This window comes from uncultured Dysosmobacter sp. (genome assembly GCF_947631165.1).
Classification (GTDB): Bacteria; Bacillota; Clostridia; order Oscillospirales; family Oscillospiraceae; genus Oscillibacter.
Genome location: NZ_CANRKH010000002.1, coordinates 1 through 162318, shown reverse-complemented (window position 1 = coordinate 162318; position 162318 = coordinate 1). Strand labels below are relative to the sequence as shown.

Below are 162318 nucleotides of genomic sequence, written 5' to 3'. Positions count from 1 at the left end.
CCGGGCCGCGCCGTAAAGGACCGGGTGCCGCTGGCGCCGGGCCAGCCGGTCCAGCCGCCGCCGCAGCCGGGGGGAGCAGTCCGCCGGGCAGTCCTCCGGCTCCGGGAGGGAGGCCAGCATGGCGTCCCGGGCCAGTGCCGCCGCCTGCCGCAGCGCGCCGTCTGTCATGTTCATACGTCGATCCCCTCCTCTTCCAGCAGCTTTTTCAGCTGTTTTTTGGCCCGGGTGTCCAGGCTGCGGACGCCGCTGTAGCTCAGGCCCAGCATGTGCGTCAGCTCCCGGTCGGTGTAGCCGTCGGCGTATTTCAGGAGGATCAGCTCCCGATACCGGGCGGGCAGGCGGGCGATGGCGTCCGCCAGGGCGTTCCCCTCCACGCGGAAGGGGATGCCCGCCGTCTCCTCGTTCAGCGGCTCCGCGGGCTTTCGCCGCCTGGCCCGGTAGATGTCGATGGCTTTGTTCTCAACAATGGTAACGACGTAGCTTCGCGTTTTGTTGCACGCCGGGTCAGAAATTTTTGAAATATTTTTCGCGATGGCGAGAAACGCCTCCTGCACCGCATCCTCAGCGTCCCGGCCGTCTCCCAGGACCCGCCGCGCCGTGTGGAGCATCAATCCCAGATAGCGGTCGTAGACCCGCTGGAACTTCCCTTTGTCCTCCGGCGCTTCGATCATCTGCGTGTAGACCAGCATCCCACCACCTCGCTTTACTGGCATTATATCACAGCGGCGGTCCGCTGTCTCCAGCTTTTTCCAGACTGCCTGCCGGGAAAATCTGCCCTCCCCGGCAAAATCCTGGGCCAAGGGTGTTGCATCCGGCGGAAAAATCGTATATAATGTCTGTAAATTTGTGATTATGTCGACCAGCGGGAACATTCCCGCAGGCCGGGACGTGTTATCAATCGAGACGATTACTGCGAGGTGCCGCGATGATCCGCTTAAAAGACGTGGAAATGGAATACGACAATGGAACGAAGGCCATCCAGGGCATCACCCTTACCATCGAGGACGGCGAATTCGTGTTTCTGGTGGGGCCTTCCGGTTCCGGAAAGTCCACCATCATCAAGCTGCTGACGGGGGAGGTGGAGCCGTGCGGAGGCCGCATCATGATCAACGGCTTTTCCGTCAGCAACATCTCCGGAAAGCAGATCCCCCTGATGCGCCGGACCCTGGGAGTCATCTTCCAGGACTTCCGCCTCATTGAGAAAAAGACGGTCTATGACAATCTGGCCTTCGTCATGCGGGCGGTGGGAGCGCCCTCCAAAAAGATCCAGGAGCGCATCCCCTATGTGCTGAATCTGGTGGGCCTGGAGGAGAAGGCCTCCCGCTATCCCACGGAGCTTTCCGGCGGCGAGCAGCAGCGGGTCGCCATCGCCCGGGCGCTGGTGAACAACCCGGATACCATCATCGCCGACGAGCCCACCGGCAATCTGGACCCGGACCGCTCCCTGGAGCTGATGGACCTGCTGGTGAAGATCAACGCCCTGGGCACTACCGTGGTGGTGGTGACCCATGAGAAAGACCTGGTGGACCGCTTCGGCAAGCGGGTCATCACCATCGACTCCGGCCACGTGGTCAACGACAGCGTGGGCGGCTATGTGGGAGGGACCATCCATGGCTAAGCACGATCTGGGATATTTTGTCCACGAGGGCGTTTCCAATATGTTCAGCCACGGCTTCATGAGCTTTGCCGCCATCGGCATCACCGTGGCCTGCCTGCTCATCATGGGCACCTTTACCCTGGTGGCGGTGAACGCCAACGAGCAGCTGAAGGACCTGGAGCGGGAGAACGAGATCCTGGCCTATGTGGACGACACCTATACCACCGCCCAGGCCAAGGCGCTGCAGAAGGAGCTGGAGGCGCTGGACAACGTGGCCTCCGCCACCTTCATCAGCAAGGAGGAGGCTACGGCGGCCTTCGCCGCCGAGTACCCCGAGGAGGTGCAGTTCCAGGACCTGGACCCGGAGATCTTCGAGGACCGCTATGCCATCAAGGTGGTGGATCTGGAGCAGCAGAGCGCCACGGTGGAGGCGGTGGCCGGCGTGACCGGCATTTCTGACGTCAACGCCCATGAGGAGATCGCCGGGGGCTTCGTCACGGTCCGCAACGTGGCCACCGTGGTCTGCGTGGCCCTCATCGCCATTTTGTTCGTGGTGTCGGTGTTCATCATTTCCAACACCATCAAGCTCACCACCTTCGACCGGCGGGACGAGATCGCCATCATGCGGATGGTGGGCGCCACCAATGGCTTCATCCGCTGGCCCTTTGTGTATGAGGGCTTCCTGCTGGGGCTGCTCAGCGCCGTCATTGCCTTCCTCTCCCAGTGGGGACTGTATGAGGCGGTGGCCCGGGGCGTGGAGAACAACGACGCCATGCAGCTGATCCGCATCATTCCCTTCCAGCAGCTGTGGCCCATGGTGGCCGGGACCTTTGCCGCCGCCGGCATCCTGATCGGCGTGGGCGGCAGCCTGTCCGCCATCCGGAAATTTTTGCAGGTGTGACGCCATGAGGAAAACTGTGAAAAAGACCTGCCGCGCGCTGGCGGCACTGCTGCTGTTGGCCTGCCTGCTGGCAGTGGACTTGACCCCGACGGTGCTGGCGGTGACCCAGGCGGATATCGACGCGCTGAAGGGCGACGCCAGCGACCTGACCGCCCAGCGCAAGGAGCTGCAAAAAAAGCTGGATGCGCTGGCCAGCGACAAGAGCACCGCCATCCAGCGGAAAAATCTGCTGGACCAGCAGATCGCCAATACCTCCTCTCAGATCGCCAACGTGGAGGCCCAGATCGACCAGTACGCCGCCCTCATCGCCCAGAAGGAGGCGGAGCTGGCGGACGCCCAGGAACGGGAAGCCGCTCAGTATGAGCTGTTCTGCAAGCGGGTGCGGGCCATGGAGAAGCGGGGGACCGTCTCTTATTGGTCGGTACTGTTCAAGGCGGAGAGCTTCACGGACCTGCTGAGCCGCCTGGACATCATCAATGAGATCATGAGCGCGGATCAGAAGGTCATCGACGACCTCCAGGCTCTCCAGGTGGAGATCGAGGAGGCCAAGACCTCTCTGGAGGGCAGCAAGGAGGAGGAAGAAGCCGCCAAAGCTGACCTGGTCAGCAAGAAAAAAGAGCTGAACGCCCAGCGGACTGCCGCCAACAAGGTCATCCAGGAGCTGACTGCCACCGAGAACGAGACGGAGGCGGTCCTGGATGATATGGAGGCGGAGCAGGAGGCCATTCAGGCGGAGATTCAGCGCCTGAGCCGGGAGCTGGCGGCCCAGCAGGCCGCCCAGGGCAAGCCGGTGAACTCCAATCCCGGCGGCTACATCTGGCCGGTGGACAGCCGCTATATCACCTCCACTGTGGGCGGGCGGACTTCTCCCGGCGGCATCGGCTCCACCAACCATAAAGGCACCGACATTGGCCGGGTGGGCTACACCTCGCCTATCTATGCCTCCAAGTCCGGTACGGTCATCGTCTCCCAGCGCAGCAGCTCTTATGGCGAATATGTGGTCATCTCCCACGGCAGCGGCAACACCACGCTGTACGCCCACATGAGCACTCGCAAGGTCTCCGTGGGCCAATACGTGAACCAGGGCGACGTCATCGGCATCACTGGCTCCACCGGCAACTCCACCGGCCCCCATCTGCATTTCGAGATCACGGAAAACGGCGTTCGGGTGAATCCGCTGAGCCATGGCGCAGACCCGAAAAAGGGCTATCTCACCGGCTATACCCTGTCCAAGAGCGCCTGAAGCACATAAACGCGCCTTCCGCCCCATACCATGGAGCGGGAGGCGGTTTTTATGATCGGATTATTGTTGTGGAAAGAGCCGGGCGGAGGACGGCGGGCGGTGACACTGCGGGAGATCAGCGTGATGCACGCCCGGCTGCTGTTGGCGGAGGTGGCCCGGGGGCCTAAAACGCCGGAAGCGGTGGTCCGCCGCCGGGTCGCGGCGGCGGGGAAGCGGCTGCGGAAGCAGGGGGTCATTCAGGCGGTGTTGCCCCGGGACTTCTCCTATGGCCCGGCGCTGGCCAAAGCGGGGGTGGGGCCGGTGTCCACCCTGCCCCTGCGGCAGGCCCTGGCGGCGGATCATACCCGCTGGCTGCTGGCAGAGCGGGGCATCCCGGCGGCGGGGGCCAGGGTGGCAGTGACCGCCGGGACCCTCACCGGCCAGGTGGCGCGGACCGTGACGGAGCTGTGCCTCCGCCACCGCTACGTGCTGCTGGATCTGCCCTACGGCGGGGAGGAGCTGTGCCGTCAGCTGCGGCGGGAGTACGGCGTGTCGCTGCTGCTGGGACCCGACAAGGACCAGCTGGAGGGGGCGGAGGCCCTGGTGCTGTTCGATCCGCGGACGGATCTCACCTGCCGCAATCCGGCGGTGCTGCGGCTGTATGACGAGACGGCGCCCCTGCCGCCGCTTCTGCTGCCGCCCGCCCTGGAGGAAAAGCTGCCGGAGGGAGCGGACCGCGCCCAGCTGCTGGCGTTCCTGCGGGAGGCGGGCGTTCTCCGCCTGGGCCAGATCGCCATCGGATGGAAATGTCAATAGCAAATGCGAAAAAAATATAAAAAAATATAATCCCTGTTTTTAGGCGGTCAGGAAAGCGCGGCGACGCACTCCCGGAAAAGCATTGCCGCGGTTCTCCAGCCCAGCACCTTCCGGGGATAGTTGTTCATCCACGCTTCATGTTCTTTTATCTCTTCGGCGGACACGGACCCAAAATCTGTTCCCTTCGGGTACTTCCGCCGAAACATTTTGTTTTGACATTCGTTTGACCCGCGTTCGTAACTGCTATACGGGTGGCAGAAATAAACCGTCGTTCGCTTCCCCTGCCCGGTTATGGACCGTTCCAGCCTCTCCACGTCGGAGAATTCAACGCCGTTGTCAACCGTGATCGTGCGGAATACCTTTCGGAAGAGGGCCGGGCCGAATCGCTGTTCTATCCTGTCCAGCGCCTGAATGGTGCTTTCAATGGTCCTGTCCGGCATTTTCTCCATGATGTTATCACGGGTCAGCCGTTCGGTCAGCGCCAGCACCGCCGTTCGGGAAGTGTCCTTTGCGGAATAAACCGTGTCCATCTCCCAATGTCCGAACGTGCTTCGTTCGTCAACCTCCGCCGGGCGGTGTTCTATGCTCTCCCCGGCGGGCGGGCGCTTCGCGGTTTTGATCTTCCGATATGGCCGCTTCTTTTTCGGCTTTTCCGGCAAGTCGGCGTTGCTGATCGTCAGGAAAACGCCCTTCGCAATATAGCTGTATAGGGTGTTCACGCAAATATGGGTCCTGAATTTCTTTCCCTCCAACTCCGCTTCCGCAAGGGCCGCGGCGGGGGAACGGTGTTCGTCCCGAATCTTCCGTTCGATGTAGTCGGCAAATTCAAAGTCGTTCCCGATTTTCAGCATTGCCCCTTTCGCTTTCAGATTTTCCCTGTAAAGGCGGTCGGCTTCGTCCGGGTTGTACCGCTCTTCTTCAATCCATGTTTCCCCGTCAAGGTGGACCCAGCGGGCGCGCTTGATCTCCCGGTAAATTGTACTCACGTGAACGTGGAGAATGTCGGCGATTTCCTGTTTCCGCCGCCCCGCGTTTAATAGGTCCTCCAGCTTGTAGCGGTCCGCCCGCGTCAGGTGACTATAACAATGACCCATATATAAAAACCTCCCGTCAAGATTCCCCGCCCCCGCTTGTCAGCGTCGGGCGGGGTCGTTTTGTGTCGGGAAGCATTATAACACGTGCTTTATACTAACGCAAGTATAATAATTATTCGTTTCCGCCGGTCAGCCATTCGAGGGAAACCCCCAGCACCTTCGCAAGAATCACAAGTTCAAAATCTGCGACGAACCGGGTTCCGATCTCAATTCTTGAAATGCTGTCCCGCTCCAGCACGATTCCTTCCACTTGCAGACGGGCGGCAAGGTCCGTTTGTGTGATCTTCTGCCGGGCGCGCGCCTCCCGCACCCGGTCCCCGCAAAGGTTCTTCCGTCCGTGATAGTCATATATCTTCATTTTGACCCCTCCCGTGTTAAAGTTCAGCATTATTCTTGACTTTAGCACGGGAAGCATTCATAATTGTGTTAAAGGTCGGAACGCCAGCGGTTTTCGCGGCTCCGCCCTCAAAAATATAACGGAGGTTGTGAAAATGGGCTTGTTTGGTGAAGTTCTTTGCGGCGTATGCGGCAAAAAAGCCGGGTTGACCCGGTATAAAACAAAGGACGGCGCGTGCGTGTGCGCCGAATGCGTCAAGGCTGGCGGCGGTCTTATGGCATTGACCCCGCAAAAGATGACCGTTCCCGAAATCCGCGCGGCGATTGCGGCCCGGACGGAGGGCGCGGCGGCGGCAACGGCGGCGGCGGAATGCGGCGACTTGCAAACCGCCGAATCTATGTATCAGGCTTGTAAAATGGTGGGTTTTGGTGTCGCGGTGTCCGATAAATGGGGGCAAAACCATTTCCGCGTCATCGAAAAAGCCCTTATGGACGGCGAAAAGGTCCTTGCGGTCTTTTTGGGCCTCCACAACTACAAATCCGCCAGCAAGCACGAACAGACATACGCCTATGCCCTCACAAATAGGCGGCTGATCTGCGGCCAGCAAAACCTTGTCGCCGGGGACAAGCTGAAAACCGTATATCTCGACAACCTGAACGACATTACCGTTGCTTCCGGCATTCTGAACGGCACGTTGACGATTGACACGATGAAGGAAACCTTTTCCGTGTTCGTCGGCGCGGACCCGGCCCGGAAGATTGCCCCCAAACTCCACGCGGAAATTGACGGCTTGCGGCGCGCGCAAAGCGCCCCGGCCTCCGCTCCCGCGGCCCCCTCCGCCGCCGACGAAATCGCAAAGTTCAAAGCCCTTTTGGATTCCGGCGCGATTACGGAAGAGGAATTTTCCGCAAAGAAAAAGCAGTTGCTGGGCCTCTGATCTCCCGAACAGAAAAGCGGCGGGCACTTCGCCCGCCGCCGTTTTTTATGCTTGCGCGCCCGCCGCCGCGTCCAGCGTCTTTTCAATCCATTCATTCAAGGACATTCCCGCGGCCTGCGCCGCGGCAAGATAGATTTCTTTCTTTCCCTTCTTCACCATCGGATAAATCCGATCATAGTTCTTTTCGTTATACTTGCGCTTCGCGTCGGTTGCAGACTGTCCGCGGGGCGTTTCATATTTTCCGGCCATGTTTTCGCCCTCCTTTCGGCTCCTATTGTAACACGCTTTTGATACTAACGCAAGTATATAAATTGCACAATCTAACGTTAGTATATTTGTATAGTTTTTTCTCTTTTGCCCTCTTGACTTTATACTAACGTTAGTATATAATAATAATCAGAAAGAGGGAAACAAAAGCTGCCCGGTTGCCGGGGCGTAAAGTTCGGCAACGGCCAACCTTACGGGCCGACACGGAAAGGGGGCCGACACGGTAAACCACGACACTTCAACCACTGTTCAATATATGGGAGGTAATCAGAATGAAAAAGTTTGAAATCGGCAAGTCCTATGTCACCCGCTCCATCTGCGACTATAATTGCAAGTTCGTTATCACGATCACGGGCCGCACCGCTAAAACCGTTTCTTATAACTACATGGGCGAGGCCCGCCGCTCCAAAATCCGCATTGACGACGACGGTTGCGAGTTCATCCAGCCGGACCGCTATTCTATGGCCCCCACCTTCCGCGCTGAACGTGAAGTTCAGCCGGAAGAGGCCCCCGCCGCCGACGTGGAGGAAACCCCGGCCCCCGCCGCCGCTCCCGCTCCCGTAGAGGCTCCCGCCGCCTCGAACGTCGTTACCATTGCCCAGCCCGTCGATGACGGCACGGTTATTTTGATGATCGGCCAGCGCGTCGAACGGAATTGCGGCGCTTGCTTCCCCGCCGTGGGCGGCACGATTGCCGGGTTCGTCGATGTTCCCGACGGGCGGTTTTTCCGGGGCGGGTCCTTCGCCCTTGTCCGCTGGGACGACAACCCCGACGTTCCCGAACGCCTCCGCCTCTGCGAGATTCACCGCCGCGGCTGGCGGTCCCCCGGCGGCTCCCCGCTGGGCGTGTTCGTCCGATAAGATCAGCGCGGGGCGGCGGTCCGCCGCCGTCCCGCTCGAACGGAGGGATTGACAATGCAAAAAATCGGTGCATTCTATGTTTACCGCGGCGAATGGATTTGCCCTTTTCCTCCCGGCTGGGTTCTTGACCGCGAACAATGTTCCGGGCGCACTTCCGGGATTCCGATTTACAAATCACTTTCCGACGCGCAAAACGCCATTCGCAAAAGCCTTGACGGAAGCAATGCTTCAACCCCGCGCATAGTAGCAACTTGCGGCTGGGATGAAGTAAAAAAAGACTGGTTTCTTGAATAGCTACAAATAGAACGGAGGAATTATAATGCAGGAACACAGAAAAAGGCTGAACACGTATGAAAACGGTATCTTCGTTTCCCGGACCGTAACCACGAACCTTTATTACAGCATAGGGGCATATCAGGAAGGGGATTCCGACATTGACGACGTACCCGTTGCAACCGTGGCCGATCTATGGTATATGTGGCAGGAAATGAAGCGCGACGACAGCGCGTGCGGGGAACGCGGCTGGAAGTATCACTTTTACCGGCACGAAATCACGACGGAGGAAAACCCGCTTTCTGGCAAGCCGGAAACCGTCGATTACGTCACCCCCGGCAAGCTGTACCGCCGCGGGAACAAAGTATTCTTCAAGGGGCTTTGACCCCTCCAGCAAAAAAAGCCCGCCGGGGTCATCCCCCGGCGGGCTTCGTGTATCTGTCCGAATCGGACAACTGCGCGCGGCGGTTTACTCTCCGCCGCCGTCGTCGCTCTTTTTCTCCCGGTCCTCCGCGTTGCTCCCGGCGCTCCCGCCGGTGTTCCCTCCGCCGCCGGTGTCGCCGCCGCCGGACGTGCCGCCGCCGGTGTCAGCCTTGACGGATTGCGTGCCGAAATAAAAACTGATGATGACCGTATAAATCATCATAAAGTTTTGGTCCAGCCGCCCGATCACGGTTAGAACCGCGAAAACGACGGTCAGCAGGATAGTAACGATTGATTTTACCGTCAACAGGCGGTTTGCGATTTTCTCTTTCATGTTCGTTCCCCTTTCTTTCAGCCGATGACTTTACAGGCGGATTCCGGGACCCAGCCCAGCCCGTCGATGTGTACGCCGCATTTCCGGCCCGGATAGTAATATTTGACCGTGTACGTGCCGTTCACGGTCTTTCCCTGTCCGTTTCCGAGACTGTCCCGGTAGAGGGGGCCGGAATACTGCACCTTCGCGCCGACGCGCATTTTCGGCGCGGCGGCGGCGACGGCCTGAACGTCCGCCGCGTTGACCCAGCCGTAAACCGTGGACCCGCCGCCGGTCTGCTTGATAAGGTGGTAAGGGTGTTTCGCGCCCTTCGCAATGGCCGTCACCTTCGCCGTTCCCGGCTTGCACGCGGGGCCGGTTGCCGCGTTCGCGTTGGAATAGTGAACGGCCCCCGTGAACCGCACCACGTCGCCCACAGCGAACGCCAGCGCCCCGGACGTATCGGAGGACCCCCCGGACGTTCCGGGGCTTCCTGCGCCCGCTGTACCGCCTCCCGTGGGGGTTTCCGCGGTCGTGTCGTATTCGAGATACGGCAACTTCCCGTGTTTGGTCCACTTCCGCCCGTTCATGCCGGGGATTGCCCCGATGTTCAGGCACGCCGTTTCCTGCACGCAATTTTTGAACGCCGGGGAACACTCGACGACTTTTCCGCCGCCGACATAAACCCCGATATGCCCGGACAACCAGACGGCTTCCCCCGGAATGATCTTCCCGAAATCCGTTGAAACGTCCTTGCATACTTTTATCATGCTGTCCGCTCCAATGTCGGGAACGCCGTTCACGGCGTACCCCGCGCCGCCGTATGTCCGGGACGCGTCGCCGCACCATCCCCAAAGAACGCCTTTCAGCAAGCAAACGCAATCGAACCCATACACGGGCGGATTCTTGTTTGCCGCGGCCTTTATCATCTGCGTTCGCGCGGCCTGTTTGTTGTACGAATGGTTATTGCAATACCGGGTCACGTTCGCGCCCGTCAGGGGCGCGCCAAAACAGCCCATGACGTACAGCGTCGAATAGTTCCGCACGATGTTTTCCAGCTTCTCAATGAAAACCGTTGCTTTCATCTTTCCCGTTCCTTTCCCCGTGTCCCCGGCGGGGGACCCGGCGTATTTGTCGAAATAGGCTTGCCCGTAACCGGCCCGCTTGATCTGCACGGCCAGCCCGGTGTCCGCCGGTCGCTCGAATTTCAGCAAAACCGCGTCCGACGCTTCCCGCACCGCGACGGCGGTTTTCAGCGCGAACAGGACGGAGGCGTAACCCGTGTCCAGTTCGTGAATCAGAAATTCAAGCTGGGCTTCGAGGTCGCCCACGGACGCGCCCCGCGCCTTGACGAAATCCAAAAGCGCCTGTTTCCGGCTCCAATAGGTCCACTGTGCGAGGCCGTACCCGGCGGAATCGTGGACAAAGTTTCCGTATGCCCCCGAATCAACCGCCGCCGTGTACGTGTCGTCGGTGTACCCCAGCTTTTTTTCATAGCTGTTTTGAAGGTTCGTCGGCTTCAATGCGCTTTCGGCGTACAAATTCCCCATAAGGGCCGCGGCCCCCGCCGGGGTCAGGCCCTTTCCGATCAGGAAATTATAAATCTGCTCTTCAACTGTTTTTCCGTTCAAACCCATTGTGAAACCTCCGATCAAGGTTGAATGTTGTTCAGGTCAACGGGCATTCCCTCCGTCGCTTTCGGGGCGGATTGCTTGATCTTCACGACGTTTTCCGCCTTTGCTTTCCACGCGTAAAACCCGGTCGCCGTGATCGTCGGCCCGGCAATGTAGGTCAGCAGAACCGAAAGTTGCGACGGGTCCACGAACACGGCCCAAACGCCCACGCCGAACCCCGCAAAATAGGTAAAGAGAACCGCCGAAAGAACAAGTTTTGAAAACTCAAACTTCCGGCGGCTCTTCTTCGTTTGCTCCGTTTTGCTGTTCCGGCGCTTTCGCGTCCGGCCCGTCCCCAAAAGCAGGACGGCGGCGAACCCTCCGATCAACCCCGCGGCGGCGCTGATTAGATAGTTCATGCCGCCTCCCCCTATTCTTCCCGGTCCTCCCGCTTTTCGAGGCGGTCCAGCCTATGGTGTGCCTGTTTCGCGGAAGATTCAACGGCGGTCAGGCGGGTGATTAGATCGGTGTTTGTTTTTCGCTGTTCCCGCTGTTCTGCCTTGATGTCGTCGATTCCGCCTTTGATGTACCCGATTTCGGTTAGAACCGTAGCGTCGTTTTTCGCCTCCGCCTCCGTGTCCTTCTTCCCGTTGCGGGCGAATGCCGCATACCCGAACACGATAGCGCAAAGCGTACTAATAACGCTGATCGCCGTTAAAACCGTTTCGCCCATTGCTTTTTACCTCCGTTTTGGATTTGAGAAAGCCCCGGCGCGCTTGCGCCGGGGCCGTCCGTCGGGCGCGCCGTCACTCAACGTCGGTGATCTCCAGCGCGTCCAGCAGTTCCTTGACTTCGGCTTTCAGCCGGTCGGGGACCTGCGCCATAGTCTTTTTACCCTTCACGATCAGGGTGGCATACACAACGGCCATCGTTCGGACCTCCTTTCTGCAAAAGATGTATGCTAAAAGCAGGAACAGCGCGTTACTCACCGCCGCCCCCGCCTTCCGCCTCCAACAGCGCCCGCACCTTTTCGCGCAAGCGTTCCGGGACTTCTTCAAGGGTCTTTTTGCCCTTCCTGATAAGGTCCGCATATACCTTTTCCATCGGTTTTTCCCCCTTCCTTTACTCGCTGTAAACGGCGGTTTCGACTAACTCGTAAACGTCGCAAAGCGCCATTTGAAGGTCCGTCACCTGTTCCGACAAGCTGGCGTTTTCCGCGGAAAGCCGCTTGTTTTCCTCCGTCAACTCTTCAACGGATTTCGGCTTGTTCGCAATGCTGGTCGGCGTATGCTTCACGCTCATTCAAAATTCCCCCCTGCCGAAAGAATGAAACAGTCGCCGACGGCCTCGTTCCGCTTCACCTTGATTCGGAAGTTGAAAGCCCACGTGTCGGCGGTCTTTTTGTCGTTGGTGAAAAAGAATTTGCTTCCGCTGTTCACGGCCTGCGTCACGTCCTCCCACGTGGGCGCTTCGTCGTTCGCGTTGTTGCAGACTTCAACCGTGAACGTGGCCCCCGCCGGAATCTGCCGGGTGACGCTCATAATCGCTTTTGTAATCATGTCGTCAGCCGGAAGGGGGGTGGCCAGCGTCAACTCAATTTCGGTTTCGTTCTTGCTGAACGTGTACGTCCGGGTGGCGCTCCCGCCGTAGTTGTCCGCGGCGGTGATCTTCAACTTGTGGGACCCGTTCAACAGCTTCAACCATTCGTCGGCGGTCACGCTGAACGTGTATTCCTGCCCGCTGGTGGCCTGATACTCCCGCTTCTTCGTGTCGTCGATGTACTCCGTCACGGTCAGCGTCTGCCCCGCGTCCGGGTCCGTCGCGGTGTAGGCTTGCGAGAACGCCCCGGTCTTTGCGCCCAAGTCCTTGTCCGTGCCGTCGATGGTGGGCGCGGTGTTATTGATGACCGTTCGTTTTTCGCTGGTCTTATACGCCGATTCCGCCCCGGCGCTGTCGTAGGCTTTCACGCGGTAGGTGACGTTTTTCCAGCCCTTCGTGATCGCGTCCGTGTACGTGCGGTTGATTCCCTTGTAAACCTGTTCAAAAACCCCGTCGTCGTGCTGGCGTTCCAGCACGTACCCGGACAAATTGTTGTCCGCGTCCGTGGAGGCTCCCCACGTGACCGTCAGATTTTCGCCGCCCCGGACCGTCGCCGGAACGCTGATACTTTCCGGGACCGTGGGCGTGCGGTTCCAAATGATCGTGTACGCGCCGTCGCTGTCCGTGGAATCAGATACCAAGATTTCAGATTTCAGATTACAAAGCGGGCGAACGCCGTTGAAGCCGTCGTACGCGCTGTTGGTGATCAGCGAGCCGGTGGAATGGACGCGGCGGGCAGTGTAGGAATCCGACGCGTAAGCGTCCGCCAGCCAGTAATACCAATACGCCGTTGCGGAAAGCCCCGACGTTTTGTATTCGCTTTTTTCCACGGCCTCCGCCGTCGGGTATGCTTGCCGGGAAGCGTCGTTGGTGAACAAGGCCAGCTTCGTGCCGCAAACCGCGTCGCCGGACAAGCCAACCTCCGTACAGCTTGCGAAAAACACTTTGTCTTTGCAAACCTCCGTCCCGCCGCCGTCCACGGAGGCTTTGCCGACGGTGTGGGAGGTTTCCAACAGCGCCGCCCGGAAGTTCGCCGAAAAGCCGTACAGAAAGCCCGCTTCCGCTTCGTATTCGTTGTAATTGCTCCATACGTTCGCATTGTTCGGGGGCGCGTCCTGCCCGTGCTGGGCCGAATACCACGCGCCCGCCGCCGCCGCGCTGTTCAGCCATAGCCGGATATTAGAGTAAATCCAGCGGTTATTGCCGTACTGCTTGCGGTTGCTGTCCGAATTCGACGCTTCGATTGCGTCAAAGCATTTCAGCGAAATAATGCGGTCCGTAATCAGCGTCACGGCCCCGCTGGGATAGCCCGCGTGGTCTTTGTCGGCGATTTTCCAAATGATCGGCTTTCCGTTGTAGAGCGTGCCGGTGTCCTTCACCAGCGCGCCCACGGAAAGCGAACCTAAACTTTTTGCCATTTCGCTTCACTCTCCTTGAATAAGTCGTGAAATAGTTTGTCGGTTTCCCGGATTAGATGATGACAATTCCCCTTCGCCGCGTGGCTCCGCCAGCTTTGATAGGATTGTTCCACCTTCGCAAGTGTGATCTTGCCCGCGTCCAGTAGCTTTCTTTGCTTCCGCAACTTCCTTTGTTCGTTACATTTGCTTCTGCGCCTCACTTTCCGAATCACCTTCCCGGAATCCGTCAAATAGGTGTGGAAACCCAAAAAGTCAATGCCGTTTTTCAGCGGGAAGATGTTTGTTTTGTTGTTCAGGCGGAGGCCCAGCCCCGCAAGATACCTTTCGATCTCCCGGCGGCAATACTGCAAATACGCCTTGTCCTCATGTATCAAATAAAAGTCGTCCATATAGCGGCCATAGTACCGAATCCCCAATTTCTCTTTGATGAAGTGATCGAGGCCGGACAGATACATGACGGCGAACCATTGTGACGTTTGGTTGCCGATGGGGATTCCGGGGTTCTCCGTGCTGTCAATGATTAAGTCGATCAGCCACAGCAACAGCGGGTCCCGGAAGTATTGCCGGACCATTTCTTTTAATGGCCCGTGCTGAATCGAATAAAAATACTTCGATATGTCGCATTTAAGGACCCACCCGTTCGCATATCCTCCGTCCTGCGCCCGGACCGGCGGCAATCCCGCCGCCCGCCGCTCCGCGTCCGATTTCGCCTTGCGCTCGAAATAGTACGAACGCATGAAATCTTCGAGGCGGTATAATCCGTAATGGGTCCCGCGGCCACGCTGGGAAGCGTAGTTGTCCGCGATAAAAGATACAGAAAAGGCCGGTTCAAGGATGTTGTCGCAAAGGGAATGTTGCACGACTTTATCCTTGAACGCGTTTGTCATTACGATTCGTTCTTTCGGCTCATACACCCGGAAAATGTAATATTCCGACGGTCTGTATTCGCCCGATTTCAGCAAATCGGATAAGAGGCAAAGGGCTTCCAGCAAATTCGCTTCAAACTTCGCAACGCTGTATTTCTGTCTTTTGCCTCTCCGCGCTTTCAGGAATCCCGCGTAAAGGTTCCCGAAATCGTAAACAATCGTGAAATCGTCGGTCTTTTGTTGCATGGGGAAAACTCCTTGCCGTGTATAGAATCGGCCTTGCGGGGGCGGCGGAATCTCCCGGTTGTCCGGGTCCATGATTCGCCGTCGCAATGCGTCATCATCGGACCCGCCGCGCGCCCGCGGCGGGCGGAAGCTGGTTCCCGTGGGCCTTGCTTCACCAATCTTGTATTTACCGTCGCTTCCGCGGCGGAGGGATACGCTTTCCTTTGATGGTGGTCCTCTGCTTTCAACCCCTCGCGGGGTTTACTCAAAATCGCGGTAATCCACCAGAGCGGGCGAACGCCGTTGTTGCCGTTGTACGCGTTGTTGTTGTTCAGCGTGCCGGAGGAATTGACGTTGCGGGCATTGTAGGAATTCGACGCGACAAAGCGCACCCCAAGAAAAGCGCCCGGCGGCTTTCACCGCCGCGGCTCGTTCCTCCGTTGATAGTCTGCGGCCCGGCCCCGGTCCTGTTTCGTCCATGTGGCGACGGGGCGTTTCACGTCAAGCACCTTCCGCGCCCATTCCTCGCATTGTTCCTTTGAAATCAGGTCGCTTTCCCGCGCCTGTTCGATAAAGAACAGCATGGTTTTACACTTCGTCATGGACTTTCGCTGATGGTAACGCCGTTCCCGCGCCTCCGCCGGGTCCGCAAGGTCAAGTTCGTTCGCCTCCTGCACCCGCTCGAAAATCTCCAGCGCCGTGTCGTTCATCCTCCGCACAAGGTCCGCAAACCGTTTCGGAAAACGCCGGGCGCTGGTCATCCGCCGCGTGTGCTTCGCCAGCTCCTTCGCGTTGCTTATGATCTTGAATTCTTTTTCTTCTTCCGGCGGCTGTTTGGCCGGTCCTTGCTGTGACATGATAAACGCACTTCTTTTCCCGTATGGTTTCGATCTCCGCCGGGTCCCCGTCGAACAAGAACCCGTATTCGGTGACGATAAGAACCGCCCTGCGCCCGGTGTACGTCCTCCCGCTGATCGTCAGCCGGTCAGCGTCTGCTCACCCCGCGCAAGGCGGTTCCAGTTCCACGAACAGATTTCCGATAATGCAGGATAGTTCCCGCGGCGGACACGCGTATTCCCTCAACATTCGATTCGTTGCCGGGCGGCGTTCCAAATGCCCTTTACCAGCTTGATTCCTTCCAGCGAATCAAACTGCACCAAATAGGGGTTGCCGGTGATATTGTTGAATAGGCCATCTTCCACGCGGGCCACCCGGCTTTCCAGTTCGCCCACCTTCCGCAACGCCTCCGCCGCGTCCGCCTCCGCCTTTTCCGCGGTCGCCTCCGACGCGTTCCACTTCGCCTTTTCCGCCGCTGTAACGTGCTTGTCGGTGTCCTGCACGTGTTCGATCAGGTCGGCAATGGCCGCGTCGTAAGCGCCCATAGTTTCGGGGTTCACGTGAATGTCGCTGTTGTTGGTGTGGGCGTTCAGTTCGATCTTCGAGGCGAACCCGTCGAAAAGCGCGCCATGTGCCGCGGGGTCTGCGTTGTGCTTTTCAAGGTCCTTTTTCGTGGCCGTAACCACGTTCGGGTCAATGTTGAAAGAAATAATCCCGGTGTTGGAATATTCGATGTGCATTGTCACTTCGACTTCCCCCGCCGCCCCGCTTGCAATGATGACTTTTTCGGTGTCCGGGGTGTTGCAGATTGCGAACGCCTGTCCCTCTTCCGTCAGCGCCGCCATTTCGCGGATTGTGAACCCGCCCACGTCGGAGGGGATGACGGCCACAACGTCAATCATGTTCGGGGAATCCTCATTGATCGACACGCTTTTGACCGCCCCGCTCCACGTCTGATTTTTCAGTTCCGTTTGCGCGGGGACCGGCTGATAATAGGACCCGCCGCCGTCGCCGACGGCCAGCGTCGTGATATTGACCTTTGTTCCCGTCTGCACCGCGATAACGCCCAGCCTTGTGCCGGTGTCGGTGACGACGGTTCCGTATGTTCTTTCGGGCATTTTTACAACCTCCTGTTCATGTCGTCCGGGTAGATTTCAAGGGTCCGTTTGTAAACCACGAACCCCGCCGCGGCGATGACCGCCGCCGTCGGTTCAATGTCGCGGGCCAGATACGGCCATATCTCCAGCCGCTGTTCCATAGAGTAGCACCCGCCCACGGTGACGGTTCCTTTCGGCGCTTCAAGCTGGTATCTGATCGCCTCCAAATGGGAACGGAGATTTTTATAAAACCGCACCCGTTCGAGGACCGCCGCTTGCTGTTCCGCCGTCACGCCCGTTCCCGCTCCGATGATGACCCGGAACGTGTACGGTTTCCCCCCGTATTCAAACCATTCTTCAACCCTTGTTCCGGGGAATACGGCCCCCAGCGCCTTTTCAACGGCGTATTTCGTCCCCAGCCGCCGGTGAACCCGCATACTGCTTTTGATGGTCGCCCGCTTCGCTTCGATGGAATACGAAACGTCGTACCAATCAACGTGAAGGTCGTATGCCAGAATATCAAGGGTCTTTTCGTCCAGTTCGTCGATTCGGGGGTAAATGATGTTCTTTTCGATCTCCGCCGCGGTGACGTGTAGTTGCTCCGCAACCGCTTTCGCCAGCGCGATAATATCGGGGTCAGCTTTCAGGGAAGGGGGGAGGGACCGCAAATAATCCGCCGAATAAAGGTCGCTGTCATTCACGTTCCGCACCCCCGTTCGTCATCGTCGCTTCCCCTTCCGCGACGGCAACCGAACCGTCGGGAACAACGGTATATTCCGGGGACCGTACTTCCACCCGCTTGATACCCGTTCCCATAAGCATTTGAACCAGCCGGGAGGGGTTCACGTCCCGGCCCATTCTTCCGCCCTGCCATGCCTTGAAATCGGCGACGGCGGCGTTCACGTTCGCTTCGACTTCCGGCACGGTCAGCGTTCCGCCCTCTTCCGTGTAGTACGTGAAGTCGATTTTGTATTTCACCTGTTCCGGCGCGCCGACGGTGACGTGATCGGTCAGTGGCCGCACTTTTTCATCGTTCAGCATTTCCCGAACCAGCTTCAAGGTTTCTTCCGTCGGAAGCGCCCCGCCGGACAGCAGAACCCGCACGTCAACTTCCCCCGGTTCCGGGGACGTGGCCCGCACGTCCACGATCTGCGCCGACGCGCTCTTTGCGAAATACTCATACCCGCCCAGCGGCCCGGCGGTGGAATAGGTTTCGACGCTCTCCCGCATTCGCTCATAAAAGGCCGCGTCGCTCTCCCGGTCCGCGCCCCCGGCGCTTTCGGTCGTGTTCTGCACCCGCTCGAAATATGGGAAAATGTCGATCAGTTGCGAGATTTGCCCGGCGGTAAAGCCGTTCCCGGCCTCTCCCGTCGTCAGGCATTCCGCTTCCACGTCGCCGGTTGTTTCCCCGGCCTGAATCGTCAGGTCCTCCGCCGTGGCAAACATGATTTCGCCGCCGGGGGTGACGCGGGTTCCCGCCGGAACGACGGTCGCAACCTCCAGCGGGACGGACAGCGTGAACCGCAACGTCGTTTTCGCCGCCGCCGGTTCAAGCCTGTATGCGTCCTTGAACAGTTCCGCGAGGGAATCCAAATAATCCCCCTCCGCATACCGGGGGACGTTCATTTTCGCGGAAAAGTCGATTGCCACCCGTTCCTGAATCATAATGTCGGCCAGCCATAGGATGAAGAGGCGGGCCGGGTCCGCCGGGTACAGCGTCCGCCCGGTGAACGCTTCATACGACTGTACCAACAGGCTTTCCAGCGTCGCCGTGTCCGTGTCCACAAAGGAAATTTCCGGGTAGCCTCTAACCTCATTCGACAATGATATTCACCTCCACAACAGGAATCAGCGCGCCGGGCAGTTCGCCCAACTCGAACGACACGTTCACGATCTCCGCCCGCGGTTCGTATAGGGTGATCGCCTCCATGACCTCTGAAATCAGAATGGGCTGGGCCAGTTGAACCGGCTTGTCAAGGAAGCGTTGTGCAAGCCCCAGCCCCCGGTCAAGGGGGACGGAGAACCGCGGCGTTGTCAGAATCATTGCGATATTCTGCAAAACCTCTTCAACCGTGGATTCCGGCGCAAGATTGATCTTTCCGGGCGTGTACGCCTTTACTACATAAGCCATTTTCGCCCCTCCTATCTTGCCGAATACGATTGCATGGTGACGTTGACGGAGGCGACAAGCAAGTTCCCCTTGCCGTCATAGCGTTTCAGGTCGTTTGACAGCTTCGTGACCACCCATTGATACGTCCCGTATGCTTTCGGGCCGATGATAAGGGGGTGGACCTCCCCCCGGCGCATTGCCTGAAGCAGTTTCGCAACCTCCGAAATGGGGTCAACCCCCAAAAAGGCGGAAAAAAACATGGTGAAGGACATACTTTCAACGCCGGTCCCGGTAAACTCTAAAAGCGGCTCTTTCAAATGCCGTTCGTGGGTGGCATAGGAAACCGACGCGTCCCATTTCAGCCCGTCAAACGTCTTGACCGTCTGCCGGGACACGGAAAACGTCACGTCGCCCCAATTTCCGATTACGGCCATGCGCTAAATCCCCCCTATCACGAACCCGTCGCCGTCCTCCGTGGGAATGTAAATGCAAAGTACAAAATCCCCCGGTTTCGGCAACCACGGCTTTATAATTAGATCGTGCTTGTGGTTTTCAAACGCCGCGTCGCCCGCTCCGCCGCTTTCGTACTCCGTCCGTTGCGGCACGTCGTAATCGGGAATGAAGGGCGGGTTTTTCAGCACCTTCAATTCCCCGGACACGAAAGTTCGCACCTTGTCTTTGAAGGTGACGCGGGCCGTGCGCTCCGCCTTGTTCACGGACGAAACCCAGCCCGTCCGCACAATATTTTTCAGCAAGGTTATATCGTCCATTAGTAGCCCTCCAGCACCCGGCGCAAGGTCAGGTCGGTTTTATACCCGCTCCGCGAAATGGAATGCGCCGCGGTTTCGATGATGTATTTCCCGTCGAACGCTCCATATCCCGAAACCTCCACGTTCACCCCCGCAACCAGCCGCGCGTCCCCGGTCAGGCCGAACGACGCTTTGAATTCGCCTTTGTTCTTTTGCCGTAGGCGCTTCATAGCAAGTTGCCGGGCCTCTTCCCGGCTGTTGACCTTTTCGTTGATCTCCAGCACTTGCCCGGATTTGTCCGCGTCCCGCGGGGTGTACGTGTATTCAATGGTCGTCGCCGTGGCCGGGTCTGTATAGGACACGTGGCATTTGCTGTATGCCGCGTCGTGCGTGCTTGTGGAGAATGACCAGCTTTTTACGTCCGCTTCGCCCTTTTTGATGGTCCGCACCGCGGCTTGACCTTCAAACTCCGCTTCGTCGAAAAGCACGATCATTTTTGCGGTCACTTTCAGGCTGATTCCCGCGGCCTTGCAAAGCCTCTGCAAAAAGGTAATGTCGGATTCCTGCAACTGTTCCTTCCGGGTGTAATACGGGTCGGAGGGCGAAAGAAACATACAGGCAAGGCCGTTCCGCCCGGCGATTTCGTTTGCAATCGCTGAAAGATTGATTTGCTCCCATGCCTGCGTTTTTTTCTGCGTCCGGGCCGTGGACGTGTGCGGGATTGACGTTCCCTTGATGGTGACTTTCGCGGGCGGGCCGGACCCGTCCACGGTGTCAACCTCGAACGTCCCGCAATCCAGCACCCGGTCTTTCCCGTCGGAATCCCAATTTCGCTGGATGATGACCGCCGAAATCTCCGTGCCTTTCCCGGCGGAAGGGGTATTAAGCCAGCTTCCCAGCCATACCCCTTCCCGGTCATCCATCGTGATTTGTAGATCGTCCGTTTTGTCCTCTTCGTTGTCCGTGTAGGACAGCGATTGCAAATACTTGTTCGCGTCCGGCGTAATGTCCGCGCCGTCGAAAATCACCCGGACTTCCGTTCTGCGTGCGTTCATTTCGCCACCCGCTTCCACGGCGGCAACTCCGCCGAAACGCGGGGGTCAGGGTCCGGGATGGACAGCGTGACCCCCGCGGGGAAGATGAAGAGGCGGCGGAATTGCGGGTTCGCCTTTATGATCTTGTCGGTGTACGCTTCGTCGCCCAGCGTTTTATAGGCGATTCCGTCCCACATATCCCCGGCAATGGTCGTGTATTTAGTCATACCTCCGCCGCCTTTCGTCCTCTTCTCTTTGCCGCAAGCGTTCGTCGAATTCCTCCATCAACGCTTCATCGTGCTGGCGCAAGGTTTCTTCAATGTCCCGCGCCTGTGCTTCGCTCCCGACATGGAAAACCGGGGCGCTGTGAATCACAACCGACGTTTGCCGGGAGGTTCCCGCCGTCACGGTCGGGGCGTTCACGCCGTCCGGGTTTCCTCCGCCGCCGGGCCGTCCGCCGTTCCCGCTCCGCCGCATTTCTGCGATTGCCGCAAGCAGGGCAGGGGCAAGGGCAACGATTGTCGCGTTGTTCTGCATAAGCTGTCCCGTCTGCGCCGCGGTGTAAACGGTCCTGTTCCGGGCGTTGGTGATAAGTTCCGCGCCCGCTTCGCCCGCAATAAAGGTTCCGGGGGTCCGGGGCGAACCCGTGGCCAGCCTGGGGATTGCCAGCGGGGTCAGCGGCGAAATGCTCACGCCGGGAATCTTGTTCACCAGCCCGATCACTGAATTTATCCCGTTGATGAAAAAATTGATTTTGCTTTCTGCGAATGTGATAATCGCGTTTACCACGGCCCGGAAAGCGCCGCTCACCGCGTCGCCGATTGCCGTTCCGATTGCGGTAAATTGCTCCTTGATCGTGGACCAAATACCGGCGAAAAATTCGCCGACGGGCGCGAAAACGGCTTGAATTGCCGCCCATGCCTCCGAAAATTTTTCGCCGAACCACGTTGCCGCGGCGGAGAAAATTTCCACTATGCGCGCCCACAACCCGGAAAAGAACCCGCCGACGGATTCGACGATTCCCGAAAACACGGATATGATCGGCTGAACCACGTTGTCGTTGAACCACTGTGCCGCGACGGAGAAAAGGGCGGTCGCAATCTCCCACAATTTAGCGAAAATTTCGCCGATTTTTTCGACAATCGGGCCGAAAATAGTAATAATCGGCTGAATCACGTTGTCGTTGAACCACTGTGCGGCGGCGACGAATGGGGCCTTGATCTTCTCCCATACCTCCGCGAACCACGCGGAGGCCGCGCCCCATGCCTCTTTGATCTTCTCCCATACTTCGAGGGCGACGGCCTTTACCGTGTCCCAATGCTTCACAACCAGAACGATTACAGCAATCAAGGCGACGATTCCAATTACCACAAGTCCAGTCGTGGAAGTAAGGAACGCGAACGCTTTTCCCAGCGCCGATGTGACCGTTCCGGCGATTCCGGCGACTTTTGCCCATGCGCTCGCCATTGCGCCCGCAATTCCTCCGTTGATCTGAAATTTAAGGAACGCCATTGCCGCTTCAAGCGCCTTGCCTTTTATTAAGCCGAACGCAAGTTGACCCGCCTTGATTCCCACGTTCAGCGCAAGTAAAGCGCCGATAACTTTAACAATCGTCGCCGCCGTTTCGGGGTTCGCCTGTACCCATTCATTGACCTTCCCGATCACGCCGGTTAGGTTCTGCACGGTGTCCCGCAACGTCCCGTTAAAGAGGTCGCCGACGGTAGTTGCCAGCCCCTCCCAAGCGGATTGCATAAGCGTAATATCGCCGTTCAGGTTGTCCAGCCGGGTGTTTGCCATCTGTTCAGCCGCGCCGGAACAGTTGTTGATAGATTCGTACAGCTTGTCATAGTCCGCCGCGGAAGCGTTCACAAGGGACAGCAAACCGGCCATGCCCTGCTTTCCCGCAATCGTGGAGGCATACGCGGCCTTTTCCGCCTCCGACAATCCGCCGAACGCGCCGCGCAATTCCCCCATGACCTCTTGAAACTCTTTCGCGGTTCCGTCGGTGTTCACAAGGGAAACCCCCAGCGTTTCCATAGCCGCGGCCACTTCGTCGGTGGGGTCCGCAAGATTCGTAATGATGTTCTTTAGGGACGTGCCGGATTTTGACCCCTTGATTCCCGCGTTCGCCATAAGGCCGATTGCAACGCTCATGTCCTCAATCGTATAGCCCATAGCGCCCGCAAGCGCGGCGGTCTGCTTGAAGGTTTCGCCCATAGTGCCAACGTCTGTATTTGCATTCGTGGCCGTCGCCGCCAGCACGTCTGCGAACCTCTGCGATTCCTCCGCGCCCATTCCGAACGCGGTCATTGCGTCCGTCACAATGTCCGAAACCGTCCCCAACTCTTCGCCGGAAGCGGCGGCAAGGTTCATCACCCCGGCAAGGCCGTTCATCATGTCGGAGGTTCCCCAGCCCGCCATAGCCATATATTCGAGGGCTTCCCCGGCTTCAACGGCGGTGAATTTCGTTGTCGCGCCCATTTCTTTAGCAAGGGCGGTCAAATCCTCCATTTCTCCCGCCGACGCGCCGGAAATCGCCTTGACCGTGGACATTTGCTCTTGAAAGTTAGCGGAAGGGGTAATGAAAACCTTGTAGAACGCGGCGGCGGCGGCTCCCGCAACCGCTGTCGCCTTTGTCAGTTCCGTTTTCAGTTCCGAAACTCTCTGCTTGTTCTTTTCGATTGCTTCGCTGAGATTTGCAAACTTGCTTTGCTGATCTTTAAGTGTGTCATACTGCTTTTTCAGCCCGGCGGTGTCCTCCGAAAGATTATCGGTATTGATTCCCGCTTTCCGCAACTCTTCGGAGGTTTCGGAAAGCTGTCTTTCCTGCGCCTCCAGCTTTGCGGTCGTGTCGGCAATCTGCTTTTCACAGCGTTCAAACTTTTTTCGCAAAGCCTCCGTCGGCTCTTCGGTTTGCTGAATTTCCGCTTGTAGCCGGTCGTGTTCCTGTTTCAACTGTTCCAGCTTTTGCCGGTTGCCCTCGACGGCCTCTTTCTGCTTTTGGTAGGAAGATACGTCGCGTTGGACCTTTTGCACGGCCTGAATCGACGTTTTCAGTTTATTTGCCGTACTCATAGCCGATTTGAAAGAACCGTTGAAATCGTCGCCCAGCGACGCTCTAAGCCTGAACAAAAATTCATATTCCTTCCGGCTTGCCACCGCGTTTCCCTCCCTTCTTGACAATTCGCATTTTTTGTATTTTAATTATGATGTGTTAAAGATAAGAATTTTTCCGAACAACAACACAAGAATGGAGGTTATGCCATGTTCGGCGAAATCACGTATTATCAAGAGGAAAGCCCCGGTTTTTTCAAGCCCGCAAACACGTTTTCTTCCATGTTCAACACAAATTCCGGCTATGGCCAGCTTGAATGTGAGATGACCGCGCTTGCCGGTTCCTTCCGTGCCGTGATTCCAGAATTCGACTTCTACGTGACGCTGGGTAATTTCTTTTGGAGCATAGGGGCCGGGCGTTGTGTCGTCGCCGCTTATAAACTTGCAAAGCGGTTCGGCGCGCTTCCCGATTATGCCGCCGCCCGCCTGAATGCCATACAGAAAAGCCCCTTCCGTGACAAAACCGTTGTCATTACGGGCGATTTGTTCCGCATGGAGCGCCCGGAAGCACTTTTTGAAGTTAGGAAGCGCGGCGGGTTGACCTCCGACAACCCCGTAAACACGATGGATATTCTTGTTTTGGGGTCGCAAGAATGGTCTGAAATGAACGGCGGTGTTGCCTCCCGCAAGGTTCAAAAGGCGGTTGATTTGCAGAAAAAGGGCCGCAAGATCGCCATTATATCGGAGGACGATTTTTATTCCATGCTGAACGAATGACCCAAAAGGGCGGACCGGCGTTACTGTCGGCCCGCCCTTCTTTTGTCCTCTTCATAAGCGGCGTTCACGTCCCGAATCCACGTCGAAAACTCTTCGTGCGTCATATCGAGAAAAAAGGGAATCCCGGTGAATGTCGCTTGCGCCATTCGGTAGGTTTCCCGCCGCCACCATCGGGCCGGGCTTTGCTTTAATAGCCCGATTCCGTTAAAAAACGGCGGACCGCGGAAGTGATCTTGTTAAAGTCGTTCAGGGGCATAGCCTCCAGCACGTCGCTTCCGATCTTCGCGGCCCGCGCCGCGATTTTGCATTGATAGTTCGCGGAGATTTCCGGTGCAATCGCGTATTCGTTGTTCTGTTGCATTTCGGTTTCGATTGCCACCATGTCCCGGCCCGTCAGCCGCGCGAAATCAAAGGTCAGTTCCGTATAGGTCCGGCCCTCATACTCGAACGGCTTTCGGAAAACGTGCTTGTAAACGCCCGCGTCAGGCTTTGTGGCGGCGCTCTCCGCCGGGGGCATAGGGATAAGGGCCGCGGCCTCCGCCGCGTCTGTGGCCGGTTCTGCGCCGATTCCGGCGGTCTTTTCGGTATTGTCGTTCATGTTCAATTCCTCCGTTTTGATTTCAGATTGTCAGATACAGAAAAAGGAAAATCCCGGCGGGGGAGAACCCCCGCCGGGTATTCGTTACGCCTTGCCCAGCGCCTTGCGAACGTCTGCCAGATAATCAACCCCGTTGACCTCATATTTGAAGTTCAGAATGTCGATTTCCAGCACCTTCACGCCGTTAATGTAGGTCGCGTAATAGGTCACGGCGTATTCCCCGGACGCTTCCGCGGAGGCGGCGGGGGCCAGCTTGCCGGGGGCAAACTTCGTCGGCGTGACCATAAGGACGTGTTTTACGGCGGTCTGCACGAACCGGCCCGCGCTGTTGTCCCACGCTTGCTGGGCGGCGCGGAGGTCAAGCTGGTGATTCCGCGGCTCCGCCAGCTTGATCGCGTCTTTCGTGACAGAACGGAAATTAAGCGTCAGGGTCATAGCCTCGATATGACCCACGAACGCGCCGTTGAACGCGCCGGAAATGCCCGCACCCTTGACCTCTTCCGTGATCTGCGAGATTTCGGGAAGCGTGACTTCCGCCATGCCGTAAAACTCCGTCGCGTCCTCATACACGGCAAAGTTGGTTGTGCCGTTGTCAACCTTCATGTTCTTTCCCTCCCTTTTATGCCGTCAGCGCCGCGGAAACGTACTCCACGTCGTATTCAAGCACGAATTCGCATTCCTTCATCGGGCTGGGCGGGGTGATAAACACGTGGAAAACAGCCTTGCCCGCCATCAAAGCGGTTTCGGTGTTTTCGTCCTCCCGGAATTCCACGCGCCCGCCCAGCAACTGCTCTTCCGAAACAAGGCCGTTCAGCCAAATATTCACGGAATCAACAATGCTGTCGATCAGCCGCCGGGTCATCTTGCGGTCAACCTTGCTCCAATAGGTCAGGACAAGGGAATTCGCCACCCAGCCGAACGTCCGGGACACGCTGATAAAGTAGTTCTTTACGTCCGTGTCCGCGGGGAAACAGGCGGTTTCGTCGCCCCAAAGCACATAACCGCCAATGAAGTTCAGCGCGGTAACAATGCCGTTGCTGTTCAGGTAGTTTGCTTGATCGAGGTCCAGCAGAACAACTGTGCCGTCGGCAAGAACCGCGCTGTCCATCTGCAAAAGTTTGTTGGAGGGGCTTTCCGCCGGGCAACCGCCGTTGTCCGAATCGGTCAGGCCCATTCGCCCCGCCGCGGCGACGGAGGCGTGAAAAACCCGGTCCCCCAGCTTGAAGAGGGGCCAGCAAAGGATTTGTGTTTTCGCGTTGATGTTCTTCCCCTTCTTCCACGCGGGCGCGTCGGCGTAGTGCTTCACTTCGCCGGTGTCAATGTCGCAAAGGGCTTTCCCCTCGAACACGCCATTGATGGAAGCGGCCTTTGCGGACATGATCGCCGCAACCTCCGAATCGTGGGACCAGCCGGGGGCCAGCAACAGGTCAACGACGATTCCGTATTTCGGAAAAACCTTGTCGATCAGTTCAAACCCGGAATATTTCTTCGTTTCGGGGTCGAACCCGCCGATAATGTCGCCCTTCTCCACTCCGTCGGGCTTCACCTTGTCGAACCCGATTGTCAGTTCCCCGGTTTCGGCCTTGATTCCGCCGCCCTCCAGAATTTCGACGATCAGGTTCTTTCCGTCGTACAGGGTGTCGTAATCCTCCCCGGCCACGAAATAGGGCTTTTTCTCGGACGTTCCTTCGTCCTCGTTCTTCACCTTGACGCTGGTTTTGATCGCCTCGAACGGCAAAAGAACCTGTCCGTCGGCGACGGGGTATTTCGTTTCGGCGACGGTTTCTTTGTGCTTCGTCGGGTCCAGCACGTTCACGAACACGACTGGGGCCACGCCGTAAAGCTGGAATTGCGAATAAATCATTTCGCAAATCGGGTATTTCTGCCAGTCGTCAGAATACCCCAGCGCGGAAACGGCCTCCGCGTAACTCATGCACATAATGGGTTCGTTGGTCTTTCCGTCCTCGACGGTATGGACCGGGGCCACACCGACGACGAACGGCACGCCGCAATCGGCCTCAACAGGGGTCGAAACCGACGTGTCAACCTGTCGCGTGGATACGCCGTGGTAATATTCGGCCATCGTTTATACCTCCCTTTTCCGGCTCATAGCCGAAATAATGTCGTTGTAATGCTTGTGCGCGATATTGCCGGGGGTTTTGACCCTCGCGGAATAGAACGCCAGCCGGTTGATGGGGACGATCAGGTTTTTCACCTGCGGATAGTCCTTCACAACGTCGGCAAGGTAGGCCAGCACGTCCTCCCGGTTGCCCCGGAAGATCGCGTTTGCCCGCAACCGCCCGCGGGGAATGGAGGGGCCGACATAAACGAACGTGTCTGCGGCCTCTGTGCGGCTCTCTGCGGCCCCTCCGCCGGGGGTGGTGTCTGCGGTCCCGCTCCCGCCGTCGCGGTCCTCTGTGCCCGCGCTGGTGTCCTCTGCGCGGTCCTCCGTTCCGCCGCCGCCCGTTCCCCTCTCTTCGCTCCCGTCCGGGGCCTCTTCGTCGGTCGCACCAGCGGGGGAGGCGTGGGCGGTGTCGCCGCTGGCCTCTCCCGCGGCCTCTGCGCCGTCCTGCGCGCCGTCAGCGGCGGGGGTGGTATAATTCCCTTCCCCGCCGTCGTCGGCGGCCTCCTGCGCGTTGTGGGCCTCCAGCGCGGCAATGATCGCGGAGCGGGCCGCGTCCTCTTCCACGGCAACGCCGTTTTCCACGGCCAGCGCGTACAGGTCGGCGCGGGCCGCGTTTTTCTTGAATTTGATTACTGCCATATTTTCTGAACCTCACTTTCGATTGCGGGCATGACCCATTCGGTCATCATTTCGCCCAAATAGTAAGGGGCTGTGCTGTCCGGGTACACGATCATTTCAAGGGGCGGTTTCAGCAGAAAGCGCCCGTCAATCACGTTGTCCCGGAATAGGGCAATGCGAATCCGGGTCAACAGGTTAAGGACGCACGTTGCGCCCTCTTCGCTGTTCTCCGAATAGGTGGCCGCGACGATTCGCACCATGCACGTGCTTTCCGGGGGCTGTCCCTCTTCCTGCGTGTCGGTGCTTTTGATGTACTGCAACAGGATATAGGGGATTCGTTCGATCTCCGCCGCCTTGTTCGGCAAGCGCATTTTGTGAATCTCCGCCGGGCGCTCTTTCGGCTTCCCGCTCTTGCGGTCCACCCGGACGGGCAAAAGAATATCCTTCGTTTCGTCCTTTACGAACACTTCCAGCGCGTCAAGCAGTTGTAACGGTGTCAATCTCTGTCTTTACCTCCTTTCCCGTTCCCTCCGTCCTTGACTTTTCGCTTTTTTTATATTTTAATATATTGTGCTAAAGGTCGGAATTTTTAGCGTTATTAACACATACGGAGGTAAACGAAATGAACGGACAAATTAGCGTGTTTGATTCTGTGTCCCCGGCTGGCGGCTCCGCCGCCGATTCTGAATCATTCGGTTGTTGTCATCGGTTCCGTCAATGTTCCGACGCGGGCCGGTGTCTGATTCCCGATCTTGACTATTCTTCCGCCTGTTCCTATCGGAAGAACCTTGAAAAAGGTTTGATTTTTTACGGGAAAAACGCCGCCGGTTTCTCGCTTTCGGAATACCGCGACTTTTGTTCCCGCGTTGACCAACTGCCGGTTGAAGTACATATTGAATACTGCCGCATTATGGTTCACTTTTGGTTCACTGAATTTGCGGCTTCTTCTGTCTTATGGGACAATTCGCCCGCCCTTCAATCGCTTTGTGAAGCGGGCTTTTGTAAAGCGTCGCCATGCGAGGACCGTTTTCTTTCTCTCTGCAATGACAAAAAACTTCGCAAAATGCTTTCTTGCCACCCTGTTTACGGCCCTGTTTGGGATTCCGTGCCGCCAAGTGACGACAAGCGGAAAAAGAGTTTTCTTTGCGCGTGGATAAAGATGAACGCCGTCCCATTTCTTGAATCTTTATCGGGCAAGTATTCTCTTGTTTCTCTCGAACAGACATACCGCGAATATTCCCACGAATACTATCACGATTTTTTATCAGGTAAGGAAAAAGAATTCCTTGTGACCCTCCCCAAAAAACGCGACGATTTCGGTCTGTTCAATGCAACATGATTTACCTTCCGTAGCCGTTCAAAATCCGGGTTACTTCATGCTCTATCCGTTTGTTTATGGTATCTTGAACCTTCTCTTCGACTTTCTCCAAAACAACGGAATTGTCGGCCATTGTCGCGGTTGAAAGCCCCATGATCTCTTTAACGGGCAATCGTTCTTTCCGCTCCCGCTCGAATATGCCTGTATGTCCCGTATTCTTCATTCTTGCAATAAAGGCGTGAACAAACGGCGTTTGCGAGTTGCTTTTTAACATTTTCGCTTTGACGGTTGCGCCCTGCGTCGGAACGGTCGGCGTTACGCTGTAACGATAAAGCGGTATTTTGTACCCGGCGAAAGTGATTGTCCCCACGATTCCGCCGTCTATGGTCTGAATTTTCGTTTTGATGTTCGTTTCAGCCCGTACATTTTGCCGTGATATGGCATACACGCTTGTAATCTGTTTTACCGTTTCCGTGCGAACGGTGCTGTTCGCACGCTGAATGACGCTCCGCAACGCTTTTTCAAGCCCGTTCGGGACCTCCGAAAGAATTTCCCGCACCCGGTCGATTTGCTCTTGCGCAATTTCGATCATTCGATATACGCCCCCAAATACATGATGACTTCCCCGGCTTCAACGTCGGTTGCGGTGATCGTGTAAAAGGTGTCCCCGAATTCCACGGGCAACCCCTCTTTCGGAATCTTTTTCAGCAGGGACAGCGGCGCATAAAGCACCGCTTCGACGCGGGAAATGCCGTCCGCGTGGTCCGTGGACGGCTTTTCCCGGCCTTTCACGCCGCCTTTATTGAAGATAACGGGGCCTTTGTACCGGGTCCCGTCAATCCAAAATTCGAGGTCGTCCGCCATTTCTGCGCTGTTGTGAAATATCCGCGTCAAGTCCCGTTCGACTTGCGCTTTGAAGTTCATTCCCATTACAGGACCTTCGCAACGTACCAGCTGTTCACCTCATGCGGCACGGTCAGCGGCGCGCTGTTGATCTGCAAAAAGCGCCGGTCCGGGCGGCGCTCAATCCACGTTTGCGGTGCTTTGTCGGCCTCCACGGTGACAAAGCCCTTGCCCTCTTCCGGGATGAAGGTAATTGCGCCGTAGTAGATGGAATACAGCGCGGCGGTGGACAGCATAGCAAGATGACCGGCGGGGACAAGGGGCTTTTCCTCCGGGCTGTCGGGTTCGGTCCAGTCGTCCAGATACCACTCGTTGTACTGGTAGATGTCCAGCCCCAGCTTCTTGTAGGTCCCGACGTAGGTTACGCCGCTGGGAAGCATACGGGGGGCAATCACCGCAATGTCATAAGAACGGGTGTCCAGCACGTCCTTGACCTTCGGGTGGTTGATGAACGCCGTTACCACGTCCGCCGCCATCACGCAAATGTTGCAGTTGACGAAACCGTTTTTCTGAACCGCGGTATGCCACCGCTCAAGGTCGCCCAGCGGGTCGGACGTGTCCTTGTTCCATTTCAGATTGTCGGTCACGATGGTTTCGGTGTTGGTAAAGGAAAAGTCGATTTCCTCGTTCAGCCCTTCGCCGATGACGGGGATTTTGCCGGTGAAGATCGCGCTTGCGGCCATCCACTCTTCGCGGCGAACGATCATTTCGTTCAACTCCCGCAAATCCTCCGCCAGCTTCTCCACGGCCCTTTGCGCCGGGGTCCGCCCGCTGTACGGGTTTTCGCCCGCGCTCCGATTCAACAGGTCGTCAACGGTCGTCACCTTGTTAGGGGCCAGCAGGGCCGGGGTGTAAGACTTCGTTTCGTACCCGCTGTTCAGAATGGTTTTCCCGCCGATTTTCGGGTGAACAAAGGGGGCAAGGGCGCGCCCGCCCTTCACAAAGTCCACGTCAACGCTCTTCGTAACGAACGTCCGGCGGTTCTTGAAAAAGGTATCGCGGAAAAAGGTTCGCACGGGGGGCATACGCCGGATAATGCCGCCCAGCGTGCGCGGGGTGTAAATGTCGGTTTCAATAGCCATTTTTTCAGTCCTCCAATTTTATTTTTTGGTGTTTTGGGGTCAACTTGCCATTTCAGCGCCGGAAAAGTTCAGTGTGAACAGGGTTTCGCCCTGCGCCTTGAACGTGAATTTCTTTGTCACGTCAACGCGGAGGACCCACCACAAGTCCGTTGCTTTCTTTTCCGCCGCGCCCTGCACGGTGATTTCCTCGCCGGTGTATTGCTCCGCAAGTTTGACCGGGAAATAATGCCCGGATTGCTCTTCCGGGTTATTCGGGTTGAATTCCTGCCACGATTCAACCTTTTTGATCTCCCCGGTGACGGCCCCGTTCAGTCCGTCCCAAGTGATCTTTGCGGTTCCTCCAATCAGGCTTCCAACCGTTTTTCCGCCCAAATCAGAAAAGGCGTGTCCCGTCGGCGGAACAGAAACACGGTCACGCCCTGTCAAGGGTCCGCCTTTTCGGTTCCTTTCAGGAAAATTCCGATCTTGCGGAACGCCTCTTTCACGTCCGCGGACTTGACCCCTTCCGGCCACGTCAGCGCCTCGGCGAAAAATTCGCCGGTCAGGTAGACGACAACCGCGCCGTCGGTGGAATCCGCCGCCGCAATGCCGTACACCTTGTCTTTGCTCTCTGCGTCGGCCTCCTTCGCCTTGCCCTCCGCCAGCACGACGGGGGCCAGCTTGCGAATCTTCCCGTCGGTTGCGACAACCTCCGTCGCAACGGGGTATTCCCCGGCAAACACGTTCACGGGGGCGGTGCTGTCTGTCTTGACTTCGTACATGGTGTTATCCTCCTTTACTTCGTTTCGGGAAACAGCGCGTCAATGGCCGCGTCGATCTCCGCTTGCGCGCTGTCGCCGCCGGTCCCCTCGCGTCCGCCGCCGGTCCCCACGTTCCCGGCGTTGCTTTCCTTCGCGTCCGCGTCGCGGTCAGCGACGTATTTTCCGCCCTGTTTCTTCTGCTCCGCGACAATCGCTTTCGCAACGTCGCCCGCGGCAATGGGGTTCGCAAACTTCGCGTCGTTCACGATGTTTTCAAAGCCCGCCAGCGCCACGTCCTCGATGTCCTGAATGCGCTTCCGCTCCGCCGCCGTCGCCTCCCGCTCGATCTGCGCGGTCAGGTCCGGGAAAGCGGCTTTCAGGTCCGCAACGGTTTTGATCTCTTCGTTCTTCATGTCCTGTCGCTCCTTTTCGGTGTCTTTTTTTGGATTTTTGTTATTTGAAAAACCGCCGGACGTGTGGGCCGTCAGGCGGTTTAACAACGAAACGGGCATATTCGGGAAGCGTTCAAGGTCCACGGAAACGCTGTTGACGATGACTTTTCGGGCGTTTTCAACGGTGGTTTCCGCGTCCTCAAACATAAGTTTATCGCAAAACCCCGCTTCGACGGCCTGTTTGCCGTCCATCCACGTTTCCGCCTCCATGATCGCGGCGATTTCTTCCGGCTTCTTCCCGGTTTTCAGGGCGTACCCGTTGACGATGGAATTATTGATAACCCCGATTTCCTCCATCATCTTTTCAAGTTCGGCTTTCCCGTAATAGCCGATCAGCCCCATTTTCGCGTTGTGGACCATGAAAACCCCGTTGCCGGGGATTTCGATTGTGTCGCCCGCCATTGCGATTATTGTTGCGGCGGACGCGGCCCAGCCGTCGATCTTCACGGTGATTTTTGCCGGGTTGTCCTTCAACCGGGTGTAAATCGCGTTCGCGGCGAACACGTCGCCGCCGCCGCTGTTGATTCGCACCACGATTTCGGGGACCTTCCCCAGCGCGGTCAGTTCGTCGGAGAATTCCCGCGGGGTGACTTCATCCCCCCACCACGTGGAGGAAGCAATATCCCCGTAAAGGATAAGTTCCGGCGGGTCGTTTTCCTCCGCCGCCGCGCGGAATTCCCAAAAGTGCCGGTTATTCGGCGGGTTGATTGCTCCCGCTCCCGGTTTGCGGTCCTTCGACATTTCCTTGTGCCTCCTTCAATTCTTTTTCTTCGCGCCGCAACTGCGCGACATTTCGGTAATAATCGGACCCGTTCATTTCGACGGCCTCCCGTGCGCGGGTCGAAAAGCCGTTTTGCACCCGCTTTTCCGCCGCGGAAACTTCCTGAACCGGGTTCAAAAGCCCTTGCGCCGGTCCGTTCCATTCCGCGGTTGTGTAAGCCTTGCGCCTGATCGGGTCAGTGAAAAAGCCGGGCGCGGGGATTCTTCCCTTTGCCACGGCCTCCGCGAACCACTCTTCATAGATCGGCTGGCAGAAATCCGCCGCCAGCCATGTCCTATACATACGAAACATTTTCCACGCCTCCAACAGCGCGCCGCGGGAGGCCGTGAAAGAGGAATTGAACGACTTTACCAGCAGTTCGTAGGGGATTTCGAGGGCCGCGCCGATCTGTCGGCAAATGGCAACCACGAACCCGTCAAACGCTGTGTTTGGCCGTCCGGGGTTCATGTCGTGGGCCTTTTCCCCTTCGTTCAGGTCCACGATTGCGCCGGGGGCAAGTTCAATCGTGCTGTCGTCCTCCGCGTCAACCTGTGCTTCTTCCGGGATGACTTCGCCGAACGGGTTTTCACTCGACGCGGATTCCTTTTCGATGAAAACAGTGAACATTCCCGACACGACGGCGGCGACTAACTCCGCGTCGGTGTACCGCCCAAGCTGTTTTAATGCCTCAATGACCGGGGCAAGGAACGGCACGCCGCGCCGCTGTCCGATTCGCTCCCGGTTCATAATGTGAAGCACGTTCCGCCGCCCGGTCCGCTTGCCCCATGCTTCAACCCGCGTCCACCCGGTTTCTGTCATGTCGTAGGACAAGGGGTGGTGCTTGCTGATATGATAGGCCACGACTTCGCCCGCGGCGTTCGTTTCCACGCCTCCGACAATGTGCGGGTCGGCAAGCCCGTTCGGGTTGCTCAATCGGTCCGCCTCGATCAGACAAATTCGGAGGTCGTAAGGCATATTCACCCGCTTTGTGACCGGGAGGGTGGCCAGCACGTCGCCGGACATAAGCCAATTTAGAAATGCAAGCTGTTGGAGTTCGTAAAAGTTGTCCAGCCGCTCCAAATCGCACGCCGGGGAATCAGCCCACAAAGCGAATTCCCGTTCAATCAGCCGTTCGAGGTTCCGGGCTTCGCTCTCTTCAATGCCCAGCGCCTCATAGTCGATTTGACTTTTCAGGCGGAGGCCGGTTCCGACGACGTTTGTTCGGCACGTTTTCAGCGCGCCGGTTGCGAGGGGAACGCCCATGTATAGGTCACGGGACCGCTGGCGGAGGGTCGAAAGATTATCTTGTATATCCTCTTTCGCGGACCCGCCGCCGTAAAGCCACCCCATAAGCGATTTTTTCGTGTGGGACGCTCCCGAATTCCCGTACCCGCTGTCCATGATTTCAAGGCCCCGCCGGGCCTTTGCGCGTTTCAGGGCGTGGACCGGGGAAACCGCCGCAATCATCCTGTCAAGCGCATTCATACCGCTTCACCGCCCTTCTTCATAGGTCCCGCGGCACGGCGCGGAATACCCGGTTCCGCCCTCCGCTCTTTTCGATGTTCTCCAGCCGGTCAACTTCGTTCTGCCAGAATTCAATTTGCTTCCTGATCTCCGCAAGGTTCGCCCGCGTCAGGCTCCGCGAACCGATGGTGTAACTTTGATGTGTCGTTACCTCCAATTCGGCTTCCAGCCATGCGTTCAGGTGATACCGGGCTGTTTCAAGCCGCGTCTTTTTCAACGCCATTTAGAAAATCCCTCCATTCGTCCGGGGCCGTCGTCCGCGTCGTTTCGGCGCGGGGGCCGGGGCGTTTTCGTCCGGCTTCTTCAAAACCGGGTTCGCAATCTCCAGCGCAACAGTCGCATAGTTCCGCACGTCCAACGGTTCGTTGCGCTTGTACCCGCTGTCTTTCATGGTCCAGACGTATTGTGCCTTTCCCTTTTTGTACGTGATAACCATTTTTTCGGCGGTCAGGCCGCGGAAGTATTCGGGTGTGTACCCCCGGTCTTTGTCCCGCGGGAAATGGCAATAGCCCGGCCCCTCTTCCTGCACGGCCAGCCGCTGATACAAGATCGCCTTGCCCGTGTCAACTCCGATTGTGAAAAGGGGCGCTTTTACGATGTTCGCCGTTGAAGGTTTGTTGTAGTACGGCACGTCCGCGCCGCCTTTGCCCTTGATTGCAAAGACGCGCCGGGCGGTCCTGTCCTTGCAAAACCTGTAAACTTGCGTCGTGAAGTGTCCGCCGGAATCAACGCAAGTACACGTGATTTTCAGCCGCCGCCCGTCGGAGGTCGTGAAGGTTTGGGATAGAAACGCGTCGAGTTCGTCCCAAACGGGCTTCAATTTCAGGTCGCCGCGGATAACCTGATACCGAATACCCCAGCTTTCCTTTTCCACGCCCCAGCCGACAACCTCCAATTCAAAGCGGTCATCCTGCACGTCAACGCCCGCCGTCAAAACAAGCACTTCTTCCGGGACCTCGCAATTATACCGTTCGCGCCGCTTGTAAAGATCGTCGGTTTCGATCTGTTCGCCGTCCTCTTCCCACGTTTCCCCCATTTCAAGGTTTGTCCACGCTTTCAGCAGTTCGACGTTGCCTTTTTTCTTTTCTTCGTTCGCGGTTAGGAATTTTTCGACGATCTCCCGCCATTCAACGAACAGGGAAGCAAGGGCGTTCAAATGAAATCCCCGAACCTTCCGTTCGGGGTATTTCGCAATGAATTTTCCCTTTTGCGCTTGCTCTTTCCACTCCGTTTCAGACGAAACCACGCCGCACGCCGGGCAAGTACACCCGATTTCGTCCAGCTTGTCCCGGTCAAAAACGATGTTCGCCCACGAAAGCGGCGTGTAAGCGCCGCACGCCGGGCAAGGCACGTTCCATTCCTCTTGTGTGCTGTTTTCAAACTCGACGGCAATTCGGGACGTTTCCTTATTCGTCGGCGTGGAAACGCATACTTCTTTTTTGTTCCAGAACGTCGCAAGCCGCTTCGTCGCAAGCAACAGGGGGTCGCCCTCATTGCCCGCGGTCGCCGGGTATGCGTCGATTTCGTCCGCAAGCAGAATCCGAATCGGGCGGGACCGCAACCCCGACGGGCTGTTTGCGCCCACCATCGTGACATGACCGCCCGGAAACGACTTCTTCAAGATCGTGTTTCCGCTGTTCCGCGACTTTTCGTTGACCTTGCCCCGTAGAACCGGCGTGTCCCGCAACATAGGGGTTAAACGGTCCTTTGAAAAGGTTTCCGCAAGCTGAATCGTCGGTTGCATTACCATAATCGGCGACGGGTCATAGTGCATATAGTAGCCGATGGGGTTTAGAATCAGCGCGTCGGTTTTGCCGATCTGCGCCGCCGACATGATGACGACTTTTTGCACCCGCATATCGCAAACCGCGTCCATGATCTCGCGTTGATATGGGGCGCGCGACGTGCGCCAGCGGCCCGGCTCCGCCGCCGATTCGGAGGACAACCGCCGGTATTCGTCCGCCCATTGCGAAATTGTCATGTCCGGGGGAGGGGCAAGCACGGAAAAAATCTGCGTGAAAAGGTCAACCGTCGCTTTCTTCATCGTCCGGCCTCCTTTCCCCGTCCTCTCCGAACGCCGTTTTGAAGTCGGACAGTTCAAGCAAGGCTTCGTCGATCTCTTCTTTCAGCAGGGCGAATATTTCCGCCCGGTCAGATTTCTTCGCAAGTATGGGGGCCTGTTTCGCCGGAATCGCCATCAAACGCGATTTGAAGTTTACCAGCATATCCTTCATAACGCGTTCTATGTCCTCCGACGCGTGAAGCGTCCCTTCCTTCAACTGCAATTCGTATTCTTCGTTCTTCCGCTTCGCCCGGACCAGCTTTGCCCGCTCCGTGTTATAGTCAATGACTTCTTCGCTTTCCGGGTTCCGGCGGCGGAGGTAGTTTATATACCTGTGGTTCGTGTCGATCAGTTCGTACAGGCCGGGGCGGGCCTCCACAATCACTTTTTCGTCGCGCAACTGTCGCACGCGGCGTTCCGACACGTCCAAAAACCGCGCGACGGCCTTTGTGTCGTAAAGTTTCACGGGTTTTCGCCCCCCTCCAACGTCTTTTCCGCCGAACCTCCCCCCATATAAAAAAATCCCCGGACCCCGGAAGCGGAAAAAATTTTTTCGTAGCTAAAGATAGGCCGGGCCTCGACGGACCCGCACCCCGGAAATTCCGCCAAAAGGACCCGCGCCCGCGGTCAAATTTCCGGGCCGTCGTCGCCGCCGTCGTCGGTTTCGTCGTCGATTTCGCCCGTGTCGGGGTCTATCTCGAACGCGCCCGCCAGCCTCTGCTTCGCAAGATTGTACTTGCGTTCTTCGAGGCGAACGCGTCGGCTTTCAAGTTCATATCCCTTGATAGAATCCAACAGCTTAATGATTCGCCCGTGTACTTTGTTCCACTCCGCTTCAAGCGTCATCACCCTGTCGAACGCGCTTCCCTTGATGACCGTTACAGTTCCGACGTTGTACCCTTGCTTTTCAAGGTCCCTTTGCCGGTCCCCGGTCATGTCCTGCAACGCGGCGATTTCCCGTTGCAGTTTGTCCAGCTTCTTTCTTTGCGAGGTCGTGGAGGGCTTTTCCCCGTCCATTTCCCACAATAGATCGTCCTGTTGTTTTTGCAGGGCTTCCAGCTTTTCTAATTGCTGTTGTAATCTTTCCTGCCCTTTCGGTGTCCGCACTTCAACGGTTCGGTCTATATACATAACGTCCGCCCCGGCCTTTTCCACGGCGGCGATTTTGCTTTGAAGGTCGATTTCCTTTGCGAACAGTAATTGCAGTTCGGCAAGCATATTCTTTTCGGTGTCAAGGGTGATCGCCTCGATATACTCCCGCTGTTCCGGGGGAAGGTCTGCAATGCGGACCGTAGAATATGCCCCGTGTGTTTCGGCGTTCTTATTGCCCGGCGGCGCGCCCGCTCCCGCGGCGTTCTTATTGCCCGGCTGTCCGCCGCGCTTCCGGGGCGGCTTGCTCTCTTCAAGGGTTTTCGCCCACCCGTCCGCGCTCTTCCATTTTCGGACCTGTTCGGGCTTCGTCCCGCCGACGGCCTCCGCAACCTGTCGGGCCGTCATCGTGCCGCCGGAATCAAGCCAAATTTTCCGGGCTTTTTCCCGCGCCTGGTTCCGCTCTCTTGCCACGCTCCGCACCTCCCTTCGTTTGTTTTTCATTTTTCGCCCTGCGCGTTCCCGCGGAAGCGCGCAAAAAACGGACCTTGCAAAAAACAAGGCCCGTTTACAGGCTTCGAGGCGGCGGGAGGAATCGCCGCCCCGAATCGTTTTACAATCTTTTCACTGTACCCATTTTAGCAGAAAAAACAGGCAATGGGTGGCAATCTTATTTTCGCGGGAATTGATACCGCGAAATCGCCTTGTTCCGGGCGAACCGCTCCGCCAAATGATCGAGGGCGGCGGCGCGGATATTGCGGCATTGCCGCGGGCTGTAATTGACCTGTTCCGAAATCTGTTCCCATTGCTGGCCGTTTATGTAGAACCCCAAAACAACCGCTTTTTCGCTGAACGCCAGCCGGTTCAACTCCGAAAGAATTTCCCCCCTGATTTGCTCCATGCGGGCGTTGTCCCGGCGGATTTCTTCGATGGTCTTTACAACCGAACGCGGGACGTTCAAAACGACGTTTTCAACCGGGCTTGACGTTCCGCCCTTCGCGCGGGGCATACCGTCCATTTTCATTCCGCCCAGCGTGTTATAATACTGATCTTCGAGGTTTTTTATAACCCGCTCGTTCAGCTTGATATTTTTCGGAATATCCCGGTAATAATGCAGAATCGAAATGACTTTTTCGCGTTTCATTGCCTGTTCCTCCGTGTTCCTATTCCTCCGCCGCGGGGAGGCTTCCATATACGGCGGGCGAACCTCCGTTGCTCCAGCCGCCTGATCTCCGCCCTGTAACGCTGTTCCATGAACCGCGCCCGCTCCCGGTTTTCCCGCCGGTTCTGGCGGCCCCATTCGGCCTTTTCCAGCGCCTCCGCGCATTGCTCTTTCAGGTCGTCGAATATATCATCAATCTTTCCGAATACCGCGGAAAGCGCGTCGGCAAGTTCCCCGATGATCTCCGCCAGCCTCTCCGCCGAAATGCCAGCCGCTTCGAGGATTTCCGCAAGGCCGCTTTTCGCGGGCGGCGATTCAAAGTATTCCCGCGGTTCCTTTTCCAGCTTGTACCCGTCGTCCATCGGTTCACCCCTCTTCCAGCCGGTTCAGGACGTACAAAAGCGCGTGAACGTCTTTGTCCCAATCTCTCGACGGCTCCCCGATTTCCGCTTTGCTCATGCAGTAGGAAAGAAAATCGTTTATCAGCTTCACGGCGCGTTCCGCCTCCGTTTCCGTCGGCTCCGCCGCGGGCGGGGAAGAGGCGGGCGGCTCCGCCGGTGCTGGAGGTTCCGGCGCGGGTTCCGTCGGCTCTTCCGCGGGCGCTTCCTGCGCGGGCGGCTCTTTCGGCCCTTCCTGCGGCCCTCCGTGGGCCTCCGTGGGCGTTTCCCGCGCGGGTGGTCCTTCCACCCGTCCGCGCGCTTCCGGCGCTTCCTGCGCGTCCTGCGCGGGCCGGGAGGGGGCAACCGCGGGCGGCGTGTCCCGCTCCGCCGGTTCCGCCGTGACCGGCGGGGGAGGGGGCGGGGCGGTTTCTGCCCGCTCCGCCGTGTCCGGCTTCCACGCCCGCGCGTCCTTGATGGAAATTGCGCCGGTCCGCTGATACTCCCGGAACGCCGCGGCCTGTTGCTCCGCCGTCAGGCCGGACAACTCATACGCCGCCGAAACATTGATTCGCTCCGCCCGCAATTCCTCCGCGAACGCCGGTTGCAGATTCCGAATGATCGCGTCATACCGTCCGATCTGCGCCGGGCTGGTGTGAAGCACTTTTGCGAGGAAATCCCGCGTCCCGTCAAACTGCACGTCGCCGCCGCTGAACACGGTTGCGACGATGTTTTGCAGGGCTTCGACGAACCGTGGTTTCGTTTTCGCTTTCTCCAACAGTTCCCGCATATACCGCACTTCTTCGATTCGGTCCCATGCGGTCTTTTCCCGCTGTGAATTCGTCACGATCAGCAAGAACCCGTCCCGTACTTCCTGATCTTCCGCCGCGGCCTCGTTCGGCTCCACGGCGCACGGCAAGAATTCATATTGCGGTTTCCCTTCTTCCACAAGGGCAAGGGAAGCAAGGCGGCGGCGGTGTCCCGCAATGACCTTGTATTTCCCGGCTTCGAGCGGGACGACGACAAGGTTTTGCAGGACCTTTCCGGCGACTTCGATTGCCGTTTTCAGTTCGTCGATCTCCCGCATGGAATAAAAATTGTCCTCCGACGGCACAAGGTCATAAACGCTGATTTTCTTTATTTCAGCTTCCGCCGGGCGCGCTTTCGGCTCACCGCCCGCGGCGGCTTTCCGTGAAGCGTCGTTCAAAATCTGATTCAAGTTGAATTTTCCCATTTTGCGCCCCTTTCTGTCCGAATCGGACAATCAGCAATGAACGCCGATTCTTCCGCGTCCTTTTATCGGCCTGAATGCCTTTCGGCATTCCTCCGCGCACCCGCAACCGGGATAATACCCCAAGCCGCAAAACCGCTTGTCCGTGAAGTCGTCAACGTCCAAATGGTCGCAAATTTCGCATTGATACGCGCGAATCTTCGCTTTGTTGTTTTTGCAGTATTCGGGGACGGCCTCTTTTTCTTCGATCATGCCTTGCCCCTCCCCAAATACTCCCGCACAAAGGCGATATAATCCATTGCCGCGGCGCTCCGTCGGCTGTATTCCGCAATGGGCGACTTCGCAAAGGTGCTTTCGGTGACTTTCTCCGAATAGCGAATGTGCGTTTTGAAAACCGGGTATTCGGGCTTGTCCTGCAACCACGCTTCGCCCTGCCTGTCCGCGTCCGTCCGCTGAAAACAGGTAATCAGGCAACCGGCCAGCCGCAACCGCGGGTTCAGGTCGTCCCGCGTATTGTCGATTTGCTCTTTCAGTTCCGCCAGCCCGTCAAAGGCGTATTCGTCAATCTTGATCGGAATAATCACTTCGTCGGAGGCGACAAGGGCGTTGATCGTGGAAATGTTTATATCCGGGGCGTTGTCGATAATGCAGTAATCGTAAAAATTTTCCGTCGCAATGGTGTTCAGCGCGGCGCGGAGGCGCGTTTGCTGGGGGCGCGTGCTGTCCATCAAAACTTCCATGTTCGCCCGAATCAGGGTCATATTTGCGGGCATTACGTCGATATTCTCGAACCGGGTTTTCCTGATGACCTCCCACGGGTCAAGCCGCCGGGCGGTCAGAACGTCCGAAATGCTCTTGTCGTCGTAGGAATGAACCCCGAACGCCTTTGACGTGTTGCCCTGTTTGTCGTTGTCGATCAGCAGAACCCGCGCGCCGTGATACGTTGCGAGGATGTGGGCCATGCTGTCGGCGGTCAGCGTCTTTGCAACGCCGCCTTTTAGGTTGATGATTGATATTGTTTTCACCGCGCAAACCTCCTATTTCGATTTTTCCCGCTCCCGGCGGGTGATTATTTGCGGACCTCCGCCGCCATTTCCGAAACCGTCCGGGACAATACAGCTTCCGCCCCTTCCGCCGCGTCCGTCAGCATGACAAGCGGCAAAATGCGGTTCAGGTTGCAAACGCCGTTCCACGTCTGCGCCTGTACGCCGATTCGGACCCCTTCGACGCGGTTATTCGGCCCCGTTGACGGGGTGAACGACACGTACACGCCGTTCAAAACCGCTTGCAAGATCGCTTCCGTCATTTCTGTTCCTCCCGCTCCATTTCGGCCCGCAAGTCCTCTTTGATGTAGTAATTCCGCCCATGATACCGGCAAATCTCTTCGGCCTTTCTCCCGAACGCTCCCCAGCCGCCGATCTCGACGATTCCCGGTGGCGCTTCCGCATAGTTCAGCTTCCCGATCTTGAAAAGGTCGATGTAATCGCAAGCCTGAATCAGTGAAAAAACCGCTTCCGGGTCAATGACGGGTTCGCAAGAAACCCACGTTTTGACCCCCTGCCATTTCGCCGCCTGTAACCCCGCCAGCCTCTCCAGCGCGGGCGCGGCGTTCGGCTCCGCCGCCGACGGCTTGAAATAGTCGTTTGTTGTGAACGTGACCCCGAACGAATCCCCGGAATCCAGCAAATCAAAGTCCCGTTCCGCCCGCAAGCCGCCCTTCGTCAGTATGTTTACATGGTTCCCGGATTCCTTGATTGCCTGAATCACGGCCCGCGTCGGTGTCGTGTCGATTTCGGCGGGGTATGGGTCGCACGTGAAGCAAAGGAAGATTGTTTTCCCGGTCATCTTCTCCCGCTCCAACTGTCGCCGGACGGCTTCGACGATTCCGGCCCGCGGTTTCGGATTGTCAAACCCGCAATCTTCGCCCGCTTTTGTCCACCGCTCTTTCATCTTCCGGGCGTAGCAGTAGGAACAACCGTGATTGCACCCGGTATAGATGTTCACGGCAAGTTCCCCATATTCGCCCGCACGCCCTTTCGGGGCATAGATGGGTTTATTCATTGTCTGAACCTCGCTTTCTTGCACCTTGACCGCTTCAAGCAGGAAAAACAGCGCGTATGCGGCCCGCGGCGGTCCCCGATGGTGCAAATGATCTTCCGTTCTTTGTCCCGCCTCCCGTGCGCGCAACCGGCGCATTTCCCGAAAGACGGGCATTCCCGGCAAGTTGTGTATTCCCGCGGCATTCTTCCCGCCTCACTTCCGGCGGCGCTTTTTCCGCCGCTTCTTCGCCTTGCGGAAGGGGGCCGCGGGCGGCTCCGCCGGGGCGGGAGGTTCCGGCGGAGGTATGACCTCTTCCGAAATCACTTCGATTTCCTCCACGTCCGCCGGGTGAAACACAATAGCCGCGCCGGGGTCGTATTTCTCCGCCGCCCAATCCGCCTTGAATTTTTCAAGGTCGTTTTTGTACCGGGGGAACGGGTGGACCTGTTCGGAATAGTAAAGCGCCATCATCATTTTTTCGTCGTCCGGCGCGTTCCAGTCCTGCAAGTGATAACCGCTGTGCTGGTCGTACTCCCAAAGGGTCGCCCGAATAATCAGGCCGTCGAAATACTCATTCGCGCGCTGGATATTCTCGAAATCCCGGTATGTCATGCCCTGCCCGGCGCACCGCTCCCGGATTTCCTGAATGGTTTTCCCGCCCGTTTTCAGGCGGCATTTTACGACTTTCGGTTGATAGTTCATATTTTTTCACCCGCTCGAATCAGAATATTTGTGTTTGGTCCGTGTCCTGTTCCGCCGGTCTGATATTCTGCTGGGTGTTCAGCGCCCGGCGGCAAGCCTCTGTGATCTCTTCGAGGCGGTCAACGAAACGGTCATCCACGACGCTATAAGGAAATATCACCGCGGCAATCAGCAACCCGGTTTTTGCGACGATGTATGAAAGCCCGTCCGCGGTCTGTCTCTCGAATAGCTGTGTTACCTCCAGCACGTCCTCCAACGGCAACAAATACTTGCTTTGAATGAAGATGATTCCGCTTCGCGTTTTCAGCGGCTTCACTTCAATTCCGCTGTATATGATCGAAACGTCATCTTCCGTTATCAGCCGTTCCGCCGGGTCCGTGTCGTCAAAGTTCACTGTTTCCGGCATTTCAACCCGCCGAATGCTGAATTTTTCCCGTTGCTTTTCGGTTATGTCGAACACGGCGCAAAGGGTTTCTTCGTCCAGTACGGGAATCCCGTTCAGCGGGTAGGCCGCGTAACCGTCGCCCATCCATTTCCCCAAAAGTTCGCCGCCCTCTCCGATCTTGTCGAACAGTCGGAAAATCCCGGTCCTTTTGCATAGGGCAACCAGCTTTTTCATTTTCACGGCGTTTCGCTCCCTTCCGCCGGTTCCTCCCAATTCCACCAGCCTTGATTCCCGCGGGCCGGAATCGGTTTTTCAAAGCGCACGGGGTCTTTCAGGACCCACGCGAACCGCCCCGGCGAATAGTCGCCGAACAGCTTTTCACTTGCCGTCAGGCTGTCCACGATCTCTTCAACGGGGACGCAATCGACAATTTCGACGGTCCCGATCACGGCCCCGAAATCTTGCGGCCAGTCCGCCGGTAACAGGTGATAAAGAATCTCCATGTCCTCGACGCTCCAAATGCGCTTTGCCGCATGGACCGCGACGCGGCCCCGAATGTTCGTCCGCCGCGGGCGGGTTTCGTACCCTTTCAGCCCGGCGACGATTGCGAACGCGTAAGGCTGAAATACCGTAAAGGCTTTCATACCGGCGCGGCCCCCTCTCCCGGAATGACCGTGATTTTCCGATTTGCGAACCACTCCGCTTCAACCTCCGTCGGCGTGTCGGTCGTCAGGTTCCACAACTTGAACGCCCTATGCGTCCCGCTCGACGGGTCCCAACGCTCGAACCTGTACCGGCTCCGCTGTCTGTGCCGGTCCTCCGCGTCAAAGATCGTCCCCGGAATCAGGTTCAGCGGCGCGCCGTCGGCGGCGCGGGCCGTCTGTATCTTCATTCCTGTTCCTTCTTTCCGTTGTAGATAACCACCATTGACGGGAAGGGGGCGGGCGGGTATGCGTTGCCCGCTTCGTCTGTGAAGTGCAACCGCCCGCGAATAAACCTGATTTCTGCTTTCCCGTATATGTAGTCGTGAAAATACGTCGTGTCCGTCCGGGCCGGAATCAGCAGAACAACGGTTGTTCCGGCTTGTGCCTCTTGAAACGCCTTGCGAACCCATTTGCCAAGATCGCGCCCATACGGAGGGTTGCAGAATACAGGACCCCCCCGCAACATTCCACGGGCTTTTCAGCCCGTCGGTTTCCGGGGTGTAGTACGCCGGGCATTTTGCGTTTTCCGCGGTCGCCGCCGCGTCAAGGGTGAACCCGAATTCTTCGTTCAGCCGGTCGAAAAATTCTTGCGGCGTGCAATAGTCCATTTTCTTGCTGGACAAAAGCGCGGCATTCATCATCGGCCCGCCTCTTTCTCTTTGCCCTCTTTCCACGTGTTCAGGGCGGAAAGCACGTCAACTTCCGTTGCCCCTTCAATCTCGATGTGCCGCCGCTCCCCGATTGCCCAGCCGGTGATCTTCCGTTTCGGCGGCTTCTTTGCGGCGGCGGCGACGATGTTTTGCAAAACCCCGCCGACGGCCAGAATCAGGATGACCGTTCCGGCCCACGTCCAAAAACTCGAAAAGATAACTGCCATTGAAAAAACCTCCTTCAAAAAAGTGTTTCTTGTCCGATGTTCTCCAAGTCCTGAAACCGTATTTGCGCCATGACCCCGGCAAGCCTCTTCGACGCGGCTTGCCAGTAATCCGGGTCCGCCTCGAATGCGAGGAAGTCAAAGCCCATTTCATAACAGGCAATACAGCTTGACCCGCTCCCGGCGTGTGTATCAAGTATCTTGTCGCCGGGGCGCGCGTAGTTCCCCAAAATCCATTTATACAGGCGGACCGGCTTTTGCGTCGGGTGTATGGTTTCCCCCGTCGCTCTGCAACGCGGCCCGGTTGATGACGACAACCCGCGTCGGGCAATCGAACGACGAATACGCAAGTTCGCAATCGGACTGTGAAAGCCCGTGCTGGCCCTTGTCCCAAACAATCCAGCCCCGCGTGCCGCGGTTCAGGGAAGGGACAAAATAGTTCCCACCGAAAATGATTTGATTTTCGGAAACCCGCTCCAACTCCCGGAAGTATTCGGGCGGCGGCGGTTCTTTGTCCCAGCCCTTCCGGGCGTGAAATTTGCGGTTGTGCTTTACGTTGTCGTGAACCCGCTTCCGCTGTCCGTCGTGGCCGATTCCATACGGCGGGTCCGTGATCGCAAGTTGAAAGAATTTGTCCGGGATTTCTCGCATTGCCTCCATGCAATCGGCGTTGTAAATTCGGTTCAGGTCAAACACGGTTATTCCCCGCGGCCCCGCAAGGTCAGCATTTTTTCCCGAACCAGCTTGTCAACCACCCGTCCGGGCGACTTCAACCCGGCAATCAGCATAATCCGTTCGAGGTTATACGCCGTCTGCGGTGTGACCCGGACCGTCAATTTCCGCGTTGGCTTCCTGTTCTGTCCCATTCCCGCCGAACCTCCATTCTTTCGTGTTTGGGTTGCCATGAATCCACCGCCGCCCGGCTTCGTGCGTGAAGTCCAAAAAGAGGACCGCGCCATTGAACCGAACCCGGAACGCTTCGAGGTCCGCCGCCGTCACGTACTTTCGCCCGATCAGCTTTTTCATGTCCCGCCATACCTCCCACGGCACAAAGAAAAAGTCGTTTCGGATTCCCACGCATACCGCGGACAGCGCGCCCCGCTCCGCGTGCTGTGCAAGGGCCTTTTGCTGTTCGTCGGTGACGGTTTCCCGCGTCATGCGGTCCGTCGTGGTATATTTCGCCTCGAACACGATTGACCGCCCGCCCGCAAGCGTCCCTTGAAAATCAGGCTGGGCGCGGGCCGTGAACCTCCCGTTGAATATCCCGTTCCCCAGCTTCTTTAGAACCCTGAACGGTTCCGGGGTTTTGTCAACCGTGGCCAGCCCCCGCTGGTCGTAGAACACGCACCCGGCTTTTATGTACCCCTCGAACGAATGCCCCTGCGCGTTGTTGACCTTGTTTTGATACTGCAAGGCCAGCTTCTTTTGGTCTATCTGCATACTTCACCCGCTTTCCGTCGGTCGTACTCCCGGCACGGGAACGGTTCTGATTCGTGGCATTCCTCGCAACAGGCTTCGCAAGTGTAAAGCCCCCGCCGGTTATAGGGACACGGGAGAATCGCGGTGATCTCCCGCCCGCACTTCCAACAGGTCAGCGGCCCCGCCGCGGGCCGTTCCGTTCTATCCATAATCCGCCGCCCCTTTCTCCCGCTCCAGCGCCTGAATTGCCCGGCGTAACGACTGAATGTGACCGTTCCGCCATGACAGCGAACCGGGGCGGATTTCCGTTATCATGTATTCGAGGTTCCATATATCCCGGTCAATCCCCGGCCCTTCCGGGCAGTTTTTCAAAAGTTCGCCTTGCCGGAATACCCGCTTCCGCTCATATTCCGCCCGGTTCATTCCCGGCCCCTCCGCTTTTCGTCCTCCGTCGCTTTCATGTCGGCGGCGTGGAGGGCGTACACAAGGGGCGATTTGCTCATTGCCTCCGAAAGTGTCCGGCTCCCGCCGCGGGCCGCGTCATCATACGCCCCCATGTGCCAGCGGATTGCCAGCGCCTCTTCATCGGTCAGCGGCATAAACCGCCCGATCAGGAACGCCGATTTCTCCCCGTGGCCGAACGGGAAGCGGTCTTTGACCCTGTACCGCGGCGCGCCGTCCGCGCCCGGCTCCGTCGGCTCGTAATAGTTCGCCTTGCAAACGTCGTGAAGCAGGGCGCAAATTGCCCGGCTTTCCGGCTCTCCGGGGCGGGAGGGGTCCGCAATCAGGGCGTAATACACGTTCAAGCTGTGTTCGACAAGCCCGCCCGGATATGCCCCGTGAAACTTCGTGGAGGCCGGGGCGCTGAAAAAGTCCGTCGATTCCAGCCACCTCAAAAGGTCCGGCGCTCCCGCTCGGCTGATCTGCGTTGTGTAAATTTCCCTGAACCTCTGTTCGTTCGTCATGTCGGTTTCCCCCTTCATAGTTCAACGATTCCGCCGATTCGGTCCACGTCCGCCGCCGTGACCGTCCGCCGCCGCAATATCCCCGCGATTGCTTCCCCGAACCGCTCCCAGCGGTCGGAAATCATCGTGAAATAGCGCAATTCCGGGTTCAGCTTTGCCCGGATTGCAAGGTTCCGCACGTCCTCGCCGGTGATCTCCTTTTCGATCTTGTAAACGGCGACTTGCCCGGTGTATTTGTTGACCTCCCGGCAAACGGCAATCAGCTTCATTCGCGGCCCGGCGGAAGGGGCCTGGGCCTCCCGGTCCTCCGCGTCCCGCTCCCGGTGACAATCGCATATTTCGCCCGCGTCGATGTGTGCGCCGCACCGCGGGCATTCCCTGTAAGGCGTTCGCGTTCCCATGTCTGCACCCCCTATTCCTTTTTCCTCAATTTCAGATAGATTGACCAGCCCGTTAAATCGTTGTGTTCGTATGTGACCCCGTAAACGTCGTCCGTCAGGGTCCAGCCCGGATATTTCCGTTCCCAAAACGCCCGGCCCGGTCGCTCCCGTGCGATTTTCTCGATCTGCCGCCGGTTGTACCGCCCGTCGTTGGTCCGGCTTTGCGGCTTTTCGAGGTTGTGGGAAGAGGACCAACGCTTTTTCCCCGCGGCCTGTTTCACAAGGTAGGTGCAAAGGGCGCTGATTCCGTTTTCGTCCCCCTGCAACCTGTCCGCATTGCAAAAGCCGATCTTGTCCCCCTGTTTCTGTCCCTTTCGCTTCCGCTTCCTCCATAGGCTTTCCACGGTGTCGCGGTCAAGCCCGCCGGACATAATGATATGATGATGAATCCGAACCGGCTTTTCCCCGTCCTTCCCGGTGCTGTACGCGGTGACAAGCATATATTTTAGGGGCGGCAACCCCTCTTTCTTCCGGGTGTACTGGACCCGGCGGAGGTAGTTTGTCACTTCCTTTTCCGCGGCCTCAATGGTCGGCGGAAGATACTTCCGGCCATACGTGGCCGTCACGTGCAACGCGTCCGGGTCATCCCCGAAATTCAAGTTCGCTTGCTGGGTGAAATACCGGCGGGCGTTCTTGTCGTTCAGGTTCTTTTGTTTCGGCTCCGATTCCCGGACCTTCTTTGACCGCTTCCCACGGCTGGCCGCTGTCCTCTGCGCGTCCGAATAGGGGAATATATCGACTTCCCGATATTGTGACCCGCAAAAGATTTTCTTTTCTCGCATGAAACTTCGCACAACGCTTCACCCTCTTTCTGTGAAAGATGAAGCGGGCGTGTCGGTCCTTCCTGCGCCCCCAATGACGGGGAAGGGTGGAGCGGGACCCCCGGCCCCATGACCCCCGGTTTTCGCTGTTCAGCGTGACAAGGCTTTGCAGGAAAGATAATACCCATTACAAGCCCGCCACGCCGCATTAAAACGGCGTTTTTTGTTGACTTTTCCGCCGATTTGTGCTATACTTTTGATAGGTTGATAGATGATATTTTTTCATCGGCGGAATCCGCTTCGCCGGGCTGTGGGAGGCCCGGCGGGGCGGTTTCTTTTATGCTGTTTTTGCGGCGGCGGGGAGGGGGTCAGCCCTCCGCCGCGCCGGTTTCGTCGGTTCTGCTTTTCTGCGCGTCGATCACTTCCGCGAACATACGGGCAAGGGCCGCGGCCATTGCGTCGCCCCGAATTTCCGGGTCGAATTCGTCCAGCGTCTGCAAGATCGCGTCGGCGGCTTCGCCGATGGTATCTTGCCGGGCCTCTTCCGCGGTCGCCTCTTCGTCGATGACAGATACCAAGATTCCAGATTTGAAATTACAAAGCGGGCGAACGCCGTAGTAGCCGTCGTACGCGCTGCTGTCGAGCAGCGTGCCGGAGGAAGCGACGAGGCGGGCATAATTCCGATATTCCGGGAGGCAACTAAACGGGGTAAGTGTCCAGCACCATTCGTCCACAAGGGGAATCAGGCGGCGGAAGCGCCGGTAAAGATCGCACGTCAGCAGGGCCACCCGGTCCGTCGCGGTCCCGTAGTCCGTCATTCCGTCGTCGGCGGTCAAGTCGCTTTCAAACTCCATGAAAGCGTCACGGTCCGCGCCCTCCGCAACCAGCGCGTCAAGGAACGGCCCGTTCAACTCCCGGCGCAAGCTGGACGCGCGCCAGTCGTTGCAGTTGTCATCGTCGAACGCCCGGTTGAAAACGGAGTTCGCGGCAATGGCCAGCGTCCCTCCGTCGCCGCGGGCGGTCGTCAGCTTGACCCATTCGATTCCCCCATACAGGAAGCGCGCCCCAGCGTCCACGGCGCAAAGCTGATATTTTTTCGTTATCATGGTGAATCCCCCTTAATATTTCGGCTTGTAGCCGTTTTTTACGTCCCTGAACACGTCCCGGACGGTCTGCCCGGCGGCGTAGTAGATGACCGGGAGGAAGAGGGCCAGCGCCTCCCCGCCGATTGCGAAATAACCCCGCTCCGCGTAGGCATACCGCGCGCCCACGATATACAGGGCGATTCCCGCCGCGGTCAGCACGGCATATTTCAGCACGTTCACGATCAGCGCCCGGCGGCGCTTGCCCTTGTACCGCTCCGCGCGGGCTTGTCCCGCTCGAACGGTCGCGGCCCTTGTCCGCGCCTGTGTCTGTGTCATTTCTCTTTAACCTCCGTTTCAAAGTGAAGTCCGGCTTTGAAAGCCTCAATACAGCGTTCCGCGATAAGGTCGTGCAACCTTCGCAACTCGACAAGATCGTTCATGCTCCCGCCCCGCATAGGCGCGGGCCGCTTCCCGATCTCTTCCGCTCTCTCGATCAGCCCTTGAATTCGGGCGTTCATTCCCGCCGCGTCCATGCGTCAAGCCTCCGAAAGCACTTGCGCCCGCTCGACGCGTTCGGCCTCCGCAATAACGACGGCCCGCCGGTTCTTGTCCAACAGTTCCAGCGTGACGCGGACGTTCACCCCGTCCGGGGCCTTGCGATAGATGACCGCCGTTATTTTCGGGTAGACAATCCCGTTGAAAACAACCGGCGCTTCCTCCATCATTGCGGCTTTGACTTCATTTCCCTTCATCTTTCGCACCGCCCTTCCGGGAAACCTCATACGTCGCCCCGTACCGGCGGCGCTTGCACCGCCAGCACGTGATCTTCATATTGACCCCGCCGCCGATGCGCTTTATTTCGTGCCGTCCGGCCTTTTTGATTTCGAGGAAGCAGGGCAAGCAGAATTGACGTTCCACGCCTCTTCACCCCCTCCCGCCGCGCCGGGAGGACCGGCACGTTTTCCAGTGTGACGCATAGGCAACGGGAAGGTCGCGGGATTCCTCTTCCGGGCGGGCGGCACGGCCTCGAATCACCGCGTTTTCGCCCTCTTCGTATGTATAGAACGAATCTGTCCCGCCGCCCTCGATCACGAACACGGGTTCAGTGTCCACGGGGACCGGCTTTCCGTCTGCGCTGTACGCCCAGCCGATTTCCTGCCCGCAATAGCGGCAAACGCTCATTGCAAAAGCCCTCTTTCCGCGCTGGCCTTTGCGCCGATCTCCAGCATTCCGCGGAGAAAAACCAACGTGTCCCGGTCCGCTTCCGCTTCCGCCTCCCATTTCAAAACCTCTTCCGGCTTCATCTTCCGGGCGGTCAGCGTGGAGATTCCGCACCAATAGTCGCCGGGGCGGATTCCGTATTGCTTGCAATACCGCCGCTTCGCCTGTTCGCCGGTCGCGGCCTGAATGTGAAGCACATTCCGCCCGGCGCGGGAAACTGCATAGACGTTTTGCGGCCTGTCCTTTTTCACGATCTGCGCCATGTCGCACCGCCTTTCCGTCAGGTCCACAACCGCCGCGCAATGCAGACGGCTTCCGGGCTGTATTCATTGCCCGGCCTGAAATAAACGACGTATTCGTGAAACGGCGCGGTTTTCCACAGCATATCAGCGAACCGAACGCCGTTCCGCCATGCTGTCTGGCGGTCCCGCTCCAAACGGACCCGCCGGGCCTCTTCCTCGCTCTCGAACCGCTCGAACAGGCACGAACCCCCGGCAATGTCCAGCGTTGCGCGGGACGATAAGAGGTCATGCGGCGCGGGTTCGTACACGGTCCATTCGGCTTTCCCGTCGCCCTTCCGTGAAACCTTCATGTAGAACGGGCCGGTCCAGTCCGGGAAGGGAATCTTCACTTTCATTCCGCCGCCTCCATTCTCAACCACCAGCCGGGGTTGTTCCGCTGATCGTTGTTCGGGCAGTTCTCCGCGTCGCAATTCTCCGCGGCGCACCCGTCGCAAAACGCCCGGTGAAATGCTGTGTCCCACGGCCCTTCAAGGCACGGGAGGGACCCCAAGAATTCGCCCAGCGTTTCCGGGCTTTCGGTGATCTTTTCAAAGTTCGTCATCCCGCTTCGCCTCCGTCGATAGCCGCCGCGACGCTCTTTCCGCGCCGCCGCAAGTTTTCTTGAAACCTCTGTTGTGCGATAACCGGGTTATAGGCGGGCCGCTTGCTATGGTTCAAAAGAACCCGCCCGTCGTCGCCGACGGATTCGCCGCGCTTCAACTCCCGGTAAACCGCCGCCGTGGTTACGCCCACTTCGTCGGCAATGTCGGCAACCCGCGCGTTCTCCGCGTACCGGGCCGCAATCAGCTTCCGGGCCGAAAAATCAATCATCTTGTATCGCCGCACCGCTTTTCACCCCCGTTTCGTCGGCAATTCCCCTTGTTTTGTGATAAAAAAATAAGTGCGGAAGGTTCTTTGAACCTCTCGCACTTAATATTACAATCTCCGCAGATCGCCATCGGAGCAGCTGACACTTGACATTCCTGGCCGCAGACACTATAATATTAGCCTGCCATAATGTGTGTAGAGGGCTTTTTCCCTCAAAAGATAGCAGAAAGGATTTGCTGCCATGGAAAGAGAATACAAGATGAGCGCCGCCCGCGCCCAGGAACTGCAGGAGGAACTGAATTACCTGAAGACCACCCGCTCTGACGAGGTGGCCGAGCAGATCAAGGTGGCCCGGGGCTTCGGTGACCTGAGCGAAAACAGCGAGTATGACGAGGCCAAGAACGAGCAGGGCAAGCTGTACTCCCGCATCGCCGAGCTGGAAGAGATCGTCCAGCACATCGTGATCGTGGACGAGAGCAACGCCTCCACAAACGAAGTCACCATCGGCTGCTCCGTTACCGTGGCGGATGCCTCCGGCCGGGAGCTGCCCCCGTATAAGATCGTCGGCTCCCAGGAGTCCGACCCCATGCATGGGATCATTTCCGAGGAATCCCCCTTCGGCAAGGCGCTGCTGGGCGCCAAGGAAGGGGACACCGTGACCGTGGAGGCCCCCAGCGGCAATATCGTCTACACGGTGAAGAAGATCGAGAGGTAAGCAGCCATGTCTGAACAGAAGAACGCCCAGCAGCCTCAGGAGCAGGACCTGAGCCAGCAGACCAGGGTCCGCCGGGAAAAGCTGGCCTCCCTCCAGGCCGAGGGCCAGGACCCCTTCCAGCAGACCCGCTTTGCCTGGGACGCCACGTCCCAGCAGATCAAGGACCAATTCGACGCCATGGAGGGCAGGACCGTGAAGGTGGCCGGCCGTCTGATGAGCAAGCGGGGCATGGGCAAGGTCAGTTTCTGCGACCTCCAGGACCGGGACGGCCGCATCCAGCTCTACGCCCGCCAGGACGAAATGGACGAGGCGGTCTATAAGCAGTTCAAGAAATACGACATCGGCGATATCGTGGGCGTGGAAGGCGAGGTCTTCCGCACCCAGCGGGGGGAAATGAGCGTCCGGGCCAAGGACATCACCCTGCTCGCCAAGTCCCTGCTGCCCCTGCCGGAGAAGTTCCATGGCCTCCAGGACAAGGAGCTCCGCTACCGCCAGCGGTATGTGGATTTGATGGTGAACCCGGAGGTGAAGCGAAACTTCGTGATCCGCTCCCGGTTCATCAAGCACGTCCGGGAGTTCATGGACGGCCGGGGCTTCATGGAGGTGGAGACCCCGGTGCTGAACACCATCTCCGGCGGGGCCACCGCCCGGCCCTTCATAACCCATCACAACACCCTGGATATCGACATGTACATGCGCATCGCCACGGAGCTGCCGCTGAAGCGGCTGATCGTGGGCGGCATGGACCGGGTGTATGAGATCGGCCGCATCTTCCGCAACGAGGGCATGGACCCCAAGCACAACCCCGAGTTCACCACCATCGAGCTCTATCAGGCCTACGCCGATTTCAACGATATGATGGACCTGTTTGAGGACCTGCTGTCCTCCGCCGCCCAGAAGATCCTGGGGACCTATCAGGTGGAGTGGCAGGGGGAGCAGATCGACCTGACCCCCGGCTGGCCCAGGATGCCCATGCACGAGGCGGTAAAGCAGTACTGCGGCATTGACTTCATGAGCATTACCTCCGACGAGGAGGCAGTGGCCGCCGCCAAATCCATCGGCGTGGAGCTGCCGGAGACGGCGGACAAGACCTGGGGCAACGCCCTGTACGAGTGCTTTGACCAAAGGGTGGAGGAGAAGCTGGTCCAGCCCACCTTTATCACCATGCACCCGGTGGACGTGTCCCCCCTGGCGAAGCGTTCCCCCAAGGATCCCCGGCTCACCGAGCGGTTCGAGCTGTTCATCTGCCGCAGCGAAATGGGCAACGCCTTCTCCGAGCTGAACGACCCCATCGACCAGCGCCAGCGGTTCCAGAAGCAGGTGGAGCTGCGGGACAAGGGTGACGACGAGGCCGGGATGATGGACGAGGACTTCCTCACCGCCCTGGAGTACGGGATGCCCCCCACTGGCGGCCTAGGCATCGGCATCGACCGCTGCGTCATGCTGCTGACCGGCGCGGACACCATCCGGGAAGTCATTCTCTTCCCGACAATGAAGCCGCTGGATTAGAATTTCTGCAAAAATATTCGATTATTTGAAAAGTATCGAAGAAAGAGCGGCATAATTTCCTTGATTTGTTGTGATACAGAAAATGTGATTTTAGGTTTTGCGACAGATTTACGACAAACGAAAAGGATTTGGTATAGCAGAAGAAGTACCAGCCAAAAGGCTGGTACTTCTTACTGTTTTTCAGATGGGAGATTCGATATGAGAGAGGGAATCTTAATCCCAGATATGCAAAGTGGTCGTGCCGATATCCATTTCAACAGTGATGACTGCTATGGTGGTCTCCACTGCGGCACTACAATGGAGGTCTGGTGGAATGATCACTGGAAACCCACTCGTATTGAAATGAAGGGGTAAGATTGGTATCTGGTGGGAGTTAAAACGCCGGATATCCTTGGCCTGAAAGTCCGAATCTGACCGCCTATACCGCTATGCTCTCCAAGGCCGGCTGCATCGCTGTCAGTTTGGCCGAGGCTATTCCAGTGTCGTGGAGCCAAGCCTCCAACTCGGCCCCGGTGAGAATCACCGGCATCCGGTCATGGACGTTGATAATGGTATCGTTGGGCGCTGTGGTCAGGACCACAAATCGTTCCTCGCCCTGAAAGGCACTCCAAAGGCCGGCCAGGTAGAGCACATCTTTGCCCGACAATCGAAAGTGGTACTTGGTTTTCCGCTTATCCCATTCGTAAAAGCCCGTGGTAGGTACCACACACCGCCGCTCCAGTAGGGACCGGCGAAACATGGGCTTATCCAAAGCCGTCTCGCCCCGTGCGTTGATAATGACCCCCCTGCCTTTGAAACTGGGAAATCCCCAGGTCATCGGCTTGGGGGCCATTTTTTGTTTTCCAGCATCAGGATCGGGGCTGAGTTGGTAGGAAATATCTCTCCCGTATGGATACTGGAAGCGCCAAACCTGGACTGTACTTCAGCCACAATCTGGGCGATTTCCTTGGATTCATCGGGTGCTAGGCTGTACCTTCCGCACACAGCAGTCCTTCCTTTCAGGGATGAAGATTCCTCTGTCCTCATATACTGAGGGCATGGAACCGGTCATTTTTCATTCGGATATGAACAATTTCTATGCCAGTGTGGAGATCCTGTTCGACCTCACGCTGAAGGGGAAGCCAGTGGCGGTGGCCGGTGACGAGGAGGCCCGCCACGGCATTGTGCTGGCCAAAAACGATATTGCCAAAGGCCTTGGCGTTCACACCGGCCAAGTGCTGTGGGAGGAACGGCAGCAGTGTCCGGGCCTTGTCTGTGTCCCGGCCCACTATGACCGCTACCTATACTTTTCTGGCGCGGCGAGGGAGATCTACACCAGCTACACTGACCAGGTAGAGCCCTTTGGCCTGGACGAGTGCTGGCTGGATGTCACCGGCTCCACTGGCCTGTTCGGGGACGGCCCCACCATTGCCAACGACATCCGCGCCCGCATCCGGCGGGAACTGGGGCTGACCGTCTCGGTGGGCGTCTCCTTTAGTAAAGTATTCGCCAAACTGGGCTCAGATATGAGAAAGCCGGACGCCACCACCGTCATCATGAAGGAAAACTTCCGAGAGACCACCTGGGCGCTGCCGGTGAGCGACCTGCTCTATGTGGGGCCCGCTACCACACGGAAACTGGTCCGGTTTGGGATCACTACCATCGGGGGACTGGCCCAGACCAATGTAGACCTTCTCTACTGGCTGCTTGGCAAGAACGGGATCATGCTTCACCGCTTTGCCCACGGCATGGACCGATCCGGCGTGCGGCCCTACTACCTGTCTCCGCCCATCAAAAGCATCGGCAACTCCACCACCGCGCCCCGGGACCTGGTGAGCCTGGACGATGTGAAAATAACCCTGATGGCCCTCTGCGAGAGTGTGGCAGCCCGGCTCCGGGAGCAGGACTGTGTCTGCACCACGGTGGCGGTGGGGATCCGGGACAACCGGCTGATCCACTATGACCGGCAGATCAGACTGGCCCGTCCCTCAGCGAATACGATGGATCTCTGGGAAGCGGCGGTGGAGCTGTTCCGGCGGCACCACACCGACGGCGGCCCAGTGCGGAGCTTGTCGATGAAAGCAAGCGGTCTGTCTCTGGCGGAGGGGATGGAGCAGATGTCCCTCTTCCCGGAGGAACAGAAAGCCCAGCGTCGGGCTGCGATTGACCGGACGCTGGACAAGCTGCGGGCAAAATACGGCTATTTTTGTATCCGTCGGGCAGTCACGCTGCTGGACCCGGCACTGGACCTGGACGCCAAAGGGGATCACATCATCCATCCCGTGGGATTTCTGGGAACACTTCGCGAGTAGTCAGCATCGTATAAATTGGAGCGTGGTTAAAATTCTTTGGGGTACGGGTTTAGTTGTAAAACCCATGCCTCTGGTATTGTTTGTTCAATCAAGCTGCGGTTTAGGTTATACCAGCTTTTACACTTATCCAGAATGATGGCATCTGAGGTCACCACATTTTCCATGCGGGAGAGCAGGCCGTCCACGCTGGGGTGCAGCTCTACCTGGACCTTCACGGCCTGCTCAGCCGCCTGTTCCAGCAGCAGCGCCCGCAGCCGTCCGGAGTTGGACACCTGCTGATCCAGGTAGAACAGGGCCTTTTCCACCCCCAGCGTCTCCAGCCGGGACAGTAGCAACTCTACCGCTTTTACCGTTTTGTCCACGATGCGGTAGGTCCCCCGCAGCCCTGCCAGATCCCGGATGGTGCCGTCCATCCCTGCCAGCAGCAGGGAACCGGACAGGGCCACCTCCAGGGTGATAATGGTGTTGAAACCGTCCAGGACCAGCTCCTCGGGGGCCTGAAGCAGCTCCTTCCGCCGACGCTCCGCCAGCGCCGCGTCTGTGGAGGTGATCCGGGCCAGGGCCAGCCGCTGGCGCTCGCTGAGCAGGTGGTGGTTGCCGATGAAGGTGGACGCTGATTTTACATCATAGCCCCGATTCAGCAGGAAGCGCAGCTCCTGTGCGGCGGCGTTTAGCCTGTCCAGCGATTTTGGCCCGAACTCAGCCGCGTCCTTCGGCTCATAGCCACGTCTTACCGTTTCCATATCATCTTCCCCCACCAATCACACATCATTGCTCCACAAATCTATCTTTTTTCTCTGTTCAAATTCCTGTATTTCTTCCGGGATAGCAGGACGAATGCCCTCTTTGCCACAGTCTTGGCAGCGGTCTGTGGGAGATACCCTGGAGAACAGGAAGTGGCAGTGATCACACACATATATCATTTTCCTCGCCTCGCTTTCGTGCTCACTCAGTTTAGCATGAAGCGGAGGCTTTTTCAATCTATGACCAACCGGAAAGGAGGCCAACCGCATTGAAATGCCAGCTAAAATACAAGTGGGTCAAGCTCCCGCGGGACCAAATGCCGCCGGGCAAGGGGATCATGGGCGCATGGGCGCGGCTGGCCTCCAGAGACCGGGGCGGAGACGCCGGACACCTGCTGGAAGATATCATCTAACTGGAACTGCTCCGGCGGGGCTATGAGGTGGCCATCGGCAAGCTGGGCGATAAGGAGATCGACTTCATCGCCACCAGCTCGGGAAAAAGCGGTATATCCAAGTGACCGAGACCATGGCCGTGCCGGTGACCCGGGAGCGGGAGCTTGCGCCGCTCATGGCGATGCAGGATAACTATGAAAAAATGGTCATCACAATGGAGTCCGCGCTGGATAGCGACATTGGCGGGATCAAGCTCGTAAACGCGCTGGATTTTTTGTTGGATGCGGAGACTTGACCGGCCAAATTGATTCTTTTGTGGGCGGAGTTCGCTATGCGGGCTCCGCCCTTTGTATTTGCTGAAGGAGGTCTCAATATGAAAACGGCATTCCCCAAAGTTTTTCGGTAAGGACGGCTGACCGTGGCCTTTCTGGCCGCCCTGATCCTTTCCCTTTCACTCTGTCCCGCCGCTCTTGCGGACACAGACGGCACCGAGCCTAAGATCACGAATCAGCCCGACTAGCTCGTGCTGCAGCTGGGCGCCTAAACTGACCGGCCCGGGCACAAGGGTGCCTTTTCCACCTATGCCTACCTGCTGATCCGCAACGAGATCTATACCCAGCTGGAGTATGCCACCCGACGCGGCAGGGAGCTGGCCACTGATCCGGAAGAGCTGCCCTACACATTACTGGATGATGATAGCGTGGAGCAGGCCGAGTCCTGCAATGTGCTGCTCAGGCTGCTGGAACAGGGGGAAGCCGGTGCGACCGGTGTCATTGCAAAGGGGTTCCAAGCCATCCGCCTGCTGGCAGATGGATACTCCAATCGGGAGATCAGCGAGCGGTTTGGCGTGCCCGCTGACCATGTGACGGCTTGGGTGGCCAAGGTCAGAAAAAGGCTGCGAGAATTAAACTGCAATCAAGCATTGGAGGAATTTTGATAGAGCAGGTAAAGCTGATGAAGCCACTTTTTGATGGAAACAATTTTAATCAGGCAGGGCGCAGGATGCGGGCGGCTTTTTGGGGGAAGGTCACTAACGGCACAGTATGTTATCGCCTGTGGCAGAGTACCGGTAAGCCAGACATTTCATATCCCAGAACGGAAAATGACAAGTATCTCCTGTATGTTGAGATCAATGAGTATCTGGTGCCGCTGCGGGAGACCGGGAACAGCTATGAGATGGATATCGACCTGCCCGGCTTCAAGAAGGACGAGGTCAGCGCGGATCTGAAGGACGGCTACCTGTCCATCAGCGCCGCCAAGGGACTCGACAAGGATGAGAAGGACAAGAAGGGCAAATACATCCGTCAGGAGCGGCATGCCGGGGCCTGCAGTCGCAGCTTCTATGTGGGCGAGGGTGTGGAGGCCAAGGATGTGTCCGCCAAGTTTGAGGACGGCATTCTGAAGATTTCCCTGCCCAAGCAGGAGCAAAAGCAGCTGCCCAAGAGTTCCGCCATCGCTATCGAGTGATCCGATAGTATGACAAGAGGCGGCTCACAGCCTATAACATGTAAAGGGAGGTCCCGGGAGTGATTGCTTTTGGGGCCTCCCTTTATTTCTGGCCTGTGTAGATCATCGACCTTGTTGTTTTCCTAACACTTGCACCTATGAAAAGGCTGGGGCGCTACAACCTGTGTTTATGAGTTGAAATCAAAACAGTAGGCTGCTCCGCTCTCGTTGTAGTGCTCGTTGGGGACCCATAAAACAGATCTGTCTGTCAGGTTGTAGATTACGCTGTGAACGGTGCAGCTGTTGCCGTCATCATTGTCCCATTTTCTGCGGCCCACAATGGACAGGATATCCATAGCCGCGCTTTCATCCGCAACAACGCCGTCCGTCCGGGCCAGCTCCTGGCTGATACGTTGATAACGGTCATATCCCTTTTTCTGTTCATCCGACTGATAATAGCCGGGCTGAAGGATAAAGTTGGTGATCCACTGGTAGTCGCTGACTCCCTCGGCAGTCCCAATGTGGCTGTCTGCATCGTTGTAGGTCACTACCAGCTCCCGTTTGGAGCCATCGGTATCCTCTGCGCCGCCCGACGCGCCTACCCATTCCAGAATGGCGCTTTTCCCACTGGCGTCGGCCACCATGTAATGATAGGAGGTCTTTGCAGAATCGTGCAGGTCATAACTGGAAGCGATCTCCACCGCCTCCTCCACATCGTCCGCATAGTCCAAGATCAGCCGCAGCAGCGTGGTGGAGGTCAGATCGGGCCGGTCCGTGTTTTGATCCGTGGGTACTCCGTCCCCCTGATAGGTCATGTAAATGCCGCAGGCCACCCCCACGTCATTGATTCCGTCCAAGGGAATGTAGGGAACGGCCAGACAGGTGATCCGGTCCACCAGCCCGTCTATGTTTTGATCCACGTCCAAGCCCAGGAACTGGAGGTCTACTGTGGAGATGGATGCGTGACGCCCCTCATTGGCCTGGGTGCGCACAATACAGGTATTCGTCTTGGAGAAGTCGTAGTTCCGTGCAAACAGCCGGTCGCCGTCCTCTGTGGCGGCGGTAAAGGAGGAGCAGGAGATCTCCGATTCGCTGATATTCATGGGGATAAGCCCCTTGGTAATATTTCCGGTAATAAAGGAGATCAGCTCCCGGTCGCTTTTGGCCCCGCCCTGGGCAATGAACGCGTCTAAGTAGAAGCCCCCCTTGATGTCCATGGAGTAGACAGCGCCGTCCTGATGGCTGTCATCCCGCTCCCGGAGCAGGGTCATACTGGTCAACGAGCCGATCTCGTTGTGCCAAAGGGCAAATATGACAATGACCAGAGCAAACATCAGGATGGCGGCAGCAAGGATAAGGCAGAGGAGAGTTTTCTTCCAATGCTTTTTGGGTGTAACTGATTGTTCCATTGCAGGTTCCTCACAATTCATAAATGTTCATAAAATTTATCGCAGAAACAGGTGCAGCAGTTTCCCGTACAGCTTCTTTTGATAGGGCTGGTAGCGCATGGGCAGATCCATCCAGGTCTTCTTGTCTACAATGCTCTTGCAGTGAGAGAAAGCGTCGAAGCCGGTCTTGCCATGGTAAGCCCCCATGCCGCTCTCGCCTACGCCGCCGAAGCCCATCCCGCTGGTGGCCAGGTGAATGACCACGTCGTTGACGCACCCGCCGCCAAAGCGGAACTGGGACATAGCCTGCCGGATGCGGGCCCGGTTCTCGGAGAACAGGTAAAGGGCCAGGGGCTTGGGCCGATCCGCCAGCCGTTCGTACAGTTCATCGAAGCGGTCAAAAGTGAGGATGGGCAGGATGGGTCCGAAGATTTCCTCCCCCATCACCGGGTCGCTGTTGGCAACGCCGTCCAGAATGGTGGGCGCGATCTGCAGCGTCTCCGGTGATGTCTGTCCGCCGGCCGCCACCTTCTCCCTGTCCATGAGTCCCAGCAGCCGTTGGAAGTGCTTTTCGTTGACAATCCTGCCGTAGTTCGGATTTTTCAAAGGGTCCTCCCCATACTGCCTTACGATCTCTCCGCGCAGCGCATCCACCAGCTCGTCTTTGATGCCGCTCTGACAGAGAATATAGTCCGGGGCCACACAGGTCTGTCCGCAGTTGAGGTATTTCCCAAACACGATGCGCCTGGCCGCCAGCGGGAGCTTGGCGGTCTCGTCCACGATGCAGGGGCTTTTCCCGCCCAGCTCCAGCACGGCCGGGGTCAGGCGTTCCGCCGTGTGCCGCAGGACCTCCCGCCCCACCGCCTGACTGCCTGTGAAAAACACAAAGTCGAATTTCTCCTCCAGCAGGGCGGAATTTTCCCGCCTGCCCCCAGTGACCGCCGCCACATATTCAGGAGGGAAGCACTTCCCGATCATTTCCGCCAGCAGGGCGCTGGTGGCCGGGGCGTAGGCGCTGGGCTTGACGACGGCGGTATTGCCCGCCGCGATGGCGTCCGCCAGAGGGTCCAGCGTGAGCAGGACCGGATAGTTCCACGGGCTCATGATGAGGGTATTGCCATAGGGGGACGGCTTCTGAAAGCTCCGGGAGGCAAACTGGGCCAGCGGCGTCCAAACGGTACGCTCCTTCACGAAGCGGTTTACATGGCGGAGCATGTAGCTGATCTCGCTGCACACAAGCCCGATCTCGCACATGAAGCTCTCATACCCGCTTTTGCCCAGATCGGCGGCCAGGGCGTCCGCGATCTCCGGCTCATAGCGGTCTACCGCATTTCTCAGCCGCTGGAGCATCTCCTTTCGGAAGGATACCGGCAGCGTAGCCCCGGAATGGAAAAACCTGTGCTGATTCTCGACAATTTCATGAATATTCAATGTCATTCCCCCCAATCTGCCGCTCTTTCATAAAACAGCCCCAGCTCCTCCGCGTCCATCAGCCGGGGTACGGGGTAGAGAGGGTTGGCCTCCCGGGCGGCGTGGGCGGCCATATGAGGGACATCCACCCTCCGGATCTCCGGCAGCTTTTCCGGGATGTTCAGCCGCCTGTTCAGGCTGCGGATGGCAGCGATGAAGGCCGCGGCTCCCTCTGCCTGACCGTCCGTTTCCTTCACCACTCCGGCGCTCCGGCCCAACTCCCACAGCTTGCGGTGGACGCAGGGGCCGTAGATCTCAAGCCCGATGGGCAGCAGCACCGCATTGGCCAGACCGTGGGGCGTGTTGTACTCCCCGCCCAGGGAGTGGGCCACCGCATGGACGTAGCCTACATAGGACTTGGAGAACGCAATGCCCGCAATGTGCGCGGCGTGGAGCATATTTTTCCGGGCGGTGAGGTCGTTGCCGTTTTGATAGGCGGCCTCGATATTTCCAAACACCAGCCGCACGGTCTCCAGGGCCAGCCGCCGGGTCTCTTCTGTGGTGGAGCCGCCGATATACGCTTCTACCGCATGGGTCAGCGCGTCCATACCGGTGGTTGCGGTGAGAGCGGGGGGCAGGGTACGGGTCACCGCCGGGTCCAATACCGTGTAGCGGGGGATCATGGTGAAATTGTTCATAGTGTACTTGTGCTTCCGCTCGCTGTCGGTGATGACAGCGGTGACGGTCACCTCGCTGCCGGTGCCGGCGGTGGTGGGGATAGCGATCAGGGGCGGCAGGCGGCGAAGCACCCGCAGCAGTCCCTTCATCTGGTTGACGCTCCGCTTGGGATAGACGATCCTGGCCCCCACCGCCTTGGCGCAGTCCATGGAGGAACCGCCTCCAAAGGCGATCAGGCACTGACATTTTTTCGCCAGATACTGCTCTCTGGCCTCCTCCACGTTGTGTACGGTGGGGTTGGCGCGGGTTCCGTCATAGACTGCGCAATGGCATCGGGTCTGCTCCAGCAGCTCTTCCAGCGGCCTGGTCATGCCCGCTTCCCGCAAAGGGCGGTCTGTTACCAGCAAAACGGAATGGATATTGAGCTGATCCAGCAGCGCCGGGATGCTCCGGATGCTGTCAAACCGCTCCGGTTCCCGATACGGCAGCAGAGGCATCGCCAGCCGGAAGGCCAGTTGAACGGTTCTGCAATAACACTTCATCAGCGGGTTCATCATTGCGGAAGCCCCTCTTTGCTGAGTGCTTTCAAGTTCGCTGTGATAGAAGTCAGCACCCTGTAGAATGTCTCCCGCGTTTCCCCCGATAAATCTCCACCTGCCAGTTCAACCGCCAGACTGGCCCGCTTGCAAAGCTGTTCCGCCACGGCTCTGCCGCGCTCTGTCAGCTTGAACAAGCCCCGATACAGGCTTTTGTTTACGACCTCCTTGACCACAAGCCCTTTTTCCTGCAGGACCGCCACCGCACGGGAGAGATCCGACTTGTCTTTGCCGCACAGCTCGCACAGCTCCGGCCCGGTGATCCCGTCCTCATACCGGTACATCACGGTCAGATATGTGGCGTAGGGTCCTTTCAGTCCATAGGGCGACAATTCCTCTTCCGCCAGCTTGTGCCAGCACCGGGATATTTCAAAGATAGATAATGTAAACTTCTCAAATCGCTCAATCATGTCTGTTCCTCCTGTAACATGCCAAGAAGTTGTAAATTCAACTTCTGTATTATACAAATAGAAAGTTGAATTGTCAACTAACGATATTCCACAGTTTTTCCTTCCATGCATGAATGTGGAAGGGGATTGTTTTAAAACTGGAGCTGGCAGAGCAAATGACTTTTGAACACTTGAATAGATTTTTGTATGTGAACCTGTTCAAGGGAATTGCCGTGGGGAACCTGCCGCGCCCTGCGCCCAGAGGCTGGAAGATCACGGAGCGGGAGTATGTACGGAACCTGGATGAGCTGTAACTGATCAAGGGCTGGATATGAATTGATTCTGAAATACCTTCCTGAAAATGCCACGGACATTGTTTCGTCAAAATGCCCATGTGTGACACACACGTTGTGCTTAATTCCTAAAAATATAGATTAAATTACAAAATAGTGGACGAAAATATCGGGTTTTTATATAGTTATTGCCATTGACAAAATGACGGAAACTACGTATGCTGAGGTCAACACAAGGGAGTGCGAACGGAAAAACGTTCACACTCCCTTGTGTTTTTCCAGAAGAACCACTCGTGTTTAAGGAGGAATTATGATGAAACAAAAAAATTTGCTGAGCCTGTTCCTGGCCTGCTGTCTGGCCTTTACTCTGACCGCCTGCGGCGGAAAAACCGAGGAACCCGAGGCCGGCGGCGGAGATGCCGCGCCGGCCGAAGAAGCCTCCGGTGAAACCATTACCCTGGGTATGATCGGCCCCTTGACCGGCAGTCTGGCCGTTTACGGCACCCATATTGAGAAGGGCGTGAAGCTGGCCATTGACGAAATCAACGCCGCCGGCGGCGTTGCCCTCAGCGACGGTGCCTGCCAGTTGGCCGTGGAAACCAAGGATGACCAGGGTGACCCCACGGAGTGCGTCAACGCCATGAACGCCCTGATCTCCGACGGCATCCAGCTTGTGGTCGGTTCCGCCACCTCCGGCTGCACTTCCGCCATCACCTCTGTGGCGAACTCCGAGGGTGTGGTGATGATTACCCCATCCGGCACGGCAGACTCCCTGACCACTGCTATGGATTTTGTGTTCCGTACCTGCTTCCGTGATTCTTTCCAGGGTGAACTGGCTGCTCAGTGGGCCAAGGACGAGGGCTATACCAAGGTGGGCATTGTTTACTGCTCCGCCGACACCTACTCCGCCGGTCTGCGGGACGCTTTTACCGCCGCCTGCGGTGATAAGGGACTGGAGATCGTAGCCGAGGAATCCGTGGCTACCATGACCGAAGTGGACTACACCAACCAGTTCAACAAGATGGTCTCCGCCGGAGCCGAGATGGTATTCACTCCCTTCTACTATGACGTCATGGGTCCCTATCTAGTGCCCCAGGCCCGCAGTGTGGGCTTCACCGGCGTGCTGCTGGGCGCCGACGGCGTGGACAACACCGAGACCACCATTCCCGACGGCGCGGATCTTTCTGTTTACAACGACGTGTACTTCGTGAACCATTACTCTACCGAACTGGCGGCCAGCGATGTTTCCACCAACTTTGTCAAAAACTATGAGGCCGCTTACGGCGAGACTCCCAATAACTTTGACGCGCTGGCCTATGATGCGGTGTATGTCTATAAGACTGCCATGGAGGCCTGCGGCGCCTCCGATGCCGCCAGCGTCCAGGCTGCGCTGGCCGACACCAGCGCCGCCTATGACACCACCTGCGGCAGCTTCTCCTTTGATGAGACCGGTACCCCCATCAAGAACGGCGTGCTGATGGGTTACACTTATACCGCCGGTGACGAGGATGTTTCCAAGATCACTGTCAAGGCCCTGAGCCTGAGTTGACTGATTTAAAGGTGAGGGGGAGGCGAAACGCCTCCCCCTCCACCGATTTTCCGCTGATTCAATAGGAAAGAGGGAACGATCCTATGATTACATTTATCCAGTTTCTTATCACGGGATTACGGCTGGGAAGCGTCTATGCCCTGATCGCCCTGGGCTATACCATGGTCTACGGCATCATCAAGCTCATTAATTTCGCCCACGGTGATTTCATTATGGTGGGCGGCTACTCCTTGTTTTTCACCATTCCCATCATGATGAACGTGGGGATACCCGGCTGGCTGGCGGTGGTGCCCGCCATCGTGGTCTGCGCCTGTGTGGGGATGTTGGTGGAGCTGCTGGCCTACCGGCCCGTCCGCAAGACCGGCAACAACCTGACCTGTCTCATCACCGCTATCGCCATGAGTTTTGTGCTGGAAAATCTGGCTCAGGCTATTCCGGCCATCGGGCCGGACCCCAAGGTGCCCTACACGCTCTTTGCCAAGACCATCTCCGTGGGCGGCGTCGCCATCAGTCACGCCACCATCATCACGGTGGCGGTCTCCGCCGTCATCATGGCGGCGCTGTACTTCTTCACCCAGAAGTCCCGCATTGGCTGCGCCATGCGCTGTGTGTCGGAAGACAAGGAAGCGGCTACCCTTATGGGCATCAATGTCAACCATACCATCATCGTCACCTTCGGCATCGGCGCGGGGCTGGCAGCGGTAGCGGCGCTGATGTACATTGCCCAGTATCCCAAGGTGTTCACCACGATGGGCGCCACTCTGGGCATCTATGCCTTTGTGGCAGCGGTGCTGGGGGGCATCGGCTCCCTGCCCGGCGCTGTGCTGGGCGGACTGCTGATCGGCATTGTCCAGTCCGGTGCCAACACCTATATCAGCTCCTCCATGTCTGATACCTTTGTCTACCTGATCCTCATCATCGTGCTGATGATCCGGCCCGCCGGTATCCTCGGAAAGAATGTAGGTGAAAAAGTATGAAACAGACTTCTATCAAGGCCCGCTATCTGGTCAACCTTGCGGCAGCGCTGCTTCTCTTCGCTCTGGCTGTGGTCATCGGCATGACCGGCGGCAGCACCATGAAGCTCAAAATCACGCCTTCCCTTTGGCAGTGCAGCTATCTCATCATCATGGCGGCCTCGCTGAATCTGGTGCTGGGGTTCCTGGGGCAGCTCTCTCTGGGCCACTGCGGCTTTATGGCCGTGGGCGCCTATGCTGCGTCACTGTTCTCCCTGGCACTCCAGCGGGCGGGCTTTTACACGGAGAAATCGGGACCCGCTTTTATGCTGGTGCTGCTGCTGAGCTTTCTCATCGCCGGCGCGTCCGCGGCGCTGCTGGGGCTGCTGGTGGGCATCCCGGCCCTGCGGCTGAAGGGCGATTATCTGGCCATCATCACGCTGGGCTTCGGCATGATCATCGTCAACCTCATCAACAACCTGCCCTTCTGCGGGCAGCAGGGATTGTCCCAGGGCTCCGCCTCCTCGGCTCTTTATGCCACCGGTCTGGGCTTTTCCAACGACGAGAAAATGCAGTATCTGTGGGTGGCGGCACTGGTGGTCATCCTGTGTATGACGGTCATGTTCATGTTCGTCCGCTCCAAATACGGACGCTGTATCCGGGCGATCCGGGACAACGAGATCGCCGCCGCCGCCTCCGGCATCAATGTCAGCTATTACAAGGTGATGACCTTCACGATCTCCGCGTTTTTCGCCGGGATCACCGGCACCCTGTACGCCTGCTGCAACGCATCGCTGTCCACCACCTCATTTGCCTTTACCAACGGCTCCATTCTGAACTCCGTGTTCATTGTGGTCATGGTGGTGGTGGGCGGCATGGGGTCCCTCACCGGCTCCGTTATTGCCGCTGTGGTGCTGTTCCTGCTGAACTACACCATCAAAAACGGGGCCTGGGTGGCCGCATTGCCCGCGTTTTTGCAGAATGTATTCACCTACCCCATGCTGGTCTACTCCATCGCCCTGATCGTGGTCATCATGTTCCGGCCAAGAGGCATCATGGGCAGCCGGGAATTTGCCCTGTGCGATATCCCCAAGTGGCCTGCATGGATCAGTTCCTACTTTGCATCCCGCGGGCTGGAGAAATCCGCAAAGAAGGAGGCGGCAAACCATGGCTGAGAAAATCACGCCCGTTCTGGAAACGAAGAAGCTGGGCATCTCCTTCGGCGGCCTCCACGCGGTGCAGGATTTCAACATCCAGATCTACTCCGGCGAGCTGGTAGGCCTCATCGGTCCCAACGGTGCCGGAAAGACCACAGTGTTCAACCTGCTCACCGGCGTCTATGTGCCCACCGAGGGTACCGTCCTGCTGGACGGCGTACCGCTGAATGGAAAGAAGACCCATCAATTCGTAGAGGCAGGCATCGCCCGCACCTTTCAGAATATCCGGCTGTTCAACGACATGACGGTCCTTGAAAATGTCAAAGCCGCCTGTACAAAGGACATCCATTACAATCTGCTGGATGCCACCTTCCGCACATCGAAATTCTGGAGGGCGGAAAAGGCGAGCACAGACCGCTGCATGGAGCTGCTGGCCATCTGCCATCTGGAGGACAAGGCGGATCTCCTGGCCTCCAGCCTGCCCTATGGCCAGCAGCGAAAGCTGGAGATCGCCCGGGCGCTGGCCACCAACATGAAGGTTCTGCTGCTGGACGAGCCGGCCGCGGGCATGAACCCCACGGAGACGGCGGAGCTTCTCTCGTGCATCAATACCATCCGTGATCGCTTTGGCGTGGCGATCCTGCTGATCGAACACGACATGTCCCTGGTCATGAATGTCTGCGAGCGTATCCAGGTCATCGACTACGGCCAGACGATTGCTTCCGGCTTACCGGAGGAGATCGCGAAAAACCCAAAGGTCATCGCCGCCTATCTGGGCGAGTAAGGAGGGAGAACCATGCTGGAAATCAAAGACCTGAATGTCTTTTACGGTGCGATCCACGCCCTGAAGGGCATCTCCCTTACCGTGGGGGACGGAGAACTGGTCTCCCTTATCGGCGCCAACGGCGCTGGAAAAACGACTACTCTGCATACGATCTCGGGCCTGCTGCGGGCCTCCTCCGGCTCCATCGTCATGGATGGCTACGATCTGCAGAAGGTTCCCGCCAACACCATCATCGGCATGGGCCTGGCCCATGTTCCGGAGGGGCGCCATGTGTTTGCCCGCATGACAGTGGAGGAGAACCTCCGCATGGGCGCGTACATCATCAAAAACCAGAAAAACATCTCCGAGAACCTGGAGAAGGTCTACAGTCACTTCCCCCGGCTAAAGGAGCGGCGCCGCCAGCTGGCAGGCACCCTCTCCGGCGGCGAGCAGCAGATGCTGGCCACCGGCCGGGCACTGATGACTGGCCCCCGCATCGTGCTGATGGACGAGCCGTCCATGGGCCTTAGCCCCCTGCTGGTAAAGGAGATCTTCGCCATCATCGAGGAGCTGCACAAAAGCGGCATCACCATTCTGCTGGTGGAACAGAACGCCAAAATGGCCCTGGCTGTCAGCGACCGGGCCTATGTGCTGGAGACCGGCACCATCTCCATGGAGGGAAGAGCGGCGGACCTGGCGGCCGACGATCGGGTCCGCAAGGCATACCTGGGCGCATGAGAGGAGGAAAAACAATGGAAAAATTCGTGATCACCGTGGCCCGCGAAACCGGCAGCGGCGGCCATAACATCACCCGCAAACTGTCCGACGTCCTGGGGATCCCCTATTACGACCGGGACCTGCTGCGGAAGGCGTCGGAGGTCAGCGGCATCCACGAGCGGCTGTTCGGCGCGGCGGATGAGCGCATCGGCCTGAAGGAGATGCTGTCAGCGGCGGAGAAGGTCTATACCGGCGAGATACTGCCGCCGGACAGCGACGATTACATCTCGACCCGGAACCTGTTCAGCTTCCAGGCCAAGATCATCAAGGAACTGGCGGACACGGAGAGCTGCATCATCCTGGGCCGCTGCGCAAACTTTCTGCTGGCGGACCGCCCCAACGTGCTGCGGCTGTTTATCCACGCACCTATCGAGGCCCGACTGGCCCGGGTGTCCGCCTACTCCCTGGCCTGGAGCCAGCGGGAAGTAGCCAAGCATATCCGGGTGGAGGATAAGCGCCGCTCCGCGTACTACCACTACTATACCGGAGAAGAGTGGCGGGACGCTGCGGGCTACGACCTCTCCCTGGATTCCGAGCGGCTGGGCGAGGACGGCTGTGTGGCCCTTATCCAGCGGATGATCCCCCTGTTTGTGAAATAGAAAAGAGGTCCTCTCTATGCGTTTTTCTGATCGGATATCCCGGATGGATACCTCCGCCGTGCGAAACGTGCTGGCTTTGACCGCAAAGCCGGATATCATCTCCTTCGCCGGCGGTCTGCCCGCCCCTGAGTCCTTCCCCCTGGAAGCCCTGCGGAAAGCCTCTGACAAGGTCTATCTGACCAAGGGCACCGCCGCCCTCCAGTACGGCCCTTCCAAGGGCTTTCAGCCCCTGCGGGAAAAGCTGGCCCGGCGGCACCAAGCCCAGGGGATCGCCTGTGCCGCCGACAACATCCTGATCGTCAGCGGTTCCCAGCAGGGACTGGACCTGGCAGGCAAGGTCTTTCTGGAGCCCGGCGATCTGGTGATCTGTGAAAACCCCACCTACCTCGCCGCGTTGACGGTGTTCCGCTCCTATGGCTGCACGATTCTTCCCATCGAGACCGATGCGGACGGGATGATCCCGGAGGATCTGGAGCGGAAGCTGGCGGAAAACCCGGACGCCAAGCTGATGTATGTGATCCCCACCTTCCAGAATCCCACGGGAAAGACCTGGTCTCTGGCACGACGGAAGGCTGTTCTGGCGCTGGCGGAGCAGTACGGCGTTCCCATTCTGGAGGATGATCCCTATGGTGCGCTGCGCTACGAGGGCGAACCGGTCCCATCGCTGAAGTCCATGGACACCACCGGTATCGTCACCTATATGGGCAGCTTTTCCAAAGTCCTGAGTCCCGGCATCCGCCTGGGCTGGCTCATCGCCGCGCCGGAGCTGTTGGATAAATACGCCAGCGCCAAGGAGTGCACCGATCTGCAGGCCAGCACCATTTCCCAGATGGTGGTGGATACCTACCTGGAGGACAACGACCTGGACGCCAATATCCGCCATCTCAACGATCTCTATCGGGGACGGCGGGACAGGATGCTGTCCATGCTGGCCTCCGAATTTCCCACCGATGCCGCTTGGACCCATCCCTGCGGAGGTCTGTTCCTGTGGGTAACGCTCTCAGAGGGAATTGACACCACTGCCCTTATGCCCGCCATGACTGCCAATAAGGTGGCCTATATTCCCGGCATGTCTTTCTTTGCCAATGAAAATGTCCGCAACTGTCTGCGGCTCAATTTCTCCAATGCCACGGACCAGCAGATCACACAGGGAATGCGGATCATGGGAAAACTGTTCCGGGAAGCCGGATAAAGGGGGGGATCGCATGAAAATCGAAACGGTCAGTATTCTGGGTCTGGGCGCGGAGGGCAGCATCGCTTTCCGCGCCCTGATGGGAAAGCCCTGCCATGTCCGTATTTTGGCCCGGGGCGCACGGGCTGAACGGCTGCAAAGCCAAGGCATCATCATCAACGGCACACCGTATCCTCTTCACGTGGCCACACCTGGAAAAGAACCGTCTCCGCAGCTTTTGATCGTGGCGGTAAAAAGTTATCAGCTGGAAAGCGCGCTGGATGATATTGCTGCCGAGACCGGCCCGGAAACCGTTGTCATGAGCCTGATGAACGGGCTTACCAGCGAGGAGATCCTGGGAAACAAACTGGGGCCAGAGCATGTCATTTACTGCATGAGCCGTCTGAACGCGAAAAAAGTGGGACAGTATGTGGACTTTCAGCCAGTGGGCAGTATCTGTATCGGAGAAAAGGACGGAACAGTAAGCGATCGCGTCCAGTCCATCCATGACCTGCTGAATGGCTGGGTGCCCTGTGTGATCAGCCGGGAGATCGTATTGGACATCTGGCGCAAGTATATGTTCAACGCCGCCTGCAACACGGTGCAGGCCATCCTGCGGGCCACCCATCTTTGGTTTCAAAAGCTGCCGGAAGCCTGCGCCGCTCTGGAATGCGTCATGCGGGAGATCGTCCTTCTGGGAAACGCGGTGGGCGTACCGCTTTCCCAGGCGGATATCCGGGCGCTTGACGGCTATTTCTTGCCGTATCCCGCCGACGGCATGTGCAGCATGGCACAGGATATTCTGGATAAGCGACCGACTGAGATCGACATGCTGATCGGGGAGGCGCTGGAACTGGGACAGGCGCATGGAATGGAACTGCCGGTGTGCCGTTTTGTATATCACATGGTCAAAACGCTGGAGCAGGTAAATGCCGGAGCATTGGAGGAAACCGTATGACGAAATCTCCCCTTCGCATGGAATACCTGTTTGCCGATCCGCCCTATGATCCCGCCGTATCCCCCGCTGATTACGATATGCTCTGTGTGGAGAGCAGCGGTGCGGAACTGTATGGTGAGATCATGTGGCCGGACGGCAGCTTTTCACAGGGCCGGCCCTGCGTCGTGCTGGTCCACGGCTATCCCGGCGTAGCGCGGAACGATGATCTGGCCTTCGCCCTGCGTCGGATCGGCTGTGTGGTCATCACCATGCACCACCGGGGCGCCTGGGGCAGCCAGGGGAAATACCTCATCTCCAACTGTGTGCAGGATGTCGTCCGCATCTGTACCCATGTGCAAAGCCGCGGCTTTTGCGAGTCTTATCACACTGATCCCCATGCTGTGTTTCTGGTAGGACACAGTATGGGCGGAAACAGCGTGCTGCAGGCCGCCCGCCGTATAAAAGGCATCCGGGGGCTGGTGCTGCTGGCTCCCTATGATCCCACCTGTTTTTTGCAGAGAGGGGAAGGGGCACGGCTGATGAAACTGCTTCGGACGGGATATATTCTGCGCAGCGATGGATCGGGCGCGATCCTGCGGGATATACAAGGGCATTTGGCGGACTATGCTTTTGGAAATGCCTATCCCGACATCAAAGATCAAAACATCTGCTGCATTACTGGAACACTGGATCAGATCGCACCGCCGTGGATGGCGGCTCCACTGTGGAACAAGCTGGCCGTCCATGAGACAACGGCTATTCAAAGACTGGTGGAACTGCCTGTGTCCCATGGTCTCTGCGGCGGACGGATCGCAGTGATCGAAATAGTCGCGCGGTTTATAGACGATGTGTGTATGGCTGCCCAGTAGGATTCATTTGGAGGAATCCGCTGTATTGGCAAAAATGGCCCTGGACAGCTTTGCAGAAAAGCGGGGCGAGAATGCGGAAACGGGTCTCCAACGGAATCATGAAAAAGCGAGAGCACTCTTGTTGAGGATGCTCTCGCTTTCTGATTTGATATGTTAATGTACGTATGGCCGTATATATGGATGTTTTAGCAACAGCTTTTTGGATAGGTACTGTGTGAGGATGGCATACCGCTGAACTGTACCTGAGATGCCTTTTCAGCACGAAATACCTGCGGAGACAGCGAGCACAGAGATTGCCGTGCAGTGTCGCCGATGGGCAGCTCTTTACGGGGCTTGGCCTCGTTGCAGCCTCTTCAGTACGCACTCAGAGATGCAGCTCGTCGTTTCCGGATACCCGGAAGGCGATGAGCAGAGAGACCAGGGTCAGTACCGTCAGGATGGTGGAGAGAGCCGCGGCGGTGCCGTAACTGCCCCGTACTACCTCAGAGTAAACGGCCACGGAGAGCGTCCGTGTTTTCGTGGAGTACAGAATGACGGAAGAGGACAGTTCGTTTATCACCGTGACCCAGCTGAGGATGGCACCAGAGAATACACCCGGCAGCATCAGAACAGTCGTGATACGGAAGAAGGACTTCAGCGGCGAGACGCCCAGGCTGACGGATGCCTCCTCCAAAGAGGCGGGGATCTGGTGGAGAATGGCGGAGCTGCTGCGCAGAGTATAGGGCAGACGGCGGATGACCAGGGACAGCACCATGATGATGGCTGTTCCGCCCCACAACCAGGGCCGCTTATTGAAGGTCAGCAGCAGCGTGATGCCCAGCACGGAGCCAGGGATGATATAGGGAAACATGGAGGCGGTGTCGATGATGCCGGTGATAATATTCCTGCGGCGCACAGAGAGATAGGCGATGGCGACGCCCAGAATTACGATAATGAAAATGGCGGCGGAGCCCATGCGGACGGTGTTCCAGATGGCGCCGCCCAGGGTCTGGAAGGCCAGAACGTAGCTGTTCAGGGAGTATCCCTTCAGAAAGACCATACGGTTGGCGTTGAGAAAGGAGGTATAAATCACTGTCACCTGGGGGATCAGGGAGAAGAGGACCACGCCGTAGAGCAAAATGTGGAGAACCGAGCCGCGCCAGCCTGCCACAGGCTGGGCCGCTGGAGCGCGCATGCTGTTCATGTTGTAGCCCCGGCGGTCTACATAGAACTTTTGCAGAAGGAACAGGACCGCTGTGATGGCAACCATCAGGGCGGCCAGGGCGGCGGCGAAGCTGGCGTTGCCGCCCATTTCGTTGACAAACTCCGTGTAGATCAGGGTCGGCATGGTGACATAGCCCTCGCCGATGAGTTGGGGAGTTCCAAAATCCGCCAGGGCGTTCATGAACACCAGCAGCGCGGCGGACAGGGCGGTGGGCGCGATCAGCGGCAGGACGTTGCTGGTGATCTTGCGGATACCGTGGATGCCCAGGCTCTCGGCCGCCTCCATCAAAGACGGGTCCATCCGCTTGAGGGCACCGGACACATAAATATAAATAAAGGGATAGAGTTTCAGCGTCAGCACCAGCACGATGCCGCGGAAACCGTACACCGTGGGGATGTCTATGCCCAGGTGCTCCGCAAAGAACGTGGTGACCCAGCCGCTGCGGCCACACAGCAAGATCCAGGAGTAGGCACCGATAAAGGGAGGAGACATCATGGCGATGATGATCAAAAGATCCAGCACACCTCTGCCCCGCACCCGGAAAAAGGTCGTGCAATAGGCCAACGGAATGCCGATCAGCAGGGTCAGCGCAGTGACGCAGACCGCCACGGACAGGCTGTTCCACAGGGCTTGGTAGTAATACCTTTTGCTGAAAAACTTGACGAAGTTCTCCAGTGTCCACTGGCCTTCTTCCCCCTGAAAACCCGAAAGGAAGAGGCATAGCAGCGGCCAGAGCAAAAAGAGGCAGAAGGCCGCCAAAATGACCAGGGACAGTATCTGCCACACGTCCGGACGCCGCTTAACCATGGCTGCCACCGCCTTCCATCAGACTGCGGGACAGATCCTCTGTAAAGACGTTGACGCGCCCCAGGTCGGGCTGGAGGAACAGAACCTCTCCCGGCTCGTACATCCGGCAGCTCCCGGTGAAGTCCTGGGCATACTCGATGGGGGGATAGCCCGGCAGGGCCACGCCGTCGGCAAATTCCAGGACATAGTTGAGGGATTTTCCCAGGAAGGTGCGGCTGCGGACCACAGCCCGAAGACCGGAGGCCGCGGGAGACAGCTCCTCGGGCCGGATAGACAGCGCCACCTGCTGCCCCGGAGCAACCGCGGCCCCCACCGGGCGGGGAATACGGCTGCCGTCGGCAAATTCCAGGCAGTCCTCCCGCGCCGTCGCCCGGAACAGTCCGCTGCGGCCGATGAAGGTGGCCACAAAGCCGTTGGCGGGACGGGCGTAGATCTCCATCGGGGTTCCCACCTGCTGGATGACGCCCTGGTTCATCACGGCGATACGGTCGGAGATGGCCAGGGCCTCCTCCTGGTCGTGAGTTACATAGCAGGTGGTGATGCCCACCTGTTTCTGGACATCCCGGATGGCGCCCCGCAGGTCCAGGCGCAGCTTGGCGTCCAGATTAGAGAGGGGCTCATCCATCAGCAGGACGCTGGGATGGATGACGATGGCTCGGGCCAGGGCGACCCGCTGAAGCTGGCCGCCGGAGAGCTGGGCGGGCATACGGTCCTGGTATTCCCGGATCCGCACCACGTCCAATATTTCATCGACACGTCTGCGCACTTCCTCCTTGGAAACTTTGCGGGCGCGGAAGCCGTATTCCACGTTTTTGCGCACGCTCATGTTGGGGAAAATGGCGTAGTTTTGAAACACCATGCCGATGTTGCGCCGGTGGGCGGGGATGTTCATCATGGGACGTTCGTCAAAGTACAATTCGCCTCCGTCCACGCCGTTGAAACCAGCGATCATCCGCAGCAGGGTTGTTTTTCCGCAGCCGGAGGGACCCAGCAGGGTGAAAAATTCCTCGTTGCGGATCGTCAGCGACAGGCCGGGGATCACCGTCTGCCCGCCGTACCGCTTGACCAGATTGTTCATTGTAATGGAAACGCTCATGGATCCTTGTTCCTTTCCCTGGTACCGAATCATTTTGCACGGAAGCGGAGAGGCCGCCCCACTTCTGCCTGCCGTCAGCCCTGCAGGTCGATGTACAGGTTCGTAAATTGCTCCAGCCATGCCTCCTTGCTGTCGATCACTGTCTGAAGGTCGTCCGTGCGCACGTTGATCTCGCTGAGGTCGGCCAGGATGGGAGAGCCGGTGACGTCCTCGCGGACAGAGCGCATGCACAGTTCGTTCTGGCACATGAGCTGGGTCTCGTAGCTGGTGCAGAAGTCCAGGAATTTCTGGGCGTTGGCCTCGTTGGGGCAGCCCTTGATGATGTAGGCGCCGTCGCCCCGGAAGATGACGCCCTCCTCCATGTAAACGATCTTCACGTTGTCCGCGCCGGCGGCGATGACGTTGGCGGCGCTGCCCTCGGAGGTCAGGCCCACGACGTACTCGCCGTCAGCCACGCCCTTGTACACGGCGGAGGAGCCGCTGAGGAGCTTGCCGTCCAGCTGCTGGCAGAACTGCTCCACATAGTCCCAGCCGTTGTCTGCGCTGCCGTCTCCCATGTCTTCCAGCATGTTGACCAGGTGCTCAAAGGCGGAGGAGGCCTTGGTGGGGTCAGCCATGGCAATGTGGCCCTTCAATTCAGGATTCAGCAGGTCGGCGTAGCCGTTGATCTCAATGTCGCCGATCAGATCCGTGTTGACGATCAGAACGCTGGAGATCACGTCAAAGCGGGTCATGCCGCCCTCGGTGTTCTTGTAGGCGTCCAGCACGTCGCCCTCGTTGGCCGTGGTGTAGTCCGCGAAGTACTCCTGGAAAGCTGTGCAGTTGCTGATGGTGCCGCTGAGCATCACGTCGCCCTGGGGATTTTCCGACTCAGAAGCAATACGAGACAGCAGCTCGCCGCCGCCAGCGGTAATCAGCTCCACGGTGATCCCGGTCTCTTCTTCAAAGGCGGCTATCAGTGCGTCAGTGACAGACTCCGGCAGAGAGGTGTAGACGATCAGGCTGCCGCTCTCTGCGGCGGGCGTGTCTGTGTCGCTGGAACTATTCGGAGACTGTGTTTCGGACTGGGTACCGTCGCCGCAGGCGGCCAGGGACAGGACCAGCACCAGGGCGGTCAGCAGAGCAAATACTTTTTTCATCTTGAATACCTCCTAAGAAATTGAATATCTGGGTTGATTTATGCCTGACGCACTGCGTCTTTCATGGCTTTCACGTAATCCGCCACATAGGGGACGGCGTTCCGTCCGTATTGGGCAATGAGCTTGACGATGGCGCTGCCCACGATGGCGCCGTCAGAAAGGGCGGCCATCTTTTTCGCCTGCTCCGGGGTGGAGATGCCGAACCCTACGGCGCAGGGGAGCTTGGAGTTGGCCCGGATCAGCTTCACCATGGCGCCGATGTCGGTGGTGATCTCGCTGCGGACGCCCGTGACGCCGAGGGAGGACACCACGTAGATGAAGCCGCCGGCCTCCCGGGCCACCGTGGCAATGCGGTCCTCCGAGGTGGGAGCCACCAGGGAGATCAGGTCCAGGCCGTACCGCTTGCAGATGGGGTCAAATTCGTCCTTCTCCTCGTAGGGAATGTCCGGCAGGATCAGCCCGTCGATGCCGATGTCCGCGCAGGTGGAGATGAACCGCTGGGAGCCGTAGGAGAACACCACGTTGGCGTAGGTCATGAACACCATGGGGACGGTTACGTCCCGCCGCAGGTTCCGCACCATGTCGAAGATCTTGTCGGTGGTAGTCCCGGCGCTGAGCGCCCGGACGTTGGCAGCCTGGATGACAGGGCCTTCCGCCGTGGGGTCGGAGAAGGGGATGCCCAGCTCGATGAGGTCGGCCCCGCTTTCCGCCATGGCCCGGACGACCTTGGCAGTGGTCTCCAGATCCGGGTCGCCGCAGGTGATGAATGGAATAAACGCTTTTCCGCCTGCAAAGGCTTTCGCAATGTTACTCATGGATGTCCTCCCCTCTGTATCGGGCGATGGCCGCGCAGTCCTTGTCGCCGCGGCCGGAGATGTTGACGACGATGATTTGGTCCTTTTCCATGGTAGGGGCCAGCTTTCTGGCGTAGGCCAGGGCGTGGGCAGACTCGATGGCCGGAATGATGCCCTCCATGCGGCTGAGGTACTCAAAGGCCGTCACCGCCTCGTCGTCGGTGACGGGCACGTATTCCGCCCGGCCGATGTCGTGGAGATAGGCGTGCTCCGGGCCGATGCCGGGATAGTCCAGCCCGGCGGAGATGGAGTAGACCGGGGCGATCTGCCCGTACTGGTCCTGGCAGAAGTAGCTCTTCATGCCGTGGAAGATGCCTGGGCGGCCGGTGGCGATGGTGGCCGCGGTCTCGGCGGTATCCACGCCCCGGCCCGCGGCCTCGCAGCCGATGAGCCGGACGGAGGGCTCGTCGATAAAGTGGTAAAAAGCGCCGATGGCGTTGGAGCCGCCGCCCACGCAGGCGATGACGGCGTCGGGGAGCTTCCCCTCCTTTTCCAGGAGCTGGGACTTGATCTCCTGGGAGATCACCGACTGGAAGTCCCGGACGATGGTGGGGAAGGGGTGGGGCCCCATGACGGAACCCAGGCAGTAGTGGGTGTCGCTGATCCGGTTGGTCCACTCCCGGAAGGCGGCGGAGCAGGCGTCCTTCAAGGTGCCGGTGCCCGTGGTGATGGGAACGACCTCCGCCCCCAGCAGCCGCATCCGGTAGACGTTCAGGGCCTGGCGCTTCGTATCCTCCTCGCCCATGAACACCACGCACTCCATGCCCATCAGGGCGGCGGCGGTGGCAGTGGCCACGCCGTGCTGGCCCGCGCCGGTCTCGGCGATTAGACGGGTCTTGCCCATTTTTTTCGCCAGCAGCGCCTGGCCCAGCACGTTGTTGATTTTGTGGGCCCCGGTGTGATTCAGGTCCTCCCGCTTGAGATAGACCTTGGCTCCGCCCAGGTCGGCCGTGACCTTGGCCGCGTAGTAGAGACGGCTGGGCCGCCCCGCATATTCGTTCAAAAGCTCCGTCAGTTCCGCCTGGAACTGCGGGTCCCGCTTGTAGTGGTCATACGCCTTTTCCAGCTCGATGACCGCGTTCATCAGCGTCTCGGGGATGTACTGCCCGCCATGACTGCCGAATCTGCCTGCTTTGTTTGTCATGATGCATAACCCTCCTTGATGGGAAAAATAAAAACGTCCTTGACAGACCATCGGTCTGTCAAGGACGAATAAAAACAATTACTCGTGGTGCCACCTTGATTCGCGGCGTCAGCCGCGCGCTTAGCAGAGTACCAACATACTCCCGGCAACTAACGTATGCCAACACGTCGCGGAATACTCAGCCGAGGCCTTTGACCGCGCCCTCAGTGGTCCATTTGACGGTTTGTTTTCTGCCCGGATCGCAGCATCCCGGACTCTCTGCAAGAGCATCGCCGCCGTTATCTCCACCTCAATGGTTTAAAGCACTATCAAATTTTGCCTTATTATAGTCCTCTCAAACTCCTTTGTCAATATGGTTCATCGCTATTTTTTCGAATTTCTTCTTTTTCCTAAATTATATACCACAACTTATTCTGCTGCTCCAGTGCATCAAGCATCAATTTGAGTACCGGCCAAATGATCATCCATGATTGCGAATATGATGGAGAGTCGTTACAGTACACCCGGCCATTTGAGGTTGTGGAACTTGTGCTCGGGCAGAATAAGTCTCCCCCTGTTCCTTCCACGTCAACCGGGATGAGCCCTGTTGTTTGGGCGGCATCCATATAGAGCAGTGATTTCTACGGCACTGACAATGGCTCGTTTTTTATCTTTGCCTTTCTGCTAACCTTTTAGCACCTTTTTGCTCTCATTTCAGTTTACCAAAAACAGGTGCATACCGTGTGGATGATGGTATGATAAAAAGCGCCCAAGTCATATTTCCCAAAGGAGCAACAGAGCGAACACAATGGATAAACTGATGATTAGGCTTAGTGAACTCAGCAATCCGCAGACTGCGTCGTTACAGCCACATTTTTTGCTGTAGATCAGGGCCATGGAGGGGATAGGAGCCATCACGGACAGAATAGCAATCTGCCGCAGAATGAGGGAAATTGGCAGGAACCAAATGATGCACGCGAACAGCGTATTGCAGCTATATCGGACTGCAAGGATTCGAAGAACCTGCGCCCGATAAGGTCGAGGAATCGCTGGTTCCAGAAGAACACCAATCATTAGCATTGCCAAAATCATGTTTGCCGGGCTGATTCCTCCTGCCAGACGAAATAGAAAATCGGGGAGGCGGATCCGAAAGATCTGCGCCAGTAACATGATCATATACGTCATAAATGGCGGTGACTGGAGCAGTTGGCGTCCGACAAAACAGAGCGAGACCCGTTTGCCGGAAGTGGCGGACAGCACCAGCGCGTAGGAAATGCCGCAGTTCATCGGGCAGTTTCCAGCATCAAACAGCGAGGCACCTACCAGCCCTTCCGTCGGCATAAAGCTTTGGACAAAGGGCAAGACGAATGCCCCGATGTTATAGCTGGATATCTGCAATGCGTAAAGCGCCCGCTCTTCCAGAGGCTTTCCTCTGGTCAGAAGCAATCCCAGACACAGAAGAATCAGGTTGCAGGAAAACGCCAGAAAGGCCAGCAGCAGAAGGCCCGTTTGAAAGGAAAAATTGCGGAAGCCAGAAATCAGCGCCGCTGGCAGTGTTAGATAGATCATGACGTGGGCGAGAACTTTTGCATCGTCCGTTTTCAGCACATATATCCGCTTCAGTAGATAGCCTGCGGCAATGATGGTCAGCAACAGCCCTGCTTTGCCGGAAAGTATGCTCATCAGTAAAGACTCCCTTCGTTAGATGATGGGTCAGCTTTGCCGAAATTCCCGGGTGGACATTCCAGTGGATTTCTTGAACAGCTTGCTGAAATAGTTCTGGTCGGCGTAACCAACTTCAAAAGCAATATCACTGGTCCGCATCTGTGTGGTCCGCAGCAGTTCTTTAGCCCGGTTAATGCGCAAAAGAGTCAGAAATTCAATAAAGCACTGGCCTGTTTCCTGCCGGAAAAGTGTGCTCAAATAGGAGGGATTGATGTTGACGTGCTTCGCTACCACGCCCAGGTCCAGCCCGGGACTCGTATAATTCTGCAGAATAAAATCCTTGGCCTGCTGGATGATGTCTCCGTTTTTTCCGCCTTTGCTTTGATCACGGAGCAGAATTGCCTGCGTGGCAAGATTGGTCAAAGCAGTCTGGAACTTGGAGAGGTCCTGGCCATAGCTAAACATCTGAACGATATTGGGAACATCGATTTCTTGGGTGAGGTCGTTTTTGGGGCCCAACTTCTTGATGAAATCCGAAACGGAGGACAGGATGTCCATGCAGATATAGGTCAGATAGAGATGGCTCATCTGTGCGTTTTCCAGCTTCTGCACCAGAGCCGCCGTAACGGCGGGGACGTCATTCAGGCTGCCGCTGACCAGCAAGGAGTAGAACATCTGCTTTTCCGAGGCAGTGTACTGCATGGAGAACAGGGCGTGACCGCAGTCTCCGGCCAGGAAAATAGCCGACTCCGACTCAGACGTATGCAGCAGGCTGAATGCAACCTGTGAGGAAAGCATGGAAGAGTAAAGACTGCTGACCGACTCGGCCGGTATTCCAATGACTCCCGTCATGCGAGAGAGCCCATAAGAGGCGGAGAGGGATTTTTGGATAGCTTCCAAGTATGTACGGGCTTTTTCCTGCAGCATTTCCTTGGAATCGCCGGAAACAATCAGGCAGAACTGATTGATCTCATCCGTGTACCATAGGCAGTCAGAGTGGGCCGCAGAAAAGGCACGAATCTCTCGGGAACAGTCCAGGAAGGTCAGGTAGGTTTTGTCGTCCACCTCTACCCGCCCTAGTTCATGGAGAATCAGGATGCAGCCTGTGTAATAGGCAGCGTCCATTTGAAGGTGCAGGCGGTCCAGCTCAGGGCCGATCCGCTGCTCGGAAAGAAAGCCGCTGCAAAGCTGGGCCAGAAACTTGTGGCGGCTTATCTCCAAAGACTCGTTTGCAAGCTCCTGCAGGGTCTGGAGAGAGCGCTTCTGCTGCTTTTCCTTATCGATTAACGCTGCAGTCCGCGCCATAGTTTTCAGCAGGTCGTCGGGCTTCAGCGGCTTCAGCAGATAGTCGGTAACGCCCAGCGCCAAGGCCTGCTTGGCGTAGGAGAAATCGTCATATCCGCTCAGAATGATGATTTTGATTTCTGGGCGGTTTTCCCGGACAAGACGGGAAAGTTCCAGCCCGTCCATGAAGGGCATTTTGATATCAGTAACCAGAATGTCCACCGGAGCGTTCTGGATATCCTGCCAGGCGTCCTCGCCGTTGGAGGCGTCGCCGCATAGGACATAGGGTCCGTTCTTCCAAATGGTGTTGGATTTTACATATTCGCGAAGCATGTATTCATCTTCGGCCAGATAAACATTATAGCTCATCGAAATCCTCCTTGATCAGCGGCACACGAATCTTGATGGTTGTGCCGCGTCCAGGGTAGCTGGTTAGCCACAAGGTATACTGTTCTCCAAACATCAGCCGGAGGCGAAGGTTGACATTAATCAGGCCATAGCTCTGACCGGATTGGGGAACTCCCTCCTGTATCTTTTCTCGGAGGATGCGAGTCTCTTCCTCATTCATGCCAATTCCGGTGTCGGACACTGTGATTTCCAGAAAGCCATTTGCATCCGAACGGGCCACAATCTCAATGCGCCCCTTTTCACCCTGGGCATACCGCTTGTTTTTGATGCCGTGGTAAATAGCGTTTTCCACGATTGGTTGCAGAATGATTTTGGGGAAACGAGCGCCCAGCGTGTCAGGGGCAACGTCGATGCTGTACTCCAAAATATCCTGGTACCGCTTTTGCATGATGTGGAGATAGTAGGAGACGTGATGTACCTCTGTATCAAAGGGAACTACGTCCATCCCGCTACGGAGTGTCAGACGGTAAAAGGAGGAGAGGGAGGTGATGAGGTCGATGGCCTCGCTAGTGTTGTTGCCCTCTGCCGCCCAGACGGCGCTATCCAGCGTGTTATACAGGAAATGAGGATTGATTTGAGACTGCAGAGTCCGCAGTTCCGATTTTTTCAGGTTGTTTTGCTCCGTCACGATACGGCTCAGGAGGTTCTTGATTTCGGTTAGCATGGCGTCAAAGCTCTGATAGAGCGCCATAATCTCCACCTGCTCGTTCATTTGGGGAATCTCAATATCCAGATTACCTGACGTGGCGGACTGCATCAGTGATTTGAGCCGCAGGATAGGGCGGACGATGTATCTGGACAAAAACGTGTTGATCAGGAGAAGCAACAGCAGGGATACCAGGAACATGGAGAGTGCAATGAGGCGCAGCTGGTATACCGCACGGAAAATCTCAGCGTTGGGTGCCGCGGATATGATGGTCCATCCGGTGGATGGCAGTGTACGGTGTACCACGAGCGCCGTTTTGGTTTTAAGAAGTCCATTGTCCGGAGCGTTCAGAATCTCACGGATTTCTCCGCTGCTCAAGACAGCGGTCCCTTTTGGGGAAAACAGGTTTGTCCCATCGTTGTCTACCACGAAGGTCTGCCCACTGGGGGAGGGCTTAGCGCGTTCCAAGGTGTCCTCTACGAAATTTTTGCTGACAGTGACCAGCAGAATACCGCAGACTTCATTTGTGCTGATTTTGAACACGGCGGAGGAGACTGTGAGCGCATTTTTTTCCCAGTCGCGGTCCCGCAAGGGGACGGAAACGCCCAGTACATGGACTATGCGGGGGCGTGCGGCCACCGCTGCGAACTGCTGGTAGGAACTGAAAGGATGCTTTAGAACAAAATATCCGTTGCGTTCACTGAAACAATGACCATCTATGCCCACCACGCTCATATCCAGAACGTACGAGTTGCTGGACTGGGTTTGCCGGATGATGTCGAATACTTCCCCCACAGCCCTGGCGTTTTTATAACGGGCTTCCTCACTCTTGCTGTTGAGGAAATTGGAAATGGTATAGGAGGACGTATAATTCATCAAGCGAGCGGCCTCTTTGATTACCATATTCAGTTCTGCGTCCACGTGCTGGGCGGTCTGTTCCACTTGGGTCTGAACCCGTGCCTCCACCTCCTTGGCGGCCACCCGATAAGCAAAGCCGATGATGAGAAGTGTTGGGAGAAGCGAGAACAGGAGAAAGAGGAGCGCAATGACCCGCTGGAGCGGGATGTGCTTGATGTGACGAAGAATCTGCATGGGGCCTCCTGTCAGATGGTGTTGCTTTCTGTAAACCTATTATATAAGTATATCGCCCAATTTGCCATACGGTTTTTCGAACCTCCAAAAAAAAGGAATGTTTTTTTAAAGAATAGACGTATCCAGACAAAATTATTTCTGTTAGAATGCAAGCACACAGGCCGAGTGGCCGTGTAATCAAAAAATAGGAGGAAGATGAAATGAAGTTCACAAAGAGATTGCTTGCGTGTCTGATGCTCGTTTGCATGATCCTGTCTCTAGTAGCATGCAGCAATCAGAAGCAGACGGAAAGCAAGCTTCCCGAGGGCGGTCAGACGGAAACCCAGGAGCCCACTGGCGAGGCCCAAAGGACGTTTGCTATCGTGTATCCCATTGTGCATCCTTTCTTCGAGCCCATCGGCGCCGATGCTGAGGAGTATGCCAAGACCAATAACTGCACTATTATTACCAAGGCACCCGATTCCTCGAATGCTCAGCAGCAGATTGAGATCATGGAAAATCTGATTTCCATGAACGTCGACGGCATTGCTATTGGCCCCACCGACACCTCCGCTCTGGTTCCCACCATCAATAAGGCAATTGAAAAAGGCATCAAGGTTATCTGCTTTGAGTCCGAGGCTCCCGACAGCGATGCGCTGGCCTTCATCGGCACTGATAACTACAAGGCTGGTCGCCATCTGGGCGAGGTCATCGGCAAGAACCTCAACGGCGAGGGCAAGATTGTCATTCTGACCGGTCTGCCTACCCAGTTCAGTCTGAATGAGCGCATTCGCGGCATCGAGGAATATCTAGCTGAGAAGTATCCCAACATCCAGGTTGTGGACACCCAGCCCAGCGAAGGCGATCCCCAGAAGGCCGTTACCTGCACTGAAAACATGATTCAGGCTCATCCCGACTTTGATGCCCTGATTGGTATCGATGCCACTGCTGGTCCCGCTGCTGCCTCTGTTTGGAAGGCCAAGGGCTGGCAGGATGATCCCGACCACTTGATCTTGACCTTCGACGACATGGAGGACAACCTACAGGGTGTCCGCGATGGTTACATCAAGGCGATCGTTGCCCAGAGACAGACCACTTGGGCTGAGCAAATCATAGATACGCTCAACGCCCTGTGCGACGGCGAGAGCGTGGAAGCCTACAATGATACCGGTTCTGTGGAGATTACGATTAATAACATTGACACCTATGTCGATGAGCCGTCCTACGTTGAAAAATAATATTGCGTAACCGGCTGTAGCAGACAAGGGTGTGTCCCTTGTCTGCTACAGTTATCTCTGAGGGAGGAACATTATGACCCAGAAAAAAAATGCTGTAAAGGCACTGGCTTTGAAAAGAGAAAGCACCATGATGCTTATTTTGATTGGAATTTTTGTTGTCATGTCCGTGGCACGGCCGGATACCTTCAAGACGGAGGACAACCTGTTCAATCTGCTAAAGCAGATCAGTCTGATCAGCATCATTGCCGTCGGCCAGACCTTTGTTTTGGCAACAGGCGGCATCGATCTGTCTGTCGGCTATTCGCTGGGCCTTGCCGGTATTGTGATGACAAAGCTTTTCCAACTAGGAATCAACTCTTGGACGGCAGTCATCCTGGGACTGCTGACCAGCGTGCTGGTTGGCTTTATCAACGGCCTGATTATCACCACGTTTAACCTGCCGCCCTTCATTGTGACCCTAGGTATGGCTAATGTAGCCCGCGGCCTAACGTACATCATCACCAAGGGATTCCCCATCGCACTGGATAACGAGTTCGTCTGGATGCTGGGCAATGGCTACTGGGGCTCGGTTCCCATTATGGCAGTTGTGATGATTGTGCTGGTGGTGATTTCCGCATACCTGCTGGACAGTACACGATTCGGAACTCGAGTAATCGCCATCGGCGGCAACGAAACAGCAGCCGTGTTATCTGGTATCAACGTTAAACGCTATAAGACCATGGTCTATACGTTGACGGGCCTGCTGGCCGGTATCGCCGGTGTAATCATGGTGGGCCGTCTGAACGCGGGCAACCCCAACGCCGGTCTGAATTTCGATACGGACTCCATAGCAGCAGCGGTGGTGGGTGGAACCTCTATGGCCGGCGGCGATGCCACCATAATCGGCACGCTTCTGGGCGCACTGCTGCTGGGCGTCATCAAAAACGCGCTGGTGCTTCTGAACGTGAATATGTACTGGCAGACCGTTGTCGTCGGCGCAATTATCATTGTGGTCTGCATTTTCGATAGCTATACCCGCACCAAAAGGAAATAAGGGGGTGCCTTTATGAGTGACATGATCTTAAAAATGAAGGACATCACCAAACGCTTCCTTGGCGTGGTTGCACTGGATCATGTAAATTTTGAGTTGAGACGCGGCGAGATGCACGCCTTGGTAGGTGAAAACGGCGCGGGCAAGTCTACCCTGATGAAGATTCTCGGCGGCGTTTATGTGCCGGAAGAAGGCGAAATCGAAATCAATGGCAAGAAAACCGTGATTACAAAGCCAATTGACGCTATCGCCAACAAGGTAGGCGTAATCTATCAGGAATTCAACCTTGTACCCACGCTGGATGTGGCTGAGAATATGTTCCTGGGCCGCGAAAAGATCAAGGGAATGGGCCATCTCTGCAAGAGTGAAATGGAGAAGCAGGCAGGCGAGGCCATGGCCCGGCTGGGCGTCCGTGATTTCGACCTACAGACCAAAGTCAAGTATATGAGCGTCGCCATGCAGCAACTGGTGGAGATTGGAAAAGCCGTGTTTGACGACATCGACATCTTGGTCATGGATGAACCCACAGCTGTTTTGACCGAGCGGGAGACAGAGGGCCTTTTTGAAATCGTTCAAAATCTGAAGACCAAGGGCATGTCCATCATCTATATCTCCCACCGGCTGGAGGAGGTCATCCGGCTCTGCGACCGCATAACGGTTTTGCGGGACGGCAAGATCATTGAGACCATCAACAATCAGAACCACGACACGGAAAAAGATTATATTGTCAGCAAAATGGTGGGCCGCGAGCTGGGCAACTATTTCCCACTCAAGATCACGGAGGCCTCCAATGAGGTGGCCCTTGAGGTTCGGAACCTGAGCAAAAAGGGTATGTACCAGGATATCTCCTTTTCTGCAAAAAAGGGCGAGATTCTCGGCATTTCCGGCCTGGTAGGTGCCGGCCGGACCGAGATTATGAAGAGTATCTTCGGTATCATCAAGCCTGACAGCGGGGAAATCCTGATGGAGGGCAAGCCTGTTCAGATTAAGAATCCCAGCCAGGCGAAAAAGTCCGGCATTGCCCTGGTGCCGGAGGACCGCAAACGGGAGGGCGTCGTTCTGGGCATGAGTCTGAAAGACAATATCTGCCTACCCAACCATGACCAGATTTGCCATTTTGGCCATGTGAACAGGAAAAAGCGGGACGAGCTTGCCGGCAAATATGTCGTGAACCTGCAAATACGCCCTGCGGATGCAGAGCGTCAGATCAAAAATTTCAGCGGCGGCAACCAGCAGAAGGGTGTCATCGCCAAGTGGCTGGCAGCTGGTCCCAAGGTGATGATTCTGGATGAGCCTACCCGCGGCATCGACGTGGGAGCGAAGGTGGAAATTTACAACATTATCAATTCCTTGGCCGCCGAAGGTGTAGCGGTGATTGTGGTTTCCTCTGAGCTGTTGGAGCTCCTTGGTATCTGTGACCGCATTTTAGTCATCAACAACGGCAGAATCTCTGGTGAGTTTGACCGTGAGAATTTCAGTCAGGATGCCATTATGCAGGCATCCTTCGATATGGGAGGTACAGAACATGAAAGAGTATAAGCTGTATATCAATAATGAGTGGGTAGACTCCGAGGATGGCAGGACCTTTGTTTCCTATCATAAGGCAACCGGCGAAGAGGTCAACCGCTTTGCCTCCGCTACTCTGGGAGATGTGGACCGGGCCTGCAAGGCGGCGCGGAATGCATTCCCCGTCTGGTCCGGGCTGGATGGCGAGACCCGCAGCGATTACCTACGGAGGGCTGCGGAAATTATGAAGCGGCGCCGCCGGGAGATGGCTGAGGTAGAAGCCATGGAGACCGGCAAGCCGGTGTTTGACACCTATGATTTTGATACTCGCGTTTCCATCTGGGCCTTTGAGTATTTTGCCGATCTTTGCAGAGAAATCAAGGGTGATGTGATCCCCTTGGGTGACATCAACAATCGTGACTTTGACTTTGTGACATATGAGCCCTTTGGCGTGGCTGCCATTATTGCCCCCTTCAACTTCCCCCTGCACCTGCTGACCCGCAGCCTGGCTCCTGCTCTGGCCGCCGGCAACACCTGCGTTATCAAGGCGTCCTCCATCACACCTACCACGGCCGCCATCATGGGCGAGGTCTTTGAAGAGGCTGGTTTCCCTAAGGGTGTCGTGAACGTAATCCACGGGCAGGGAAGCCTGGTGGGCAACGCCTTGGTCAGCAATAGGGAGGTCGATGTCGTCGGATTCACCGGTTCCGAGGAAGTGGGCCGCAAGTTGATGCACCTGTCTGCGGATTCCCCCGTGATGAAGAAGCTGGTTTTGGAACTAGGCGGCAAAGGCGGCGTAATTGTGGAGCCTGACGCAGACATCGACATCGCTACCACCTGCCAGATTGAGGGCTTTACTTTCAACCAGGGTGAGGTCTGCTGTGCCATGACCCGCGTCATTCTTCATGAGGATGTTTACGACGAATATCTGGCCATGCTGAAACATAAGTGCGAGCAGATTAAGATTGGTGATCCCCTAGACTATGAGACCCGTATGGGCGTGCTAATCAGCGAGGAGCACCTGCAGAAGGTGGACGCCCACGTGAAGCACGCTGTGGAGCAGGGCGCCAAGATTTACTGCGGCGGCCACCGCTACACAGAGAATGGCTGCGGCAGTGCCCCCCACTACATGCCTACCATCCTGACGGACGTGACACCCGATATGGATGTGTGGCACACGGAGATCTTTGGCCCTGTGTTGTGCGTCTGCAAGTATAAGGATATCGAGGATGCTATCCGCTTGGCAAACGACACCGAGTTCGGCCTGGGCGCCAATGTGTTCACTGAGGACCTGAAGAAGGGCTACCGCATTGCCCAGCGTCTGAACGCCGGTTCCGTGTGGGTGAACCTGCCCAATGGCATGCATATGGCTTGTCCCTTTGGCGGCAACAAGAACAGTGGCAGCGGCCGTGAATACGGATCCTATGGCCTCCACGAGTATCTGAAGGTCAAAAACAACATGTGGCGGATGCACTGATCACCATGAAGAGAGAACAGATTGGCAGTGTAAACGCCTGCAAGGTGGAGCGCGTCATACTTGAAAATAGCCGGATTGCCGCTGTGATTTTCAGTTATGGCGGTGTCCTCCAAAGCCTGAAGGTAAAGGACCGGGCCGGTAAGACCAGAGATGTTGTCCTGGGTTTTTCTGATTTCGCCGACTATTTGGATCAGGGCTTTTACATCGGCACTGTGATTGGCCGCTGCGCCAATCGCATTAGCGGTGCTTCCTTTGATATCGGCGGGCAAGCCTTCTCTTTGGAGGCAAACGAAGGGCCCAATCACCTCCACGGTGGTTCCCACGGCTTCTGGAACGTTTCCTTTGAGGTACTGGATGCTGCGGAAGATTTTGTGACTCTGCGCTATCTGAGTCCAGACGGGGACGGCGGATATCCTGGCCAGTTGGATACCCGTATTACCTTCTCCCTGACTGAGACGGCCCTGCGCATTGATTATACGGCCGTCAGCAACCGCGATACCGTGGTGAATCTGACCCATCACAGCTATTTCAATCTGGAAAAGGACCACAGAGGAAATATCTTGGATGAGACCCTGACGCTGTATGCCAACGCCTTTACCGAAATCGATGACGCCTGCTCCAGCACTGGCCGCATCCTGTCGGTGGAGGGGACCCCGTTCGACTGTCGGCAAGGCGCCCGCATCGGGGATCGTGTCTTTGCAGAGGATTCCCAGATGAAAAAGGGCTCTGGTTTCAACCACAACTATGTTCTGGAAAAGCCCTTGGGAACCTTCGGCCCAGTGGCCGAGGTGACCTCTTCTGACGGGTTGCTGACTATGCGGGTGGAAAGTGATCAGCCCGGTGTACAGGTGTACAGCGGAAATTATCTGGACAACAGTCTGACTGGTAAGAACGGGGAGGTTTACCAGCCTTTTGCTGGTCTCTGCTTGGAAACGCAGACTTACCCCGATGCAATCCATTTTCCACACTTCCCCTCCCCGTTATTGCCGCAAGGAAAAATCTATCAGCGAAAGACACGGTTTTCCTTTCGCTAAGATCTATAAAAGGCAAACGCTCAATAATTGCCCGTGGATAAAAGCGGGGACCCATTCTGAAGTGCCCCCAAAAAGTTAGACAATATTTGAAATTGAGATAAGGAAATTGTTTAAGCAGCCAAAAGGGCTTGTTGTCTGTGAAGAGCAGGCGGCAAGTCCTTTAGCTTTGCCTTGATGCGATGGTGGTTATAGTAATCGAGATAATCAATAAGTTCCTGCTTGAAGTGTTCCACAGATTCAAAGGTTTACAAATAAAGAAGTTCACTCTTGAGTAGGCCAAAGAAGTCCAAGTATTCCTATAAGTAAAGTAGGTTTCTATTGATTTATTAGAAATTTATGGTATAATAACCATTAACATACTATTGTAGTATGATTATATAGGCCAAGCAAAGAGTTAGACTGAAGTAAATATGGAGGGAATACTTATGAGCACACAGATCGAAAAAAAGAGATCATCTTACCGGGAACCGTTGATCCTGATCGTATTTGTCATTGTGGGCGCCATTCTGGGGCTGCTTCTGGGAGAAAAAGCGTCCTTTCTTTACCCCATTGGCCAGATCTGGCTGAACCTGCTGTTTGTTTTGCTGGTGCCGCTGATCTTCTTTTCCATTTCCAGCTCCATCGCAAACATCGCGGATACCAAGCGTGTCGGCAAGCTGCTGGTGCTGACTATCGGCATCTTTATCGTGACCGCCGCTATCGCCGGCATCTATATGTTTATCATCACCGGCATCTTCGGGGTGGATACTTCCATACAGATCGAGTCCGGAGAGGCTGCCGCCGCAGCGGCCTCGGCGGGTATCGGTGAGCAGATCGTCAATACCTTTACCGTCAGTGATTTTCCGCTGGTCATCTCCAGATTCCATATTCTGGCCCTGATCGTCTTTACAGTTTTCTTCGGTCTTACGGTTTCTATTCTCGGAGAACAGGGCCGTCCTGTGGCATCCTGGCTCAGCAATATGTCCCTGGTATTCTATAAGATGGTAGCCCTGCTGATGAAGCTGGCGCCTCTGGGCCTGATGGCCTATTTCGCCAATCTGACCGGCACCTATGGTCCTGACCTGCTCAAGAGCTATGCCCGGGGGCTGCTGATCTACTATCCCGCGGCTATCGTGTACTTCTTTGCGTTTCTTGCCCTGTACGCCTTTTTGGCGGCCGGGTCCTGGGGCGTGAGAAATTTCTTCAAAAACATCCTGACCCCGGCCCTGACGGCGCTGGGCACCCGTTCTTCCGCCGCCACGCTTCCCCTGCAGCTGGATGCCTGCGACAAGCTGGGGGTCCCCAGGGAGGTCAGCTCCGTGGTAGTCCCGGTGGGCGCCACCTGCCATATGGACGGAGCCTGCATTGCCACCATCTATGAGATCGTCCTCTGCTGCGCCCTGTTCGGTCATCCGCTGAACAATATTGGTGACTTTGTGTTCGCCCTAGTTATCGCGGTGGCCGGTTCCGTGGCTGTTTCCTCCGTACCTGGAGGCGGCGCTGCCATGGAGACCATGGTGATCTCTGCTTTTGGCTTCCCCTCCATCGCTTTGCCCGTGCTGCTGATGATGACCCAGCTCTTTGACGCAGGTTGCACCCTCATCAACTCCTGCGGTGACACTGTGGCCTCCATGCTGGTAACACGCTTCCTGTACGGAAAGGACTGGTACAAGAAGGACCTGAACAAGCAGGAAGCCAAGAGCTGAGGGGAGAATACCGCGATGAACAATAACGCACGATGTACAGAGATCCACTATGGGGAGTGTGCCGACCGGCCGAATGTCCACGGCATTCTCATCCCCGGAAAACGGGGCCGTCTCTTCTCTGTCCTTTATACTGCGGGAGGAGCCGGGCCGCATCCCACGGTCCTTTTGCTCCACGGGATTCCCGGCTGTGAGCGGAACTTTGATTTGGCACATGCCCTCCGCCGGGCAGGCTTCCACGTGATGACCTTTCATTACAGCGGCAGCTGGGGCAGTGACGGGATCTACTCTCTGAAAAACGACCTGGAGGACGCCGGTACCGTGCTGGACTATATTTTGGCGGACGAGACCTACGGTTTTGACAAGGCTCATATTTACGCTGTGGGCCACAGCATGGGCGGCTTTGTCTGCGGCCAGTTGACAGCGACACGATTGGAGATCAAAGGTGCTGTGCTGTTGATGCCCTGCGATATCGGCCGTTTGCCGTTGATCGCATGCGAGGACCCACAGGCATATCAAATGGTCCGGGAGATTTTTGATGACAGTGCTCAGTGGCTGACCGGCACGACAGGAGAGATGCTTTTGCAGGAAGTTGAAGAAAACAGGGAAGCTTTCCGCCTGGAAAATGTTGCAGACCGGCTGGCGGAAAAACCGCTTTTGTGTGTGGCAGGGACATTGGACATCTACACGCCGCCGGCACAGCACTGCACACCCCTTGGCCGTGCGATCGAGGGCGCGGGCGGCAGGCAATTTCAGACTGTCAGCTACCAGACAGACCACTTCTTTTCCGATTACCGGCTTGCGGTAGCAGATCAGGTCATTGCGTACCTGAGAAAACTGCAAACTGAATAGGGAAAAAGGACCCGCCTGCTGCCCTCAAAGCGGCTGGTGCGTTCCATATTAAACTTGGGGTCGGCACCATAAGTATGCTCCCAGCTGTCAAACTTCTCCACAGCGATCTGCCGGATGCGGGCGTCATCCTCTGCCGTCACCTCATAGGCAGCACCGCTGCCGCCCATGATGCAGCGGATCATGTGGGCTTTAAACTCCTCCGGGGCCATGGGGACAGGCAGATCGTCCCTGGTGAAACAAGTCAGCACCACATGGCGCAGGCCCAGCTTTTTAGCGGCCCTCGCCACATTCATGGGTTCCTCCGGGTCCGGCGGCAGGGGATGGCCGGTGGTGACATTGCAGAAGCGGCAGTTCCGGGTGCAGACGCTGCCCAGGATCATAAAGGTGGCGGTGTGCTGGCGGTAGCACTCTCCCAGATTAGGGCAGTTGGCCTCCTTGCACACGGTGTTCAAGTTCAAATCCCGCATCAGCTTCGCCACCTCTGCGACGGCCTCCTGACTATAGCGGACCTTCAGCCACTCAGGTTTCTTTTCCATGGCATCGCTCACTTCGTTTCCAGGACGGCGACCTGGGCCTCCACGACCACCTCATCGCCCTCCTCCTTCAGCCAGGCGCACAGAACGCCGGATTCCATGTCCGGACGCAGCTTCGGTATGGTAAGTTCTTTTCCATTATTACATGATCCTTTCTGATGATAAGGCTATATTGTGAAAGCAAATGCAGCGGAAATGTCTGCAGCGATAGAACCCGTTGAATATCGGGATGGAATGCTGCAAGCTTCAAACATTTCGTGGTAAAAACTTGCTTCCATCCGCATTTATGGCATACGTTGGTTCAATATAGCAGCCGTGGGTTCAAAAAGCAATCAATCTATCTTATTGAAAATAACGGTCTGTTCCTTCATAGATATTTTGCCAACCTGATAGCCATAGTCTGTCAGTTCTTTTTTATACTTCAAGAAAGAGTGATCTATTGGGATGCCTGCGATATTTTGTATTTCCGCAAATGTCAACTTAAAAGAATGGATTCCATTTTTCTGAATGTAGTCCCACAGAGCCTTGTATTTACTCATAATTTCATGCTCCTCCGCGTTTGACACAGTCTTTCATATGAGCGGGCGTTACATCAGCCAATCCATCAATTCCTCCGCCTGGTCTCCTGCCAAGTCGCGGCAGACCGCCGCAAAGCCCTCCGGGTCGAGGCGCTGTCCGCTCAAAAGCCGGGCGGCGGCCTGTTCATCCTCCACGGCGGCGCATGCTATCACAGCGTTGGATACGATGCCCCGCTTGGCCTCGTAGGGCACGTGGATGGGAAAACCGGCAAAAAAACCTGTTTTCTTAGGAGAACGCGGGTGTCCTGCCCCAGATCCATTCCCAACTGCGGTATTTTTCGTCCCGCAGGCGGCAGACCTCTTTTCTCTGCTCAGGAGACAGTGTTATATGTGGATCGTTGGCGGCCACCATCTGGTCTAACAGCCTGTCCCGAAATTCATCCAGCGTCATGGGCGTGTCCAGATGGTCCCGGATGTTGGTCACCGGACAGATGGCGGAAACCGTCCCCCTGGACCGGAAACATTCGTTTTTGTGGTGGGTAGTGATCTGGTCCAACACCGTGAGGTCAGACTGAAACAGCAGTGTCCCATGGTGCAGGACTCTGTCCCCAGCGGCACGCTGGGCGCTTCCGGAGATTTTTTGCTCCCGATGGCGATGTCGCAGGTGCGATTTTTCCGAGCCGGCACACCAATAGCGTTCAGCGCATCGATCACCGGCCGGAGACAGCGGTCGTAGTCCGCAAGCTCTTCCTGCCGGATGATGTAGGTGTAATTGATATTGCCCAGGTCATGGTAGACCGTGCCCCCGCCGGACAACCGCCGAACCACGGGGATACCCAGCTTTTGCAGCGTCTCCACCCGAACCTCGCGGCAGATATTCTGATAGCTGCCTACTACCACGGCAGGGGAGTTCTGCCAGAGAAAGAAGATATCGTCATCCCGAAATGTCTGAAACACGTACTCCTCAAACGCCTGGTTATAAAACGGATCATGTGAGTCATTGCGGAAGGTCCACAAGTTCAGCCCCCTGTTTCCAATCAGATCACGTAGTCGTTCCCAGCGCTGTCAGGGTGAGTCAAGTCCGCCAGCGTGATATGATCCAGATAGTCGTTGATGACCTTGTCCAGCCCCTGCCATACCGGCAGTGTGCGGCACTCCGCCGCCCGGGGGCAGGCATCGGCGTGTGCCTCCAGACAGGTCACCGGAGCCAAAGAGTCCTCTGTCAGTCGCAGGATACTGCCAACAGTATATTGTTCAGGGTCTTTTGTCAGTTTATATCCGCCGCCCTTGCCCCGAAGGCCGTTCAGCAGTCTGGCCTTCACCAGAATCTTAATGATGGCTTCCAGATATTTTTCTGAAATCTCCTGCCGCTCTGCAATTTCCTTCAGTGGGACATACCCTTCCGACGGATGCTCCGCCAGGTCGGTCATGACCCGCAGGGCGTAGCGGCCCTTTGTTGAAATCAGCACAGTTGCACCTCCTCTAATAATAAAACCTATTATAAAACATGGTAAATAGGGAATCAATACAAATTTTTTCCGAAAAGCTCTTGACATTGGCTGAATAAAAGCATATAATCCATATTAACCTATATGAAAGGTGGGTATTTGAATGAAATATCCCACAGCCTTCCGATGTTGGCGATGTTGATTAGGTCCATTTGCTATTCAGTATCATCATATTTTTATTATCATTCGGGAGGAATTGATCATGAGCAAGATTTATACATCCGCCGACCAGCTGATCGGCAAGACTCCGCTGCTGGAGCTGGTCCACATTGAGCAGGAAGAGGGACTGGAGGCGAAGATCCTGGGCAAGCTGGAGTATTTCAATCCCGCAGGCAGCGTGAAGGATCGTATCGCCAAGGCAATGATCGACGACGCCGAGGAAAAAGGCCTGCTGAAACCCGGCTCTGTCATCATCGAGCCCACCTCCGGCAATACCGGTATCGGTCTGGCCTCAGTGGCCGCCGCCCGGGGCTACCGCATCATCATTGTCATGCCCGAGACTATGAGCGTGGAGTGCCGTCAGTTGATGAAGGCCTATGGCGCGGAGCTGGTGCTGACCGAGGGTGCCAAGGGCATGAAGGGGGCCATTGCAAAGGCTGATGAGCTGGCAAAGGAGATCCCGGGCGGCTTTATCCCCGGCCAGTTCGTCAATCCCGCCAACCCCGCCGTCCACAAGGCCACGACAGGCCCTGAAATCTGGGAGGACACCGACGGCAAGGTGGATATCTTCGTGGCGGGCGTCGGAACCGGCGGCACCGTCACCGGTGTGGGCGAATATCTCAAGAGCCAGAACCCGCAGGTGAAGGTCGTGGCCGTGGAACCCAAGGACTCTCCCGTTCTCAGCGAGGGCCATGCGGGAAGCCACAAGATCCAGGGAATCGGCGCCGGATTTGTACCGGATGTGCTGAATACGAAGGTCTACGATGAGGTCATCGCCGTAGAAAACGACGACGCCTTTGCGACCGGTAAGAAGATCGGAAAGGCGGAGGGCGTGCTGGTGGGCATTTCCTCCGGCGCGGCGGTCTGGGCGGCCATTGAGCTTGCCAAACGGCCGGAGAACAAGGGAAAGACCATTGTGGCCCTGCTTCCCGACACCGGAGACCGTTACCTCTCCACGCCGCTGTTTGCGGATTGAATTGTATTACTTATGAAGGGGCGCCGCATAGCGCGGCGCCCCTTTCTTTATATCTTGTGACCTTATCGAAATTAACCAATCCATATCTTACGTTAGGTTCAATTTACCTTTGGGAGTGATAGAAATGGAAAAAACAAGATACGATTTAAACAAAGAACTGGCGCAGATGCTTAAGGGCGGTGTCATCATGGATGTTACTACGCCGGAGCAGGCTAAGATTGCTGAGGCCGCAGGAGCCTGTGCTGTTATGGCGCTGGAGCGCATCCCTGCCGATATCCGAGCTGCCGGGGGTGTGTCCCGCATGAGCGATCCCAAGATGATCCGTGGTATTCAAGAGGCGGTGTCCATTCCCGTCATGGCCAAGTGCCGCATCGGCCACTTTGTGGAGGCTCAAATTCTGGAAGCCATTGAGATTGACTACATTGACGAGAGCGAAGTTCTGTCCCCCGCCGATGACGTGTACCACATCGACAAGACGCAGTTCCAGGTGCCCTTCGTCTGCGGTGCCCGGGATCTGGGCGAGGCCATGGTCGGCATCAACGAAAATGAAATTGCCCTTTTGATGGCGGAGCGGGGCAAGTGAAATGGCGGTTGGGATTCTGGCTGTGCAGGGCGCTTTTGTGGAACATGCCGCCATGCTGGAGCGCCTTGGCGCAGAGCACTTTGAGATTCGCCAGCCCCGGGATCTGGAACAGCCTTTGAACGGGCTGATTCTCCCCGGCGGAGAGAGTACCGCCATGGGTAAGCTGTTACGGGATCTGGGATTGTTTCAGTTGCTGCGAGAGCGCATTCAAGCGGGCCTGCCGGTCAAAAGGCTCGGTCAAGGACTACTGGGAGATAAAGAAAAGAGGGCTGTGCTTGCGGCACCGCCCTCAGAACAGTTGCGTTTTATTCTTTTTTATTTCGCTTTCTGATGAATCCATAATCGTCCGCTGTCAGCACTATTTCACCAAACTTATCCTCAAAGGCGGCGATATGCGCAAGAATCAGCTGTTCAATCTCCTTATTCGCGGAACGGCCATTATAAGCGGCAATATATTTCAGCTTATCCATCGTCAGCTCAGGAATCCGTAATGCATAGTGCGAATTTTTGTGCAGGCCATTTGGCATATCTATCCCCCCTCTATTTTATTATTGTATCCAAAAACTCCGGGTGAATGTCATTTTGACAACAGGTGGACAACATCTTATAATAAAGAGGTGGACAACCACCTGACTGTAGTGTCGAATATCCAGAGATAAGGGGAGAGTATAAATGACCGAATTTTGCCTGGATTGTCTGAACAAAATGGACAGGACACATCTCACCGAGGCGGATGTTGTTTTACTGAATGATTTCTGCGAAGGATGTGGAAAAGTTGTTCCATGTGTTGTTCGCCCGTGGAAAAGGTATTTTGGAAACTGTGGCACTGGAAGAAGACAGGCGCAAAATAAACCTTCTGGCAATCAAAAGTCCTGACAAGATCGTTTATACAGCAAGAGGACATTTTGCGCTTCCTTGGGGAAAAACTTGCTTCCCGGCCTTGCATATCGGCAAAAAAAGCATATTTGCTTTACACGTCTAAAATCGAATACTGTCACTTCAGACCGTTTACCAGGTACAGCAGGTAAACGGTCCTTCATTTTACCAAGGGTGGTATCTGAATGAAACAGGAGTGATTGTAATGCTGTTTGCCATTGACCACGGAAATTCCGCCATCAAGACCCCCAACTTCGTGTTTACCTCCGGCTTGACCGATTACCCGGTGAAGCCCCCGGTGGAGATGGACGTGCTGGAGTTTGGCGGTACCTACTGGACGCTGTCGGGGGAACGCATCCCCTATATGCGGGATACGACCAAGGATGATCGCTTTTTTGTGCTGACCTTGTTCGCCATCGCCAAGGAACTGCAGCGGATCAATGCACTTCAGCCCCTGGTGGAGGCGGAACTGGCCATTGGCCTGCCCCCGGAGCACTACGAGCTGCGGAACTGCTCGGGTACTTCAAGCGCGGCAGCGTCAAGTTCGTCTACAACGCGTCCCGATCTGTCTGTTGATCCGTCAGATCCTGGTCTACCCCCAGGCGTATGCTGCGGTGGTACCTCAGGCCCAGGCCATCCGGCAGAATCCCCGCACCTTTGTAGTGGATATCGGCGGCTTTACTACCGATGTGCTGCTCCTGCGTGGGATCCAGCCGGATATGCAGGTGTGCCGGAGCCTGGAGCTGGGTGTGATCCCCATGTCCGACGGGATCATCGGTCGGGTCAGCGCCCTGCACGACATTAAGATCGACGACGACCATATTGCCGATGTGATCCAGGGGCGGTCCACCATCCTGCCGGACGATGTGCGGGAGACCATTCGCTCTACCGTGAAGAAGAGTTATGCCGCCGGTATTCTGGATAAGCTCCGGGAACTCCAGGTAGACCTGCGGGCTACTCCCGCCGTCTTTATGGGCGGCGGTGCGGCTCTCTTCCGTCCCTTCTTTGAGGAGTCGCCCCAGGTGGCTAAAGCGGAGTTCATCATATAGATTATGAAAGAAATGAGGCAGACCCCACTAGGGGAACGATATATGCTAACAGTATGAGAAGCAGCGGAGTATTTCGGTATCGGTGAACACAAACTTCGAGATCTTCTTGATCACAATCCCGACAAAAATTTGTCTGTGTGGAATGAAAACCGTCAGCTTATCCGCCGCAAAAGGTTAGAAGAGTACCTTGATGAATGTGATTCTATTTGACTTGAAATCCAATAAAGGGCATGATATAATACTCAAGCTTTACCATGTCCTTTTCTGAAAGGAGTATCCATGTCAGAAAAGAGACGAGACAATAAGGGCCGTCTCCTGAGAACAGGGGAGAGCCAGCGTGCCGACGGAAAGTATGAGTACAAGTATGTGGACGCGGAAGGGGTGCGAAGAAGCCTATATAGCTGGAGATTAGTTTCAACTGACAAGCTGCCACCAAAGAAACGCGCCTGCGAAGCACTCAGGGATATGGAGGCAAAGGTGCTCCGAGACACGCAAGATGGTATCAACTCGTTTGTTGCCACCAGAATGACTCTTACCCTCAGTGAACAAAGGGCAACGCGGTTTTTCAGGGCATCTTAAGCGGCTGGCGGCGTTATCCTCGTTGCCGGGCGGCAGCCCGGCTGCCTCGTCTGCCTTGCCAGCCGCTGAATCTGCTCCTGAAAAACTCCAAAGGACCTGCCAGCGAGAAAAAATCGGTGCTGGCAAGGAAGAGGACGACGGTGGGCTGACGCCCACCTAGGACGATGACGCTGCCAACGTTGATTTTAGCCGCCGGCAGGCGTGTTGCCCTTTGTCCACTGAGGGTAACGACTTCTGGGAAGACTATATCGCAACCAAGTATGAACTCAAGGCATCTACTCGAACAAACTATAAATATATGTACGAAAAGTACATCAAAGACAATATTGGGATGCAAGATATCGCCAGTATCAGATATAGCGACATAAAGAAATTCTATGGTGAGTTGCAGAAACACGGATTTAAGCCAAACAGCGTCGAGATTATTCAAACAATCTTGCATCCAGTATTTAATGTAGCGGTTAAGGATGGTTATATTCGAATTAATCCTACTGACGGAGTGATAGCTGAGATTAAGAAGAGCCATGACTGGGAGAAACCAAAGCGTCACGCACTGACAATTCCTGAGCAGGAAGCATTCGTTGATTTTGTGGCACAGTCTCCAACCTACAGCCATTGGTCAAATTTATTCACAGTGTTGCTTGGCACGGGAATGAGAATCGGAGAGTGTCTTGGCCTCCGTTGGGAGGACTGTGACTTTAGGGGTAAGATTATTAATGTAAACCACAACCTCATACATCGGGTCACAGAGGCCAAGAACATGGAAATACACATCACAGCACCAAAAACTAAGGCTGGTATTCGTATCATCCAATGTTTGATGATGTGAAGCGGGCCTTGCTGGACGAAAGGCTGAAGCAGATGGACATGGTTTTACACGGCCTGAGATAGATGATTATTCCGGCTTTATCTTTCAGAATCGTTTCCAAGAAGTTCTTATTCCACATTTGGTAAATCGGGCTATCTGGCGTATCATCCGAGACTATAACATCGAGGCAACAGAAAAAGGTGCAGTCCAACTTCCGCATTTCTCTGTCCATAACCTACGGCACACCTTTTGCACAAGGCTTTGCGAGAACGAGACAAATATCAAGATCATCCAAGAAATCATGGGGCATCGAAACATCGAAACTACGATGGACGTGTATAGCGAGGCCACGAAAGAAAAGAAGATGGAGTCGTTTGCTTACCTTGAGGGCAAAATTAAGATCAGTTGAATTTTACGACAAAATTTACGATAAATCACGGAACACACTGTGCAACACTAAGTAACAATGTGCCAAGAAAGTTGAGGAAACTGCTATGAACAGCTATGATTTGATAACTTATGTAACGGCATGCACCATAGCAAAACAATTCCCCACCATGAAGCCCCTGGACTGAGGAGACCCGTATCTTTCAGGCTTTGCAGACTTGAAAACCGGCGGTGCGGGCGGAGCCGAGTCGGATTTCCACCCGCCGACGGGAAAGATACCGCCTCTACCGCGACCGGTAGGGGCGTTTCTTTATGGGACGCGGACGGCATGGCTGACCATGGTTTGGATGGACCGCCCCGTTTTTCTGGAGCGGCGTCCTGCTCCTTTATGGGAACCGCTTTCGCTGGAGGAAAAGAGATGTTGAAAAATCCCGGGCATTTGTGATAATATATACTCTATATGATGTGAAACGGCAGGGACAGCCCTGCCTGACGAAAGGAGGCCGCGTTATGGCGGAGCGGATCACCAGCCGGAGCAACCCGCTGTGCACCCATCTCCGTAAGCTGGCTTCCTCCGGGGCCTACCGCCGCCAGTGCGGCGAATTTCTCTGCGACAGCCCCAAGCTGCTGCGGGAGGCCCTGCTTTATGACGGCGGCGTCCATACCGTGGTCTGCACGGAGGGAGCCGCCCTGCCGCAGGTCCCGGCGGGGACGCGGTTGGTCCAGGTGCCTGCCGATGTGATGAAGTCCGTTTCCCCGGCCCAAACGCCCCAGGGCGTTCTGACGGTCTGCGGCCTGCCGGACCGTTCGCTGCCGGAGCGGCTGGCAGGAAAGCGGTATCTGGTCCTGGACGGTGTCCAGGACCCGGGGAACGTGGGCACCGTCCTCCGCACCGCCGACGCCTTTGGGGCTGACGGCGTGCTGCTGGTGAACGCCTGCGCCGACCTGTACAATCCCAAGACGGTCCGGGCCACCATGGGGGCAGTGTTCCGCTGCCCGGCGTGGGCCTGCGGCGCGGAGGCGCTGCCCGGCCTGCTGGCGGCCAGCGGTCTGCCGCTGTACGGCGCGGCCCTCCGGGCTGACACCCGTGACGCCCGTGACGTGGATTACAGCCGCTGCGCCATCGCCATCGGCAGCGAGGGACAGGGCCTGTCTGCGGAACTGCTGGCGGCCTGCCGGGAGACGGTGCGGATCCCCATGCGGGAGCGCTGCGAGTCCCTGAACGCGGCGGTGGCCGCTGCCGTGCTGCTGTGGGAAGCGGCCCGGAACGACTGAACAAAGAGAGGGGGAGGGCCATGTCCGCGCTGAAATACTGGCTGTGGCTGACGGAGCTGCGGGGCCTGACCAATCAGAGCAAGCTGGCCCTTCTGCGCCATTTCGGCACGCCGGAGGACGTGTTTTACGCCGACTCCGGCGAGATCCTTCTGGCGGAGGGCATGACCCGGGACCAGGCGGCCCTGCTGGAGGACCACAGCCTGGAGGGAGCCGACAGGATCCTGGCGGACTGCCAACGGCTGGGTTTCCGGCTGTTGACCTTACAGGATGCCGAATACCCCGGCCGCCTGCGGAACATCTATGACCCGCCCTGCCTGCTGTATGTGCAGGGGCGTCTGCCCGCCTTTGACGAGGCGGCGGCGGTGGCCGTGGTGGGGACCCGGAACTGCACGCCCTACGGCGAGGTCTGTGCGGAAAAGCTGGGCTATGGCCTGGCCTCCGGCGGCGCGGTGGTGGTCAGCGGACTGGCCAGGGGCATCGACGCGGCGGGCCTTCGGGGCGCACTGCGGGCCGGAGGCGTCACCGTGGGGGTCCTGGGCAACGGCCTGGACGTAAAATATCCCTATGAGAGCCGCTATCTCTATGACGACGTGGCCGCTTCCGGCGTGCTGCTGTCGGAATATCCGCCGGGGACCCGCGCCCTGGGCCGCCATTTCCCCGTGCGGAACCGCATCCTGGCGGGACTGGCCGCCGCCGTGCTGGTGGTGGAGGCCCCGGAGAGCAGCGGCGCCCTCATCACGGCGGAGACCGCCGTGGAGCAGGGCAAGGAGGTATTCGCCGTTCCCGGTCCCATCGACGCTCCTGCCAGCGTGGGCTGCAACCGCCTGATCCAGGACGGCGCGGGCCTGACCATGGACGCGTTCGACATTTTGGAGCATTTCGCGGAGCGGTTCCCCGGCAAACTGCGGCTGGACCGGGTCAGAGAGGTCCCCAAAGTCCTGGGCTATCAGGCCCGGCAGGCGGCGGAGGCCAAGCCGGTGCCGCCGTCGCTGTCCCTGGCCAAGGCGGGGCTGACTGACGATCAGATCGCCCTGCTGCGGGTGCTTGACAGCGAGGTCCCGGCTCTGGTGGACGACCTGATCGAGCGGACGGAGATCCCGACCCGCCGGGTCCTGTCGGCTTTGACGATGCTGGAGCTGGACCGGTATGTGACACAGCACAGCGGCAAGCGCTATACCCGCGCCGTCACGCTGACAGAATGAGGCCCCGTATCCACAAGCGTTCAACACCGCTTGGCCGGGTACTTTTCCGTCATTCCGCGCTGTTTAATTTACAAGATCTGCGCCCCAGCCGGGCGCTTGGAGGTAACTATGGCAAAGCACAGCCTGGTCATCGTGGAGTCTCCCGCGAAGGCCAAAACCATCGGCAAATATCTGGGCAGGGACTTTGAGGTCAAGGCCTGCATGGGCCATCTGCGGGATCTGCCCAAAAGCACCCTGGGCGTGGACATCGACCGGGACTTCGAGCCGGAGTACAAGCCCATCAAGGGAAAAGAGGACATCATCAGCGATCTGAAAAAGTCCGCTAAAGCGGCGGACATGGTCTATCTCGCCACCGACCCGGATCGGGAGGGGGAGGCCATCTCCTGGCATTTGAAGCACCTGCTGAAGCTGCCGGATGAAAAGACCCGCCGGGTGACCTTCAACGAGATCACCAAAAAAGTGGTGCAGGAGAGCATCCAGGCCCCCCGGGACATTGACCAGGACTTGGTGGACGCCCAGCAGGCCCGCCGGGTCCTGGACCGCCTGGTGGGTTATCAGCTCAGCCCCCTGCTGTGGAAGAAGGTCCGCCGGGGCCTGTCCGCCGGACGGGTCCAGTCGGTGGCGACCCGTATGGTGGACGACCGGGACCGGGAGATCGAGGCCTTCCAGCCGGAGGAGTACTGGACTCTGGACGCCAACCTGCTGGGGAGCGATGTGAAAAAGCAGCCCTTCGCCGCCCGCTATCACGGGAAAAACGGCAAAAAGGCGGAGCTGAAGAGCGAGGCGGAAGTGAACGCCGTGGTCCGGGAGACAGAGGACCAGGCGTTCACCGTCAAGAGCGTGAAGCGGACCGACAAGCAGCGCAGCCCCTCGCCGCCCTTCACCACCTCCACCATGCAGCAGGAGGCCTCCCGCAAGCTCTCCATGACCCCCCGCCGCACCATGGCCATTGCCCAGCAGCTCTATGAGGGCGTGGACATTGAGGGCGAAGGCTCCGTGGGCCTGATCACCTATATGCGTACCGACTCCCTGCGCCTCAGCGAGGAGGCTATTGCCGCTGCCAGGAGCTTTATCGTGGGCCGCTACGGCGCGGCGTATTACCCCGCCCAGCCTCACCGCTACAAGACCAAGTCCAACGCCCAGGACGGCCACGAGGCTATCCGCCCCAGTAACGTAGAGCTGACGCCGGAGATGGTGAAGAAGGATCTGACCGGCGAGCAGTACCGGCTGTACCGCCTGGTGTGGAGCCGGTTCGTGGCTTGTCAGATGGCCAACGCCGTGTATGACAGCGTGGCGGTGGAGGTGGAGTCCAACGGCCACAGCTTCCGGGCCAGCTCCTCCAGCCTGAAATTCTCCGGCTACACCGCCGTGTATGAGGAGGGGAAGGACGAGGAGAAGGAGGAAAAGGATTCCCCCCTGCCTGCGCTGCGGGAGGGAGAGGTCCTGACGCTGAAGAACTTTTCCAAGGACCAGCACTTCACCCAGCCCCCCGCCCACTATACCGACGCGACGTTGATCCGCGCCATGGAGGAGCAGGGCATCGGCCGCCCCTCCACCTACGCCCCCACCGTGTCCACCATCCTGGACCGGGAGTATGTCATCAAGGAGGGCAAGTATCTGCGGATCACCAACCTGGGCCGTGTGGTGACGGAGCTGATGAAGGACAAATTCGCCGACATTGCCGACGTGAAATTCACCGCGAATATGGAGCGGGAGCTGGACTCCGTAGAGGAGGGGACGACCCCCTGGAAGGGTGTTCTGCGGGACTTCTACGGCGACTTTGACAAGAATCTGAAGCAGGCGGAGCAGGATGTGACCCGCATCAAGGTCCCGGACGAGGTGTCTGAGGAGATCTGCCCCGAGTGTGGCCGGAACCTGGTGGTAAAGTCCGGCCGGTTCGGGCGCTTCCTGGCCTGCCCCGGCTACCCGGACTGCTCCTTCACCATGCCCCTGGTGGTGGAGATGCCGGGCCGCTGCCCCAAGTGCGGCGGCCGCCTGATGAAGCGCACCGGCACCAGCAAAAAGACCGGCAAGCAGTACACCTACTACTGCTGCGAGCATATGAACAGCCGGGACGAGGCAGCGAAATGCGATTTCATGACCTGGGATGTGCCGGTGAAGGACGACTGCCCGGTCTGCGGCCACACCATGTTCAAAAAGGCGGGCAAGGGCTTCAAAAAGCCCTTCTGCATCAATGAGGCCTGCTCCAACTTCCTGCCGGAGGACAAACGGGGCTATCCCAGAAGGCCTGCCGCCGGGGACCAGGAGCCCGCCGGGGAGGAGCCCCAAAAGCCGGCGGCGAAAACCGCCGTAAAAAAGCCAGCGGCGAAAAAGACCTCAGCAGTCAAGAAGAGCGCTTCTACAGCCAAGAGGACAGCTGCTGCGAAGAAGGCTTCCGCCAAGAAGGCGGATTAACGCAGTTCCGCCGCCGTGGCGAAAGCAGATTGGAACATCGCTTCCAGTTCTAAATTGCGCCGCTCACTTTCGGTGTCACAGTATTTGTCCAAGGTCTGCCGAAGATCGTCTGGCAATTCCCGGCGCAGCCTTTCCAGATACTTGGGAAGCAGAAGACCTGTGTAGCGATAGGCTTCGGTGTTCAGGTAAGCTGAAAAGCGGTAATCCAGCGTATAGTTGTAAAGAGTTTTCATGAGTTCAGTCATAAATACACCGCCCGCAATTGAATTTTCAATTCAATTATAGTGAATTTGAAATTCAAAGCCAAGGGGGCATTATGGAGATTTTTGCAAATCGGTTAAAAGAATTGCGAAAAGCAGATAGGCGCTCATCCAAAGAGATGGCTGCATATTTGGGAATTTCGCAAAGAGCCTACTTGTACTATGAATCCGCAGTGCATTGCCCCGATGTACCTGGACTTATAAAATTGGCGGATTATTTCAACGTGACCACCGATTACTTGCTGGGACGCTCGGATCAGCGATAAGAGCTGTTTTCTGCAAAATTCAAAACAGAAGGAAAAATCTATGAATGTAACAGTCATCGGCGCGGGCCTTGCCGGCAGCGAGTGCGCCTGGCAGCTGGCGCAGCGGGGCATCCCTGTGACCCTCCGGGAGATGAAGCCGGAGAAAACGACGCCCGCCCACACGACGGCGTATTTCGCGGAGCTTTGCTGCTCCAACTCCCTCCGCAGCGACCAGCTGGAGAACGCCGTGGGCCTGCTGAAGGAGGAGCTGCGCCGTCTGGGTTCCCTGATCCTCGCCTGCGCCGACGCGACCCGGGTGGAGGCCGGCGGCGCCCTGGCGGTGGACCGTCACGGCTTTGCCGCCATGGTGACGGAGCGGATCAGGAGCCATCCCAATATCACCGTGGTCCCCGGAGAGGTGACGGAGCTTCCCGGCGGGGAGGTGGTGGTGGCCTCCGGCCCCCTGACCTCCGACGCCCTGGCGGACAAGCTGGGAGAGCTGCTGGGACAGGACACCGCCCTGCACTTCTATGACGCGGCGGCGCCCCTGGTGTCCGCCGACAGCGTGGACATGGACCTGGCCTGGTTCGGCTCCCGCTACGGCAAGGGAACGGCGGATTATGTCAACTGCCCTATGAACGAGGCGGAGTACGACGCCTTCTGGCAGGCGCTGACCACCGCCCAGGAGGCGGAGGTCCACGGCTTTGAGGACAGCAAGGTGTTCGAGGGCTGCATGCCGGTGGAGGTCATGGCCCGCCGGGGCCACGACACGCTATTGTACGGCCCTCTGAAATCCCGGGGGCTGGACGATCCCCGCACCGGCCGGTGGCCCTACGCCGTGGTGCAGCTCCGGCGTGACAATGCCGACGGCAGCGTCTATAACCTGGTGGGGTTCCAGACCCATTTGAAATTTCCGGAGCAGCGGCGGGTGTTCTCCATGATCCCCGCCCTCCACAGCGCGGAGTTTCTCCGCTACGGTGTGATGCACCGCAATACATTTTTGGACTCTCCGCGGCTGCTGGACCGCTATTACCGCCTGAAGTCCCAGCCCCGCATCTCCTTCGCCGGGCAGATGACCGGCGTGGAGGGCTATGTGGAGTCCGCCGCCAGCGGCTTTCTGGTGGGTGTGGAGACGGCCCGCCGGTTGTTGGGCAGGCCGCCTGTGGATTTTCCCCGGGAAACGGCCATCGGCGCCCTGGGGCTGTATGTCTCCAACCCGTCCATAACCCAGTTCCAGCCCATGAACATCAACTTTGGCATCATCCCGCCGCTGGACCACCGGGTCAAAGGCAAGCGTTTAAAAAACGCCGAGCTTTCCCAAAGGTCTTTGGCGATCATTGAGGCGCTGAAGCAGACTGTTTTGGAATGACCCGTCTGCCCGCGAGCATCTTGCGGAGCAGAGACACCGGGCAGCCGTCGCCGGGCGGCATAAAAATTTACAGCAGGAGGTGCTGGCATGAAGATCATCATAGATGCCATGGGCGGCGACAATGCCCCTATGGCCGCTGTACAAGGGGCGTTGGAGGCCCACAGGCTCCACAGAGTGGATATCATCCTGGTGGGCCGCATGGCAGACATTCTGCGGGCCTTGGAGGCCTGCGGTGAAAAGACTCTGCCCACCGGCGTGGAGATCCGGGACGCCAGCCAGGTGGTGGAGATCGCCGACGATCCCGCCACTGCCTTCAAGGTGAAAAAGGATTCCTCCCTGACAGTGGGCCTGAACCTGCTGAAGGCGGGAGAGGGGGACGCCTTCGTCTCCGCCGGTTCCACCGGTGCGCTGCTGGCGGGCGCGACCCTGGTGGTGAAGCGCATCCGGGGCATCCGCCGGGCCGCCATGGGTCCTGTGATCCCCACAGCAGGCGGCAAAGCGATCCTTTGCGACTGCGGCGCCAACGCCGCCTGCACGCCGGAGTATCTGCTGCAATTCGCCTACCTGGGCAGCTACTACGCCCAAAAGGTCTGCGGCGTGGAAAAGCCCCGGGTCGCCCTGCTGAACATCGGCGCCGAGGAGGAGAAGGGCGACGAGCTGCGCCACGGGGCCTACGCCCTGCTGAAGGAAGCGGGGGACGCGGGCCGCATCTGCTTTGTTGGCAACATCGAGGCCAACGACGCCATGCTGGGCGGCGCAGACGTCATCGTGGCGGACGGCTTCACCGGCAACATCATGCTGAAGAGCCTGGAGGGCACCGGCAAGTTTTTGCTGAAGGAACTGAAGAAAATGTTCCTCTCCAGCACAAAGACCAAGCTGGCGGCGGGCCTGGTGAAGGGCGATCTGGCGGATATGAAAAAGCTGCTGGACCCCAGCGAGATCGGCGGCACCGCCTTCCTGGGCATTTCCAAGCCCGTCATCAAAGCCCACGGCTCCTCCGACGCCCGGGCCATCTGCAACGCGGTGCTGCGGGCAAAGGAATACGCCGAGAGCGGCTTCATCGCGGATGTGGAACGGGACGTCGCGCTGATGAAAGTGGAGCGTTCTGTGGAAAATATTTGATTTCCCCTTGACACCGGGGTATCCCATGCCGTATGATTGCCTCAACAAGATTCCATGAGAGGTGAAAACAGCAATGTCAGTGGAAGATATTTTTCAGACAATGAGAGAATTGGTGGCGGAGCAATTTGCCATGGAGCCTGCTGAGGTGACCATGGACACGGCCTTTGAAGAGGATCTGGGCGCCGATTCCGTGGACCTGGTGGAACTGGTCATGGCCATGGAAGAGGAGTTCGAGGTGGGCGAGATCCAGGAGGAAGAGCTGCCTACCCTCAAGACCGTGGGCGACGCCGTGAACTACATCGCCGGAAAGCTGCAAAAGTGAGAGGAAGAAGCGCCCCGCCGTCCGCGGGGCTTCTTCTTGGGAATCCCTGATGAAATCGTGGCGCACGTCTTGGCGGCAGCTTTTCCGTCTGGCTGCGTCAGAAAAGCTTGAAATCCATCAGGATTTCTGCGCTTTTCTTTCTTGTCAGGCAAAAAATCTGCCTGCCGGTCCACACATCCCGATTTCATCAGAAGTTCCCTTGGAACGGAGAGGGTACGATGCAGGAACTGGAGAGAAAACTGAATTACACCTTCCGGGACCCTGCCCTGCTGCGGGAGGCGCTGAGCCACAGCTCCTACGCCAACGAGCACCGGGCCGCTCACCTGAACAGCAATGAGCGGCTGGAGTTTCTGGGAGATTCCGTATTGGGCTTTGTGACGGCGGAATTCCTGTTTGCCCAGCACCCGGATCTGCCGGAGGGCGACCTGACCCGCATCCGGGCGGCGCTGGTGTGCGAGCAGAGCCTGTATGAGGTGGCCCGCAAGCTGGACCTGGGCCGTTATCTGATGCTGGGCCGGGGCGAAGAGGCCGGCGGCGGCCGGGAGCGCATCTCCATTCTGGCCGACGCCACCGAGGCGGTGTTCGCCGCGGTGTATCTGGACGGCGGCATTGCCGCCGCGTCGGCGCTGATCCACCGCGTCCTGCTGGACGCCGAGCGGGAGGAAGTGGTGGAAGAGCGCCGGCGGGACTACAAGACCGCCCTCCAGGAGCTGGTGCAGCGTCAGGCGGATCAGGTCCTGGTCTACCGCATGGTGGGCGAGGCGGGACCAGATCACGCCAAGACCTTCCAGGCGGAGGTGCTGCTGAACGGCGAGCCGTTGGGCGTTGGCAGCGGTCACAGCAAAAAGGAAGCCGAGCAGGCTGCCGCCCGCACGGCGCTGTCTGCGCTGGAGCAAGCGTAAATGTACGGAAAGCGGGGACCACCATGGTGGTCCCCGCTTTTCCGTTATTTGGAGTGGAGAACGGCATGTCCGCCGTCAAAGCCGCTTGTACAGGACGATCTCCGGGCCGGCCCCCTGCGGCCCGTACTCGCTGACCAGCAGAAAGCGCTCGCCGGCGATGACTCCATAGAACCGGCCGCGCTCCGGGATCTGGATCTGCGCGCCCAGATAGACATTTTCATCCGCCAGCAGCTTGACATGCTGTCCGTTGGCAAGGGGGTATTCTAAGTTGACATAAAATCCAATCAGCGGAACAAGCTCACTGACGGTCAGCCCTGGAATGTCCAAGCTATTGCAGACGCCCAGCAGCTTCTCCTTCAGAGCGGCCAGGGCGCCGGGACCGCCCCGCTTCACACTTTCGGCGGCGGCGCATGTCCCGCCGAAGGGGCGGCCGCCGGTCTGGATGCACCCGCCGCACTGGCCCTTCACGGCGCACGCCCCGCAGCAGTCCAGGCCGCAGTACGTTGTCGTCATACACAGCATCTCCGTTTGTTGATGCTGCCAGTCTATCACATCGGAACGGTGAAGGCAACAGCATAAATATGACTGGAATTTACGCCGCGCCTGTGCTATACTATCATCATATGCAGATTTGAAATGAGGGGGGAACGATTTGTCGCTGCTGTCATCCATACTTCTGGGCGTGATCCAGGGCGTCACAGAATTTCTGCCGGTGTCCAGCTCCGGCCATCTGGCTATCGCAGAGCACTTGCTGAACATTTCGGCGGATGTTCCGGAGTTTTTTGATGTGCTGCTGCATCTGGGGACCCTGGCGGCGGTATTCGCGGCCTATTGGACAGATATCCGGGACATGGTCGTGGAGTTTTTCCTCGGCGTAAGCGACCTGGTTCACCATACGACCCCCACGCCGGTGCCGCCGGCCAGGCGGCTGATCCTGCTGATCGTCGTTGGCACCCTGCCCCTGTTCGCGGTGCTGCCCGTGAAGGATCTGGTGGCGGGCCTGGGAGACAATATGTATTTTGTGGCGGCGGCTCTGCTGGTCACAGGCTGTCTGCTGTTTGCCAGCGACCGGGTCCGGAAGGGCCGCAAGAAAGAGAGGAATGCCTCTCTGCTGGATGTCCTGCTGGTGGGTGCGGCCCAGGCCGTGGCCACCTGCCCTGGCATCTCCCGCTCCGGCACCACCATCACCGCCGGCTGCTTCGTGGGCTTTGACCGGAAATTTGCCGTCCGCTATTCCTTCCTGATGTCTATCCCTGCCATCCTGGGGGCCAACATCCTCAGCTTGAAGGATGCCGTGGAAGCCGGGATCAACTGGGCGGAATTTCCCATCTATCTGGTGGGCGTGGCGGTCTCCGCCGTGGTGGGCTACGCCTGCATCCGCCTGCTGAAGCTGATCGCTGAAAAAGGCAAGTTCGGCTTCTTTGCATACTACTGCTGGGCTGCCGGCGCATTGACGCTGATCCTGACGGTCATCCAAAAGTAGGAGAACTTGCCAGACGCGCAGCGCGCGTCCGCCGCGGGAGCGGCGTCAAGAGTTTTGCCGCAGGCAAAACCTTGAAACGGGCGGGCTTTGCCTGACCGTTTGAGTCCAATCAGCGGGGACCCCGCAAAATCAGGGATTTTGTGGGGGATCAAGTTCGGCTTCTTTGCATACTACTGCTGGGCTGCCGGCGCATTGACGCTGATCCTGACGGTCATCCAAAAATAGAATCCAAGATCACACCAGAAATCACCATTTGGAGGTACATACCGTGGCTTCCTCGACACAAAAGAATTCCGCCGCACCGAAAAAAAAGAGCGGCACATCCAAAAGCGGCTCCAGCCGCTCCAAAAAGACGCAGCCCCAGAAGCGCCCCATCCGCCGGGAGGTGGGCGGCGTGGTCCTGCTGGTGCTGACGCTGTGCGTGGCCGTGGGCTACTTTGGCGTCAAGGCCATTCTCATCGACTGGCTGGCCCTGCTCCTGAAGGGCCTGTTCGGCTATGGCTACTGGCAGGTGGCCCCCGCCATGCTGCTGGCGGCGCTGATCCTGCTGTTCCACCGGGGCCGTCCCGTTCAGCTGCGGGTCACCTGCGCGCTGCTGCTGCCGGTGCTGTGCGGCGCGCTGTTCCACATGGCGCTGTGCAAGGAGGAATTCCAGTCCGGCGTGGGCATTCTGCCCAGGCTGTGGGCCACCGGCGTTACGCTGACCTCCGGCGGCGCTGTTTCCGGAGCGCTGGCCATCGGCTCGGCGGCGGTGATCTCCGGCTTTGCTGCAGCCATTCTGTTCACGGTTCTCTTCGTGGTGCTGCTGATGACCGCCCTGCGGCTGACGGTGGGCGCTCTGATCGAAAAGCACCGGGAGAGGCCTCAGTACGAGGAAGAGCCGGAGCCGGAGCGGCCCACCATCCGTCTCACGCCGCTGGACCCGCCCAAGCGCCGCACCGAGAACAAACCCCAGATCGACATCCCCCTGGATGACGAGCCGCTGAAGGCGCCGGGGTCCGCCAAGCCCCAGGAGAGCCGCTTCACCAGCTTCTTCCGCCACAAGTCGGACGGCCAGCGGACCCCCGACCAGGTGCTGGCCGAAAAGGAAAAGACTCCCGCCATTCCCGCAGTGCCAGAGCCGCCCATGCCGCCCAGGCCCGCGCCCGTACCGGTGGAGCCCGCGCCCGTACCGGTGGAGCCCGCGCCCGTACCGGCGGAGCCTGCGCCTGTACCGGCGGAGCCGCCCGCGCCCCCGGTGGAGGTCCCCGCCGCGGTCCGGAAGGAAAAGACGGCGAAGGAGGTAGCGGCCCAGACCGCCGCCGTGACGGCGGAGATCGAGGAGAAGCTGGCGGAAGAGGGAGCGGCCTACCAGTATCCGCCCATTACGCTGCTCCACGAGAGCCGGACCAACAACCACTTGGAGGCCGGGGCGGAGCTGCGGAACAACTCCCGCCGTCTGGCGGAGACCCTCACCAGCTTTGGCGTGGACGCGACCCCTGGCGACGTGGTCCACGGCCCCTCTGTGACCCGCTATGAGTTCACGCTGGAGCAGGGGGTGAAGCTCTCCAAGATCACGAACCTGGCGGACGATATCGCCCTGGCCCTGGGGGCCACCGGCGTCCGCATTGCGCCCATCCCGGATAAGATCTCCGTGGTGGGCATCGAGGTGCCCAACAAGCAGGTGACCCCGGTGCTGATCCGGGACGTCATCGAGTCCCGGGAGTTCACGGAGCACAAGTCCCGCACCGCCTTTGCGGTGGGCAGGGATATCGGCGGACGGAACGTGGTGGGCAACATCGAAAAGCTGCCCCACGTCCTCATTGCCGGTACCACAGGCTCCGGTAAATCTGTGTGCACCAACTCCCTCATCATCAGCCTGCTGTACAAATCCACGCCTGACGAGGTCCGCTTCATCATGGTGGACCCCAAGATGGTGGAGCTGGCCCCCTACAACGGCATCCCCCATCTGCTGATCCCGGTGGTGACAGACCCAAAGAAGGCCGCCGGCGCTTTGCAGTGGGCGGTGTTCGAGATGATGAAGCGCTATAAGACCTTCTCCGAGTGCGGCGTGAAAAAGCTGGAGGAGTACAACCGCCTGGCCAAGAGCCGGGAGGATCTGGAGACCATGCCCAGCGTGGTGGTGGTCATCGACGAGCTGGCCGACCTGATGCTGGTGGCCGCCAAAGAGGTGGAGGAATCCATCTGCCGGGTCGCCCAGATGGGCCGCGCCGCCGGGATGCACCTGGTCATCGCCACCCAGCGTCCCTCGGCAGACGTCATCACCGGCCTGATGAAGGCCAACATCCCCAGCCGCATCGCCTTCGCCGTGGCGTCCTCTCTGGAATCCCGCATCATCCTGGATACCACCGGCGCGGATAAGCTGGTGGGCAAGGGCGACATGCTGTACGCCCCCCTGGGCGAATCCAAGATCCGGGTCCAGGGATGCTTCATCACGCCGGAGGAGATCGAGGAGGTGGTGTCTTTCGTCAAGCAGAGCGGCGAGCCCCAGTACGACCACGACGTCATTGCCAAGATCGAGGAGACCATGCAGGAGAAGGAAAAGGGCGGCAAGGGCGCCGCTCCCGCCGAGCCTGCCGCCGACGAGGAGGGCGACGAGCTGCTGCCTGCCGCCGTAGAGGTGGTGCTGGAGACCGGCCAGGCCTCTGTCTCTATGCTCCAGCGGCGCTTGAAGCTGGGCTACTCCCGGGCCGCCCGTCTGGTGGACCAGATGGAGGAACGGGGCATCGTGGGGCCCTTCGAGGGGTCCAAACCCCGGCAGCTCCTCATTACCCGCGCCCAGTGGGAGGAAATGCAGATGGGCGCTCCCGGCAGTGAAACGCCCCCAGAGGAAGAGGCCTGACAGGAGCGCCCCGCCCAGGGGCGCTTCCAGTGATGAAGCTTCCATCTTTCCGAAAGAGTTGTTATGCGATTTTTTCATAGAGGGGTTGACAAATCGGACGGGACATGTATAATAGATATTCGAACGCAGTGAAGAAGCCAGCTTCGCGAAACGGCGCCAAGCGAGAGGGGGGATGGTGAAAGCCCCTTGCCCACGCCGCGGAGCAGCCACTTTGGAGCGGTCCGTGTGGAGCGGAACGGCCCATCCCCGATAGCGGATGACAGGAGATGCCCATTTTCGGGCAGATCAGGGTGGTACCGTGGAAAGTATTTTTCGCCCCTGACAGCTGGTCAGGGGCGTTTTTTTCGCCCTTTGCGGCGGTGCTCATCACAAAAAATGCCAAGGAGGCAGTTACCATGAAGTTTTCCAGCAAGATCCAGCGTTGCGGGCTGTCGCCCATTCGCAAATTCCATCCCTATGTGGTGGCGGCGGAGGCCAAGGGCCGGAAGGTCCACCATTTGAATATCGGCCAGCCGGACATCGAGACCCCCGAGGCGTTTTTCGACGCGGTGCGGAGCTTTGGCGAGTCCGTGCTGGCCTACGCGCCCTCCCCCGGCGTGGAGACCTACCTGGAGGCCGTGCGGGACTACTACACCGGTATGGGCTTCCCCATCACCTGCGGCGATATCCTGGCCACCTACGGCGGCAGCGAGGCGCTGCAGATCGTCCTCCCCTGCATCCTGGAGGAGGGAGATGAGATCCTGATCCCGGAGCCGTTCTACCCCAATTACGAGACCTTCGTCCACATCACCGGCGCCGCCATCCGTCCCATCGAGACCAATCCTGATGAGGGCTACCGCTACGCCAGCCGGGACCGCATCGAGCCGTTGATCAACGAGCATACCCGGGCCATCCTGGTCACCAACCCCGGTAACCCCACCGGCGTGGTTTTGACGGAGGAGGAGCTGCGTACCTTGGCGGACATTGCCCGGGAGCACGACCTCTTCCTTATCAGCGACGAGGTGTACCGGGAGCTGGTCTACGGCGGACAGAAGCTTAGCTCTATGCTGGAATTTGAGGATGCGGCGGAAAACGTGGTGGTGGTGGACTCCGTGTCCAAGCGTTTCTCCGCCACCGGCTCCCGCGTGGGCGTCATGATCACGCGCAACCGGGAGCTGATGGCTCAGGCCGCGAAAATCAGCCAGGGCCGCCTGTGCGCCGCCACGCTGGACCAGGTGGGCGCCGCCGCTCTGTACCGCTCCATGACCCCTGAATATTATGTAAACTTGCGGGCGGAGTACCAGCGCCGCCGGGACGCGGTGGTAGCGGGCCTGACCAAGATCCCCGGCGTACGGTTCAATTCCCCGGAGGGCGCCTTTTACCTGATGGTGACGCTGCCGGTGGATGACACGGAAAAGCTCCAGTATTTCCTGTTGGAGGAGTTCGAGGATCACGGCGAGACCGTGATGTATGCCCCCGGTGAGGGCTTTTACGCAACGCCCGGCAAGGGCCGCAGCGAGATTCGCATCGCCTATGTCACCAACCCGGCGGAGCTGACCCGCTCCATTGAGCTGCTGGACCTGGGCATCGCGGCGTATAACGCCAGAAAGGAGAATGTATGATCCGTCATATCGTCATGTGGAAATTCTGCCCCGGCACCGAGGCAGAGCAGGCCAAATTCCTCAGCAGCCTCCGGGATCTCCAGGGCGTCATCCCCCAGCTGCTGCGGTCTGAGGTGGCCGTCAATGTGGGAAAGGGCAATTACGACGCCGTTTTGGTCAGCGAGTTCGAGAGCCTGGAGGCGTTGAATGCCTATAAAAACGATCCCCGCCATAAGGCGGTGTCCGCCCTGTGCAAGTCCATCCGGGAGGACCGGGTGGCCGTAGACTACGAGTTTTGATACGAATCACTAATAAAACGATTTGATCGTTTTATTGGGGCTGCGTATGCGGCCCGGCGGCGCAGCCGCCAGGGATGTTGTCCATACTTTTCTTGGCGCCGCAGGCGCGGCGGAGCAAAGTACCGCAATAAAAAACTTTTTAAAGTTTTTATCAAGAAACAGTATGAAAAAAGCGCCCGGAGCGAAACGCTCCGGGCGCTTTTCATTTTTTCACGCCAATAGCACTGTACGGGCGTCCAGCCGGCCGTCCTTCAGGACCACCACGCCGTAGCAGGGGCGGGCGTAGTCCCCGATGCTGCCGGGATTCAGGAACCAGGTCTTTCCCCGCCGGTCCACCATGGGCCGGTGGGTGTGGCCGAAGAGGAACAGGTCCAGCGATTGCTCCTCCGCCGCGTATCCGGCGTTGAGCATGGTCTGCTTCACGCCGTAGGTGTGGCCATGGCAGATCAGGACCCGCTTGTCCTCCCAGAACAGCAGCCGTTCCGCAGGCTCGGCGGGGCGGAAGTCGCAGTTTCCCGGCACCTGCTCAAAGGGCGTGCCGGGAAACAGGGCGTGGAGTTTTTCCCCATCCCGCCAGCAGTCCCCCAGGTGGACGATCAGGTCGGGGGCCTCGGCTTCCACTGCCCGCAGCATATTGGCAAGATTCCCGTGGGAATCGGAAAGGACCAGAATTTTCATAGCGTCGTTCCTCATATTGCCCTTTGTAACACGGAGGGCAGGATAGGAACAGTATACCGCCTTTTGCCTGCTTTCGCAAGAAAAAACCGCCAAAGCCCCGCCGTTGTCCGCGGCGGGGCTTCCTCCGTCACAGGTCCGTCTGGGCCGGCCCCTCCAGCAGGCGTCCCTGATAGTCGAACCGGGAGCCGTGGCAGGGGCAGTCCCAGCTTTTTTCATCCGGGTTCCACTCCAGCTGGCATCCCAGGTGGGGACATTTCACCGGCACGGCGTAGACCTGGCCGTCCTCAGCCCGGTAGACGCCCAGCTTTTCACCGTCCACCTCCACCACGCCGCCGTGGCCCTCGGGCAGGGCCTCCGCCGGGATGCGCCCCGGCTCCAGGACACGCCGTCCCAGCCCCCGGACGGCATGGGCGGTGTCTTTCGCCAGCTGCTTGGCGGAGGCGGTGGCGTGGAACCGCTGGGGAGAGAATACCGCGCTGTCCGCCATGGGCGTCCGGCCCAGAGCCAAGTCGCACAGGATCTCCGAGGCCAGCACCGAGGAGGTCATCCCCCATTTTTGAAAGCCGGTGGCTACCAGCCAGTCCGGGCGGCTTCCGGAGTAAAGGCCGATATAGGGGACGCCATCCATGGGGATGCAGTCCTGGGCGGACCAGGCGGCGGCAGTCTGGCAGCCCGGCCAGAACCGCCGGGCCGCCTGCCGCAGCAGATCGTATTTTCCGCCCTGCCGGTTCTCACCGGTGCGGTGTCCGCCTCCGCCCAGTAGCAGATAGACGTTCCAGGAGCGGAAGGAGAGGCCGTTCTCGTCGATCCCCAGGTAGCAGTCCCGGAGCGCTGCCGCGCCCCGCAGGGCCAGCACATAGCTTCGCTCCTGGTGCTGGCGGGCAAAATAGTAGCCGGGGGCGTTGATAAAGGGATAGTGGCAGGCAAAGACGATCCGCTCCGCAGTGACCCGGCCCTGGTCGGTGGCAATGTCGCGGCCCTCCACGGTCAGGACCCGGCTGTGCTCATATATGGTCAGGTCCTCCGCCAGAGCCGCCAGCAGCTTCAGGGGATGGAACCGGGCCTGGTCCCGCAGGCCCAGGGCCTGGACGGCGAAGGGCAGCTCCGTGTCTCCCGTGAGGAACACATCCATCTGCAAAGCCTGACAGGCGTCAAACTCCTCCTGCAGCAGTCCCGGTGCGCCTGTGGTGTATAAAAACGATGTGCAGTCCTCCAGATCACAGCAGATGTGCCGCTCCTCCACCAGCTTCCGCAGCCGTCGGACAGCGCCCAGATTGGCCCAGGCGTACTGGGCGGCGGCCGCCATGCCCAGGTCCTGGATGAGCTGATGGTATTTCAGACCGTGCTGGGCCGTCAGCTTGGCGGTGGTGCCGCCGGTCTGACCGCTGCCCAAGCGGTCCGCTTCCAGCACCAGCACTTTCACGCCCTCCCGCCGCAGGGCGTCCGCTGTCAGGATGCCCGCTAATCCGCCGCCGATCACGGCTACCTCCGTCTCCACGTTTCCCTTCAGAGTGGGGAAGGATGGAAGGTCCACAGTTTCTGCCCAGATAGATGTCATCAAAAAAACCTCCGTCATTGCTGCGATTTCCGTTCCTGCCAGGCGTGCTGTCCTTTGTCCGCTGAGGGCGGTCAACATGATTGAAAAGGCGCAAGCCAGCCTCTTCAACCGCCGGAACTGTTGCCCGGCACTGGACATGGATTTTCATAACGGCAGACAGAGCCGTATGCACAGCATGCAGTGCTGCACAGCAGCATCGTGTTGAAAAGGCGCCTATGGCATCCTTTCACGCATAGTATTGCCCAACTTTCCCCGGTCTATCGGTTTGACAGAAGGGAGCTGTTTTGCTATGATGATATTGGCCGTGGAGACACGGCGTACGAAAGAGAGGCACAAGAGATGGACAGCAGCTTTGATTTTCTGAATATGAGCTTTTTCACCAAGGCGTCTGTGTATCCCGGCAGCGTTGGCACCTTCCGCTACCGTTTCCAGCGCACCGGTTGGATGGGGGACGGCAGCATCCAGGCCTGGGTCTATGAGAACACCAGCTTTGAGCTGGCCCAGAATGTGGAGACGGAGACCTTCCCCTGGACGGAGGAGGGCGTGGAGGCCCTGCGGGCCTGGCTGCGGGGAAAGCTGGCGGAGCGGGGCGCAGAGCCTTACCGCATCCCTTATCCGGCTCCCAAGGCCACCTGAGATGTATTGGAACAGTCTCAGCGAACACCTGCGGAGCCAGTACGGCGGCAAGGTCTATAAGCTGGCCCTCTCCTCCGGCTGCACCTGTCCCAACCGGGATGGGACCCTGGGACGCCGGGGCTGCATTTTCTGCGACGGCGCGGGGGCCTTTGCGGCGGCGGGAGATATCCCCTCCCAGCTGGCCGCCGCAAAAGCCCGGGTTGTCGCCAAGGCGGGACCGAACGCCCGGTATATCGCCTACTTCCAGTCCTTTACCAATACCTACGGCCCGGTGGACCGCCTGCGGGCGCTGTATACCGCCGCCATGGCTCCGCCGGAGGTGGCGGTGCTCTCCATCGCGACCCGGCCCGACTGCCTGGGACCGGAGGTCCTGTCGCTGCTGGCAGAACTGAACCGGAGCAAGCCGGTGTGGGTCGAGCTGGGGCTTCAGACCATCCATCCCGCTTCTGCCGCCTATATCCGCCGGGGCTATGACCTGCCGGTCTACGACCGGGCGGCAGCGGCTCTGCGGGCCGCCGGCGTCACTGTGGTGGTCCATCAGATCCTGGGCCTGCCGGGGGAGACGCTGGCAGATATGGCGGAAACCGCACAATATATTGGCGCTTCCGGCGCAAATGGTATCAAATTTCACTTGCTCCATGTGCTGCGGGGCACTGATCTGGCAGCGGACTGGCAGGCGGGGAAGGTCCGGACCATGGAGCTGGACGCGTATATCGCCGCTTTGGAAGCGTGTATCCGCCGCCTGCCCCGGCAGGTGGTGATCCACCGCCTCACCGGCGACGGGGCCAAGCGGGATCTGCTGGCCCCGCTGTGGAGCGGCGACAAAAAGCGAGTCCTGAATGCCATCCACGCCGCCTTCCGCCGGGACGATCTGGAGCAGGGCAGCGGCCTGCCGGATCCATGACAGAAAAAAACAGGAGCGGGAAAACCGCTCCTGTTTTTGTGCGCCCGTCATCCCAGCGGCGTGAAGGCTCTGCCGCTCTCCAGCTCATGCCAGGTGAACACGCCGTTTTCCAGCGTCATGTAGCTGCGGGGCGTGCCCTCCTTGGGCAGGGCCAGGGAGCCGGGATTCAGATAGGTCAAGGGGCCCATTTCCCGCCGGACCGGCAGATGGGTGTGGCCGCACAGCAGATAGCCGGTCATGGGCGGCGGCGCGTCCGGACCGTAGAGGTGGCCGTGGGTCGCGAAAAGCTCCGTCCCGTCCACCGACAGCAGGGCGTAGTCCGCCAGCATGGGAAAGGCCAGCACCATCTGATCTACCTCGGAGTCGCAGTTGCCGCGGACGCACAGCAGCCGGTCCGCCGCACTATTCAGCAGGCCGGTGACGGCCATGGTGTCGTATTCCTCCGGCAGGGGATTCCGGGGGCCGTGATACAGCAGGTCCCCCAGCAGGACCAGCCGGTCCGCTTCTTCCCGGCGGAAGGCCTCCAGCAGCAGGCGGCAGCAGGCGGCGGAACCATGGAGGTCGGATGCGATCAGCAGTTTCATAAGCAGCGCTCCTTTGTTGAATTAGCCCCATTGTACCGCGCCGTTGGAAGAAATGCAATGTGAAAACTTGCGGGCGGCGGTTTTCTGGTATATAATACGAATACGCATGTGCTGAAACAGCAAAAACAAGATGGGAGCGATCATCATGGAATTGAAAGTCACAGACCTGCTGGATCTGTCCCACACCCTGGCGGGGACGTATCTGGCGGGATTTGAATACCCCTGGCAGGCGCTGGATGGCATCAAGGATCTGATCCTGACCTTGGGGCCGGCGCTGCCTCCAGACGAATATGACCAGCCCGCCCCCGGCGTCTGGGTCCACAGGACCGCTGAGGTGGCGCCCACCGCCTATCTGGGCGCGCCCTGCATCATCGGGCCTGAGACGCAGGTGCGCCACTGCGCCTTTATCCGCGGCTCCGCCCTGGTGGGCGCCAACTGCGTGGTGGGCAACTCCGTGGAGCTGAAAAACGTCATCCTCTTTGACAATGTGCAGACGCCTCATTACAATTATGTGGGCGATTCCATTCTGGGCTACAGGAGCCACATGGGCGCCGGCTCCATCACCTCCAACGTCAAGTCCGACAAAACACTGGTGGTGGTAAAAAACGGCGAAGAGCTGATTCCCACCGGGCGCAAAAAGGTCGGCGCGATCCTGGGCGACTATGCGGACGTGGGCTGCAACAGCGTGCTGAATCCCGGCGTCGTTTTGGGCCGGGGGACCAGCGTGTACCCCACCTCCTGCGTCCGGGGAGTCATTCCGCCCCACAGTATCTTCAAGGCTCCCGGCAGGGTCGTCCCGCGGGAGGAATGAAGGGCGGCAGGACCACCGGAGCGAAGCAAGCACGGCCGGGGAAGGAGCTTCCCCGGCCGAAAAACAGGGAGGCATGCAGTATGTACGATGAACTGACGGAAGTGGATATCAAAAAAATGCGGGAGGAGATGGACCATCGGATCCGGGTCCTGCGGCCTCAGCTGATCGAGGAGGTCCAGACTGCCCGGGCCTTTGGCGATCTCAGCGAAAACTACGAGTACAAGTGCGCCAAGCAGGCGAAAAACCGCAACGAGAGCCGCATCCGCTACCTGGAGCGGATGATCCGCACCGCCAAGGTCATTGAGGTCAAAGCTCAGACGGACGCCGTGGGCCTGTTCGACAAGGTGACCATCTTCAATGAGATGGTGAAAAAGGAGATGACCATCCAGATCGTCACGACCCTGCGGCAGGACGCTCTAAAGGGCCTTATCAGCAAGGAATCCCCGGTGGGCAAGGCCCTGCTGGGCCATAGGGCCGGGGACCGGGTCCAGGTGGCCGTCAATCCGGAGCTGAAGTATTTCGTGAAGATCCGGGCCATTGAAAAGGGCCGGGACGACGAGAATATGGAGATCAGCGCCTATTGAAAAGCGCGCAGAGCGCCGCCGTTTTCCGGCGGCGCTTTTTCTTATCCTTGACGAATTTGGCGGTTTCAGCTATCATGAAAATGCGGAGATAAAAACACGGCCCGGTCGGTAGTCCGGGCATACCCCCCGGGGGTATTAAAAAGATGCAAAAAAAATACCCCCCGGGGGTATCAGTAGCCTGCCTCCTTGGCTGTCCGTTCTCCGACGGAAATTTGTAAGGAGGACACGCACATGGAGAGCGGATACGCCAGACTGACCGTCTATTTTGAGGACCCCTTTTGGGTTGGCCTTTACGAGCGGGGCGGCGGCGGGACCTATGAGGTCTGCCGGATCGTATTCGGCGGGGAGCCGAGGGATTATGAGGTCCACGCCTTTTTGCTGGAGCACTGGCGGCAGCTGAAGTTCAGTCCATCCATGGCAGCGGAGGAACCGGCGGAGCGGAGAGCCAACCCCAAGCGAATGCGGCGGCAGATCCAAAAGGAGCTGAAAAGCGCGGAGACCAGCACCAAAGCCCAGCAGGCGCTGAAGCTGCAGCGGGAGCAGGGAAAGGAAGCTCGGAAGCGGGCCTCCCGCGCGGAGCGGGAGGCGGAAGCGGAGCGGCAGTTTGCCCTGCGGCAGGAAAAACGGCGGGAAAAGCGCAAAGGCCATTGATCCCGCGCCCCGGAGGGCCAGCCTTCCGGGGCTTTTTCCCGCCTGGGGCTTGTTCCCAAGGCGGCTTTTTGATATACTAGCCCACAGGAGAGGGGGGATGAGCTGATGCACGAGATCGAGGCCAGGACCATCCTCTCCGCCCGGAACGGCATGAATGTCTACCGGGGCTGCACCCATGGGTGCATCTACTGCGATTCCCGCAGCACCTGCTATCAGATGGATCACGTCTTTGAGGATGTGGCGGTGAAGCGGAATGCCCCGGAGCTGCTGGAGGACGCCCTGCGGCGGAAACGGCGGCGGTGCATGATCGGAACGGGGAGCATGTGCGATCCCTATCTGGCCCTGGAGCGGGAGACCCGGCTGACCCGGCGGTGTCTGGAGATCATTGACCGCTATGGCTTCGGTGCGGCGGTGCTGACGAAATCGGACCTGATCCTGCGGGATCTGGACCTGCTGAAGCGCATCAACGACAGGACCAGGGCTGTGGTCTGCACCACTTTCACCACTTTTGACGAGGACCTGTGCCGCGTTGTGGAGCCCTATGTCTGTACTACGAAGCGCCGGTTTGAGATGCTCAGGACCATGCACGAAAACGGCATCCATACCGGCGTGTGGCTGTGTCCCATCCTGCCCTTTCTCAACGACACGGAGGAGAACCTCCGGGGTCTGCTGGGCTACTGCTGGGAGGCCGGGGTGGAGGTCATCGTCAACTTTGGTATGGGCGTGACTCTGCGGGATGGCGACCGGCAGTACTTCTATCAGCAGTTGGATGCACATTTTCCTGGACTAAAAGATCAATATATCAAAACTTTTGGCAGCCATTATGAGTGCCCCAGCCCCAACGCCGCCCAGCTGAGCCGCATCCTGCGTAAGGAATGCAGTGCCCACGGCGCTATTTGCGAGCCGGAGGCGGCCATGGATTGGCTGATGCGCTTTGAGGACAAGCAGGCTGGCGAGCAGCTGAACTTGTTTACATAATATTTAGGAGGGACCTATATGCTTTTTCTCTGGTATCCCAGATGCACCACCTGCCAGAAGGCGAAGGCCTGGTTGGATGGCAGGGGCGTCGAATATGAGCTTCGAGACATCAAGCTGGAAAATCCCACCGCCGATGAGCTGCGGCAGTGGCATCAGGACAGCGGCCTGCCCCTGAAGAGATTTTTCAACACCAGCGGCCTGCAATACAAGGCCCTGGGCCTGAAGGACAAGCTGCCCGCCATGAGCGGGGAAGAACAGCTGGCGCTGCTGGCCGCCGATGGGATGCTGGTGAAGCGGCCCATCCTGGTGGGCGAAGGTTTCGTGCTGACCGGCTTCCGCCAGGCGGAGTGGGAAGAAGCGCTGAAATGATCCGCCGCATCGATTTCGCGCCCCTGGACGGTATCACCAAGGTGGTGTTCCGGCAGGTCTGGCACCGGTTTTTCGGCGGCGTGGACCGGTACTTCATTCCCTTTTTCTCCCCTACGGACCAGCACATCATGACCCGAAAGGACCTGCGGGAACTGGACCCGGCCAACAACGGCGGATTGCCCCTGGTGCCTCAGGTGATGACCCGGCGGGCCGGAGATTTTCTGTGGGCGGCGGAGCAGGCGGGGGACCTGGGCTACACGGAAGTGAACCTGAACCTGGGGTGTCCTTCCGGCACCGTCACCGCCAAGGGGAAGGGCGCGGGCTTTCTGGCAAAGCCCGACCAGCTGGACCAGTTTTTTGACGAGGTGTTTTCCAAGGTCCATATGCCCGTGTCCGTCAAGACCCGGCTGGGCATTGCCGACCCTGCGGAGTTCGGGGCGCTGCTGGCAGTCTATGACCGCTATCCCATTGCGTGCCTGACCATCCATGCCCGGGTCCAGAAGGAGAAGTACCGGGGGCCGGTGCATCTAGAGGAGTTTGCCCAGGCGCTGGCGGAGAGCAAAAATCCGGTGTGCTACAACGGCGACCTGCGGACGGTGGAGGATGTTCATGCTTTAGAGGCCCGGTTTCCCGCCGTGGAGGCGGTGATGATCGGCCGGGGAGCCGTGGCGGACCCGGCGCTGCCCCGGAAGCTGCGTGGCGGCCCCGCCGCCGCGCGGGAGGAGCTGCAGGCATTCACCCAGGCGCTGTATCAGGCGTATCAGGACTACTACGGCCAGGTGGGCACCGCCGCCCAGCGGATGCGGGAGGTCTGGTTCTATTTGATCCATCTGTTCGAGGACGCGGAGCGGCTGAACAAAAAGCTGCGCCGGTTCAAAAATCCCGGGGAGTACGAGGCCGTCGAGGCGGCCATTTTCCAGGAGCTAGCCCTGCGGGACCACGCCGAGGGCGATCTGTTCTGAACGCTTTCGGCGCAACAGAATGTTGCGTGATTTTGGAGCGGGTTTCTGTTATCCTGTGGGCAGAACAGGAGATGATGGGATGGACCAGGTGGCAAAACACATCAAAGACCTGCGGAAGCATGCGGGATTGACCCAGGACGATCTGGCGGAGCGGATGCATGTGACCCGGCAGACTGTGAGCAGCTGGGAGACCGGCCGCACCCAGCCGGACATCGAGACCCTGTCCGCTCTGGCGGAGGCCCTGGGGACCGATGTGAACGGCCTGATCTACGGGCCAAAGCCCGCGGCGGGCGTCTGGCGGCGGTATCAGAGAAAGTACCTGGCCTGGACGCTGGCCGGTGCGGCGGTGCTGCTGGCGTGCTTTTTGGCAGATCAATGGCTCATAGCCCGGGAGCCGTGGAAGAGAGGCGGAAACGGCCTTCTGTTTCACGCGGCCCTGGCGCCGTTCCTGATGGCTTTTGCAGCGGGCTTTGCCGCGCCCGCCCTGGTTTCCCTGTGGGCGGATATCCGGCAAAAAAGCCGGGCGGCGCGGCGGAGGCTGCTGGCCGCCTGCGTCTTGTGCCTGCTTCCGGAGGCGCTGATCGCTCTCTGGTTCTGCGGGCTGCTTGAAGGCGGCGAATTTTTGTGCGTCTGCGGCAGGCGGTCCTCTGGCTGTTTGTGCCGCCGGGGAGGCTGCTCACCAGGGCATTCCAGTTCCTGGCAGGCATGTTCCTGTTTCTGGGATCGAATCCATGAAAAAAGCGGACCGCAGAGCGGTCCGCTTTTTTACGTCTTTCAGAACTGGAACAGGTTCAGGCCGATCTCCCCACTGAAGGCCCGGTCTACCGTACCGGGGATCTCCGTGACAACCATCTCGCAGGTGGCGCTGACATTGGCCCGGTTCAGATGGCCGCCCACCACATGGCCCTGGCTGTCGCCGGCGCTCATATGCAGGTGGGTGTAAAATTCCCCCTCCATGGTGTTGATGGTGCCGGTGAGGGAGACGATCTCATAGCTGCCCTGGAAGTGGTTGGCGTGGTATTCCTTCTTCTCCGTGTCGAACACGCCCACAGTGAAGTCGTTCACCGCGCCCAGGGCCTGAACGGAGGCCAGCTTGATGTCCTCTTGCAGAGCCAGGACTTTGACCTGCTCCAGGATCTCCTCATTTTTGTCGATACGGGCGATGTAGGTGCTGCCGAATTTCCGGTATTCCATGACGTTTTTCCTCCGCTGTATGATTTGTTACAGGATATCACAGCAGAGGGGAAAAAGCAAGGGAGGTCAGGTGAGGGTCAGGTCGCCGTCCTTCACCCAGCCCAGCTTCCGGCACACCTGATTGATGGCTGGGGCCAGAATGGCGGGCAGGATGAAGGAGATCAGGAGCAGGCCCAGCCAGTCGAAGCCGGTGGGAGTGATGGCGGCAGCGCCGTTGGCGATGGCCGCCTCGCTGGGGGAGAGCCAGCCCGTCCACACGCCCAGCTGGCCGCAGAGGCCGCAGGTGCCCATGCCGGAGTTGATGGCAGCGCCGTTCATCTCCAGCTTGAAAAGACAGGTGGCGATGGGGCCGGTGACAGCGGAGGCCAGGGTGGGGGCGATCCACACCCTGGGATTCTTTACGATGTTGGGCATTTGCAGCATGGAGGTGCCAAGGCCCTGGCTCACCAGTCCGCCCCAGCCGTTTTCCTTGAAGCTCATCACGGCGAAGCCCACCATCTGGGCGCAGCAGCCCGCCACAGCGGCGCCGCCCGCCAGGCCTGTCAGGCTCAGAACGGAACAGATGGCGGCGGAGGAGATGGGCAGGGTCAGGGCCACGCCCACCAGTACAGACACCAGGATGCCCATGGCGAAGGGCTGCAGCTCCGTGGCCCGCATGATGAGCTGGCCGAAGGCGCTGGCCGCGGTGCCGATGGGGGGCGCGATCACATAGGCCGCGCCTACGCCGATGAGGGTGGTGACGATGGGAGTTACCAGGATGTCTACTTTCGTTTCCTTGCTGACGGCTTTGCCGCACTCGGCGGCGATGATGGCCACGAACAGCACGGCCAGGGGGCCGCCCGCGCCGCCCAGCAGGTTGCAGGCGTAGCCCACCGCCGCCAGAGAGAACAGCACCAGGGGCGGCGCCTGCAAAGCGTAGCCGATGGCGATGGCCATGGCGGGGCCGCTCATGAAGGAGGTGAGGCCGCCCACGGTGTAGGGGACCTTTTCCGAGATCTGAGCGGTGAGGAAGCCGATGTGGAACTGGGCGCCGACGGTGTTGAGGATGGTGCCGATCAGCAGGGTGCAGAACAGCCCCTGGGCCATGGCGCCCAGGGCGTCGATGCCGTACCGCTTGGCGGAGAATACGATGTTTTTGCGCTGGAGGAAGGCTTTGAACTTTTCCATGGGAGACACCTGTTTCTTATGTAGTATAAAATGTGGTACACAGGTGTCTTGACACCTGTGTACCACACTATACACGGAAGAATCGGGATTGTCAACACCTATTTTCAGCTGTCCGTTCACCATCTGGACGGCGCGGCTCCATGTTTTGTCAAAGCATCCAACCGGGCAGATGCCTAAAAAGAGATCTGCCGGATAGAAAGCAGTTTATTGATTAGGAATATGCCACAACGACAAGAAGCGACAGAACGCAAATACCAAAAGTCAGACAAGATAAGAATGTACATTTAGATATCTCATTATCCATATCTTTTGTGCGTACAGCTTTGATCAGAAAAGCCGGAAACATGAAGCCCGCAATTATCCCGGCTATCCACAGGATTGTCAGCATACAGTTTTCTCCTTTGTTCAATTTCCTCAAATTATAATAACAACTTGCTTGGTGACGCTAGAAAACGGAGCGTGACCGGCGGGGCGGCTTGGCCCCGCGTTCAGCCGTCCAGCACTTCTTTGAAATCTGGGCAGAGGTTGGGGCGGTGAACGTCCAGCACCAGGGGGAGCTGGCCCTCCGCAAAGCGCTTGCTCAGGGCCTCCATGCCATATTTTAGCTTGTACTCGATCTCCTCCTTGTAGGCGGGGATGGCGAAGAGGAAGCTGATGTGGGCCCCGTCCTTGGCGTCCAGGCCCTCCAGGCCGTTCAGCTGGTCCAGCACCACGCCGCCGAAGCCCAGGCCGTCGCAGAAGGGGGCATAGTCCGGGCCGTTGGGCATGGTGTGGCCCCAGGCCAGCCAGGTCTTGTATTCGTGGGGGAAGCGGGCCAGAAATTTCAGCATATGGATGGGCCAGTAGCTGGAATAGGGCAGGTCATTGCCCAGGTCCCCGGTTTTGCCCAGATCCCAGCCGCCGGGGAGGAAGAGAAACACCTCGGCGTATTTCAGCTCCTTGTGGTCCGCCAGCTCGTCCGGCAATGTCATGGGCAGGTCGCTCATGCCGGTGGTGTAGAGCACGTAGTAGTTTTTTTCCGCCGTGGGGCGCATGATGTTCACGTCGATGTGGACCAGATCGCTGATGATCTCGTGGAACACGAAGCTCTCCCGGCCGGGAAACAGGGCCTCGAAGTGCGCCGTGATCTCCTCGGCGTAGGTGCCGTACGCCTCCGGCGGGCGCCAGCCCTGGTCCTGGGGCGTTTCATAGCGGTAGATGGGGGAGCCGCCTGGAGAGACCTGCGGCTTCTTGCGGAATTTGTCCAGAAAACCCATGAAATGACCTCCGTTTGATTCTTTTATGTGACCTATTGCCCGCCTTGGACGCTCAGCCCTCCAGCAGCACGCCCAGGGACCGCAGGGCGGCCTGGACCCGCTGGAAGGCGGCTTCGTCGGGGCAGGAGAGGGTGTGGAGATGGATGCCCTCCGTCAGCATGGAAAGAGGCTGGGCTTCCTCCTGCGCGCAGCGGGCGATGAACTGGGACACGTCATACCGGCTGGAGAGCCGCAGGGGACCGGTGAGCTGTCCATAAATGGGGTGCTCCACGATGACGTCCAGCACGGTACAGCCGTTGTCTACCATGGTGTTCAGCTCCGCTGCCATGCCTGCCGCGTCGTGCTGGCAGGCAACCCGGCGGATCAAACCGGCAGGGGAGGGCTGACAGATGTAGCCCCGGGGCGTGGCGGAGATATCCGCTCCCGCCGCCCGCAGCAGGGCGATGTCCCCCACGATGATCTGGCGGCTGACAGAGAACCGGGCTGCCAGCGCGCTGGCGCTGACGGGCTGGGGGGAGCTTTGCAAAATATCCTGAATGGCCTGGCGGCGTTCTTCAGCGCGCACGGGCAGGACCTCCTTTTTTGATATGGACGATGCATCTGCATGGCCGCATACGGTTTTTCGGGCAGACTGCGGTGCCGTGTATAAAATATGCACGGTCATTTGCACACAACTGTCATGACAGCAGTATACCACACCTTGTTTGATTTGCAAAGGGAAAAGGCGCGAGGCGTTGACATTTCGGGCGGGAGCGGGTACAATCGGACAAAAAGCGGGCGGCGGGCCGGGAGGCTCCGGAGGTCCGCGAAGCGGAAAGGGTGGCAGTATGCTGACTGTGGAAAAGGAACAAGTGCTGGCGGAGCGGGGCATTTTCCTCGGCATGGCGGAGGTGTGGTATCCGGAAATGGAGGCGTGGGACGTGGATGCCCTGCGGGCGCTGGAGGAACGGGAATTGGCGGCGCTGAAGGAGGAGCACGGGGACTATGACAGGAAGGCTGTGTTCGGCGAGGACCCCTATGTCCGGTTTTTCAAGAAGTTCAAAAAGACCTATCCCGTGCTGATGCAGCTGGAATCCGTGCTGCTGAAGGGGCGGCCATTCCCCCAGGTGAATCCCGTGACGGAGGTGCCTTTTCTGGCGGAATTGAAGACCCGCTGCCTCATGGGGACCCATGACGCCGACGCGGTACGGGGGACGCTGCGGCTGTTCTCCGGCACAGAGAAGGCGCCCTTCACAGGACTGCGGGGGGAGGAGGTCCACACCTATCCCAACGACGTGTGCGGCCGGGACGACGGCGGCATCATTTTCAGTATGATCGCCGGGGCGGACCACCGCACCTGCGCCAAGCCGGAGAGCCGCCATGTGTTCTATCCCGTGTTCGGCACGCCGGGGATGGCGGCGGAAACGCTGCGGCCCCAGCTGGACCTGCTGGCGTCCTACGCCCGGACGCTTGCCCCCGAAGCCAGGGTCGAGATCCAGATCGTCTGACCCTTTTAAAAATAATAGAGTGCGAAAAAGAGCCGGACCGGGGGTATCCCCGGTCCGGCGTTTTCTCATTCCAGCAGATCCCGCATCCGCAGCAGCAGCTTCAGATCGTTGTCCAGGCACAGCTCAGCGGACAGGCTGGGATCATACCGCAGGGCGGAGCCTTTGTCTGGGGCCAGGGGCAGGATCACCGCCTCGCTGAGCCGGGAGAGGGTCAGGTTCCGGGCATACCGCTCCCGGTAGGCGTTGCCCAAAGCCAGCAGGATGTCCCGGGAGTTCTCCAGGCACGTCCGGGAGAACCGGAACACCGCCTCCCGGTCGCACTCCTTGTAAAACCGTGGGAAGGCATAGGGCAGGATCAGGTTCACTGCCGGACTGAGGCCCGGAACGGAGCTTTCTGCCCCGCCCAGCGTGTCGCCGCCGATGAAGGGGTACATCGTGGACTCCACGAACCAGGCCCGCAGGTCCGGCACAAAGTACACGCTGTCCGCCTTCCGGCCCTTTGCGGTCATCAGGTCCCGGCCCCGGCCGGAAAGCAGGCCCACCAGTACCTGGTCGATGTCCAGCCCCTCCTGCCGGAACAGGGGGTCCAGAGCCCGCAGCCGGTTGCCGGAGTGGAGCAGGTCGTCCACCAGGATCACCGGCCGCCGGAAGGACCGCACGGTACGGATCTGGCTCTCCAGCGGCGCATAGCCGGGGAAGGGCGCGATGGAGAAGGTCTTTAAGTCCGTGGCGAACACCTTGTCGGTGTGGATGGTCTTGGTCACAGTGTTGGGCACGGCATTGCCCCGCAGGATCTTGCCGAAGGGCACGCACATCTTGGGCCCCAGGACCCGGGGAGTGGTAGGCTCGGCCGGTACGCCGTTCAGCTCCGTGATCTTCCGCACCAGACGGTGATAGATGACCTCGGCGTTGAGGGAGAGCACCAGCGTTCCCGGATACAGGCCGCAGATGGCCTCCTGAAGGCGGAAGTGGGCCGCGCGGATGGCGGCAAGCACCTGGCGGTCGGAGGAAAACGGCTCTTTCAGCGTGGTGGGGATATTCTGCATCAGGACCACGGGGGAGCGCATGTCCACCAGCAGCAGCGGACGGGGGGTCTCCGTCTCCGCCTGGACAAAGCCCTGCCGCTTCAGCAGGTCCAGGGTCTCCGGCGCCGTTGGACCAGAGGACCACCACACGGCGTAGCCGCAGTCCTCCGCCATGGCCAGGGACAGCGCCTCCGTCATCAGCAGCTGGCCCACGTCGTAGTTGCCGCCGGGGGCGCGGACGGTGTGAAGCCCCGTCAGCAGGCGGATGCGGCCTGCCGTGCGGACCCGGACATAGTTGGCCAGCTTCTCGTCCTCCAGAGCGCCGTACAGTCCGCCGGAGTTGACGGTCCGCAGCGTCAGATAGCCCAGTACTCTGGGCCGCACGCTGACGTCCCGCAGGACGCACACAGCGTCCCGGGGGTCCGGCGCCGGGGCCTCCGGCACGGCCGCGCGCAGCTCGTCCCACAAGGCCCGGTCCGGCCGCTCCGCCAGGGAGAAGTCCAGGTAGCTGGCCCGGATGAGCTGCTTGTACTGCGGCTCCCGCAGATACAGGCTGTTGCGGAAGATGAAGTCCTGCACCGCCGGGTCGATGAGGTTGGAGATGTCCCGTCCCAGGTCGATGTTCTCCCGGATGCGGGTCGAGCTGATGTCCTCCAGATGGGTCGGCAGCTGCAGCTGGATCACGTCGCCGGTGATGCGGGAGAGGTCCGCGTCGATCTCCCGGCCCTCGGCGTCGCTGGACCGGCGGAACACGATGTGGTTCAGGCTGTGGACGGAGCCTTCCGTGGGCGGCGCCTTGTAGGACGAGGCGTTTGCCACCACGTCGGACCCCACCGCCAGATACAGCTCCCAGCCGTCAAAGACCTGCCGCAGGCGGTTCAGGTCATCCGGCGTGGCCAGGTTCACCGGGATATCGTGGGGGAAGAGGTACACATCGAATTCGTCGGCAACAGACATGCTGACGATCTGCCGCCGCACCAGGGAGGGCTGGGCCTTCTTGGACCAGGAGAACTCGTCGATGGCGAGATACACCTCGAAGCCCAGGTCCCGAATGGCCTGGACGATGCCTTTGTGGCTGAGAGAGAAGGGATCGAAGGTGCCGGGGAAGAAGGCGGCCTTGCTGTGGCGCTGGAACTGGAAGGGGCCGCTTTCAATGCGGTGGCGGACGATAAAGCGGTAGATGTGGGAGAGGGCCGCGGCGGTGTAGAAGAAGGTCAGTTCCTCCGACCGCTGCTCGCTGATGAGGAAGAGAAACTTCTTCGCCGTCAGGGTGAAGAGGTCTGTCTTGTCCTCGTAGCTCAGGACATCAGAGGCAAACAGCCCCTCGCCCAGGATGTGCAGCGCCTCCTGCCGGACGCTCTCCCGGAAGGCGGACAGGCCCTTCAGCAGCAGGCCCGCCATCCGCCGCTTCCGTGCGGTGAGGGAGGCATGGTCCTCGCCGAAGCGCTCACCGTAGGCCGCGTAGTGCTCCAGCATGGATCCCACAGTGGACAGGGCGGCGGCCACCACGCCGGCGTTGGCGGAGGAGAGGAGGGTCAGCATCTGATCCAGTGTCTCATCCAGCTCGTTGGGGGACAGCCACAGGGCAAAACGGCCCAGATATTCTGGGATATATTGGGAGATCTCCGCCTGACCGGTCTCCAGCGCCTTAGACAGCTCCACGGCGATCTCGTTCCGCCGGTCCGGCGTCAGCTTGGGGGCCATGGCCAGCAGCGCTTCACCGCCCATCCGGCGGACCACCACGTTTTCGCTGACTTTGATGAGGTTGGAGAAGTGGGTCGCGATGTGGAGGCTGTTGACCTGATCGCTGTGCTTTGCCTGGTTTTGCAGATACTCCACGCCCACGGCCTTCAATACCCAGGGAGTGGCGGTCTTGAGATTGTCCAGAAACACGCTGCTGACGGCCTCTGCCCGGTCCAGCCGCTCCCAGGATACCGGCAAGCCCAGACGGCTGCCCAGCTGGGCCTGCAAAAACAGCAGAGGCGTGCTGTCCAGACAGTCGGCCCGGGCCACGGCTTCGGAGGCCAGGGCCAGCCCGTCAGCGTCCAGTACTGGCAGCAGGTGCCGCAGCAGCCGCATCGCCGCTGCTTTCTGGGGGGCCTGACCCTGGTCCAGCCACCACACGGCAAACCGGGCCAGCAAGGCATAGGCTCTGGGCTCCAGCCGCTCCAGCGGCACGTTCAGCACCGTGTCCAGCAGGGCGAAGGCCGCCTCCGGCTCCACGGCCCCCGGGTCCTGAAAGTGACGGAACAGAAGCTCCGCGAACCGGGGCAGGTCGGCGGCGGAGCTGCCGGCCAGCAGTGCGTCCGCCACGGTTTTGGCCTGGTAGCGGATCATACTGGTCTGCCGGACGGTCAGCCGGTGGTCGGGGTGGATGAGCCGCTCCAAATAGTCGGCCCACAGTTCGAAAGGCCGGTCCTCCAGAGCGCTGGGGACCGCTCCCGCCGGCAGTTCCTTCTTGTAGCCGGACAGGAAGCCCGCCAGGATGCGTCCCATGAGATGGGCCGCCTGTCGGCGGATATCACCGTCGGGCAGCAGGAGCAGCTCGTACAGGAATTCCAGGGTCTGTTCCTTCTGTCCGGCGCTCCAATAGGTGAAATACTCCTCGAAAATGGACACATAGGCCCGGATGCGGGCCGGGTCTTTTTCACTGCGGGCGGCCTCCAGGATGCCCACGAACAGCCGCTCATGGCCCAGCCGGTGCATCAGGCGGATGTTGTGGTCCACGGCGGTATGGCGCAGAGCGTGGACCACCTCTCGGGAGGTCATCAGGGCCGGGTCCTTTCGGGACAGGGGCGGGCCGCCGGCGGTCTCCAGCGTGGTGTCCACGCCGAAGAGGGTCAGGTATTCCTCAAAGTCCGCCAGCTTGGCGTAGACATACTGATACCGCCGCCGCTTGGCGTCATCCACATTGTCCAGCTTGCTCAAGATCACGCCGAAGGCATCTTGCAGGGAAAAGAGCTGGGCGATCTCCCGGCCCTCCGGGTCCCGGGACTGCTTGACCCGGAAGTCGGCGTACACCAGTACCAGGGACTCGGAGGACAGGTTCTCGATCTCCAGATCCCAGACCGAGTGGTTGGCGGCAATGCGGCCGATGGCCGCCAGCCCACGCCAGGTGAACCACTGGTCTGTGTAGTAGTAGTGGAGATAGGGGACCCGCTCCCCCGGCCTGCAGCCGAATTTGCCGATGTCGTGGCCCGCGGCGGCGCCGCTCATCAGTCCCAGGTCGATGAGTCCGCCGCCCCGCTTGAAAGCGCGGCCAACGGTCATGGCCACATGGTGGACGCCGGCGATGTGCTCCAGCGTGCGGAAGGGGGTCACCTCCCGGCCCAGCCGCAGCAGCTCATACACGTATTCCTCCCGCCAGCGGCGCAGGAATTGGCGGTATTCCTCCGTCACGCCGCTGTCCTTCAGCTCCGCTTCGGTGCAGAAGTCAAAATCCAGCCAGAAGTCGAAGGGAAGCGCCTGCCGTTCCGTGTCCAGCATCAGCCGCAGAAATTGCAGAAAGCACAGCGCGCCGTCCCGCTGAGCGGCGGTGCAGCCGCTGCCGTCCTGGGGATACAGCAGGGAGACCGCTGTCCGGTAGGCACAGGACAGCCACCCCTCCGCCGGCTCTGGGGCCAGCAGGTCCAGCACTGGGCGGAAGGCCGCCAGGGCCTGAGCGCAGGAGAGCCGCTCTGTGATGGGGACCAGGGGCGCCAGGATCCGCTCCCAGTTCACCGGCCCCAGCCGCTGGATCAGGTCCGTCCGGTTCATGGCCAGCTTCCGCAGGAAGGCCGTATCCAAAAAGGCCTCCGCCGCCTGTATATGCAGGGTGTTTTTCATAAAAGCGCCTCCGTTTCAAGCTTCCCATGTCTCTCAGTATACCGCACCTGACGGGAAGAAAAAAGGGTGACATTTTACACAGGAAAACAAAAAGGAATTTAGTGATAACGCCCATTGACTTCATAAACTTAAAGCTTTAAAGTGAAAAAGAACAAGCTGCGCCCCAGGAGGGCGATTACGAAAGAGGAGAAAAGACATGCCCCACATCACATTTTACAAGCATGAACCCATCCCCATGGAGATGCATAAAGTGAAGATTGTCCAGCAGCTTCAGCTGCTGCCCACCGCCCAGCGGCTGGAGAAGATGAAGGCCGCCGGTTTCAACACCTTCCAGCTCCACAACGGGGATATTTTCCTGGATATGCTGACAGATTCCGGCGTCAACGCCATGAGCGACAACATGCAGTCCGCCATGCTGCGGGCCGACGACGCCTACGCCGGCAGCGAGACCTTCTACCGCATGGCGGACAAGCTGCGCCAGCTGTTCGGCATCGACCACTGCCTGCCCGCCCACCAGGGCCGCGCCTGCGAGAATATCCTGGCCACCCGCTTCGTCAAGCCAGGCAGCTGCGTTATCATGAACTACCACTTCACCACAGCCAAGGCCCACATAACCCGTCTGGGCGGCCGCGTGGAGGAGCTGGTGAAGAAGGAGGGGCTGGTCAGCAAGAGCGACCTGCCCTTCAAGGGCGATATCGACCTGGAGGCTCTGGAGGCCTGCATCCAGAAGGAGACCCCGGCGAACGTGCCCTTCGTCCGCATCGAGGCGGGCACCAACCTGATCGGCGGCCAGCCCATCTCCTACGCCAACATGAAGGCGGCTACCGGCATCTGCAAAAAATACGGCATCCTGACGGTGCTGGACGCCTCCCTGCTGCAGGACAACCTGTATTTCATCAAGACCCGGGAGGAGGGCATGGCCGACAAGTCTGTCCGGGAGATCAACCGGATGATCGCGGACCTGTTTGACATCATCTACTTCTCCGCCCGGAAGTTTGGCTTTGCCCGCGGCGGCGCCATTCTGGTGCGGGACGAGGCGCTGTATCACTCTATGGAGGATCTGGTCCCCATGTTCGAGGGCTTTTTGACCTACGGCGGCATGTCCGTCAAGGAGATGGAGGCCATGACCGTGGGCTTTGAGGAGAGCATGGACATGGACGTCATCTCTCAAGGCCCCCAGTTCATCGACTACTGTGTCCGCCGCCTGGACGAGTACGGCGTGCCTGTCATCACGCCCGGCGGCGGCCTGGGCGCCCATCTGGACGCCGTCCAGTTCGTGGACCACATCCCCCAGGAGCAGTACCCTGCCGGCGCGCTGGTGTGCGCCCTGTACATCTGCGGCGGCATCCGGGGCATGGAGCGCGGCACCCTGTCCGAGGAGCGCAACGCCGACGGCAGCGAGCGGCTGGCCTCCATGGAGCTGGTCCGCCTGGCGCTGCCCCGCCGGGTGTTCACCCTGTCCCAGACGGAGTATGTCATCGACCGTGTCAAGTGGGTCTATGACCACCGCCGCCTCATCGGCGGCCTGCGCTTCGTCCACGAGCCCAAGACCCTCCGGTTCTTCACCGGCATTCTGGAGCCGGTGGACGACTGGCCGGAAAAGCTGGCCGCCGCCTATGAGGCGGACTTCGGCAAGGAGCAGTGAAGGCGGCGCCGCGCAAACGCGTCTGCGGCGCTTCGCAAAAAATCGCTCTTGCCGATGGATGTGATATCGTTTAAAAACAGCAGCCGCCTCGGGGAGGGACAGGAAGTCCCTCCCCAATTTTTGCAGGAAGCCCCCGGCTATGCCGGGGGATATTTATTTCGGCCGGTCCTGATTGGGACGCGGCGCTTTAAAGCCCTGCGCATTCGCACAGTGCACAGAAAGAACGCCCGGAGAATTTGCAAAAATGCAATCTCCGGGTGAGGGCGGGTTGATGAAATTTTTGCGGCGCGGCAGCGCCGCAACACCGGCGCTCCGCGCCGGTCATAGGCGGGTCTGGGGTGCCTAACCCCAGCAAGATTGACCAGGGGAGCAAAGAGAAAGGAAGGCGAAATTTGGGCCACGGGTCGAATCTTGCTTTTGAAATCTAACATCCTTCCCAATACAGTAAAGTTTCAGCTTCAGTTTTTGCTATGCGTTCAGATACTTTATCTTTCCATTGGTCGGGTTTGTTTTTTAGAAGGAAAAGCAGATCGTCAATATAGTCTAAATTTTTTTGAAAGAGGAACGGGCTGTTTTTTGAAGATGGAGCAACTGCTTTTGCGTATATGTCCCTCATTTTTAATAATTGCCCATAACTTTCTTCGTAAAAAGAACACTTGAGTTGCCCAATAGCAGCTGCACACGAAACATAATCATATGCTCCCATTCTTGTTTCAAAAAAATCATTTCTTCCAGATTGAAAAATTGATAATGTTTCGTTAAAATCCAGTTTATCAAGATATGGTATCAGCATCTCCTCCAATATTTGCTGATTTGCTTTCCAAACACTGTTAAACCGTTCTAAGCGATATACTTGTGGAGGGCCGGGAATAACAATGTCTGAAAAGGATATTGATGCCTTTGGGTCTAACTGATTTCCTAAACGAACAAGCCTTGCATCCATGTAAGGTAAATTGCCATTAGCGTACAAAAATGTGGGTAGTAGTAAGCATTTGATTTGTGGTAAAGAGCGTAAAAAACTCAAAATAAATATTTGCACGAAGTATCCCTGTATTCTAAAATAGAAACCTGTTCTCTTATTTTTCACAAAGTCATGCTGTTTCATCAGCTCTCGAAAATTTTTCCGCACTAAATTGTTGGCATCCCTTATGCTAATCAGTTCATCCATCTCTACACCCTCTACGGCTTATTATAATTGCTTTTGTACGCTTTGCAAGCCAATTACCAAATAAATATGTCCTGTTCAGAATATTCGGAATAGCGGGGCTGGCTGTCAATTTGACAAATTTTCCTTATGATACTTTACCGCACCTGAGCATTCGCTCCGGGAGTATCTCTACAGAATCTCATGCAAAGTGGCAGCCCGCCGCCCTGCCCCGCGTGCAGCGAAGGTAGCTGCCGCTGACGCCCTGGAAGCGCGCGGCGCTGCGCGCCGAGCGGGGATCAGGCCCTCTCGCCCCGACTTAGAACCTGTATTCGCAAGCGTTGAACGCCGTCTGGACGGGTCTTTTCCCGTCATACTTCGTTGCTTTTCCTTGAAATACACAAAGTATTCCCGCGTCAAAGCGCCTCGCCTGACGGGAAAATCCCTCGTCCATCCGTCATTCCCCGCTTATGAATACAGGTTCTTAAAAAATAGCCGCCAGGGAGGCACTCTGTAAGGAAGTGCCGCCCCTGGCGGACGCTGTTTTTGCGTCTACTCGGTGAAATGCACGTGGTCGAAAATATGGTCCTGGCAGAAGCAATGGTAGCCGGCGCATCGGGAACAGTAGCGGAACTCCAGGTCTGGATAGTCGGTGTCCGTCCGGCCGCAAACGGCGCACTTGTGGCGGTAGCCCCGCTCCGCCTCCTTTTTCTTTTGCTGCTTCACAGCGGCCTTGAACTGGATGGTCTGGTGGCTGGTCTGATGTCTGGCCCGGCCCCGGCGGTAGGCGATCTCGTCGGAGATGTTGGTCCAGAAGAACACGAAGAAGTTCAGCAGAGCGATCACCGGCAGGAGCGCGCCCAGCCAGTACATCCGGAACAGGCTGGACAACACCGCCAGGGCGAAGAAGGCTCCGTCGATCAACGCCAGCCACTTGACCTTTACCGGGATGATGAAGAACAGAAGGAACTGGGTATCGGGATACAGCATGGCGAAGGCAAAGAACATGGACAGATTGACATAATCAGAACCGGATATCCAGGCGTTCCCGGAGGCCAGTCCGATGATGACACCCGTGACAGCGGTCAGAAGCACGCCGGAGAGGTAGTACAGGTTGAATTTTGCGGTGCCCCACTCCCGTTCCAGAGTCGTGCCGATCATATAGTAGAGATACAGGGAGATGGCCAGCCAAAGGGGAGAAGAGGCGTCGGGCATGAAGATGAACGTCACCAGCCGCCAGATCTCGCCATGGGTTATGGCCTGCCAGTCAAAGGCCAGGAAGCTGACAGCCTCGTATCCCGCGAACATCATCAGCAGGTAGACCACGATATTTCCGGCCACGATGACCCGCATCAGATTGGGGACGCCGAACCGGGGGTGCTGGTACGCAAAGCGGTCTACCGCTTCATTGAGTTTTCTCAAAATCGATCCCTCCAGAGAAAAACGATCTATAGATATGTTGGCATTATACCCTCCTTTTGCCAAAATGTCACGTCTAATTTGTAAACGATGGAAAAAACGGGCGGATTTCCAGGAAAAAGCCTGCCGCCGCTCTTGACAAACCCGGAAAAGATGCTAAGATAGCAGATGAAAAATACATAATGCCTTATCAAGAGTGGCGGAGGGACCGGCCCCATGAAACCACGGCAACCTGCATTGTAAGGTGCCAATTCCGGCGGAGAGCGACAGATGAGGAGCATGGAAAGCTGATTTTTCCGCACGTTTCTCTGTCGAAACGCGCGGTTTTTTTCAGCTCTTGAATGGGAATGACAAAGGAGAAAGCGACATGGCAAGACATTACTTATTTACATCGGAATCCGTGACTGAGGGCCATCCCGACAAGATCTGCGACCAGATCTCCGACGCTGTGCTGGACGCCATCCTGGCCCAGGACCCCATGGGCCGTGTGGCCTGCGAGACCACGGCCTGCACCGGCCTGATCCACATCATGGGCGAGATCACCACCACCGGCTATGTGGACATCGACAAGGTGGCCCGGGAGGTGGTGCGGGACATCGGCTATGACCGGGGCAAATACGGCTTCGACTGCGACACCTGCGGCGTCATCACCTCCATCGACGAGCAGTCCCCCGACATCGCCATGGGCGTCAACAAGTCTCTGGAGAGCAAGAGCGGCGACGGCGAACTGGGGGAGGGCGCCGGCGACCAGGGCATGATGTTTGGCTACGCCTGTGACGAGACGCCGGAGCTGATGCCCCTGCCCCTGTCCCTGGCCCAGCAGCTGTGCAAGCAGATGACCCTGGTGCGCAAGACCGGCGTGGTGCCCTACATGCGCCCCGACGGCAAGAGCCAGGTCACTGTGGAGTATGACGAGAACGACCGGCCCATTCGGGTCGACACCGTAGTCATCTCGACCCAGCACAACCCCGACGTGACCCTGGAGCAGATCCGCCACGACATGGTGGAGCTGGTGGCCAAGGTGGTCATCCCCAAGGAACTGCTGGACGAAAATACAAAGTATTATGTCAACCCGACCGGCCGCTTTGTGAAGGGCGGCCCCGCCGCCGACGCGGGTCTCACCGGCCGGAAGATCATCGTGGACACCTACGGCGGCAGCGCCCCCCACGGCGGCGGCTGCTTCTCCGGCAAGGATCCCACCAAGGTGGACCGCTCCGCCGCTTACGCCGCCCGCTGGGTCGCCAAGAACATCGTGGCCGCGGGTCTGGCCCGCCGCTGCCAGGTGCAGCTGGCCTACGCCATCGGCGTGGCCCAGCCTGTCAGCATCCTGGTGGACACCTTCGGCACCGGCGCTGTAGAGGACAGCCAACTGGAGAAGGCCGTCCGCAAGGTGTTCGACCTGCGTCCCGCCGCCATCATCCGGGACCTGGACCTGCGCAAGCCCATTTACCGCAGGCTGGCCGCTTATGGCCACATGGGCCGGGAGGACCTGAAGGTCTCCTGGGAAAAGACAGATCGGGTGGACGAGCTGAAGGCCGCCGTGGCGGAGTAAGTTTTCGGGATATCCATATAATAAAAGCCGCTGTTCGCAACGGACAGCGGCTTTTTGCTATAAAATATGATACTTGGGAGGCGATGTGTATGTGGCTCGTCATGGCGGCACTGTCGGCGCTTTTTGCGGGGCTTACGGCCATTCTGGCCAAGTGCGGCATCCGCAAAACAGACCCCGATGTGGCCACTGCCCTGCGGACGGTAGTGGTGCTGGTTTTTTCCTGGCTGATGGTGGCGGTGGTGGGTTCGTTCCCCACCATCACGGCCATCCCGGGGAGGTCCCTGCTGTTTCTGGTCCTGTCGGGACTGGCCACCGGGGCCTCCTGGATTTGCTATTTCAAGGCACTGTCCCTGGGGGACGTGAACAAGGTGGTTCCCATCGACAAGTCCAGCACCGTGCTGACGGTGCTGCTGGCCATCCTGCTCTTCGGGGAGACGGAGCACCTGGCGGTGAAGCTGGGCGGCACGGCCCTGCTGGGCGCGGGCATCCTGCTGATGGTAGAGAAAAAGCGGGGCGAGGCCCGGGACGGCCGGAGCGGCTGGGCCGTCTACGCGGTTTTCTCCGCCGTGTTTGCCGCCCTGACCTCCATTTTGGCCAAGGTGGGCATCTCCGGCGTGGAATCCAATCTGGGCACCGCCCTCCGCACCTGCGTGGTGCTGGTGATGGCCTGGGTAGTGGTGTTTTTAAAGGGAAAGCAGACGCAGCTGGCCTCGCTGGACCGCCGGGAGCTGGGATTCATCGCCCTGTCCGGCGTGGCCACCGGCGCCTCTTGGCTGTGCTACTATTATGCCATCCAGAACGGCAGCGTCAGCGTGGTGGTGCCCATTGACAAGCTGAGCATCCTGGTGTCAGTGCTGTTCTCCCGACTGGTTTTTCAGGAAAAGCTTTCCAAAAAGGCAGCCTGCGGCCTGGCACTGATGGTGTGCGGCACGCTGCTGATGGCGGTTTTCACCTGAAGGCCGCATCATTCCCCGGGTTTCGGCACAAACTGACGCCGGGGGTGATCTCATGGCAAAGGACAAAAAGGCGGTCAACAACAAGGCTGACGAATTCCCGGTGCTGCGGCTGGAGCCAGAGAAGCGGATGTGTCCCATCTTTGATCCGGACACCATCGCCAAATTCCCGGTGGCAGATCCCGGCGAGATGGGCTACCGGGTCCTGGACAATTTCTGCGAGGAGCATATCGAGTGACACTGTCCGCTTAAAGCCAAAGCGCCCCGGCATGAGCCGGGGCGCTGAGACTGTCAAAAAAGTGGCTATGCCACTTTTTCGAGAAAGTTGCGGCCTGCCGCAGCGCACTCGCTGTCCGCCTGGGCGGACAACTCGCACGTTTGCAGGCCGAGAGGTGTTTTTTCCGACGTACACGCCGCCGGAAAAAACAGATCACAATTCTTTCGCGCCTGCGGGCGCGAACTCTGCCTGAACAGCGCAAAGGGCAAAAGAAATGTCCGCTTCGATTGTCATTCCTGGCGGACTGTGGTAAACTGTTTCTAAAGCAGATTTCATTATTTTGGGAACTGCTCTAAGATATCTGCAAGGAAGTGATCCCATGAAACGCTGCTTCATCTTTGCTGCTGGGACCTTTTACGGCCTGCGGGAGCGGCCCGTCTCCGGCGATCTGGTCATCGCCGCCGACGCGGGCTACAAAACCTGCCTGCGGGAGGGGATCGTCCCCAGCCTGCTGCTGGGGGACTTTGACTCCATGGATCAGCCGGCGGATTTTCAAAATGTCCATCGCTCCCCGGTGGAGAAGGATGACACCGACGCCATGCTGGCCCTCAAGACCGCCCTGGCGGAGTGCTGTGACACCGTTTACATCTACGGCGGCACCGGCGGCAAGCGGCTGGATCACACCCTGGCCAACCTCCAGTCCCTGCTGTATCTCCGCCGCCGGGGGGCACGGGGCTGGCTGTATGACGACGACTTTGTGTGGACCGTCATCGAAAACGAGTCGCTGACCATTGAAAAAACGGTGGAGTGGGGGCTGTTCTCCGCCTTCTGTCTGGGGGACCGGGCGGAGGGCGTGGACGAGACGGGCTTTCAGTACCCCCTGCGGGACGCCGTATTGACCCCGGAGTTCCCCTTGGGGGTCAGCAACCACATCCTGGAGCCGGAAGCCGTCATCACCGTCCGCCGGGGGGCGCTGGCCGTGGGCTGGCAGCTTCCGCCGCTATTCGATAAGTAGAATAACGAATTGGCGAAAGTCGGGTTGCGGAGACGCGTATTTTATTGTATAATAAACAAAGGAAAGGTTGACCTTTCCAAAAAATGATTGGATGAGACCGTGGGACCAGGGGTGGGCACGGCAGCCAAGGAGGAGACATTCATGGCAACTTTTACCGTGAACGGCCAGTCCGTGACCGTCGAAAAGAACCAAAAACTGCTCCGCTTTCTGCGGGATGAGCTGCGCCTCACCAGCGTGAAGGACGGGTGCAGCGAGGGCGCCTGCGGCACCTGCACCGTGCTGATCGACGGCAAGCCTACCAAGGCCTGCGTCCCCCAGACCGGCAAGCTGGAGGGAAAGACCGTCGTCACCGTGGAGGGCCTGACGGACTTTGAAAAGGATGTCTATACATACGCTTTCGGCATGTGCGGCGCGGTCCAGTGCGGCTTCTGCATCCCCGGCATGGTCATGAGCGCCAAGGGACTGCTGGACGTGAATCCAGCTCCCACCAGGGAAGAGGCGGCCTTTGCCATCCGCAACAACATCTGCCGCTGCACCGGCTACGTGAAGATCATCGACGCCATTTTGCTGGCGGCGGAGCTGTTCCGCGCCGGTGAGGTCCCCGAGGTCCCCAAGGACTGGTCCCTGGGCCAGCGGGTCCCCCGTGTGGATGTAAAGGAGAAAGTCACTGGCACCGGCCAATATCCCGACGACATCTATTTGGACGGCATGATCTACGGCAGCGCCGTCCGCTCTCAATATCCCCGGGCCAGAGTGCTGGCCATCCACACCGAGGAGGCCAAGGCCCTGCCCGGCGTGGTGGGCGTGTTTACCGCCGACGATATCCCCGGCAGCAACAAGGTGGGCCACCTGAAGCAGGACTGGGACACCATGATCGCCGTGGGGGACATCACCCACTATCTGGGGGACGCCATCTGCCTGGTGGCCGCCGAGACCCCTGAGATCCTTGCCCAGGCCAAGGCCCTGGTGAAGGTGGACTATGAGGAGCTGCCCATGGTCCGCAGCCCCCGGGAGGCCATGCTGCCCGACGCGCCTCTGGTCCATCGGGAGGGCAACCTGCTGGCCCACAAGCACATCCAGCGGGGCAACCCGGCGGAGGCCATCGCCAGATCCAAGCACGTGCTGACCCAGCGTTTTTCGACCCCCTGGACGGAGCACGCCTTCCTGGAGCCGGAGTGCGCCGTGGCGTATCCCGACGGCGACGGTGTGATGATCCTCTCCACCGACCAGGGCGCCTATGACACCCAGCACGAGACCATGAAGATGCTGGGCCTGCCCCCGGAAAAGGTGAAGGTCCGCAACTGTCTGGTGGGCGGCGGCTTCGGCGGCAAGGAGGACGTGACGGTCCAGCACCACGCCGCCCTCATTGCCTATTTGACAAAGCGCCCGGTGAAGGTGAAGCTGACCCGGGCGGAGAGCATCCTGATCCACCCCAAGCGCCACCCCATGGAGATGGAATTCTCCCTGGGCTGCGACGAGAACGGCATCATCCAGGGCGTGGCCGCCGAGGTCATCGCCGACACCGGAGCCTACGCCTCCCTGGGCGGCCCGGTGCTGGAGCGGGCCTGCACCCACGCCGCCGGACCCTACAACTACCAGAATTTTGAGATCGACGGCTGGGCCTACTATACCAACAATCCCCCTGCCGGGGCCTTCCGGGGCTTCGGCGTGACCCAGACCTGCTTCTGCATCGAGACGCTGCTGAACCAGATGGCGGACATCGTGGGCATCTCTCCCTGGGAGATCCGCTGGCGCAACGCCATCCGCCCCGGCCAGGAGCTGCCCAACGGCCAGATCGTGGACGATTCCACGGGCCTTGTGGAGACGCTGGAGGCGGTGAAGCCCTATTACGACCAGGCAAAGTACGTGGGGCTGGCCTGCGCCATGAAAAACGCCGGTGTGGGCGTGGGCATCCCGGATACCGGACGGGTGCGGCTGGTGGTGCGGGACGGCAGGGTACATATCTTCGCCGGCGCCTCCTGCATCGGCCAGGGCTTAGGCACCGTTCTGACCCAGATGGTCTGCGACCAGACAGGCATTTCCCCGGAAAACGTGGTCTATGAGCGCTCCAATACCTATTTCGCCCCGGACTCCGGCACCACCTCCGGCTCCCGCCAGACCCTGTTCACCGGCGAGGCCTGCCGGAGGGCCTGCCAGGACCTGAAAGCGGCACTGGAAAAGGGAGAGCTGTCCAGCCTGAACGGGCAGGAGTTCTACGGCGAGTACCTGGGCAAGACGGACCCTCTGGGGGCCGATGTGCCCAATCCCGTCAGCCACATCGCCTACGGTTATGCAACCCAGGTCTGCATCCTCAACGAGGAGGGCAGGATCGAGCGGATGATCGCTGCCCACGACGTGGGCAAGGCGGTGAATCCCCTGTCGGTGGAGGGCCAGATCGAGGGCGGCGTGGTGATGTCCCTGGGCTTCGCCCTGACGGAGCGGTATCCCCTGACCGACTGCAAGCCTACCGCCAAATACGGCACTCTGGGCCTGTTCCGGGCCAACCAGATCCCGGAGATCACGCCTATCATCGTGGAGAAGCCGGGCTTGAACGTGGCCTGCGGCGCCATCGGTATCGGCGAGATCACCTCCATCCCCACGGCTCCCGCCATCGCGGACGCCTACTACCGCTACGACGGCAAGCTCCGCACATCCCTTCCGCTGGAGGGAACGCCGTACACCAGGAAGTAAGATAAGAGTGAAGATCAAAAATCTCCACTCCTCACTCTTCGATCTCTTTGAGCGCCTGGGGCGTGTCCACGTCCGTCAGCTCCCGCTCCGCCGCCTCCAGCAGCACCAGGTCCTCCTCGTGGCGGCGGATGACGGTGTTTCCCCCGTGGTCCTCCCGCAGCTCCAGCAGTTCCGGGAAGAAGCGGGCGGGGAAGAGGCAGGGATTGCCCCGGACGCCGTTGTGGGCCAGGGCCGCGATCTTCTCCGGCTGCCGTTTCCACAGTTCCGCCAGCTCCGCCACGCTCTCCCGCCGCAGCAGGGGCTGGTCGGACACCAGAAACAGGACCCCGGCGCAGTCCCGCAGCTCCGTCAATCCCAGCTGGACGGTGTGGCTGATGCCCCAGTCCGGGTGCTCATTGTGGACGGCGGCAAAGTGGAATTCCTTAGCGAGCCGCATGATCTCCGGGTACTGGGTCACCACCACCACGGAGTGGAACAGCTCCGCCGGAACGGACTCCAGCGCCCGCAGGATCAGCGACCGGCCCCGAAGCTGGGCCGCCAGCTTGTTTTCCCCGAACCGGCGGGCGTTTCCCGCCGCCATCACCACGCATCCGAGCTTCAAAGCGGTATCCATGTTCAATCCCTCATTTCTTAATTCCTAATTTTTATAGTTGTAGTATATCCGCTTTTCCGCCCGCAAGTCAATCCGGGGGAAGGGCATATTTCGCATCAAAAAGGAGGGCTTTCCCATGAGCAACAGCGTCGGAAAAAGCGTGACCCGGGTCGACGCCTATGACAAGGCCACCGGCCGGGCCAAATATACGGACGACCTGTGTGACCGCAGCGCCCTGGTGGCGCGCATCTGCCATTCCACCATTGCCCACGGCGTTGTCAAGGCCATCGACACCACGGAGGCGGAGAGCATCCCCGGCGTGGTCCGGGTCCTGACCTGCTTCGATGTTCCCGATATTCCCTTCCCCACGGCGGGCCATCCTTGGTCCACCGACCCCCACCACCAGGACGTGGCGGACCGTCTGCTGCTGAACCGGCATGTCCGCTATTATGGCGACGAGGTGGCGGTGGTCATCGCCGAGGACGAGGTGGCCGCCGCCCAGGGTGTGCGGGCGCTGAAGGTGGAATATGACGAGCTGCCCTTTGTGCTGGATGTGCAGAAGGCCATGGAGCAGGACGCGCCCCAGCTCCACGAGGAATACCCCGGCAACGTGCTGGCCCACACCGACATCCGCAAGGGCGATTACGAGACCGCGCGGCAGGAGCCGGGCCTCATCAAGGTGGAGGGGTGGTACGACACGCCCACCGTTCAGCACTGCCACATTGAAAACCACGGCTGCTTTGCCTATGAGGAGGCGGGCCGGATCGTGGTAGTCACCTCCACCCAGATCCCCCATATCGTCCGCCGGGTTGTGGGGCAGGCCCTGGGCATCCCATGGGGCAAGGTGCGCATCATCAAGCCCTACATCGGCGGCGGCTTCGGAAACAAGCAGGACGCCCTGTATGAGCCGCTGTGCGCATGGTGCTCGACACAGGTAGGGGGCCGCCTGGTGAAGCTGGAGTGCAGCCGGGAGGAGACCTTCGTCTCCAACCGGGTCCGCCACGCCATCCGAACCCATATCATCTCTTACGTCCGGCCCGACGGGACCCTGGTGGCCCGGAAATTTGAGGCCTTTTCCAACCAGGGGGCCTACGCCTCCCACGGCCATGGCATCGTGGCCAAGGGCATGGGGGCTTTCCCCCAGCTCTACCCCTGCGACAATCTGGAGTGCGACGCCTGGACGGTGTTCACCAACCGTCCCTCCGCCGGCGCCATGCGGGGCTACGGCATTCCCCAGGCCATGTTCGCCGGGGAGAGCCACATCGACGATATCTGCCGGGCGATCGGCATGGAGCCTCTGGAGTTCCGCCGGAAGAACCTGATGCCTGTGGGCTATGTGGACGGCTTCTCCAAAAACGAGCTGTACAGCGATACCTTCAACCAGTGCATGGAAAAGGGTATGGCCGCCATCGGCTATGAGCAAAAGCTCCGGGAATACCAGAACCAGACCGGTCCGGTCCGGCGGGGCGTGGGCATGGCAGTGTTCTGGTACAACACCGCCGTGTGGCCCATCTCCCTGGAGTCCTCCTCCTGCCGCATGGTGCTGAACCAGGACGGTTCCCTCCAGTTCCAGACCGGCGAGACGGAGATCGGCCAGGGCTGCGACACCGCCTATTCCCAGATGGTGGCGGACGCGGTGGGCGTGCCGCTCAAGGACGTGCATGTGGTCTCCTCCCAGGATACCGACGTGACGCCCTTCGGCACCGGCGCCTACGCCTCCCGGCAGACCTACATCGGCGGCTTCTCCATCGTGCAGACGGCGGCGGCCCTGCGGGAGCGCATTTTGAACATTGCCCATGAGCAGACCCGGATGCCTGTTTCCAACTTGGACCTGGTGGACGGCCAGATCGTCCGTAAGTCCGACGGCCGGGTGCTGAAGTCCCTGGGCGACTTGGCGACGGAGAGCCTGTACTCTATGGAGCACAGCCAGCACATCACCGCTGAGACCACAGCCCAGATCAAGACCAACGCCTACTCCTTCGGCTGCTCCTTCGCCGAGGTGGAGGTGGATATCCCCATGTGCAAGGTAAAGCTGCTGGATATCGTCAACGTCCACGACTGCGGAACCCTCATCAACCCCGCTCTGGCGGAGGCCCAGGTCCACGGCGGCATGTCCATGGCCATCGGCTACGGCCTCAGCGAGGAACTGAAATTTGATGAAAAGACTGGCAAGCCCCTGAACAACAACTTGCTGGACTACAAGCTCTCCACCTTCATGGACCATCCCACGCTGCAGGCGGCCTTCGTGGAGAACGCGGAGCCGACCTCCCCTTACGGCACCAAGGCTCTGGGCGAGCCGCCGGCCTGTTCGCCGGCTCCCGCTATCCGCAACGCCATTCTGCAGGCCACCGGCGTGGCCATCGACTGCTGCCCCATCACGCCCCACGTCCTCTACCGCAGGTTCAAAGAGGCCGGGCTGATCCAGGATTAAAGGAGGGAACACGCTATGTATGACATGAAAGCCTTATACCAGGCGAAGGACGTGGCCGACGCCGTGGCCCTCCGCCTGGCCCATCCGGAAGCCCATATCATCGCCGGCGGCAGCGACGTGCTGGTGCAGATGCGGGAGGGCAAGCGGGCCGGTGTGGAGCTGATCTCCATCCAGGGCCTGGATGAGCTGCGGGGCGTCTCCCTGGAGGAGGACGGGACCCTGCGCATCGGCAGCCTCACCAGCTTTTCCCACATCACACGGGACCCCCTCATTCAAAAGTACATCAACGTGTTGGGTGAGGCCGTGGACCAGGTGGGCGGCCCCCAGATCCGCAACATCGGCACCATCGGCGGCAATACCTGCAACGGCGTCACCTCCGCCGACTCCGCCTCGACCCTCCACGCCTGGGACGCCGTCGTAGAGCTGACGGGGCCGGACGGCGTCCGCTGCCAGCCCATCAGCGAATTCTATATTCGGGCGGGAAAGGTGGATATCCGGGAGGGAGAGATCCAAACCGCCATCCTCATCCAAAAAGACAGTTATCTTGATACTTTTGGCCATTATATTAAATATGCCATGCGGAATGCCATGGATATCGCCACATTGGGCACCTCCGTCAACGTTCGGCTCTCCGCCGATAAGAAAACAGTGGAGCGGGCGCGAGTGGCCTTCGGCGTGGCGGGTCCCGTACCCCTGCGGGCCAGGACGGCGGAAGCCCTGGCGGCGGGGAAGCCCGTCACCATGGAACTGGCGGAGGCCTTCGCCCAGGCGGTGAAGGAGGACATCAATCCCCGGGACTCCTGGCGGGCTGCCAAGGATTTCCGGATGCATATCGCGGTGGAGAGCGCCAAGCGGGCCTTCATCGAATCTGTGAAGCTGGCGGGAGGTGCGCTGTGATGGAGAAGCATGTGATCCAGTATCAGACCGTCCATTTCAATTTGAACGGCAAGGACGTGGAGCGGACCGTGGACGTCCGGGCCAGCCTCACTGATACGCTCCGCAACGACTTTCGGATGACCAGCGTGAAAAAGGGCTGCGAGGTGGGAGAGTGCGGCGCCTGCAACGTCCTCATCGACGGCGAGGCCTTCAACTCCTGCATCTATCTGGCCGTGTGGGCGGAGGGCAAACGCATCCGCACCTTGGAGGGCCTGCTTGGCCCCAACGGCGAGCTTTCCGATATCCAGCAGGCTTTTGTGGACGAGGCCGCCATCCAGTGCGGCTTCTGCACCCCCGGCTTCATCCTGACGGCGGTGGAGATTTTGGAGAGCGGGAAGGAGTACACCGACGACGAATTGCGCAAGCTCCTCTCCGGCCACCTGTGCCGCTGCACCGGGTATGAGAACATCCTCCGGGCGGTGAAAAAGACCATGTACAAACGGCTGGGCAAGGAGATGCCCCAGGCATAACGAGACAAAAACAGGCCGCCCGATGGGGCGGCCTGTTTTCATGTCAGTTCCAAAATGCCCGCAGGACCCCTGCCAGGGCCTCCGGGGCCTCGGTGTTCACCTCATGTCCTGCGCCTTCGATGATGCGAAACTTCCCGGCGGGAAGCTGCTTCGCCAGTTCCGCCGCGGCTTTGCGGTTGGCCCGGTCCCTTTCGCCGCAGACCACCAGAGCGGGGCAGGTGAGCGTTCCAAGGCCGTCCCGAAAGTCCAGGTCCATCATGGAGGTACAGAGCTGGATAAAGTCATTTTTCTGAAAGCCTGTGGCGGCAAAGGCCCTTTTGGGCATGAGGCGGAACACCGCGTTCTGCGCTTGCAGCAGCCGCTTCGGCATGATATACGGGGTCCCGATCAGCACTAGGCTCTGTATCTTTTCCGGGTGACTGATGGTATATTCCAGCGCCAGAACGCCGCCCAGGGACAGTCCGCACAGACGCAGCGGCCCGGAGATGGCCTCACAATAGGCGGCAAACGAATCAGACAGCGCCGTGTAGGTATGGGGACCGTCCCCCATGAGGGACGCCAGCTCCGGGCAGGCCGCCGGTTCGTTCAGGGCCAGGGCGCTTCGCACCCGAACCCAGCTGGCCGCAGTCTGCCCCAGGCCGTGCAGGAACACATAGGTCATGTTGATCGCCCCTTTCCCGGACATTGTACCATACCGGCCGTCTGCTGACAAGCGCCGCTCCGCCCTGCACGGGCAGGCGCGGCGGAGATCTCCGCCGCTTTTCGTTTGACGCTCCCGGCAAAGTGTGGTATACTGGAAACACAAAGCAGAAAGGGGGCCTTTCTATGAAGACCATCATCACCATCGGCCGGCAGTTTGGCAGCGGCGGCAAGGAAGTGGGCATCCGCGTGGCCAAGGAACTGGGCATCCCGTTTTACGATAAGGAGCTTTTGCAGGAGGCGGCCAAGAAGAGCGGCCTGTGTGAGAAGATCTTTGAGAATTTTGACGAGCGGCCCAAGAGCCTGCTGTACTCCATCGCCATGGATTCTTACATGTTTGCCCTTCCTGGCACCGGCGCGGGAGATTCTTTGGAGCAGCAGGTGTATCTGGCCACCTTCGACACCATCCGCCACATCGCGGAGCAGGGTCCCTGCGTCATGATCGGCCGCTGTGCGGACTACGCTCTGGCGGACAATCCGGACCACCTGAGCATTTTCATCCATGCGCCCATGGACGTGCGCATCCAGCGGGTCGCCAAGCGCCAAAACCTGAAGCCGGAGGAGGCCCGCAAGCTCATCATCAAGACCGACAAGCGCCGCGCCTCCTACTATGAGTACTACTCCTCCCAGAAGTGGGGCGCGGTGGAGAGTTACGATTTCTGCCTGGACTCCAGCTATCTGGGCTTGGGCGGAACTGTGGAGCTGATCCGGGCCATGGTGGAGCACAAGGAGCATCCTGTTCCCAGCCCCACTGAGGTGGACCCGACGCAGCCCAAGGAATGAGACAAAAGGACCGAAGCCATTGGCTTCGGTCCTTTTTTATGCTTGCGCAGCTGGCGGCATTTTTTCGTTCACTGGCCCTTGTCCAGCTCCCGGTAGAAGCCGAAGGCCGATTCGAATTTCCCCTCCGCAAAGGCCTTTACTTCCGCCTCGTAGGCCCGGTAGGCCGCCAGCAGCCGTTCCGCCTCCGGCGTCAGCACCGCGCCGCCGCCGTGCTGGCCGCCGATGGTGGAGGAGAGCAGCTTACAGCCGAATACATCCTCCGCCGTGCGGATGATCCGCCAGGCCTTGGAATAGGCCATCTCCATGGAGGCCGCCGCAGCCCGCAGGGACCGGTGTTCCCGGACCCGCTCCAGGAGCGTTGCGATGCCGGGGCCGAAGCAGCGCTGGTTGTCATCGGTGAACAGCCGTACTGTCAGCTTCAAATGCAGTTCCTTGTCCATAGAGGGGCCTCCGTTCTTTTTTAGTTGTTTCTATTTTATCATATCTGTTCAGATTTGCAAATGCTGAAAAATGTGCTACAATACAAGGGCATATTCAGCAAATAATTCCCGTACGAGGAGGAAAACATATGGATAAGATCAGACTGGGCCGCACGGAGCTTTGGGTCTCCAAGACCGCCTTCGGCGCACTGCCCATCCAGCGCATCTCAAAAGCAGAGGCGGTGAAGCTGGTGCGGCGGGCCTATGAGGGCGGGATCAACTACTTCGACACCGCCAATATGTACACCGACAGTGAGGAAAAGCTGGGCGAGGCCCTGCGGGACGTCCGACAGAACGTGGTCATCTCCACCAAGAGCCAGGCCACGGACAAAAAGACCGCTTTAGCCCATATCGAGCAAAGCCTGCGGATGCTGCAAACCGACTATATCGACCTCTTCCAGTTCCACAATCCCGCCGTCCTGCCGGACCCCGGCGATCCCGACGGGGCCTTTGCCGCCGCGCTGGAGATGCAGGAAAAGGGTTACATCCGCCACATCGGCATCACCAACCACCGCCTTCCCATCGCCCGGGCCGCCATTGATTCCGGGAAGTTCGAGACGCTGCAATTCCCCTTCTGCTATCTGGCGGCGGAACAGGACCTGGACCTGGTGGCCCGGTGCAAAGCGGCGGACATGGGCTTCATCGCCATGAAGGGCCTCTCCGGCGGCCTGCTGAACAACGCCGAGGCTTGCTATGCCTTCATGGGCCAGTATGACAACGTGGTCCCCATCTGGGGCATCCAGCACGAGTGGGAGCTGGACCAGTGGCTGGAGCTGACGGTCCGGGACCCCAAGCTGACGCCGGAGCTGCAGGCGGTCATTGAAAAGGACCGAAAGGAGCTGGCGGGCAATTTCTGCCGCAGCTGCGGCTATTGCCTGCCCTGCGCCGCGGGCATCGACATCCCTCAGGCCGCCCGCATGAGCGCCCTGCTGCGCCGCTCGCCCTACCGGCCCTACATGAGCGACGCGTGGTACGCCAAAATGCAGAAAATCAACGACTGCGTCCACTGTGACGCCTGCAAGTCCCGCTGTCCCTACGGGCTGGACACCCCGGCCCTGCTGCAGAAGCAGCTTCTGGATTACAATGCGTTTTACACCGCCCATCATAACGACTGACGGACCAAGAGAAAAAGGAGAGAAGCGTTTCATGCTGTTTCAAGATGGAGCGTCCAGCCTGAAGCTGGATATCATGAACTATGAATTTCCCGCCGGCGGCGGCGATCCCGGCAGCGACGACCGCAACTGGCTGGTGCTGCGGGCCACCTGGGTCCGGGAGGACGGTCAGGTCATCAAGGACTCCAACAGCTGCCTGCTGACCTATGAGCTGAAGGAGCTGACCGCCGGACTGAAGGTGCTGAACGCGGGCCTGAAAACCGCATATGAGAGCGATTTTACCGAGCCATATTTCCTGCTGGCCGCCCAGGCGGAGGGGGAGGGCTACCGGGTCGATGTGTCCTTCGTCATGCCCAACACCATGGAGGACGAGGATACCGCCGAGCTGACCTGCGCCATGACGAAGGCGGACATGAAAGCGCTCATCGACGAGCTGGACGCCCTCTGCGCCAAATTCCCGGACCGGACGTGAGGTGGGCGTAATGGAAGAACTGTTTCATACCGTTTCCCTGTTTTCATGGCTGCCGGAGGAGGCCTCCTGAACAGCTGCTTTAACTTGGAAGCCGAGCGCCTGTCCGCCGGGGAGTCCCGCCGGACAGAAAGCTGGGCCTGGCTGCCTTCTGGAAGGCTCCGCCGTCCTTTCTTCCCAGTCCAGCTGGAGGAGCACTGAGGCCATAAAGCGCTTGACGCCGACCGCCCATATAGGCGGCCGGCGTTTTATCCCGGTAAAGTTTAAGAAAACAACAAAAATAATTATTATAATGTTCAATTTTCTGGGGAGCCTCCGGCTGCCGGGGTGCTATTTTCTCTGCCGTCAGACAGACATAAGACGTAAAAGACTCCCGCAACCGCCAAAGTTGCGGAAAAGTTGGTGGTATTTCCCCCAGAGCTGCCGTATCATCGCCTTAAAACAGATGAAGGAGGAAGCGTATGACTTGCGGAGAACAGATCAAACGGGAACGGGAAAAGCGCCGCTTATCTCAGGAGGAGCTGGCGGAACAGATGGAGGTCAGCCGGCAGGCGGTGAGCAAGTGGGAATCCAACAGGTCCCGTCCCACCAGGGAGAAGCTGGAGCGTCTTTCGGCGCTTTTCGGACTGCCGCCGGAGAGCTGGGAGCCGTCCGCCCCGCCGGAGCAGGCGGCCCTTCGCCGCTGGAAGCGGATCTCCGCCGTTTTGGCGGCAGCCCTGTGCCTGACCCTGGCGGCAGGGTGGTTCTTGTGGCCTGCCCCCGAACCGGACTTCTCTTATATGTTCCCCAGGACCCTGCCCCTGGATGCCCGGGTGGTGGAGGATTTCGGACAGATGATCCTGCCCGCCAGGGACGTGACAGGGGAGGGGGAGAATATCCTGACGGTCCAGTTTCCGGATTCCGCCGTCTGCCTGGGGATCTTCCGGGCCGACCCGGTACAGGAGAACGGCACCACGTTTTATGAGGTCTACGCCCAGTCTTTCGATGCTGACGGGGAATCCGGCAAGGTGACTCTGGGCCGCCTGACGGATCGCAACCACTACGTAAACGACGGCCTGGACGGTGCGGAGGCGTTCAACAACGTTCTGGGCCATAGCGGCTGGAAGATCACGCTCCGAGAGGGGGCCGCCTGCGTCACCAGCTGGTATTTCTGCGCGGACCCGGAAAGCGGCACTGTCAGGCTCCTGCTGACAGCCAGTGGAAGCGATACGCCCCAGGAACAGGATGTGGACGGGGACGGCCAAAAGGAGATCGTCACCTCTTTTGGCATGCCTGTCAGCTGGGAGATCTGCGACGACAGGATCGGCGGCAGGTGCGTCAGCTTCTGGCTGGACCAGGAGGATTACTACAGCCAGGTCCCCCTCACGTTCTCGGCGGCGGAGGGCTTCATTGTGACGGACCGCTCCGGCGCGGTCAAAGCCCGCTACTGCTTGGAAAGGAATCAGATGGCTCTGCAATATAGTCAATGAACTCGAAAAATAGCAAAGCTATTTTTCAGGCGGGCGATGCCCGCCGTGCGCTAAGCGCACAGCCATTGGCTATGAAATCCAAATCAAGGCCGCGACAGCGGCCTGTCACAGCGCATGTGCGCTGCGACACTTGGAAAGTGGTTTTATCACTTTCCAAGTTATTTGATTATAGCAGGCCGCCCCGCAAAAAAAGGGCCGTCCGATCGGACGGCCCTTTTCAAGTATGCTCACTCGGTCTTCGGCCCGGCGGCCACCACGTCCTCGGGCATGTGGGTGTACTTCTTGAAGTTCTCCACAAAGCGCTTGGCCAGCTCTTTGGCCTTTGCCTCGTAGCCCGCCTGATCGTCGCCCCACTGCTTGGCAGGGATCATCTGCTCGTCAGGCACGCCGGGGCAGGAGGTGGGCACCTGAACGCCGAAGTAGGGATCGGTAACGAACTCAGATTTCTCCAGATCGCCGTTGAGGGCGGCGGAGACCATGGCACGAGTGTACTTCAGGTTCATGCGCTTGCCGCTGTTGCCGCACCAGCCGGTGTTCACCAGATACACATGGGCGCCGGACTTGGCCACTTTTTCTTCCAGCATTTTGGCATAGACGGAGGGGTCCAGAGGCATGAAGGGGGCGCCGAAGCAGGTGGAGAAGGTAGGCACGGGAGAGGTGATGCCCCGCTCGGTGCCGGCCAGCTTGCTGGTGAAGCCGGACACGAAGTAGTACATGGCCTGCTTCTCATTCAGCTTGGAGATGGGGGGCATGACGCCGTATGCGTCGGCGGTCAGGAAGATGACGGTCTTGGGTGTGCCGCCGATGCCGGGAATGGCGGCGTTGGGGATATAATCCACAGGATAGCCGACCCGGGTATTCTCGGTCAGGCTGGCGTCGGAGTAGTCGGGCGTCCGGGTCTCAGGGTCGTGGATCACGTTCTCCACCAGGGATCCGAAGCGGATGGCCCGGAAGATCTCAGGCTCCCGCTCCTCCGTCAGGTCGATGCACTTGGCGTAGCAGCCGCCCTCGAAGTTGAACACGGAATCGTCGGCCCAGCCGTGCTCGTCGTCGCCGATCAGCTTGCGGGCGGGGTCGGCGGACAGGGTCGTCTTGCCGGTGCCGGACAGGCCGAAGAAAATGGCAGAGTCCCCGGCCTCGCCGATGTTGGCGGAGCAGTGCATGGGGAACACGCCCTCCTTGGGCATGAGATAGTTCATCACGGAGAACACGGATTTCTTGATCTCACCGGCGTACTGGCTGCCGGCGATCAGCACCATCTTCTTCTCATAGTCGATCATGATGGCAGCCTCGGAATGGACGTGATCCCGCTCCGGGATGCACTTGAAGCCGGGGGCACAGATGATGGTGAAATCCGCCTTGTAGTCGGCCAACTGCTCCTCGGTGGGACGCAGCAGAAGCTGATGGATGAACAGGTTCTGGGAGGCCAGCTCGTTGACGATGCGGAAAGCCTTGGTGTACTTGGGGTCCGCGCCGGCAAAGCCGTCGAAAATAAAGATCTCCTTGTTTTGGAGGTAGGCCACCATCTTCTCATACAGGGCGTCAAAGACCTCCTGCGTGGTAGGCACGTTCACCTTGCCCCAGGCGATCTCGTCGTGCACGCCCTGGGAATCCACGATGAACTTGTCGTCAGGGGAGCGGCCGGTGTACTTGCCGGTGTTGACACACAGAGCGCCGGTGGCGTTCAGGAAGCCCTCGCCCCGGGCCAGCGCCTTTTCCACCAGCGCGGCGGGAGACAGATTGCGGTAGACCGCGGAGGCATTGATGATGCCCAGCGCTTCCAGACCATAAGTTTCCATAGTAATTCCTCCTTCAAAATGTGTGCGGGACGGACCGGTGGGGGACTGGTCCCGTTGTTCACTGGGGTCAAATCGTAATCAAAGACATTCTACACGATTTGAACAGAAAAAGCAAGAGCGGGATGGCGCACGATAAAGTTTAGAGGATTTCACAAAGAGATGAGATCCCCCCGGCAAAAGAAAGAACCACATATTTGTCCCGATGGACAAGCCCGCGCTATCCGCGGCGGACTGTCCTTCCAGGCATATGCCCGAACACAAACCCCAGAAGGACGCACAGCGCAAGAATAAGGAAATCGTATCCAGCATTGTACGGCAAGGAATGGTTCAATGCCTCCCAAAATGTCATGTGGTCGTCAAGCGCCTCAAACCAGATGCGGAACACGGCAAGATATGCCCAATGGACGCACAGACCTGCGCTGATGGATGCCGCTGGACGGCGTGACGTTTGGAATTTACGGCTCAGGTAGAACGCCCCCGCGATCAGGGCGCAGAGGAGCGGGAGGAGACGGCTGAAAAACAAGGAGTTGTTCAGGTTCTCCACCGTGCCCCGAATCACCCGAACCCATGGGCCTTGGGAGGCTGCGGGCAGCGGGAATGCCGTATTTCCGATTGTGTCGATCACGGAGGAGACCAGAAGCTGTGTTCCGAACATGACGGCAAGCCCGACCGCCCATGCCCGCAGCCGCTGGCCCAGATCCTCCAGCCGCGCCGGCCAGGAGCGCCGCCATGCTGCCGCATACTCCCTTTGCAGCACCTCCGGCGCCCCCATGACGCGCAGGGCCTCCCAGCGCGCCTCGTCCTGCGTCCACCCCGCATCCATCAGGGCGAGGCACTGTGTCTCCAGATGGTCCTGCAGTTCCGCCTCCATGCGCCTGCGGTAACGGCTAGGGGGGATCTCTGCAAGCACCTCATGGATCCATTGCTGCTTCCAGTTCATTTACCTTTCAGCTCCTTCCAAAATTTGCCCCATCGCCCGGGTATAGACCGCCCACTGCTCCTCTTTCTCCGCCAGCGCTCGGTGCCCCGAAGCGGTCAGATGGTAAAATCGCCGCTCCCGGCCATTGACCACTTGGGTGTAAGAGGCGATCAGCCCCTTGTCTTCCAGGGCGTGGAGGAACGGATACAGGCTCCCCTGGCTCATGCGGAACACATTTTCGGACAGCAGCGCCATCTCCTGGATGAGTTGATAGCCGTACATGTCCTTCCGGCTGAGCAGCTTGAGCAAAATCAGCTCATGGCTGCCCTTGGCCATCTCTTTCGGCTCCCTCATAAGTGACACCTCCTGTTCAGAGGTATTGTATACCTCTGAACAGGAGGTGTCAAGTGAAATATGTTGCCACGGTTACCCCTAGGTAGAAGGGAAATGATGCAGGGGCTTTTTGTGGGCAGCAGCGGAGGGGACTTTGGAATTTTGTAAAGGAACCTTGACAAGCGCCGGACAATGTGGTATGTTATGCGTAAAGGAAACTTTACAAAAGAAAGGGGAGGCATATGGAGAATCGGGTGGAACAGTTACGCAGGGAGCGGGGGCTGAACCAGGAGGACTTTGCCCGGGCCATCCGGGTCTCCCGCCAGACCGTCAGCTCCATTGAGAACGGGCGGTACAATCCCTCGCTGGAACTGGCCTTTACCATCTCCGATTTTTTCGGACTGCCCATCGAGACTATCTTTACCCATGAAAGGAGCGTTTGACATGAAAAAAAGGGACTTCTGGATCTATCTGGGCCTGCTGGCGGCGGGGCTGGGAATCATTCTGCTGAGCCTGCTGTGGGAGACGCGGCTGTCGCCCCTGTTCTGTGGCATCGGCGGCGGACTGGTGGGTAACGGCGTCGCGCACCTTCTGCGGTATTGGAAGTGGTCCCGGCCGGAGAACGCCGGAGCCTACGCGGCCAAGCTGGAGCAGGAGCAGATCGACCTCCACGACGAGCGGAAGGAGATGCTGCGGAACAAGGCCGGGCGGTATGCCTATCTGCTGAGCATGGTCCTCTGCGCGGCTGCCATCCTGGCGGTTGCTGTGCTGGATCTGCTGGAGGTGCTGACGGACGGACTGGTGCTGGAGCTGATTCTGGTGGCCTATCTCATCATCCAGTATGGGGCGGGAGTCTGGTTTTACCGCCGGTTGGAGCAAAGATGCTGACTATTCAAAAGGGGAGAGCGGAGGCTCTCCCTTTTTGCGGCTGCCGGTTTGGGGGAAGGGGCCAACGTGGAGCGGGCATGGCTGAAGCAGGAGACCGCCGGGGCCGCCTCACGGCCTCCGGCGGTCTGTTCATTTGGCGAATTTTGGGGCGTTTACCTCGTTGCCCGCAAAGGTATTGGGGCCGGGATTGGAGAGGGAGAAATAGACTTTTGCCGCCTTGGTGGTGCCGAAGTCCCGGTTGGAGCCGGTGTTCTGTACCTCGTTGAAGGCGTCCCGGAACATCTGGTTGTGGGCCTCCTCCCGGTTGAGGAGAAAGTCGATGGTCTCCCGCACCTTTTTGTCGTCGATCTGGCGGTAGAGGTATTCATACACCACCTTGGCCCGCTGCTCGGAGGCGATGTTGCTGAGCAGGTCGGCGCACAGATCGCCGGTGACGGTGACGTAGTCCGCCGTCCAGGAATAGCCGGAGGCGTTGATGAGGCCGGGATTCAGGCCCAGCAGCACGTGGGTCTCGATCTCGCCGGCGTCCACGGCCTGGGCGTCCACGTCGTGGCCGTTCAGCAGGTTGATGGTCTGGGCCACCATTTCCATGTGGCTCAGCTCCTCCGCCGCGATGTCCAGAAACAGGTCCTTGATCCTGGGGTCCTTGATGCGGAAGCTCTGGGACATATACTGCATGGCCGCCTTCAACTCACCGTTGCCGCCGCCCAGCTGCTCCTGCAGCAGAGCCGCGTACTGGGGATTCGGGCGTTCCACGCCCACGGGATGGAACAACAGTTTTTCGTGCTTGAACAAGCATACCACTCCTTTCAAGGTCAGTGGTATTTTTCCTGAAATCCAAAAAACTATGTAAGGACCCGTATCCATCAGCGGGGGAATGCCGGACGGCGAGGAAGCCGCCCGCAGGAGGGGGCAGAAGGATGCTTTTTCAAGGAAGAGCGGCGGACCGAACGGACTTCGCCCAGGTGGCGCTGAACGGCCGCGCATATAGGGATAAAAACGGCGGGAGCGCGCAAAGCGATCCCGCCGCGGTATGGTGTCACCGGCGGACCATCAGCCGCTTGATCCCGGCCTCCAGCCCCTCCGCCGTCAGGTCGTACATGGGGAAGACCTTTGCCAGCTCCAGGTGGGTGCGGCTCCAGAAGCCCATGCCGGCGGGCAGCGGCTCGGGATTCAGCCAAATGAGATAGGGGTACTGCTTTTTCAGCAGCAGCAGCCAGTTCATGCCGGAGTCACCGTAGGTGCCGCGGCCCCACTGATACTGCCGTTCCCACAGCTCATAGGGGCTCATGGCGGCGTCGCCTACGATGATGACCTTATAGCTGGAGTCGAAATTCTGCAGGACCCATTCCGTAGGCACGGCGCTGTCCCAGCGGAGGCCGGGATGGGTATACAGCGACTCATAGACGCAGTTGTGGAAGTAATAGGTGTGCAGCTCCTTGAAGTGGTTGGACTTGGTAGCGGCCTGGAACAGCATGCTGCAAAGGCCGCTGTAATAGTCCATGGACCCGCCGGAGTCCATCAGCAGCAGCACCTTCACCGTGTTTTTCCGGGGATTCTGATACCGGATCTGAAGGGTCCCGGCGTTGTCGCAGGTGTCCCGAACGGTGCCGTCCACGTCCAGCACCTTTTCCGCGCTGTTGGCCTGGACTGACAGCTGCCGCAGCAGCCGGAAGGCCGTCTGGAACTGGCGGGTGTCCAGGGTGTTGTCCCTGCGGAAGTCCCGGTACTTCCGCTCTCCCGCCACAGTCATGGCGGTGCGGTGGCGGCCCTGGCCGCCGATGCGGATGCCGCCGGGGTGCCAGCCGTTGTTGCCGAAGGGGGAGCGGCCCTGGGTCCCGACCCAGTAATTGCCGCCGTTGTGCTCCTCCGTCTGCTCCTGGAGCCGTTCCTCCAGCATTTTCAGCAGCTCTTCCAGGGTCTCGTCGGGCATGCCCTGGCTCCGCAGCATCTCAATGGTGCGCCGCAGATCCTCGCTTGGATGGTCCAGCCAGTCCAGCAGTTCCTCCGGAAGGTCGCCTTTGAAGGGAACGTCCTTGAAAAATTCCAGGAACACCTGGTCAAAGCGGTCATATTCCACCTCGCTTTTGACTACGATGGCCCGGCAGAGATGGTAGAAGCCCGTCAGGCTGGAGTGGTGCAGGCCCATTTCCAAACCCTCCAGCAGAGTGATCCACTGGCTGAGGGAGACGTCCAGGCCCCGCCGCCGCAGCAGGTAGAAAAACGCAGCGAACATGGCGTCACCGTTTGGCACGGGCCAGGGTCTGCAGGTCCTTGTCCTTTTTCAGCAGGACCCCGGCGAAGGGGATGTCTTGTGCGATGCGCTCCGGTGAAACGCCGCCTGCCACCAGCGCCCGCAGCCAGTCCACCAGTTCGGAAGTGCTGGGCTTCTTTTCGATATCCCGCAGCTCCCGGACCCAGTAAAAGGCCGCCAGGCTCTGCTGGACCAGCCGGTCCTCCAGATGGTCGAAATGGACCCGAAGGATCCGCTCCATCTGGGCCTGGTCGGGAAAGTCGATATAGTGGAACACGCACCGGCGCAAAAAGGCGTCCGGCAGCTCCTTCTCCGCGTTGGAGGTGATGATGACGATAGGGCGCTGCTTGGCCTTGATGGTCTCCCGGGTCTCTGGGATATAGAACTCCATCTGGTCCAGCTCCCACAGCAGGTCGTTGGGGAATTCCAGATCCGCCTTATCGATCTCGTCGATCAGCAGCACCACCTGCTCGTCGGCGGAGAACGCCTCACCCAGCTTGCCCAGCTTGATGTATTTGGCGATGTCGTCCACGCCGGCGCTGCCGAACTGGCTGTCGTACAGCCGCTGCACCACGTCGTAGACGTACAGGCCGTCCTGAGCCTTGGTGGTGGATTTGACGTTCCAGATGATCAGCTTTTTGCCCAGGGCGTCCGCCACCGCCTGAGCCAGCATGGTTTTGCCGGTGCCGGGTTCGCCCTTGATGAGCAGAGGCTTTTGCAGCATCATGGCGATATTCACCGTGGTCAGCAATTCTTCGGACGCGACATAGTGGTCGGTCCCGGTAAAGGTGCGGTCCATTGTTGTATCCTCTCTGTGATGATTTCGCGGCTGTGCCGCTTGAAACAGTATACGCCATTCCGGGCCAAATGAAAAGCCCCGGAATGAGAAAAGCGCCGCAAAGCGTTTCCGCGCTTTGCGGCGCTTTTTCAGGGGAGAGCGTTTCTTAGAACCCGTATCGATAGGCGCTGTACACCGGTTGGGCGGGCCTTTTCTCGCCGCTCTGCGTTGTTTTTCCTTGTAATACACAAACTTCCTGCGTCGAAACGCCTTGATCGGCGGGAAAATCCCTCGCCCATCCGGCATCCCTCGCCTATCGGTACGGGTTCTTACTTCGCGGCCTTGGCAGCCTTGATGGCCTCGATCAGCAGCGGGGTGACCTTGAACAGGTCGCCGCAGATGC

At 58.7% G+C, this 162318-nt stretch carries 186 protein-coding genes, 7 pseudogenes and 1 riboswitch; of the genes and pseudogenes, 81 read left to right on the top strand and 112 right to left on the bottom strand.

Going from position 1 to position 162318, the window contains the following annotated elements:
* Positions 1-170: 170 nt before the first annotated feature.
* The gene (locus Q0Z69_RS02145) at positions 171-800 is read right to left on the bottom strand and encodes an RNA polymerase sigma factor (RefSeq protein WP_298029410.1); all 630 of its coding nucleotides are present in this window, start codon (positions 798-800) and stop codon (positions 171-173) included.
* Positions 801-925: 125 nt separating this feature from the next.
* Here Q0Z69_RS02145 and ftsE point away from each other — a divergent pair, with 125 nt between their 5' ends.
* The 4 genes from ftsE to Q0Z69_RS02125 are packed head-to-tail and all read left to right on the top strand — an operon-like array spanning position 926 to position 4536.
* Positions 926-1618 (top strand): cell division ATP-binding protein FtsE, encoded by a 693-nt coding sequence (ftsE, locus tag Q0Z69_RS02140; RefSeq protein ID WP_298029408.1) that lies wholly within the window; start codon positions 926-928, stop codon positions 1616-1618.
* Complete coding sequence (gene ftsX, locus Q0Z69_RS02135) at positions 1611-2498, top strand: permease-like cell division protein FtsX (RefSeq protein WP_298029405.1); 888 nt, start codon at positions 1611-1613, stop codon at positions 2496-2498. The genes ftsE and ftsX overlap by 8 nt, the downstream gene beginning before the upstream one ends.
* A gap of 16 nt (positions 2499-2514) precedes the next feature.
* Positions 2515-3741 carry a murein hydrolase activator EnvC gene (locus Q0Z69_RS02130; protein WP_298029403.1) on the top strand — a complete coding sequence of 409 codons (1227 nt, stop codon included), beginning with the start codon at positions 2515-2517 and terminating at the stop codon, positions 3739-3741.
* Positions 3742-3792: 51 nt separating this feature from the next.
* Entirely contained in the window at positions 3793-4536 is a 744-nt protein-coding gene (locus tag Q0Z69_RS02125; protein ID WP_298029400.1) for a hypothetical protein, read from the top strand.
* Positions 4537-4583: 47 nt separating this feature from the next.
* On the opposite strand, the gene Q0Z69_RS02120 is transcribed toward Q0Z69_RS02125, so the two are convergent.
* Together Q0Z69_RS02120 and Q0Z69_RS02115 are read right to left on the bottom strand one after the other, a co-directional pair.
* On the bottom strand, positions 4584-5630 hold the full coding sequence (locus Q0Z69_RS02120) for an IS30 family transposase (protein WP_298029398.1): 1047 nt from the start codon (positions 5628-5630) through the stop codon (positions 4584-4586).
* Positions 5631-5742: 112 nt separating this feature from the next.
* Positions 5743-5988 carry a helix-turn-helix domain-containing protein gene (locus Q0Z69_RS02115; RefSeq protein WP_298029396.1) on the bottom strand — a complete coding sequence of 82 codons (246 nt, stop codon included), beginning with the start codon at positions 5986-5988 and terminating at the stop codon, positions 5743-5745.
* A gap of 133 nt (positions 5989-6121) precedes the next feature.
* Between Q0Z69_RS02115 and Q0Z69_RS02110 the strand changes: the two genes are divergently transcribed.
* The gene (locus tag Q0Z69_RS02110; RefSeq protein ID WP_298029394.1) at positions 6122-6904 is read left to right on the top strand and encodes an SHOCT domain-containing protein; all 783 of its coding nucleotides are present in this window, start codon (positions 6122-6124) and stop codon (positions 6902-6904) included.
* 45 nt (positions 6905-6949) lie between these two features.
* On the opposite strand, the gene Q0Z69_RS02105 is transcribed toward Q0Z69_RS02110, so the two are convergent.
* A complete protein-coding gene (locus Q0Z69_RS02105; protein ID WP_298029392.1) occupies positions 6950-7153 on the bottom strand; it encodes an antitoxin in 204 nt (67 codons plus the stop codon).
* Positions 7154-7443: 290 nt separating this feature from the next.
* Here Q0Z69_RS02105 and Q0Z69_RS02100 point away from each other — a divergent pair, with 290 nt between their 5' ends.
* From Q0Z69_RS02100 to Q0Z69_RS02090, 3 genes are read left to right on the top strand one after another with little or no spacing between them, the layout of a single operon-like run.
* Positions 7444-8031, top strand: a complete 588-nt coding sequence (locus Q0Z69_RS02100; protein WP_298029390.1) for a hypothetical protein — start codon at positions 7444-7446, stop codon at positions 8029-8031.
* A gap of 54 nt (positions 8032-8085) precedes the next feature.
* The gene (locus tag Q0Z69_RS02095; protein WP_298029388.1) at positions 8086-8325 is read left to right on the top strand and encodes a hypothetical protein; all 240 of its coding nucleotides are present in this window, start codon (positions 8086-8088) and stop codon (positions 8323-8325) included.
* 25 nt (positions 8326-8350) lie between these two features.
* Positions 8351-8689, top strand: coding sequence for a hypothetical protein (locus Q0Z69_RS02090; protein ID WP_298029386.1), 339 nt, complete (start codon positions 8351-8353; stop codon positions 8687-8689).
* Positions 8690-8773: 84 nt separating this feature from the next.
* Here Q0Z69_RS02090 and Q0Z69_RS02085 read toward each other — a convergent pair whose 3' ends face one another.
* From Q0Z69_RS02085 to Q0Z69_RS01995, 19 genes are all read right to left on the bottom strand, one after another.
* Positions 8774-9061 (bottom strand): hypothetical protein, encoded by a 288-nt coding sequence (locus tag Q0Z69_RS02085; RefSeq protein ID WP_298029427.1) that lies wholly within the window; start codon positions 9059-9061, stop codon positions 8774-8776.
* A 17-nt stretch (positions 9062-9078) separates the two neighbouring features.
* Entirely contained in the window at positions 9079-10677 is a 1599-nt protein-coding gene (locus tag Q0Z69_RS02080; protein WP_298029384.1) for a phage tail tip lysozyme, read from the bottom strand.
* A 14-nt stretch (positions 10678-10691) separates the two neighbouring features.
* On the bottom strand, positions 10692-11072 hold the full coding sequence (locus Q0Z69_RS02075) for a hypothetical protein (RefSeq protein ID WP_298029381.1): 381 nt from the start codon (positions 11070-11072) through the stop codon (positions 10692-10694).
* 11 nt (positions 11073-11083) lie between these two features.
* Positions 11084-11386 carry a hypothetical protein gene (locus tag Q0Z69_RS02070; RefSeq protein WP_298029379.1) on the bottom strand — a complete coding sequence of 101 codons (303 nt, stop codon included), beginning with the start codon at positions 11384-11386 and terminating at the stop codon, positions 11084-11086.
* Positions 11387-11459: 73 nt separating this feature from the next.
* Positions 11460-11582: a CD1375 family protein gene (locus Q0Z69_RS02065; RefSeq protein WP_367272201.1), complete on the bottom strand. Its 123-nt coding sequence runs from the start codon at positions 11580-11582 to the stop codon at positions 11460-11462.
* A gap of 52 nt (positions 11583-11634) precedes the next feature.
* The gene (locus Q0Z69_RS02060; RefSeq protein ID WP_298029376.1) at positions 11635-11757 is read right to left on the bottom strand and encodes a CD1375 family protein; all 123 of its coding nucleotides are present in this window, start codon (positions 11755-11757) and stop codon (positions 11635-11637) included.
* Positions 11758-11775: 18 nt separating this feature from the next.
* Positions 11776-11955 carry a hypothetical protein gene (locus Q0Z69_RS02055; RefSeq protein ID WP_298029374.1) on the bottom strand — a complete coding sequence of 60 codons (180 nt, stop codon included), beginning with the start codon at positions 11953-11955 and terminating at the stop codon, positions 11776-11778.
* Complete coding sequence (locus tag Q0Z69_RS02050; protein WP_298029372.1) at positions 11952-13670, bottom strand: DUF6273 domain-containing protein; 1719 nt, start codon at positions 13668-13670, stop codon at positions 11952-11954. The genes Q0Z69_RS02055 and Q0Z69_RS02050 overlap by 4 nt, the downstream gene beginning before the upstream one ends.
* Positions 13655-14782 (bottom strand): RNA-directed DNA polymerase, encoded by a 1128-nt coding sequence (locus Q0Z69_RS02045; protein ID WP_298029370.1) that lies wholly within the window; start codon positions 14780-14782, stop codon positions 13655-13657. The genes Q0Z69_RS02050 and Q0Z69_RS02045 overlap by 16 nt, the downstream gene beginning before the upstream one ends.
* A gap of 395 nt (positions 14783-15177) precedes the next feature.
* Positions 15178-15618, bottom strand: a complete 441-nt coding sequence (locus Q0Z69_RS02040) for a four helix bundle protein (RefSeq protein WP_298029368.1) — start codon at positions 15616-15618, stop codon at positions 15178-15180.
* Positions 15619-15840: 222 nt separating this feature from the next.
* On the bottom strand, positions 15841-16716 hold the full coding sequence (locus Q0Z69_RS02035; protein ID WP_298029366.1) for a phage tail protein: 876 nt from the start codon (positions 16714-16716) through the stop codon (positions 15841-15843).
* A 2-nt stretch (positions 16717-16718) separates the two neighbouring features.
* Positions 16719-17396: a phage tail protein I gene (locus Q0Z69_RS02030; protein ID WP_298029364.1), complete on the bottom strand. Its 678-nt coding sequence runs from the start codon at positions 17394-17396 to the stop codon at positions 16719-16721.
* Positions 17389-18519 carry a baseplate J/gp47 family protein gene (locus Q0Z69_RS02025; RefSeq protein WP_298029362.1) on the bottom strand — a complete coding sequence of 377 codons (1131 nt, stop codon included), beginning with the start codon at positions 18517-18519 and terminating at the stop codon, positions 17389-17391. Before Q0Z69_RS02025 ends, Q0Z69_RS02030 begins: the two co-directional genes overlap by 8 nt.
* Positions 18509-18826 carry a hypothetical protein gene (locus Q0Z69_RS02020; RefSeq protein ID WP_298029360.1) on the bottom strand — a complete coding sequence of 106 codons (318 nt, stop codon included), beginning with the start codon at positions 18824-18826 and terminating at the stop codon, positions 18509-18511. The genes Q0Z69_RS02025 and Q0Z69_RS02020 overlap by 11 nt, the downstream gene beginning before the upstream one ends.
* Positions 18827-18837: 11 nt before the next feature.
* Complete coding sequence (locus tag Q0Z69_RS02015; RefSeq protein ID WP_298029357.1) at positions 18838-19239, bottom strand: phage tail protein; 402 nt, start codon at positions 19237-19239, stop codon at positions 18838-18840.
* Positions 19240-19242: 3 nt separating this feature from the next.
* On the bottom strand, positions 19243-19575 hold the full coding sequence (locus Q0Z69_RS02010) for a hypothetical protein (protein WP_298029356.1): 333 nt from the start codon (positions 19573-19575) through the stop codon (positions 19243-19245).
* Positions 19575-20609, bottom strand: a complete 1035-nt coding sequence (locus Q0Z69_RS02005; RefSeq protein ID WP_298029354.1) for a phage late control D family protein — start codon at positions 20607-20609, stop codon at positions 19575-19577. Before Q0Z69_RS02005 ends, Q0Z69_RS02010 begins: the two co-directional genes overlap by 1 nt.
* Positions 20606-20815, bottom strand: a complete 210-nt coding sequence (locus Q0Z69_RS02000) for a tail protein X (protein ID WP_298029352.1) — start codon at positions 20813-20815, stop codon at positions 20606-20608. The genes Q0Z69_RS02005 and Q0Z69_RS02000 overlap by 4 nt, the downstream gene beginning before the upstream one ends.
* Positions 20808-23747: a phage tail tape measure protein gene (locus tag Q0Z69_RS01995; RefSeq protein WP_298029350.1), complete on the bottom strand. Its 2940-nt coding sequence runs from the start codon at positions 23745-23747 to the stop codon at positions 20808-20810. The genes Q0Z69_RS02000 and Q0Z69_RS01995 overlap by 8 nt, the downstream gene beginning before the upstream one ends.
* Before the next feature lie 105 nt (positions 23748-23852).
* Between Q0Z69_RS01995 and Q0Z69_RS01990 the strand changes: the two genes are divergently transcribed.
* Positions 23853-24419, top strand: coding sequence for a BRCT domain-containing protein (locus Q0Z69_RS01990; RefSeq protein WP_298029348.1), 567 nt, complete (start codon positions 23853-23855; stop codon positions 24417-24419).
* A gap of 187 nt (positions 24420-24606) precedes the next feature.
* Here the strand turns inward: Q0Z69_RS01990 and Q0Z69_RS01985 are convergent, their stop codons facing one another.
* From Q0Z69_RS01985 to Q0Z69_RS01965, 5 genes are all read right to left on the bottom strand, one after another.
* Positions 24607-25017 carry a phage tail assembly protein gene (locus Q0Z69_RS01985; RefSeq protein ID WP_298029346.1) on the bottom strand — a complete coding sequence of 137 codons (411 nt, stop codon included), beginning with the start codon at positions 25015-25017 and terminating at the stop codon, positions 24607-24609.
* Between the two features lie 84 nt (positions 25018-25101).
* Positions 25102-25620, bottom strand: a complete 519-nt coding sequence (locus tag Q0Z69_RS01980) for a phage major tail tube protein (RefSeq protein WP_298029344.1) — start codon at positions 25618-25620, stop codon at positions 25102-25104.
* Positions 25621-25636: 16 nt separating this feature from the next.
* Complete coding sequence (locus Q0Z69_RS01975) at positions 25637-27100, bottom strand: phage tail protein (protein ID WP_298029342.1); 1464 nt, start codon at positions 27098-27100, stop codon at positions 25637-25639.
* 3 nt (positions 27101-27103) lie between these two features.
* The gene (locus Q0Z69_RS01970; RefSeq protein WP_298029340.1) at positions 27104-27781 is read right to left on the bottom strand and encodes a hypothetical protein; all 678 of its coding nucleotides are present in this window, start codon (positions 27779-27781) and stop codon (positions 27104-27106) included.
* The gene (locus Q0Z69_RS01965; RefSeq protein ID WP_298029338.1) at positions 27772-28260 is read right to left on the bottom strand and encodes a hypothetical protein; all 489 of its coding nucleotides are present in this window, start codon (positions 28258-28260) and stop codon (positions 27772-27774) included. The genes Q0Z69_RS01970 and Q0Z69_RS01965 overlap by 10 nt, the downstream gene beginning before the upstream one ends.
* Positions 28261-28382: 122 nt before the next feature.
* On the opposite strand from Q0Z69_RS01965, the gene Q0Z69_RS01960 reads away from it, so the two are divergent.
* Positions 28383-29099, top strand: coding sequence for a hypothetical protein (locus Q0Z69_RS01960; protein ID WP_298029336.1), 717 nt, complete (start codon positions 28383-28385; stop codon positions 29097-29099).
* A gap of 1 nt (position 29100) precedes the next feature.
* Here Q0Z69_RS01960 and Q0Z69_RS01955 read toward each other — a convergent pair whose 3' ends face one another.
* The 40 genes and pseudogenes from Q0Z69_RS01955 to Q0Z69_RS01760 form a co-directional block, all read right to left on the bottom strand.
* Complete coding sequence (locus Q0Z69_RS01955; RefSeq protein WP_298029334.1) at positions 29101-29670, bottom strand: hypothetical protein; 570 nt, start codon at positions 29668-29670, stop codon at positions 29101-29103.
* On the bottom strand, positions 29667-30008 hold the full coding sequence (locus Q0Z69_RS01950) for a hypothetical protein (RefSeq protein ID WP_298029332.1): 342 nt from the start codon (positions 30006-30008) through the stop codon (positions 29667-29669). The genes Q0Z69_RS01955 and Q0Z69_RS01950 overlap by 4 nt, the downstream gene beginning before the upstream one ends.
* Positions 30008-31063, bottom strand: coding sequence for a major capsid protein (locus Q0Z69_RS01945; RefSeq protein WP_298029330.1), 1056 nt, complete (start codon positions 31061-31063; stop codon positions 30008-30010). Before Q0Z69_RS01945 ends, Q0Z69_RS01950 begins: the two co-directional genes overlap by 1 nt.
* Before the next feature lie 39 nt (positions 31064-31102).
* Complete coding sequence (locus Q0Z69_RS01940; protein ID WP_298029328.1) at positions 31103-31489, bottom strand: hypothetical protein; 387 nt, start codon at positions 31487-31489, stop codon at positions 31103-31105.
* A complete protein-coding gene (locus Q0Z69_RS01935) occupies positions 31486-31824 on the bottom strand; it encodes a hypothetical protein (RefSeq protein ID WP_298029326.1) in 339 nt (112 codons plus the stop codon). The genes Q0Z69_RS01940 and Q0Z69_RS01935 overlap by 4 nt, the downstream gene beginning before the upstream one ends.
* A 14-nt stretch (positions 31825-31838) precedes the next feature.
* Positions 31839-32996 (bottom strand): head maturation protease, ClpP-related, encoded by a 1158-nt coding sequence (locus Q0Z69_RS01930; protein ID WP_298029324.1) that lies wholly within the window; start codon positions 32994-32996, stop codon positions 31839-31841.
* Positions 32947-34500 (bottom strand): phage portal protein, encoded by a 1554-nt coding sequence (locus Q0Z69_RS01925; RefSeq protein ID WP_298029322.1) that lies wholly within the window; start codon positions 34498-34500, stop codon positions 32947-32949. The genes Q0Z69_RS01930 and Q0Z69_RS01925 overlap by 50 nt, the downstream gene beginning before the upstream one ends.
* Before the next feature lie 19 nt (positions 34501-34519).
* On the bottom strand, positions 34520-34762 hold the full coding sequence (locus Q0Z69_RS01920; RefSeq protein ID WP_298029320.1) for a DUF6148 family protein: 243 nt from the start codon (positions 34760-34762) through the stop codon (positions 34520-34522).
* On the bottom strand, positions 34763-36583 hold the full coding sequence (locus Q0Z69_RS01915) for a phage terminase large subunit family protein (RefSeq protein WP_298029318.1): 1821 nt from the start codon (positions 36581-36583) through the stop codon (positions 34763-34765).
* Entirely contained in the window at positions 36564-37067 is a 504-nt protein-coding gene (locus Q0Z69_RS01910) for a hypothetical protein (protein ID WP_298029316.1), read from the bottom strand. The genes Q0Z69_RS01915 and Q0Z69_RS01910 overlap by 20 nt, the downstream gene beginning before the upstream one ends.
* A gap of 161 nt (positions 37068-37228) precedes the next feature.
* A complete protein-coding gene (gene terS, locus Q0Z69_RS01905) occupies positions 37229-38164 on the bottom strand; it encodes a phage terminase small subunit (protein WP_298029314.1) in 936 nt (311 codons plus the stop codon).
* Positions 38165-38360: 196 nt separating this feature from the next.
* Positions 38361-38834, bottom strand: coding sequence for a hypothetical protein (locus tag Q0Z69_RS01900; protein ID WP_298029312.1), 474 nt, complete (start codon positions 38832-38834; stop codon positions 38361-38363).
* Positions 38831-39214, bottom strand: coding sequence for a hypothetical protein (locus Q0Z69_RS01895; protein ID WP_298029310.1), 384 nt, complete (start codon positions 39212-39214; stop codon positions 38831-38833). The genes Q0Z69_RS01900 and Q0Z69_RS01895 overlap by 4 nt, the downstream gene beginning before the upstream one ends.
* A 4-nt stretch (positions 39215-39218) precedes the next feature.
* The gene (locus Q0Z69_RS01890; protein ID WP_298029308.1) at positions 39219-40448 is read right to left on the bottom strand and encodes a ParB N-terminal domain-containing protein; all 1230 of its coding nucleotides are present in this window, start codon (positions 40446-40448) and stop codon (positions 39219-39221) included.
* A gap of 45 nt (positions 40449-40493) precedes the next feature.
* Positions 40494-40712: a hypothetical protein gene (locus tag Q0Z69_RS01885; protein WP_298029306.1), complete on the bottom strand. Its 219-nt coding sequence runs from the start codon at positions 40710-40712 to the stop codon at positions 40494-40496.
* Positions 40709-41485 carry a ParA family protein gene (locus Q0Z69_RS01880; RefSeq protein WP_298029304.1) on the bottom strand — a complete coding sequence of 259 codons (777 nt, stop codon included), beginning with the start codon at positions 41483-41485 and terminating at the stop codon, positions 40709-40711. Before Q0Z69_RS01880 ends, Q0Z69_RS01885 begins: the two co-directional genes overlap by 4 nt.
* Positions 41486-41529: 44 nt before the next feature.
* A complete protein-coding gene (locus Q0Z69_RS01875; RefSeq protein WP_298029302.1) occupies positions 41530-41766 on the bottom strand; it encodes a hypothetical protein in 237 nt (78 codons plus the stop codon).
* Positions 41763-42674 (bottom strand): DUF5131 family protein, encoded by a 912-nt coding sequence (locus Q0Z69_RS01870; RefSeq protein ID WP_298029421.1) that lies wholly within the window; start codon positions 42672-42674, stop codon positions 41763-41765. The genes Q0Z69_RS01875 and Q0Z69_RS01870 overlap by 4 nt, the downstream gene beginning before the upstream one ends.
* Before the next feature lie 39 nt (positions 42675-42713).
* Positions 42714-43202, bottom strand: coding sequence for a hypothetical protein (locus Q0Z69_RS01865; RefSeq protein WP_298029300.1), 489 nt, complete (start codon positions 43200-43202; stop codon positions 42714-42716).
* Positions 43203-43221: 19 nt separating this feature from the next.
* Positions 43222-43827 carry a hypothetical protein gene (locus tag Q0Z69_RS01860; RefSeq protein WP_298029298.1) on the bottom strand — a complete coding sequence of 202 codons (606 nt, stop codon included), beginning with the start codon at positions 43825-43827 and terminating at the stop codon, positions 43222-43224.
* Entirely contained in the window at positions 43824-44231 is a 408-nt protein-coding gene (locus Q0Z69_RS01855) for an ASCH domain-containing protein (protein WP_298029295.1), read from the bottom strand. Before Q0Z69_RS01855 ends, Q0Z69_RS01860 begins: the two co-directional genes overlap by 4 nt.
* Positions 44228-44479: a hypothetical protein gene (locus Q0Z69_RS01850; RefSeq protein ID WP_298029425.1), complete on the bottom strand. Its 252-nt coding sequence runs from the start codon at positions 44477-44479 to the stop codon at positions 44228-44230. The genes Q0Z69_RS01855 and Q0Z69_RS01850 overlap by 4 nt, the downstream gene beginning before the upstream one ends.
* Positions 44476-44757: a DNA N-6-adenine-methyltransferase gene (locus Q0Z69_RS01845; protein ID WP_298029419.1), complete on the bottom strand. Its 282-nt coding sequence runs from the start codon at positions 44755-44757 to the stop codon at positions 44476-44478. The genes Q0Z69_RS01850 and Q0Z69_RS01845 overlap by 4 nt, the downstream gene beginning before the upstream one ends.
* Positions 44758-44809: 52 nt before the next feature.
* Positions 44810-44899, bottom strand: a pseudogene (locus Q0Z69_RS01840) (adenine methyltransferase); the annotation flags it as partial.
* A 29-nt stretch (positions 44900-44928) separates the two neighbouring features.
* Positions 44929-45168: a hypothetical protein gene (locus Q0Z69_RS01835; RefSeq protein ID WP_298029293.1), complete on the bottom strand. Its 240-nt coding sequence runs from the start codon at positions 45166-45168 to the stop codon at positions 44929-44931.
* A 14-nt stretch (positions 45169-45182) separates the two neighbouring features.
* A complete protein-coding gene (locus Q0Z69_RS01830; protein ID WP_298029291.1) occupies positions 45183-45395 on the bottom strand; it encodes a hypothetical protein in 213 nt (70 codons plus the stop codon).
* A gap of 7 nt (positions 45396-45402) precedes the next feature.
* Positions 45403-45861, bottom strand: a complete 459-nt coding sequence (locus Q0Z69_RS01825) for a hypothetical protein (RefSeq protein WP_298029289.1) — start codon at positions 45859-45861, stop codon at positions 45403-45405.
* A gap of 105 nt (positions 45862-45966) precedes the next feature.
* Positions 45967-46605, bottom strand: a complete 639-nt coding sequence (locus Q0Z69_RS01820; RefSeq protein WP_298029287.1) for a Holliday junction resolvase RecU — start codon at positions 46603-46605, stop codon at positions 45967-45969.
* Positions 46606-47003: 398 nt separating this feature from the next.
* Positions 47004-47549 carry a hydrolase gene (locus tag Q0Z69_RS01815; RefSeq protein ID WP_298029285.1) on the bottom strand — a complete coding sequence of 182 codons (546 nt, stop codon included), beginning with the start codon at positions 47547-47549 and terminating at the stop codon, positions 47004-47006.
* Between the two features lie 14 nt (positions 47550-47563).
* Positions 47564-47950, bottom strand: a complete 387-nt coding sequence (locus Q0Z69_RS01810; protein WP_298029283.1) for a hypothetical protein — start codon at positions 47948-47950, stop codon at positions 47564-47566.
* Between the two features lie 11 nt (positions 47951-47961).
* Complete coding sequence (locus Q0Z69_RS01805) at positions 47962-48771, bottom strand: hypothetical protein (RefSeq protein WP_298029280.1); 810 nt, start codon at positions 48769-48771, stop codon at positions 47962-47964.
* Positions 48772-49118: 347 nt separating this feature from the next.
* On the bottom strand, positions 49119-49856 hold the full coding sequence (locus Q0Z69_RS01800) for a mucin-5AC (RefSeq protein WP_298029278.1): 738 nt from the start codon (positions 49854-49856) through the stop codon (positions 49119-49121).
* A 12-nt stretch (positions 49857-49868) separates the two neighbouring features.
* Entirely contained in the window at positions 49869-50171 is a 303-nt protein-coding gene (locus Q0Z69_RS01795; protein WP_298029276.1) for a hypothetical protein, read from the bottom strand.
* Positions 50168-50368: a hypothetical protein gene (locus Q0Z69_RS01790; protein WP_298029274.1), complete on the bottom strand. Its 201-nt coding sequence runs from the start codon at positions 50366-50368 to the stop codon at positions 50168-50170. Before Q0Z69_RS01790 ends, Q0Z69_RS01795 begins: the two co-directional genes overlap by 4 nt.
* A gap of 3 nt (positions 50369-50371) precedes the next feature.
* Positions 50372-50587, bottom strand: a complete 216-nt coding sequence (locus Q0Z69_RS01785) for a hypothetical protein (RefSeq protein WP_298029272.1) — start codon at positions 50585-50587, stop codon at positions 50372-50374.
* 172 nt (positions 50588-50759) lie between these two features.
* Positions 50760-51017 (bottom strand): hypothetical protein, encoded by a 258-nt coding sequence (locus tag Q0Z69_RS01780; protein WP_298029270.1) that lies wholly within the window; start codon positions 51015-51017, stop codon positions 50760-50762.
* On the bottom strand, positions 51014-51319 hold the full coding sequence (locus Q0Z69_RS01775) for a hypothetical protein (RefSeq protein ID WP_298029268.1): 306 nt from the start codon (positions 51317-51319) through the stop codon (positions 51014-51016). Before Q0Z69_RS01775 ends, Q0Z69_RS01780 begins: the two co-directional genes overlap by 4 nt.
* A 17-nt stretch (positions 51320-51336) precedes the next feature.
* Positions 51337-51693, bottom strand: coding sequence for a hypothetical protein (locus tag Q0Z69_RS01770; RefSeq protein ID WP_298029266.1), 357 nt, complete (start codon positions 51691-51693; stop codon positions 51337-51339).
* Entirely contained in the window at positions 51690-51899 is a 210-nt protein-coding gene (locus tag Q0Z69_RS01765; RefSeq protein WP_298029264.1) for a hypothetical protein, read from the bottom strand. Before Q0Z69_RS01765 ends, Q0Z69_RS01770 begins: the two co-directional genes overlap by 4 nt.
* The gene (locus Q0Z69_RS01760) at positions 51896-52168 is read right to left on the bottom strand and encodes a hypothetical protein (RefSeq protein ID WP_298029262.1); all 273 of its coding nucleotides are present in this window, start codon (positions 52166-52168) and stop codon (positions 51896-51898) included. Before Q0Z69_RS01760 ends, Q0Z69_RS01765 begins: the two co-directional genes overlap by 4 nt.
* Positions 52169-52406: 238 nt before the next feature.
* Here Q0Z69_RS01760 and greA point away from each other — a divergent pair, with 238 nt between their 5' ends.
* The 3 genes and pseudogenes from greA to Q0Z69_RS01745 form a co-directional block, all read left to right on the top strand.
* Positions 52407-52880 carry a transcription elongation factor GreA gene (gene greA, locus Q0Z69_RS01755; RefSeq protein WP_298029260.1) on the top strand — a complete coding sequence of 158 codons (474 nt, stop codon included), beginning with the start codon at positions 52407-52409 and terminating at the stop codon, positions 52878-52880.
* 6 nt (positions 52881-52886) lie between these two features.
* A complete protein-coding gene (lysS, locus tag Q0Z69_RS01750) occupies positions 52887-54389 on the top strand; it encodes a lysine--tRNA ligase (protein WP_298029258.1) in 1503 nt (500 codons plus the stop codon).
* Positions 54390-54587: 198 nt separating this feature from the next.
* Positions 54588-54740, top strand: a pseudogene (locus Q0Z69_RS01745) (DUF5348 domain-containing protein); the annotation flags it as partial.
* 67 nt (positions 54741-54807) lie between these two features.
* Here Q0Z69_RS01745 and Q0Z69_RS01740 read toward each other — a convergent pair.
* Positions 54808-55221 (bottom strand): SOS response-associated peptidase, encoded by a 414-nt coding sequence (locus Q0Z69_RS01740; protein ID WP_298029254.1) that lies wholly within the window; start codon positions 55219-55221, stop codon positions 54808-54810.
* A 205-nt stretch (positions 55222-55426) separates the two neighbouring features.
* Between Q0Z69_RS01740 and Q0Z69_RS01735 the strand changes: the two genes are divergently transcribed.
* The gene (locus Q0Z69_RS01735) at positions 55427-56680 is read left to right on the top strand and encodes a DNA polymerase IV (protein ID WP_298029251.1); all 1254 of its coding nucleotides are present in this window, start codon (positions 55427-55429) and stop codon (positions 56678-56680) included.
* A 26-nt stretch (positions 56681-56706) separates the two neighbouring features.
* On the opposite strand, the gene Q0Z69_RS01730 is transcribed toward Q0Z69_RS01735, so the two are convergent.
* Complete coding sequence (locus Q0Z69_RS01730; RefSeq protein ID WP_298029249.1) at positions 56707-57423, bottom strand: DUF434 domain-containing protein; 717 nt, start codon at positions 57421-57423, stop codon at positions 56707-56709.
* Positions 57424-57692: 269 nt separating this feature from the next.
* On the opposite strand from Q0Z69_RS01730, the gene Q0Z69_RS01725 reads away from it, so the two are divergent.
* The 4 genes from Q0Z69_RS01725 to Q0Z69_RS01710 all read left to right on the top strand — a co-directional run bounded on the left by Q0Z69_RS01725 (position 57693) and on the right by Q0Z69_RS01710 (position 59283).
* Positions 57693-57836 (top strand): hypothetical protein, encoded by a 144-nt coding sequence (locus tag Q0Z69_RS01725; RefSeq protein ID WP_298029247.1) that lies wholly within the window; start codon positions 57693-57695, stop codon positions 57834-57836.
* A 101-nt stretch (positions 57837-57937) separates the two neighbouring features.
* Complete coding sequence (locus Q0Z69_RS01720) at positions 57938-58111, top strand: hypothetical protein (protein ID WP_298029245.1); 174 nt, start codon at positions 57938-57940, stop codon at positions 58109-58111.
* 405 nt (positions 58112-58516) lie between these two features.
* Complete coding sequence (locus Q0Z69_RS01715; protein WP_298029243.1) at positions 58517-58753, top strand: helix-turn-helix domain-containing protein; 237 nt, start codon at positions 58517-58519, stop codon at positions 58751-58753.
* A 17-nt stretch (positions 58754-58770) separates the two neighbouring features.
* Positions 58771-59283, top strand: coding sequence for an Hsp20/alpha crystallin family protein (locus Q0Z69_RS01710; RefSeq protein ID WP_298029241.1), 513 nt, complete (start codon positions 58771-58773; stop codon positions 59281-59283).
* A 167-nt stretch (positions 59284-59450) separates the two neighbouring features.
* Here Q0Z69_RS01710 and Q0Z69_RS01705 read toward each other — a convergent pair whose 3' ends face one another.
* From Q0Z69_RS01705 to Q0Z69_RS01690, 4 genes are read right to left on the bottom strand one after another with little or no spacing between them, the layout of a single operon-like run.
* Entirely contained in the window at positions 59451-60671 is a 1221-nt protein-coding gene (locus tag Q0Z69_RS01705) for a carcinine hydrolase/isopenicillin-N N-acyltransferase family protein (RefSeq protein ID WP_298029239.1), read from the bottom strand.
* Between the two features lie 36 nt (positions 60672-60707).
* Positions 60708-62087 (bottom strand): aldehyde dehydrogenase, encoded by a 1380-nt coding sequence (locus Q0Z69_RS01700; RefSeq protein ID WP_298029237.1) that lies wholly within the window; start codon positions 62085-62087, stop codon positions 60708-60710.
* Entirely contained in the window at positions 62084-63295 is a 1212-nt protein-coding gene (locus tag Q0Z69_RS01695; RefSeq protein ID WP_367272199.1) for an iron-containing alcohol dehydrogenase, read from the bottom strand. Before Q0Z69_RS01695 ends, Q0Z69_RS01700 begins: the two co-directional genes overlap by 4 nt.
* The gene (locus tag Q0Z69_RS01690) at positions 63292-63744 is read right to left on the bottom strand and encodes a MarR family winged helix-turn-helix transcriptional regulator (protein WP_298029235.1); all 453 of its coding nucleotides are present in this window, start codon (positions 63742-63744) and stop codon (positions 63292-63294) included. Before Q0Z69_RS01690 ends, Q0Z69_RS01695 begins: the two co-directional genes overlap by 4 nt.
* Positions 63745-63899: 155 nt before the next feature.
* On the opposite strand from Q0Z69_RS01690, the gene Q0Z69_RS01685 reads away from it, so the two are divergent.
* From Q0Z69_RS01685 to Q0Z69_RS01640, 10 genes are all read left to right on the top strand, one after another.
* On the top strand, positions 63900-64037 hold the full coding sequence (locus Q0Z69_RS01685; RefSeq protein WP_298029233.1) for a hypothetical protein: 138 nt from the start codon (positions 63900-63902) through the stop codon (positions 64035-64037).
* Positions 64038-64326: 289 nt separating this feature from the next.
* A complete protein-coding gene (locus Q0Z69_RS01680; protein ID WP_298029231.1) occupies positions 64327-65565 on the top strand; it encodes an ABC transporter substrate-binding protein in 1239 nt (412 codons plus the stop codon).
* A gap of 86 nt (positions 65566-65651) precedes the next feature.
* Positions 65652-66542 carry a branched-chain amino acid ABC transporter permease gene (locus tag Q0Z69_RS01675; RefSeq protein WP_367272202.1) on the top strand — a complete coding sequence of 297 codons (891 nt, stop codon included), beginning with the start codon at positions 65652-65654 and terminating at the stop codon, positions 66540-66542.
* The gene (locus Q0Z69_RS01670; RefSeq protein WP_298029227.1) at positions 66539-67693 is read left to right on the top strand and encodes a branched-chain amino acid ABC transporter permease; all 1155 of its coding nucleotides are present in this window, start codon (positions 66539-66541) and stop codon (positions 67691-67693) included. The genes Q0Z69_RS01675 and Q0Z69_RS01670 overlap by 4 nt, the downstream gene beginning before the upstream one ends.
* Positions 67686-68459 (top strand): ABC transporter ATP-binding protein, encoded by a 774-nt coding sequence (locus Q0Z69_RS01665; protein ID WP_298029225.1) that lies wholly within the window; start codon positions 67686-67688, stop codon positions 68457-68459. Before Q0Z69_RS01670 ends, Q0Z69_RS01665 begins: the two co-directional genes overlap by 8 nt.
* Positions 68460-68471: 12 nt before the next feature.
* On the top strand, positions 68472-69176 hold the full coding sequence (locus Q0Z69_RS01660) for an ABC transporter ATP-binding protein (RefSeq protein ID WP_298029223.1): 705 nt from the start codon (positions 68472-68474) through the stop codon (positions 69174-69176).
* 14 nt (positions 69177-69190) lie between these two features.
* Positions 69191-69814: an AAA family ATPase gene (locus Q0Z69_RS01655; protein ID WP_298029221.1), complete on the top strand. Its 624-nt coding sequence runs from the start codon at positions 69191-69193 to the stop codon at positions 69812-69814.
* 16 nt (positions 69815-69830) lie between these two features.
* Complete coding sequence (locus Q0Z69_RS01650; protein WP_298029219.1) at positions 69831-71006, top strand: PLP-dependent aminotransferase family protein; 1176 nt, start codon at positions 69831-69833, stop codon at positions 71004-71006.
* 13 nt (positions 71007-71019) lie between these two features.
* Positions 71020-71943, top strand: a complete 924-nt coding sequence (locus Q0Z69_RS01645) for a ketopantoate reductase family protein (RefSeq protein WP_298029217.1) — start codon at positions 71020-71022, stop codon at positions 71941-71943.
* On the top strand, positions 71940-72791 hold the full coding sequence (locus Q0Z69_RS01640) for a S9 family peptidase (protein ID WP_298029214.1): 852 nt from the start codon (positions 71940-71942) through the stop codon (positions 72789-72791). The genes Q0Z69_RS01645 and Q0Z69_RS01640 overlap by 4 nt, the downstream gene beginning before the upstream one ends.
* 364 nt (positions 72792-73155) lie before the next feature.
* Here the strand turns inward: Q0Z69_RS01640 and Q0Z69_RS01635 are convergent, their stop codons facing one another.
* The 8 genes from Q0Z69_RS01635 to Q0Z69_RS01600 all read right to left on the bottom strand — a co-directional run bounded on the left by Q0Z69_RS01635 (position 73156) and on the right by Q0Z69_RS01600 (position 84109).
* The gene (locus tag Q0Z69_RS01635) at positions 73156-74802 is read right to left on the bottom strand and encodes an iron ABC transporter permease (protein ID WP_298029212.1); all 1647 of its coding nucleotides are present in this window, start codon (positions 74800-74802) and stop codon (positions 73156-73158) included.
* Positions 74795-75898: an ABC transporter ATP-binding protein gene (locus tag Q0Z69_RS01630; protein WP_298029211.1), complete on the bottom strand. Its 1104-nt coding sequence runs from the start codon at positions 75896-75898 to the stop codon at positions 74795-74797. The genes Q0Z69_RS01635 and Q0Z69_RS01630 overlap by 8 nt, the downstream gene beginning before the upstream one ends.
* 74 nt (positions 75899-75972) lie before the next feature.
* Positions 75973-77037, bottom strand: a complete 1065-nt coding sequence (locus Q0Z69_RS01625) for an extracellular solute-binding protein (protein ID WP_298029209.1) — start codon at positions 77035-77037, stop codon at positions 75973-75975.
* 38 nt (positions 77038-77075) lie between these two features.
* Positions 77076-77852, bottom strand: a complete 777-nt coding sequence (trpA, locus tag Q0Z69_RS01620; protein ID WP_298029207.1) for a tryptophan synthase subunit alpha — start codon at positions 77850-77852, stop codon at positions 77076-77078.
* A complete protein-coding gene (gene trpB / locus Q0Z69_RS01615) occupies positions 77845-79035 on the bottom strand; it encodes a tryptophan synthase subunit beta (RefSeq protein WP_298029205.1) in 1191 nt (396 codons plus the stop codon). The genes trpA and trpB overlap by 8 nt, the downstream gene beginning before the upstream one ends.
* A gap of 753 nt (positions 79036-79788) precedes the next feature.
* Positions 79789-80697 carry an AEC family transporter gene (locus Q0Z69_RS01610; protein ID WP_298029203.1) on the bottom strand — a complete coding sequence of 303 codons (909 nt, stop codon included), beginning with the start codon at positions 80695-80697 and terminating at the stop codon, positions 79789-79791.
* A 30-nt stretch (positions 80698-80727) separates the two neighbouring features.
* Positions 80728-82332 (bottom strand): response regulator, encoded by a 1605-nt coding sequence (locus Q0Z69_RS01605; RefSeq protein ID WP_298029201.1) that lies wholly within the window; start codon positions 82330-82332, stop codon positions 80728-80730.
* A complete protein-coding gene (locus Q0Z69_RS01600) occupies positions 82322-84109 on the bottom strand; it encodes a sensor histidine kinase (protein ID WP_298029199.1) in 1788 nt (595 codons plus the stop codon). Before Q0Z69_RS01600 ends, Q0Z69_RS01605 begins: the two co-directional genes overlap by 11 nt.
* Before the next feature lie 200 nt (positions 84110-84309).
* Here Q0Z69_RS01600 and Q0Z69_RS01595 point away from each other — a divergent pair, with 200 nt between their 5' ends.
* From Q0Z69_RS01595 to Q0Z69_RS01575, 5 genes are all read left to right on the top strand, one after another.
* Positions 84310-85326, top strand: coding sequence for a substrate-binding domain-containing protein (locus tag Q0Z69_RS01595; RefSeq protein ID WP_298029197.1), 1017 nt, complete (start codon positions 84310-84312; stop codon positions 85324-85326).
* A gap of 73 nt (positions 85327-85399) precedes the next feature.
* Positions 85400-86359 (top strand): ABC transporter permease, encoded by a 960-nt coding sequence (locus tag Q0Z69_RS01590; RefSeq protein WP_298029194.1) that lies wholly within the window; start codon positions 85400-85402, stop codon positions 86357-86359.
* Positions 86360-86371: 12 nt separating this feature from the next.
* Complete coding sequence (locus Q0Z69_RS01585; protein WP_298029192.1) at positions 86372-87895, top strand: sugar ABC transporter ATP-binding protein; 1524 nt, start codon at positions 86372-86374, stop codon at positions 87893-87895.
* Positions 87882-89339 (top strand): aldehyde dehydrogenase, encoded by a 1458-nt coding sequence (locus Q0Z69_RS01580; protein ID WP_298029190.1) that lies wholly within the window; start codon positions 87882-87884, stop codon positions 89337-89339. The genes Q0Z69_RS01585 and Q0Z69_RS01580 overlap by 14 nt, the downstream gene beginning before the upstream one ends.
* 5 nt (positions 89340-89344) lie before the next feature.
* A complete protein-coding gene (locus Q0Z69_RS01575) occupies positions 89345-90373 on the top strand; it encodes an aldose epimerase family protein (RefSeq protein ID WP_298029188.1) in 1029 nt (342 codons plus the stop codon).
* A gap of 110 nt (positions 90374-90483) precedes the next feature.
* Here the strand turns inward: Q0Z69_RS01575 and Q0Z69_RS01570 are convergent.
* Positions 90484-90660: pseudogene (locus Q0Z69_RS01570) on the bottom strand (IS3 family transposase); the annotation flags it as partial.
* Positions 90661-90798: 138 nt separating this feature from the next.
* Here Q0Z69_RS01570 and Q0Z69_RS01565 point away from each other — a divergent pair.
* Both Q0Z69_RS01565 and Q0Z69_RS01560 read left to right on the top strand, forming a co-directional pair.
* Positions 90799-92058 (top strand): dicarboxylate/amino acid:cation symporter, encoded by a 1260-nt coding sequence (locus Q0Z69_RS01565; RefSeq protein WP_298029186.1) that lies wholly within the window; start codon positions 90799-90801, stop codon positions 92056-92058.
* A gap of 15 nt (positions 92059-92073) precedes the next feature.
* Positions 92074-92907 (top strand): S9 family peptidase, encoded by an 834-nt coding sequence (locus Q0Z69_RS01560; protein WP_298029184.1) that lies wholly within the window; start codon positions 92074-92076, stop codon positions 92905-92907.
* On the opposite strand, the gene Q0Z69_RS16825 is transcribed toward Q0Z69_RS01560, so the two are convergent.
* The 6 genes from Q0Z69_RS16825 to Q0Z69_RS01530 all read right to left on the bottom strand — a co-directional run bounded on the left by Q0Z69_RS16825 (position 92868) and on the right by Q0Z69_RS01530 (position 95427).
* On the bottom strand, positions 92868-93443 hold the full coding sequence (locus Q0Z69_RS16825) for a hypothetical protein (protein ID WP_367272197.1): 576 nt from the start codon (positions 93441-93443) through the stop codon (positions 92868-92870). The two genes, Q0Z69_RS01560 and Q0Z69_RS16825, sit on opposite strands and share 40 nt — an antisense overlap.
* A 329-nt stretch (positions 93444-93772) precedes the next feature.
* Positions 93773-93979: a hypothetical protein gene (locus Q0Z69_RS01550; RefSeq protein ID WP_298029182.1), complete on the bottom strand. Its 207-nt coding sequence runs from the start codon at positions 93977-93979 to the stop codon at positions 93773-93775.
* Positions 93980-94027: 48 nt separating this feature from the next.
* Positions 94028-94210 (bottom strand): hypothetical protein, encoded by a 183-nt coding sequence (locus Q0Z69_RS01545; protein ID WP_298029180.1) that lies wholly within the window; start codon positions 94208-94210, stop codon positions 94028-94030.
* A gap of 34 nt (positions 94211-94244) precedes the next feature.
* On the bottom strand, positions 94245-94442 hold the full coding sequence (locus Q0Z69_RS01540) for a hypothetical protein (protein ID WP_298029178.1): 198 nt from the start codon (positions 94440-94442) through the stop codon (positions 94245-94247).
* Positions 94439-94915 (bottom strand): lipoyl protein ligase domain-containing protein, encoded by a 477-nt coding sequence (locus Q0Z69_RS01535; protein WP_298029176.1) that lies wholly within the window; start codon positions 94913-94915, stop codon positions 94439-94441. Before Q0Z69_RS01535 ends, Q0Z69_RS01540 begins: the two co-directional genes overlap by 4 nt.
* 80 nt (positions 94916-94995) lie before the next feature.
* On the bottom strand, positions 94996-95427 hold the full coding sequence (locus tag Q0Z69_RS01530; RefSeq protein ID WP_298029174.1) for an Rrf2 family transcriptional regulator: 432 nt from the start codon (positions 95425-95427) through the stop codon (positions 94996-94998).
* Positions 95428-95668: 241 nt separating this feature from the next.
* Between Q0Z69_RS01530 and cysK the strand changes: the two genes are divergently transcribed.
* From cysK to Q0Z69_RS01515, 3 genes and pseudogenes are all read left to right on the top strand, one after another.
* On the top strand, positions 95669-96601 hold the full coding sequence (gene cysK / locus Q0Z69_RS01525) for a cysteine synthase A (protein WP_298029172.1): 933 nt from the start codon (positions 95669-95671) through the stop codon (positions 96599-96601).
* Between the two features lie 124 nt (positions 96602-96725).
* A pseudogene (locus Q0Z69_RS01520) lies at positions 96726-97145 on the top strand (pyridoxal 5'-phosphate synthase lyase subunit PdxS); the annotation flags it as partial.
* A gap of 40 nt (positions 97146-97185) precedes the next feature.
* Positions 97186-97410 (top strand): annotated as a pseudogene (locus Q0Z69_RS01515) (pyridoxal 5'-phosphate synthase glutaminase subunit PdxT); the annotation flags it as partial.
* Positions 97411-97489: 79 nt separating this feature from the next.
* On the opposite strand, the gene Q0Z69_RS01510 reads toward Q0Z69_RS01515, so the two are convergent.
* Positions 97490-97711, bottom strand: coding sequence for an Arc family DNA-binding protein (locus tag Q0Z69_RS01510; RefSeq protein WP_298029170.1), 222 nt, complete (start codon positions 97709-97711; stop codon positions 97490-97492).
* A gap of 248 nt (positions 97712-97959) precedes the next feature.
* Between Q0Z69_RS01510 and Q0Z69_RS01505 the strand changes: the two genes are divergently transcribed.
* The 9 genes and pseudogenes from Q0Z69_RS01505 to topA all read left to right on the top strand — a co-directional run bounded on the left by Q0Z69_RS01505 (position 97960) and on the right by topA (position 105775).
* Complete coding sequence (locus Q0Z69_RS01505) at positions 97960-98166, top strand: hypothetical protein (RefSeq protein ID WP_298029168.1); 207 nt, start codon at positions 97960-97962, stop codon at positions 98164-98166.
* Between the two features lie 466 nt (positions 98167-98632).
* Positions 98633-99109 (top strand): ParM/StbA family protein, encoded by a 477-nt coding sequence (locus Q0Z69_RS01500; RefSeq protein WP_298029166.1) that lies wholly within the window; start codon positions 98633-98635, stop codon positions 99107-99109.
* A 69-nt stretch (positions 99110-99178) separates the two neighbouring features.
* A pseudogene (locus tag Q0Z69_RS16820) lies at positions 99179-99319 on the top strand (excisionase); the annotation flags it as partial.
* 69 nt (positions 99320-99388) lie between these two features.
* Positions 99389-99688 (top strand): integrase DNA-binding domain-containing protein, encoded by a 300-nt coding sequence (locus Q0Z69_RS01495; RefSeq protein WP_298029162.1) that lies wholly within the window; start codon positions 99389-99391, stop codon positions 99686-99688.
* 211 nt (positions 99689-99899) lie between these two features.
* A complete protein-coding gene (locus tag Q0Z69_RS01490; protein WP_298029160.1) occupies positions 99900-100517 on the top strand; it encodes a tyrosine-type recombinase/integrase in 618 nt (205 codons plus the stop codon).
* Positions 100518-100635: 118 nt separating this feature from the next.
* The gene (locus Q0Z69_RS01485) at positions 100636-100905 is read left to right on the top strand and encodes a tyrosine-type recombinase/integrase (protein ID WP_367272195.1); all 270 of its coding nucleotides are present in this window, start codon (positions 100636-100638) and stop codon (positions 100903-100905) included.
* 488 nt (positions 100906-101393) lie between these two features.
* Entirely contained in the window at positions 101394-102158 is a 765-nt protein-coding gene (locus Q0Z69_RS01480; RefSeq protein ID WP_298029158.1) for an RNA methyltransferase, read from the top strand.
* Between the two features lie 20 nt (positions 102159-102178).
* Positions 102179-103360: a DNA-processing protein DprA gene (gene dprA, locus Q0Z69_RS01475; RefSeq protein WP_298029156.1), complete on the top strand. Its 1182-nt coding sequence runs from the start codon at positions 102179-102181 to the stop codon at positions 103358-103360.
* A 108-nt stretch (positions 103361-103468) separates the two neighbouring features.
* Positions 103469-105775: a type I DNA topoisomerase gene (gene topA, locus Q0Z69_RS01470; protein WP_298029154.1), complete on the top strand. Its 2307-nt coding sequence runs from the start codon at positions 103469-103471 to the stop codon at positions 105773-105775.
* On the opposite strand, the gene Q0Z69_RS01465 is transcribed toward topA, so the two are convergent.
* The gene (locus tag Q0Z69_RS01465; protein ID WP_298029149.1) at positions 105772-106020 is read right to left on the bottom strand and encodes a DUF6809 family protein; all 249 of its coding nucleotides are present in this window, start codon (positions 106018-106020) and stop codon (positions 105772-105774) included. The two genes, topA and Q0Z69_RS01465, sit on opposite strands and share 4 nt — an antisense overlap.
* Before the next feature lie 71 nt (positions 106021-106091).
* Here Q0Z69_RS01465 and Q0Z69_RS01460 point away from each other — a divergent pair, with 71 nt between their 5' ends.
* The 5 genes from Q0Z69_RS01460 (at position 106092) to rnc (ending at position 109995) form a co-directional block, all read left to right on the top strand.
* Positions 106092-106301 carry a helix-turn-helix domain-containing protein gene (locus tag Q0Z69_RS01460; RefSeq protein ID WP_298029147.1) on the top strand — a complete coding sequence of 70 codons (210 nt, stop codon included), beginning with the start codon at positions 106092-106094 and terminating at the stop codon, positions 106299-106301.
* A gap of 40 nt (positions 106302-106341) precedes the next feature.
* Complete coding sequence (gene trmFO, locus Q0Z69_RS01455) at positions 106342-107649, top strand: methylenetetrahydrofolate--tRNA-(uracil(54)-C(5))-methyltransferase (FADH(2)-oxidizing) TrmFO (protein ID WP_298029145.1); 1308 nt, start codon at positions 106342-106344, stop codon at positions 107647-107649.
* Between the two features lie 87 nt (positions 107650-107736).
* On the top strand, positions 107737-108771 hold the full coding sequence (plsX, locus tag Q0Z69_RS01450; RefSeq protein ID WP_298029143.1) for a phosphate acyltransferase PlsX: 1035 nt from the start codon (positions 107737-107739) through the stop codon (positions 108769-108771).
* Positions 108772-108844: 73 nt separating this feature from the next.
* On the top strand, positions 108845-109093 hold the full coding sequence (acpP, locus tag Q0Z69_RS01445; RefSeq protein WP_298029140.1) for an acyl carrier protein: 249 nt from the start codon (positions 108845-108847) through the stop codon (positions 109091-109093).
* A 218-nt stretch (positions 109094-109311) separates the two neighbouring features.
* On the top strand, positions 109312-109995 hold the full coding sequence (gene rnc, locus Q0Z69_RS01440) for a ribonuclease III (RefSeq protein WP_298029138.1): 684 nt from the start codon (positions 109312-109314) through the stop codon (positions 109993-109995).
* A gap of 75 nt (positions 109996-110070) precedes the next feature.
* On the opposite strand, the gene Q0Z69_RS01435 is transcribed toward rnc, so the two are convergent.
* Complete coding sequence (locus Q0Z69_RS01435) at positions 110071-110508, bottom strand: DUF3795 domain-containing protein (protein ID WP_298029135.1); 438 nt, start codon at positions 110506-110508, stop codon at positions 110071-110073.
* A 139-nt stretch (positions 110509-110647) separates the two neighbouring features.
* On the opposite strand from Q0Z69_RS01435, the gene Q0Z69_RS01430 reads away from it, so the two are divergent.
* The 4 genes from Q0Z69_RS01430 (at position 110648) to Q0Z69_RS01415 (ending at position 116199) form a co-directional block, all read left to right on the top strand.
* Complete coding sequence (locus Q0Z69_RS01430; RefSeq protein ID WP_298029133.1) at positions 110648-111478, top strand: undecaprenyl-diphosphate phosphatase; 831 nt, start codon at positions 110648-110650, stop codon at positions 111476-111478.
* A gap of 268 nt (positions 111479-111746) precedes the next feature.
* Positions 111747-114320: a DNA translocase FtsK gene (locus Q0Z69_RS01425; RefSeq protein ID WP_298029131.1), complete on the top strand. Its 2574-nt coding sequence runs from the start codon at positions 111747-111749 to the stop codon at positions 114318-114320.
* 395 nt (positions 114321-114715) lie between these two features.
* Positions 114716-115921, top strand: a complete 1206-nt coding sequence (locus tag Q0Z69_RS01420; protein ID WP_298029129.1) for a pyridoxal phosphate-dependent aminotransferase — start codon at positions 114716-114718, stop codon at positions 115919-115921.
* Positions 115918-116199, top strand: a complete 282-nt coding sequence (locus Q0Z69_RS01415) for a Dabb family protein (protein ID WP_298029127.1) — start codon at positions 115918-115920, stop codon at positions 116197-116199. Before Q0Z69_RS01420 ends, Q0Z69_RS01415 begins: the two co-directional genes overlap by 4 nt.
* Positions 116200-116409: 210 nt before the next feature.
* Here Q0Z69_RS01415 and Q0Z69_RS01410 read toward each other — a convergent pair whose 3' ends face one another.
* Together Q0Z69_RS01410 and Q0Z69_RS01405 are read right to left on the bottom strand one after the other, a co-directional pair.
* A complete protein-coding gene (locus tag Q0Z69_RS01410; RefSeq protein ID WP_298029125.1) occupies positions 116410-116877 on the bottom strand; it encodes a metallophosphoesterase in 468 nt (155 codons plus the stop codon).
* 127 nt (positions 116878-117004) lie between these two features.
* Entirely contained in the window at positions 117005-118435 is a 1431-nt protein-coding gene (locus Q0Z69_RS01405) for an FAD-dependent oxidoreductase (protein ID WP_298029123.1), read from the bottom strand.
* A gap of 339 nt (positions 118436-118774) precedes the next feature.
* Between Q0Z69_RS01405 and Q0Z69_RS01400 the strand changes: the two genes are divergently transcribed.
* Both Q0Z69_RS01400 and Q0Z69_RS01395 read left to right on the top strand, forming a co-directional pair.
* A complete protein-coding gene (locus tag Q0Z69_RS01400) occupies positions 118775-119071 on the top strand; it encodes a hypothetical protein (RefSeq protein WP_298029121.1) in 297 nt (98 codons plus the stop codon).
* Between the two features lies 1 nt (position 119072).
* Entirely contained in the window at positions 119073-119975 is a 903-nt protein-coding gene (locus Q0Z69_RS01395; RefSeq protein ID WP_298029119.1) for a TIGR01212 family radical SAM protein, read from the top strand.
* Positions 119976-120022: 47 nt separating this feature from the next.
* Here the strand turns inward: Q0Z69_RS01395 and yfcE are convergent, their stop codons facing one another.
* Positions 120023-120559, bottom strand: a complete 537-nt coding sequence (yfcE, locus tag Q0Z69_RS01390) for a phosphodiesterase (RefSeq protein WP_298029117.1) — start codon at positions 120557-120559, stop codon at positions 120023-120025.
* A gap of 145 nt (positions 120560-120704) precedes the next feature.
* Here yfcE and Q0Z69_RS01385 point away from each other — a divergent pair, with 145 nt between their 5' ends.
* From Q0Z69_RS01385 to Q0Z69_RS01355, 7 genes and pseudogenes are all read left to right on the top strand, one after another.
* Entirely contained in the window at positions 120705-121370 is a 666-nt protein-coding gene (locus Q0Z69_RS01385; protein ID WP_298029115.1) for a UDP-N-acetylglucosamine pyrophosphorylase, read from the top strand.
* A gap of 80 nt (positions 121371-121450) precedes the next feature.
* Positions 121451-121954 (top strand): GreA/GreB family elongation factor, encoded by a 504-nt coding sequence (locus Q0Z69_RS01380; RefSeq protein WP_298029113.1) that lies wholly within the window; start codon positions 121451-121453, stop codon positions 121952-121954.
* 231 nt (positions 121955-122185) lie between these two features.
* Positions 122186-122605 (top strand): YjdF family protein, encoded by a 420-nt coding sequence (locus tag Q0Z69_RS01375; RefSeq protein ID WP_298029111.1) that lies wholly within the window; start codon positions 122186-122188, stop codon positions 122603-122605.
* Between the two features lie 105 nt (positions 122606-122710).
* Positions 122711-123583: a radical SAM protein gene (locus tag Q0Z69_RS01370; protein ID WP_298029109.1), complete on the top strand. Its 873-nt coding sequence runs from the start codon at positions 122711-122713 to the stop codon at positions 123581-123583.
* Positions 123584-123601: 18 nt separating this feature from the next.
* Complete coding sequence (locus Q0Z69_RS01365) at positions 123602-123952, top strand: arsenate reductase family protein (protein ID WP_298029107.1); 351 nt, start codon at positions 123602-123604, stop codon at positions 123950-123952.
* Positions 123949-124914, top strand: coding sequence for a tRNA-dihydrouridine synthase (locus Q0Z69_RS01360; RefSeq protein WP_298029105.1), 966 nt, complete (start codon positions 123949-123951; stop codon positions 124912-124914). Before Q0Z69_RS01365 ends, Q0Z69_RS01360 begins: the two co-directional genes overlap by 4 nt.
* A 19-nt stretch (positions 124915-124933) precedes the next feature.
* A pseudogene (locus tag Q0Z69_RS01355) lies at positions 124934-125170 on the top strand (helix-turn-helix transcriptional regulator); the annotation flags it as partial.
* Between the two features lie 518 nt (positions 125171-125688).
* On the opposite strand, the gene Q0Z69_RS01350 reads toward Q0Z69_RS01355, so the two are convergent.
* The 5 genes from Q0Z69_RS01350 to Q0Z69_RS01330 form a co-directional block, all read right to left on the bottom strand.
* Complete coding sequence (locus tag Q0Z69_RS01350) at positions 125689-126108, bottom strand: PPC domain-containing DNA-binding protein (RefSeq protein WP_298029103.1); 420 nt, start codon at positions 126106-126108, stop codon at positions 125689-125691.
* 66 nt (positions 126109-126174) lie between these two features.
* Entirely contained in the window at positions 126175-127275 is a 1101-nt protein-coding gene (locus Q0Z69_RS01345; protein ID WP_298029101.1) for a PTS transporter subunit IIC, read from the bottom strand.
* 211 nt (positions 127276-127486) lie between these two features.
* Positions 127487-127663 carry a hypothetical protein gene (locus tag Q0Z69_RS01340; protein WP_298029099.1) on the bottom strand — a complete coding sequence of 59 codons (177 nt, stop codon included), beginning with the start codon at positions 127661-127663 and terminating at the stop codon, positions 127487-127489.
* 100 nt (positions 127664-127763) lie between these two features.
* Positions 127764-128531, bottom strand: coding sequence for a suppressor of fused domain protein (locus Q0Z69_RS01335; RefSeq protein WP_298029096.1), 768 nt, complete (start codon positions 128529-128531; stop codon positions 127764-127766).
* Positions 128532-128583: 52 nt separating this feature from the next.
* Positions 128584-129096, bottom strand: coding sequence for a transcription repressor NadR (locus Q0Z69_RS01330; RefSeq protein WP_298029094.1), 513 nt, complete (start codon positions 129094-129096; stop codon positions 128584-128586).
* 262 nt (positions 129097-129358) lie between these two features.
* Between Q0Z69_RS01330 and Q0Z69_RS01325 the strand changes: the two genes are divergently transcribed.
* Positions 129359-130018 (top strand): phenylalanine--tRNA ligase beta subunit-related protein, encoded by a 660-nt coding sequence (locus Q0Z69_RS01325; RefSeq protein WP_298029091.1) that lies wholly within the window; start codon positions 129359-129361, stop codon positions 130016-130018.
* Between the two features lie 65 nt (positions 130019-130083).
* Here the strand turns inward: Q0Z69_RS01325 and Q0Z69_RS01320 are convergent, their stop codons facing one another.
* Positions 130084-134868, bottom strand: a complete 4785-nt coding sequence (locus Q0Z69_RS01320; RefSeq protein ID WP_298029089.1) for a nicotinate-nicotinamide nucleotide adenylyltransferase — start codon at positions 134866-134868, stop codon at positions 130084-130086.
* A 196-nt stretch (positions 134869-135064) separates the two neighbouring features.
* Between Q0Z69_RS01320 and Q0Z69_RS01315 the strand changes: the two genes are divergently transcribed.
* Positions 135065-136513, top strand: a complete 1449-nt coding sequence (locus tag Q0Z69_RS01315) for a tryptophanase (protein ID WP_298029087.1) — start codon at positions 135065-135067, stop codon at positions 136511-136513.
* 424 nt (positions 136514-136937) lie between these two features.
* On the opposite strand, the gene Q0Z69_RS01310 is transcribed toward Q0Z69_RS01315, so the two are convergent.
* Complete coding sequence (locus tag Q0Z69_RS01310; RefSeq protein WP_298029084.1) at positions 136938-137681, bottom strand: hypothetical protein; 744 nt, start codon at positions 137679-137681, stop codon at positions 136938-136940.
* A 528-nt stretch (positions 137682-138209) separates the two neighbouring features.
* The gene (locus Q0Z69_RS01305) at positions 138210-139079 is read right to left on the bottom strand and encodes a rhomboid family intramembrane serine protease (RefSeq protein WP_298029082.1); all 870 of its coding nucleotides are present in this window, start codon (positions 139077-139079) and stop codon (positions 138210-138212) included.
* Positions 139080-139260: 181 nt separating this feature from the next.
* Positions 139261-139353: riboswitch (SAM riboswitch) on the top strand.
* 90 nt (positions 139354-139443) lie between these two features.
* Between Q0Z69_RS01305 and metK the strand changes: the two genes are divergently transcribed.
* From metK to xdh, 5 genes are all read left to right on the top strand, one after another.
* The gene (metK, locus tag Q0Z69_RS01300) at positions 139444-140628 is read left to right on the top strand and encodes a methionine adenosyltransferase (RefSeq protein WP_298029080.1); all 1185 of its coding nucleotides are present in this window, start codon (positions 139444-139446) and stop codon (positions 140626-140628) included.
* An 89-nt stretch (positions 140629-140717) separates the two neighbouring features.
* The gene (locus Q0Z69_RS01295; protein ID WP_298029078.1) at positions 140718-141584 is read left to right on the top strand and encodes an EamA family transporter; all 867 of its coding nucleotides are present in this window, start codon (positions 140718-140720) and stop codon (positions 141582-141584) included.
* 52 nt (positions 141585-141636) lie between these two features.
* Entirely contained in the window at positions 141637-141819 is a 183-nt protein-coding gene (locus Q0Z69_RS01290) for a hypothetical protein (RefSeq protein ID WP_298029076.1), read from the top strand.
* Positions 141820-142177: 358 nt separating this feature from the next.
* Entirely contained in the window at positions 142178-142813 is a 636-nt protein-coding gene (locus Q0Z69_RS01285; protein ID WP_298029074.1) for a thiamine diphosphokinase, read from the top strand.
* Between the two features lie 141 nt (positions 142814-142954).
* The gene (gene xdh / locus Q0Z69_RS01280) at positions 142955-145504 is read left to right on the top strand and encodes a selenium-dependent xanthine dehydrogenase (RefSeq protein ID WP_298029072.1); all 2550 of its coding nucleotides are present in this window, start codon (positions 142955-142957) and stop codon (positions 145502-145504) included.
* Between the two features lie 31 nt (positions 145505-145535).
* On the opposite strand, the gene Q0Z69_RS01275 is transcribed toward xdh, so the two are convergent.
* Positions 145536-146117, bottom strand: coding sequence for a nucleotidyltransferase family protein (locus Q0Z69_RS01275; RefSeq protein ID WP_298029069.1), 582 nt, complete (start codon positions 146115-146117; stop codon positions 145536-145538).
* Between the two features lie 115 nt (positions 146118-146232).
* Here Q0Z69_RS01275 and xdhA point away from each other — a divergent pair, with 115 nt between their 5' ends.
* The 3 genes from xdhA to xdhC are packed head-to-tail and all read left to right on the top strand — an operon-like array spanning position 146233 to position 149933.
* Complete coding sequence (gene xdhA, locus Q0Z69_RS01270) at positions 146233-148527, top strand: xanthine dehydrogenase subunit XdhA (RefSeq protein ID WP_298029067.1); 2295 nt, start codon at positions 146233-146235, stop codon at positions 148525-148527.
* Between the two features lie 15 nt (positions 148528-148542).
* On the top strand, positions 148543-149424 hold the full coding sequence (gene xdhB / locus Q0Z69_RS01265; protein ID WP_298029065.1) for a xanthine dehydrogenase subunit XdhB: 882 nt from the start codon (positions 148543-148545) through the stop codon (positions 149422-149424).
* A complete protein-coding gene (gene xdhC, locus Q0Z69_RS01260; protein WP_298029063.1) occupies positions 149424-149933 on the top strand; it encodes a xanthine dehydrogenase subunit XdhC in 510 nt (169 codons plus the stop codon). The genes xdhB and xdhC overlap by 1 nt, the downstream gene beginning before the upstream one ends.
* Positions 149934-149976: 43 nt before the next feature.
* On the opposite strand, the gene Q0Z69_RS01255 is transcribed toward xdhC, so the two are convergent.
* Positions 149977-150594, bottom strand: a complete 618-nt coding sequence (locus Q0Z69_RS01255) for an alpha/beta fold hydrolase (protein ID WP_298029061.1) — start codon at positions 150592-150594, stop codon at positions 149977-149979.
* Positions 150595-150758: 164 nt separating this feature from the next.
* Here Q0Z69_RS01255 and Q0Z69_RS01250 point away from each other — a divergent pair, with 164 nt between their 5' ends.
* Positions 150759-151415, top strand: coding sequence for an AAA family ATPase (locus tag Q0Z69_RS01250; RefSeq protein WP_298029059.1), 657 nt, complete (start codon positions 150759-150761; stop codon positions 151413-151415).
* Between the two features lie 68 nt (positions 151416-151483).
* Here the strand turns inward: Q0Z69_RS01250 and Q0Z69_RS01245 are convergent, their stop codons facing one another.
* Positions 151484-151855 carry a winged helix-turn-helix domain-containing protein gene (locus Q0Z69_RS01245; RefSeq protein ID WP_298029057.1) on the bottom strand — a complete coding sequence of 124 codons (372 nt, stop codon included), beginning with the start codon at positions 151853-151855 and terminating at the stop codon, positions 151484-151486.
* 128 nt (positions 151856-151983) lie between these two features.
* Between Q0Z69_RS01245 and Q0Z69_RS01240 the strand changes: the two genes are divergently transcribed.
* The 3 genes from Q0Z69_RS01240 to Q0Z69_RS01230 all read left to right on the top strand — a co-directional run bounded on the left by Q0Z69_RS01240 (position 151984) and on the right by Q0Z69_RS01230 (position 154944).
* A complete protein-coding gene (locus Q0Z69_RS01240) occupies positions 151984-153009 on the top strand; it encodes an aldo/keto reductase (protein ID WP_298029055.1) in 1026 nt (341 codons plus the stop codon).
* Positions 153010-153040: 31 nt separating this feature from the next.
* Entirely contained in the window at positions 153041-153478 is a 438-nt protein-coding gene (locus Q0Z69_RS01235; RefSeq protein ID WP_298029053.1) for a hypothetical protein, read from the top strand.
* Positions 153479-153936: 458 nt separating this feature from the next.
* A complete protein-coding gene (locus Q0Z69_RS01230; protein ID WP_298029049.1) occupies positions 153937-154944 on the top strand; it encodes a helix-turn-helix transcriptional regulator in 1008 nt (335 codons plus the stop codon).
* Between the two features lie 227 nt (positions 154945-155171).
* Here the strand turns inward: Q0Z69_RS01230 and pckA are convergent, their stop codons facing one another.
* From pckA to Q0Z69_RS01215, 3 genes are all read right to left on the bottom strand, one after another.
* Positions 155172-156743: a phosphoenolpyruvate carboxykinase (ATP) gene (gene pckA, locus Q0Z69_RS01225; RefSeq protein ID WP_298029045.1), complete on the bottom strand. Its 1572-nt coding sequence runs from the start codon at positions 156741-156743 to the stop codon at positions 155172-155174.
* 217 nt (positions 156744-156960) lie between these two features.
* Positions 156961-157683: a permease prefix domain 1-containing protein gene (locus Q0Z69_RS01220; RefSeq protein WP_298029043.1), complete on the bottom strand. Its 723-nt coding sequence runs from the start codon at positions 157681-157683 to the stop codon at positions 156961-156963.
* A complete protein-coding gene (locus Q0Z69_RS01215; protein ID WP_298029041.1) occupies positions 157684-158016 on the bottom strand; it encodes a PadR family transcriptional regulator in 333 nt (110 codons plus the stop codon).
* A gap of 221 nt (positions 158017-158237) precedes the next feature.
* Between Q0Z69_RS01215 and Q0Z69_RS01210 the strand changes: the two genes are divergently transcribed.
* Entirely contained in the window at positions 158238-158438 is a 201-nt protein-coding gene (locus tag Q0Z69_RS01210) for a helix-turn-helix transcriptional regulator (RefSeq protein WP_298029039.1), read from the top strand.
* 1 nt (position 158439) lies between these two features.
* Positions 158440-158883 carry a hypothetical protein gene (locus Q0Z69_RS01205; RefSeq protein WP_298029037.1) on the top strand — a complete coding sequence of 148 codons (444 nt, stop codon included), beginning with the start codon at positions 158440-158442 and terminating at the stop codon, positions 158881-158883.
* A 129-nt stretch (positions 158884-159012) separates the two neighbouring features.
* Here the strand turns inward: Q0Z69_RS01205 and Q0Z69_RS01200 are convergent, their stop codons facing one another.
* The 3 genes from Q0Z69_RS01200 to Q0Z69_RS01190 all read right to left on the bottom strand — a co-directional run bounded on the left by Q0Z69_RS01200 (position 159013) and on the right by Q0Z69_RS01190 (position 161936).
* Positions 159013-159678 carry a manganese catalase family protein gene (locus tag Q0Z69_RS01200; RefSeq protein ID WP_298029033.1) on the bottom strand — a complete coding sequence of 222 codons (666 nt, stop codon included), beginning with the start codon at positions 159676-159678 and terminating at the stop codon, positions 159013-159015.
* Positions 159679-159922: 244 nt separating this feature from the next.
* Positions 159923-161137, bottom strand: coding sequence for a VWA domain-containing protein (locus tag Q0Z69_RS01195; RefSeq protein WP_367272194.1), 1215 nt, complete (start codon positions 161135-161137; stop codon positions 159923-159925).
* Positions 161124-161936 (bottom strand): MoxR family ATPase, encoded by an 813-nt coding sequence (locus tag Q0Z69_RS01190; RefSeq protein WP_298029031.1) that lies wholly within the window; start codon positions 161934-161936, stop codon positions 161124-161126. Before Q0Z69_RS01190 ends, Q0Z69_RS01195 begins: the two co-directional genes overlap by 14 nt.
* Positions 161937-162318: the final 382 nt, after the last annotated feature.

What these genes read in the sequence shown, in the direction of transcription:
- ftsE (WP_298029408.1), top strand. Translation starts at nt 926, where the DNA reads ATGATCCGCTTAAAAGACGTGGAAATGGAATACGACAATGGAACGAAG.
- ftsX (WP_298029405.1), top strand. Translation starts at nt 1,611, where the DNA reads ATGGCTAAGCACGATCTGGGATATTTTGTCCACGAGGGCGTTTCCAAT.
- Q0Z69_RS02125 (WP_298029400.1), top strand. Translation starts at nt 3,793, where the DNA reads ATGATCGGATTATTGTTGTGGAAAGAGCCGGGCGGAGGACGGCGGGCG.
- Q0Z69_RS02120 (WP_298029398.1), bottom strand. Translation starts at nt 5,630, where the DNA reads ATGGGTCATTGTTATAGTCACCTGACGCGGGCGGACCGCTACAAGCTG.
- Q0Z69_RS02115 (WP_298029396.1), bottom strand. Translation starts at nt 5,988, where the DNA reads ATGAAGATATATGACTATCACGGACGGAAGAACCTTTGCGGGGACCGG.
- Q0Z69_RS02110 (WP_298029394.1), top strand. Translation starts at nt 6,122, where the DNA reads ATGGGCTTGTTTGGTGAAGTTCTTTGCGGCGTATGCGGCAAAAAAGCC.
- Q0Z69_RS02105 (WP_298029392.1), bottom strand. Translation starts at nt 7,153, where the DNA reads ATGGCCGGAAAATATGAAACGCCCCGCGGACAGTCTGCAACCGACGCG.
- Q0Z69_RS02100 (WP_298029390.1), top strand. Translation starts at nt 7,444, where the DNA reads ATGAAAAAGTTTGAAATCGGCAAGTCCTATGTCACCCGCTCCATCTGC.
- Q0Z69_RS02095 (WP_298029388.1), top strand. Translation starts at nt 8,086, where the DNA reads ATGCAAAAAATCGGTGCATTCTATGTTTACCGCGGCGAATGGATTTGC.
- Q0Z69_RS02090 (WP_298029386.1), top strand. Translation starts at nt 8,351, where the DNA reads ATGCAGGAACACAGAAAAAGGCTGAACACGTATGAAAACGGTATCTTC.
- Q0Z69_RS02085 (WP_298029427.1), bottom strand. Translation starts at nt 9,061, where the DNA reads ATGAAAGAGAAAATCGCAAACCGCCTGTTGACGGTAAAATCAATCGTT.
- Q0Z69_RS02080 (WP_298029384.1), bottom strand. Translation starts at nt 10,677, where the DNA reads ATGGGTTTGAACGGAAAAACAGTTGAAGAGCAGATTTATAATTTCCTG.
- Q0Z69_RS02075 (WP_298029381.1), bottom strand. Translation starts at nt 11,072, where the DNA reads ATGAACTATCTAATCAGCGCCGCCGCGGGGTTGATCGGAGGGTTCGCC.
- Q0Z69_RS02070 (WP_298029379.1), bottom strand. Translation starts at nt 11,386, where the DNA reads ATGGGCGAAACGGTTTTAACGGCGATCAGCGTTATTAGTACGCTTTGC.
- Q0Z69_RS02065 (WP_367272201.1), bottom strand. Translation starts at nt 11,582, where the DNA reads ATGGCCGTTGTGTATGCCACCCTGATCGTGAAGGGTAAAAAGACTATG.
- Q0Z69_RS02060 (WP_298029376.1), bottom strand. Translation starts at nt 11,757, where the DNA reads ATGGAAAAGGTATATGCGGACCTTATCAGGAAGGGCAAAAAGACCCTT.
- Q0Z69_RS02055 (WP_298029374.1), bottom strand. Translation starts at nt 11,955, where the DNA reads ATGAGCGTGAAGCATACGCCGACCAGCATTGCGAACAAGCCGAAATCC.
- Q0Z69_RS02050 (WP_298029372.1), bottom strand. Translation starts at nt 13,670, where the DNA reads ATGGCAAAAAGTTTAGGTTCGCTTTCCGTGGGCGCGCTGGTGAAGGAC.
- Q0Z69_RS02045 (WP_298029370.1), bottom strand. Translation starts at nt 14,782, where the DNA reads ATGCAACAAAAGACCGACGATTTCACGATTGTTTACGATTTCGGGAAC.
- Q0Z69_RS02040 (WP_298029368.1), bottom strand. Translation starts at nt 15,618, where the DNA reads ATGTCACAGCAAGGACCGGCCAAACAGCCGCCGGAAGAAGAAAAAGAA.
- Q0Z69_RS02035 (WP_298029366.1), bottom strand. Translation starts at nt 16,716, where the DNA reads ATGCCCGAAAGAACATACGGAACCGTCGTCACCGACACCGGCACAAGG.
- Q0Z69_RS02020 (WP_298029360.1), bottom strand. Translation starts at nt 18,826, where the DNA reads ATGGCTTATGTAGTAAAGGCGTACACGCCCGGAAAGATCAATCTTGCG.
- Q0Z69_RS02015 (WP_298029357.1), bottom strand. Translation starts at nt 19,239, where the DNA reads ATGGCCGTAATCGGAAATTGGGGCGACGTGACGTTTTCCGTGTCCCGG.
- Q0Z69_RS02010 (WP_298029356.1), bottom strand. Translation starts at nt 19,575, where the DNA reads ATGGACGATATAACCTTGCTGAAAAATATTGTGCGGACGGGCTGGGTT.
- Q0Z69_RS02005 (WP_298029354.1), bottom strand. Translation starts at nt 20,609, where the DNA reads ATGAACGCACGCAGAACGGAAGTCCGGGTGATTTTCGACGGCGCGGAC.
- Q0Z69_RS02000 (WP_298029352.1), bottom strand. Translation starts at nt 20,815, where the DNA reads ATGACTAAATACACGACCATTGCCGGGGATATGTGGGACGGAATCGCC.
- Q0Z69_RS01990 (WP_298029348.1), top strand. Translation starts at nt 23,853, where the DNA reads ATGTTCGGCGAAATCACGTATTATCAAGAGGAAAGCCCCGGTTTTTTC.
- Q0Z69_RS01985 (WP_298029346.1), bottom strand. Translation starts at nt 25,017, where the DNA reads ATGAACGACAATACCGAAAAGACCGCCGGAATCGGCGCAGAACCGGCC.
- Q0Z69_RS01980 (WP_298029344.1), bottom strand. Translation starts at nt 25,620, where the DNA reads ATGAAGGTTGACAACGGCACAACCAACTTTGCCGTGTATGAGGACGCG.
- Q0Z69_RS01975 (WP_298029342.1), bottom strand. Translation starts at nt 27,100, where the DNA reads ATGGCCGAATATTACCACGGCGTATCCACGCGACAGGTTGACACGTCG.
- Q0Z69_RS01970 (WP_298029340.1), bottom strand. Translation starts at nt 27,781, where the DNA reads ATGGCAGTAATCAAATTCAAGAAAAACGCGGCCCGCGCCGACCTGTAC.
- Q0Z69_RS01960 (WP_298029336.1), top strand. Translation starts at nt 28,383, where the DNA reads ATGAACGGACAAATTAGCGTGTTTGATTCTGTGTCCCCGGCTGGCGGC.
- Q0Z69_RS01955 (WP_298029334.1), bottom strand. Translation starts at nt 29,670, where the DNA reads ATGATCGAAATTGCGCAAGAGCAAATCGACCGGGTGCGGGAAATTCTT.
- Q0Z69_RS01950 (WP_298029332.1), bottom strand. Translation starts at nt 30,008, where the DNA reads ATGGGAATGAACTTCAAAGCGCAAGTCGAACGGGACTTGACGCGGATA.
- Q0Z69_RS01945 (WP_298029330.1), bottom strand. Translation starts at nt 31,063, where the DNA reads ATGGCTATTGAAACCGACATTTACACCCCGCGCACGCTGGGCGGCATT.
- Q0Z69_RS01935 (WP_298029326.1), bottom strand. Translation starts at nt 31,824, where the DNA reads ATGTACGAAGTCAAGACAGACAGCACCGCCCCCGTGAACGTGTTTGCC.
- Q0Z69_RS01930 (WP_298029324.1), bottom strand. Translation starts at nt 32,996, where the DNA reads ATGTCGAAGGACCGCAAACCGGGAGCGGGAGCAATCAACCCGCCGAAT.
- Q0Z69_RS01925 (WP_298029322.1), bottom strand. Translation starts at nt 34,500, where the DNA reads ATGAATGCGCTTGACAGGATGATTGCGGCGGTTTCCCCGGTCCACGCC.
- Q0Z69_RS01920 (WP_298029320.1), bottom strand. Translation starts at nt 34,762, where the DNA reads ATGGCGTTGAAAAAGACGCGGCTTGAAACAGCCCGGTATCACCTGAAC.
- Q0Z69_RS01915 (WP_298029318.1), bottom strand. Translation starts at nt 36,583, where the DNA reads ATGAAGAAAGCGACGGTTGACCTTTTCACGCAGATTTTTTCCGTGCTT.
- Q0Z69_RS01900 (WP_298029312.1), bottom strand. Translation starts at nt 38,834, where the DNA reads ATGAAACGCGAAAAAGTCATTTCGATTCTGCATTATTACCGGGATATT.
- Q0Z69_RS01895 (WP_298029310.1), bottom strand. Translation starts at nt 39,214, where the DNA reads ATGGACGACGGGTACAAGCTGGAAAAGGAACCGCGGGAATACTTTGAA.
- Q0Z69_RS01885 (WP_298029306.1), bottom strand. Translation starts at nt 40,712, where the DNA reads ATGATCGAAGAAAAAGAGGCCGTCCCCGAATACTGCAAAAACAACAAA.
- Q0Z69_RS01875 (WP_298029302.1), bottom strand. Translation starts at nt 41,766, where the DNA reads ATGACGGAAGCGATCTTGCAAGCGGTTTTGAACGGCGTGTACGTGTCG.
- Q0Z69_RS01870 (WP_298029421.1), bottom strand. Translation starts at nt 42,674, where the DNA reads ATGCCCGTCTTTCGGGAAATGCGCCGGTTGCGCGCACGGGAGGCGGGA.
- Q0Z69_RS01865 (WP_298029300.1), bottom strand. Translation starts at nt 43,202, where the DNA reads ATGAACTATCAACCGAAAGTCGTAAAATGCCGCCTGAAAACGGGCGGG.
- Q0Z69_RS01855 (WP_298029295.1), bottom strand. Translation starts at nt 44,231, where the DNA reads ATGAAAGCCTTTACGGTATTTCAGCCTTACGCGTTCGCAATCGTCGCC.
- Q0Z69_RS01850 (WP_298029425.1), bottom strand. Translation starts at nt 44,479, where the DNA reads ATGAAGATACAGACGGCCCGCGCCGCCGACGGCGCGCCGCTGAACCTG.
- Q0Z69_RS01845 (WP_298029419.1), bottom strand. Translation starts at nt 44,757, where the DNA reads ATGTTGCGGGGGGGTCCTGTATTCTGCAACCCTCCGTATGGGCGCGAT.
- Q0Z69_RS01835 (WP_298029293.1), bottom strand. Translation starts at nt 45,168, where the DNA reads ATGGCAGTTATCTTTTCGAGTTTTTGGACGTGGGCCGGAACGGTCATC.
- Q0Z69_RS01820 (WP_298029287.1), bottom strand. Translation starts at nt 46,605, where the DNA reads ATGCAGATAGACCAAAAGAAGCTGGCCTTGCAGTATCAAAACAAGGTC.
- Q0Z69_RS01815 (WP_298029285.1), bottom strand. Translation starts at nt 47,549, where the DNA reads ATGACGAACGAACAGAGGTTCAGGGAAATTTACACAACGCAGATCAGC.
- Q0Z69_RS01810 (WP_298029283.1), bottom strand. Translation starts at nt 47,950, where the DNA reads ATGGGAACGCGAACGCCTTACAGGGAATGCCCGCGGTGCGGCGCACAC.
- Q0Z69_RS01805 (WP_298029280.1), bottom strand. Translation starts at nt 48,771, where the DNA reads ATGCGAGAAAAGAAAATCTTTTGCGGGTCACAATATCGGGAAGTCGAT.
- Q0Z69_RS01800 (WP_298029278.1), bottom strand. Translation starts at nt 49,856, where the DNA reads ATGATAACGAAAAAATATCAGCTTTGCGCCGTGGACGCTGGGGCGCGC.
- Q0Z69_RS01795 (WP_298029276.1), bottom strand. Translation starts at nt 50,171, where the DNA reads ATGACACAGACACAGGCGCGGACAAGGGCCGCGACCGTTCGAGCGGGA.
- Q0Z69_RS01790 (WP_298029274.1), bottom strand. Translation starts at nt 50,368, where the DNA reads ATGGACGCGGCGGGAATGAACGCCCGAATTCAAGGGCTGATCGAGAGA.
- Q0Z69_RS01785 (WP_298029272.1), bottom strand. Translation starts at nt 50,587, where the DNA reads ATGAAGGGAAATGAAGTCAAAGCCGCAATGATGGAGGAAGCGCCGGTT.
- Q0Z69_RS01780 (WP_298029270.1), bottom strand. Translation starts at nt 51,017, where the DNA reads ATGAGCGTTTGCCGCTATTGCGGGCAGGAAATCGGCTGGGCGTACAGC.
- Q0Z69_RS01775 (WP_298029268.1), bottom strand. Translation starts at nt 51,319, where the DNA reads ATGGCGCAGATCGTGAAAAAGGACAGGCCGCAAAACGTCTATGCAGTT.
- Q0Z69_RS01770 (WP_298029266.1), bottom strand. Translation starts at nt 51,693, where the DNA reads ATGAAAGTGAAGATTCCCTTCCCGGACTGGACCGGCCCGTTCTACATG.
- Q0Z69_RS01765 (WP_298029264.1), bottom strand. Translation starts at nt 51,899, where the DNA reads ATGACGAACTTTGAAAAGATCACCGAAAGCCCGGAAACGCTGGGCGAA.
- Q0Z69_RS01760 (WP_298029262.1), bottom strand. Translation starts at nt 52,168, where the DNA reads ATGATTGATTTTTCGGCCCGGAAGCTGATTGCGGCCCGGTACGCGGAG.
- greA (WP_298029260.1), top strand. Translation starts at nt 52,407, where the DNA reads ATGGAAAGAGAATACAAGATGAGCGCCGCCCGCGCCCAGGAACTGCAG.
- lysS (WP_298029258.1), top strand. Translation starts at nt 52,887, where the DNA reads ATGTCTGAACAGAAGAACGCCCAGCAGCCTCAGGAGCAGGACCTGAGC.
- Q0Z69_RS01740 (WP_298029254.1), bottom strand. Translation starts at nt 55,221, where the DNA reads ATGGCCCCCAAGCCGATGACCTGGGGATTTCCCAGTTTCAAAGGCAGG.
- Q0Z69_RS01735 (WP_298029251.1), top strand. Translation starts at nt 55,427, where the DNA reads ATGGAACCGGTCATTTTTCATTCGGATATGAACAATTTCTATGCCAGT.
- Q0Z69_RS01730 (WP_298029249.1), bottom strand. Translation starts at nt 57,423, where the DNA reads ATGGAAACGGTAAGACGTGGCTATGAGCCGAAGGACGCGGCTGAGTTC.
- Q0Z69_RS01710 (WP_298029241.1), top strand. Translation starts at nt 58,771, where the DNA reads ATGAAGCCACTTTTTGATGGAAACAATTTTAATCAGGCAGGGCGCAGG.
- Q0Z69_RS01705 (WP_298029239.1), bottom strand. Translation starts at nt 60,671, where the DNA reads ATGGAACAATCAGTTACACCCAAAAAGCATTGGAAGAAAACTCTCCTC.
- Q0Z69_RS01700 (WP_298029237.1), bottom strand. Translation starts at nt 62,087, where the DNA reads ATGACATTGAATATTCATGAAATTGTCGAGAATCAGCACAGGTTTTTC.
- Q0Z69_RS01695 (WP_367272199.1), bottom strand. Translation starts at nt 63,295, where the DNA reads ATGATGAACCCGCTGATGAAGTGTTATTGCAGAACCGTTCAACTGGCC.
- Q0Z69_RS01690 (WP_298029235.1), bottom strand. Translation starts at nt 63,744, where the DNA reads ATGATTGAGCGATTTGAGAAGTTTACATTATCTATCTTTGAAATATCC.
- Q0Z69_RS01685 (WP_298029233.1), top strand. Translation starts at nt 63,900, where the DNA reads ATGACTTTTGAACACTTGAATAGATTTTTGTATGTGAACCTGTTCAAG.
- Q0Z69_RS01680 (WP_298029231.1), top strand. Translation starts at nt 64,327, where the DNA reads ATGATGAAACAAAAAAATTTGCTGAGCCTGTTCCTGGCCTGCTGTCTG.
- Q0Z69_RS01670 (WP_298029227.1), top strand. Translation starts at nt 66,539, where the DNA reads ATGAAACAGACTTCTATCAAGGCCCGCTATCTGGTCAACCTTGCGGCA.
- Q0Z69_RS01665 (WP_298029225.1), top strand. Translation starts at nt 67,686, where the DNA reads ATGGCTGAGAAAATCACGCCCGTTCTGGAAACGAAGAAGCTGGGCATC.
- Q0Z69_RS01660 (WP_298029223.1), top strand. Translation starts at nt 68,472, where the DNA reads ATGCTGGAAATCAAAGACCTGAATGTCTTTTACGGTGCGATCCACGCC.
- Q0Z69_RS01655 (WP_298029221.1), top strand. Translation starts at nt 69,191, where the DNA reads ATGGAAAAATTCGTGATCACCGTGGCCCGCGAAACCGGCAGCGGCGGC.
- Q0Z69_RS01650 (WP_298029219.1), top strand. Translation starts at nt 69,831, where the DNA reads ATGCGTTTTTCTGATCGGATATCCCGGATGGATACCTCCGCCGTGCGA.
- Q0Z69_RS01645 (WP_298029217.1), top strand. Translation starts at nt 71,020, where the DNA reads ATGAAAATCGAAACGGTCAGTATTCTGGGTCTGGGCGCGGAGGGCAGC.
- Q0Z69_RS01640 (WP_298029214.1), top strand. Translation starts at nt 71,940, where the DNA reads ATGACGAAATCTCCCCTTCGCATGGAATACCTGTTTGCCGATCCGCCC.
- Q0Z69_RS01635 (WP_298029212.1), bottom strand. Translation starts at nt 74,802, where the DNA reads ATGGTTAAGCGGCGTCCGGACGTGTGGCAGATACTGTCCCTGGTCATT.
- Q0Z69_RS01630 (WP_298029211.1), bottom strand. Translation starts at nt 75,898, where the DNA reads ATGAGCGTTTCCATTACAATGAACAATCTGGTCAAGCGGTACGGCGGG.
- Q0Z69_RS01625 (WP_298029209.1), bottom strand. Translation starts at nt 77,037, where the DNA reads ATGAAAAAAGTATTTGCTCTGCTGACCGCCCTGGTGCTGGTCCTGTCC.
- trpA (WP_298029207.1), bottom strand. Translation starts at nt 77,852, where the DNA reads ATGAGTAACATTGCGAAAGCCTTTGCAGGCGGAAAAGCGTTTATTCCA.
- trpB (WP_298029205.1), bottom strand. Translation starts at nt 79,035, where the DNA reads ATGACAAACAAAGCAGGCAGATTCGGCAGTCATGGCGGGCAGTACATC.
- Q0Z69_RS01610 (WP_298029203.1), bottom strand. Translation starts at nt 80,697, where the DNA reads ATGAGCATACTTTCCGGCAAAGCAGGGCTGTTGCTGACCATCATTGCC.
- Q0Z69_RS01605 (WP_298029201.1), bottom strand. Translation starts at nt 82,332, where the DNA reads ATGAGCTATAATGTTTATCTGGCCGAAGATGAATACATGCTTCGCGAA.
- Q0Z69_RS01600 (WP_298029199.1), bottom strand. Translation starts at nt 84,109, where the DNA reads ATGCAGATTCTTCGTCACATCAAGCACATCCCGCTCCAGCGGGTCATT.
- Q0Z69_RS01595 (WP_298029197.1), top strand. Translation starts at nt 84,310, where the DNA reads ATGAAGTTCACAAAGAGATTGCTTGCGTGTCTGATGCTCGTTTGCATG.
- Q0Z69_RS01590 (WP_298029194.1), top strand. Translation starts at nt 85,400, where the DNA reads ATGACCCAGAAAAAAAATGCTGTAAAGGCACTGGCTTTGAAAAGAGAA.
- Q0Z69_RS01585 (WP_298029192.1), top strand. Translation starts at nt 86,372, where the DNA reads ATGAGTGACATGATCTTAAAAATGAAGGACATCACCAAACGCTTCCTT.
- Q0Z69_RS01580 (WP_298029190.1), top strand. Translation starts at nt 87,882, where the DNA reads ATGAAAGAGTATAAGCTGTATATCAATAATGAGTGGGTAGACTCCGAG.
- Q0Z69_RS01575 (WP_298029188.1), top strand. Translation starts at nt 89,345, where the DNA reads ATGAAGAGAGAACAGATTGGCAGTGTAAACGCCTGCAAGGTGGAGCGC.
- Q0Z69_RS01565 (WP_298029186.1), top strand. Translation starts at nt 90,799, where the DNA reads ATGAGCACACAGATCGAAAAAAAGAGATCATCTTACCGGGAACCGTTG.
- Q0Z69_RS01560 (WP_298029184.1), top strand. Translation starts at nt 92,074, where the DNA reads ATGAACAATAACGCACGATGTACAGAGATCCACTATGGGGAGTGTGCC.
- Q0Z69_RS16825 (WP_367272197.1), bottom strand. Translation starts at nt 93,443, where the DNA reads ATGGAAAAGAAACCTGAGTGGCTGAAGGTCCGCTATAGTCAGGAGGCC.
- Q0Z69_RS01550 (WP_298029182.1), bottom strand. Translation starts at nt 93,979, where the DNA reads ATGAGTAAATACAAGGCTCTGTGGGACTACATTCAGAAAAATGGAATC.
- cysK (WP_298029172.1), top strand. Translation starts at nt 95,669, where the DNA reads ATGAGCAAGATTTATACATCCGCCGACCAGCTGATCGGCAAGACTCCG.
- Q0Z69_RS01510 (WP_298029170.1), bottom strand. Translation starts at nt 97,711, where the DNA reads ATGCCAAATGGCCTGCACAAAAATTCGCACTATGCATTACGGATTCCT.
- Q0Z69_RS01495 (WP_298029162.1), top strand. Translation starts at nt 99,389, where the DNA reads ATGTCAGAAAAGAGACGAGACAATAAGGGCCGTCTCCTGAGAACAGGG.
- Q0Z69_RS01480 (WP_298029158.1), top strand. Translation starts at nt 101,394, where the DNA reads ATGGCGGAGCGGATCACCAGCCGGAGCAACCCGCTGTGCACCCATCTC.
- dprA (WP_298029156.1), top strand. Translation starts at nt 102,179, where the DNA reads ATGTCCGCGCTGAAATACTGGCTGTGGCTGACGGAGCTGCGGGGCCTG.
- topA (WP_298029154.1), top strand. Translation starts at nt 103,469, where the DNA reads ATGGCAAAGCACAGCCTGGTCATCGTGGAGTCTCCCGCGAAGGCCAAA.
- Q0Z69_RS01465 (WP_298029149.1), bottom strand. Translation starts at nt 106,020, where the DNA reads ATGACTGAACTCATGAAAACTCTTTACAACTATACGCTGGATTACCGC.
- Q0Z69_RS01460 (WP_298029147.1), top strand. Translation starts at nt 106,092, where the DNA reads ATGGAGATTTTTGCAAATCGGTTAAAAGAATTGCGAAAAGCAGATAGG.
- trmFO (WP_298029145.1), top strand. Translation starts at nt 106,342, where the DNA reads ATGAATGTAACAGTCATCGGCGCGGGCCTTGCCGGCAGCGAGTGCGCC.
- plsX (WP_298029143.1), top strand. Translation starts at nt 107,737, where the DNA reads ATGAAGATCATCATAGATGCCATGGGCGGCGACAATGCCCCTATGGCC.
- acpP (WP_298029140.1), top strand. Translation starts at nt 108,845, where the DNA reads ATGTCAGTGGAAGATATTTTTCAGACAATGAGAGAATTGGTGGCGGAG.
- rnc (WP_298029138.1), top strand. Translation starts at nt 109,312, where the DNA reads ATGCAGGAACTGGAGAGAAAACTGAATTACACCTTCCGGGACCCTGCC.
- Q0Z69_RS01435 (WP_298029135.1), bottom strand. Translation starts at nt 110,508, where the DNA reads ATGACGACAACGTACTGCGGCCTGGACTGCTGCGGGGCGTGCGCCGTG.
- Q0Z69_RS01420 (WP_298029129.1), top strand. Translation starts at nt 114,716, where the DNA reads ATGAAGTTTTCCAGCAAGATCCAGCGTTGCGGGCTGTCGCCCATTCGC.
- Q0Z69_RS01415 (WP_298029127.1), top strand. Translation starts at nt 115,918, where the DNA reads ATGATCCGTCATATCGTCATGTGGAAATTCTGCCCCGGCACCGAGGCA.
- Q0Z69_RS01410 (WP_298029125.1), bottom strand. Translation starts at nt 116,877, where the DNA reads ATGAAAATTCTGGTCCTTTCCGATTCCCACGGGAATCTTGCCAATATG.
- Q0Z69_RS01405 (WP_298029123.1), bottom strand. Translation starts at nt 118,435, where the DNA reads ATGACATCTATCTGGGCAGAAACTGTGGACCTTCCATCCTTCCCCACT.
- Q0Z69_RS01400 (WP_298029121.1), top strand. Translation starts at nt 118,775, where the DNA reads ATGGACAGCAGCTTTGATTTTCTGAATATGAGCTTTTTCACCAAGGCG.
- Q0Z69_RS01395 (WP_298029119.1), top strand. Translation starts at nt 119,073, where the DNA reads ATGTATTGGAACAGTCTCAGCGAACACCTGCGGAGCCAGTACGGCGGC.
- yfcE (WP_298029117.1), bottom strand. Translation starts at nt 120,559, where the DNA reads ATGAAACTGCTGATCGCATCCGACCTCCATGGTTCCGCCGCCTGCTGC.
- Q0Z69_RS01385 (WP_298029115.1), top strand. Translation starts at nt 120,705, where the DNA reads ATGGAATTGAAAGTCACAGACCTGCTGGATCTGTCCCACACCCTGGCG.
- Q0Z69_RS01380 (WP_298029113.1), top strand. Translation starts at nt 121,451, where the DNA reads ATGTACGATGAACTGACGGAAGTGGATATCAAAAAAATGCGGGAGGAG.
- Q0Z69_RS01375 (WP_298029111.1), top strand. Translation starts at nt 122,186, where the DNA reads ATGGAGAGCGGATACGCCAGACTGACCGTCTATTTTGAGGACCCCTTT.
- Q0Z69_RS01370 (WP_298029109.1), top strand. Translation starts at nt 122,711, where the DNA reads ATGCACGAGATCGAGGCCAGGACCATCCTCTCCGCCCGGAACGGCATG.
- Q0Z69_RS01365 (WP_298029107.1), top strand. Translation starts at nt 123,602, where the DNA reads ATGCTTTTTCTCTGGTATCCCAGATGCACCACCTGCCAGAAGGCGAAG.
- Q0Z69_RS01360 (WP_298029105.1), top strand. Translation starts at nt 123,949, where the DNA reads ATGATCCGCCGCATCGATTTCGCGCCCCTGGACGGTATCACCAAGGTG.
- Q0Z69_RS01350 (WP_298029103.1), bottom strand. Translation starts at nt 126,108, where the DNA reads ATGGAATACCGGAAATTCGGCAGCACCTACATCGCCCGTATCGACAAA.
- Q0Z69_RS01345 (WP_298029101.1), bottom strand. Translation starts at nt 127,275, where the DNA reads ATGGAAAAGTTCAAAGCCTTCCTCCAGCGCAAAAACATCGTATTCTCC.
- Q0Z69_RS01340 (WP_298029099.1), bottom strand. Translation starts at nt 127,663, where the DNA reads ATGCTGACAATCCTGTGGATAGCCGGGATAATTGCGGGCTTCATGTTT.
- Q0Z69_RS01335 (WP_298029096.1), bottom strand. Translation starts at nt 128,531, where the DNA reads ATGGGTTTTCTGGACAAATTCCGCAAGAAGCCGCAGGTCTCTCCAGGC.
- Q0Z69_RS01325 (WP_298029091.1), top strand. Translation starts at nt 129,359, where the DNA reads ATGCTGACTGTGGAAAAGGAACAAGTGCTGGCGGAGCGGGGCATTTTC.
- Q0Z69_RS01320 (WP_298029089.1), bottom strand. Translation starts at nt 134,868, where the DNA reads ATGAAAAACACCCTGCATATACAGGCGGCGGAGGCCTTTTTGGATACG.
- Q0Z69_RS01315 (WP_298029087.1), top strand. Translation starts at nt 135,065, where the DNA reads ATGCCCCACATCACATTTTACAAGCATGAACCCATCCCCATGGAGATG.
- Q0Z69_RS01310 (WP_298029084.1), bottom strand. Translation starts at nt 137,681, where the DNA reads ATGGATGAACTGATTAGCATAAGGGATGCCAACAATTTAGTGCGGAAA.
- metK (WP_298029080.1), top strand. Translation starts at nt 139,444, where the DNA reads ATGGCAAGACATTACTTATTTACATCGGAATCCGTGACTGAGGGCCAT.
- Q0Z69_RS01295 (WP_298029078.1), top strand. Translation starts at nt 140,718, where the DNA reads ATGTGGCTCGTCATGGCGGCACTGTCGGCGCTTTTTGCGGGGCTTACG.
- Q0Z69_RS01290 (WP_298029076.1), top strand. Translation starts at nt 141,637, where the DNA reads ATGGCAAAGGACAAAAAGGCGGTCAACAACAAGGCTGACGAATTCCCG.
- Q0Z69_RS01285 (WP_298029074.1), top strand. Translation starts at nt 142,178, where the DNA reads ATGAAACGCTGCTTCATCTTTGCTGCTGGGACCTTTTACGGCCTGCGG.
- xdh (WP_298029072.1), top strand. Translation starts at nt 142,955, where the DNA reads ATGGCAACTTTTACCGTGAACGGCCAGTCCGTGACCGTCGAAAAGAAC.
- Q0Z69_RS01275 (WP_298029069.1), bottom strand. Translation starts at nt 146,117, where the DNA reads ATGGATACCGCTTTGAAGCTCGGATGCGTGGTGATGGCGGCGGGAAAC.
- xdhA (WP_298029067.1), top strand. Translation starts at nt 146,233, where the DNA reads ATGAGCAACAGCGTCGGAAAAAGCGTGACCCGGGTCGACGCCTATGAC.
- xdhB (WP_298029065.1), top strand. Translation starts at nt 148,543, where the DNA reads ATGTATGACATGAAAGCCTTATACCAGGCGAAGGACGTGGCCGACGCC.
- xdhC (WP_298029063.1), top strand. Translation starts at nt 149,424, where the DNA reads ATGGAGAAGCATGTGATCCAGTATCAGACCGTCCATTTCAATTTGAAC.
- Q0Z69_RS01255 (WP_298029061.1), bottom strand. Translation starts at nt 150,594, where the DNA reads ATGACCTATGTGTTCCTGCACGGCCTGGGGCAGACTGCGGCCAGCTGG.
- Q0Z69_RS01250 (WP_298029059.1), top strand. Translation starts at nt 150,759, where the DNA reads ATGAAGACCATCATCACCATCGGCCGGCAGTTTGGCAGCGGCGGCAAG.
- Q0Z69_RS01245 (WP_298029057.1), bottom strand. Translation starts at nt 151,855, where the DNA reads ATGGACAAGGAACTGCATTTGAAGCTGACAGTACGGCTGTTCACCGAT.
- Q0Z69_RS01240 (WP_298029055.1), top strand. Translation starts at nt 151,984, where the DNA reads ATGGATAAGATCAGACTGGGCCGCACGGAGCTTTGGGTCTCCAAGACC.
- Q0Z69_RS01235 (WP_298029053.1), top strand. Translation starts at nt 153,041, where the DNA reads ATGCTGTTTCAAGATGGAGCGTCCAGCCTGAAGCTGGATATCATGAAC.
- Q0Z69_RS01230 (WP_298029049.1), top strand. Translation starts at nt 153,937, where the DNA reads ATGACTTGCGGAGAACAGATCAAACGGGAACGGGAAAAGCGCCGCTTA.
- pckA (WP_298029045.1), bottom strand. Translation starts at nt 156,743, where the DNA reads ATGGAAACTTATGGTCTGGAAGCGCTGGGCATCATCAATGCCTCCGCG.
- Q0Z69_RS01220 (WP_298029043.1), bottom strand. Translation starts at nt 157,683, where the DNA reads ATGAACTGGAAGCAGCAATGGATCCATGAGGTGCTTGCAGAGATCCCC.
- Q0Z69_RS01215 (WP_298029041.1), bottom strand. Translation starts at nt 158,016, where the DNA reads ATGAGGGAGCCGAAAGAGATGGCCAAGGGCAGCCATGAGCTGATTTTG.
- Q0Z69_RS01210 (WP_298029039.1), top strand. Translation starts at nt 158,238, where the DNA reads ATGGAGAATCGGGTGGAACAGTTACGCAGGGAGCGGGGGCTGAACCAG.
- Q0Z69_RS01205 (WP_298029037.1), top strand. Translation starts at nt 158,440, where the DNA reads ATGAAAAAAAGGGACTTCTGGATCTATCTGGGCCTGCTGGCGGCGGGG.
- Q0Z69_RS01190 (WP_298029031.1), bottom strand. Translation starts at nt 161,936, where the DNA reads ATGGACCGCACCTTTACCGGGACCGACCACTATGTCGCGTCCGAAGAA.